Below are 226,790 nucleotides of genomic sequence, written 5' to 3' on the forward strand. Positions count from 1 at the left end.
ATGGTCGATCACGGTGGTCCCCCGGCCCAGGACCGTGTCTCCGGTCAGCACGGACCCGGCTGCGCCGTCGTCGGGCAGGGCGAAGGAGTAGGAGTCCGAGGTGTGCCCGGGGGTGTGCCAGGCGGTGAGCACGACGCCGGCCGCCGGGATGCGCTCGCCGGGCACCAGGGGTGCCCCGCCGCGGCACCAGTCCGGGGAGCCGGCGCGCACCTGTGCGCCGGTTCGCTCGGCGAAGAGGTCCACGGCGCCGGTGTGGTCGCCATGGTGGTGCGTCACCAGGATCAGCTCGACGCGGCGGTCCTCGGCGGCCGCGAGCACGTTCGCCAGGTGCTGCTCGGAGCCCTCGGCCGGGCCGGGGTCCACCAGCACCACGGACTCCGCGTCCGGATCCCCCACCAGGTAGGTGTTGGTGCCCTCCAACGTCATGCCGGAGGGGTTGTCCGCCAGGACGGAGGAGGTCAGGTGGGAGTCCGCGCTGGGGGCGGAGGGTTCGGACGGTGAGGACGCGGGGTCGGTGAAGGCCATAGGCTCAGTGTATGGAGCAGAGCGAGAACGAACAGGGCAGCTACGTGACGGCCGGGCAGGAGTTCTCCCGGGACACGAACTACATCAAGGACCGGATCGTGGCGGATCCGGCGGCCGCGCTCGCGGCACCGCGGGTGGCCGGGGACAAGATCGGACGGGCCCGGGGCGGGTTGACCGAGGACGCCGAGGCGTGGCCGGTGGAGCCCGGGCGGTACCGTCTGGTGGCGGCGCGGGCCTGCCCCTGGGCCAACCGCACCATCATCGTCCGCCGGCTGCTGGGCCTGGAGGACGTCATCTCCCTGGGCACCCCGGGACCCACGCATGACGAGCGGTCCTGGACCTTCGACCTGGACGCCGGGGGCAGGGACCCGGTGCTGGGCACCGAGCGGCTCCAGGAGAACTACTTCACGCGCTTCCCGGACTACCCCCGCGGGATCACGGTGCCGGCGATGGTGGACATCCCCAGCGGCGCCGTGGTGACCAACGACTACCCGCAGATCACCCTGGACTTCTCCACCCAGTGGCGCCGGCACCACCGCCCTGGCGCCCCGGACCTGCTGCCCTCGGCGAAGCTCCCGGAGATGCGGGAGGTGGTCACCCGGATCTTCACCGAGGTCAACAACGGCGTGTACCGCTGCGGCTTCGCCGGCTCCCAGGAGGCCTACGACACCGCGTACGAGCGGCTGTGGGCGGCCATGGACTGGCTCGAGGAGCGCCTGACCTCTCAGCGGTACCTGATGGGGGACACCATCACCGAGGCGGACGTGCGGCTGTTCACCACGCTGGTGCGCTTCGACCCCGTCTACCACGGGCACTTCAAGTGCAACCGCAACAAGCTGGACGAGATGCCGGCGTTGTGGGGCTACGCCCGGGACCTGTTCCAGACCCCCGGCTTCGGGGACACCGTGGACTTCGAGCAGATCAAGAGCCACTACTACGAGGTCCACCTGGACATCAACCCCACCGGGATCGTGCCGCGGGGCCCCGAGCTGTCCGGGTGGCTCACCGAGCACGGCCGCGAGGCGCTCGGCGGCTCCCCCTTCGGCGCGGGCACGGCCCCCGGCCCGGTGCGCGAGGGCGAGCAGGTGACCCCCGGGCACAACCCCCTCTACCCGGCCTGACCCCCATCCGATCACCCCATCTCTAGGAGTATTGCCATGCGTGCAGTCGTATTCGAGAACTACCAGACCTTCCCCGTGCTCAAGGACGTCGAGAAACCGGTTCCCGGCCCCGGTGAGGTCCTGCTCAAGGTGGCCGGCGCGGGGGCCTGCCACTCCGACGTCGCGATCTTCCAGGACTTCACGGAGGGCGCCCCGGGCGCCCAGAAGCCGGAGTTCACCCTGGGGCACGAGAACTCGGGCTGGATCGAGGAGCTCGGCCCCGGCGTGGAGGGCCTGACCCAGGGGGACGCCTACCTCGTCTACGGGCCCGTCGGGTGCCAGCACTGCCGCGCCTGCTCCCGCGGCCAGGACACCTACTGCGAGAACGCCGCCACCATGCCCTACATGGGGGTCGGGCTCGGGCGGGATGGCGGCATGGCCGAATACGTGCGCGTGCCGGCCCGCAACCTGGTGCCCTTGGGTGACGCCGACCCGGTGGCCGCCGCCTCCCTGGCCGACGCCGGACTGACCCCGTACCACGCCATCAAGCTGGCCCTGCCGCACCTGAACGGCGGCGGCAAGTACGCCCTGGTCATCGGCCTGGGCGGGCTGGGCCTGCTCGGCGTGCAGATCCTCAAGGCCCTCACCGGGGCCACCGTGATCGCCACGGACATGAAGCCGGAGGCGATGGCCGAGGCCGAGAGGCTCGGCGCCGTCACGGTGCCCGGCGGCGAGGGGCAGGTCGAGCGGATCCGCGAGATCACCGGCGGCCAGGGCGTGGACGCGGCCTTCGACTTCGTGGGGGTGGCGCCCACCGTGAAGACGGCCATGGACTCCACGGCCCGCCAGGGCCGCTGCACCATCGTGGGGATCGCCGGAGGCTCCTACGACTGGTCCTTCTTCACCGCCCCCTACGAGGTGGAGCTGACCAGCACCTACTGGGGCACCATCGAGGAGCTGCACGAGGTGGTCGACCTGTACCGGGCCGGCCAGCTGGAGCCGATGTACACCACCTACCCCATGGACCGGGCCCTCGAGGCCTACCAGGCACTGGTGGACGGGAAGATCTCCGGCCGGGCCGTCGTCGTGCCCCACGCCTGACGGCTTTGCGCTGCACCACGGGAGTGGATTGTTGAACAATCGGCTCCCGTGGTGCATGCTGGGGTGACCACGGATGAGACGGAGGCCACCTCGAGTGAATGCAGTACACGGCACGGCCCGGATCGACCTGAACAGTGACGTCGGCGAGTCCTTCGGCTCGTACACGATGGGCGATGACGCCGCGATCTTCCGCTCGGTCTCCTCGGCCAACGTCGCCTGCGGCTTCCACGGCGGGGACCCCTCGATCATCGCCCGGACCTGCCGGGACGCCGTGGCCGCCGGCATCACAGTGGGCGCCCACGTGTCCTACCGCGACCTGGCCGGCTTCGGCCGCCGGTTCCTGGACTGCTCTCCCACCGAGCTGGCGGACGACGTGCTGTACCAGATCGGCGCCCTCGAGGCGGTGGCCCGCGCCTCTGGGACCGCCGTCCGCTACGTCAAGCCGCACGGCGCCCTCTACAACGCGATCGTCCACCACACCGAGCATGCCCGGGCCGTGGTGGACGCCGTCAAGGCGTTCAACCCGGAGCTGCCCCTGCTCCTGCTGCCCGGGTCCGTGGCTGCGGAGATCGCCGCGGGCAAGGGGCTGCGCGTGGTGACCGAGGCCTTCGCCGACCGCGCCTACACCCCCGAGGGCACCCTGGTCTCCCGCCGCGAGGCCGGGGCCGTGTTGCAGGACGAGCACGAGGTGGCGCGGCGCATGGTCCGGTTGGCCACCGAGGGGGTCCTGACCGCCGTGGACGGCACGGATCTCCGGGTGGAGGCCGCCAGCATCTGCGTCCACAGCGACACCCCCGGCGCGGTGGCCATGGCGGCCGCCGTCCGCGCCGGGCTGGAGGAGGCCGGCGTGCGGATCGGTGCGTTCGTATGAGCGGCGGCCGCCGGATCCGCTGGTCCGGCCCGCGCGCGTTCCTGGTGGAATGCGCCTCGCTGGGCGAGGTGGTGGCCCTGCACGCCCGGCTCGTGGCCGAGCCGCTGCCCGGCCAGGTGCAGGCCCTGGCCGCCGCGGAGACGGTGGCGCTGTCCTTCACGCACCGGGCCGCCGCCGTGGCCGGGGCCCAGGCGGTCCGGCACTGGGAGGTGGCCGAGGGCGACCTCGCAGAGGGGCGCCTCGTGGAGATCGAGGTGGTCTACGACGGCGAGGACCTCTCGGACGTGGGCGCCATGACCGGGCTGAGTCCCGAAGCCCTCGTCCGCTGGCACACCGAGACCTCGTGGGTCGGCGCCTTCGGTGGCTTCGCCCCGGGCTTCATCTACGCGGCCCCCGCGGACCCCGGCGTGGCGCGGGACATCGGGCGCCGGGCCAGCCCGCGCACCGCGGTCCCGGCCGGATCCGTGGCGATCGCCGGACGGTTCTCCGCCGTCTACCCGCGCACCTCCCCGGGCGGCTGGCAGCTGATCGGCCGCACCGGCGCCACCCTGTGGGATCTGGACCGTGAATCGCCAGCGCTCGTGACCCCCGGAGACCGGGTCCGCTACCGCGCCGTCCGCGAGCTCGTCTCGGTGCGGGCCGGCGGGGAGCCGGGACGTCAGGACGAGGGCACGACGCCGGCCGGGGCCACCCAGCCCGGGCGGGCCGGCGTGCCGGCTGACCCCGAGGCCACCGCCGACGATCCGACCGCGGCCACCCCCGGGCCCGCGCTGGACGTGGAACACCCCGGACTGCAGTCGCTGGTGCAGGACCTCGGCCGGGCCGGGCGCGGCGACCTCGGAGTCCCCGCGGCGGGGGCCGCCGATGCGAACTCGGCGCGGCAGGCCAACCGGATCGTGGGCAACGCCCCGGACGCGGCGGTCATCGAGACCCTGCTCGGCGGGCTGACCCTGCGCGCCAGGGGGCACCACGTGATCGCGCTCGCCGGGGCGGAGGGCACCGCCCGCATCACCTCGACCGCCGGCACCACCGCTGCCCGCACCGCCGCTGCCCGCAGCGCCGCGGCGGAGCCCGGGGCGCCCGCCGACCGCCCCGCGCCGGCCCGCACCCCCTTCGCCCTCTACGACGGTGAGGTCCTGACGATCGGCGAACCGGACGCCGGGCTGCGCACCTACGTGGCCGTGCGGGGCGGGCTGGAGGCCCCCGTGGAGCTCGGCAGCCGCTCCACGGACACCCTGTCCGGGCTCGGGCCCGCGCCGCTGGCCGCGGGCAGCCGGGTTCCGGTGCGCCGCGGATCCGGCGTGGGATCCGGCGCGGGGTCCGGCGTGGGATCCGAGGTGGGGCTCGGCGGAGGCGCCGTCGGACCGGCCGTCGGGAACCCCGAACCGCCGCTGCGGCCGATGCCGCGCCCGGGAGCCACCACCACGCTCCGCGTGAGCCCCGGGCCGCGGGACGACTGGTTCGGGGCCGCCGGTCTGGAGCGGCTGACCGGCCAGGACTGGCGGGTCGGCCACCAGTCGAACCGGATCGGGGTGCGGCTGGAGGTGTCCGATGAGTCCGCCGGCGCCCCGCTGGAGCGGATCCGGGACGGCGAGCTGGCCAGCGAGGGGGCCGTGGCCGGGGCGCTGCAGGTCCCGCCCTCCGGGCTGCCGGTGGTGTTCCTAGCGGACCACCCGGTCACCGGCGGCTATCCCGTGATCGGGGTCGTGGTGCCGCCGGACCTGACCCTCGCGGCGCAGCTGCCGCCCGGGGCGGTGGTCCGCTTCGAACTGACAGACCCGGACGGCCCGGACGGTCCGGAGATCATTGACGCCCCTGACGAGCCCCGGACCCGAGAGGACTGACCCGATGACCGAGCACCCGAATGAGAACGCATCCCGTCCGGCCGAGAGCCTGACGGACAGCCGGTCGGGCGGCGCGGACGGCAAGCAGCCGGCCCGGCCGCTGCGCAAGGTCCTGATCGCCAACCGGGGGGAGATCGCGGTGCGCGTGGCCCGCGCCTGCATCGACGCCCGGCTGGCCTCCGTGGCGGTCTACTCGGATCCGGACGCGGACGCGCTGCACGTGCGCCGCGCGGACGAGGCCTACGCCCTGGGCGGCAGCTCGGCCGCCGAGACGTACCTGGACATCGGCAAGCTGCTGGACGTGGCCCGGCGCTCCGGCGCGGACGCGGTCCACCCCGGCTACGGCTTCCTGTCCGAGAATGCGGACTTCGCCCAGGCCGTGCTCGAGGCCGGGCTGACCTGGATCGGGCCCTCGCCCGAGGCGATCCGCGCGCTCGGGGACAAGGTCTCCGCCCGGCGGATCGCCGTGGCCGCCGGGGCACCGCTGGTCCCCGGCACGGACGGGCCGGCCGAGGACGCCACCGCGGTGCGGGAGTTCGCCGAGGAACACGGCCTGCCGGTGGCCATCAAGGCCGCCTTCGGCGGGGGCGGACGGGGCATGAAGATCGTGCACCGGATGGAGGACATCGAGTCCGCGTTCGAATCGGCCGTGCGGGAGGCCGTGGCGGCGTTCGGACGCGGGGAGTGCTTCGTGGAGCGGTTCCTGGAGAGGCCCCGGCACGTGGAGGCGCAGGTGCTGGCGGACACCCACGGCACGGTGGTGGTGGTCGGCACGCGCGACTGCTCCCTGCAGCGGCGCAACCAGAAGCTCGTCGAGGAGGCCCCCGCGCCCTTCCTGACCTCCGAGCAGCGCGATCGCATCCACGCCTCCGCCCGGGCGATCTGCCGGGAGGCCGGGTACACCGGTGCCGGCACGGTCGAGTACCTGGTGGCCCCGGACGGGCTGATCTCCTTCCTCGAGGTGAACACGCGCCTGCAGGTGGAGCACCCCGTCACCGAGGAGACCACCGGGGTGGACCTGGTCCGGGAGCAGTTCCGCATCGCCGCGGGGGAGCGGCTCACCCTGACCGAGGACCCCGCCCCGCGCGGGCACGCTGTCGAGTTCCGGCTCAACGCGGAGGACCCAGCCCTGGGCTTCCTGCCCACCCCGGGGACCGTGGAGTCCTTCGAGGCCCCCACGGGCGCCGGGGTGCGCGTGGACACCGGGGTGCGCTCCGGCTTCACGGTGCCCGCCGAGTACGACTCCCTGTTGGCCAAGCTGATCGTCTGGGGGGAGGACCGGCAACAGGCGATCCGGCGGGCCCGCGTGGCCCTGGACGAGCTGTCCATCCGCGGCCTGCCGACCGTGGTCCCGTTCCACCGGGCCGTGCTGGACCACGCGGACTTCACCTCCCCGGACGGGCTCGGCGTCCACACGACCTGGATCGAGTCCGCCTTCGCCCCCGACCTGGAGGCCTCGCCCCACCTCGCGGCGGCCGCCCCGGGGGCCGAGCGCACCGAGCTGACGGTCACGGTGGACGGCCGGGCCGTCAGCCTCGGGCTGCCCGCCGAGCTGGTGCGCGCGCTGCGCAGCGGTGGCGGCGCGTCCGGCGCGGGGGACGGGGAGGGAACCGGGCCCGACGGCGGCGGCGCACCCGCCGCGGAAGGTGCCGGGGCCGGCGTCGTGCCCGCTCCGATGAACGGCACCGTGGTGAAGTGGCTCGTGCCGGACGGCGTCGAGGTGACCGCGGGGCAGGACCTCGTGGTGCTGGAGGCGATGAAGATGGAGACCGCGGTGCCCTCGCCGGCGGCGGGGGTCTTCTCCCGCGCCGGGCTCGAGGCCGGCGACCAGGTCACCCGCGGGCAGGAGCTGGGCACCCTTGGCTGAGGGCACCGAGGCCCAGGGCCCACCCGGCACCACGGCCGCGGCCCGCGCCCGTCCCGCCGCACACGCCCACACCGGCCCCTGGCTGGCCCAGGTCCTGCGGGAACGGATCTCGGCCGGCGAACTACCGCCGGGCACCAAGCTGGCCGAACAGGCGCTGGCCGAGCAGCTGGACGTCTCCCGGAACACCCTGCGGGAGGCCTTCGGCACGCTGAGCGCGGAGTCGATCGTGGAGCGGGTGCCCAACCGGGGGGTCTTCGTGGCCAAGCCGGAGGCGGAGGACGTCCGCGAGATCTACCGGGTCCGCCGCATGATCGAGCCGGCCGCCCTGCTCTGGGGCGAGCTGACGGAGCCGGCGCTGGCCGGGCTGGAGGAGATCGTGGGGCGCGCCGTCGCCGCGCTGGAGGCCGGGGACGTGCCCGGGATGGCGGACGCCAACCAGCAGCTCCACGGTGCGGTGGTCTCCCTGGCCGGCTCCCCGACCCTGTCCACCGTCATGGACCAGACGCTCGCGCGGATGCGCCTAGTGTTCAACCGGATGTCCGATGCCCCCGATTTCCACACGGCCTACGCCGAGCGGAACCGGGACCTCGTGGAGCTGCTGCGGGCCGGCCGGCGCGAGAAGGCGGCCACGGCGCTGCGCGCCTACCTGGACACAGCCGAGGGCGAGCTGCTGGACCACCTGCGGCGCTGGGGTCGCTGACGGTCGCGGCCCGGTGTCCGCAGCCTCAGGGCGTCACGGCACCAGGTAATCGGCGTCCCGGGCGTCGGTGATGAGCATATGTCCCGGGGCGTGCCCGATCGCCAGCGGGGGCCGGGACTCCATGACGGCGGCCTGCGGGGTCACGCCGCAGGCCCAGAACACGGGGAGGTGGCCGTCCGGGATCCGCACGGGGTCGCCGAAGTCCGGGGCGGAGAGGTCCGTGATCCCGAGCTCGCCGGGAGCCCCCACGTGCACCGGGGCCCCGTGGACGGCCGGGTAGCGCGAGGTGATGCGCACGGCGTCCGCGACCTGCGAGGCGGGGACCGGGCGCATCGAGACCACGAGCGGGCCGGCGATCTCCCCGGCCGGGGCGCACCGGATGGAGGTGCGGTACATGGGCACGTTGACGCCCTGCTCCTGGTGGGCCACCGGGACGCCGCCGGCCACCAGGGCGGCCTCGAAGGTGAAGGAGCAGCCCACGATGAACGTGACCAGGTCCTGGCGCCAGTGGCCCGTGATGTCCGTGGGCTCGGCCACCGGCACCCCGTCCTCGTAGACCACGTACTTCGGCACGTCCGTGCGGATGTCCCCGCCGGCGAGCAGGCCCGAGGTGACCTGGCCGGCGTCGAGCACGCCCAGCAGGGGCATCGGCTTGGGGTTGCGCTGGGCGAACAGCAGCAGGTCGAAGGCGTGGGACTTCGGGACGATGATCAGGTTCGCCTGTGCGAATCCCGCCGAGACGCCCGACGTCGGCCGCACCAGTCCAGCGCGGAAGCGCGCCCGGGCGTCGGCGGGGGACAGGGCCGCGAGGTCCGGCGGGGTCGTGTGCTGGGTCTCGTGCGGGGTCGGCATGCTGATCAGCCCCCCGTGATCAGGTCGATGGCGGGCGCGAAGGAGATGACGGCCAGGAACACGGTGACCAGCCACACGGCCACTCCGATCACGATGAGCCAGACCGGATAGTGGTACCCGTGGAGCAGGTCCCTGCGGCGGATGGCGACCCACAGCAGCACGGCGAAGCCGATGGGCAGGATCAGGCCGTTGAAGGCGCCGGCGAAGACCAGCAGGGTCTGCGGTGCCTGCCCCAGGAACATGTAGACCACCGCGCACACGGCGATGAACCCGACCGTGAGCAGGTTCCGGCGGCGGGGGCTGCCGTCCGTTCTCGTGATGAAGGAGACCGAGGTGTAGGAGGCGCCGATCACCGAGGTGACGGCGGCGGCCCAGAGGATGACGCCGAACATGCGCAGCCCGATCTCGCCGGCGGCGTGCTGGAAGGCCTCGGCGGCCTGGTTGTCACTGGTCAGGGCCACGCCGCCGGCCACCACGCCGAGGATGGCGAGGAAGAGCAGCACGCGCATGATGCCGGTGACGATGATGCCCAGGATGGAGGTCCCGGTGATCTCGCGGACGGCGTCCGGGCCGCGGACGCCCTAATCGATCATGCGGTGCGCGCCGGCGTAGGTGATGTAGCCGCCGACCGTCCCGCCCACCAGGGTGGTGATGACCAGGAAGTCCACCGTCTCCGGCATGACGGTGTTCTTCAGGGCCTCCCCGACCGGTGGGGCGGCCACGATGGCCACGTAGAGCATGAGCAGGATCATGACGGCGCCGAGCATCACCACGATCCGGTCCAGGGCCATGCCGGCCCTCTTGGACAGGAAGATGAGGATGGCGATGACGGCGGAGACCGCGCCGCCGATCTTGGGGTCCACGCCGAGCATGGCGTTGGCGCCCAGGCCGGTGCCGGCGATGTTGCCGATGTTGAAGATGGCCCCGCCCACGAACACGAGGGCCGAGAGCAGCCAGCCGATGCCGGGCAGGACCTTGTTGCCCAGCTCCTGGGCGCGCAGGCCCGAGACCCCGATGACCCGCCAGACGTTCAGCTGCACGGCGATGTCCACGAGGATCGAGACCAGGATGGCGAAGGCGAAGGCCGCCCCGAGCTGGACCGTGAACGTGGTGGTCTGCGTGATGAAGCCCGGGCCGATGGCGCTCGTGGCCATCAGGAACATGGCCCCCAGCAGGGCCGTCCGGTGCGCGCTCCTCGGCCGTCTGGTCCGCCGCGTCCGTGGGGACGTAGCGTCCTGGGTCTGTGCTGGCTCCTGCATGGGTTCCTCGCGGGGAAGACGTGACGGGCATCACTGGACGGGTCTCGGGGAACACTACCGGTTGTTGAACAATCCGCGCAAGAGATTGTTCAACAATGATGGCGGCGCGGTGGGTGGGGTGGCAGGGGTGCCTTGAAGAGGTCCCGCGGTGGGGTCCACACTGGGCGCATGGCCACGAAGAAGCAATCCCAGGAATCCGACGCACCCCAGATCAAGGATGAGGAGATGTACGAGGCCCTCCGCGAGGACGGTGCCAGCAAGGAGAAGGCCGCGCGCATCTCCAACGCCGCCAACCGGGACGGCCGCTCCGAGGTGGGCGAGCGCGGCGGGGAGTCCGGGTCCTATGAGGACTGGACGGTCGAGGAACTCAAGGACCGTGCCAGGGAGTTGGACCTCGAGGGCTACTCGGACCTGAAGAAGGACGAGCTGATCAAGAAGCTGCGCAACCACTAGCCCGCGGCAGTCGCCGCGCGGCGGAGACAGAAGCAGAGATCGAGAAGGAGAATCGTCATGGCCACCTGTGATGTCTGTGGCAACGAGTATGACAAGCCGATCACCGTGTCCCAGGGTGAGCGCACCGGCGTCTTCGACAGCTTCGAGTGCGCCGCGCACGCCATGGCGCCGGAGTGCAGCCACTGCGGGTGCCGGATCCTGGGCCACGGGGTCGAGGTCGGCACCTCGATGTACTGTTGCGCGAACTGTGCCCGCATGGCCGGCGAACCCGAGGTGACCGACCGCGCCTAGGCCCTGCGCCGCAGGGCAGACCGCGCCGCACGTCAGGCGCTCTTGCGGCGGGTGCCAGTCTTCTTGGGCGCGTTCTTCGGAGAGGTGGACTTCTTCGAGGCGGTCTTCTGGGACGCGTTATTCGTTGGAGCAGATTTCTTCGAGGCGGTCTTCTTCTTCTGGGACCCGCCCGTTGTGGACGCGCCCTTGGCCGACCCGGTCTTCTTCGAGCCCGCGGTGGAACCGGAGGATGATCCCCGGCCCGTCGTCTTGCGGCCGCCCCGCTTCTTGTCCAGCGAGGCCTTGAGCGCCTGCATCAGGTCGATCACCTCGGCGTCCTCGCCCTCCCCGTCGGCGTCCTCCGGAGCCTTGCCGAAGGTCGCCTCGGTGTCCAGCGCCTCACCCTGCTCGAGCTTGGCGTCGATCAGCTGACGCAGCTCCACCTGATAGGAGTCCTCGAAGTCCTCCGGCGTGAAGTCGGAAGCGAACTGGTCCACCAGGGCCGCCGCCAGCTTCTTCTCCTTGGCGCCGATCTTCGCCCGGGACCGGGTGGCGGGGAAGTCCACCTCGCGGACCTCGTCCGCCCACCGGATGGCCTGCAGCACCAGGACGGCGTCCTGGACCCGCAGCACCCCCAGGCGGGTCTTCTGGCGCAGCGCGAAGGTCACCACGGCCGTGCGCTCGGTGTCCTGGAGCGCCTGCCGCAGCAGCAGGTAGGACTTCGGGGACTTGCCCTGCGGCTCCAGGAAGTAGCTCTTGCCGAGGGTGAGGGGATCGATCTGGTCCGAGGGGACGAACTGGACCACCTCGATCTCATCGTTCTGCGTCTCCGGCAGGGCCTCGAAGTCCTCGTCCGTGAGCACCACCGTCTGCTCGCCGTCCTCGTAGGCCTTGTCGATGTGCTCGTAGTCGACCTTCTTGCCGCACACCTCGCAGCGGCGCTGGTAGCGGATCCGCCCGCCGTCGGCGTCGTGAACCTGATGCAGGGACACGTCATGCCGCTTCGTCGCGGAATACGCCTTGACAGGGACGTTCACCAGGCCAAAGGTGATAGATCCAGACCATACGGCTCGCATGACGGTCAGCCTAGGCCGTCTGGGCCTGTTCCGGGAGGGTTAAGATGGCACGATCCGCACGGCAGACCTATACCGTCGGCCAACGCAGGCTCTCCGTCTCCAGCCTGGACAAGGTGCTCTACCCGGCCACGGGGACCACCAAGGCCGAGGTCATGGAGTACTACCTCGCAGTGGCCGGCGTCCTCATCCCCCAGGTGGCCCGGCGGCCGGTCACCCGGAAGCGGTGGGTGGACGGGGTGGGCACGGCGGACCACCCCGGGCAGGTGTTCTTCCGCAAGGACCTCGAGGACTCCGCCCCGTCCTGGATCCCGGTCGGACGGCTGGCACACGCCGACCACACCAACACCTACCCGCTGGCCGACGAGCCGGCGGTGCTCGCGTGGTTCGCCCAGGTGGCGGCGTTGGAGCTGCACACCCCGCAGTGGCGCTTCGGCCGCAACGGCCAACCCCGCAACCCGGACCGGCTGGTGCTGGACCTGGACCCCGGGGAAGGCACCGGACTGGCCGAGTGCGCCGAGGTGGCCCGCTGGTGCCGGGAGATCCTCGCGGACATGGGGCTTCAGGCCTACCCCGTGACCTCGGGTTCCAAGGGCATCCACCTCTACGCCGGACTGGACGGGACACACAACGCGGACGCCATCAGCCAGGTCGCCCACGAGCTGGCGAAGGCCCTGGAGGCCGACCACCCGGACGCGGTGGTCTCGAGCATGCGCAAGTCCAGCCGCACGGGGAAGGTGTTCGTGGACTGGAGCCAGAACAACGGCTCCAAGACCACCGTGGCACCCTACTCGCTGCGCGGCAGGGACCGGCCCACCGTGGCGGCCCCACGCACGTGGGAGGAGCTGGCGGACCCGGGGCTGCGCCACCTCGAGCTGGAGGAGGTGCTCCGCCGGGTCGCGGACGGGACTAACCCGCTGGCACCGCTGGGCTGGGCGCCGGCGGACGGCGAGCATGAGGGCGAGGGGGGCGACGCCGGCCCGTCACCGGACACTGCCGACGACGGTGGTGCTGCCGCCGGCTCCCCTGCCGCCGGCTCCGGCGATGCGGTCGACCGCCTCGCGAAGTACCGGTCCATGCGGGATGCGAACAAGACCGCGGAACCGGTGCCGGAAGACGCCCCGGTGCCGCGGGAGGCCGCCGAGGGGGAGGCGCCGACCTTCGTCATCCAGGAACACCACGCGCGCCGGTTGCACTGGGACTTCCGGCTGGAGCATTCCGGGGTGCTGGTCTCCTGGGCCGTGCCCAAGGGGCCGCCGCTGGACACGGACGCCAACCGGCTGGCCGTGATGACCGAGGACCACCCTCTGGAGTACGGCACCTTCGAGGGCACCATCGCGAAGGGAGAGTACGGGGCCGGCGAGGTCACCATCTGGGACGCCGGGACCATCGAGATCGAGAAGTGGCGGGAGGGCCAGGAGGTGATCGCCGTGCTGCACGGCCGTCCGGAGGGCGGCCTGGGCGGCGTGCCGCGGCGCTACGCCCTGATCAACGCGCCGGGGATGGGCGGGGAGAAGAACTGGCTGATCCACCTCATGAAGGACCAGCCGGAGGCCGGCGGGGCCAGGCCCGCATCGAAGGCGCCGGCCCGTGCAGCAGGCCGGCGGACCACCGCCACCACCGCCACGGACCCCGCTGATCAGCAGGCGTTCACCGTGGCCGACCTGCCCGCCCCCATGCTGGCGACCGCCGGCCGGCCGGCCGACCTCACGGCGGACGAGGACTGGTCCTACGAGATGAAGTGGGACGGTTACCGGCTGATCGCCGGGGCCTCGCCCGGCCGGCTGGTCCTGGCCAGCCGCAACGGCAAGGACCTCACGGCGGACTACCCCGCCCTGGAGGAACTCACCGGGCTGCTCACGGGCGAGGCCGCTGAGCGCGGCGGGGCGGTCCTCGACGGCGAACTGGTGGCCCTGGACGATGCGGGGCGGCCCGATTTCGGCCTGCTGCAGGAGGCCAGCGGCCGCACGAGCCGCGGGCGGCGCCGGTCCGGGCGGCCCGGACCGTCTGGGCCGTCGGGCCGCGCTGCCGACGAGATCGAGTTGCGGTACCTCGTGTTCGACATCCTCCAGCTGGGGCCGCCCGGCGTGCCGGCGCGGCGGGTCCGCTCCCTGCTGCGCACCGCCTATGGCGAGCGTCGGGAGATCCTGGATGCCGCCGTCGGGCAGGGGGAGGTGGTGGCGGTGCCGCCGGGCCACCGGGGCACCCTGGCCCAGGCCCGTCGGGCCAGCCGCGAGCTGCGGCTCGAGGGGGTGGTGGCCAAGCGGACGGACTCCACCTACCTCTCCGGCCGCCGCGGGGCCGCGTGGATCAAGCTGAAGCTGGAGCAGCACCAGGAGGTGGTGGTGATCGGGGCCCGGCGCGGCAGGGGCGGCCGGGCCGGCGGGATCGGTTCGCTGCTGGTGGCCGTGCCGGATGAGTCGGGGCAGCTGAGCTACGCCGGCCGGGTGGGGACCGGGTTCTCGGCGGAGCAGCTGCGCCAGGTGCAGGACCGGCTGCGGCGGATCGAGCGCAAGACCCCGCCGGTCCGGGACGTCCCCGCCGAGGACCGGGCGGACGCCTGGTGGGTGCGGCCCTCGCTCGTGGGCGAGGTCTCTCTGGCGGGCAGGACCCGCGCCGGCCGGCTCCGGCAGGCCGCCTGGCGCGGCTGGCGCGAGGACAAGTCGCCGGACCAGGTGCGGTGGGAGACGGAATGACGGGGAACGGGAACGGGCACGGGGACAACCGGGATCCCGAGACCGGGGCCCTGCGGCGCGAGACCGCCGGGGAGAAGCAGGACCGCAACTGGAACGACCTGCTCCAGGAGCTGCGGGTGATGCAGACCGGGACGCAGATCGTCACCGCGTTCTTGGTGACCCTGCCGTTCCAGGCCCGGTTCGACGACCTTGCCGGCGACCTGATCGGCTGGTACGTGGCGCTGCTGGTCGCCGCCGTCCTGCTGACCGTGCTGATGCTGCTGCCCGTGGCGATCCACCGGCGCTTCTTCGGCCAGCACCTCAAGCACCGCACCGTGCAGATGGGGCACCGGGTGGTGCGGGTCTGCCTGGTGGGCATGGGGCTGCTGCTGGCCGGCTGCGTGGCGTTCATCGCCCATGCCCTCGTGGACCCGGTGGGGGCGTGGTGGGTCACCGGGGCCACGGCCGTGGTGATCGCGGTCGTGCTGGTGGTGCTGCCCCCGGTGCTCCACCCGGACGCCCCCTGAGCGGGCGGCCCCGGGGGCTGTGGGGAGGGTGCGGGATCAGCCGGCGGCGTGCTCGTCGGCGACCGCCAGCGCCTGGTCCAGGATGTCCAGTCCCTCGTGCAGGACCTCGTCCGGGGTGTTCAGCGGCGGGGCGATGTGCAGGCGGTTCTCGCTCACGAACGGCAGCAGCCCGAACTTCTTGCACTCTGCCGCCAGCGCGCCCATCTCGCCACTGGCCCCGCCGTAGGGCGCCATCGGTTCCTTGGTGGTGCGGTCCTTGACCAGCTCGACCGCCCAGAAGGCCCCGAGGCCGCGGACGTCTCCCACGGACCGGTGGCTCCCCATCAGCTCACGCAGGCGCGGGGCGAGGATCTCGGTGCCGATCCGGGCGGCGTTGGCCACCATGGACTCGTCCTGCATGGCGTTGATGGTGGCCACGGCGGCGGCGCAGGCCAGCGGGTGGCCGGAGTAGGTCAGCCCGCCCGGGTAGGCGCGGTCGGTGAAGGTGGCGTAGACCTCCCCGGAGATCGCCACGCCGCCGAGGGGCACGTAGCCGGAGTTCACGCCCTTGGCGAAGGTCAGCAGGTCCGGCTCGACACCCCAGTGGTCCACCCCGAACCAGCGGCCGGTGCGTCCGAAGCCCACCATGACCTCGTCGGCGATGAACAGGATCCCGTATTTCCGGGTCAGCTCCCGCACCCCCTCCATGTATCCGGCCGGCGGGACGAAGATCCCGGCGGTGCCCGGCACGGATTCCAGGATCACGGCGGCGAGCGTGCCGGGGCCCTCCAGCTGGATGACCTGCTCGAGGTGATCCAGCGCGCGCTCGGTCTCCTGCTCCGGGGTCTCGGCATGGAAGGCGCTGCGGTAGGGGTAGGGCGGGAAGAAGTGGGCGACGCCGGCCGCGCCCCGATCCGAGGCGAAGCGCCTCGCGCTGCCGGTCACGTTGATGGCCAGGTCCGTGCCGCCGTGATAGGAGCGATAGGCCGAGAGGACCTTGGGCCGGCCGGTGTGCAGGCGGGCCATGCGGACGGCGTGCTCCACGGCCTCGGCGCCGGCATTGGTGAAGAACACGTGGTCCAGGTCCCCGGGGGTCAGCTCCGCCACGAGCCGGGCGGCCTCGGAGCGGGCGTCGTTGACGTGGGCGGGGGCGATGGTGGCGATCTTCGCCGCCTGCTCCTGGATGGCGGAGACCACCGCCGGGTGGGAGTGGCCGATGTTGGTGTTGATCATCTGGGAGGAGAAGTCGATCATCCTCCGGCCCTGACCGTCCCAGACATGGGAGCCCTCGGCCTTCACGATCGTCATCGGGTCCAGGGCCCCCTGGGCGCTCCACGAGTGGAACACGTGGGAACGGTCCAGGTCGTAGGCCTGGCGGCCGGCCGCCAGCAGGTCCTGGCTGATGGACGGGTCCGGGGACACGGGCTGGATGGTCATCGACTCTCCTGACGCTGGGGGCGGGCGGCGGCTGCGCCGGCGGCCTGCGGGCTGTGCGGATATCCGGTGTGGTGCAGGACACCACTGGGCTCCAGCATGCCCGATCGGGCCTGCGAACGGGGAACCCGGCCGGACGGTGACCGGGTCGCCCGTCGCCGTCCGGCCCGGTCACCGGGTGACATGGGCGCCGGGGGTCCGGAGATGATGGGATAATCACCCCCATGGACCCCGTGACAGAGACCGTTGACGTGGCCCGGGACGCTGACCAGACGGCGGGGACGGGCCTGCCGGGCGTCCGCTGGCTGTCCTCGCAGGAGCGCCGTGCCTGGCTGACCCTGGTGGCCACCCACATGCAGCTCATGCCCACCCTGGAGGCCGACCTGCAGCTCGAGGGCACCGTCAGCTTCTTCGAGTACCAGGTGCTGGCCATGCTCTCCGAGAGCGATGAGGCGCTGGCCATGAGTGAACTGGCCGCGCGGACCAACGCCTCCCTGTCCCGGCTCTCCCACGTGGCCCGCAAGCTCGAGAGCCGCGGCCTGATGGCGCGGAGCCCGTCCAGCGAGGACGCGCGCGTCACCATGGCGGAGATCACGGCGGAGGGGATGGCCGAGATCGAACGCCTCGCCCCGCACCACGTGGCCAGCGTGCGCGCACGGTTCCTGGACAGCCTCGACGAACAGGACCTGGCGGATCTCGGCCGGATCGGGTCCAAGATCCTGGCCCACCTGGATCCGGAGCACTGGGTCTTCCGGGATCCGGCCCTCGTGGAGGACCGGCCGCAGCCGGCCTGAGGCCGCCCGGATGCCGCCCGGATGTTCCAGAATCCCGGTTTGAAGGATTCAGGCCGGTGGCCTAAGATGGAACGGCGTTAAGCCACGTTGCGTTGTGGTGTGTCCGTGCCCGCACGGCCCGCCGCAACACCGGAAAACAACGTGCTTCCCGTAACCGGATCTCCTTCCCCGCCTTCACCGGCATGGGCAGGGGACTCACCGTCTTCCCCCGCGATCAAGGGCACTTCGGCTGGCTCTCACCCAGTCTGGTTACCCCTTCGGAAAGTCGCAGTAAGAGCGCGGTGTCACAACTGGTGGCGGGACTCGTGGAGCGCCCGGTTCGTCCGGAGGTTCCACAACGGGTTCCGCCCGTTCTTTTACTACTACTTGCAACGAGGAGTGATCATGGCAGCTAACTGCCAGGTAACCGGGGCTGGGCCGGGCTTCGGCCACAGCATTTCCCACTCACACCGTCGCACCAAGCGCCGGTTCGACCCGAACATCCAGAAGAAGACCTACTGGGTCCCGTCCTTGCGACGCAACGTCACCCTGACGCTGTCCACCAAGGGCATCAAGACCATCGACGTGCGCGGGATCGACGCCGTCGTCGCCGACCTGCTTGCCAAGGGAGTGAAGCTCTGACATGGCCAAGGACAAGGACGTACGTCCCATTATCAAGCTGAAGTCGACCGCCGGTACCGGGTACACCTACGTGACCCGCAAGAACCGCCGGAACACCCCGGACCGCATCGTGCTCAAGAAGTACGATCCGGTCGCCCGCCAGCACGTCGAATTTCGAGAGGAGCGCTGAGGCATGGCCAAGAAATCCATGATCGCCAAGAACGAGCAGCGTAAGGTCATCGTTGCCCGCTATGCCGAGAAGCGCCTGGAGCTGAAGAAGGCCCTGGTGGACCCGAAGTCCTCCGACGAGGAGCGCGAGGCCGCCCGCGTGGGCCTGCAGAAGCTGCCCCGCGACGCCTCCCCGGTGCGCGTCCGCAGCCGCGACTCCATCGACGGCCGCCCGCGCGGCACCTTCCAGAAGTTCGGCATCTCGCGTGTCCGCTTCCGGGACATGGCGCACCGCGGCGAGCTGCCCGGCATCACCAAGTCCTCCTGGTGATCGCCGGCTAGTCAGCCGGTGCGGGCGCCGTCGAGGCGCCGGACACACCATCCGAAGGGGTGGCAGACCATTGGGTCTGCCACCCCTTCGGCGTTGGACGGGGCCTCCGGACCGGCAGGGGATCACGGCTGTGGAGGGCCCGAAACCGGGGGTTTTCCCGGATTTCCCCGGATTTCCCCGGAAATCCGCGTGTTTCCGCCCTTCTGAGGCGTGTTTTCGCCGTTTCGGGTGGTAGTTTTCGAAGCACGCGCCCGGATCTGCCGGTTCGGGCCAAGCCAAACCACCATCGAAGTCCAGGAGGACACATGGCTATGAACCGCAGCGAACTGGTCGCCGCCGCCGCCGAGAAGACCGGCAACTCCCAGGCCGCCGTCAACGGCGTGCTGGATGCCGTTTTCGAGATCTTCTCCGCGCAGGTCTCCAAGGGTGAGAAGGTCACCATCCCCGGCTGGCTTGCCGTGGAGCGCACCGACCGCGCGGCCCGCACCGGCCGCAACCCGCAGACCGGCGAGTCCATCCAGATCCCGGCCGGCCACTCGGTCAAGATCTCCGCTGGCTCCAAGCTGAAGGCTGCTGCCACCGGTAAGTGAACCGGTCCGGCCCGCGCCCGGACCCCTCGGGGCCGGCCGCAGGTCGCCGTTCGAAGGCGCTCCACCTCGTGGGGCGCCTTCGGCGTTTAAGGGCGGTCCGGGCCGCCGGCCGTCCCACCCGAGTGTTTTCTACAGCCGGTAGAACACGCGTAGAATGAAACACTGGCCGAGGCACTGGTCGACGGCACAGCGGCAGGGAGGTGTTCGGTGTCCACTCGCATGGCACTGCACCGCGCGCCGTCCCGATCTGCCGCGGCCCGTTCCCCCGCAGCCCGCCCGGAGCCGGTCCGCGGCGCGTCCCGGCTGCTGCGCGGCTGGGCCGCCGCCCTCGTCGCCACCCTGCTCGCGGCCGGCTCCCACACCCTGGCGAACCTCGTGGACCCGGGTGCCTCCCCGTCCACCCACGCGCACCACGACGCCGGCCCCGCCCCGATCCTCTGGATCCTCACCCTCGCGCTGGCCGGCCCGGTGTGCACCGCCCTGGCCGGGCGGCGGCTGTCCTGGTGGCGCCTGGCCGCCGGGGTCACCGCCAGCCAGCTGCTGTTCCACTGGCTCTACTCCGCCACCGCCGGCCCCGCTGCGGCGCCCGCCCTGTCCGGCCTCGACGGACGCCACGGGGCACACTCCGGTCATCCCGGGAGCTTGGTCCCCGGCATCGGGAGCAGTGCCGCAACCGGGAGTAGCGCCGGCACCACCCTCGGCGAGGTTCCGGGGGCCGCGGGGGCCGTGCACGCGGACTCCCCGGCCATGGCCGCCGCGCACCTGCTGGCCGCCGTGATGACGGTGGTGGTGTTGCGCCGCGGGGAGGTCCTCGCCGGCCGGGTGGCGGATCTCGCGGTGGGACTGCTCCTGCGCTCTCCGGGCGCCCGGCTCGCCCGGTGGATCCCCGCCGTCCCGGTCCGCCGGGTCTCGGCGGCACAGCTGAGGGTGGCGTACCGCCCGGAGGACGTCCTGCTGCCCTCCCTGCGGCTGCGCGGACCGCCCGAGGGGCCTCAGCTCGCCCTCGCCGCCTGATCGTCCCCCGATCCGCCGGCCGGCTCGAGCCAGAACCCTCTCAGCTCTCAGCGGACCACGCCCGGCGCCTGCCCGCGCCGGGTCGAAAAGGACATCATGACACTTCACGCGACCAACCCTCAGCCCACCCGTCGGCCCGTCAGGGCCGGCGCCGCCGCCCTCTCGGCGGCGGCCCTGCTCGCCCTGGCCACGGCCGGCCCGGCGGCCGCCCACGACCAGCTGCTCTCCGCCTCACCGGCGGCGGGTACCGCGGTGATCGAGACGCCCAGCGAGCTCACCCTCACCTTCTCCGGCAACCTGATCACCGGTGAGGGCATCTCCAACGTCGCCACCGTGACGGATGAGAACGGCCACCAGTGGCAGGACGGGGACGCCGAGGTCTCCGGACCCGAGCTCAGCGCCGCCCTGTGCGAGGGCATGCCCAACGGTGAGTACGCGGTCAGCTACCGCGTGGTCTACTCGGACGGGCACTCGGAGGAGAAGAGCTACGACTTCACCCTCGAGGACCCGGGAGCCCCCGAGGAGGGTGCGCCCGAGGACTGCGGGGTGGTGAACCCCGACGCCCCGGTCTCCTCGGAGGCGACCGCCCAGGACGTCGGCCCCAGCACCGGCGCCGACGCCGACACCGGCACGGAGCCCGGCTCCTCCGGTGCGGCCACGGCCCCGGGTGCCGACCCGTCCGCCGGTGCCGGGGCCGCGAGCGACCCCGCCACGGATGATGCGGCCCAGGAGACCGGCGAGCCCACGGCGGAGGACAGCCAGGACCCCGCCGCCGCAGTACCCGGCTGGGTCTGGGCGGCGGCGATCGGCGGCGTGCTCGTCGTCGTGGTGGCCATGCTCGTGGTGTTCCGCAAGGCCAAGGCGATCGGCACCGGCTCCGGCGCATCGGGCCGCGGCGGTACCGGAGCCGACCAGGAGTAAGCCCCGCCGACCGACCCCGGGCGGAGCCGGTGACCCCGAGCCGCCCGGGGTGGCCGCCGGGCGGCGGCCAGACGAGTGCCGGCAGCGGCCGGACACTGCGAGAGAATGGACACCGTGACTTCTTCGAGTTCCTCGAGTACTTCGAGAACCGCCGGGCAGGACGCCGGCGTGCCGATCTGGCTGTGGCCCGTGGCCGGCGTGATCGGCGCCGTGGCGCTGGTGCTGGCGGCCGCCTGGACCGGCATCACGGCCGTGGACGAGCTCTCCGACCCCGGTGTGCTGACGCGCTGGGGCCTGCCCCTCGCGGAGATGGCGCACAACCTGGCCATGCCCACCGCGGTGGGCGCACTGATCTTCGCCTGCACCATCATGCCGCCGCAGCGAGGTGGCGCCCGTTCCGGCCGGTCCGGAACCAGGCCCGCCGGCCCCGCTGGCGGCACCCACTCCGAGGAGGCCGAGCACCCGGCCTTCTCCCGCCTGATGCGCGTGGCCACCGTGTCCTGCGTGGTCTGGACCCTCTCCGCGCTCGCGGTGCTCGTGCTCTCCTACTCCGACCTGGCCGGGATGCCTCTGGACCCGGGACCCAGCTTCACCTCCGGGCTGGTCGGCTTCCTCCAGGACATCTCGGTGGGCCAGGCCTGGACCGCCGTCACGGTGGTGGCCGCCGTCGTCACCTCGCTCACCCTGGCCGTCCGTTCCACCACCGGACTGGCCTGGACCGCGCTGCTCGGCCTGGTCGGCATCGTCCCGCTGGCCCTCATCGGCCACTCGGCCTCCGGGGACGACCACAACGGCGCCGTCAACTCGATCGGCCTGCACCTGCTCGGGGTGGTGGTGTGGGTCGGCGGCCTGATCGTGCTGGCCCTGGTCTCCCCGAGGCTGCACGGACCGGACGGCGCCACCGGCCGGGCCTCGGCCCACCGCGAAGGCCCCGAACCCCTCGTGTACACGGTGGTCTCTCGCTACTCCCTGCTGGCCGGGCTGGGCCTGGCCACCGTGGTGCTCTCCGGGATCGTCAACGCCGCCATCCGGATGAACACCCTCGAGCAGCTCCTCAGCCCCTACGGCCTGCTGGTGCTGGCCAAACTGGTCGGCTCCCTGGCCCTGGGCCTGATCGGCCTCATGCACCGGATGTGGATCATCCCGCGGCTGGCCACCGGGACCAGCGCGCCGCCCGCCGCCGGCCAGCGCCTACTCTGGCAGCTGATCGCGGTGGAGGCCGCCATCATGGCCGCCATCATGGGCCTGGCCACGGTGTTGGGCCGCACCTCGCCCCCGGTGCCGGAGGAACTGCCCCCGGACGCCACCCCCGCCCGCATCCTCACCGGCTACGACCTGCCGCCGGAACTGACCCTCCAGACCTGGTTCTCGCAGTGGCGCTTCGACTGGCTGTGGGTGGCCATCATCGCCTTCCTGGCCCTGTGGTACCTGCGCTCCGCCCTCCGGCTGCACCGGCGCGGGGACGGCTGGCCCGTGCTGCGGACCGCCTCGTTCCTGCTCGGCCTGGCCATCCTGTTCTGGGTGACCAGCGGGGCCCCGGCCGTCTACGGCCAGGTCCTGTTCAGCGCCCACATGGTGGCCCACATGACGCTGACCATGATCTCGCCCCTGTTCCTGGTCCTCGGGGCCCCCGTGACCCTGGCGCTGCGGTCCCTGCCGGCCCGGGTGGACGGCACCCGTGGGCCCCGCGAGTGGATCCTGTGGCTCGTGCACTCGCCGTTCGCGAAGTTCATCACCCACCCCGGGGTGGCGGCAGTGAACTTCGCCGGCTCGATCCTGATCTTCTACTACACGCCGATGTTCGGCTTCGCGCTCGACGAGCACCTCGGCCACGAGTTCATGAACGTGCACTTCCTGCTGACCGGCTACCTCTTCGCCTCGGTGATGATCGGGATCGACCCGCTGCCGCGCAAGGTGCTCTACCCGATGCGGCTGGTCATCCTGCTGGCCACCATGGCCTTCCACGCCTTCATCGGCGTGGCCATGACCTCCTCCGAATCCCTCCTGGAGGCCTCCTGGTTCGGCTCCACCGGCCGGGACTGGGGACCCTCGGCGATCGCCGACCAACAGATCGGCGGTGCCGTGATGTGGGGCATCGGCGAGGTGCCCACCGTCATCATGGCGGTGGTGGTCTCCGTGATGTGGTCCCGCAACGATGCGAAGGAGACCAAGCGCCTGGACCGCAAGGCCGACCTCAACGACGAGGCCGAGCTCAAGGCGTGGAACGCCATGTACGAAGATCTCGCCGACCACGAGGAGCCCCGCCGATGAGCGCCCCCACCCTCCGCCACCTCCGCCACCGCCGTCCCGCCAGACCCCGGCTGGCCGGTCCTCGGGGCGGCCCGCTGGGCGGTCTGCTGGCCTGCGGCCTGGCCGGCGTGCTGCTGCTCGCCGGCTGCTCGGCGGCACCGGGGGACACGGACGGCGGCGACGGCGGCGTCCCCGCCAACCCGCACGGCATCACCTCGGCGAACCCCTCGGGAACGGCGGTCCCGGGGGACGACGCCTCCGGTGCGTCGGGCACCTCCGGTGCGGGGCCGGCGTCGGGCGCTGCCTCGAGGGAACCCGCCTCCGGTGAGGCCACGGCGAGCGAGGCCCGGGCCGACCAGCGGGCGGTGGGCGCTGCGGCCGAGCGGGCCGCGAGCTTCGGGTTCACGAACCAGGTCTCCGCCACGGACACCGCGATCGCGGACACCCGCCAGGAGGCCAGGCTGCGCCAGACCAACACCTCTGGCACCACCGTGGACCCGGCCGGCTGCAAGGCCCCGCTGACCGCCGTGGACTGGTCGCCGATCCAGATGGCCGGGGCGGACGCCTCCCGGATCGACTTCGGCTCCGAGTCCTTCGCCGGCACCGGGACCGTGGAGGTCGCCTCCCTGGAGGACGGCGCCGCGGTGCGGGCGCACCGGGAGAACGTGGAACGGCTGGTGGCGGAGTGCCCCGAGCTGAGCATGACCGTCACGGACCAGGACGGGCAGGCCAGCACCTTCGACTTCACCGCGCGCGCCTCCGGGGCGGCAGACGAGGGATCCGGGCAGGGCGTCGACTCCGGCCTGGTCTGGACCCGCACCCCGGCAGGCGGGGGAGCGGAGACCACCGCGCAGGTGCTGATCGGCCAGACGGCCGAGCACGTGGTGATGGTCTCCTTCATCGGCGGCGCCGAGGTGGCCGGCGAGGAGTTCACCACCATGGCCGAGCAGATCCTGGCGGCCGCCGAGGGCTCGCTCTAGCCCTCATCGACAGCCAGGATCCGCCTGGAACCACCAGTCCACAGGGGTTCACGGGCCGGGGTCCCGGCTGACAAGATGACCGCAGGACAGACCACCACAGCACCGATCCGAAGGAGCACCCCGTGAGCGAGACCCAGCCACAACCCGACGACAGCTTCCGGGACACGGAGACGAGCGAACTCGACCGGCGCGGGACCCACCAGCCCCAGCAGGGCGTCAGCGGTGCCGCGAACCAGCCCGGAGAGGGCACCCGGGACCGCGAGGCGGACTCGGAGGACCAGGCGGAGTCCGCGAATCCGGATCCGGCCGACGGGGACGTCACCGGCCTGGAGCCCGGGGGCGGCGTGCCGCCGGGGGAGACCCCACCCGCCGAGGACCAGATGAGTGAGGACCAGGGGCACGAGGAGTAGGCGGGCGGGTGATTCCCGCCCCTGATCGTCAGGAGTCCAGATGGAGCGTCTCGAACACGGCCGGGAGATCCCGGACCCGCTGGTCCCCTACCTCGAGGTCGACCGGTCCACGCCCCGCCACGAGTGCTGGGTCACCGGGCACATGGTCGCCGGGCTGGACGGAACGGCCGCCATCGACGGCCGGGTCGGGGCCCTGTCGACCCGGCCCGATCAGGAGCTGTTCCGCAGGATGCGCCAGATCGCCGACGTCGTGCTGGTCGGTGCCGAGACGGTGCGCCGCGAAGGCTACTCGCCGATCCAGCTGTCCGCGCCGGCGCAGGCGCAACGACGCTCCCGAGGGCAGTCCCCGAACCCGCCGGTCGCCGTGGTCAGCAGGAGCCTGGAGTTCGACTGGTCGGCCCGGGTCTTCTCCGCTGCACCCGCCGACGCCAGGACCATCGTCGTCACCTGCGAGACGGCGGACCCGGAACGGCTGGCTGCGGCCGGGCGGGTTGCGGAAGTGGTCGTGGCCGGTCAGGAGCGGGTCGATCCGGCGGCGGCCATGACGGCGCTGGCAGGTCTCGAGTACGGCGTGGTGCTCTGCGAGGGAGGCCCCCGGTGGCTCGGCGAGCTCGTCGCGGCCGACCGCCTCGACGAGTTGTGCCTGAGCCTCTCACCGCTGATGGGCGGTGACCCCCTGCCCGTCAGCGTGACCCCTCCGGGCGCGGGAGTCGCCCGGTTCGGATTGAAGGGGGCCATGGTCGAGGACGACACCGTGTTCCTCCGCTACGAGGTGGCGCCACCGGGGCAGGCTCGTCATGGGTGAGGACGCCTTCAGCGGACTGATGTCGTCCACCGACCAGGCCCTCATCGTGGTCACCACGGCGGCCGAGGGCGAGCAGGCCGGTTGCCTGGTCGGGTTCCACACCCAGTCCGGCATCTCGGCCGAGCGGTACTGCTTCTGGCTGTCGAAGGCCAACCACACCTACCGGGTGGGTCTGCGGTCCGCACACTTCGCGGTCCACTTCCTGACCGCCGGCGACCTGGCCGTGGCGGAGCACTTCGGCACGCTCTCCGGTGAGGAGACGGACAAGTTCACGGGGGTCGACGTCGACACGGCGGACAGCGGTGTTCCGCTGCTCAGGGCGGTCCCGCACCGGATGGTGGTCGAGCGCCTCACCGTGCTCGACGACGGCGGCGACCATGTGGCGGTCACCGCGCGGATCGCCTCCGCCGAGACCACCGGGCCGTTCACCCCCCTGCGCCTGTCCGATGTCGGCCACCTCGACGCGGGCCGCGACAGCGGGGAGCGGGCCATCCACCCCTGATGAACCGGGCGGGGAGCGGGTGACGGAAGGCCCCTCGGTGTCCTCCCGTGTAGGCGACTTCGACTCCTGTCCGCCGACGCGAGAGAATGAGGCCATGACAGCCTCATCCCCGCGCACCCAGTCCCGCGTCCGCGCCTCCGAACTCGTGGGCCGCAACTGGCTGAACACCGGCGGCGCCTCCCTGGACCTCGAGGGGCTGCGCGGCAAAATCCTGGTTTTGGACTTCTGGTCCTTCTGCTGCATCAACTGCCTGCACGTGCTGGACGAGCTCCGTCCGCTCGAGGCCGAGTTCCAGGACGTGCTCGTCACGGTGGGCGTGCACTCGCCCAAGTTCGACCACGAGGCAGACCCGGACGCGCTCGCCGCCGCCGTGGAGCGCTACGACGTCCAGCACCCCGTCCTGGACGATCCGGCACTGACCACGTGGCAGGCCTACTCCGCCCGCGCCTGGCCCACCCTGGTGGTGGTGGACCCCGAGGGCTACATCGCCGCGCACCTCTCCGGTGAGGGCCATGTGGCCGGGCTGACCTCCCTCGTCAACGAACTCGTGGCCGAGCACGAGGCCAAGGGCACCCTGCACCGGGGGAGCGGCCCCTACGTGCCGCCGGAGCCGGTGGCCCGGGACCTGAAGTTCCCCGGCAAGGCCATCGCCCTCGGCGCCCGCGGCACCCGGCAGGGGTCCTTCCTGGTGGCGGACACCGGCCACCACCGGCTCGTGGAGGTGGCCGGGGACCTCACCACGGTGCTGCGCACCATCGGCGGCGGGGTGGCCGAGGGAGTCGGGGAGAAGGGAATCGTCGACGGCGGCCCGGAGACCGCCCGGTTCAACGAGCCCCAGGGTCTGGCGCTGCTGCCAGAGGCCGTGGCCGCGGCCGTGGGCTACGACGTGGTGGTGGCGGACACCGTCAACCACCGCCTGCGCGGGGTGAGCCTGGCCGACGGGACCGTGACGACCCTGGCCGGCAACGGCGTCCAGCGGCTGATCGACCCGGAGCGGGCCCGCGAGGCCGCGGACCCGGAGGCCGGCGACGGGGAGGCGGCGGTCTCCCTGGAGCCCTTCGGCACCGGCCCGCTGGAGACCTCCCTGTCCAGCCCGTGGGACGTGGTCTGGTCCACCGTGGAGGACACCCTCATCGTGGCGATGGCCGGAACCCACCAGATCTTCGGCTTCGACCCGCGCACCGGGGACCTGGCCGTCTATGCCGGCACCGGCCTGGAGGGCCTCGAGGACGGCGGGCCCACCGAGGCCTGGTTCGCCCAGACCTCCGGGCTGGCCGAGTCCGCCGACGGCACCCTCTGGCTCGCCGACTCCGAGTCCTCCGCGCTGCGGTCCATCACCCCGGCCGACCCGGCCGCCGCGGGCGGTGCGCGGGGCCGTGAGGTGCGCTCCGCCGTCGGAACCGGGTTGTTCGACTTCGGCTTCCGGGACGGCGCCGCCGGGCAGGCGCGCCTGCAGCACCCGCTGGGCGTGGCCGCCCTGCCGGACGGCTCCGTGCTCGTGGCGGACACCTACAACGGGGCGATCCGCCGGTACGCGCCGGCCGGGACGGCCGCCGACGGGCGGGCCACCGAGGCCGCGGTGTCCACAGTGGCGCGCGGGCTGAAGGAGCCCTCGGACGTCCTGGTCGAACGAGACCAGGACGGCGCACCGGTCTCGATCGTGGTGGTGGAGACCAACGCCCACCAGCTGGTGCGGCTGGCCGTGCCCCAGGAGTACCTGCAGGTGGACGAGGGGGCCCTCCAGACCCAGCGCCCCCGCACGGCCATCACCGCCGGAGACCTGGAGCTGGCCGTGTCCTTCGCCGCCCCCACCGGGCAGAAGCTCGACGACCGCTGGGGTGACCCGACCCAGCTGAAGATCTCCTCCTCACCCGAGGACCTGCTGCTGGGCGGGGACGGCACCTCCACCGGGCTGCACCGCACCCTGCGGATCAACCCCGAGGTGGCCGAGGGCGTGCTGCACATCACCGCGCGCGCGGCCTCCTGTGACGGGGAGGCCGGCCAGCCCATCCCGGACCACGCCGCCTGCCATCTGTACCAGCAGGACTGGGGGATCCCGGTGACGGTGCACGCCGGTGCGCCGGACGCGGCGGGCGAGGCGGCCGGCGTCGTGCCGGAGACGCGGCTGGACCTCGACCTGCGCGGGATACACTGACTCACGCCAGCACCGCACCCGATAGACCCGAAGGCGGCTGTATTCCCATGACCACCCTGGTTGTTGCCTCATCCCAGCACGGTTCCACCCGCGAGATCGCCGAACGGATCGCCGAGGTCCTGCGCGTGAACAAGGGTGTGACCACCGTGGTGGAGGACACCAAGGACGCCCCGAAGTGGCTCGCGACGGTGGACGCCGTGGTGGTGGCCCTGCCCGTGTACGGCGGCTCCCTGGACAAGGCCGGCAAGGCCTTCCTGGACAGCCACCGCGCCGAACTGGCGGACAAGTCGCTGTTCATCGCGGCCTCCGGCGGCAGCCCCGGGCTCGATCCGAAGCTGGAGGCCGTGCTGGGCACCTACGGCGCCCGGGACGTGACCTACCTGCGCGGTGCCGTGACCGAGGAGAAGCTGGGCTTCCTGGAGAAGCTGCTGATCAAGATGGCCAAGGGCCAGTTCGGCGACTTCCGCAACTGGGACGCCGTCGAGGCCTGGGGCAAGTCCCTGGCGGCCCGCGGAGCGCACTGACCCCTTGACGCGCGTGCCTCGCCGGGTTCACTGTTGCAGTACGTGAATCCAGTTGAGGGATGCGGAACATGGGCAGCACCACTCGATCGCCGCGGGTCGTCATCATCGGGGCCGGGATCGTCGGCGCCAACCTGGCCGACGAGCTCACCGAGCGCGGGTGCACGGACGTCACCGTCCTGGACCAGGGGCCGATCCCCGTCACTGGCGGATCCACCTCCCACGCCCCGGGGCTCGTCTTCCAGACCAACCCCTCCCGCACCATGGCCACCCTGGCCGCCTACACCGCCCGCAAGCTCTCCGGCCTGAGGTGGCGCGGCGAGTCCGCCTACAACGCGGTGGGCGGGCTCGAGCTGGCGACCACCGAGGAACGGCTGGCCGAGCTGCACCGCCGCTGCAACCTCGCCACCGCCTGGGGGCTCGAGGCCTCGGTGTTGGACCCCGAACAGGCGGCGGCGCTGCATCCGCTGCTGCACGCCGAGCGGATCCTCGGCGCCCTGCACCTGCCCGGGGACGGGCTGGCCTCCTCCGTGCTCGCCGTCGAGGCCCTGCGGGCGCGCGCCGAGTCCCGCGGGGCCCGCTTCCTCGAGCGGGTCACGGTCACCGGCCTGGAGCATGACGCCGGCCGGGTCACCGGGGTGCGGGCCGGCCGGGAGGTCTTCGGTGCGGACGTGGTGGTGAGCGCCGCCGGGTTCTGGGGGCCGCAGATCGGGGAGCTGGCCGGCACGCGGGTGCCCCTGGTGCCGTTGGCCCATCAGTACGTGACCACCTCCGAGGTGCCCGCGCTGCGCGGCTGGACGGACGGTGAGGGGGCCGCCGCCGGGACCGGGAACACCGCGCGGCTGCCGATCCTGCGGCACCAGGGCGAGGACCTGTACTTCCGGCAGATCGGGAGCACGCTGGGGATCGGCTCCTACGCCCACCGACCGATGCCCGCCCGGATCCAGGAGCTGCCGGAGTACGACGCCGCGGCCGGGGCCATGCCCTCGAAGCTGCCGTTCACCCCGGCGGACTTCGAGGGGCCGTGGGCCGCCAGCCTGGCGCTGTTGCCGGATCTGTCCGGGGCCCACGTGCGGGAGGGGTTCAACGGGATCTTCTCCTTCACCCCGGACGGCGGATCCCTGGTGGGCGAGTCGCCCGAGCTGCGCGGGTTCTTCCTGGCCGAGGCGGTCTGGGTGACGCACTCGGCCGGGGTGGGCCGGGCCGTGGCGGAGCTGATCGTGGACGGACAGTCCCACACGGACCTGCGGGAACTGGATGTGGCCCGCTTCGAGGAGGTGCAGCTGGCCGGAGACTACGTGCTGGAGACCTCCCAGCAGGCCTTCGTGGAGGTCTACGACATCAAGCACCCCCTGGAGCCCCGGCTCTCCCCCCGGGACCTGCGGCTCTCCCCGTTCCACGCCCGGCAGGTGGGGCTCGGCGCGTCCTTCCTCGAGTCCGGCGGCTGGGAGCGCCCGCACTGGTTCGAGGCCAACCGGGCCCTGCTCGAGCGGCTGCCGCCGGAGTGGGTGCCGCCGCGGCGGGAGGGCTGGACCGCGCGCTACGACTCCCCGGTCTCCGCCGCCGAGGCCCACGCCACCCGAACGAACGTGGCCCTGTTCGACCTCACCTCCCTGCGCCGCCTCGAGGTCTCCGGCCCCGGCGCCGTGGGCCTGCTGGAGCGGCTGACCACGGGGCGGGTGGACCGCGAGGTGGGAAGCGTGGGATACGCGCTGATGCTGACCGAGTCCGGCGGAATCCGCAGCGACGTCACGGTGGCGCGCCTGGGGCAGGACGTGTTCCAGGTAGGGGCCAACGGCGGGATCGACGCGGCGTACCTGCAGCAGGCCGCGGCCGACTGGAACGCCGGGGCACGGGGTGATGGTCGGGGCGATGGCGGGGGCGAGGTGCAGGTGGAGGACATCACCGACCGCACCTGCTGCATCGGCGTCTGGGGCCCGCGCGCCCGGGACCTGGTGCAGCCGCTGACGCAACTGGACCTGTCCGACGACGGCCTGCCCTACTTCCGTGCGGCCGTCGCCTCGGTCGCGGGGATCGGGGTGCGGATGCTGCGGGTCTCCTACGTGGGCGAGCTCGGCTGGGAGATCTACGCCGACAACGACGACGGTCTCGCCCTGTGGGACGCCCTGTGGGAGGCCGGCCGGGACCTCGGCGTGGTGGCGGCCGGGCGCGCGGCGTTCAACAGCCTGCGGATCGAGAAGGGGTACCGGGCCTGGGGCACGGACGTGGACACCGAGCACGACCCGTGGGCCGCGGGGTTGGGCTTCGCGGTGCGGAAGGACCGCAGCGGGTACGTGGGCGAGGAGGCGGTGGCCCGGATGCGGGCCGGCACCTCGGCCGTGGCCTCCTCCGGTGAGCCGACCGGATCCCGGGCCGGCCGTCGTCGTGCCCTGCGCTGTCTGACGGTGGACGACGCCGTGTCCGTGGTGATGGGCTCGGACCCCGTGTTCGTGGGGGATGATCCGGTCGGCTACACCACGAGCGCCGCCTACGGGTACACGGTGCACCGGCCGATCGCCTACGCGTGGCTGCCGGAGTCGGCGGGCGTGGGGGACGCCGTCCAGATCCGCTCCTTCGACCGGATGGTCCCGGCCACCGTGACCGCCGAGCCGCTGGTGGACCCGGAGGGGAAGCGTCTGCGGGGCTGACCCCACCCTCCGGGCACAAAGTGACTCCACCCCCACCAGAGTGACGTGGTCTCGTCACTCCGTGCCCAGGGGTCAGGTGGGGGAGTAGCCCATCCGCCGGCTGACGGCGAGGCCGGCGTCCATCAGCTGGGGCAGGACCTGGGCGTCCTCGGGGTCGAAGCGGAACTCCGGTCCGGAGACGCTGATGCCGGCGATCACCACCCCGCGGTGATCGCGGACCGGGACGGCGGCCGAGACCAGCCCGATCTCGTACTCCTCCCGTACCGTGGCGACGCCGGCGTGGGCCACCTGGAGCAGCTCCTCCTCCAGCCGGACCCTGCTGGTGAGGGTCCGGGAGGTGAACCGCGGCAACCGGGTGCCCTGCAGCAGGGCACCCCGCTCCTCGGCCGTCAGGGCGGCCAGCAGCACCTTGCCGGAGGCCGTGGCGTGCAGGGGCGTCAGGCTGCCGACCCAGTCCTGGGTGCCCAGGCTGGAGGGTCCCCGGGCCTGGTCCACGTTGACCGCGTAGCCGGACCGCAGCACGGCCAGGTTCACCGTCTCCTCCGCGCTCGCGGCCAGCTCCCGCAGGAACGGTCCGGCCTCCTGCACCAGGTTCAGCCGGCCCGGGATCGCGGCGGCCAACCGGAGGATCCCGAAGCCCAGCTGGTACCTTCCCCGGTCCCGGTCCTGTTGCACGAGTTCGCGGGACACGAGGGCCCCGAGCAGGCGGGAGGCCGTGGACTTGTGGATCCCCATCTCCGCGGCGATCTCGCTGACCCCGGCCTGGCCCTCGCGAGCCAGGATCTGCAGCACGGTGGCGGCCCGGTCCACGGACTGCACCCCGGCGGCGACGCCGTTCTCGGCCGGTTCCAGGTCAGACGGCGGCATCCAGCCCCCGTTGGCGCAGGATCTCCCGCTGGTTCGGGTTCACCGAGGGCCGGAACGGCACCTCCACCACCTCGGCGGCCACGGGCCGGCCGGGCTCCTCCGCGTACTGCTCCGGCAGGTGCACCCACAGCTCGGTGCCCACGGCCGTGAGCCCCACCGGGACGTAGCCCATCGCGATGTTGTGGCCGAGCTCCGGCGAGAACCAGGGGGAGGTGAGGTAGCCGACCGGCTCGCCCGGGCCGGCGTCGTCCCCGGTGTTCTCTGCTCCGGAGGCGCTGACCAGCCAGAAGTCCGGGGCGTAGTCGTCGATGGGCCTGCCGCCGAGCCGCATCCCGACCAGTTGGTGGGTGTACGGCGGGGTGCCGGCCTCGATCTGGTCCCGGGCGGCCTCCAGGGCGGCCTTGCCGATGTAGTCGGCCGCCTTTTGCCGAGGCACCTGGTAGCCGAGGTTGGCCTGGAACGGCAGGGTCTCCTGGTCCAGGTCCTGGCCCCAGGACAGGATGCCCGCGGCGATCCGACGGTGGTGGGCGGGGGCGACGACGGCCAGCTGGTGGGGCGTGCCGGCCCCCAGCACCGCGTTCCACATCCGCTCGGCGTGCAGGGTGGAGTCCTTGAGGTAGATCTCGTAGCCCTTCTCACCGGAGAACCCGGTCTGGGAGACGATCACGGGGCAGCCGGCCACCTCGCCCGCCAGCAGCCCGTAGGACGGCAGCTCGGCCACGGCGGGGCCGAAGAGGTCCGTCATGAGGTCCAGGGACTTCGGACCCTGAACCTGCACGGGGGAGACATCGATCTCGCGGATGTCCACGTCGAACCGGCGGCCCACGTTCACCCCCTGCAGCCAGAACAGCAGGTCCGAGTCGGAGAGGCTGAACCAGAACTCGTCCTCGGCCACGCGCAGCAGGACGGGGTCGTTGAGCACGCCGCCGGCCTCGTTGCAGAGGATCACGTAGCGGGCGTGCATCGCGGGGATCCTGGTGGCATCGCGTGTGATGACGAAGTCCACGAAGGCCTCCGCCTCGGGGCCGAGCACGCGGATCTGACGCTCCACGGCCACGTTCCACAGGGTCACGTGGTTCACCAGGGAGTCGTACTCGACCATCATGCCGCCGTCCTCCGGGGCCACGTAGCCGCGGGGGTGGTACATGCGGTTGTAGACGGAGGCCCGCCAGCAGCCGGCCTCCATGGACAGCTGCCAGTAGGGCGACTTGCGGACGCGGGTGTCGATCAGCATCTGGACCGGCGTGGGGCCGGACTGGCGCAGGTTGATGGGGACGGTGCGGTCGGACTGGTCCACGGTGGGGCTGTTCGGATGGGTGGTGTTCATGGGTGCTCTGCTCCTGAGCGCGATGGGGTGGCGGGGAGGCAGCAGGGCGGCAGCGGCGACGCCGGGACAGCCTCACCAGATGTTGCGCATCATGAACCAGGTTCCGTCATGCGCATCTGGTGGTGCCACGGTAGCGCTGCGCGCGGTCGCTGGGAAGAGGTGTCCTCCGATCCGTCACCCGGCAGGTCCGGGCGCTTCGAGGGGCACGGATCCAGGCCGGGACCGGGCGCGGACTCAGGGGATCCGGGGCGTGAGCCGCACCGATTCCCCGGTCACGGCCAGGTCCGCCTCCAGGGTGAAGGGGTCGCGGTGCACCACCGGCCGTTGCTCGCCGGAGACGAGGTCGATCTCCTGCAGCGACAACTCGGCCTCCGCCTGGAGCGGGGCCATCACGGTGGGGTCCTCGCCCTCCGCCGGCAGGGGGACCACGGTGGCCCGGGGATCGCCGGAGACGGACCACGCGATCGAGGCCGGGGGGATCCGGTTCACGGTGTCGTACCCCATGGGGCAGCCCGAGGGGTGGAGGACCTTCTGCTCGGTGCAGCCGGCCAGGTAGGCGTCCAGCTGGCGGTTGACCTCCTCGGACACGGCATCCGTGTACTGCAGCGCCAGCTCCAGCAGGAGCGGCTCGCCCGGGCCGGCCGGATCCGCGGGGGTGGCCGGATCCGCGGGGGTGGCCTGATCCACCACCAGTCGGGCCGGCTCGGCCGCCAGATACGTGCTCTCGAACTCCGCATCCACCACGAGCGGAGGCAGCGCTGCGAAGGCCTGCCCCGGGGTTCCGCTGCCCTCGCGATGCCCACTGTCCTCGCGATGCCCACTGTCCTCGTCGCCCTCGGGCACGAGGGACGCCTGCACACCGTTGACCACCGCGGTGACCGGGCCGGAGGCGGCCTCCGGCGGCAGGTTCACCGGAGCCACCCGCACGGTCTGGACGGGCACCGGGGCCATCCGCCACCGGTCGAAGAACAGCCAGTCCCGGCCCGTGTGCTCCACCGTGAAGGTGGTGCTGCGGTCCTCGCCGTCCACCGTGTAGCCGACCTCCACCTCGGTGGAGCCGCCGTCCGGTGCGTCCGCTCCCCGGTTCACCGTCAGCTCCCCGAGGGCGGCCATGCCCGCCTGCAGCGGTTCGCCGTGCATCAGGCTGGTGGCGGTTCCCGGGGCCAGGCCCGCGGCGCCCGGGCGCTCGCCGTCCTCGTCACCGGCACCGGCGGCGAGGGCCAGGGCGGTCCCACCGTCGCCCGCGGCGAGGGCGTCCAGATAGTCCTGCACCTGGGCCTCGGGGGAGTAGACGGTGGCGTTCGCGGTCCCGATGGCGATCCCGCCGACCACGAGCGCCAGCACGGCACCACCGCCCCACAGCCAGGGGGCCCTGTTGCGCCGCGGAGCCCGCCCGTGAGGTGCGGTCTCGGCCGGGGACGCGGCGGGCGCGTCGTCATTCCTCACCTCGGGCATGGGCACCATCCTAAGACGGGAGGGACACCCGGCCATGATCCGTGCCCTCAGGCGAAGAGCAGGGCCACCGCGATCATGGCCGGGATGGCCACGACGGTGGTGATGAGGATGGTGTCCTTCGCCGCGACCATGCCCGTCTCGTAGCGGGACGCGGACACGAAGACGTTCTGGGCCGTGGGCAGGGAGCCCAGGATGACCGCGATCAACAGGTCGTCGCCGGTCATCCCCAGGAGCGGGCCGGCGATCACCCAGGCCAGAGCCGGGTGGACCACGAGCTTCAGGACGGAGGCCAGGGCCACGTCCCCCCGCCGACCCGCCGCCTTGTCCAGCGGCCTGGAGCCGACGAGCGACATGCCGAAGGCCAGCAGCATGGCCGGGATGGAGGCCCCGGCGATCAGGCTGATGGATTCGGCGACGGGACCCGGCACGGTCCAGCCCGTCGCCGAGAACACCAGGCCCAGGACCGAGCCGATGATCATCGGGTTCAACGCGATGCTGCCGACCTGCCGCCAGAAGGCCGACCACCGGCTGGGCGAGCGTTTCGGACCGGGCGACCGGCCGGCGTCGTGCCCTGCGGTGTGGTCCGTCCCGGCACCGTCCTCCCGACGGCGGCGGGCTTCAGCCATGGTGGTGGAGTCCAGGGCCGCCACGAAGATGGGGGTGTAGACCGCGAGTTGGAAGATCAGGATCGGGGCGGCCAGGGCGGCGTCCCCGAGGACATAGGCCGCGATCGGGATGCCGAGGTTCGCGGAGTTGACCAGCGAGGCGTTGAGGGCGCCGATGACGCTCTCCGAGCCGGTGCGCCGCGGCAGCAGGAACCGCGCCAGCAGCAGGTAGAGCCCGCCCACGGCGAAGGCCGAGAGCCCGGCGACCAGCAGCTGCGGACCCAGCACGGCCTCGACGTCCGCGACCGAGAGCGTGTCGAAGAGCAGGGCGGGGCTCGCGACGAAGAACGCGAGGCGGGACAGGACCGGCTGGCCGTGCACCCCCAGGACGCCAGACCTTCCGGTGGCATATCCGACGAGGATGATGACCCAGACCACCGTGAATCCGGAGATGACCTCGAGCAACGGCGGCCCCCTCCCTGGCACGGCTGGCTCGGAAGCTGCGGCCGGCAGGGTCCGGGCAAGAAGAGAGCGGGCGACGGGAATCGAACCCGCGTATCTTGCTTGGGAAGCAAGCGCTCTACCATTGAGCTACGCCCGCAGGACACGAGCCTCTCGGCCGGTCACGCGCCATTCAGCTTACACGGAATCGCGAGTGGGTCGTTGCAGGACTGTGGGCTGCGCTACTTTGGGTAGGTGCTTCTCTCAGATCGTGACATCAGGGCCGAACTCGACTCCGGTCGCATCCAGCTGGATCCCCTCCTGCGGGAGATGGTGCAACCCTCCAGCGTTGACGTGCGTCTGGACCGCTACTTCCGGCTGTTCGACAACCACAAGTACGCGCACATCGACCCGGCCGAGCCCCAGGAGGACCTGACCCGCCTGGTGGAGGTGGACCCCGAGGAGCCCTTCATCCTGCATCCGGGCGAGTTCGTGCTGGGCGCCACCTACGAGCAGGTCACGCTGCCCGAGGACATCGCCGCGCGGCTGGAGGGCAAGAGCTCGCTGGGGCGGCTGGGGCTGCTGACCCACTCGACCGCCGGATTCATCGACCCCGGCTTCTCCGGGCACGTGACGCTGGAGCTGTCCAACATGGCCACCCTGCCGATCAAGCTGTGGCCGGGCTCCAAGATCGGCCAGCTGTGCTTCTTCCGGCTGACCTCGCCCGCCGAGCACTCCTACGGCTCCGGGCCGTACCTCAACCGCTACCAGGGCCAGCGCGGCCCCACGGCCTCCAAGTCCCACCTGAACTTCCACCGGACGATCATCGGGCGGTAGGCGGGCGGCATAACGCTGACATCAGTTGCTGGATCCGGTAGGGGTGTTCTGGTCAACACCCCTACGAGATTCATCAACTGATGGTCGACGACGTGGCGGCGAGCCGGCGCTGCACGATGCCGATCAATCGGGTGAACCCGTTGTGGAGGTCGTCAGAGGTCAGCCGGACGACCAACCAGCCCCGCTCCTGGAACCAGGCGTCCCGGCGGGCATCGGAGGTCTGCTGCCTCGTGGTGCGGTGGTGCTTGCCGTCGTACTGGATGGCGATCTTCAACTGCCGGTAGCCCAGGTCCGCCGCCGGGGAGTAGCGGTCTGTGGGATCACCCTTGAGCTGGACCACGGGCTCCGGCAGCCCGGCGTCCACCAGGGCCAGCCGGGTCAGCGTCTCCGGTGGCGAGTCCGCGCCGACCCGGCACCTGGCCAGGGCGAGTCGGGCGATGCGGACCCCCTTGACCGATCCGGCCCGCTCCAGGGTGGCGGACAGTCCAGCCAGCGTGTCCCATCCGTCCAGGCGCTGCCCTCCCCGATAGGGCCGGTTGACGATGGCATCGCCGAGGACCACGAGTTCCTTCTCGGTGAGGACGGGCGCGAGGTCCAACCACGTCCGAGCGGGTGTGGCCAGGGCGAGTTGCAGATAACCCATCCGGTCCTGGGCCGCCAGCGGGGAGCGGTGGGCCGTGATGCGCTTCCTCTGGACGGCGCGGGTCGCGGTGAACCAGGTCAGATGGACGGTCTCGTCCGCAGCAACGTTGTCCGGGACGGGGAGCTTGAACACGTGGGCGGCCGTGGCGTGGGACAGGACGGTTCCCGGGAACCGCTTCACCAGGGCGGCCAGGGCCAGCCGCCCGAGGCCATGGGACGGTGGCTCATGGGCGGACGGCCACCCCAGGTCGGTCCCCTCCGCCGCATACAGCCCCCAGCCCAGGCGCACGATGTCCGCGGCCAGGAACCGGTCCCGGCTGACGCCCAGGCCTCTCGCCTCGGCGAGCGTGAAGGGCAGGCGGAGCAGCGGCTCGGGTAGGGGCTTGCGGTGGGACACGGTTCCATGCTGGCTCGTCCCCCCGGCCCGTGGGGTCACTGACGGACCAACTGTGGATAACGTGCGTGGCTCTGCTCCCTCAGTTGCTGGATCTTGTGGGGGTGTCTGCGCGAACACCCCCACAAGATCCAGCAACTGATGCTCACGGATCGTGCGTTCACCGTCCCGCCTCGGGCGACGAGTACCATGCCCGCATGAGCACCCCTCCGGTTGCGGCGCCCGACGCCGGCCCTATCGACCGCCCGCTGAACCGCAAGCACGTCACGGCGTGGGCCCTGTGGGACTGGGGCTCGGCCTCCTTCAACGCGGTCATGGTGACGTTCGTCTTCGGCACCTACCTGGCCTCGGATGCCTTCGGGCCGGATGACCGGGGCACTCAGTGGCTGACCGCCGCCAACGCCATCGGCGGCCTGGTCATCGCCCTGACGGCGCCGATCATCGGACAGCGGGCGGATGCCGGCGGGCGGCGCAAGCTGTGGCTGGGGCTGAACACCGGGATGGTCATCGTGCTGACGGCACTGTGCTTCCTCGTGACCCCGGAGGAGTCCAGCCTGCTGCTGGGCGTCATGCTCATCGCCGCCGGCAACGTGGCCTTCGAGTTCGCCGAGGTCAACTACAACGCCATGCTGCTGCAGGTGGCCACCCCCAAGACCATCGGCAAGGTCTCCGGCCTGGGCTGGGGCGCCGGGTACACCGGCGGGATCTTCCTGCTGCTGCTGCTCTACGTCGGCTTCATCTCCGGGGACACCCACTGGCTCGGCATCCCGAACGACGATGCCCTCAACATCCGCGTGGTGGCCCTCTTCGCGGCCGCCTGGTTCCTGGTCTTCGCCCTGCCCGTGCTGTTCTCCGTCCCGGAGCACCGGGCCTCCGCGCCGGCCGAGGCGCGCAAGAGCATCCTCGCCTCCTACCGCCAGCTGTTCCGGACCATCGGCGGGCTGTGGCGGGACGAGCGGAACACCTTCTGGTTCCTGGTGTCCTCGGCGGTCTTCCGGGACGGGGTGGGGGCCATCTTCACCTACGGCGCCATCCTGGGCACCACCGTCTACGGGGTCGCCGCCGCGGACGTCCTGATCTTCGGCATCGCCGCCAACGTGGTGGCCGCGGCCGGCTCCGTCCTCGGCGGCTGGGTGGACGACAGGATCGGCCCCAAGCGCGTCATCATGGGCTCCCTGATCGGCCTCATCATCACGGCGGCCGTCATCTTCTTCATGGACGGCACCACCGCCTTCTGGGTCTTCGGCCTGACCCTCTGCTTCTTCGTGGGCCCGGTGCAGTCGGCCTCCCGGTCCTTCCTGGGTCGGTTGACCACCACGGATCGGGCGGGGGAGATCTACGGCCTCTACGCCACCACCGGCCGGGCGGTGTCCTTCCTGGCGCCGGCGCTGATCTCGGTGGCCGTCGCCGTCACGGGGGATTCGCGCTACATGGTCCCGGCGATCCTGCTGGTCCTGATCGCCGGCATGGTCCTGTTGCTCCGGGTGCGGGACCCGAAGGTGGACAGCGATTCCTGACCCAAGGACAACCCGGTGGATCGGGCCCGTATTCCCCGTTGTCGAGAATGTCACGCAGAGCACATTCGGTCAGGTGCGTCACGCTCCGGAAGGTAGGATGTAGAAGACCCCCCACCCTGAAGCTGGAGGCCGCCACGTGCTGACCGTGCTCATTGCGCTCTTTGCAGTGGCACTCGTGGCCCCCTTGATCTTCCGGTTCCTGGACCGCAACGCCTTCTACGTCCTGGCTGCCGTTCCGGCGGCCGGATTCTTCTGGCTCCTGGCCCAATTGCCCGCCGTCCTCGAGGCGCAGCAGGTCGTCAACACGGGGGCCTCGCCACCCGGCGCCGAACCGGCCGGGATCGTGCAGACTTATCCGTGGATCCCGGATCTGGGCATCGACCTCGCCTTCCGGATGGACGCCCTCGCCACGTTCATGGGGCTGATCGTCCTGGGCGTCGGTGCCCTCGTGCTCGCGTACTGCGCCCGGTACTTCCAGAACAACGAGCCTCGCAACGCGGCCTTCGGCGCACAGCTGCTCGCCTTCGCCGGTGCCATGTTCGGCCTCGTCACCACGGACGACCTGCTGGTGCTGTACACCTTCTGGGAACTGACCTCGGTACTGTCCTTCCTGCTCATCGGCTACTCGGCCCACCGCATCTTCGCGCGCCGCTCCGCGATCCAGGCCCTGATCGTGACCACGTTCGGCGGCCTGGCGATGCTGGTGGGCCTCGTCATGCTGGGCCAGGCCGCCGGGACGTACCGGCTCTCCGAGATCGTCGCCCAGGGCCCCGAGCTGATGGCCGGGCCGTTCGGCGGAGCCTTCATGGAGTGGGCGATCGTGCTCGTGCTGGTCGGAGCCCTGTCCAAATCCGCCCAGGTCCCGTTCCACTTCTGGCTCCCGGCCGCGATGGCCGCGCCGACCCCGGTCTCGGCCTACCTGCACGCGGCCGCCATGGTCAAGGCCGGCGTCTACCTGGTGGCCCGCCTCGCCCCGGCCTTCGCCGAGTCCGGCTGGTGGCAGGCCCTCGTCCTCGGGGTCGGCCTGTGGACCATGCTCGTGGGCGGCTGGCGGGCCCTGCGCCAGACGGACATCAAGCTGATCCTGGCCTACGGCACGGTCTCCCAGCTGGGCTTCCTGATGGTCGCCAACGGCCTGGGCAACCAGGACGCCGCCATGGCCGGGCTGGCCATGCTCGCGGCCCACGCACTGTTCAAGGCCCCGCTGTTCATGGTCGTCGGCATCATCGACCACGAGGCCGGCACCCGTGACCTCGCCAAGCTCTCCCGGATCGGGCGCAACCACCCCTGGCTCGCGGCCACCGCCGTGCTCAGCGCCGCCTCCATGGCCGGCATCCCGCCGCTCTTCGGCTTCGTGGCCAAGGAGTCCGTCCTGGAGTCGATGCTGCAGTGGGCCGAGCACGGCGCCGGCGCCGGACTGTGGTCCACCGTGTGGGCCTGGGCCCCGCTCGTGGGCGTGACCATCGGATCCATCCTGACCGTGGCCTACACCGCCCGCTTCGTCTGGGGCGCCTTCGCCACGAAGAAGGTCCGCACGGACGGCGAACTGAAGCCGGTGGCGGACACCCGCTTCCACGGCCCGGTCACGGTCGGCGCCCTGGGCCCCTCGGCCCTGCTCGCGGCGGCCGGCCTGGCGTTCGCCCTCGCACCGGGGGCCATCGACGCCCTGCCCATGGTCTTCGGGGCCTCCATGGACGCCCTGGAACCCGGTGCCGAGGCCGCCTACCTGGCGCTGTGGCACGGGTTCACGCCGGTGCTCGGGATCTCCGTGGCGATCGTGGTCCTCGGCATCCTGCTCTACCTCACCCGGGACCCGGTGGCGAGGTTCCAGGAGGCCGTGCCGTCCTGGGTGGATGCCCAGCGCCTCTACCGCAACACCCTGAGACTCCTGGACGACGTGGCCGTATGGGTCACCGGCCGCACCCAGCGCGGCTCGCTGAGCTTCTACCTGTTCATCATCCTCGCGGTCGCCTTCCTCGCCCCCCTGCTGGCCCTGGTCTTCCCCCAGGAGGACGACGGCGGCGCGGGGCTGGCCTCCACGATCCTGGGCACCGCGAACTGGACGTGGGCCGATTCCGTGGCCCAGGTCCTCATCGGCGCCGCCATGGTGACGGGCACGATCGCCGCGATCCGGGCCCGCAAGCGCTTCATGGCCGTGCTGCTCGTCTCGATCACGGGCTACGGGCTGGCCGCCGTCTTCGCCCTCCAGGGCGCCCCGGACCTGGCCCTGACACAGCTGCTCGTGGAGTCCATCGTCCTGGTGGCGATGGTGCTCGGGCTGCGCGTGCTGCCGGCCGGCTGGTACACCCGGGACCGCACCAACATCCGCTGGGCCCACGCGGTGCTCGGCATCCTCTTCGGACTGGTCATGATCGCCGTGGCCGTCACCGCCATGGCCTCCCGGGTGGCGGACCCCATTTCGTGGGAGATGCCGCGCCTGGCGTACGAGGAGGGCGGCGGATCCAACATCGTCAACGTGCTGTTGGTGGACATCCGCGCCTGGGACACCTTCGGCGAGATCACCGTGCTGGCCGCCGCGGCCACCGGCGTGGCCTCGCTGATCTTCATCCAGCACCGGGACCGGCGCACGGGCGACCTGGACGCGGTGGTCTCCGGGTCCGTGGGCCGGTACAACCCGAGGGGACCGCTGGAGACCCGCGAGCTGGCGGCCGTGCGCAAGTTCGCGATCGTGGACGAGGACCAGTGGCTCGTGGCGGGGCGCACCGTGGCCCCCGAGCGCCGCTCCATCATCTTCGAGGTGGTCACCCGCCTGGTCTTCCACGTGATCATCCTGCTGTCCATCTACCTGCTGCTGGCCGGGCACAACACCCCCGGCGGCGGCTTCGCCGGCGGGCTGATCGCCGGCTTGGCCCTGACCATCCGCTACCTGGCCGGCGGACGCTATGAGCTCGAGCAGGCGATGCCGATCCCCGCCGGCGTGCTGTTGGGCTCCGGCCTCGCGGTGGCCTCCCTCACCGGGATGGCCCCCCTGTTCTTCGGCGGGCAGGTGTTCCAGTCCGCCATCATCGAGTTCTCGCTGCCGGTGTTCGGTGACATCAAGTTCGTCTCCTCCACCATCTTCGACATCGGCGTCTACCTCGTGGTGGTGGGCCTGGTCATCGACGTCCTGCGCTCCCTCGGCTCCGAGGTGGACCGCCGCTCCGAGGCCGAGGCGACGGCCCAGGGCGAGGCCGAGCGCCGGCGTCGTGAAGCCCGCGCAGCGGCCCAGGGCCCTGCCGCCGAGACCGGGACGGTGAGCTCATGAGCGTGAACCTGCTGCTGCTGGTGGTCATGGGCGTGATGTATGCCGGGGGGATCTACCTGCTGCTGGAACGGACCCTGACCCGGGTGCTGTTCGGCGTGATGCTGATGACCAACGCCACGAACCTGCTGATCATCACGGTGGCCGGTGCCCCGGGGCAGGCGCCGCTGGTCGAGGACGGCCTGGACCCGGACGCGTACACGGACCCCCTCCCGCAGGCTTTGACGCTGACCTCGATCGTCATCTCCTTCGCCATCACGGCCTTCATGCTGGGCATGATCTACCGGTCCTGGAAACTCGGGCGCCGGGACGAGGTCCTGGTGGACACCGAGGACGTCAAGGTCGCCGAGCAGCCCTCCTTCGACGCGGAGGAGGATGCCGAGCTGTTCGAGGAGCCCTCGGAGTTCCTGGACGAGGACGAGGACCCGAACGCGGACTACGAGCACGCCACCGCCATCAACCCCTCCACGGGGCCCCTGGCAGTGCGGCGCCGCACGGACGGCACGGTCAAGGTCAAGAAGGACTCCAGTCGGCAACAGCCCGGCGGCCGGCAACGGCACCGGAACGAACCGGAGGAGGGCGAACACCCGGTGGGTTCGCAAGGTCATGACGACCACCTGCCGGATGAGGACGAACGCGCCGGCAGCCCCCGATCGCGGCCCCAGGGCGGCAAACCGGGCCGGCCGGGCGGGCCGGACAGACCACGCAGGACCGGCAGACCCGGCAGGCCAGGCAACCGGAAGGACGGTGAGTGATGGACTTCGAGATCGTCTCGCTCGCGCCGCTCGCGGTCCTGCTGCCGATCCTCGGCTCCGCCCTCGCCTTCGTGCTGGTCCGCCGTCCGAAGGCGCAGATCGCCGCGACGGTCACCACCATCACGCTGACGCTCACCCTGGAATGCCTGCTGCTGGCCACCACGTGGGACACGGGGGCGGTGGCCGTGTTCATCGGCGGCTGGGAGGCCCCCTGGGGCATCACCCTGGTGGTGGATCGCTTCTCCGCCCTGATGCTGGTGATCTCCTCGGCCATCGTGCTGGCCGTGCTGATCTACGCCTCCGCCCAGGGCATCACGGACCAGGACCAGGGCGGCCCCGTCTCGATCTTCCACCCCACGTTCCTCATCCTGGTGGCGGGCGTCTCCAACGCCTTCCTGGCCGGGGACCTGTTCAACCTGTACGTGGGCTTCGAGATCCTGCTGACGGCATCCTATGTCCTGTTGACCCTGGGAGGGACCGGGCCCCGGGTGCGGGCCGGGGTCACCTATGTGGTGGTCTCGGTGATCTCCTCCGTGATCTTCCTGATCGCCATCGCCATGATCTACGGGGCCACCGGCACCGTGAACATGGCCGACCTGGCCGTGAAGCTCGGCCAACTGGACCCGGACGTCCAGATGGTGCTGCACGTGATGCTGCTCGTGGGCTTCGGCATCAAGGCCGCCGTCTTCCCCCTGTCCTTCTGGCTGCCTGACTCCTACCCCACCGCCCCCGCGCCGGTGACCGCCGTGTTCGCCGGCCTGCTCACCAAGGTCGGCGTCTACGCGATCATCCGCACCGAGACACTGCTGTTCCCGGGAGACCGGGTGAACACGGTCCTACTCTGGGTGGCGCTGCTGACGATGATCGTCGGCATCCTCGGGGCACTGGCGCAGAACGACATCAAGCGCGTGCTGTCCTTCACGCTCGTCTCCCACATCGGCTACATGATCTTCGGCGTCGGGATGTCCAGCATCCTGGGGCTGGGGGCCACGGTGTTCTACGTGGTCCACCACATCACCGTGCAGACCGGACTGTTCCTCGTGACGGGGCTGATCGAGCAACGGGCCGGGTCCGCCAACATCGACCGGCTGGGCGGGCTCGCGCGCATCTCGCCGGTGATCGCCATCCTGTTCTTCATCCCCGCCATGAACCTCGGCGGCATCCCGCCGTTCTCCGGGTTCCTGGCCAAGATCGGCCTCCTGCAGGCCGGCGTCGCCATGGGCGAACCCCTGGCCTGGGCGCTGGTGGCCGGATCCGTGGTGACGTCCCTGCTGACCCTGCTCGTCATGGTCCGGGTGTGGACGCGGTCCTTCTGGCGCCGCGTGGAGGACGTGGAGCATCCGCCCGCCAAGCTGGTGCTGGCCCTCGAGGACGCCGAGGCCCGCCGGAAGGGCCATCCGAACCCGTCCGCCTTCCCCAAGGGCCCGGCCCGGGGCATGGTGTATCCGACCGTCGGGCTGGTGGCCCTGGGACTGGCGTTCACCGTGTTCGCCGGACCGCTGTACGCCTTCTCGGACCGGGCGGCCACGGACATGCTGACCCGCACCCCGTACATCGAGGCCGTGCTCGGCACGGAGGCGGCCGAGCAGGCCGAACAGGACGTGGGCGGTCTCGAGGAGCGGGGCATCATCTCCCCGGGGCAGGAGAACTCCGGCCCGGGCGAGCTGGACTCCATCCGCGGGGACTCCGAGGGGCACAACACCGGATCGAGGCCCCGTGAGGGGGCCGTGGCCCCGGGGGCCGCGTCCACGGGAGGGGGACAGTCATGAGCACGGAACCGACCGGCCAGGCCGTCCGGGACAGCTCGGACAGCCCGCGCTCCTTCTGGAGCCAATGGCCCATCCTGATCGGGCTGAGCCTCACCTGGGGCGCCCTGTGGCAGGACTTCTCGCCCGGTGTGCTGCTGGCCGGCGCCCTGTTCTCCACGGCGATCCTGTGGTTCTACCGCCTGCCGCGGGTGAACTTCGCAGACCGCTTCAACCCCTGGTACGCCCTCGTGTTCACGGGCCGGTTCCTGTGGCATGTGGTGACCGCCTCGGTCTCCGTGGCCCGGGACGCGATCGTGAAGGGCCCCCGGATCGTGAACTCCGTGGTGGCCGTGCCGCTGCGCAGCCATGACGACCTGGTCGTCACCCTGACGGGCCACGCGCTCGCGCTGGTGCCCGGCTCCCTCGTGATCGACGTGGACCGGCCCAGCTCCACCCTGTTCCTGCACTGCCTCAACGTGAAGGACGCCGAGGCGGTGGAGGCCTTCCGCGACGAGGCCCTGCGGACCGAGGCCGCCATCGTCCGGGCCATCGGCACCAAGGCGGACCTGGAGCTGGTCCGCCAGGACGAGACGACCCGGTCGCGCGGCGGGAGGGGGCGCTCATGAGCCTGTTGGAAGGGGCGGGAATCGTCTGCATCGTCCTGCTGGGGGTGGGGGCGCTGGCCGCGATCTACCGGATCGTGAGGGGGCCCTCGATCCTGGACCGGGCCATCGCCACGGACGTGCTGCTGATCGTCATCTCCTCCGCACTGTGCGTGGACATGGCCGTGCACCACCACACGGACAACATCGTGTTCGTGGTGGTGGCCTCCGTGATCGGCTTCGTGGGCTCAGTGACGCTGTCCCGGTTCGTGGCCGAGTCGAAGAAGGAGCCGAGCGAACATGCTTGAGACCGGTACATCCCCGGAGTCGATCCTGGACGGAGTCGCCGCCGTGCTGCTGGTGCTCGGCGCCCTGATGTCCACCGTGGCCGGGATCGGCCTGCTCCGCTTCCCGGACCAGCTCTCCCGGATGCACGCGGGCACGAAGCCGCAGGTGCTGGGACTGCTGCTGCTGCTGATGGCGATGGCGTTCGCCGGGCGGGCCTGGGTCTGGGTCCCGGTGCTGCTGCTGGCCTGGGTGATGCAGATGCTCACGGCTCCGGTCTCGGCGCACCTGGTGGGCCGGGCCGGCTACCGCACCAAGCACCTCAAGGCCGAATACCTCTATGTGGACGAGCTGGCCCACGTGGTCGCCAGCCATGACGACGCCGGCCGGCCGGCCGCCTCGGTGCCGGACCAGCGGACCGTGCCGCAGGAGGACCCGAGCGACGACCACGGGCGGGACTGATGCCCGCCGGGTGAGGTACCGGCCGGCGTCGGGCCCCTCCCCGGCCTCGGCTCAGGCCCCGACGCAGGTCTCGACTCAGACCTCGCCGGCACCTGCCTTGGAGGCGGAACGGGCCTGCAGGCGCTTGACGGCCGAGTTGGCGCCGCGCTTGGAGGTCACCCGGATGATGGCCGAGATGCCGGCCGAGATCACCGCGAAGGAGATGGCGCTGACGAGGTTCTCCTCGGTGTCGTCCAGGTCCTTCGGGGCGTCATGGCCGGTGACCGCCTTCCAGCCGAACTCCACGAGCTTGGCGCCGACGATTCCTCCGCCGATGGTGATGCCGGTAGCGATGAGCTTTTCCACGAGGTTGTTCACGTCGGTTCCTCCAGAACTCCAGGACGATGTCGGTGGTCGGTGTCAGCCTAACGGCTCGCCCCCCGCCGCTGTGGCCTATGATGGACGGACACTGTGAACGACAGGGGAGCACCGCACCGGTGCTGAGAGTGCGCGGACGCGCAGACCCTCGAACCTGCTCCGGCTAACACCGGCGAAGGAAGTCGAGTTCTCTGATGAAACGTCAGGACACCGTCCACCGAGACCCGGCCGCCGGGTCCTCGTGGAGTACCGTTTCATCCCCCTCCTTGGATCCTTGAGGAGGACAACCATGGTCTCTGTACAGACCGAATCAGCAGCATCGAACACCAAGAACCCCCAGCAGCCGCGCCGTTCCTGGCGGGTGGTGGACATCGTGGTGGCGGCCGTCATCGCGGTGGCCTCCGGGGTGATCTTCTGGGCCTGGAACCTGGCCTATGCCGGGCTGAGCCCCGCCTTCGCGGCCTTCCCGCCCTCCTCCGCCCTCGTGGCGGGGATGTGGCTGTTCCCGGCCGTCCTGGGCGGCCTCATCATCCGCCGCCCCGGCGCGGCGCTGTTCACCGAGCTCGTGGCCGCCACCGTCTCGGGGCTGCTGGGCTCCCAGTTCGGGCTCACCGTGCTGGCCTCCGGGCTGATCCAGGGCCTGGGCGCGGAGCTGATCCTGCTGGCCTTCCTGTACCGCCGCTTCACGCTGCCCGTGGCCCTGCTGGCCGGACTGGCGACCGGGATCTTCGGCGGCATCAACGACGCCTTCATCTTCAACTGGTTCCCCGAGTACACGCTGGAGTGGAAGTACATCTACGTGGCCCTCGTGGGGGTCTCCGGCATCGTGATCGCCGGGCTGCTCTCCTGGCTGGCCACCCGCGGGCTCGCCGCCACCGGGGCCCTGTCCGCCCTGCCGTCCCGCCGGGCCCACCAGGAGCCGGTGGTCTGATCCATGCCGGGAGCACTACTGGAGGCCGAGGGCTGGGGCTGGCGTCACGCCGGCCGGCCCGCGGCCGCCGTCGCCGGCCTGGACCTGACGGTCCCCGCCGGTCAGAAGGTGCTGCTGGCCGGTCCCTCCGGCGCCGGCAAGTCCACCCTGCTGTACGCCCTGGCCGGGGTGCTGGATCCCGCCGACGAGTCGGAGGAGACCGGCCGGCTGCTGGTGGACGGGGCCCCCGCGGGGCAGCTGCGCGGCCATGCCGGGCTGGTGCAGCAGGACCCCGAGACGCAGGTCATCCTGTCCCGGGTGGGGGACGACGCCGCCTTCGGCGCCGAGAACCTGCAGGTCCCGCGGGAGCAGATCTGGGACCGGGTCCGGGACGCGCTGGAGGCGGTGGGGCTGGGGGAGGCCCAGGGGATCGCGCTGTCGCGAGACACCTCGAAGTTGTCCGGCGGGCAGAAGCAGCGCCTGGCCCTGGCCGGGATCCTGGCCATGCGGCCGCCGCTGATCCTGCTCGATGAGCCCACGGCCAACCTGGACCCTGCCGGGGTGCTGGAGGTGCGCGACGCCGTGCTCGCCGTGGTGCGGCGCACCGGCGCCACCCTCGTGGTGGTGGAGCACCGGCTCGCGGTCTGGGCCGAGCACGTGGACCGCCTGCTCGTGCTGGAGCCCGGTGGCGGCATCAGCCACGACGGCACCCCGGGCCGGCTGCTGTCCCCGGGGCCCGGGTCGGTGCGCCAGGAACTGGCCGCCGCCGGCCTCTGGGTCCCCGGCCACGTCCCGGTTCCCGCCCCCACCCCGCACAACTGGAGGTCGAATCCGGCCCAATCTGAGGCTGTTTCGGCCGCGGACCGGGCCGCTTCTGACCTCCAGTTGCAAGATGGGCGGGGGCAGGAGGGCACGACGGCGGCCGGTCCGGATCCGCTGCCGGCGCGCCTGCTGCTGAGGGCGGGTGGACTGTCCGTCTCCAGGGAGCCGGTGAAGCCCGGGTGGCGCCGCCGCTTCGGTGCCGCACCGGAACCGGCCCAGCGGGACCTGGACCTGACCCTTGAGGCCGGCGAGGCCGTCGTCGTGACCGGGGCCAACGGCAGCGGGAAGTCCACGCTGCTGCTGACCCTGGCCGGCCTGATCCCGGCGCACGCCGGCACACTCACCGCCGGACCGGCGCTCAAGGGCGAGCAGGGGACGCGGCTGCCCGAGGACCCGTACCGGTGGAAGGCCGCCGACCTGGTGAGCCGGATCGGCACCGTGTTCCAGGAACCCGAGCACCAGTTCGTGGCGACCACCGTCCGGGACGAGCTGCTGTTCGGGCCGCGCCACGCGCGTGACCCGGGGACCGGGCGGCGGCTCTTCTCGGACGAGGAGGCCGCCGGGCGGGCCGAGGCCCTGCTGGTGGCCCTGCGGCTCACCGAGCTGGCCGAGGTCAACCCCTTCACGCTCTCGGGCGGGGAGAAGCGGCGGCTGTCCGTGGCCACGGTGCTGGCGGCCGGGCCGGAGGTGGTGTTCCTCGACGAGCCGACCTTCGGCCAGGACGCGACCACGTGGGCCGTGCTCGTGGGCCTGCTCCGCGGGATCGTGGCGGAGGGCCGCTCGGTGGTCGCCGTGACGCACGATGCGGACTTCGCCGCCGCGCTTCAGGCCCGCACGCTCACCTTGGAGGCCGCCGCATGAGCGAGCCCTCTAGCGCCTTCAGGGCAATCCACACCGGTGAGGATTGCCCTCAAAGCGAGGCGGGGGCGCCGTCCCGGCCGGTCGCGGTCTCCGCGTTCGAGAGGGCCAACCCGCTGGCCAAACTCGTGGCGCTGCTGCCCGTGACCGCGGTGCTCGTGGCCACCATGGACTGGGTCTCCTCCGGGATCGTGCTGGCCGCCGCCCTGGCGCTGCTGCCGGCGTCCGGGATCCGCGTGGGCGAGTTCCTCCGCCGCGCCTGGGTGCTGGTGGCCGCGGCTCTGGTCTCGGCGTGGGGCACCGCACTGGTGGGGGAGGACTCCGGCGCCGTGCTGCTGGCGGCCGGACCCGTCACCCTCTCGGAGGGCTCGGTCCTGGCCGGGATGGCCACGGGCCTGCGCATCCTCGCGGTGGCGCTTCCCGGGGTGATGGTCTTCATCACCACGGACCCCACCGACCTGGCCGACGCCCTGTCCCAGAAGATGCGACTGCCCGCCCGGTTCGTGCTCGGCTCCCTGGCCGCCTTCCGGCTGCTGGGTGTGCTGACGGAGGAATGGCGGACCCTGGGTCAGGCGCGCCGGGCGCGCGGCGTCGGGGCCGGCGGCAACCCGTTCCGGCGGCTGGGCTCCTGGCTGGGCCAGGTGTTCGGCCTCATGGTGCAGGCCATCCGACGAGCCACCAAGCTCGCCGTGACCATGGAGGCCCGCGGCTTCGGGGCGGGGGAGCGCACCTGGGCCCGGGAATCGACGTTCACCCGGATCGACGTCCGGGTGATGCTCGGCGGCTTCGCGCTCGCCGCGCTGGCGGTGGGGCTGTCCGTGGCGAGCGGGGCGTTCAACCTGGTCTGGGCGTGACTAGCCCGCCCCGTTCGGGCCGTGGTCGCCCGGGGCGAGGTCCTCGGCCAGGAAGGCGTTGAGCTGTTCGGTGAGGTCGGCGTCCTGGGGCAGCTCCTCGCCGTCCAGGTGCGTCACGGGGGCCACCAGGCGCACGGAGGACACCAGCCACACGGCGTCGGCGTCGAACAGGTCCGCCGGCTCCAGCGGGCCGTACCCCAGCGCCCACCCGGCCTGCGCGGCGGCGGCGAAGATCGTGCCCTGGGAGGTCCCGGCCAGGATGCCGGAGCTGCGCAGCGGCGTGACGAGCTCCACGCCGTGGGTGCCATCCGCCTGCGGGACGCGGCGGGCCATCAGCACGGTCGAGGTGGGCCCCTCGAGCACCTTGCCGTCCGAGGACGTGAAGATCACGTCGTCGGCTCCCTGGGAGGAGGCGAAGCGCAGGGCGGCCATGTTCACGGCGTAGCTCAGCGACTTGGTGCCCATCAGCAGCCACGGGGCCCGTTCGGACGCCCCGGAGTCGAAGCCCCGGTCCAGCAGCAGGACCTTCAGCCCGCGCTCCCGGGCGGCCGCCATGCCCTCCGAGACGGGGGAGACCAGCACCCAGTAGGTGCCGGTGAGTTGCGCCGGGACCTGCGGGCCCGGCGCCGTGGTCTCGGCCAATTCCCCGTCGGAGCCGACGTCGGCCGCGCCCCGCACATAGTGCCCGCCCCCGGGTGCCCCCTCGGGGCCGCGGGTGGCCACCAGCTTGACCACGGCATCCGCGCCCGGCATGCCCCGGGCGAAGGCCGCCAACCCCGCCGCCGCCGCACGGCGCCACGCATCGGTTGGGGGAAGGGGGATCTCCAGGGCCTCGGCGGACGAGGCCAGCCGCGCCAGGTGGGACGCCTCCTTGCGGACCCGGTGGCTGGTCAGCCCCTCGGCGGCGGCCCCGTGGACGACCCCGGCGGGGCCGCCAGCGGACGCCACAGCGGACATCGTCTCGAACACCCCGTCGCCCCGGGTCGCCCCCTGATCGGTCACGAGCAGCGCCGGCAGTCGCGGGTCGGCGACCCGCAGGCGCACCCCTGAACCGGAGCCCGCAGCGGTACCGGCCGGGCCGGCGTCGGGCTCCAGGAAGACGACGACGGACCCTCCTGGACCCGGGACGAACGCCCCGGAGGAGTCGGGGGAGTCGGAGGAGGCGGGGGAAGCGGGCGTGGCTGACATGGTCCCAGACTACGCAGAAGGGCGGGGCGCATCATCGATGCGCCCCGCCCTGCGTCCTCATCCGGTCAGACCCGGACGGTGTCCTCCCGCTCCGGCTCGGCCCCCGCCAGCTCGGGATCCGAGTAACCGTGGCTGCGCTCCAGGGAGGAGCCCTCCACGTCCACGTTCGGCAGGATCCGGTCCAGCCACTTCGGCAGCCACCAGGCGGCGTCGCCGAACAGGTGCATCAGGGACGGCACCAGCAGCACGCGGACGATGAACGCGTCCACGAGCACGCCGAACGCCAGGCCGAAGCCGATCGGCTGGATCATCGCGGAATCGGAGAAGACGAAGCCGCCGAACACGCTGATCATGATGATGGCCGCGGCGATCACCACGGACCGGCCGGCGCGCAGGCCCTGCTGGACGGCCACCTTGGCCGGGGAGCCGTGGGCGTAGGCCTCGCGCATGCCCGAGGAGATGAACAGCTGGTAGTCCATCGCCAGGCCGAACAGCACACCCACCATGATGGTCGGCAGGAACGCGAGGATCGGTGCCGGGTTGTGGACCTGGAAGATCGGCGCCAGCCAGCCCCACTGGTAGATGGCCACCACTCCGCCCATCGCGGCGAAGGCGGACAGGATGAACCCACCCGTGGCGATCAGCGGCACCAGCAGCGAGCGGAACACCACGATCATGATGATCAGGGACAGCCCGACGACGACACCCAGGTACAGCGGCAGGGCGTCGGCGAGCTTCTCCGCCACATCCACGAAGCCGCTGGTGCTGCCGGCCACAGCGAGGTTGGTGGCCTCCGACGTCGGCTCGGTGTCGCGCAGCGTGTGCACCAGCTCCTCGGTGGAGACCGCGTTCGGCCCCTCCTCCGGGACGACCTGGAACATGGCGATGCTGTTGTCCTCGGACACGGCGGCCGGGACCACGGAGGTGACGTGGTCGAGGCCCTTGATCTGCTGGGCCACGTCCAACTGGACGCCCGTGATCTCGGAGTCGCTGAGGCCCTCGGGGAGGTCCACGGTGGCCACGAGGGGGCCGTTGCGGCCCTCGCCGAACCTCTCACCGATGGTCTGGTACGCCTGGTGACTGGCGGAGTCCACCGGTTCGGAGGCGCCGTCCGGCAGGCCGAGGCGCATGGAGAAGAACGGGATGGCAATCACGGCCAGTACGGCGACGGAGACCACGGAGGTGAGCACCGCCCGGAGGTTGGACATCGGCTTCGGCGCGTGGTGGCCGGCGGCGCCGGTGGCGGCCTGGACGTCCGCCACGGCCGCGGCATGCTTGCCGGAGCTGGTGGCGGCAGCAGCCGCGGCGTCGACGGCGGCACGCTCCTTCTTCGAGAGCACCCGGTGCTTCGCCAGGCCCAGCATGGCCGGCATCATGGTGATGGCGATCATCACGGCCAGCGCCACGCAGACGGCGCCCACGGTGCCCATCAGGCCCAGGAACGGGATGCCCGTGACGTTCAGGGCGGCCAGGGCGATGACCACCGTCAGGCCTGCGAACACCACGGCGTTGCCGGAGGTGCCCGTGGCCAGCCCGATGGACTCGTGCAGTGCCACGCCGTCCTTCAGCTGGCGGCGGTGCCGGTTGATGATGAACAGGGCGTAGTCGATGCCCACGGCGAGGCCGAGCATCAGGCCCAGCACCGGGGTGACGGAGAGCATGTCGATGACGCCGGAGAACGCCAGCGTGCCGGCGGCGCCGATGCCCACGCCGATGAGGGCGGTGAGGATCGGCAGCCCGGCGGCCACGAAGGTGCCGAGCATGATGAGCAGCACGATCCCGGCGATGACCAGGCCGACGATCTCGGCCGGGCCGATGATCGAGGGGATGGCCTGGGACAGGTCGTTGGCGGGAAGCGCCTCGACGCCGTCGAGGTCCGCCTCGGTCAGGGCGGCCACGACCTCGTCCTTGACGGCCTGGTCGACCTCCAGCATGGGAGCGGCGAACGTGATGGTCCCGATCGCGGTGGTGCGGTCCTCGGAGACCGTGGAGTAGTCCTCGGTCAGGGCCAGCAACTCCTCGCCCTGGGCCAACTCGGTCTCGCCGTCCTGCAGCTCGGCGGCGGAGGAGTCCAGGGTGGCCTGGTTCGCCTCGATCTCCGCCGTGCCCGCGTCGAGCTGGGCCTGACCGGCCTCCAGCTGCTGCCGCTGGGCGTCCAGAGCGGCCTGCTGCTGCTCGAGCTGGGCCATCATCGCGGCCGGGGCGCCGGCCGCCTCGGCCTGGGCACGGGCCTCGTCCAGCTGGGCCTGGCCGGCGTCGAGCTGCTCGGCGCCGGAGTCCAGCTGGGCCTGGGCGTCCTCGGCCTGGGCCACGGCGTCATCCAGCTGGGCCTGGCCGTCCGCCAGCTGCTGCCGGCCGTCCTCAAGCTCGGCCCGGCCGTCGGCGAGGTCCTGCCGGCCGGTGGCCTTCTGCTCCTCGGTGGCGAAGGGGTCGAGGATGGAGTCCACCCCGTCGATGTCCTCGACCTCGGTCAGGAGCGCGGAGATCTGCTGTTCCTGCTCGCCGGTCAGCTCGGTGCCGTCGTCCGTGCGGAACACCACGGTCCCGGCGCCGTTGGCGGCCTCGGGGAACTCCTCCTGGAGCCGGTCGGTGACCTGGCTCGTGGGGGTGCCCGGGATGGTGATGGAGGTGGTCAGCGTCCCGCCGAAGGCGAGGAACCCACCCACAGCGAGGGCCAGCACCACGAGCCAGCTCCCGATCACCGTCCAGGGTCGTTTCGAGGACCCGAATCCGAGTCGGTAGAGCAGTTCGGCCATGCGGCGTTTCTCCTTGCGGGACGGTGGGGAAGAGTGAGGTCCGCCGAACACTATAGTAGACGTAACGTCTCGTATTGAAATTCATGGTGTGGAATGGATCATGCCCAGATCCGGGGAAGAGGGGGAACGCCTGTGAGCGTCGAACAACGCGGTCGGCCGCGCAGCGAGAAGTCGCGGGTGGCCGTGCTGGAGGCCGCCGCCGGTCTGATGGTGGACCGCGGCTACGAGGACCTCACGATCGAGGGCATCGCCGCCTCAGCCGGGGTGGGCAAGCAGACCATCTACCGCTGGTGGGGCTCGAAGGCCGGCGTGGTGGTGGAGGCACTGGCCGAGGGGTACCTGCAGATGCCGCTGACGGCGCCGGCGGACACCGGGGACCTCCGGGGCGACCTGCGCGGCTGGCTGCTGGAGCTCAAGGGGGAGATCGAGGCCCCGGAGGTGTCCCGCCTGGTCCAGGCCATCATGTCCGCCCTGACCTCTGCCGGGGAGACCTCCTCGGCCATCCACGAGACCCTGATCCAGCCGATCATGGACGGCCTGGACGCACGGTTCGTCGCGCATGAGGCCGCCCACCCGGCCGGGCTGTCCGCGCCGCCGCACTTCCTCGCGGAGACGGTGGGGGCCTCCCTGCTGCTGCATGTGATGTTCGCCCGGCCGCTGACGGTCGAGTGGATCGATCAGCTGCTGGACCTGGTGGTTCCGGGCTCACCGTAAGCTGGGGTGATGCTCTGGCCTGTTGCCGAGTTCGGCTCCTACCCCTTCTGGCTGACCGTGGCCTTCTGGATCATCGACGTCGGCATCCGCGTGCTGCTGCTGGGCATCGTCCCCGGCGGGCGCCGGCCGGCCGTGGCCATGGCCTGGCTGCTCGTGATCTTCTTCCTGCCCCTGCCCGGCCTCGTGCTGTTCCTGCTGCTGGGCACCTTCCGGCTCGGCGGGCAGCGCCGTTCCCGGCAGAAGGCGGTCAACGAGGCCCTCGGGCAGGCCACCGCCCACCTGCGCCTGCCCAACGACGCGGGCATGGCGCCGCGCTACGTGGTGTCCGCGGCGCGGCTGACCCGGAACCTGACGAGCTTCCCGATGCTGGACGGCAACGGCTTCGAGTTCATCACCGACTACCGCGCGTCCATGGCGCAGATGGCCGAGGAGATCGACCGGGCCACCGACTACGTGCACATGATCTTCTACATCCTCGCGGACGACCCGAAGGACCGCCAGGGGTACTCCTCCGTGGTCCTGGACGCGCTGGAGCGGGCCCACGCCCGGGGGGTGACGGTGCGGGTGCTCTACGACCACTTCGCGTCCTGGCGGGTGCCGGGATACGGGGCGATGCGACGTCGGCTGGACCGCGCCGGCATCGAGCACCACCCGGCCATGCCGGTGCTGCCGCTGCGCGGCAAGTACCAGCGGCCGGACCTGCGCAACCACCGCAAGATCCTCGTGGTGGACGGCCTGGTCGGCTTCACCGGATCGCAGAACCTCATCGAGCCCGGGTACAAGCGGGCCTCCGCGCACCGGATGGGCCGCGAATGGGTGGACCTGATGGCCCGGGTCACCGGTCCCGTGGTGTCCTCGCTGGACCTGGTGTTCGTCACCGACTGGTACGCGGAGACCGGCGACGAGCTGGAGGGCAGGTTCCGGGAGCCGGATCCTTCCGAGTTCGAGATCGACGAGGGTAGCATCGCCCAGGTGGTCCCCTCCGGCCCCGGGTTCTCGCACGAGAACAACCTGCGCCTGTTCAACCACCTGTTCTACTCCGCCCGGGAGCGGCTCGTGGTGGTCTCGCCCTACCTCGTCCCGGACGACTCCATGCTCTACGCCCTGACGACCGCCGCCCAGCGGGGGGTGCAGGTGGAGCTGTTCGTGTGCCGCAAGGCGGACCAGTTCATGGTCCACCACGCCCAGCAGTCCTACTACGACGCCCTGCTGGACGCCGGCATCCGCATCTTCCGCTACCCGGACCCGAACGTGCTGCATTCCAAGCTGTTCACCATCGACCAGGACGTGGCGGTCTTCGGATCCTCCAACATGGACATGCGCTCCTTCTCCCTCAACATGGAGGTCTCCGTGCTCACGGTGGGCTCCGAGATGGTGGAGGCGCTCCAGCCGGTGATCGAGCAGTACCGCGAGGTCTCCGAGGAGCTGACGAAGGAGCAGTGGCGGGACCGGCCACGGGCCCATCGCTGGGTGGACAACGTCTTCCGGCTGACCTCGGCCCTGCAGTAGGTCTCAGGCCTCCGGGAACTCCGAGCCGAGCACGCGCAGCACCCCGTGGGCCTTGGTGCGCACCTCGTCCCATTCCTCTTCCGGTACCGAGTCGGCGGTGATCGCCCCACCCACGCCGAGCGAGAGGTGGGTGGCCTGCGGGGCGGGCCCGGCCGGCGTCGTGCCCGGTCGGTGTGCTGCTGCCGCCGCCGCCGGGACCGGCACGGCCACGAGCGTGCGGATCAGCACGTTCAGGTCCGCGGCGCCGTCGGCGGAGAGGTAACCGGCCACGCCCGAGTAGACGCCGCGCGGGCCCGCCTCGAGCCGTTCCAGCAGGTCCATGGTGGAGATCTTCGGCGCGCCCGTCATGGAGCCCGGCGGGAAGGCGGCGGCCAGCGCGTCCGCCCGCGGCACCCCGGGCTCCAGCTGCGCCGTGACGGTGGAGACCATCTGGTGCACGGTCGGGTAGGACTCGATGGCGCACACCCGGGTGGTGGCCAGGGAGCCCGGCCGGGCGAAGCGGGAGAGGTCGTTGCGGGCCAGGTCTGTGATCATGATGTTCTCCGCCCGGTCCTTGACGGAGGCCGCCAGCTCCGCCGCCAGGGCCCGGTCCCGGTCCGGGGTGGCCCCGCGCGGCCGGGTCCCCTTGATCGGCTCGGTCACCAGCCAGCTGCCGCCGGCCACCGAGGAGACCGCGAGGAATCGCTCGGGGCTCGTGGAGAGGATCTCCAGCGGCCTCGCGGTGCTTCCGGCTGCGGTCCCGGTGCCGGTCCCGTTGTTCCCCTGCCCGACGCCGGCCCCCGCCACCGCGCGCAGGTACAGGGTGAAGGGGGCCCGGTTGGCGGCCGCGAGGCGGCGATAGGTGGACCAGCCGTCGAAGGCGCCGACGGTGGACTCGAGCTGCGTGGTCAGGCACACCTCGTAGGTGTTGCCCTCGGTGATCTCCCCCTGCGCCGCCCGGATGGAGGCCAGGTACTGCTCGCGGGAGTCCCGCAGGGTGAAGACCGGGGCCGGGCCCGGAGCCGGGTCAGGGACCGGCCCCGGCTCCAGGCCGCGCACGGTCCGGTCCGCCCAGGCCGGGCCCTCGGGGTCGTCGGCCCGCCAGTACAACACGGTGGTGCCGTCCACATGGTCCACCGTGGCCCCGCGACCGGGCCGGAACAGCAGCGCCTCGGGCGGGGTGGGCGCCGCGGCCGGTCCGGCCGGTGCCGCCAGCGTGGCCGCCCCGTCCGGTGAGCCGGTCTCGCGTTTGATGCCGTAGCCGATCCAGCCCATCCACCCGGGCCGGAACGGGCCGTCTCCTGCCTCCGGCGCCCCCGCGGTGCCGGGCCAGGCGGATGCCAGCCACGGGAAGAACCCGCCGGGGCGGTGCACCGTGAGGTGGCCGGATCGGACCGTGGTGGTGCCCGCGCGGTGCTCGGCGAGCGGGGAGGCATCGGTGGCCAGGCCGATGAGGGAGTAGCGGCTGCGTTCCGGCGCCGGGGTGACGTCCCGGTCCGAGCTCTCCAGCAGCAGTGCGGTGTCCGCCTGCGGCCCGCCGGCGGCGGCGAAGAGCGCCCGCGGATCCACAGCCGTGGGCAGGGTGCGGCGCGTCCAGCGCTCCGGGCCGGGCGTGGGGACCAGCGTCAGGGCGGAGTCCCATCCGGGCAGCGAGCGCAGCCCCTCCACCAGTTCTGCGGCGGCGCCCGGCGTGGAGGTGTGCCCGTCCACGCGCAGCCAGGCCGCGTCGGCCACGTCGTCACCGGCGAGGTAGTGCTCCTCCTGCGCCGCCCAGCGGTCCCAGTGCGCCGCGAACGTCTCACCGTCACGGGCCAGGGCGCGGTGCTTGCGCTCGGCCTCGTCCATGGACACCCACGCCACCGCGTCCACGAGCGCCCGGGCCTGCCGGTGCCCGGCGCCGACGCCCTCCAGGATCACGACGTCGGCCGGTTCCGTGGTGTCCGCAGGGCCCGGGGCGTGGGTGGTCCAGTCCCACCACCTCCAGTGGGCGGTCCGGCCGGCGGACAGCGGGGTGACGACGTCCCGGACATAGGCGGGGAAGGAGGCGGCGAGCCCGTCCCACCCCGGGTAGACGGAGTCCAGGTGGAACACGGCCACACTCAGGTGGGGGCGCAGCAGGGCGGCGGTCTCCGCGGCCAGCGAGGTCTTGCCGGCGCCGGAGCGGCCGTCGACCGCCAGGATCAGGGGGATCAGGGGGCGGGACGTGGTGCTCATGCCGGGCCTGCCGTGTCCGGGGGGCCAGCGGCCTCGGTGGCGGCGGCGGGTGGTTCGGCGAGGGGATCGAAGGTGTTCAGGGCGTCCGTGGCGGCCGTCAGCACCTGGATGGCTGACCGCACCTGGTCCGGGGTGAAGCCGGCGAGGTGACCGGCCAGATGCCGGGCCATCGGGACGAAGACCCGGCGGCCGTCCTCGGCGGCAGACTGCGTGTGGTCGACCCGGACCCGGCGGCGGTCCGTGGTGGAGGGGGTGCGCTGCGCGTGTCCGTTGGCCACCAGGCGGTCCACGAGGGCCGTGGTGGAGGCGGAGGTCAGGCTCAGCATCCGCCCGAGATCCGTGGGGCTGGTGTCCACCCCTGCGGCCTGCCGCTGCATGAGGATGGTCAGGGCGCGCAGGTCCGTGCGGTGCAGCCCGCTGTGGTGGCCGGCGGCGTCCACCGCGCGGTCGGAGGCCTCGGCGTAGCGGCGCAGGGACTGGATGAGCTGGCCCAGCTCGGCCGGCTGGTCGGCGGAGGGCTCGTCCGGGTATGCCATGGGCCTCCTTCCGCCGGATCGTGACCTGTTGAAGTCTAACGAGCCACCGCAGGCGGTGCCCCGCGCCGCCGTCGGCAGGTGGACGGTGGCTCCGGACACCGCCGGGTGTCGCCGAACACACTTACCTCGATGATCAAGGTAATTAATGTATCGTGGCGCGCATGCCCCATGAGCCTCGCCACCGCGCGCAACCATCAGCCGAGCCCTCCGCCCCGACCTCCTCGGCGCGGAAGGGCGGACCCGTCTGGCTGCGGGTGGTGGCCGCTGCGGTGCTGGTCCTGGCCTGGCTGGCCGGGACTGGGCTCGGCGGGCCCACCTTCGGCAAGCTCGGCGAGGTCTCCTCCAACGACCAGTCCACGTTCCTGCCCGCCTCCGCCGAGTCCACTCAGGCCGGTGAATGGGTCGGGGAGTTCAGCGGGACGGACCAGATCCCGGCCCTCGTGGTCGGCGGGCTGCCGGACGGTCAGGCACTCCCGGAGGACGCGGCGGGGGAACAGGACGCCCTGGCCGGTCTGGGCGAGGACCTCGGGGCGGTCGAGGGGGTCGACCGGGTGATCGGGCCGAACCTGTCCGAGGACGGGGAGGCGGTCCAGTACATCGCGCTCATCGACACCACGACGGCCGAGGCGGACACCGTGGTCGAGGAGCTGCGGACCCTTGTCCAAGACTCCACCGGTGATCTGGAGGCTGCCGGTGACGGCGGGCTGTCCGGCCTCGAGCTGCACGTGGCCGGCCCCGCCGGCCTCGCGGCCGACCTCGCCGGCGCCTTCGCGGGCATCGACGGGCTGCTGCTGGCCGTGGCCCTCGGCGTGGTGTTCGTGATCCTCGTGCTGGTCTACCGCTCGGTCCTGCTCCCCCTGCTGGTCCTGCTGAACTCGGTGGCCGCGCTCAGCGTGGCCATCCTCGCGATCTACTGGATGGCCCGGGCCGACTGGATCAGCCTCAACGGCCAGTCCCAGGGCATCCTGTCCATCCTCGTGATCGGCGCCGCCACGGACTACTCCCTGCTGATGGTGGCCCGCTACCGGGAGGAGCTGCGCCGGCAGCCGCGGGCCTTCGACGCGCTGAAGGCGGCGTGGCGGGGATCCTTCGGGGCCATCACCGCCTCGGCGGCCACCGTGGCCATCGCGTTGCTGTGCCTGCTCGTCTCCGACCTGAACTCCAACAGCTCGCTCGGGCCGATCGCCGCCACCGGCATCGTGCTGGCCTGGGCCGCCACCCTGACGTTCCTCCCGGCCGTCCTCTCCCTGGCAGGGCGCGTCGCCTTCTGGCCCTCGATCCCGCACGCGGGCGTCCCGCTCCGCAGGAAGAAGGCCTTCACGCAGCCGCAGGACGACTCCGGCCGGCCCATCCCCGGGCTCGAGGAGGACCACGGCGTGTGGACCCGGGTGGCCTCCCTCGTGGCCCGTCGGCCGCGTGCCGTGTGGATGATCACCGCCGCCGTGCTGGCGGTCGGGGCCATCGGTGCCACGCAGCTGCAGGCCAGCGGCGTGGCCCAGACCGATGTGATCCTCGGCGAGTCGGATGCGAAGTCCGGTCAGATCGTCCTCGAGGAGCACTTCGACGCCGGCACCGGCTCCCCGGCCACCGTCATCGCCCCGGCCGACCGGGCCGAGGAGGTCCTCGAGGCCGTCGAGGGCACCGAGGGGGTCGGTTCCGCCTACCTGACCGCCGAGGGGGGCGCGCCGGCCGGCACCCCGGACCCGGAGGCGCTCGCCGAGCTGCAGGAGCAGGGCTCCGCCGGACCGCCGCCCGGGGCGACCGAAGGCTCCGGTGAGGCACCCGGGGGTGCCGCCGGGCCGCCGTCGGACCTTCCCGAGGACGTCCCCACGCTGGAGCCGCAGGAGGTGGACGGCCGGGTGTACCTGCAGGCGACCCTGGAGGACCCGGCCGACTCCCTGGCGGCCGAGCAGACCGTGGTCGAGCTGCGGGAGACGCTGCGCGGCATCGACGAGGGCATCCTGGTCGGCGGCACCTCGGCCACCGCGCTGGACTCCAACACCACGGCCCAGCAGGACCTGCGCACCATCATCCCGCTGGTGCTGCTCGTGGTGCTCGGCATCCTGATGGTCCTGCTGCGCTCGATCATCGCGCCCGTGCTGCTGGTGCTGGCCACCGTGCTGAGCTTCGGCACCGCCATCGGCGTCTCCGCGCTGGTGTTCAACGGGGTCCTGGACTTCCCGGGCGCCGACCCCTCGGTGCCGCTGTACGGTTTCGTGTTCCTCGTGGCCCTCGGCGTGGACTACACGATCTTCCTCATGACCAGGGCGCGGGAGGAGGCCGCGCTCCAGGGCACCCGCCCGGGCGTGCTCAAGGCGCTGACCGTCACCGGGGGAGTCATCACCTCGGCGGGCATCGTGCTGGCGGCCACCTTCGCGGCGCTCGTGGTCATCCCGTTGATGTTCATGGTGCAGCTGGCGTTCATCGTGGCCTTCGGCGTGCTGCTGGACACCTTCCTGGTGCGATCGCTCCTGGTGCCGGCGCTGACGTATGACATCGGCCCGAAGGTCTGGTGGCCGTCGAAGCTGTCCAGGGAGCCGCACGTCCGGTGACACAGCAAACGTGCCGGGCCACAGTGATAATCACTGTGGCCCGGCACGATCGGTGTGGAGGCTGAAGACTCAGTTCTTGTGCTTCAGCTCTCCGGTGGCGTTCGAGAGGAACGAGCGCAGGAACCACTGGAACAGCTCCAGTTCGCGGGTCTGGCCCACCAGCAGGTCCTCGGCCATCGGGTCGAGCTTGCCGGCCTCCTCGATGGCGTTGCGGTGGTCGGCGATGACGCCGTCGTAGACCTTGTCGAGGGCGGAGATGTGGGTCAGGGTGTCGGCCCGGCCCACGGCGTAGTCCTCCCAGGTGCGCTCGGAGGTGATGGCCCCCGGGGTGCCCTTCGGGGACAGGCCCATGGTGGCCACGCGCTCGGCGGTCTCGTCCACGAAGCCGCGGACCACGTCGACCTGCGGGTCGAGCATCTCGTGGACGGCGATGAAGTTGGGGCCGACCACGTTCCAGTGGGCGTGCTTGAGGGTCAGGGCCAGGTCGTTGAGGGCGTGCAGTCGCATCTGCAGGATCTCGGCGACGCGGTGGCCGTCCTCCACCTCCAGGCCGGGAACGGTGTACTTCGCGGGGGTGTCCTTCGCTGCCATGGTGACTCCTTCGTGTGGTGTCCCGGCGGCGCGGAATGCGGGTAGTGCGTGCGCCGCGGTGTTGATGGTCCCACCCAACCACCACAATAGTTTCCTCGCAAGCAAACTTAGCCTTGCCTTAGTTATTCTGAGTAGTTCAAAACAATGGAGCGACGTCGGCCGGTCGGGAATGATTTCCGGGTCGCCTCGGTTGTGTGGAGTGAGGCAAACATGAGTCGGGTCGGCTCAAGGCAGATTGACAGGAAATGCCCCGCCATGAAACCTTGAGTCTTGAACGCTCAGGTGACCGGATCGCAGGGACCCCCTGCAGCCGATCCGGCCACCGTGCGGCGTCAGGCTCCTGTAGCCCGAAGAACCATCCGTCCGTGAAGGAAAGGAACAGCCCATGTCCCGTGCAGTGGGAATTGACCTCGGTACCACCAACTCCGTCGTGTCCGTCCTGGAGGGTGGCGACCCGGTCGTCATCGCCAACGCCGAAGGATCCCGGACCACGCCGTCCGTGGTGGCCTTCTCCAAGTCCGGCGAGGTGCTCGTCGGCGAGATCGCCAAGCGCCAGGCCGTGAACAACCCGGAGCGCACCCTCGCCTCCGTCAAGCGCCACATGGGCACCGACTGGTCCACCGAGATGGACGGCAAGAAGTACACCGCGCAGGAGATCTCCGCGCGCACCCTGATGAAGCTCAAGCACGACGCCGAGGACTACCTGGGCGAGAAGGTCACGGACGCGGTCATCACCGTGCCGGCCTACTTCAACGACGCCGAGCGCCAGGCCACCAAGGAGGCCGGCGAGATCGCGGGCCTGAAGGTCTCCCGCATCATCAACGAGCCCACCGCCGCGGCGCTGGCCTACGGCCTGGAGAAGGGCAAGGAGGACGAGCTCATCCTGGTCTTCGACCTCGGTGGCGGCACCTTCGACGTCTCCCTGCTCGAGGTGGGCAAGGACGAGGACGACTTCTCCACCATCCAGGTCCGCTCCACCGCCGGTGACAACCGCCTCGGCGGTGACGACTGGGACCAGCGGGTCGTCGACTGGCTGCTGGCCCAGGCCAAGTCCAAGGGCGCCGACCTGTCCAAGGACAAGATCGCCCTGCAGCGCCTGAAGGAGGCCGCGGAGCAGGCCAAGAAGGAACTCTCCTCGGCCTCCTCCACCAACATCTCCCTGCAGTACCTGTCCGTGACCGCGGACGGCCCGGTGCACCTGGACGAGCACCTCTCCCGCGCCAAGTTCCAGGACCTGACCTCGGACCTGCTGGAGCGCACTCGCAAGCCGTTCGAGGACGTCATCAAGGAAGCCGGCGTGTCCGTCAAGGAGATCGACCACGTGGTCCTCGTGGGTGGCTCCACCCGCATGCCCGCCGTGGCCGAGCTGGTCACCGAGATGACCGGCGGCCAGGAGCCGAACAAGGGCGTGAACCCGGATGAGGTCGTGGCCGTGGGCGCCGCCCTGCAGGCCGGCGTGCTGGCCGGTGAGCGCAAGGACGTGCTGCTGATCGACGTCACGCCGCTGTCCCTGGGCATCGAGACCAAGGGCGGGGTGATGACCAAGCTCATCGAGCGCAACACGGCCATCCCCACCAAGCGCTCCGAGACCTTCACCACCGCCGAGGACAACCAGCCCTCCGTGTCCATCCAGGTGTTCCAGGGCGAGCGCGAGTTCACCCGGGACAACAAGCCGCTGGGCACCTTCGAGCTGACCGGGATCGCCCCGGCCCCGCGCGGCATGCCGCAGGTCGAGGTCACCTTCGACATCGACGCCAACGGGATCGTGCACGTCTCCGCGAAGGACAAGGGCACCGGCACCGAGCAGTCCATGACCATCACGGGCGGCACCTCGCTGTCCAACGAGGACATCGACCGCATGGTGAAGGACGCCGAGGCGCACGCTGACGAGGACAAGAAGCGCCGCGAGGCCGCCGAGCAGCGCAACCAGGCCGAGCAGACCGCGTACTCCGTGGACAAGCTCCTCAAGGAGAACGGGGACAAGCTGCCGGAGGACATCAAGACCGAGGTCCAGGCCGACGTCGACGCCCTCAAGGAGTCCCTGGAGAAGCCGGCCGGCGAAGAGAGCGACAACGAGGTCAAGGCCGCCTACGAGAAGCTGCAGGCGTCCCAGACCAAGATCGGCGAGGCCCTCTACGCCTCCCAGGCCGATGAGGCCGGCGCCGCCGGTGCCGAGGGCACCGAGGGTGCCGCCGGCTCGGCCGAGGACGAGGACATCGTGGACGCCGAGGTGGTGGACGAGGAGGAGCCGAAGGACGGCGAGTCCAAGTAGGGCCCACCCCCGACCACCCACCCCAGCTGAATCACCGGCCCGCCGCCTTCACGGCTGGCCACCGGACCCGGGCCGGCCGGTCCTGCAGCTCCGCTCCACGCGGGGGCAGGGCCGGCCGGCCCCGGGGCACCGGAGGAAAGGACGATGGAGTATGCCGCACCACGGTAACGACGAAGAGCAGGAGCGCGAGGAGCCGGTGAGCTTCCAGGACAAGCGCCGGATCGACCCGGAGACCGGCAAGGTCCGCGAGCAGCCGGGCCAGGCTGCAGCCGGCGGGGCCGCCGAGGCCGGCGGGGCCGCCGAGGGGGATGCGCTCTCCCAGGCGGAGCAGATCCTCAACGAGGCCGGCGGGGACTCCGCCGACGCCTCCGATGAAGGCGTCACCGGCGCACAGGACCCGGACTACGCGGACGTCAGCGCCCGCGAGGAGGAACTGCGCAACGACCTGCTGCGCATCCAGGCCGAGTTCGTGAACTACAAGCGCCGCGTGGAGCGGGACCGGGACGTGGCCAAGGAGAACGCCGTCCAGTCCGTGCTGACCGCGATGCTTCCGGTCCTGGACGACGTCGACGCGGCCCGGGCGGCCGGGGACCTCACGGACGGGCCGTTCGCGGCGATCGCCGCGAAGCTGGACACGGTGCTCACCGGCTTCGGCCTGCAGCGCCATGACCAGGAGGCGCTGGCGGGGCAGCCGTTCGACCCCGCGCACCACGAGGCCGTGATCCGCCAGCCCCACGAGGAGGTCCCGGAGGAGCACATCGTCCAGGTCTTCCGCAACGGCTACGTGCGCGGCGAGCGGGTGCTGCGCGCCGCCCAGGTGATGGTCTCCGCCGGGGAGGGCTGATCACCCCGGCTGTCATCTGAGTACCCCGAACGCCACAGGAAAGGAGGCACCATGGCCTCGCAGGATTGGGTGGACAAGGACTTCTACGCCACCCTCGGTGTCTCCAAGGACGCCTCGGAAGCGGACATCAAGAAGGCCTACCGCAAGCTGGCCCGGAAGTACCACCCTGATCAGAACCCCGGGGACGAGGCGTCCGAGCTGAAGTTCAAGGAGGTCACCGAGGCCAACTCCGTGCTCTCCGACCCGGAGGAACGCCAGCAGTACGACGCCATCCGGGCCATGGGCTCCGGCGCCCGGTTCTCCGCGCCCGGATCCGGCTCCGGGGCCGGTGCGGGCGGTTCCGGGGGCTTCGAGGACATGTTCGGCGGCCTGTTCAACACCGGTGGCAGGCCGCGCGGGGGCGGCGCCGGTGCCGGGGACCTGCCGCCCGAGTTCGCGGACCTGTTCGGCGGCTTCGGCGGCCAGGGCGGAGGCCGTGGGGGCTTCGGCGGCTATGGAGCCCCCAGCAAGGGCGCGGACCGGACCGCCACCACGTCGATCTCCTTCGCCGGTGCCATCCGCGGCACCACGATCTCCCTGCGGGCGGCGGACGGCGAGGTCATCGACGTCCGTATCCCCGCCGGGATCAAGGACGGGCAGAAGGTCCGCTCCCGGGGCAAGGGATCCCCGGGATCCGCCGGCCCCGGCGACCTCATGGTGACGGTCCACGTCAAGGACCACCCGTTCTTCCACCGGGACGGGATGAACCTGCGGGTCGAGGTGCCCATCACCTTCGACGAGGCCGCTCTGGGCGCCACGATCGAGGTGCCCACGGTGGAGGGCTCCGTCAAGCTCAAGGTCCCGGCCGGCTCGTCCTCCGGGCGCGTGCTGCGCGTCAAGGGACGGGGCGTGAAGACGTCCAAGGCCACGGGCGACCTGCTGGTCGAGCTGCAGGTGGACGTGCCCACCGACCTGTCAGAGGAGGCCCGCGCTGCCGTGGAGGCCTTTGCCGCGGCCTCGGCCGGGCACCATCCGAGGGCGGGGCTGGCGGACAAGGCCCGGCTGTGACCACCTTCTGGGATGAGCCCGTCTACGTGATCTCGGTGGCCGCCGAGCTGGCGGACATGCACCCCCAGACGCTGCGGCAGTACGACCGGATCGGCCTGGTGGTGCCGCAGCGTCAGGGCGGGCGTCAGCGGCGCTACTCACGCCAGGACGTGGACCGGCTCCGCACCATCCAGCAGCTCAGCCGCGAGGGCGTGTCCTTGGAGGGCATCCGCCGGATCGTGGACCTGCAGTCCGAGGTGGAGCAGCTCCAGAACACCGTGGCCGAGCTCGCCGGCCAGATCCAGGCCTTCCAGGCCTTCGCCCGGTATCCGCGGGTGTTCACCGCGGGCGCGGCCGGGGACGTGACCACCACCTTCGACGACGGCTCGGAGACCTCCGCCGGGCGGTCCCGTTCCCAGCAGGAGACGGCGGCCACCATCGAGCGGGCCCGCCGGGCCGCGCGCTGGCGCCGTCCGGCCGGGGTCCTCGGGGCTGGCCCGGATGTCTTCGAGATCACCGTCGGCCCGGCGGGCACCCGGCCCCCCTCGCTCCCGTCGGCGTCACGGACCCGGAAACGCCGAGGGTGAGCCCGTCCGCCGCAGGCCGGCGCGACGTCTGGGACCCGGCCGACCGCGGCGCCGTCCGGGCCAGGCTGCGCGCCGACATGCGCCGCCGCTCCGTGCTGGGGCCCCGCCAGCGGTCCGCGCTGGACGGACTCGTCCACGCGCTGAAACCGGACTCGATGGGCCGGCCCCACCCCGAGCGGCACCTGCTGGCGTATGACCTGGGCAGCACGCTGCGCCCGCCCGCCGCCGCCGTGGCGGTGGGGGAGCCCGAGGCCGCGACCCACCTGACCTGGCAGGTCTCCGGGATGGGGATCCACGTGCACACCGCCATGTGGGGCTCCGTCCGGGAGGCCGCCCAACTGTGGGCCGCGCAACGAGACGCTGGGGCGGAACGGCCCTGCGTGGTGGCCTGGCTCGGCTACCAGCCGCCCGGGCCCTGGGGAGCGCTGTCCGGGCGGTCAGCGCTCCGCGGCGGTGCCCGGCTCGCCCGCCACCTGGAGGGGTGGTCCGACTCCCAACACCGGCTCGGCGGGCCACGGCCGCATACCGCCCTGGAGGCCCATTCCTACGGGACCGTGGTGGCCGCCCGGGCGCTGCAGATCCTCCGGCGCCGGGAACCGCCCGTGGAGCTGGATGCCCTCGTGGTGTCCGGCCCCGTGGGGCTGCCCCGCGAGTTGGCCGGGGACCCCAGCCTGCTGGGGCTGGGGGCGGGGCAGGTGTTCCTGGCGCAGGCGGGGTCCGACTACGTGTCCCGGGCCGGGCTGTGGCTGTCGCGGCGGCGCCCCTGGTACGGGTTCACCCGGCTGGATGTGGGACCGGACGACTCCCGGGGCCTGGCGGGGAGCCGTGGCCACAACACGTCCCGCCACCGGCCGGACTCAGGGCTGTTCGGCCGGGGCTTCGGCTATCGGGACATCGGCACGGCCTCCCTGCACCGGATCGCCCGGGCCACCACAGGCCTGCCCCTCACCTGACCCGCCCCCGAAGCACTTTGAGGGCGATCCCAACCCGTGGGATCGCCCTCAAAGTGGTGGGGTCAGGCGGTTGGGGTCTGCTTCCCCTCGCCCGCGGTGCCGGCGTCCTCGGCTGCGCCACCCACGCCGGCCGCACCGCCCGCACCACCCGCACCCTCCGCGGGGTCCGGATCCCCGGTGCCGTCCGCACCGTTCTCGGGGGTCCAACCGTCGGCGTAGGTACCGGTGCCGTAGTCGTAGTCCACGGGCTGGCCCTTCTCGTCCGTGCGCTGATACCACTCGGTGACCTGCTCCGCTGTGGAGTCGAAGTCGGCGCCGGCGCCGCGACCCTCGGGGGCCTCGCGGACGGAGAGCTCGAAGTCGTCGCCGTGCTCCTCGATGCCCCGCCGCACGGCGTTGGAGATGGCCGTGCGGGCGTAGTCGCGGCGGATCGCCTCCGGGTCCGTGGACAGGTCCTTCAGGAACGCCACCACCATCAGCAGCAGGATGACGGAGAACGGCAGGGCGATGAGGATGGTCAGGTTCTGCAGCGCGGTCAGGACGGTCTCGCCGCCGGCCAGCAGCATGACCACGGCGATGCCCATCATGCACAGGCCCCAGAAGATGACCACGAGCTTGTTGGGCTCCGGGTTGCCGCGGGATGACATGGTGCCCATCACCACGGAGGCGGAGTCGGCGGAGGTGATGAAGAAGATGGCCAGCACCGCGATCACGATGAACGGGGTGATCTGGGCCAGCGGCAGCTGGTCGAAGAGGGAGAACAGCAGGGACTCCGCGGAGGCCTCACCGTCCATCCCCGCCACCCCGTTCCGGTTCATCCAGATGGCGGCCCCGCCGAAGATGGTGAAGGCGAAGATCAGGATGGAGGTGGGCACGCCCATCACCACCAGCACGAACTCGCGCAGGGTGCGGCCGCGGGAGATGCGGGCGATGAACACGCCCACAAAAGGGGTCCAGGCGATCCACCAGGCCCAGTAGAAGGCGGTCCAGAAGGACTGGAACTCGACGGTGTCCGCGCCCCAGGACAGCGACTTGCCCATCATGGAGAACATCTCGTCCGCGTACTCCATGACCCCGGAGGGCAGCAGGTTCAGCAGGAACAGGGTGGGCCCGGCGATGAACACGAACAGGATCAGGCCCAGGGTCATCAGGATGTTGATGTTGGACAGGTAACGGATGCCGCGGGCCACGCCGGACACGGCGCTGACGATGAACGCCAGCGTCAGGATCCCGATGATGATGATCAGCCCGTTGTTGCCCAGGGTCCCGGCACCGGCGACGATCTGGACGCCCTCGCCGATCTGGATGGCGGCCAGGCCCAGGGTGGCCGCGGTGCCGAACAGGGTGGCGATGATGGCGAAGATGTCCACCACCTTGCCCGCGAAGCCGTCCGTCTGGCGGGCGCCGAACAGGGTACGGAACACCGAACTGATCAGCGGCACCCGGCCGCGGCGGTAGGAGGCGTACGCGATGGCGCCGCCCACCAGGGCGTACATGGCCCAGGCGTGCAGGCCCCAGTGGAAGTGCGACTGCGCCATGGCCTGGTGCAGGGACGAGTCGGTGGCGGCGCCCACCGTGTCCGGCGGCGGGGAGAGGTAGTGGGACAGCGGTTCCGAGGGGCCGAAGAAGAAGATCCCGACGCCGATGCCGGCGCCGAACATCATGGCCACCCAGGAGAACCGCGAGAACTCGGGCTCCTCGTCATCGCGGCCCAGCCGGATCTTGCCGAAGCGGCTGAAGCCGATGTAGAGCATGGCGCCGAGGGCCACGATCGCCGTGATGTTCAGCAGCCAGCCGGCGTTGGTCATGGACCAGCCGAACGCCGCCGTGGACGTCTCGGACACCGACTCCGGAGCCAGCACGCCCCAGGCCACGAAGCCGACGATCAGCACCGCCGTGACACCGAAGACGATCTTGTCCAGGCCGAAGCGGTTGCGCTGCTCGTCCACGCCGATGCCCGGCACCAGGCCGGGGTGGATATCGTGGGGGTACAGTCCCACCACACCGGCGCTGCCGGGCCGGGAGTCGCGTCCGGACGCGGGGTCGGGACTGGTCGGGGAAGGCGTGGTGTCGGGCACCGAGGTCCAATCGTTGTGACCTGCCCAGGGCGCCGCGCCGCAACCGGGCGCAACGGTGGCGCCCTGGGTGGAGGCCGGTGAATGATTCGGCCTACCAGTATTCACCCCGGACAGTCCAGGCGCAAAGGCACCGGCGCGGCGGCGTCAGCCCCGGCGGTAGGTGAGGTCGAAGACCAGGCGCCCCGCGTTCAGCGCCTTGGACTCGAAACTCGTCAACGGCCGCCCCTCGAACCGGGGCGCCCAGCCGCCGCGGTGATCCACCGGGTCCTGGACCGAGGCGCCCGCGGTGGCCTCGCTGACGCCGGCCCGCAGGGTCCCGACGCGCGGGGCCACCGGTTGCGCTCCGACCGTCAGTTCCCGGCCCTCCACCCGCACGCGGGTCAGCGGGGACCCGGCTCCGGCGGCGCGGCCCGGGTGCTCGTTGGCGAACTGCGGGTGGGCGTCCATGACCTCGCGCATGTGGACGGCATAGCTGGACCAGTCGGTGGCCAGCCGCAGCACGCCGCCGGGGGCCAGCACCCGGGCCACGCGGTCGGCGAAGGCGGGGGAGACCAGGCGGCGCTTGTGGTGCTTCGTCTTGTGCCAGGGGTCCGGGAAGAACACCCAGACCTCCTGGACGCCGCCGGCGGGCAGCAACCGGTCCAGGACCTCGGGGGCGTTGGCCTGGAGGCCGCGCACGTTGTCCAGGCCCCGGTCCTCGATCTGCACCAGCAGAGCGGCCAGGCCGGGGGTGTAGACCTCCACGGAGATGAGGTCCCAGTCCGGATGGTCCACGGCACCCTGTACCGTGGACTCGCCGAGGCCGGAACCGATGTCCACCACGAGCGGGGCGCTGCGGCCGAAGACCCCGGCCCAGTCGATGCGGGCGCCCTCGGCCACGGACGTGGCGGCGCGGTCCCGGGGCACCTCCACGATGTAGGTGCCGGCGGCCCGGTCCCACGTCCGCTGCCGGCGGGTGGTCAGGCGGTCTCCGCGGCGCACGAAGGAGACCGGCTCGGTGCGGTACAGCTCTGGATCGGGGCTGTTGTTGTGGCCGTGGGCGTGCTGCGCGGGGGCGCCGCCGGGGGAGGGGGGTTCGCTGCTCATCAGGAGACCAAGGCTACCGGGAGCCACGCGCCGCCGACGGTTCAGCCGCCGGAGGGCAGGAACTCCTCCACGGCGGTCAGGAAGTCCCGGACCACCGGCCCGTTGTCATAGCCGCCGCCCAGACCCTCGTTGAAGAACAGGGCGACGGCCAGGTCCCCGTGGATCGCGATCAGCCACGTGTGCGCCAGGTCCTCGCCATCGGCTACGAACTGGGCGGTGCCCGTCTTGGCCAGCACCGGGGCCCCCGGGACGTCCTGGAGCATCTCCGCGGTGCCCGTCTCCACCACGCCGGCCATCAGTTCCTGCAGCTGTCCGGCCTCTGCGGCCGTGATGCCGGTCTCCGGGGCGGCAGGGACCTCCACCGCCGGATCGGTCACGAAGACAGGGCGGACGGTGTGCCCGGCGGCCACCGAGGCGGCCACGGTGGCCATGCCCAGCGGGGAGGTCTCCACCACGCCCTGGCCGAAGAGGTTGGCGGCGTGCTCGGTGCCCGTGGAGTCATCCGGGACGGAAGCGAGGAAGGCGGAGTCGAGGCCGGTCACCGGGTCGGCGGCCAGCCCCAGAGCCTCGGCGGCCTCGGTCTCATCTGCGGCCGAGAGGTCCTGGTACGAACCCACGAACACCGTGTTGCAGGATTCGGCGAAGGCCTCGGAGAACGGGATCTGACCCACGGAGGCCGCCGGATAACCGTCATAGTTGCCTATCACCATCCCGCCCACGTTGATGGAGGCCGGGCACTGCACGGTGTCCTCCGGGGCGAGCCCGGACCGCAGCAGGGCCAGTGCCGTGACGACTTTGAACGTGGAGCCCGGCGCATAGGACCCGGAGACCGCCACCGGCCAGCCCTCGGGGCCGGAGGCCGCAGCCAGCACCTGCCCGTCCGAGGGGCGCAGCGCGACCAGCCCGGCCGGCACCTCCGAGGCGGCGACGACGGCCTCTGCCTCGGCCTGCACCTGCCGGTTGAGCGTGGAGGTCAGATCCCGCCCGGGGGTCGGCTCGCTCCTGAAGACGGGATCGGCCGCCGCCGCGGTGCCGTCCGGGGCGTCAGAGGCGTCCGGGTTGTCGATGGTGATCTCCACGCCGGGGGAGCCGGCCAGGTGCTCCTGCCAGTCGGCCTGCAATCCGGACAGCCCGACCTCGACGCCGGCCCGGAGCTCGCCGTCCGAGGCCTCGATCTGCTCCGCGTCCGGCTCGCCGTAGGTCCCCAGGACGTCACGGGCGAAGGCCCGGCTGGGTGCCAGGACGGCCGTGTCCTCGAGGACACGCCCGCCCGGGATCTCCGCCATCTGCGCGGTGGGGATCTCCGTGACCCCGTTGTCGCGCAGGGTGATGGCCGGGACGAAGGCCTGCTCCGCGGCGGCCTCGGCCCGGGCCACGAAGGCCTCCACGTTCACGCCGGCGGCTTCCGCCACCGCGGCCGCCGACTCGGCGACGGCCGCGGCCAGGGAGTCGGCCCCGGCTGCCGCGAGACGGGACTTGTCCAGCCCCAGGACGGCCACGTCCCGCTCCATCATCAGTTCCTCGCCCGCTCCGTCCAGGATGCTGCCCCGCTCGGCCGGGACCTCGGTGACCTGTACCGTGCCACCGGTTTCCAGGCCTGGCACCACCGTGTCCGGCGCGAGGTCGACGAGCCACTCCTGGCCCTCCTCGTCCCAGACCAGCTCCGCGGTGGTGTCATAGGACCAGTTGCGCTCCGAGATGGCGCCGACCTCTCCGGTGGTGTCCCCCTCGTCCAGCTGCCACTCGACGGTCAGGGCGGCCGTGGCCCGGCCGCTGTCCTCCGCGTCCACCTCTGCCGATGTCACGACCACGCCGGCTCCCGAGTCCTGGAGGTCGGTCAGCGCCTCCTCGAGGAGGCCGGGCACGTCCCGTGCCTCCGGGGTCAGGGGGACACCGGCATAGTCGCCCGTGCTGATGGCCCTGGACAGGGTTCCGGCGGCCTCGTGCGGGGCCGGCCGCGACGGCCCGAAGCAGCCGGTGGCGGTCAGCAGCAGCGCCGAGACCAGTCCGAAGGCCGCGAGCGATCGGGTGGCCCGAGTGGCTCGAGTGGCCCGGGGCGGGTGGATCGACCGGTTCGGACGGATGCGGCGGAAACGGCCCGCTGACCTGTGGTTCTGCATGAACTCCCCTTTTGCGACTTCCGTCAGGCTAGCCCCTGAGACGGACCTGCTGGGAGCATGGGGGCATGAACAGCACCCTGAACCTGATCCTCAACGTCATCTGGCTGGTCTTCGGCGGACTCTGGCTGGCCCTGGGCTATTTCCTGGCCGGACTGGTCTGCTGCCTGTTGATCATCACGATCCCGTTCGGCATCGCCTCGTTCCGGATCGCCGGTTATGCCCTGTGGCCGTTCGGCCGGACGGTGGTGGACACCCAGCCCGGCCTGGGCGTCTTCACGGGCCTGGGCAACGTCATCTGGTTCATCGTGGCCGGACTCTGGATCGCCATCGGCCACGTGCTGACCGCCATCCCCATGTTCATCTCGATCATCGGGATCCCGCTGGGGATCGCTAACCTGCGCATGATCCCCGTCTCCCTGATGCCGCTGGGCAAGAAGATCGTGGACTCCGGGCAGGCCCGCTCCCTGCCGCAGTACCTGCCGGCCGCGCAGGCCGGCTACCGCTGAGGTTCCGGGACCCCGGGCACGACGACGGCCGGTCACCTTCTCCGCGGAAGGCGACCGGCCGTCGTCGTACCCCGTCCTTCAATCCCCGTCCTTCACCGCGCGTCCATCGACTGTCAGGGCGATCCACACGGTGAGGATTGCCCTCAAAAGTCTCAGGGGCGGGGCGACTCCGGGTCGTCGGAGAGCAGGGCGTCCATGCGGGCCGCGGCCTCCTCGGGGGTGGTCTGCTGGAACTCCGGGTCCCGTGCGCGCCGGCGGTTGCGCAGCACGCGCGCGGTGATCCACCAGGCCAGGAAGACGAGGACGGCCACGAGCACGAGGTTGGAGAAGACGTCCGCGTAGTCGGACACCACGTGCCAGTTCTCCCCGAGCATGAACCCGCCCCAGACGAAGATCGTGTTCCAGAGCCCGGAGCCGATCAGCGTGAACAGGGTGAACAGCCACAGGTTCATGCGCTCGATCCCGGCCGGGATGGAGATCAGGGAGCGGAAGATCGGGATCATGCGGCCCAGCAGCACGGTCCAGTAGCCGTACCGGTTGAACCAGCGTTCGGTCTTCTCCACGTCATCGATGTCCACCAGCGGCAGCCAGTTGGCGATCCGGTACATGCGCACGCGGCCCAGCCACGCGCCGACGCCGTAGAGCATCAGCGCGCCGACCACCGAACCCACGGTGGCCCAGATCGTGGCCTCCCAGGGGCCGAACTGCCCGCCCGCCGCGGTGAAGCCCGCCAGCGGCAGGATCAGCTCGGAGGGGATCGGCGGGAAGAGGTTCTCCGCGAACACGGCCACGGCCACGCCGACCGGGCCGATGGCCTCCATGATGGACACGACGATGTCCCCCAGCCACCCGTAGGAGACCTCGCCCGCGGGGGCCGCGGCGCCGGCGGATGTGGTGGTGCTCAGAAGCGTCATGTCACGTATTCTCGCGGACGTCGCTGTGAACCGCCGAAACGGCAGCGTGAAGGCGGCAGGCATAATGGGGGTCATGCCGTTGAAACCCGACACATCCGGGCTGGTCGGAGCCCACATCATGAGTTGGGTCTCACTGTCCCCGAGCTTCATCCCGCGCACCTGGTGGATGACCTCGGCGGCCACCGGACTGTCCCAGACCTTCGGTTACGTGGCCGGCGCCGCCGGGGTGGCCGCCGCCCGGGGCCTGGGCCGGACCCTCGGGGTGGAGGTGCGGATCGACGAGGAGAGGTTCCGTCCCGTCTCCCGGGCCCTGCCCTGGGTCATGTTCGGCATCAGCGGGCTGACCTGGCTCAGGAACCAGCGGGCCCAGGCGGAGATCGCCGGCCTGATGGAGACCCGCCCCGTCCGCACCCGGGAGCACGTGCTGGGGGTGGCCGGCGGCCTGGCGCTGACCGCCGGACTCGTCACGGCCGGCCGCGGCGTCAACGCCGTGGCGGCCCGCATCTCGCAGGCCCTCAAGCCGGTGATGCCGGATCCGGTGGCGGCCGTGATCGGCGCCGGCGCCACCGCCACCGGCACCGCCTTCATCCTGGACAAGGTGGTCTACCGGCGGCTGCTGGAGCGGCTGTCCAAGGCAGCCCAGGAGACCAACGCCAAGCTGCTGCCGGGCCGGGTCCCGCCCGTGGAGATCGAACGATCGGGCTCGGAGGCGTCCCATGAGCCCTGGAGCACCCTGGGCGCCAAGGGCCAGGCCGTCGTCTCCGACGGGCCCCGCGCCGTGGACATCGAGGAGGCCACCGGCCGGCCGGCCCTGACGCCCATCCGGGCCTATGCCGGGTGGCAGGAGGGCCGCGACCTGGAGGCCACGGCCGCGGCCGTCGTCGCGGAGCTGCATCGCACCGGCGGCTTCGAGCGCGAGGTGCTGCTGGTGCAGACCACCACGGGGACCGGCTGGCTGCAGGAATGGTCCGCCGCCTCGGTGGAGTTCCTCACGGGCGGCGACTGCGCGCTCGCCTCCATGCAGTACACCTACCTGCCCTCCGGCATCGCCTTCGTCGCCGACCGCACCACGCCCGTGCTGGCCGCCCGCGCCCTGCTGACCGCCGTCGAGGCCGAGCTGGACACCCTGCCACCCGGCCGGCGGCCGAAGCTGCTCGTGGGCGGGGAGTCCCTCGGCGCGCTGGGCGGCACCCAGGCCTTCGAGTCACTGGAGGACATGGTCCGCCGCGTGGACGGTGCGGTCTGGGCGGGACTGCCCCGGTTCGCGGACTTCTGGACCTCGCTGGCACCGTTCCGGCGCCGCGGCACCCCGGAGATCGCGCCCGTGGTGGACGAGGGCCGGCACGTCCGCTTCGCGACCAAGCCCGAGGACCTGGTCACCGACTTCACCGGTGTCCCGTTCGGCCCGTGGGACGGCCCTCGGATCGTGGTGGCCCAGCACGCCTCGGACCCGGTGGTCTGGTGGAGCCCGGAGCTGATGTGGCGCAAGCCCGACTGGGCCAAGGAGAACGCCGGGCTCGACGTCTCCCGCACCCTGCGCTGGCTGCCCTGGGTCACGTTCTGGCAGGTGGCCTCGGACATGCCGCAGTCCGTGTCCGTCCCGGGCGGGCACGGGCACCGCTACGTGGAGGAGATGCTGCAGTACTGGGCCGCCGTGCTCGGCCAGGATCCGCTGCAGGACTTCTCCACCATCGCCCAGGCGATCCGCCGGACGATCGTGCCGAACTTCGCCTGAGGGACCGCCCGAGGTCGCAACGAGCGGGAGTGGAAATGTCACCAAACGGTGCCATAATGAGCTGATGACCATGAATGCGGAGACGATCGGCCGCACGTTGCGCGAGCGGCGGAAGGCTCAGGGATACACACAGCAGGCTCTTGCCGACGCCATCGGCACCTCCCGCAAGTTCATCGTGGACCTGGAAGCCGGAAAGGACGGCGCGTCCTTCGGTTTGGCGCTGAAAGCAATGCGGGTCCTCGGCCTGAGCATCACCGCAGACGACACGGCGACCCGCGAGTTTGCTGGTGACTTCGCCCGAACGATCCGCGACGGCGACTTTCATTTCGCTATCCGTCTGCTGGGGGAGTACGCCAGCGAGTCGATTTCAGCGGGTCGGGTGCTGATGCCACTCGCCCCGACCCTGGACGACGAGGCCTACCGGGCGGCTCTCGGGGCAGTCACCCGCTGGGTAGCAGCCAAGACTCAGACCCCCGTCCCTGGATGGGCCAAGCGGGCTAAGAAGTCGTCCGAGCCGGTCTTCCTGGCCGAGAAACTGCATCCGGTCAGCGACCGGATGAAAGACCTCATCCGGAGTGAGACCCCCCGTGAGATCGCTGCGATGAATGTTTGGATCCGTGAGCGGGATCTGGCAACGGTTTGACCATCAGACGGGAGTTTCGTCGGGATGACGTCGTCGAGCTGCTCCGTGAGTTGGAGGCTCGGCTCGCAGCTCGGGACGTCGCAGTGGACATCCAGGTCGTCGGCGGGGCAGCCCTTCTGCTCCATGGTGTGCTGGACCGCGCGACCGGGGACATCGACGCACGATACTCCCCGGGCGACACTGTCGACGAGGTGATCACCGATATGGCGCGGGACTATGGCCTGCCCCCGAAGTGGATGAACCGCAATGCGGAGGCATTCCTGCCCGACGAAGCCCAGTGGATTGCGGGACCTGAGGGGACATCCTCAGCGGTCCGGCTTGCCGACCTGCCCACTCTGGCTGCCATGAAGATGGCAGCCGAGCGCACCAAAGACATCGAGGATCTCGGTCACATAGTGCTCGCGCTGGGGATAGAGCGGGCCGAAGAACTTGTGCGGCTGGCGTTCGACAAGTATGGCGAACATTCCGTAGCTCTCCGTGCGCCGGTCGACAACTACGAGATCGTCGCCGAAGAAGCAATGGCCGCCGCCAGGGCCCTAGGACTGCCCAGGTCAGGGACGGGACCGACTGGCTCCCTGTTGGAATGATCCCACGACCGACGTATTTGGGGCGTCAACCGTGGCCTCCGCGTACGTTCCGGAGAACACTGGTGGCATGGACACGAAACCCGCCACCCCGCAACGCCCCCAGCTCGTGACCAGCCTGTGGTTCAACGGCCAGGCGGAGGAGGCCGCCCGGTTCTACGTGGACGCGTTCGCCGGCTACCGCCCGGACTCCCGGGTGGAGGCCGTGCATCGCACGGACATCGACATCGCCCCGGACGGGAACGAGGTCGTCCTGCACCGCGGCGAGGTCCTGACGGTGGACTTCACCCTCGACGGCCAGCGGTTCACCGCCCTCAACGGCGGCGGGGACGTGCCCTACACGGACGCGGTCTCCGTGGAGGTCCGCTGTGCGAACCAGCAGGAGGTGGACCACTTCGCCGACGCGCTGAGCGCCGGCGGCGGGCAGGAGGTCGCCTGCGGTTGGGTCACCGACCGGTACGGCATGCGTTGGCAGGTCGTCCCCGAGGTGGTCTACGAGGTCATGGCCGGCGATGACCGAGAGGCCTCCGCGTGCCTGCAGTCCGCCCTCATGGGCATGAACCGCCTGAGCATCGAGGTCCTCATGGACGCCGCCAAGGACGCGCACGGCGCCGAGGAGGAGTAGCCCCGGGGGTCAGCGGGCGAGGACGGCCACCAGGAAGTCCGCCTCGGAGGCATCGGCGGGGAACGGGTCCAGCTGCCACGTGGCGAACCGGCCCTGGACGCGGAACCCGGCCCGGCCGGCGTCGTCGGTGAAATCGCCGAAGTCATAGCCGCGGCCGGCGCCGAAGCCGATCACGGCCCGGCCCCCGTCCCGCAGCAGCGCATACAGGTGGTCCAGCACCTCGCCGCGGGAGGTGGGGGAGAGGAAGCCGAAGACGTTGCCGGCGGAGAACACCAGGTCGAAGGGCTCGGACTCGCCCAGGGCCTGCAGGGCGGCGGCGTCCAGGGACTCGAGGTCGGCCACGTACCAGTCGCCCTCGGGGTGGTCCTCGGTGGCCACCTCGATCAGGTGCGGATCCAGGTCCACTCCCGTCACCCGGTGGCCGCGCCGGGCCAGGTAGCCGCCCACCCGGCCCGTGCCGCAACCGGCGTCGAGGATCCGGGCGCCGCGGGAGGCCATGGCGTCGACCAGCCGGGCCTCCCCGTCCAGGTCCATACCCTCGGCGGCCAGCTGCCGCCACCGGTCGGCGTACCGGCGGGAGTGTTCGGGATCGTCGGCCACCATCTTGGCCCACAGATTCTGGTTGGCGGTGTTGCGCGCGTGGTCTTCCATGCTCCCAGTATCCCGTGGGCCCCGGGTGGTTATAGGCTGAGATCGGAATCTTTAGAAGACCATCGGAAGGACTTTCCATGAGCATCGCCCAGATCCCGCTTCGGCTGACCGCCGGCGCCTTCATCCTCAACTCCGGCATCAACAAGACCAAGCTCACGGATGAGCAGGCCGAACAGATGCGGGACCTGGGGGCCAACGGTCTTCCGTTCCTCAAGGACCTGACCCCGAAGCAGTTCAAGCAGTTCATCGCCGCCTCGGAGATCGGCGTCGGCGCCGCCTGCCTGCTGCCGTTCGTGCCCGGCTGGATGGCCGGCGCGGCCGTCACCGCGTTCTCGGGTGGCCTGCTGGCCATGTACAAGAACACGGACTTCATGACCGAGTCGGACGGCATCCGCCCCTCCGAGCAGGGCACCGCCGTGGCCAAGGACGTCTTCCTGTTCGGCATCGGCACCGCCCTGATGATCGACGGCGCCGTGAACCGGACCGGCCGCAAGAACGCCGCCGCCTCCAAGCGGTCCAAGAAGCTGGAGGCCGCCAAGGAGGCCAAGGTGGCCGCCATCGAGGCCGCCAAGTCCGAGCAGGCCGAGGCCATCCGGGCCGCCGCTGCGGAGAAGGCGGAGGCCATCAACAAGGCCCGCGAGGAGCAGACCGGTGCCCTGCGCGCCGCCCGCAAGGACCTGCAGAAGATGCGCAAGAGCATCTGAACACCCGTGCCCGACGACGGCCCGGCCCCTTCCCCGCGGAAGGCGCCGGGTCGTCGTGGTTCAGGGAGGGTTCAGCGGCTCGGTGCTGCGCTGGGTGCTCCAGGGCCGGCGCGCCTTCGACTCCGGGGCCGCACCGTTGCGGGACTACCAGGCCGGTTCGTCTGGGCCGGCCCAGTACTGATGCGTCCCGTCAGCTGAGGAGTGGCACCTCCAGGTCATAGGCGAGGATCACCGCTCGGGCGAGGTCCCGTTCCTGGTCGGGCTGGAGGAACCCCACGGTGCGGCCCAGCGACGCGGCGGGGATCGTCACGACATTGTCGAGGGCGACGGCGCCGGCCTGGGCCAGTCCGTTCGAGGTTCCGACGGGGACCTCACTGGAGAGCCCCTTCACGGTGGTGGTGATGGGGGCCACGGTCACCTTGGTCATCGATGACCGGGCGGCTTCCCTGGTCAGGACGAGGACTGGGCGGGTCGTGTCCAGGCGGGCGAGGCAGATCTCACGCACCGTCAGTCGACCAGCGTGTTCTGGCCGTGCTGATCCGTTGACCACACCACGAGGTCGTCCAGCTCGTCGGCAGCTCCCTGGTCGCGGAGGGTCTGGGCGTCCTGTTCGGCGAGGTGCCGGCGCAACTCGCGCTCGAGGGCGGAGGTGACGAGGGCGGCCCGGCTGGGTGCAAGCCCCTCGGCCACGGCCCGGTCGAGAAACGCGACCAGCTGGTCCGGCAGGCGTACGGCGATCTGGGTGCTCATGGTCAGAGTATACCGAATCGAATCCCAGTATGGGATGCACGATTGCCGGCGGCCGACGTGGTCGACGGGACGGGGCGCAGTCGGCGGGGCGCGTGGCGGTCAGTCCTCCGCCGCGCCGCGGTCCCAGCCGGCGGCCGGGTCCGCGGGCAGGCCCTTGACCGGCCGGGCGGGCACGCCCACCGCCACCACGTCCGCCGGCAGGTCTCGGGTGACCACGGATCCCGCGCCGACCACGGTGTTCTGGCCGATGCTCACGCCCGGGCCCACGATCACCCCACCGCCGAGCCACACGTTGTCCCCGATCGTGATGGGCGCGGCACCCTCCCACTTGTCCCGGCGCGGGCCCGGCTGAAGCGGGTGGGTGGCCGTGAGCAGCTGCACGTGGGTGGCGATCTGCACGTCCGCTCCGATCCGGATCTCGGCGCAGTCCAGGGCGACCAGCCCGAAGTTGGCGAAGGTGCGGTCACCCAGGTGCAGGTGCCGGCCGTAGTCCAGGTGGAACGGGGGACGGACCTCGATCCCCTCGCCGCACGTCCCCAGCAGCTCCTCCAGCAGCGTCCGGCGGAGGCCACCCTCGGTGATCGAGGTGGCGTTGTACCGCTCGGTGAGCAGCTGGGCCCGGGTGGACAGCGCGGCGGTCTCCGGGTCGTCCGCCCGGTAGGGGTCTCCGGCGAGCATGCGCTGATACATGGTCCGGTCATCGGGGAAGAACGGGGAGGCGGCGGATCCTGCGGCGGGAGTCATGGACCCAGCCTGCCAGAGGGGGCGAGAATGAACGCATGTCTGAGAACGGTCCGCGCGAACCCACCGGCGCCCTCGTGGACGGGCCGGAGGGCCTGACCATCCAGATCCAGCGGAGGCTGGACCACCCCCCGGAGGACGTGTGGGCGTACCTCACGGATCCGGAGCTGCTGGGCTGGTACGGCACGTATACGGGGGACCCGGCCTCCGGCAGCGTGCAACTGGCCATGGTGGAGGCCCCGGAGACGCCGGGGGAGTGCGTGATCGAGGCCTGCGAGCGGCCCTCACGCCTCGAGGTGACGCTGACAGACCCCGAGGGCGCGGACTGGAGGCTGCGGGTCTCCCTGGACCACGCGGCGTCGGGGGCCGGGACGGACCTGGTCTTCCGGCAGCCGGTGGCCGGCTTCGAGACCATGGCCGGGGACGTCGGCCCCGGCTGGGAGTACTACCTCGACCGGCTCACGCTGGCCCTGGGCGGCGGGGACGTGGAGGCCGTGGACTTCGCCGACTATCACCCCGCCCAGCGGGGGCACTACACCCCGGAGGCCGGCGACGGCTCCTGAGCCTACAGATCCACCTCGGTCGGGTTCAGCACCCGGCGCAGGAAGTCCTGGGTGCGTGGCTGGGACGGCGAGCCGATGACCTGCTCCGCCGGGCCCTCCTCCACCACCACGCCGCCGTCCATGAACACCACGCGGTCTGCCACGTCCCGGGCGAAACCCATCTCGTGGGTGACCACGAGCATGGTCATGCCGGCCGCGGCCAGGCGCCGCATCACGGAGAGCACCTCGCCCACGGTCTCGGGGTCCAGCGCGGAGGTGGGCTCGTCGAAGAGCATCAGCTGCGGGTCCATGGACAGCGCCCGGGCGATCGCCACGCGCTGCTGCTGGCCCCCGGAGAGCTGGTCCGGGTAGCGCTCCTCGAAGCCTTCCAGCCCCACGCGTGCCAGGTTCTTCCGGGCGACGCCGGCCGCCTCGGCCTTGGTGCGCTTCAGCACCTTGGTCTGGGCCACCGTGCAGTTCTCCAGCACGGACAGGTGCGGGAACAGGTTGAACTGCTGGAACACCATGCCCACGTGGCGGCGCATGGCGTTGAGGTCCACCTCCGGGTCCGTGGCGTCGAAGCCGCTGACGGTCACGGCGCCCTGGTCGGGGGTCTCGAGCAGGTTGACGCAGCGCAGCAGGGTGGACTTGCCGGACCCCGAGGGCCCGATCAGGCAGACCACCTCGCCGGGGGCGACGGTCAGGTCGATGCCCTTGAGGACCTCGTTGGAGCCGTAGGACTTGTGCAGGCCGGAGATGCTGAATCCTCCGGCGTGGATGGTCTCGGTCATCTTCTTCCCTCTCAGACGCGGGTGCGGTTGGTGCGCGATTCGAACCGGCGGGCCAACAGGGACAGCGGGACGGTGATGATCAGGTACATGACGCCGGCCATGAGCACGGGGGTCAGACCCGCGTCCAGGGCCGTGATGCCGTCCCGGCCGAACTTGGTCAGCTCGTACTCGTGGGCGGCCAGGCCGAGGACGTAGACCAGGGAGGAGTCCTTGGTCAGCAGGATGACCTCGTTGGTCAGCGGCGGCAGCACCAGGCGGAACGCCTGGGGCAGGACGATGGTGACCATGGCGCGCCAGGCGGGCATCCCGAGGGAGCGGGCGGCCTCGACCTGGCCCTTCGGGACGGCCTGCAGGCCGGCACGCAGGGTCTCGGCGATGTAGGCCGAGGACACCAGGCCCAAGGACGCCATCACCACCAGGGGGATGGGCCACTGCACACCGAAGGCGAAGGGGACGCCGTAGCCGAAGGCGATGAAGACCAACAGCGCGGGCAGCCCGCGGAACAGCTCGATGTAGGCGGTGGCCAGCCACCGGTACGGCGGGAAGGAGGAGAGGCGCATCAGGGCCAGCAGCATGCCGCCGAGCAGGCCCACCACGAACGAGGAGACCGTGTAGAGCAGGGTGTTTCCGAGACCGACCAGGATGATGTCCGGGAACAGCGGGCCGATCTCCGCGAAGTTGAAGACGGACTGGCCCAAGGTCTCCCAGTCCATGACCAGGACCAGGACCAGGATCACCAGGACGAAGAGCCCGGCCTGCAGGCCCAGGGACAGCTGGCGGCGGCGCCGGTTGGTCATTCTCCGCGGGGCGGTGGTGGTGTCAGGGGTGCTCATTCGGTGCCCTCCGTCGCGCTCTCGCCGAACCAGCGGGCCCGGGACTCGTCCAGGCTGCCGTCCTCTTCCATGCCCAGCAGGGAGGCGTTGACCGCCGAGAGCAGCTGGGCCTTGTCCGGGGCCACGGCCACCCCGAGCTGCTCACCGGTGGGAAGGGCCGCGACCACCTCGTAGGCAGGGTCGTCCTTCACGTTGTAGAGCACCACGGACTGATTGCCGAGCACGGCGTCCACGGTGCCGGCCCGCAGGCCCTCCATCTGCATGCCGCCGTCCTCGAACTGGATCGGGGTGAGGCCGTTCTCCTCGGCGAAGCGCTCGCCGGTGGTGGCGGCCTGGACCCCGACGCGCCGGCCCTGGGCGGATTCGAGGTCCGTGATGCCGGAACCCTTCTCCGCCACGAGCACCAGATCGTCGTCCAGGTAGGGGACGGAGAACGCCATGACCTGTTGGCGGGGCTCGGTGATGGAGATCGAGGAGGCGTTGACGTCACAGCCGGTCAGCGAGGAGCCGGACTCGATGGCCTCGAAGGAGGAGTCGACCACGGTCAGCGGCACCCCGAGGTCGTCGGCGATCCGCTGCACGATGTCGATGTCATAGCCGACCAGCTCGCTGCCCTGCTGGAACTCGAAGGGCGGATAGGGGACGTCGGCGCAGACGGTGAGCTGGCCGGGGTTGACCAGGTCGAGGCTCTCGACGAGGGGGTCGGCCTCGGCGGCGGCGGTGTCACCGAGCTGGGGGCCGATGAGGGCACAGCCGCTCAGGGTCAGTGCTCCGGCTCCCACGATGGCTGCTGCCACCGTGGCCACGCGGGGGCGGCGGGTGCGGGACGGGGTCATGGGGGTTCTTCCGGTGCGGGGGCCTCCCGGCGGACTGCAGGGTGGCGTGGAGAGGGTCAGTTTACCGGCCGGCGGCCGGCTGTCACCGGAAGGTGGATCAGCCGTGGCTCTCGTCGAGGACCCCGGTCACGGTGGTCAGCAGGAACACGCTGTCCTGCAGGGCCGTCACGCCGTGGCGTTCCTTGGTCAGCTGGACCAGCTGGCCCGTCTGCAGGCTCACGTCCTCCCCGGGGCCGGCGGTGACCACCACCTCGCCCTGCATCACCTGCAGGGTCGCGGCGGGCGGGGCGTTGTGGTCCGCCAGGACGGAGCCGGAGGTCAGGGCGATGATCGATTGGCGCAGATGGCCGTCCCGCAGCAGCAGGTCACCGTGGCGGCCGTGCGGACTGTCCTGGGCGGCCTCCAGGGTCGCTCGGATCAGGGCGGGCAGGTCGTGGGGTCCGGGCGAGTAGGTCATGCAGTCACCGTAGCCCGCACGCGCGCCGGTGGGGAGGGATCTCAGGCGATCGTGGTGACCAGGCCGTAGAACAGCGCGCCGAACACCACCGCGTAGAGGGTGATGGCCACCGCCTGCCAGGTGATGACCCGGCCCTTGGCCACCCCGAAGGACGTCAGCGCGGCGGCGGTGAAGTGGGTGGGCAGCAGGAAGGGGCCGAGCAGGGAGACGCCGGGGACCCCGTACTTCTCAAGGGCCCGGCGCACCTTCTGCTGCTTCTCCGAGGAGGGTTTAGGGGTCTTGCCGGCGGCGATCCGTCGATTCACGATCCCCGCGCGCAGCCTCTCGAAAGAGAGCACGATCAACGCCACGATGCCCACATTGGCGGCGATGGCCACCGGGATGGCGATCCAGGGGCTGATCCCGGCGACGGCCCCGATGATGGCGGCGCCCTCGCCCTCCACGTAGGGCACCAGGGCGGCGACGGCGATGCCGAGGAACTGCAGGGCCGTCGGCAGGGATTCGGTGAAGGATTGGAGCTGGGCCACGAAGTCCATGGGGGAGCCTTTCTGAGGCGTCGGGTGTTGCTGGTGGATGGTGCTTCCAGCCTCGCGTGCGCGTCCCTTCTGTAGTAGTGCCCCGCTGTCACCCCGAGAGCCGAAACCGTCACCGCCACCCCGTGACAGTTGTCATCGGCCTACTGTGGGAACCGTGAACCAGCCCGCACCGCACCTGAGCCGCTCCTCCGGGCAATTGCCCTCGACGGTTCCGGGCCGGTCCGCCCGTGGCGTGCGCGTCACCTGGTGGTACACCTACCTCTCGATGGTGTTGTTCGCCCTGTTCATGGCCTTCATCACGGCGGCGCAGCTGGCCCTCTTCCATCTGGAGGCCGGCGGCCGGTTCTCGTGGGTGGTGGTCACCACCGTCGTGTTCATCGCTCTCAGCGGCCTGACCCAGTCCCTGTGCACGTGGCTGGTGCGGCACGGCATGGGCAGGGGCTGGCCGCATCCCTGGGCCACCGTGCTCCTGCTGGCGCCGCCCGTGGTCGTGTGGGTGCTGACCCTGTGGCTGCCGGGTGGGGCCGTCCCCGGGGGCGTCCCCCTGTGGCTCGCCTCGAACGTCCTGGCCATCCTGGTCCGCGGCATGACCCGGCGGCTGGTCCTCACCGCGGGGCTGGGCCTGCTGGCGGTGCACTGGTGGGCCGGGGCGCAGCTGACCGGCGTGGTCGTCCCCACCGAGGCGGCCGCCGAGCAGCTGCCCCCGCTGGTCTTCTTCATCCTCTTCGTGCCGGTGGTCTTCCTGTTCTCCGCCTGGTGGTGGAACATCGTGGTCCAGATGGACGCCGCCCGCCGGGACGCCGCCCAGCTGGCGGTGGCCCGCGAGCGCCTGCGCTTCGCCTCGGACCTGCATGACATCCAGGGCCACCACCTGCAGGTCATCGCCCTGAAGGCAGAGCTGGCCGACCGCCTCCTGGGGGCCGGGAAGCCGGAGGCCGCCCAGGAGAACATCCGCGAGGTGCGCACCCTGGCCCGCACCGCCCTGGAGGAGACCCGCTCGCTCGTGCGCGACCTGCGGGAGATCTCCCTCGAGGAGGAGATCGCCAACGCCAGGGACGTGCTGGAGGCCTCCGGGGCCACCGTGCGGCTGCGGGGCATCCACGTGCAGGACCCGGCGGCCCGGACCCTGCTGGGGCTCGCCGTCCGGGAGGGCGCCACGAACATCCTGCGCCACGCCCCGGAGGCCACGGAGGTCTCCATCGAGCTGGCGGCCACCGGAACCGAGGCCCGTCCTGGCGCCGGTGCTGTGGGGGGCCAGCGGCTCGTCATCACCAACGACGGCGTCGAGGGACCGGGGCCGGACGAGGCGGGAGCCGGGGCACCCGGGGTGACCGGGCCGTCGTCGGGCACGGGGTTGTCCGGACTGAACCGGCGCTTCGCCGCCTCCGGGGGAACGGTCTCCGGCCGGCGCGAGGGGCACACCTTCGTCCTGGAGGCCCGCGTGCCGGTCCTGCCGGGGGCAGGCGGCGTGATGGACGAACACGATGAGGGGGAGCAGGGCAGATGATCCGGTTGCTGATCGCGGACGACGAGGTGCTGATCCGGGGGGCGTTGGAGTCCCTGCTCGGGTTGGAGGAGGACTTCGAGGTGGTGGCCGGCGTGGACAACGGGGCCCAGGCCGTGGACGCCGCGGTCCGGTTGGCCCCGGACGTGTGCCTGCTGGACCTGGAGATGCCCGAGCTGGACGGGGTGGAGGCCGCCGCGCAGATCCTGCGGCGGGTGGCCACCAAGATCATCATCGTGACCCGTCATGCCCGGCCCGGGGTGCTGCGCCGGGCGCTGAACGAGAAGGTCTCGGGATTCGTGCCGAAGTCCACCCCGGCCGAGGAGCTCGCCAAGGTCATCCGGGACGTGGCCGCGGGCAAGCGGTACGTGGACCCGGACATCGCCGCCACAGCCCTGGGTGGCGAGCGCAGTCCGCTGACCGACCGCGAGCTGGACGTCCTGCGCGCCGGGCGGGACGCGGCCACCGTGCAGCAGATCGCCGAACGGCTGCACCTGGCCCCCGGGACGGTGCGGAACTACCTGTCCTCCGCCATGGGCAAGCTCGGGGTGGGGACCCGGCGGGAGGCCTCTCAGGTGGCGTGGGAGCAGGGCTGGATCTAGACGAGCGAGCGTCCCCCGTCGACCAGGATCACCTGGCCGCGCAGATGGCGGGCCCGTTCGGAGAGGAGGAAGGCCATCCAATCGCCGATCTCCTCGGGGCGTGCTCGTCGACCTGCTGGCGCTCGCATGGGACTGGTCACCATGGTTCCGGAGCCCACGGCGGCCGCCCCGAAGCCCGTCTCCACCGATCCGGGACAGATGCAGTTCGCGCGCACGCCGGCCTCGGAGAACCGTGCCGTCAGGTGCCGGACCAGCTGGGTGACGGCTGCCTTGGAGGCGCCGTAGGCAGGGGTGGAGGTGGGATGCCCCGACCGGAACGCGCCGAAGGAGCCAGTCGTGGCGATGGCACCTCCACCGGCGGTGATCATCGGGTCGAGGAAGCGCTGGGCCGCCAGGAACTGTGATTCGAGGTTGACGGTGAAGGCACGTCGCCAGTTCTCCAGGCTCAACGAGCGGATGTCGCCCTCTCCGCCGATGCCCGCATTGAGGCACAGCCGTGTGACCGGTCCTCGCCACTCCTCGGCGGCTGAGGCGATCCGGTCGACACCCTCCGGCGTTGCTGCGTCTCCCGGGGCCGCAAGCGCGCTGCCGCCCGCCGCGGCGATCTCCGCAGCGACCGCCTTGGCGCGTTCTTCCGAGAGATCGGCGACGACCACGTCGGCGCCTTCGTGAGCGAGCCGAAGCGCCGTTGCGCGTCCGATGCCGCTGCCGCCGCCGGTGACCACGGCGACCTTGCCGTTCAATTCGAGATCCATGGTTGCCTCCTCCTCAGGTTCTGATATGTACTATAACCACATATGACCGGAGAATAGTTGTTTCATTTTACGCGTGTGATGCGGTGTGCGGAGAATTCGCTGGATCCGACAGGGCCGGCGGGACGCGGTGACGCGGTGACGTGGAGAGGCAAGGGGAATCTGATGGATCTCGAACTCAAGGGCAAGACGGCGTTGGTGACGGGGGCCGGATCGGCCATCGGTGAGGCCGTCGCTCGGCGGCTGGTGCACGAGGGGGCCGCCGTGCTGCTCGTGGATGAGTCCGACCGGGTGGCTGACGAACTGGCGGCCGCACTCCGGGAGGCCGGCGGGGAGGTCATGTCGGGCACCACGGGTCAGGGTGTGGACGTGCTCCTGGCCGCTGCGGCGGGCTGGCGTGGGGGTGTCCAACTCGCCTGGCTCGGGGATATGGCCGGGGCATCGAGTCTGGCCGAGGCGATCGGGTCACTGGATGCGGTGGCTGACCACCTCGCCGCTCTGGGTGGAGGCAGCATCGTGATGCAGTCCACCACGGCAGCATCCTGGGACGTTCCGGGTGCCAGTGCCGAGTATGCGGCCATGGGGGCGGCGGTCCTTCAACTCGCCCGCCAGGCCGGTGCTCGTCGTGCGGGTGACGGGGTGCGGGTGAATGCGGTGTGTCCGGGAGGGATTGACGATCCCCGCGACGGCCGGGTGATCGACCAGGCTGCCGTGCCGCTGGCGGGGCCGGGTTCGGCAGCGGATGTGGCCGACGTGGCCGCGTTCCTGCTCTCCCCACGCGCCGACTACACGACCGGTCAGGCCATCGTGATCGACGGCGGCGCCTCGGTCATCTGAGCGGGAAACGGGTGGTTGGGATCTTGAGCCGGATGCTGGTTCCGGGGGGCTTCGTCGGGTGCTACTCGGGGAGTAGGTGGAGTTCATGAGTATCAGTGATCAGTTGTGCGCACTCGACCCGCGGATCGGGCTCGGCACGAACGTCTTCGGGTGGACCGCAGATCGAGTCGAGTCGCATCGCATCCTCGATGCCTTGGTCGATGCGGGCAGCGGACCGGTTCTCATTGACACAGCGGATGTGTACACGGCCCCGGACTGGGAGGGCCCCGGCGACGATGACCGATCCGCGGAGGGTGTGCTGGGCTCGTGGCTGGCGACGCGCAGTCCTGAGCAACGGGACAACCTGGTCATCGCCACCAAGGTAGGAGGTGGCACCCGCACTCCGGGACTGAGTGCTGCCAACATCCGCCGGGGCGCGGAGGAGTCCCTCCGGATTCTGCACACCGACCACATCGATCTCTTCTACGCGCATCGAGATGACCCCACCGTCCCGTTGGAGGAGAGCGTGCGTGCTTTCGACGCACTCATCGACGACGGACTGGCCCGAGGGATCGGGGTGTCCACCTTCAGTCCGGAACGGATGCGGGAGTGGATCCGGGTCGCGGACGAGATCGGGGCCCGGCGTCCCGTGGCCGTCATGGCTCGGTATAACCTGCTCGATCGTACGGGCTTCGAGACGGGGTATCGCCCGGTCATCGAAGAGTTCGGGCTGCACGGATTCCCGTACTTCGTGCTGGCCTCGGGCTTGTTGAGTGGGCGCTTCGCTTCTGCAGAGGACGTGTCCGGCAGCGCGCGCGCAGCCATGACGGCATCGTTCGTCGACGACCGTGCCTTCGAGATCGTCGGCCGGCTGCGCCACCTGGCAGACGGGGCCGGTGTGGCTCCGGCCGCATTGGCCGCCGCCTGGGCCGCTCGTCAACCAGGGGTGACAGCGCCGATCGTCGGCGCCCGCACGGCAGAACAGCTTCAGACGAGCCTGAACGGGTGGGACTCCGTGGCCGCCGAAGTCTTCGACGAGCTGACTGCAGGCTCATGACCTGACGTCAGTGGTCGAGGACGGTGACCACTCGGGTGCTGGCGAGTGCCGTGCGGGCGATGCTCCACGGGCGGTCGAGCAGGCAGACCGCTGAGTCACCGACCGCAACAGTGGGGGCCGCGGCCTCGTCACGCAAGCCGTGGGTGGAGAACATCGCCAAGGCCTCCTCGGGTGTCAGCGACTCGTGGGCACCGAGTGCGTGGCCCCCGGGCGTGCGCCGGACGACGGCGACCTGCATCGCAGCCCAGACGTCGGAGGTCCCATATGGCGCGTCCGTTCCTCCGTAGAGCGCGACGCCCGCATCGACCAGCGAGCGGAGCGGCTGATAACACTGCCGCTCCGGAGCGGTCAGCGCTGTGACGAGCCGATCGCCCTGGGTCAGGATGAATCCGGGATGGGCGCCGACGGAGGCGCCGGAGGCCGCTATGGCGGTCACCGCGTCGGGTGGGCAGATGAAGGCATGCTCGAAACGAATCGTCCTGGCGGGCACGTCGTCTGGTCCGTCGTGACAGGCGGCCAGACCAAGAGCGAGTGCTGCATCCGTCACCGCGTGCAGTGCGAAGGGTACCGCCGGGACGGAAGAGATGGACTCTGCGAGCTGGTCCGGGGACGTGCCGAGGTGATCGTGCACCAGCAGCTTGACGCCGTCCACGCCTCCCCTCCGGGCGGCATCAGGGGTGCCGAAGACGGAGACGTCGATGATCCCAGCAGCCGTCGAGCGCAGGACGTCGGCATCCTCCGCGGCATTGGTGACGGTGAGGTCTGCCGCTCCGATGACCCCTCGTGCACGCATGCGGCGGAACTCCTCGGTGACAGCAGCAGTCGTGACGACGGAAGGAAAGGCGGAGAGCGCTGTGTCCTCGTCCCAGAGGACCCCATCGGGCGGGACCGCGAAGCCGCGGGAGGTGACCAGGGCGCGTGCGGCGGTGTTCAGGACCCAATGGTGTCCGCTTCGGTGCTGCATGCGTATCGGAGGTGCGCCGGGTAGGAGGGTTTCGAGATCGGTGAGCGTGAGTTGGCCGAGGCGGTCGCTGTCATAGCCGACGGCTCTCAGCGCGCGACCGGGTTGCAGGTGCGATCGGATCCGTGCTGCGAGCTCGTCCCTGCCGCTGAGATCGCCGACCTCGATGGACGTGCGGCGCGCGGCCGCCGAGCGGACATGGACATGATGATCGCGGAGCCCCGGGATCAGGGCCCCGCCGCGGGCATCGATCACCGAGGCCTCGCGCGGGGCAACCCCGTCCGCAGAGATGTCCTCCACCACGCCGTCCCGGAGCACCACGCGTTGGCCGGCGAGACCGCCGACGTCGGCGTTGAGGACGCAAGTGATCACTGTTCGCTCCCGCCCGAGACCAACCAACTCGCGGTCCTGTGCAGATTCAGGTCAACGACGCCGGTGGCGCCGGCATGTAGGAGGGCCATCACTGCGGTGGCGGCGAGCAGACCGGTCGCGGGGTCGGCGAGCGCATCGGCTGCGAACACCGGGCGCCCCTCGACCCAACCGACCGCCCCTGCTGCCACGGCGCAGTCATCGCCGAAGCCGATGCGCTCGGCGTCCGCCCCCGTCTCACCGTGTGCCGTGATCCGGACGAAGATCTGGCCCAGCCGAGGTACCAGGCCCAGCTTTCGAAGGGCACGGGGCCGCGCAGAGACGATGACCACATCGGCGTGGGTGAGTTCAGCGGCGATGGCGTCGCGGTCCCGGGTGTCGAACAAGACCCGTTCCTTGGCGCCGTTCAGTCGTTGCACGAAAGGGGCGTCGGCGGGCAGCGGGGCCTCTTGGCGGTTGTGGGCTTCGAAGCGGCGCACTTGTGCACCCCCCTGGGCGAGCAGGGCGGCAGCGAGCGGCCCGGCCCACAAAGAGGAGAAATCGGCGACCCGCACATCCTCCAGCCTGGGGCGCGCTGCAGGGGTCGGGTGGCTGAATTCGAACGGTGGGGTGGCCCTGACCTGTCCGGGACGGCCGACCGGTGCGGACGCGATATCCAGCAGCGCCGCGGTCCGCAGGGCCTCTGCGCGTGATGTCTTGGTGGCCCAGTCCTGGAGCGCCATGGCCTCTGGACAGGTGACCCGACCGCCCGTGAGCGCACTCAGCGCCTCTTCGTCCGATGGGCGCGCCACGTTGTACGCCGCCCAGCCTTCCGGGTGCCGGAGCATGAACCCAGCGCCCCGGAGCGTTCTCCCCTCGGGCGGTGCTGAATCGATCCCGGTGAGGCGGGCCCGTTCGGAGAGGAGACAGCCGCCGTCTACCTCGAGGGTTGTCCCCATCTCGCCGGCGAGGCTCCGCAGCATGTGCGCAGCGGAGTCCATGCGGCCGATCACGTCCCCGGGGGGCGTGGCACCTGCCGCGGTGAGTGCGGCCGCACCCGTGCTCTCCCACTTCTGAGCGGCGGATCGGACGTCGTCACCGCAGCATGGGTCCGCCAGCGAGGGGATGATCTGCGGGAGGTCGGGTAGCACCTCGGTGTGTCGGTTCACCCGCCCACGGCTTTGCTGTCCGGACATCAGAGTCCTTCCTTCTGTGACGCAGACCATCCGAATGAATAGAGTAACTTATGTGCACACGTTCGGAGAAGGTTTAGTGCATAGAAGGCGATCGGGAGGAAAGCTGATGCGTGGCGAAGAACAGCTGGATGCGGAGTTGGATGCCATCGCTTCCCATGCGGGCAAACTCGGAGTCCCGGTGCCGACTGTGCGGAGGCGACGCCTGACCTCAGGTGCTGGCGAATTGAGTGCGCTCCAGTGGGGTGAGGGGGAACCGCGGCTGGCACTGTTGCACGGAGCGGGACTCCAGGCGCGCACCTGGAATGGGGTCCTGCTGCGGCTGGGCGTCCCCGCGCTGGCGATCGACCTGCCGGGTCATGGAGAGTCTGATCGTCTGCCGGTCGAGGGCTACCGGGTGGGTGCAATGGGTGACATGGTCTGCGAGGCGCTCGACGGGGCCGGCCTGACGGTTTCCACTTTGGTCGGTCACTCACTGGGCAGCTTCGTCGCTGCCCGCGCAGCAGTTGTCCTGGGTGGGGTCGGCACGCTCGCGGTCATCGATGCGACCCCGCACCGCGTCGGGGTCAGCGACCCCACCCGTATGCACGCCGGCACTCTCGATGAACTGGTGCAGGCCATGCTGGAGCGCATGCCGCACCGCGATCCACGCGCACTCGAGCGCGCGCTGGTCCGGGATACCCGGCTACGGGCAGACGGACTTCGCGAGTGGTTGTGGGACGAGGCATTCGTGGACGCCGTGCCGCTCCGGGCGGCTGAACGCGACTCGATCTGGCGTTCCTTCGAGCAGGCTGCGACGCGGACCTTCCTCCTGCGCGCCGGGCGGGGTGGTTTGGCGGATGACGAGGCCAGGGAGTTCCTCGAGCGGGTGCCGCAGGCGTCCGTCCAGGTGGTTGAAGACGCGGGCCACAACGTGCACACGGACCGGCCGGAGTGGCTTGCCGGGTGGCTTCGAGGGGTGCTCGCGGCGTAGCTCGCAACTCGCTCAGTTTCGTTGACACTCCCTGAAAGATGTGTAACATCGTTCACATCGACCGGGTGATTTTGATTACATGGGTTGATGATCTTCAATACACTGGCTGGTCCGTCTCATAGGGAGTGACATGCACAAGAACACGCAGCGACGCCGTCCCCTGGCCGGAGGTGTCGGATTGACCCTCACCGCGATGCTTCTCGCTGGATGCGCCGGAGGCACCTCGAGTGAATCGTCCGCATCCGCAGAGACCGATCCGGAGGGGACGATCTCCGTAGGTGTCCGATTCCTGCAGAACTCCTGGGACCCATCCCAGATGCCGGGCGCCACCATCGTTCCCATCTACCAGCTCGTCTATGACAACCTCATCGGTCTGGACGCGGACCTGAACCTGGTCCCCGGCCTCGCAGAGGAATGGGACTCTGCCGACGGCGGTACGACATGGGACCTCACACTGCGTCAGGATACCCAGTTCAACGATGGCACGGCCTTCGGCGCAGAGGATGTCAAAGCCACTCTCGAGTACTACGCAGGAGAGGGCTCGAACACCCGGGCCGATCTGGCGGAGATGAGCGACGTGGAGGTCGTAGACGACCACCATCTGCGCATCACGCTCACCGGCGCCAATGTGGGTTTTCCAGAGGTCCTCGCTGGTCGAGCGGGCCTCATCCTCAGCTCGGAGACTGTTGAATCCGGGGATTTCGCCTCTCCAGTGGGTACCGGGGAGTACCTGGTGGAGAATGACGTCGAAGGTGTGCAGGTCGACTTCGTGCCGAACCCCGATCACTGGAACCCTGAGACGGTCAACGTTGCCGGGTTGACACTGCGGTGGATCGAGGACCCCGTGGCCATGGCCAACGCCATCCGGTCTCAGGAGATCGACATGGCCGTCCTGGAACCGTCACAGGCGGACGCCGTGGAGGCAGCTGGCCTGTCGACGTATGAGGTCCGCGGTGCGCAGCTGGTGGGGATCAGCCTGAATCCCGATCTCGCTCCCGAACTGGCCGACCCGCAGGTGCGCATGGCGCTCGCCATGGCCATTGACCGGGATGGCATCGTGAACGGCCTCGCCTTCGGTCGGGGCGCCGAGGCAAACCAGTTCATCGCTCCCGAGCGCTTCGGCTTCAACTCCGCGCTGGACGAGATCCCCTACGACATCGAGGGCGCCCGGAAGCTGCTCGCCGAGGCAGGCTACCCTGAGGGCTTCTCGTACACGATGGCCGCCCAGGCGAACAACAGATCCTACGCTGAGGCGATTCAGGCGAGCTGGGCGGAGATCGGTGTAGACGTCGAGCTCACCTTCCCGCCGGGGGCCGGCGTCGCGGAGGCCACCTGGACCAATCCCACGATTCCCATCGCTACGCAGAACCTGGTGCCGGATATCGATGCGACCCCGTTCCTCTGGCGCCATCTCAGCACCGACACGGTCCGCAATCCGGGCAGTGTTGAGGTTCCGGGACTGATGGACCTCATCCAGGAGGCGCAAGTCACGGCAGACGAGGGCGAACGCGAACAGATCCTCCAGGAGACGGGTGAGGTGACCCGCGAGACGATCCCGGCCTATATCCCGGTCATGTGGCGTAACTACACCGTCGCATACAGCGAGGACCTGGTCGGCGTCGAGGAATGGCAGGCCGGTTACCCGATCCTCGACGGCGTCGGCGTCAAGAAGTAGACGACCCCTCAGGAAACCCATCAGTGGGGAGGGGCTCCCTCCCCACTGGATCCCCCCCCCGCGCAGACGACGATCAGAGCAAAGGAATCTCCAGATGACGGCGACACCTACTGCGACCGGGCCTCAGGCAGCCGGGAAGCGCAGAACACATCCGAAGTTGACCCTCGGCGCCTTGCGCTTCATCGGTCTGCGGTTCGGCCGTATGGTGCTCGTCTTCGTGATGGCCACCCTACTGGTCTTCAGCCTGGCCTCGCTGGTCCCGGGCGATCCCGCGATCGCCTTGGCGGGTGAGGACGCAGATCCCGCCACGGTCGCACTCATCCGGAGTGAACTCGGCCTCGACCGCCCTTGGGCCGTGCAGTACCTCAGCTGGCTCGGCGGGCTGCTGACAGGTGATCTCGGTGACTCGTTGATCTACCGCGCCCCGGTCACGGAGCTGATCGCCGATCGGTTCCCGGCTTCCTTGTCCATCGCGGTGTCCGCCATGATCCTCGCCGTCGTCGGCGGCGTCCTGGTCGGAATGCTCGCGGCGGCCTTCCGCGGTCGGATCGCTGACCGGGTGACGACGGTCCTCTCCACGCTGGGGATCGTGACCCCGAACTTCTGGGTCGGCATGATCCTGATCCTGCTGTTCTCCTTCGCCATCCCGCTGTTCCCCGCAGTCGGATACACGGACTTTACGGACGATCCGGTCGATTGGCTCGCGCACATCATCCTGCCGGCCATCGCCTTGGCCCTGGCGGTCGGCGCGGAACTGCAACGTCAGACCCGGAGTTCGGTCTCGGACATCCTGACCCAGGATTACATCCGGACAGCCCGCGCCCAAGGGCTGAGCCGAGGCCGCGTGCTGTGGACGCGAGCCCTGAAGAACGGCTCGATGCCGGTCGTCACCGTCATCGGCTACCAGATGGCGGGACTACTGGGCGGCTCTGTCGTGGTGGAGAAGGTGTTCAACATCCCCGGGCTGGGGACCCTGGCCATCGACTCGGTCGTTGCCAAGGACCTCCCGGTCTTGCAGGGCATCGTGCTCGTCACCACGGTCATCGTGATCATCGTCAACTTCCTGACGGATGTCCTCTACACCGTTCTCAACCCGAAAGTACGGGTGTCATGACTCAGACAGTTCCAGCGCCTGCCGGCGCCACCACCCTGCCCGTCGCCCCTCCGAAGCGAGTCGGCTTCCTCAGGCGGCTCGCCCAGCAGAAACTGGCGATCGCCGGACTGATCACGTTGGCCGTCGTCGTGCTCGTGGCCCTCTTCGGAAGCCTGATCAGCCCGTACAACCCGGATGTGACGAGCCTCGGTGCGGTGCTCCTGCCACCCGGCAGCCCGGGGTACCTCCTGGGCACCGACGAACTCGGCCGCGATCTGCTCAGCCGGTTGATCTCCGGTACGCAGGTCTCCCTCGTGGCCGCACTACAGGGAACGTCCCTGACCGTTGCCATCGGCGTGACCCTCGGACTGGCCGCCGGTTTCTTCCGCGGATGGGTGGAGAAGGTCATCATGTTCGTCACCGACGTGTTGATGAGCTTCCCCGGGATCCTCCTGGCGATCGCCATCGCCGGAATCCTCGGCCCCAGCCTGAACAACGCCATGATCGCGCTGGGCATCGTACTGGCCCCCGGCGCCATCCGGCTCGTGCGAGGCTCTGTCCTCGGAGTCCGGGAGGAGACCTACGTCGAGGCGGCACGCAGCATCGGGACACCCTCGGGGCAGATCCTGGTCCGCCACATCCTCCCGAACGTCGTACCGCCCCTGATCGTCTACATCGCCATCCTCGCCGGCCAGGTCATGCTCATCGAAGCAGGTCTGAGCTTCATCGGCGTCGGCGTCCAGCCGCCGCAGGCCTCGTGGGGAGCCATGCTCTCGTCATCCTTCGCCTATATCGACCGCGCGCCGTGGCTCGCCGTCTTCCCCGGCCTGATGATCGCGATCAGCGTCTTCGCACTCAACCTGCTCGGCGATGGCATCAGGGACTCGATTGGAAAGAAGGTCACACGGTGACAGGAAACATGACAGACCCGATCCTCGAGGTGGAGGATCTTCGCACCGAGATCCAGATCGACGGCCGCTGGTTGCCGGTGGTGGACGGCGTGACGTATTCCGTCAGGCCGGGGGAGACCCTCGGCCTGGTCGGCGAGTCAGGCTCGGGCAAGAGCGTCTCGGCCATGACCCTCATGGGATTCGTCGGCCGTCGTCGCGGACAGCGCCTGTCCGGGCATGCCTCCTTCCGAGGCCAGGACCTGTTGGGCATGTCCGAACGCGATCTGGGGAAGATGCGCGGCAACGACATCGCGATGGTGTTCCAAGAGCCGATGACAAGCCTGGATCCCTCCTTCAAGGTCGGGAACCAGATCGCTGAGGGCATCCGTCTGCACCAGGGGGTCTCCCGGGATGAAGCCATGCGATTGGCCATCGAGGCCATGGACAAGGTGCGCATCCCGAATGCGAAGGTCCGTGCGGACAGCTACCCGCACGAATTCTCCGGGGGCATGCGGCAGCGGGTGCTGATCGCCATGGCGATCGCCAACAACCCCGCTCTGCTCATCGCCGACGAGCCGACGACGGCCCTGGACGTGAGCGTCCAGGCGCAGATCCTCACGTTGCTGGCCGAGATGCGCGATGAACTGGGACTCGCCATGATCTTCATCACCCACAACATGGGAGTCGTCGCGGACATCTGTGACCGTGTGGCCGTGATGTATGCCGGACAGATCATCGAGACCGGCGAGGTCCGGGAGACCTTCGCCGATCCGCAGCACCCGTACACCGAGCGATTGCTGGCCTCCATGCCGCGACTGCGTGGAGAGCGCCGTCAGCTCGAATGGATCCCCGGGACTCCGCCCGGACCCGCCGGGTTCGCAGAGGGCTGCCGATTCGCGCCGCGGTGCACCCATGCCCGTGACGTGTGTCTGGAGCCCACGACGCTGCTGGAGATCGGCGGAGGGCGTGCCAACCGCTGCACGCGAGATGTGGAATGGAAGGAAGAGGTCGCCGGATGAGTACTGTCACGTCCCCCACTGTTCTGGAGGCCACCGGCCTCGAGGTGTCCTTCCCCGTGGTGCGTGGTGGGCACCGCACCACCGTTCGGGCCGTCCGCGGCGTCGACCTCTCGATCGCGGCCGGCGAGACGCTCGGCATCGTCGGTGAATCCGGGTCAGGGAAGTCCACGCTCGCCCGGGCCGTGATGCGGCTCATCCCCGCGGAGGGGGCCGTCGAATTGCTGGGGACGGACGTCTCCGGTCTCAGCGAACGGGAGTTCCGCGCGCATCGGCGCAAGGTCCAGATGGTGTTCCAGGATCCATATTCCTCGTTGAACCCGTCTCTCACCGTGGGCCAGAGCGTCGCCGAGCCGCTCAAGGTGCATACGAAGATGTCCGGCCCGGAGCGACGGAGCCGTGTCGAGGAAGTACTCGACCTGGTGGGACTGCGTGCGGAGTTCGCCGACCGGTATCCGGATGAGTTCTCTGGTGGCCAGCGCCAGCGCATCGCGATCGCGCGGGCCATCATCCTGGAGCCCGAGATCCTGATCTGTGACGAGGCCGTCAGTGCGCTGGACGTGTCCACACAGAACCAGGTGCTCAGTCTCCTGGAGAGCCTCCGGGAGCGTCTCGGACTGTCCTACCTGTTCATCTCGCACGACCTCGCCGTCGTTCGCCACATCTCCGACCACGTGGCCGTGATGTACCTCGGTGAGGTGCTGGAACAAGGCCCAGTGGACCGGATCTTCGAGCGGCCTGCGCACCCGTACACGCAAGTGCTGCTCGAAGCCGTTCCGGAGCCGGAGCCCGAACTCCAGCGTTCGACCACCAAGAGGGTGCTGGAAGGGGAGATCCCCGATCCGACGAACCCGCCGCCCGGGTGCCCCTTCCAGAGCCGCTGCCCGTTCGCCATGGACGTCTGCAGCGAGCCGATGCCGGTGGTGGAGATCGAAGGCGGGGGGATATCACGGTGCCACCTGCACACGAGTGGGCCCCGCCTGGGCGGTGCCCCCTTGGCCTCGCTGGACGATGCGGTGGCGACCCAGGAACAGCAGGAGACGCGATGACCCGGAAATGGCAGGGCGCACGCAGTGTGAAGCGGCTCGAGTCCGTCCGGGAGGCGACGGCCCTCAACCGTGCCAACAACGAACGGATGTGGGCAGACATCGCGGCGGGGAAGCAATTCGTCTTCGGTTACGGGCCGATGGAACTGTTCAACGCCATGGGGTTGTATCTGATCCTGCCGGTGCAGTACGGCTCGGTGCTGGCCGCCAAACAGCTCTACGGTCACTACCAGTCGGCCATCGAGCGCCGCGGATACTTCTCATCGCTGGCGAACTACGAGAGCCTTCCCCTCGGATACTGCTTCGAACCCGATGACGGGGCACCCTACGGTGGGCTGCCCAAACCGGCCGCGATCTTCGGCGGCTACATGCAGGAGCCGGGGATCTACGAGCTCTACGCACGTGAGTTCGACGTCCCGGCGATCATGACCGACGATCCCTACCGCCAGCAGCGCATCCCGGACGGCTGGTGGGACGGCCCGGAATGGCGCGACCGCCGCATCGTGGACTTCTCCGTCGAAGAGCTGCGCACCGCGGTGCGGATGCTCGAACAGCTGACCGGAGTGCCCTACCGCGAGACGGACCTGCGGGACCTGATGATGCGGGCCAACGAGATGTCCGAGTACTACGAGCGCATCGTGCAGCTCGGCTGGGGTGGGCCGGGTCCTGCCCTCTTCACCGCGACCGATGCCTACTCTGAGGTTGCCGTCTTCGAGACGCACTTCGGGCAGGAATGGGCCCTGGACCACGTCAAGCGGGTACATGCCGAGGTCGCCGAACGGGCAGCCGACGGCGCTGTGGCCGTGCCGAACGAGCGCACCCGGCTGCTCTGGGCCGGTACGCCACTGTGGTTCAACCTCGGTTTCCTGAATGCATGGGAGGAGAGCCATGGTGCGGTCTTCATCGAGACGATGTACCTCCCGCGGGCGAAGCGCCTCATCCAGGATCCCTCCGAGGACGCGCTGCGCGCCGCGTTCCTGCGCCGGCACATGAAGTACACGGGCAGCAGCCCGAAGGCCGCCGCGGAGCTGATCATCTCCCAATGCCGCGAGTTCGGTGTGGATGGAGTGGTGCTGCCGGCACGTGCCGCCACCCGGGACACCGTGGCATCATCCCGCTACATGGCGCTGGCTCTGAAGCGCGCGGGGATCGATGTCCTGCAGCTGGACTATGCGCCGTTCGACAGTGAGGCGTGGGACCAAGAGGCGATGCACGCTCAAGTCACCGACTTCATCGAGGGCATCCAGGTCCACGGTCAACGGGTGTGACATGACCCTGGGCACCCGACAACAGTTCTGAGCACCTCCTTCACGGACCATACGGCTGTCACCGCCTGCCGGCGTCCGGTCGACGAGGGACAGCCATGCAATCAATATGTAACTTTTAAACTTCGAGCGAGTGATACTATGTTTACTATTAGGGGCAGGAGGCAGCCATGAGTCACGACGAACCTCTCGAGGTCTTCCACCGGGTGGTCGAGAACCGGTGGGACGCATCCGCAGTGGCGGAGCTGTCCGGCGGGTCGGCGGCGCCGACCCTGGGATTCCTGGACACGGGATTCCCCGAGGAGATCGCCATCGCTGCGGGATACCAGCCGATGCTGCTGACGGGGGACCTGTCGCGTACCCCCGATCTCGTCGACGACCACCTCGATATCTCCGCCCCCTCACGCATCCGGTACCTCTACGAGGCCCTGGCGACTGGACGGCACGATGCCTGCTCCGTCCTGTGCGTCACCGGTGGTGACCGCTGGATCGGGGAGACGGCCGGATTTTTCGAGGTCTACTCGGACGTCTTCGGCGCGCCGAACATCCCCCACGTCCTGTACCTGGAGCGCGCACGAGGCACGTTCGCGGCGCACCGCGAGTACAACAGGGCGGGCATGGAACTGATCGCTGAGCAGCTCTCCGGCATCGGGCCGCGCACGGTCACCTCCGAACGCTTGTGGGAGGCGATCCGCCAGGTGAACCACACCCGTGCATTGCTGCGCGAGGTCGAGGCCTTGCGCGCCGGCGACGCTCCGCAGATCTCGGGGGTGGATGCGCACGCCGTCGGCCTGGCCGCCTTGGTGATGCCGAAGGCCGCCTTCAATGCGTCGCTGGAAGGCGCCCTGTCGAACCTGGGCGACGCGCCGTCGCCGTCCGCCTCCCGCCCTCGGGTGTTCCTCACCGGCAGCGCCGTGGACCACAGCGGCTTCGTCCGCCTGGTTGAGGAGTTGGGTGCCGTCGTGGTGGGGGAGGACACCGAGTTCGGACAGCGGTATGCGCACACACCGGTGGCCGAAGACGGAACTGATCCGTTCGAGGCGCTCGCGGACCGTTGGACGTACAAGTTCCCGGAGAGCTGGGCCTTCGGCCGTGAGCGCCGCATCGGGGCCCGCGTCGACATGGCCGTCGGCGCTGCACCCGATGGCGTGATCGCGATCCACCTCCGGGGGGACAGCGCCTACGGATGGGACTACCCGGACCAGGCAGCAGCACTGCAGGAGCGCGGGATCCCGACGCTCGCACTGCCGGACACCGACTATGCGATGCGGGACGAGACACGCCTGCGCGCATCGATCGCAGTGTTCCTCGGGCAACTGAGGAACACCACCACTGACAGTACGGAGGAGAAGGAATGAAACCGATGCTCGACGGCATGCGTGTCCTGGACCTGAGCGACGAGATGGGTTTCGTCTGCGGCAAGATCCTCGCCGAACTCGGTGCCGAGGTGATCAAGGTCGAACGCCCGGGCGGTGACGCATCCCGGCTCCTGCCGCCCTTCCGGGGGGACGAACCCGGAATCGAGAACAGCCTGTACTGGCGTGCCTTCAATGCGGGCAAGCGCAGCGTGGTGCTCGATCTCGAGCGGGAGACGGACGTCCAGACCTTCCGCTCCCTCGCCCGGACGGCCGACGTCGTCCTGGAGAGTTCCGACCCGCGATTCCTCGCGCGTCGAGGACTCGCCCCGTCCGAGCTGCGGGCCGAGAACCCCGGGCTGATCTGTGCCGCGGTCACTCCCTTCGGTCGGACGGGCCCCTACTCGGACTACATCGCCTCGGAGCTGACGGCCGTCGCGATGAGCGGTGTCCTCAACAACACCGGCGACCCCGATCTGCCACCGGTCAAGGAGTCCCTGGACTCCGGATACTTCCATGCGGGCGTGGCCGCCGCCGTCGGCGTCCTGCTGGCCTACTACCACGTCGAGAGCACCGGAGACGGGCAGGATGTGGACGTCTCGGTCCAGGAGGTCGCCGCGAGCCGGATGACCTCAGCCATCGTGGCCTGGAGCGAGGGCCTGGCGCTGTCTCGCGAAGGACACAAGTCCCAGCTCGGGCCCACGGCCACCGACTGGTTCTGGCCGTGCCGGGACGGTCACCTCTTCTGGCACATGCTGGGTGGCGCCTTCGGTGCCACAGCGAACAAGGCCCTGTCGGACTGGATCAGCGAGTACGAGCCGGTGCACGCTCTGCAGGAGGTCGAGGACTGGTTCGCCTTCGACAAGGCCGGGATCACCCAGGAGCAGTGGGATCGCTTCGCCGCGGTGATCGGGCCCTTCTTCGCCCGGTTCACGCGGGAGGAGATCCGCCGTGAGTCGCTCGCCCGCGGCATCAACGCCACGGTGGCGAACGAGCCGGGCGACATCCACGCCTGTGAACACCTGCGGTCACGGGACTACTGGACCAGGGTGGAGGATCCGGCCCTCGGACCGATCGACCTGCCCGCGTACTTCTTCAAGGCGAGCGCCGCCACCAGCGGCATCACGACGCCGGCCCCCTTGCTTGGTGCCGACACGGACGCGGTGCTCGCCGAGCTGGCCAAGGCGCCTGAGCCCGCGCGCGTCTCCGCCGGTGGGCAGGAAGCGGCGAACACGGCCGGTCCTCTCGCCGGAGTCCGCGTCCTCGATTTCGGCTGGGCACTGGTGGGCTCCCTCACGGGCAAGTTCCTCGGGGACCACGGGGCCGAGGTGATCCGGGTGGAGTCGTCGACCCGGCCGGACATGACCCGGGTCGATCGTCGCTTCTCCAAGTCTTCCCGCACAAGCCTGGACGACAAGCCGTGGTTCGCCCACTTCAACACCTCGAAGGAGAGCCTCTCGGTCGACCTGAAGAACCCCGCCTCGCGGCCGATCATCGAAGGGCTCATCCGTCAGGCGGACGTCATCAACGAGAACTTCACGCCGGGCACCCTCGCCGGTCTCGGCTACGGCTACCAGGAGGCCCTCAAGATCAACCCCGATATCGTCTACATCAGCGGCAGCCTCTTCGGCCAGACCGGCCCCCTGGCCAAGGAATGGGGCATCGACGGCACGGGTGCGGCCATCTCCGGACGCCTGCACCTCACCGGCTGGCCCGACCGCACCCCGATCACCCCGAGCGCGGGCATCTACGGCGACTACATCGTGCCGCTGATCAACACGATCGGAGTCGTGGCCGCCCTGATCCACCGTCGGCGGACCGGGGAGGGGCAGTATCTCGAGGCGAGCATGTACGAGGTGACCGCTCAGCAGATCATGCCGGCCATCCTGGACTACCAGGTGAACGGCCGGGAGCAGGACCGCGTGGGCAACCGGGTGGAGAACGCCGCCCCGCACGGGGTGTACCCCTGTGCGGGGGAGGACCGCTGGAGCGCCATCGCCGTCTTCGGGGACGAGGAGTGGGAGCGGTTCGTCACCGCGATCGGTGCGCCCGACTGGACGTCGGACCCGGATTTCGCCACCCATGCCGGGCGCAAGCGCCACGAGGATCGGCTCGACGAGCTCGTCTCCCAATGGACCAGCACGCGCCAGCCTCATGAGGTGATGCGCATCCTGCAGGACGCCAGAGTGCGGGGTGCGGCGGTCCAGACCCCGCACGACTTCATCGACGCGGACCCCCAGCTGAACCACCGGCAGTTCCTGCGGGAGGTGCCGAACGAGGTGCTGGGCGCGTTCCCGCACCAGGTGCCACCGCTCCGTCTCAGCCTGACGCCGGCCAGGGTGACGGCCGCGCCGAAGATCGGCGAGCACAACGAGAAGATCATCACCGAACGTCTCGGCAAGGACGAGGCGGAGTACATCGAACTGCTCCTGGAAGGAGTCCTGCAATGAGCACTGAGACCCCCACAAGGCCCGGGCGCTTGAGCGGCAAGACCGCCATCGTCACCGGGGCCGGCACCGGTATCGGCCGGGCGATCGCCGAGATGTTCGCCCGTGAGGGCGCCAACGTCGTCGTCGCGTGTCGCACACCGGAGACCGGCGAGGAGACCGTCGCCCTGATCGGGGCCGCGGGCGGTGACGCGTTGTTCGTGCAGACCGACGTGGCGGCCGAGGTAGAGGTCCGCCGCCTCATCGAGGAGACGGTGCGGGCCTTCGGCGGGGTGGACATCCTCTGCAACAATCACGCCGTGTACGGGATCGAGCCGCCCGAACTGTTCGACCTGACCGAGGACGTCTGGGACCAGACGATGGACGTCAACGCGAAGGGCGTCTTCCTCACGATGAAGCACGCGCTGCCCGTGATGCGGGATGCCGGCGCGGGATCGATCGTGAACATCTCCTCGATCGCCGCCCTCGTGAAGTCTGCTCTGCCCGCCTACGCCGCATCCAAGGCCGCCGTGAACGCCCTGACGAAGGCGGTCTCGGCGCAGGCGGCGGAGTACGGCGTGCGGGCCAATGTGATCACTCCGAGCACGATCGAGACCGACCGCCGCTCCGAACTGGCGCACACCTCCGAGTACAAGAACGACTTCATCGCGAACACCGCGGCCGAGCAGGCCGCGAAACCGATCGTCAGCAAGGTGCTGCCCGGTTTCGGCGAGCCGGACGACATCGCCTATGCGGCGACGTTCCTGGCCTCGGACGAGGCGGCCTACATCACCGGTGTGGTCATGCCCGTCGACGGCGGCACCACACGGACTCGCACGGACTGAAACGCTGTGCTCGAACAGGGAGAGGCAACAATGACCAAGGGCAGAGTGGCCGGCAAGACCGCCATCGTCACCGGGGCCGGCAGCGGCATCGGGCGCGGCATCGCGAAGCGCTTCGCGGAGGAAGGGGCCACCGTGGTGGTGGCGGACATGGCGCAGGACGCCGCTGACGAGACGGTGGACCTCATCTCACAGGGCGGCGGTCAGGCGCTGGCCGTCCGTGCCGACGTCACGCAGGCCGACGATGTCGCTGCCCTCGTGGCCACCGCCACGGATGCCTTCGGGGGAGTCGACATCCTCGTGAACAACGCGGGCATCTCCTTCGGAGACACCCTGAAGCTCCACGAGCTGGAGCAGTACGCCTGGCAGAAGATCATGGACGTGAACCTGACGGGGGTCTTCCTCTGCTGCAAGCACGTTCTGCCCAGTCTGATGGAGCGCGGCGGCGGAGCAATCGTCAACATCGCCTCAGCCGCGGCGATCGGCATGGCGCCGCGTGCGGCCTACGCCGCATCCAAGGGCGGAGTGGTGGCACTCACGCGCAGTCTGGCCTTCCAGTACGGCGAGCAGGGCATCCGGGTGAATGCGATCTGTCCCGGACCGGTGGAGACGCCGATGAGCAACGCCGTGCGTGCCTCCGGCATGTATGACGATGACGGCATCGTCGACCTCTCGATCAAGCGGCGGGGGACACCCGAGGACATCGCGAACGCCGTGCTGTTCCTCGCCTCCGATGAGGCACGATACGTGACCTCGGACGTGATCCCCGTCGACGGCGGCGCGCTCCGCCTGCGCGCCGAACGTTTTCGCAACCGATGAACGCCCCCAGAAAGGACATTGAACATGAACAAGTGGACCGCAGGTACGCGGCTATTCAGCACGGTCTCTGCCATCGAGGCGATCATCGTCACGGGCGCAGAGGTGGAACTCGCCTGCGCGGGGGAGCCGATGCTCACCGCGCGCACAGAGGCCGCCGGCTCGGCGGCGGAAGGCCCCGAACTGGCCGTCGGCAAGAGGTATGAGGACGCCGAGAGCGGCCTCGTGGTGATGGTGACCCGATCCGGAGTCGGACCGCTGACCGCGGACGGCCGAGAACTGACGCAGCGCGCGGTCACGGCGCTTCCGTCCTCGGACTGACCATGAGTATCTCAGTCCTGCTCAGCACCGTTGCCGAGATCGTCCCCGACCGGGTGGCCACCGTCGATGCCTCAGGCCCGCTGACCTATGCCGACGTCCAGCGAGACGCGCGGAGCCTCGCCGCGCGGGCAACGTCCGAGGGCGTCGACTGCATCGCCTACATCGGCACCAACTCCGCGGTCGTCCCGCTGCTGCTGTTCGCGGCGGCAGAGGCAGGGGTGCCCTTCGCGCCCCTGAACTACCGTCTCGCCGATGACCAGCTGCGCCGCCAGACGCAGCGGTTGGGCCGTGCGCTGATCGTCACCGACGAGCCCGGCGCGGCACGCATCGGCGTGCCCGAGGGGTGCTCGATGATGGACGCCTCCGAGGCGCGCTTCCCAGCTCCGGTGGACGCCGGGGCGGCCGAACCCGGGGACACCGCCGTCTGGCTGTTCACCAGCGGGACGACGGGTGAGCCCAAGATCGTGGAACTCAGCCATGAGAACCTCACCGCCTATATCCTCAGCACCGTCGAGATGCTGTCGGCGCCCGAAGGCGACGCCACGCTCGTGAGCGTCCCGCCCTACCACATCGCGGGGATCGCAGCGGTCCTGTCCTCGGTGTTCGCCACCCGGAAGCTGGTCTACCTCGAGTCCTTCGATGCGGAGGGGTGGATCGCCGCCGCCCGTGAGCACGCGGTGACATCTGCCATGGTGGTGCCGACGATGCTGCAGCGCATCCTGGCCCTGCTGGAAGAGTCCGGCGAAACGCTGCCGGCCCTGCGCGCGCTGTCCTACGGCGGCGGACGCATGCCGGTCGAGCTGATCCGGGCCACGCTGCAGCAACTGCCGCACGTCGGGTTCACGAATGCCTATGGGCTCACCGAGACGAGCTCGACGATCGCCCTGCTCGGCCCGGAGGACCACCGTGAGGCCCTCGCCTCGCCGGACCCCCTGGTGCAGGCCCGACTCGGCTCCGTGGGCCGACCGATCCCGTCTATCGAACTCGAGGTCCGCGGCACGGACGGTGAGGTCCTGCCGTCCGGCGAAGAAGGAGACATCTGGGTCCGTGGGCCACAGATCTCCGGCGCCTATCGGGGCATGGACTCGCACCTGGTCGACGGCTGGTTCGCCACGAAGGACCGCGGGCTGATCGACGAGGGGGGCTACTTGTTCCTCAGCGGTCGAGCGGACGACGTGATCGTCCGTGGCGGTGAGAACATCTCGCCGGGAGAGATCGAGGACGTGCTGCGTGAGCACTCCGCGGTCGCAGACGTGGCCGTCGTCGCGATGCCTGACGACCAGTGGGGCGAGGTGCCCGTCGCCGTCGTGGTGCCCACCGGCGGTGCCCAGGTCGACGTCGGCGAGTTGCAGATGCTGGTCCGGTCGCGGTTGCGCTCCTCGCGCGTCCCGGCAGAGATCGTCACCTGGGCGGAACTGCCGCACAACGAGATGGGCAAGCTGTTGCGCAAGGACATCCGCACGATCCTGGCGCAGAGATCCGCAGAGAACGACGTGGTCCGGTGACGTCTACGGCGTCCAGCCCGGGGACCTGGGCGAATTGGACCGGGTCCCGGGCGGTGGAGGTCGCCCGTGCGGAGGTGCCAGCGGATGAGTCCTCGGTCGCGGACGCCGTAGTGCGTGCGCAGGCTGAGGGACGTCAGCTGCGGGCGGTCGGGACCGGCTATTCCTGGTCCGAGGCGGTGGGCGCCGGGGCCGTGCTGGTGCGGACCGACCGATTGCGCGGCGTCAACACGGCCGATCTCGCCGCGGGCACGGCGTGGATCGCAGCGGGGACGAAGCTGCACGAGGTCTGCTCCGCACTGTGGGCAGAGGGCATGGAGTTGCCCACGCTGGGAGGCTTCTCCGGGCAGACGATCGCCGGCGCGATATCGACGGCCACCCATGGCAGCGGACGCCGTGCGGCCTGTCTGTCTGCGTATGTCCAGGCGGTGCGGCTCGTCGACGCGGCTGGGAGTGCCGTCGTGGTGGACGGGAAGCGGCCCGAGGCGTTGCAAGCCGCGCGGGTGGGGCTCGGTCTCTTGGGAGTGATGACCGAGGTCGAGGTGCAGGTCCGTCCCGCCACCTGGTTGCGCATCGATGATTCGTGGCATGCCCACTTCGATCCGCGGTGGCTGAGCGCAGATGACGGAATCCGCCGGGCCGTGCGCTGGCATCCGCTGGGACAGGACGGGTCTCCCGGCATGAGGTTCCAGCTGCGCGAGTGGGTTCCGGTCGCCGAAGACTCCGTCGGAGCGTTGCCCAGCCCGGCAGCACTGGCCACGGGCGGTTGGGAGGAGCCACAGCCGTTCGCCGTCGTGGAGCACGCACTGCCGCTTTCTGGGGCGGCAGAGGCGGTGGAGGCCTTGACCTCGGCACTGGCGCGAGAATCGGACGCACTGTCCGGCATGCCCCTGGCCTTACGGGTCGTCGCACCCGACAACGCGTTCCTGTCGCCAACACAGGGTGAGGCGACGATGACGATCTCCGCGGCGGCACGCTCCACCTCTGCGGGCCGCGGCTTGTTCGGACTGGTCCACGCGGCCTTAGTATCGTATGGAGCCAGACCGCATTGGGCCAAGGAACATCAGTACTCATCGGAGACGTTGAGGGACAGGTATTCGAAGCTCTCCCGATTCGAGACGGTAAGGCAGACCTTTGATCCTCACGGGATGTTCCTCACGCCGGCCATGAGTGACGTGCTGGCGGGCGCAACCGAAGATCTGGCGTGACGGGGGAAATGGTGAGTGATCAGGAGACGATGACGATCGACGAGGAGTTGGAGAGTCTCGCACAGCCGGGGGGCGTAGCCGCGCGCACGACCGAAGGCCGCATGGCTCGAAGGATCACCGCACGCGACCTCATGGCGACCTTCTTTGCCTACTATTGGCGCAATCGTCTGGACATCGAGGTTCCCGGCACCTTCCTCGTCGCCCTGATGGGCGATTTCGAGGTGGCCGCCGCGAACACGCGGGCCACCCTGCGTCGGCTGGAGCGCGACGACTTGCTCGTGACCCGCCGTTCCGGCCGGAACCGCTTCTTCCGCACCGGCCCGCTGGCCCGCACCCGGGCTGAGCCGGGTGTCCACCGCATCCTGAACTTCGGGCTGTCTGACCACTGGGCTGGATGCTGGACGGTCGTCGCCTTCTCAATCCCCGAAGACCAGAGCCGTATCAGAATGGCCCTGCGAGACTCCCTGCGACTGGAGGGATTCGCCCCCTACTATGACGGCGTGTGGATTGCTCCCGGCGACCTCCGGGAAACGGCGATCCTCAAGGCTGACGTACGAGGGGTGGCACAACTCAGTGCGCACCTCGTTGAGGACGCGTCCTTCATGGTCCGCGGCCGGCATCCGATCGAATCCTGGGATCTGGAGGGCATCAATGCGGCCTACTCGGTGCTCCGTGACGAAGCGGTTGGGCTGGCCCAGGAGTTCGAGGGCGGTTTGTTGTCACCCGCGGCCGCCTTGTCGCGTCGCACGCTGTTGCTCACCAAGTACCGGAGGCTCGTGCCGTTGGACCCGGGCCTTCCGCTGGCACTCATGCCAGCGGGGTGGTTGCGCCGGGAGGCGCGCGATGCCGTCGCTGGCGTGTTCGACGCCCTCGGTCCGTTGGCGGTCTTCCGGATCGAACAGCTGTTGGAGGGGATCCAGGACGGCTGGGCGGATCGGGTCAGGTCTGCGGCACGTCTCTCCCTGGATGAGCTCGCCGCGTTCGTGCCGGATGCAGATCCGGTCTGACTGAACCGTCATCCGGCACGGCGTTCAGTCCTCGAGGGTGTCGATGAGGCCCCACCGCAGGGCCCGGTCTGCGCGGACCGTCATGCCGCTGAGGACCATGTACAGCGTCCGGAAGCGTCCGATGCGGCGTGGAATGCTGACGCAGCCGCCCGCGCCTGGAATCAGCCCCATCTGCAACTCCGGCAACCGGAAGAAGGTGCCCGGGGCTGCGGTGATGCGTGAAGCGAAAGCGGGAATCTCAATGCCCGCCCCGATGCAGGCACCATGTGCACGGACGTGCACCCTCTCACCCAGGGCAGCCAAGGCGCGGCCCACATGCTGCTGTGTGCGCACTAGATGCGCAGCGGCCAAGTCACTGGCCGAGCCGAATTCGCCCAGGTCTGCCCCCGAACACAGCGAGCGTCCGGCGCCGGTGATCTCCACGGCGGAGATGCTGTCATCCGCCAGGGGGACGGCCAGCGCCTCAACCAGCGCGTCTCTCATGCGGGCGCTGTAGGCGTTGTGTCGCTCCGGATCGTTCAACGTGATCACGAGCCGGTCGTCCGAGCGCTCCAGGAACAGGGGATCCGTCGGCACCGTTCGGGACGGTGATGGCCGCTTCCGATACCGCAGCCAGTCCTTGAAATCAATGCCTCCCAGGAGGGTTCCATAGGCGAGCGATTCCATCTCCAAGGCAGTTTCCAACGGCACGCCGGCCGTGGCGCGGAGGAGCCGGACGAGGATCCCGGCCGCGGCCGGACGTCGCTGCAGTTCGGTGTCGATGCGCTGCAACTCCTCCAAGGGATCAGGCACCACGATGAGGGGCTGGTTCTCGGTGGACTCATCCTCCGATCGGCCGGCAGCGATGACCAGGTCGATGTTGCGGACCGGAAGCCAGTCCGGCGGAGGGAAACTGCTGTTCGGCGGTTCCCAGAGGGCCACCGTCACCGGTCCACGCGGATGAGGTTCTCGATCGAGGAGGTTGTCCAAACGGGCGATCTCCAAGGGGTCCCTCACGGCCACGATGCGGAGCCCCGATCCAACCGGGCTCCTGCCGTTGCCCCCGAGGGGCATGTCCGCAATGGACCAGACGTCAAGATGGCTCACACCGATCAACAGTAGAGGATCACCCACCTGCCTCGCCTTCGCGCCGGCGCCTGTGGTCCGGGACGCTACTCAGCCGGCGTTGTCCTCTGTGCTCATGTAGGGCGCTCCCGTGGAGATCGGCAGGTCCACGGCGTCGATCGCCCAGAACGTGTGCGCTTCCGCGATCCAGGGGGTCCGGGCCAGGGTGACGGGTTCGCCCGTGCGCACGGACTCGGTCACGGCCCGGGCGGTGGTGCGGGCCTTGGCGGCGTCCTCGTCCAGGAACTCCAGCACGCGCTGGTGCCGGGTGCGCAGCTGGAGGGCGTCGGCGGCCGGCAACCCGGCCGCCAGCTGCCGGCCGCGCAGCAGCTCCGCGTCGAAGGCGGCGCCGGCCACCAGGACGATGAAGGCCAGCCACAGCACGATCAGGATCACCGCCACGCTGTTCAGGGTGCCGATGATCGCGGTGAAGGCACCGGACAGGCCGGCGAGCCACCCCAGCAGCACGGTCATGGCGAACAGGATCAGCACCGCCGCCAGTCCGCCCCAGGAGAGCCACCGGTACCGCGGCTGCACCACGTTGGGGCCGCGGTGGTAGGCGAGGGTGACGGCCAGGACCAGCACGGCGAGGATGGCCGGCCATTTGAAGATGTTCCAGGCGATGACGGTGGCCGTGGTCAGCTCCATGGCCTCGCCCAGACGCTCGGAGAGGCCGCCGCCGATCACGATCAGCAGCAGCACGGCGATGAAGGCCACCATGAGCACCACGGTCTCGAAGAAGATCACCGTGCGGAACCAGAGGAACCGCCGGCCCTCCCGGGTGTCATGGATCCGGTGCATGGCCCGGTGGAAGGACGCCAGTGCGTTGGAGGCCGCGATGATGGAGCCGACCAGCCCCAGGACCACGCCGACCACGCCGCCGGAGGTGTTGGCCAGCGCGAGCAGGGCTCCGGTGGCGACGTCCGGGTTCACGCCCGGAAGCAGCTCATGGGCCAGCTCGGCGGCCGTCGCCACGGTCTCGTCCGCCAGGCCCAGCAGGGACACGATCGAGACCATGGAGATGGCCGCCGGGACCATGGACAGCAGGGTGTAGAAGGTCATGGATCCGGCCACGTCCCACACCTGGATGTCCACCAGTTTCATGACGGTCCGGCGGATCACGTGGAACAGGGTCACCCGGGGCTTGAGGTAGGTGTGTGCCGGTGCCGGACGCTGGACGAGTCGGCGCAGTCGGCGGGGCATGGTTCCGAGGGTACCGCCCCGGGACAGCGGGCCACGGCCTGCGTACCGTGGTGCCCATGAGTGAACGAGAGACCCTCATCGAGACGCTGGCCCGCCACCGGGGCTTCCTGCTGACGACGGCGGAGGGCCTGACGGAGGACCAGGCCCGGACCGCCAGCACGGTGAGCGAGCTGACGATCGCCGGACTGCTCAAGCACGTGGCGGACACCGAGGAGCAGTGGATGGACTTCGCCGTGCACGGGTCCGGGGCCTTCGGGGACTCCGAGGTCTACGGTGCGGACGTGGACTGGGAGGCCATGGACGAGGAGGCGGCGCGGCTGCAGGAGACCGGTGGCGACTGGTCGGACAGCGAGTGGCAGGACGACCGCTTCACCGTGGCCGAGGAGGAGACGCTGGAAGTGCTGCGCGGCCGGATCGCCCAAGTGGCGGACGCCACCGCCGAGATCATCCGCACCGTGGACCTGGACGCCGAGCATGCCCTGCCGGCGGCCCCCTGGTTCGAGGCCGGGGCCAGCTGGACCGCCCGGCGGGTGGTCCCGCACGTGCTGGCGGAGATCAGCCAGCACGCCGGCCACGCGGACATCCTCCGCGAGGCGATCGACGGCCAGAAGACGATGGGATGACGGCGGAGTCAGCGCCCCGTGGCCGGATCCTCGCCGTCAGGCCTCGCCGGTGGCTAGGCTCACCACCGTGACGGATGCGAAGGAAACAGCCTCGGCGGAACTCCGGGCCATGCAGGAGATGGTGGCGGGGATGGGCCGCCGGCCCCTGGTGGAAGCCGCCCGGGAATCGGGTCGAACCCGCCAGATGCTGGGAGCGGGGCCGCAGCTGGCCGCGGACAACCTGGTCCAGAAGGCGGTCACGGCCCTGGAGGACGGTGACCGCGAGAGGGCTCTGCGCTATGCGGCCCGTGCCGCGCGACTGCCCTTCGACGACTTCGAGGAGAGGGCGCCCGTGGCCATATCCGCGGGGATGATGCTGTACTCCACGGTCAGTGATGCCGAGGAGACCTCCGCTGTGGACGACACCCGCTGGCTGGACGCCGCGCTGGCCGTCCTCGGCACCGCGGACCATCGAGGACGCGTGGAGATGCGCACCGTCCTCGACGCGATTCCCGAGAGCGTGCAGTTGGCGCCAGACACCCAGCGACGATTGGACGCCGCCGTTGCCGCCCTACCCGCCGAGCCGGGGATCATCGACGTCGAGATGGACCCCGCGACGATCGACGAGGCGGACCTGGCCGAGCAAGTGATGTCCATCCTCGAGGTGGTGGTCGCCTTCGAGTCCGGGCTGGTGGAGCGGGACTTCTGAGCTTCCGGGGAGTGGCTGTGGACAGGAATAGGATCGACACCCTCAGAGTTGAGTGAGATAGACTCAACTTTAGATCCACCATCACCGGAAGGGACCAGCATGGACGCGAAGTTCACCACGAAGAGTCAAGAGGTGCTGTCCGGGGCGGCCATGAACGCCTCGACCCTCGGCAACCCCCAGATCGAACCGGCCCACCTACTCAAGGCGCTGATGGACCAACGCGGTTCCGTGGCGGTGGCCGTCCTCAAGGCCGCGGGCGCGGACCCGGACGTGGTCTCCACGGCGGCCAGCTCCGCGATCCAGTCCATGCCGGCCACCTCTGGGTCCTCGGTGGCCCAGGCCCAGCTCTCCCGGCAGGGGCTGCTCGTGGTGCAGGCGGCCCAGCAGCAGGCCGAGGCACTCGGGGACGACTACGTCTCCACCGAACACCTGTTGCTCGGACTCGCCGCGGACGCGGGACGGGCCGGCGCCGCCCTGCGGGACGCCGGCGCCACCGTCGAATCGCTCTCGGCCGCCGTCAAGGAGGTCCGCGGCGACTCCCGGGTGACCACCCCGGACCCGGAGAACACCTTCCAGGCCCTGGAGAAGTACGGCACGGACCTCACCGAGATCGCCCGCTCCGGCTCTCTCGACCCGGTGATCGGCCGTGATGCCGAGATCCGCCGCGTGGTGCAGGTGCTCTCCCGCCGCACCAAGAACAACCCCGTGCTCATCGGCGAGCCCGGGGTCGGCAAGACCGCCGTGGTGGAGGGGCTGGCCCAGCGCATGGTCGCCGGGGACGTCCCCGAGTCCCTGCGCGGCAAGGCCCTGATCTCCCTGGACCTGGGCTCCATGATCGCCGGCGCCAAGTACCGCGGCGAGTTCGAGGAGCGCCTGAAGTCCGTGCTGGAGGAGATCAAGGCCTCGGACGGGCAGATCGTCACGTTCATCGACGAGATCCACACCGTGGTCGGCGCCGGGGCCTCCGAGGGCGCCATGGACGCCGGCAACATGCTCAAGCCCATGCTGGCCCGCGGCGAGTTGCGCCTGATCGGCGCGACCACCCTGGACGAGTACCGGGAGAACATCGAGAAGGACCCCGCCCTGGAGCGACGCTTCCAGCAGGTCTACGTGGGGGAGCCCTCCGTGGATGACACCATCGCGATCCTGCGCGGGCTCAAGGAGCGGTACGAGGCTCACCACAAGGTGGCCATCTCCGACTCCGCCCTCGTGGCCGCCGCCAACCTCTCGGACCGGTACATCTCCGGCCGTCAGCTGCCGGACAAGGCCATCGACCTGGTGGACGAGTCCGCCTCCCGGCTGCGCATGGAGATCGACTCCGCGCCCGAGGAGATCGACCAGCTGCGCCGCTCAGTGGACCGGCTCACCATGGAGGAGCTCGCGCTCGCGGACGAGACCGACCCGGCCTCCGTGGAGCGCCTCGCCGCCCTGCGGGAGGAGATGGCCAACCAGAAGGAGGAGCTCGCGGGGCTCAACGCGCGGTGGGAGTCCGAGAAGGCCTCCCTCAACCAGGCCGGTGACCTGCGCGTGCGGCTGGACGAGCTGCGCTCCGCCGCGGACAAGGCCCAGCGGGACGGGGACCTCGCCGAGGCCTCCCGCATCCTCTACGGGGAGATCCCGGCCCTGGAGAAGCAGCTCCAAGCCGCCGTCGAGGCAGAATCTGGTGGCACCGGAGCCGGTTCCTCAGACGGGCACCAGCACCAGCACACCATGGTCTCCGAGGAGGTCACCGCGGACGACATCGCGGAGGTCATCTCGGCCTGGACGGGCATCCCCGCCGGCCGCATGCTGCAGTCCGAGCAGGACAAGCTGCTGTCCATGGAGGAGCACATCGGTGAGCGGCTGATCGGCCAGCGTGCCGCCGTCGCCTCCGTGTCCGATGCCGTCCGGCGCTCCCGCGCCGGGATCTCGGACCCGGACCGGCCCACCGGCTCGTTCCTGTTCCTCGGGCCCACCGGCGTGGGCAAGACCGAGCTGGCCAAGTCCCTGGCGGACTTCCTGTTCGACGACGACCACGCCATGGTGCGGATCGACATGTCCGAGTACTCGGAGAAGCACTCCGTCTCCCGGCTCGTCGGGGCACCCCCCGGCTACGTGGGCCACGAGGAGGGCGGCCAGCTGACCGAGCTCGTGCGGCGCCGCCCCTACTCCGTGATCCTGCTGGACGAGGTGGAGAAGGCCCACCCCGAGGTCTTCGACATCCTGCTGCAGGTGCTCGACGACGGCCGCCTCACCGACGGCCAGGGCCGCACGGTGGACTTCCGCAACGTCATCCTCATCCTGACCTCCAACCTGGGCTCGCAGTTCCTGGTGGACCAGACGCTGGACGAGGCGGCCAAGAAGGACGCGGTGATGAGGGTGGTCAACTCCTCCTTCAAGCCGGAGTTCCTGAACCGGCTGGATGACATCATCCTGTTCGACCCGCTGTCCATCGAGGACCTGACGAGGATCGTGGACCTGCAGGTGGACTCGCTGGCCGGGCGACTGGCCTCGCGTCGGCTGGCCCTGGACGTCACCGAGGCCGCCCGCGAGTGGCTGGCCCTGACCGGCTTCGACCCGGCCTACGGTGCCCGGCCGCTACGGCGGCTGGTCCAGCGCGAGATCGGCGACCAGCTGGCCCGTGCGCTGCTCTCGGGCACGATCGCTGACGGGGACACGGTCCTGGTGGACCGCGCGGAGGACCGCCTGTCCGTCACCCGCAGAGCCGACTGACCGGACCGCGCTTCCAGTCGACTCGGGGTGGGTGCCTCGAGGAGACACCCACCCCGAGTCGACTCAAGACGACGGGCCCAGCCGGTCAGCCGTCCTCGTGGTCGGTCCAGTCCTCGAAGACCGGTTCGGTCACGAGGGAGGCGTCGAGGGTGCCCTCGTGGGCCACGGCGAGGCAGTCCACCCGGCGGTCGCCCTCGGCCCAGGTGCCCTCGGCGGGGTGGGAGATCTCGACGATGACCTGTGCGTCCCCGGCACTGGCCAGCTCGATGGTGGCGCAGAACCGCTCGGCGTCCGCCTGCATGTCCGCCGGGAAGGCCCGCCCGGTGGGCCACAGCTTGCGCCCCACCAGCTGGGCCTCGTGGTCTCGGTTGCACTCCACCACGGTGGACGGCTCGCCCACGGAGTCGAAGTCGGTGAGGCAGTCCCCGGGGTGCACCTGCACGGGTGGCACCTCGCGGGCCACGATCCCGTCCACGCCGGGTTCCGCGTTGCGCGAAACAGGGGGGCCGGATTCAAGCGCCTCGCCGGGCCCCGCGTCCTGCGGCGCGGTCAGCAGGGGCACTAGGAGGAAGACCACGAGCGCGAGGACCACCACGCCTGCCGCTGCCAGCCACCACCCCCGTTTGATCGGGGGTTTCGGCGGAACGGCGTCTGCCGAGGGCCGGGGCGGCAGGTAGGGGACGTGCCGGTCACCGGAGGCCCCGTCGTCGGGGGTGTCCGGTGTCTTGGGGGAATCCGGTCTTGACTCGTCCGCGGGACGGTCTGGGGGTGTGTCCATGGTTGAGATCCTTTCGGTGCCGCCACGGCGCCCTGCGGCTCCAAGGGGTGCTGAAACATGTTAACCTAGTGTCCACGAACCATCATGATCAGTGCATACCCCGGATCAGCCCTGCCTAGGGGCTGAAGAGCACGGGGACAGACAACAAAGGGGGTCACGCTCATGGGGCGCGGCCGTCAAAAGGCAAAAGCAACCAAGCAGGCACGGGACATGAAGTACTTCTCCCCGGCCACAGATTTGTCGGCACTGGAGCGTGAGCTTGCCGGCAACAGCGGTTCCAGCCATGACGATGACCAGTACATCGACCACGCGGACCAGTACGCGGACTACGTGGAGAGCGCTGATGAGGAGGACGACGACCCCCGACGCCGGGGTTGATCGTCCCCATGATCCCTGACCCCGCCCCGCCGGAGGTCCCCGGGGACCCCGCGGTGCGGGGGACGGGCACCGCCGGTCACACCGGAGGCACCCTGCACCCGGGGCATCCGGCGGCGGACGGCCATCGGGCGGCCCTGCGTTCGATCGCCCGCATCGTCGAGGACGCGGCGCCGCCGCAGGATCCGGACGTGGCCCGTGAGGGCATCCTGGACCTGTTGCGGACCCGCCGTCCGCTCGTGATCACCGGCGCGGGCGTCTCCACCGATTCCGGCATCCCCGACTACCGCGGCCCCGAGGGCTCGCTGCGACGGCACCGGCCGATGACCTATCAGGAGTTCCGGCACGACGACGGCGCCCGGCACCGCTATTGGGCGCGGTCCTTCGTGGGCTGGCGGCAGCTGGACTCCGCCGCCCCGAACCCGGCCCACCACACCCTGGCGCGCTGGACGCGCGAGGGGATCCTGGCCGGTGTGGTGACCCAGAACGTGGACGGCCTGCACGCGGCGGCGGGCACCGAGGGGCTGATCCCCCTGCACGGGGACCTGGACCGGGTGATCTGCCTGCACTGCGGTGCGGTGGAGGGCCGACGGTCCTTCGACGCGCGGCTCGTGGCGGCGAACCCCGGCTACCTCGAGGCCGTGCAGGTGGACCCGCTGCTGGTCAACCCGGACGGGGACGTCACCCTGGACCAGCGGTGGGTGGACCGCTTCCACCTGGCGGGCTGCCTGGTGTGCGGCTCCGTGGAGCTCAAGCCGGACGTGGTGTACTTCGGCGAGTCCGTGCCCGCCGAACGCAAGGCCGCGGCGCGCCAGGCGTTCGAGGACGCCGGGTCCGTGCTGGCCGTGGGGACCTCGCTGGCGGTGATGAGCGGCTACCGGTTCGTGCTCGACGCGGAGCGGGCCGGCAAGCCGGTGGCCACGCTCAACGGCGGTCCCACCCGCGCCGATGCCAAGGCGCAGTACCGCTGGCGCACCCGGGTGGCCCCGGCGCTGGCCTGGCTCGACGAGCGCTTGGATCAGGACTTGGCGTAGCCGCCCGTCAACAGCACGGCGCCGCCGTCCACGCCCTTGGCGCCCTGCATGAAGTCCATACCGGCGCCGGCGGCCTCGTCCGTCACCCGGCCCACGGTGCCGGCCACCCAGGAGGGCAGGCCCCGGGCGTTCAGCCGGGCCAGCGCGGCGTCGGCCGCGGAGGGGTCCACCACGGCCACCATGCCCACGCCGAGGTTCAGGGTCCGCTCCAGGTCTGCCAGCGGCACCCGGCCGAGCTGGCCGATCAACTCGAACACGGCCGGCAGGGACCAGGTCCCGCGGTCCACGGTGGCCATCAGCCCCTGGGGCAGCACCCGGGCCAGGTTGGCGGCCAGCCCGCCGCCGGTCACGTGGGAGAACCCGCGCAGGGCGGCCTCGCCGGAGGCGGTGGCCACGGCTGCCGTGGTCCCGGCCACCGGAACGCCGTTGAGGTGGCGCATCACGTCGAGGCAGTCCGCGGTGTAGATGCGCGTCGGCTCGAGCAGCTCCTCGCCCAGGGTGCGCCCCAGGTCGGTGACCTCACGGTCCAGGGACCAGCCGGCGTCGTTGATCACGCGCCGCACCAGCGAGTAGCCGTTGGAGTGGATGCCGGAGGAGGCCATGGCGATGACCACGTCCCCCTCGCGGACCCGATCGGGGCCGAGCAGGGCGGAGGCCTCCACCACGCCGGTGGCCGCCCCGGCCACGTCATACTCGTCCACGCCCAGCAGGCCCGGGTGCTCGGCGGTCTCCCCGCCCACCAGCGCGGTGCCGGCCGCGGCGCAGCCGGCCGCGATGCCGCGCACTATGTCCGCGATCCGCTCGGGGACCACCTTGCCGCAGGCGATGTAGTCGGTCATGAACAGCGGCTCGGCGCCGACCACCACGATGTCGTCCACCACCATGCCGACCAGGTCGAAGCCGATCGTGTCGTGCTTGTCCAGGGCCTGCGCGATCGCCACCTTGGTGCCCACGCCGTCCGTGGACGTGGCCAGCAGGGGCTGGGAGTACTTCAGCAGCGCCGAGACATCGTAGAGCCCGGCGAAGCCGCCGAAGCCGCCGACCACCGAGTCGTTGTGGGTGGCCTTGACGGCGTCCTTCATCAGCTCCACGGCCAGGTCTCCGGCCTCCACGTCCACGCCGGCGGAGGCATACGTGGTGCCAGGGGCGCCGGCGGTGCCGGTGCCGCTGCCGGCCTGGGTGGAGGGCACGACGCCGGCCGGGTCGTTCGGGTGCTCGGATGCGGTCACAGCGGGGTCCTGTCAGTCTCGGTCAGCAGGGCTTCAAGGGAGGATCCGGGGCCCGGGTCCCCGCCGACGGCGCCGGGGCGCTCGTCCGGGTCCAGGGTGGAGTCCGGGTCCAGGGCGGATCTCGGGGACTGGGCGACGGAGACCGGCTTCTCCAGCAGGTCCTTGCCGCGCTCGTCCTCGCTGGGCAGCGGGATCGGGTACTCACCGGTGAAGCAGGCGGTGCACAGGGACGTGCGGGGCTGCCGGGTGGCCTCGACCATGCCCTCGGCGGAGATGTACTCCAGTGAGTCGGCCCCGATCGAGGCCGCGATCTCCGCCACCCCCGCGCCGTTGGCGATGAGCTCGGCCCGGGAGGCGAAGTCGATCCCGTAGAAGCACGGCCACTTGATGGGCGGGGAGGAGATCCGCACGTGCACCTCGGCGGCGCCGGCCTCCTTGAGCATCCGGACCACGGCGCGCTGGGTGTTGCCGCGGACGATCGAGTCGTCCACCACCACCACGCGCTTGCCGGCCACCACGGCGGGCTGGACGTTGAGCTTGAGCCGGATGCCCAGCTGGCGCAGGGTCTGCGAGGGCTGGATGAAGGTCCGCCCCACGTAGGAGTTCTTGACGAAGCCCTGGCCGAACGGGATGCCGGACTCCTCGGCGTAGCCCACCGCGGCGGGGGTGCCGGACTCCGGGACGGGGATCACCACGTCGGCCGCGACCGGGTTCTCCCGGGCCAGGGCGCGCCCCATGGCCCCCCGCGACTCGTACACGGAGCGGCCGCTGATGGCGGCGTCCGGACGGGCGAGGTAGACGTACTCGAAGACGCAGTGCGCCGGTTTGGCCGCGGCGAAGCGGGTCGAGCGGATGCCCTCCTCGTCGATCGCGATGAGCTCGCCGGGGGAGACCTCGCGGATGAAGGAGGCGCCCACGGTGGCCAGGGCGGACTGCTCCGAGGCCACCACCCAGCCGCGCTCGAGCCGGCCGAGCACCAGCGGCCGCACGCCCTGGGGGTCCCGGGCGGCGTACAGGGTGTGCTCGTTCATGAAGACGAAGGAGAAGGCGCCGCGGATCAGGGGCAGCAGCTCGATGGCCGTCTGCTCCAGGGTGGAGCCCTCCTCGCCCTGCAGCAGGGCGGTGACGAGGGCGGTGTCCGTGGTGTTGCCCTGGGCCATCTCGCCGCGGGTCTGCTTGCCGTAGCGGGACTGCACCAGCCGATACAGCTCGGCGGAGTTCACCAGGTTGCCGTTGTGACCCAGCGCCACGGTGCCGCCGGCGGTGGCCCCGAGGGTCGGCTGGGCGTTCTCCCAGTTGTTCCCGCCGGTGGTGGAATACCGGCAGTGGCCCACGGCGATGTGCCCGGTCAGGGTGTTGAGCGTGGCCTCGTCGAAGACCTGGGAGACGAGCCCGAGGTCCTTGTACACGGAGATCCGCTTGCCGTCCGAGGTGGCGATGCCCGCGGACTCCTGGCCGCGGTGCTGCAGGGCGAACAGGCCGTAGAAGGCGAGCTTGGAGACCTCCTCGCCCGGGGCCCAGACACCGAAGACGCCGCACTCGTCCTGGGGGCCCTTCTCCTGGGGGTCGAGGTCGTGGTTGAGCAGTCCATCACCGCGCATTGTTCTCACGACCGTCATTCTCCCACTTGTCGCTCCACTGCTGCAGATCGTGGTCCTGGACCGCGTAATCGGCGTCCTCGTAGTCCTCGACCACCTCGGCGGTCACGGTGTAGGTGCGCTTCTTGGACCGCCGGTCCGCCACGAGCCAGACCACGGCGCCGAGTGCGACACCGAGGATCCCGAAGAGCACCACGAAGTAGCCGAACAGCGCGCCGAAGGTGAAGTCCTCGTTCTCCCCGCCCAGTGCGGTCGAGATCAATGCGGCGAGCACGCCCAGCAGCGCGCCACCCACCAGGAACACCTGCACCTTCGGGGCCCGCCGGACCACGAGGGTGCGGTGCTCCAGAGCGGTGTGAGACGGGGGCGACGGTTCGGCGGCGGCACCGTCCCGGGGATCACCGGGGTCACGCGGGGCGCCGTCGGGGGGAAAAGTCATGCCTTCCATGGTACGTGGCACGCACCCCGGTGCCCGCCATGGGTCGGCGGGCTCCGGAACCCCTACCGGTAGGGGTTCTGCGGGGACAACTGCCGGGACAACCGCAGGGTCGGCCCGGCAGAGACCACGGTCACGACGCCGGCCCCCACGGCCACCAGCAGCAGCGCACCGGCCGCGAGGACGCTGAACAGGCCCGCACCGGAGTCCTGGAGCGGGAGGAACGCGGCGGCTGCGACGACCACGAGCGCGGTGGCCAGCGACGAGACCCGGGCGGCCAGGGAGGCATAGCGGCCGGAGAACACCGAGTAGAGGACGCCGATCAGGCCCACCAGCCCGCAGAGACCGGCCACCCCGGCGCCCAGGACCAGGGCCCCGAGCAACGCCCAGCCCCCGCCCATGAGGCCGCCGAGGGCCAGCGCCGCCGGCACCACCAGGACCGAGGCCGGCACCGCCACATCCCCGGGCAGGTGCCCCGCCCGGGGCTCGCCGGTGCCGGCCAGGGACCGGAAGTCGAGGACCGCCCCGACGATCGCCACGCCGGCCAGCGCGGCGGCCGCCACGAGGAGCAGGACGGCCAGCCCCCAGGACTCCAGGGCGTCCATCATCGGCAGGATGAGCACGAGGCAGGCCATCCCCAACGGCGTGGCCACATGGCGGATGAACCGCCGGCCCCGCAGCTCGGGCTCCGCGGCCGCCGCGGGCCTCACGGACTCCGCAGACCAGCCGGCACCCGCGGCGCCGGGGCCGTCCCCGGAACCGGCCGGGCCGACGTCGGACGCCTGGCCGGTGGGGGTGTGGGCGTGCTGCCGCAGGGCCACGACGGCGGCGGACAGCCCGAGCAGGGCCAGGGCCACGCCGGCGTAGAACGCCACGGTGTACGTGGCGGTGCCGGGGAAGACCCTCCCGAGCATCGGGGTGAGCAGGGCGGCCGGGGTGGCGGCCGCGGCCAGGGTCAGCGCCCCCACGCCAGGACGGCTACGGTCCCCGGCCGCCGCGATGACCCCGGCCACGAGTGCGGCCGCGGCCAGCAGCATGCCGAGCGCGGAGACCAGCAGGTTCGTGTTCGTGGCCATGAACAGCTCGGCGCCGAGCCCCGAATACCAGACCAGGGCGTAGAGCGAGCTCAGCAGCAGGGACGCGGTCAGGGCGGCCCCGGCGAGGGTCCACCCCGGGTGCCGGGGGCGCCCGGCCCGGCGATCCCGGACGAAGAGCGTCACGGCGGCAGCGCAGAGGGCCAGCACCAGGACCGAGACGAGGACATCGGTGACCGTCACCAGCCCGCTCAGCGCGGTGGGGTTCCCCCCGGCAAGGGTGGAGGTGATCACCAGCTGGACCACGAGCTGGCCGAGCGCCTCGAGGGCCACCGCGGCGGGCAGCGCCAGGTGCCCCACGGCGTCGGCGCGGGTGGTGCGGCGCGCCCGGGTGGTCCGGCCCGTGGCGCTGCTGGTCTCGGTCACGGCTTCCCCCTTGTCACGGCCGTGTCCTCGGCCTGTCCTCACCGTACGACACGTCGATGACCACGAGGGCTGTCAGAAGAGCGGCAGCAGGTCCGAGAGGTCGGCGCGGGACCCGGAGGCCGACACCTTCCCGGACCCGACGGCGGCCCCCCACGTCACCAGTCCCGTGGCCAGCTCCAGCCAGGTCGCCGGGTCCATCTCGATGACGTTCGGCGGCGTGCCGCGCGTGTGGCGGGGCCCCGCCACGCACTGGCAGACGCCGAAGGGCGGAACGCGGACCTCCACGGAGTTGCCGGGGGCGCGGGTGGCCAGCTCCTCGAGGGTGTAGCGCACGGCGGTCGCCCGGGTGGTGCGGGGCAGGGCGGCGGCCTGAGCCGGGCCGTTGCGGCCATCTGGGCCGTCCGGGCCGTCCGAGCGGGCCCGGGACCAGGCCGCCAGGGCCGCGCGGCCGTCGTCGGGGGCTATCCGGCGTTTGACGGACACGGGTTCCTCCTAGCTTCTCAGTCCAGCTGCCGGCTGCTCAGTCCAGCAGCGCCATGACCGGCCGGGCCAGCTGCACCCGGCCGACGGGCGTGCCGCGGCCGAGGATCTTCGGGGCCACCGAGTCCAGGACGCCCGGCAGCGCCTCCAGGTCCACCTGCTCGGGGGCGAACTGGGCCAGCAGCACCAGGGCCACGAGGTTGCCGGCGCGCGTGCCGCCGTCGAGGGCCTTGACGGCCACGGCGGTGCCGTCGGCGGTGGCCATGACCATCACCCCGTCCGCGCCGAGCTTGGCGATCACGCCCAGCTCGCGGATGACCACGGTGTTCGTGTTGGTCTCCCCGTGCACGGCCCAGGGGTACTCCAGCATGGCGGTGGCCACGGAGGCGGCGTGGAGCTCGGCGTCCCGGCGGTGCGGGGCGGCGGCGACCTTCCCGATCCCACGGGCGAGGCCGGTCAGGGACAGCACGGGGGCGGGCGCACCGCAGCCGTCCACGCCCCAGTGGGCCACCGGCTCGCCGCAGTACTCCTCCAGGACGGCGGCCACCTCGCGCTGGACCGGGTGCTCGGGGTCCAGGTAGGTGCGCACGTCATGGCCGCCGTGCTTGGCGGCGGAGAGGAAACCGGCGTGCTTGCCGGAGCAGTTGTACGCCAGCGGGGTCTGGGACGGCCCGCCGGGGCCCGCGTCCTGGGCCATCTCGATCAGGCCGGCCGGATCGGCGGGCCAGGCGGGCGGGCACTGCAGGAAGGTCTCGTCCATGCCGGCGTAGGAGAGCACCGTGGCGGCGGTCTGCCGGTGGCGGGCGGTGCCCCGGTGCGAGCCGCAGGCCAGGGCGATCTGCTCGTCCACCAGCCGGGCCCCGTGCCGCAGGGAGGCGATGGCCTGCAACGGCTTCAGCGTGGAGCGGGGGTAGACGGGGGCCTCGGGGCGGCCGAGGGAGGCCAGGACGGAGCCGTCCGGGGCCGTGACCACGGCGGAGCCGATGGTGCGGGACTCGATGAAGCCGTTGCGGACCACGTGGACCAGTTCGACGGCCTCGTCCACCGTGAAGGTGGCGGTGGGCCCGTGGCTCTGGTGCTGGGTCTGGTGCTGGGGATGCTGCGGCGGGGTGGCGGGCATGACACCACTCTAGGTGGCCAGGGCCGCCAGGACCGGCTCCGCGAGCTCGGCCCGGCCCACCGGCCGGCCGCCACCGAGGACCGTGGGCGTGACCACGTCCAGCACCGCGTTCAGGGCACGCAGGTCCACCTGGTCCGGGGCGAAGCGGGCCATCAGGTTCAGGGCCACGAGGTTGTTGGCCCGGGACGCGCCGTCCAGGGTCTTCACGGCCACCGCGGTCCCATCCGGTGCGGCCACCACCAGCACCCCGTCCGCCCCGGACTTCGCCAGCAGCCCCAGCTCCCGCAGGATCCGGGTGTTCGAGCTGTTCCGGCCCTGCACCGCCCAGGGGTGGCGCAGCATGGCCTGGGCCACCTGGGCGGCGTGCTCCTCCACCGCCTCGCCGCGGGCTGCGCGCCCGGGGGCCGCGGCGATCCGGCCGAGGCCACGGGCCAGACCTGCCAGGGCCAGCCGCGGGGCGGGGCCGCCGCAGCCGTCCACGCCCACGTGGACCACCTCGGTGCCGCAGTACGCCTCGATCACCGCGAGCACCTCCCGCTGGAGCGGGTGGTCCGGTTCCAGGTAGGTCTCGGTGTCCTCTCCGGCGGCCACACAGGCGGCCAGCCATCCCGCGTGCTTGCCGGAGCAGTTGAAAGCCAGCCGGTTGCGCCGGGGCCCGTCCTCCCGGTGTGTCCGCTCGGCCATCTTCAGCAGTTCGCGCCGGTCCTTCGGCCAGGCCCGGGGGCACTGCAGCGCGGACTTGTCCAGTCCGGCGCCGGCCAGGATCTCCCGGACGAGCCGGCGGTGGCGGGAGGTGCCGCGGTGGGAGCCCGTGGTGATCGCCAGGTGGCGGCCGTCCAGCTCGGCGCCGAGGCGCAGGGAGGCGATGGCCTGCAGGGGCTTGAGGGCGGAGCGGCCGAACACCTCGGCGTCCGGCGGCCCCACGGTGGCCAGCACCTCGCCCGCGGGGCCGGTCACCACGGCGGCGCCGCTGTGACGGGACTCCGCCTGGCCGTTGCGGCTCAGGCAGACGAGTTCGGCGGCGTCCTGCTGGGCGAAGATCCCGGGCCGGGAGGGCCGGGAGGGCGGGGCGGGCGGGTCCGGCTGGAGGGGCTGGGACGAGGCTGTGGCGCTGTTCATGCTGCCCATCGTGCGGGATCAGGATGAGCGGACGATGAGGAGCAGATGAGCCACGGCTGAGAGGGTGCCGGGAGGTCAGGTCCCGCGCCGGCGCAGCCAGGCGGTGAGCCCGATGGCCGCGGCCAGGGACACCACGAGGGAGACCACCGCCACGGCCGGGTTCCCGCGCTCGACGTCGAGCATCCGGGACCCGAACCACAGGATCAGCGCCATGGTCAGCCACACCAGGATGAACCGGTAGACGGCGCTCAGGGTCTTGCCGGCGCCCTGCGGGGCGCGGCCATAGGGGTGGCCGTAGTGCTGCTGCCCGGAGGAGCGGCCGTCCCCGGGGAGGTCCCGGCCGTCGTCGGGCCCGGGGGTGTTGGACGTCATGCGCCCCATCGTACTGACCGGCGGGGGCGCGGACGGTCTAGGCTTGGGCACCGTGAAGATCCTCGTCCTCGGCTCCGGCGGCCGCGAACACGCCATCATCCGTGCCCTGCAGCGGGACCCCGACGTCCGGGAGATCCATGCGGCCCCGGGCAACGCGGGCATCGCCCTCGACGTCCCGGTGCACCAGGTGGACGCCACCGACGCCACGGGGGTCACCGTGCTGGCCGGGGAGCTCGACGCCGACCTCGTGGTGATCGGCCCCGAGGCCCCGCTGGCGGCGGGCGTCTCGGACGCCCTGCACCAGGCCGGGTTCACCGTCTTCGGACCCTCGAAGGCCGCCGCCGAGCTGGAGGCCTCCAAGTCCTTCGCCAAGGACGTCATGGCCCAGGCCGGCGTCCCCACGGCCGCGGCCCGCACCTGCGCCACGGCGGCGGAGGCCGGGGCCGCCCTGGACGAGTTCGGCGCACCCTATGTGGTCAAGGACGACGGCCTGGCCGCCGGCAAGGGCGTGGTGGTCACCTCCGACCGCGCCGAGGCGCTGGCCCACGCCCAGACCTGCTTCGAGGTGGGCGGCACGGTGGTCATCGAGGAGTTCCTGGACGGCCCCGAGGTCTCCCTCTTCGTGGTCTCGGACGGCACCAACGCCGTCCCGCTCGTCCCCGTGCAGGACTTCAAGCGGATCGGGGACGGCGACGCCGGCCCGAACACCGGCGGCATGGGCGCCTACACGCCGCTCGACTGGCTGCCGTCCGGCTTCACCGAGGAGGTCATGGAGCGCGTGGCCCGGCCCGTGATCGCCACCATGGCGGACCGCGGCACCCCGTTCGCCGGCGTCCTGTACTGCGGCCTGGCCCTCACCTCGCGCGGCATCAAGGTCATCGAGTTCAACGTGCGCTTCGGCGACCCGGAGACCCAGGCCGTCTTGGCCCGGCTGCGCACCCCCTTCGGCCGCTTCCTCATGGACGCGGCCACCGGGCGCCTGGCCGGGGTCACCGGGTTGGACTGGTCGGGCGAGTACGCCGTGGACGTGGTGGTGGCCGCCGCCGGCTACCCGGAGTCCCCCGTGAAGGGTGGGACGCTGACCGGCGTGGAGGCGGCCGAGGCGTTGGAGGAGGTGTCCGTGCTGCACGCCGGCACCGGCACCGGGCCCGACGGCGGACTGGTCGCCACCGGCGGGCGGGTCCTGGCCGTCGTCGGGCTGGGGGAGGACCTGGCCCAGGCACGGGCCCGCGCCTACGCGGGCGTGGACCAGATCTCCCTGGAGGGCTCCCAGCACCGCACCGACATCGGGCTGCGGGCCGAGCGCGGGGAGATCGTGGTGGCTGGAACTGACAGAACTGACGGAACTGATGGGGAGGCACGCTGATGGCCGGACTGGAGACCGAGGTACTGGAACTGGACGGGTGGCGGCACGTCTACTCGGGCAAGGTCCGGGACCTGTACGAGCCCGCCGTCTCCGCCCCGGGGCGGTCCGAGACCCTGCTGGTGGTGGCCTCGGACCGGATCAGCGCCTACGACTTCGTGCTGGACACCGAGATCCCGGACAAGGGCAAGGTCCTCACCCAGCTGTCCCTCTGGTGGTTCGAGCAGCTCTCCAACCCCACCGAGGCGCAAAGTGACCTCACCCCCGCCGTTGTGACGTCTCCCGGTCACTCTGTGCCCATTCACCACCACGTGGTCTCCCTGGACGTGCCGGCCGCCGTGGCGGGGCGGGCCATGGTGGTGCAGCGCCTCGAGATGTACGAGGTCGAGTGCATCGCGCGCGGCTACCTGACCGGCTCCGGACTGGCCGAGTACCGCGAATCCGGCACCGTGACCGGGCTGGAGCTGCCGGAGGGCCTGGTGGACGGCTCGAAGCTGGAGCCGGCGATCTTCACCCCCTCCGCGAAAGCGGATGTGGGCGAGCACGACGAGAACATCACCTTCGCCCAGATGTCCCGGCTGATCGGGGACACCCCGGCGTCCCGGTTACGCGAGCTGACACTGGAGGTCTACACGCGGGCCGAGGCCATCGCCCGCGAGCGCGGGATCATCCTGGCGGACACCAAGGTGGAGTACGGGCTCGACTCCACGGGGCGGATCGTGCTCGGCGATGAAGTGCTGACCCCGGACTCCTCGCGGTTCTGGGACGTGGACGACTACGCACCGGGGCGCTCGCAACCCTCCTTCGACAAGCAGTTCGTCCGAGACTGGCTGACCAGCCCGGAATCCGGCTGGGACCGGGCGTCCGGCGAGGCGCCGCCCGAGCTGCCGGCCGACGTCGTGGCCAAGACGCGGGCGCGGTACATCGAGGCCTACGAGCGGTTGACGGGACTGACCTTCACCGCCTAGTGCGTGATCGTGGTCTGTTGGTAGAGCGTCATCCGGAGCCTGCCCTCGAGCCGGCGGTAGTGGCTGGACATCGAGGCGATGAAGGGCTCCGCCCCGCCGTCCCGCATCGCGGTGGCCCGGTAGACCAGGGCCGCTGAGTCGGCGCCGGTGGGCACCACCCGGGCGTCATCGAGCCGGTACCAGGACCATGCCGGGGACTCGTCCAGGGACGCCGCGACCGTGGTCCGGTCCAAGACCATGCCGTTGACCAGGACCATGAGGGCGTGCTCGGTCATCAGGTCGCCGTAGAACCTCCCGCCCCGGTTCGCGCAGAGGGCGTCCCATCCGGAGCGTTCCAGAGGCAGCAGTTCGGTGAGCTCGATCCGGGCCATGCGGCGAGGATACCCCCGGCTTCCGCTGTCACCCCGCCAGCTGTCACCCGACCAGGGAGTCCTTCCACGCCGCGTGCAGCTCGGCGAAGCGGCCGCCGGCGGCGATGAGCTCGGCGGGGGAGCCGTCCTCCACCACGCGGCCGTCATGCACCACGAGGACGCGGTCGGCGATCTCCACGGTGGACAGCCGGTGCGCGATGATCAGCGCCGTGCGATCACCCAGCAGGCGCTCCAGCCCCTGCTGCACGAGCCGTTCGCTGGGCAGGTCCAGCGAGGAGGTGGCCTCGTCCAGGATCAGCACGGCCGGGTCGGCGAGGAAGGCCCGGGCGAAGGACACCAGCTGGCGCTGGCCGGCCGAGAGCCGCCCGCCGCGCTTGGTGACGTCCGTGTCATAGCCCTCGGGCAGGGACAGGATGAACTCATGGGCCCCCACCGCCCGCGCCGCGGCCTGGATCTCCGCATCCGAGGCATCGGGGCGGCCCAGCGCGATGTTCTCGGCCACCGAGCCGGAGAACAGGAACGCCTCCTGCGTCACCATCACCACGTTGCGCCGCAGGTCGGCGGCGGAGAGCTGGTCCAGCGGGATCCCGTCCAGGGTCAGGGACCCCGAGCTCAGGTCGTAGAACCGGGCGATCAGCTTCACGAGCGTGGACTTGCCGGCGCCGGTCTGGCCCACCACGGCCACGGTCTGCCCGGCCGGGATGGTCAGGTCGAACGTGGGGAGGATGACCGCCCCGTCCCCGTAGCCGAACTCGGCGTCCGTGAACTCGATCCGGCCGGCACCCTCCGCCAGCGGCACCGGGCGGTCCGATTCCTTCACGGTGGGCGCCTCCTCCAGCAGTCCGGAGACCTTCTCCAGCGCGGCGGTGGCGGACTGGAAGGAGGAGTAGAACATGGCCACCTGCTCCATCGGCTGGAAGACGCGCTTGCCGGCCAGCAGCAGGGCCACGAGCACGCCGACCGCCAGGGTCCCGTCCAGCACGCGGAGACCACCGAACAGCAGCATCGCCACCACGGTCAGGTTCCCGGTGATCACCAGGGTCGGCTGCAGCACCCCGAACAGGTTCAGGGACCTCACCATGTCATCGCGGTACTTCGAGGCCAGCTGCCGGTAGGTGGCGTTGTTGCGGCGTTCCTGGCGGAAGGCCTGCACGGCGCGGATGCCGGTCATGGTCTCCACGAAGTGCACGATCATCCGCGCCGAGGACACCCTGGACTCGCGGAACACCGCCTCCGAACGCACCTGGTACCAGCGCACGGCGATCGCCACGGGCACGAACGCCACCGCCAGGATCAGCGCCGAGCGCCAGTCCAGGATCACGATCGAGATGCCGGTGAACAGCATGAACATCAGCCCGGAGACGAGCGAGGACACCCCCTGGTCCAGCAGCTCCCGCAGCGAGTCCAGGTCCGAGGTCTGCCGCGAGATCACCCGGCCCGAGGTGTACCTCTCGTGGAACTCGAGGCTGAGGCGCTGCGTGTGCCGGAACACCCACACCCGCAGGTCCAGCAGCATCGCCTGGCTCACCCGCGCGGTCAGCCACGTGTAGACCCCCAGCAGCAGTCCCGCGGTCAGTGCGGCGGCCACATAGACGCCCCCGACGCCGGCCAGCACCGGTACCGCGGATCCCCCGCCTTCCAGCGCGGAGACCATCCGGGGCAGCCCCCAGTCGATACCCCACGCGATGATCAGCGGGAACGACGCCCGGGCGGCATTGGAGACCACCACGAGCACCGCCGTCACGATGAGCTTCCACTTCACCGGCCGCGCGAGGTCCTTCAACAGCGTCCACGAGCGGGACCGGACATAGGAGCGCTCCTCGTCGCTGAGGTCCAGCCGCTCCTCCCCGCGGGTGCCGAGCAGGGTGGGCGGCTGGCGGTCCTGGCCGCGGCTCATGGCGTCGGCCCCTTCTCGCTGGACTGAGTGGGCTGCGTGGGCTGCGTGGACTGGACGGAGCCTTCGGCGGCCTGGACCGGCAGCATCCCGGTGATCACCCCGGAGTCCATGACCGATTCGATGGACTTGTCCTCCTCGAAGCTGGAGATGATGAAGCGGTAGGCGGGGGAGCGGGCCAGCAGCTCGGCGTGCGTGCCGACGTCGTGGATCCGCCCGTCCTGCAGGACCGCCACCCGGTCCGCCAGCGCGACGGTGGAGGGGCGGTGCGCCACGATGAGTGTGGTGGTCCCGGCGAGGACCCGGCGCAGGCGCCGGGTGACCAGTTCCTCGGTGCGCACATCCAGGGCGGAGAGCGGGTCGTCCAGCACCAGGATCTCGGGCCGGGCGGCGATGGCGCGGGCCAGGGCGATGCGCTGACGCTGCCCGCCGGACAGGCTCAGGCCCTCCTCACCGATCTGGGTGTCCACGCCGTCCGGCATGTCATGGGCGAACCGGGCCTGGGCGGTGTCCAGGGCCGTCTCCAGCAGCTCCTGCGCGGCCACGGGGTCCGAGGCCACTTCCTGAGGGGCGCCCAGCAGCACGTTGTTGCGGATCGAGTCGGAGAACAGGGTGGCGTCCTCGAAGGCGATCGAGACCTTCTGGCGCAGCTCGAGCAGGCCGTAGTCACGCACGTCGACCCCGTCCACCAGGACCCGCCCCGCGGTTGCGTCGTAGAGCCGGGGGACCAGCTGGACCAGCGTGGACTTGCCGGTCCCGGTGAGACCCACCAGGGCCATGGTCTCCCCGGGCTCCAGGCGCAGGGTCACCTCCCGCAGGATGGGTGGCGCGTCCGCAGCGGCATCCGGGAAGCGGAACCCCACCGACTCGAACGCCAGCCCGCCCCCGCCGGCCGCCGGGGCACCCGGGCGCCGGCCGCCGTCGGGCAGGGGGTTGATGTCTGCCGGCGCCGCCGGATCGGCGATGTCCACGGGTGTGTCCATCACGTCCAGGTGGCGGTCGATGGCGGTCTTGGCGGACAGGGACATGCCCATCAGCTGGCCCACGGACTCCACCGGACCGGCGAGCACCGCAGTGGTGGCGAAGAAGGCGGCGATGGCGCCCACGGTGAGGTCCCCGGTGGCCACGAGGTAGATCCCGACCGCCAGGGAGATGCCGATGACGGTCTCCGGCAGGGCCACGATCAGGGCGATGAACTGGGAGAGCACCGTGGCCTTGTGGACCTCGGTGCCCCGCAGCGTGTCCGCCTGGCCGCGGAAGCCCTCCAGGGCCTCGCCGCCGCGGCCGAAGGCCTTGAGCACGCGGATGCCGTGGACGGACTCCTCCACCGTGGTGGCGAGGTCCCCGGACTGGTCCTGGGACAACCGGGAGGCGGCGCGGAAGTCGTTGCGGAAGTAGAAGGACCGCCACATGATCGGCACGGCGCCGGCGAGGTAGATCAGCCCGAGCACCCAGGAGGTGTTGAACAGCAATACGATCCCGACGGTGATCGTGACGATCGAGACCACGAACATCACCGTGCCGAACGCGATCCACCGGCGCAGCAGGGACAGGTCGCCCACGGAGCGGGAGAGCAGCTGGCCAGAGGGCCAGGCATCGTGGAAGGCCACGGGCAGCCGTTGTAGGCGGGTGAACAGGGCGATCCGGGCGCGGTTCTCCACGCCGGCCGCGGGCGGCAGGATGAAGAAGCGGCGGCCGAAGATCAGCAGGCCCTCGGCCAGGCCGAGCCCGGTCATGATCCAGACGGCGGTCCAGATGTCCGCCGTGGAGCCCCCCGGATGCAGCACCGAGTTCACGAGCTGCTGGATCACCTGGGGGATGGCCAGGGCCACCAGGCCGGCGAGCATGGCGGAGACCAGGCCGGCGGCCCAGCGCCAGCGCACCCCGTCCAGGTACGGGGAGAGGCGGCGGATGGCCTCGGCGAGGCTGCGTTCCCGGTCTGGCGCGGACACGGCAACCCCCTGTTGTCCTCAAGTGCTCATCGTGCGGCCGGCGCGGGTGCCGGCGGCCAATCCACCATCCTACGACCGCGGGGTTCGTTCTGAAAGATCCCTTTGAAAGTATCGGCGCCCGGGAGACCGGAAGGGACCCGTGGTGTCTGGCCGGGACGTCAGGCCGGGGCGACGACGTCCAGCACGACCGCCTCGGGCCGGCAGGCGAAGCGCACCGGGGCCTTGGGGGAGGTGCCGATCCCGGCGGAGACCTCCAGCGGCACGGTGCGCCCACCCGCGGTCCAGGAGGTCAGCCCGGAGGCCTGCCACGTGGGCAGGTCGCAGTTGGTCACCAGGGCCCCGTAGAACGGAACGCAGATCTGGCCGCCGTGGGTGTGGCCGGCGAACACGACATCGGCGCCGTCCTGGACCATGGTGTCCAGCACCCGGCGGTAGGGGGCATGTGTCACACCGATCCGCAGGGACCGGCCGGGCGTGGAGCTGACGCCGGGGAAACCGGGCCACTCGTCGCGCTCGAGATGCGGGTCATCCGTGCCGGCCAGGTCGAGCCGGACACCGTCCAGGACACGGGAGAAGCCCTGATTCGCCAGGTTGAGCCAGCCGCGTGACTCGAAGGTGCCGAACAGCTCCGCCCAGGGCAGTTCGCTGCGGCTCGGATCCTGGTGTGAGGGCCCGGCGAGGTAGCGCAGGGGGTTGGCCGGCTGGGGCGCGTAGTAGTCGTTGGAGCCGGGCACGAAGACCCCGGGGACGTCCAGCAGCGGGTCCAGGGCCTCGAGCAACAGCGGGATCGAGGCGGCCGCGGCGATGTTGTCGCCCGTGTTCACCACCAGGTCCGGCTTCACCGTGGCGAGGGAGGACAGCCACGCGAGCTTGTCCCGCTGGGAGGGCACCAGGTGGATGTCGGAGAGGTGCAGGATCCGGAACGGCCGCCCGCCCGGCGGGAGGATCGGCAGCCGCTCGGTGCGCACCGCGAAGTTCCGGGCCTCCACGAGGGCGCCCCAGGCCACCAGGCCCGCCCCGGTGGCGGCCAGGGCCCCGGTGGCCGCGGCCGCCTTGGTGGCGGCGGAGACCCAGGCTGCACGACGCCGGCCGCTCGCCCGCCGCGTTCGGCTCACCCGTGCGTGGCCCATGGGGATCCTCCTCAGTCCTCGGTCGAGACGACGGTGTCCGGGTCGTAGTACGGCTTCGGACCGCCGTACGACTCGTAGTCCAGGGATTCGCCGCCCTCGCGCGAACCCATGGTCCGCGGATCCGAGGCCGGGCCGTCATAGGCCGTGAAGTCGTCCGTCGGATAGTTCTCGGCCATCGTGCCCATGAAGTCCGACCACATCGGGCCGGCGATGATGGAGCCCCAGACGTCGTCGTAGTTGACGCCGCCGATCTCCAGTCCCTCGAGGGTCTGGAGGGTGGAGTAGTTGCCCACCCACGAGGCGGTGGTCAGGCCGGTGGTGGAGCCGACGAACCAGGTGGATGAGGAGGAGTTGTTCGTGCCGGTCTTGCCGGCGACCTCGAACGGCATGTCCTGCGCGATGCGCTCGGAGGCGATGGCCTTGAGCGTGTTGTTCAGCTCGGCCACCTGCTGGGTGTCCGCGACCTTCTCGCAGTCCACCGGGGGCACCTGGTAGGAGTTGCCCCGGGTGTCCGTGACCTCGGTGATGACGCGCGGCTCACAGTAGTTGCCGTCGTCGGCCAGCGTGGCATAGGCGGACGCCATGGTCAGGGGGGAGACGTTCTCCGAGCCCAGGAGGAAGGCCTGATTGACGGGGTTGATGGGATCCCCGGTGCCGGCGTTGTGGATGCCGAAGCGGGAGGTCAGGTCCGTGATGGCACACAGGTCCTGGGTGTGCGCCGCCGCCACGGTGGCGGTGTTGATGGACCAGTACAGCCCGTAGTCGGCACGCATCTTCTTGTTCATGTTGGCGATGGCGTTGCGGACGGTCCAGGAGCCGTCTGCCATCCGGATGGGTACCGTGCCGCCCTCGACGCAGGAGGCCTTGAACGTCGAGAAGTTGGGGAACTCGTTGACCCGGGCATCGAGGGTGTCCACCATGGAGTGCCCTGACTCGATGAAGGACAGGAACACGAACGGCTTGATGGTCGACCCCATCTGGAACCCCGCGCTGCTGCCCATGGGGGCGTCCACATTGAGGTTGACCGTGGTGTTCGACGGGTCCCCCTCGCTGTCCGGGTTGAAGGCGGTGTTCTGGGCCATGGTGCGGACGTTCCCGGTGCCGGGTTCGACCGTCACCAGCGAGGCGCCCAGGGAGACCTTGCTCGAGCCTTCACCGGTCGTGAAGTGCGGGGCGCGGGCGCGGACCGTGGCCTCGGCCTCCTTCTGGAGGTTCGAGTCCAGGGTGGTCGTGATCTGCAGGCCACCGCGGTCCAGCAGGCGCTGGCGCGACTCGGCGTCGGGCCCGAAGGCCTCCGAGGTCTGGACGACGCGCTGCACGTAGTCGCAGAAGTAGTTGCCGTACGCGGCGGAGACGCAGCCGGAGTTCAGCGGGTTGGCCTCCGTCGGGACGGGGGTCTGGACCGCCTCGTCGTATTCGGCCTGGGTGATGACCTCGTTGTCCAGCATGGCCCCCAGCACCACGTTGCGGCGCTTGGTGGCGCCCTCCGGGTTGTTGATCGGGTTGTACCCGTTGGGGGACTGCACCATGCCGGCCAGCAGGGCGGCCTGGGCGATCGTCAACTCGGCGGCGGTGGTGTTGAAGAAGTACCGGGAGGCCGCCTCGACGCCGTAGACGCGGCCGGAGAAGAGCACGATGTTCAGGTAGCCCTCGAGGATCTCCTCCTTGGACATCTCCTTCTCCACCGCCACGGAGAGCTTCATCTCCCGCAGCTTGTCCGCCACGGTCTTGGTGCCGGAGATCGTGGTGCGCTCGTTGTTCAGGTACTGCGCGTTGATGAGCACGTTGTTCACATACTGCTGCGTGATGGTGGAGGCGCCCTGGGTCGAGTCCGAGGTGGCGTTGTTCACGAGGGCACGGGTCAGGCCGCGGGCGTCCACCCCGCTGTGCTCGTAGAACCGCTCGTCCTCGATCGAGATGATGGCGTCCTGCATGTTCTGGGAGATCTCGTCCAGGGTCACCGGCACACGGTTCTCGGCGTAGAACGTGGCCAGGATGTTGCCGTCCTTGTCGAAGACGCGGGAGGGGACCGAGAGCGGTTCCTCCTTCAGCTCGGCCGGCAGCTGGTCCAGCATGTCCCCGCCGGCCGTGGCCGTGGCCCCGCCCACGGCGGCCATCGGCAGCAGCAGCCCCGCCGAGAGCACGCCGCACAGCGCACTGACACCGAGGAAGGCGACGATTTTGCCCAGGGTGGTGGCAGTGTCGAAGAAGGGGGACTTGCGATTGGCCATGGGGAGTATTCTACCGGCCCCGGGTCCGCCCGTAGGGGACCTCTGCAGCGGACCTCGATCCGGCTAGGCTGGCCCCATGACAACCTGGGAATACCTCATCACCCCGCTGCCCCTGCACACGCCCAAGCAGGTGCTGGACATGCACGGCGCCGAAGGCTGGGAGCTGGTCAACATCGTGACCGGTCCCGAGGGCGGCTCCGTGGGCTACATGAAGCGCCCGAAGCAGTGAGCGCCGTCGAGGCCCGGCTGGCCGAGCTGGGGCTCACGCTGCCCCCGGTGGCGGCCCCCGTGGCGGCCTACGTCCCCGCCCTGGTGGACGGGAACCACGTCTACACCTCCGGGCAACTGCCCTTCCAGGGCGGGCAGCTGCCCGCCACGGGCAAGGTCGGCGCCGAGGTCGATCCGGCCGAGGCCGCCGAGATGGCGGGGATCTGCGCCGTCAACGCGCTGGCCGCCATCAAGTCCGTCATCGGGGACCTGGACCGGATCGAACAGGTCGTCAAGGTCGTGGGCTTCGTGGCCTCGGACCCCTCCTTCACCGGACAGCCCCAGGTGGTCAACGGCGCCTCGGAGCTGCTGAGTCAGGTCCTCGGCGAGGCCGGCGCCCACGCCCGGTCCGCCGTCGGGGTGGCCGTGCTGCCGATGGACACGCCCGTCGAGGTCGAGGTCCTCGTCCGGTTCAGCTGAGCCCGTGGGCCTGAGCGCGCCGGAGCCGGAGCCCGCGCCGCGTGCCGGACTGGCCGTGGGGCACGGGCCGATCCACCGCTCGGCCCGCCCCCTCCAGCCGCGGACGTTCGAGTTGCCCGAGGACGAGGTCTCGGCGGCCCGCAGCTGGTGGGCTCACGGCGAGCGCCGGCCCCGGGCCGCCCGCCGGGCCTCTTCCGTGGCCGTGGTCCGGGACGGGCCGAACGGGGTCGAGACCCTGCTGCGCCACCACCCGGGCCCCACCCCGCTGGGTGTGGTGGCGTTCCCCGGGGGCTCGCTGGACGCCGCCGACGAGGACGACTGCACCTGGTTCGGCCCCACGCCGGCCCAGTGGTCCCGCGTGCTCGGCGCGGACGACCACCGCCTGGCCCGCCGGCATCTGGCCGGGGCCATCCGTGAACTCTTCGAGGAGACCGGGATCCTGCTCGCCGGCCCGGACCGGTACTCGGTGGTGTCCAACCCCGGCGGCGGGGAATGGCCCCAGGCCCGCATCGCCCTGGACCGCCGGGAGCTGACCCTGGCGGAGCTCGTGAACCGCCGTGGCTTCGGGCTGCGGACGGACCTGTTGCGGGCCGTGGGCCAGTGGCACAGCCCCCACTTCTCGCACCGCCGCTTCGAGACCCACTACTTCGCCGCGGCCGTGCCCTACGGCCAGGACGTGTCCCTGCTGGAGGGCCGGGGGGCCTGGGCCGGGTGGGTGCCGGCACGGACGGTGCTGTCCGGCCGGGACACCAGCGAGGTCGGGGACCGGATCGGCCGCCCGGACACCGTGGGCCGGACGTTCGGCGCCCTGACGGTGCCGGCGGTGGAGCTGCTGCTGGAGCGCATGGCGGACGCCGGCTCCACCGTGGAGTTCCTGATGGGCCTCACCGTCCGCGGCAGCGTGCCGGACTACACCCCCGAGCTGCACGGCACCCCGGAGGGGCCCGACGGCGGCGGGTTCCGTCTCAGCGTCGACCTGCCCGGCGGGCGGTGGGCCGGCTCCTGACCCCGCAACCACTTCCCGTTAACCACTTTGAGGGCAATCCCACCGTGGGATTGCCCTCAAAGCGAGGGGCTGGCGGGGCCGCTCAGCGCGAGCGCTGGCGGAGCCGCTGCAGGTCCAGCACCACCACGGCGCGGTTCTCCAGGCGGATCCAGCCGCGCTGCACGAACTCGGCCAAGGCCTTGTTCACGGTCTCGCGGGAGGCGCCGACCAGTTGGGCCAGTTCCTCCTGGGTGAGGTCGTGGGCCACCAGCAGGCCGTCGTTGGCGGGGCGGCCGAAGCGGTCGGCCAGGTCCAGCAGGGCCTTGGCCACGCGGCCGGGGACGTCGGAGAAGACCAGGTCCGCCAAGGACTCGTTGGTCTTGGACAGCCGCTGGGCCAGGGCCCGCAACAGCTGCATGGAGACCTCGGGGGTGGACTGGATGACCTTGCGCAGGTTGTCGTGGCGCAGGCCGGCCAGCCGGGCGGCGGACACGGCGGTGGCGGTGGCCGTGCGCGGGGCGGGGTTGAATAGGGCCATCTCGCCGAAGACCTCACCCGGGCCGAGGATGGCCAGCAGGTTCTCCCGACCGTCCGGGGCGGTGCGGCCGAGCTTGATCTTGCCGGACATGATGACGTAGAGCTGGTCGCCCTGGTCACCCTCATGGAAGGCCGAGGCGCCCCGGGAGAGCTCCACCTCGGTCAGCTCCGAGGTCAGTGCAGAAAAGACCTCGTCATCCAGGTTGGTGAACAGCGGGGCCTTGCGCAGTACCTCGAGATCCATGTGTCCTTCGTCCTCACTGTCGACTGGCATGCCGGTCATCTTTCGACATGCGGGGCGTTACTGTGATCCATTCTGCCCCATCTGCGGCAATGGTAACGGTAAACTGGCGACTCACGCGTGTACGGGGGCGGACGCAGGAAGAGGGATTCCTTGTTTATCGGACTGACCGTACTGGACTGGGTCCTGGTGGTGGTCCTGTTCGTGTTCCTGCTCGCGGGTTACCGGCGTGGTTTCTGGGTCACGCTCGGGACCATCGTGGGACTGGTGGCCGGCGCCGCCGCCGCCTTCTTCTCCATCCCCCTGGTCTCCGAGTGGGTCCCCGACCCGGCCTGGCGGCTGCTGGCGATCATCGCCGCCGCCCTCGTGCTGGTCCTGCTGGGGCAGGCGATCGGGGCCGCGATCGGGCGCGCCATCCGCCTCCGGATGGCCCTGCCCGCCCTGCGCACGATGGACCGCCTGGCCGGGGCCGTGGTCAACACGGCCGTGGCGGCCGCGCTGATCTCCCTGGTGGCGTTCTCCGCCTCCTCCATGGGCCTGGCGCCGGTGACCACCGCGATCTCCGAATCCCGGGTCATCACCTCCATCAACACCCTGGCTCCGGAGTCCGCCAAGGCGCTGGTCGCCCGGGTGCGGTCCGCCGTCGCGGGCTCGGACGTGGTGCCGGAGCTGCCCGAGCCGGTGACCACCGCCACCCCGTCGGCGCCCGCCGCGACGCTCGAGCCGGGGGAGGCCCTGCAGGCGGCCCGCGCCTCGGTGGTGAGGATCTCCGGGACGGCCCAGGTCTGCGGACAGAACCAGACCGGGTCCGGCTTCGCCGTCGCCTCGGACCGGGTGGTCACCAACGCCCACGTGGTCTCCGGGCTGACGGAGCCCTCCGTGGAGGCCGCCGACGGTTCCGTCCACGCCGGGCGCGTGGTCCACTTCGACGCCGCGCGGGATGTGGCGGTGGTGGCGGTGGACGGGGCCGAGCTGCCCGAGCTGGAGACGGGCGCCGTCCTGGAGGACCAGGAATCGGGCGTCATCATGGGCTACCCGGCCGGTGGCCCCTTCCGGATGGACCCCGCCCTGGTGCAGGCCCGCGGTGAGGTCACCGTCAACAACATCTACGGCGCCGAGCCCGGGTTGCTGGACATCTACCAGCTGCATGCGGACGTCCAGCAGGGCAGCTCCGGCGGACCGCTGCTGACCGAAGAGGGCGAGGTCGCGGGCATCGTCTTCGCCCGGGCCACCGGAGACATCGAGGTGGGGTACGCCATCACCGGCGAGGAGGCCGAGCAGGCCCTGGACGGGGCGGAGCGGATGGAGGACACCGTCTCGACCGGCCAGTGCATCCAGGGCCACTGAGCCGGCCGTTCGCAGGCCGCTGAGCCGGACACGGAACCCCTCGACTGCGGGAACCTCCGGTTGACTAGTGGGAACCGTGGCGTGGATCGTGCGAAAACCGCCCGCCCTGCACTACTGTGGTCGTCATCACATTCACGCACCGCACCGCTGGCCACGCCGCCCCACCCCTCGAGGCGGTGGCCGGTCAGTCGGATGGGTCACTGACGGGGAGGAACTCCGTGTCAACGCAGACCGCACTACCCCAGGGGGGTCAGGCACGCCGCGAGCAATTCGCGACCCGCTGGGCCTTCATCCTCGCCGCCATCGGCTCCGCCGTGGGCCTCGGCAACATCTGGCGCTTTCCCTACATCGCCTATGAGAACGGCGGCGGCGCCTTCATCGTCCCGTATCTGGTCGCCCTGCTGACCGCGGGCATCCCGCTGCTGTTCTTCGACTACGCGATCGGCCACCGCTTCAAGGGCTCTCCGCCCATGGCCTTCAGGCGGTTGAGCAAGTGGACCGAGTCCGTCGGCTGGTGGCAGGTGCTGATCTGCTTCGTGATCGGCGTCTACTATGCGGCCATCATCGCCTACGCCATCATGTACACCTGGTTCTCCCTCGGAGAGCGCTGGGGTGACGACCCGGAGACCTTCTTCTTCGGGGAGTACCTGCAGATGTCCGATTCGGTGGCGCCGAACCTGGAGTTCGTCCCGGGGGTCTTCTGGCCGATGCTGATCGTGTGGGTCATCCTGCTGGTCGTCCTCGGGGCCGGTGTCAAGAAGGGCATCGCCATGGCCTCGCTGGTCGGCATCCCGCTGCTAGCCGTCATGTTCATCATCCTGGTGGTCGTGGCCCTGTTCCTGCCCGGTGCACCCGAGGGCCTGAACGCCCTGTTCACCCCGAACTGGTCGGTGCTGACTGATCCGCAGGTGTGGATCGCCGCCTATGGACAGATCTTCTTCTCGCTGTCCGTGGGCTTCGGCATCATGATCACCTATTCGTCCTACCTCAAGCGCCGCACCAACCTCACCGGTTCGGGCCTGATGGTCGGCTTCTCCAACTCGAGTTTCGAGATCCTGGCCGGCATCGGCGTGTTCTCGGCCCTCGGGTTCATGGCCCAGGCCAACGGGGTCGAGGTCGCGGACGTGGTCAGCAACGGCATCGGCCTGGCGTTCATCGCCTTCCCGACGATCATCTCCCAGGCCCCGGCCGGCGTGCTGATCGGGGTGCTGTTCTTCGGATCGCTGGTCTTCGCGGGCTTCACGTCGCTGATCTCCATCCTGGAGGTGGTGGTCTCCGCTGTGAAGGACAAGCTCGGCTGGAGCCGCTGGCTGACCGTCGGCGTCGTGGTCGGCGGCTCGGGCGTCGTCTCCCTGCTGTTGTTCTCCACCACGTCCGGGCTCAACGTCCTGGACGTGACGGATGCCTTCGCCAACAACTTCGGCATCGTGGGGGCTGCCCTGGTCGCCGTGGTGATGGTGTCCTGGGTGCTGCGTCGCCTGGACCGCATGGTCAGCCATCTCAACGCGGTGTCCTCCTTCCGCGTCGGCCGTGTCTACAAGGTCCTGGTCGCTGTGATCCTGCCGATCGTGCTGGCCTACATGTGGGTCTCCGATGTGGTCCTCAAGGCCCAGAACGGTTACGGCGACCTGCCGTCGTGGTTCGTCGGCACCTTCGGCTGGGGCATGTCGATCGCCCTGATCATCGTCGCGGTGTTGCTGTCCCTGCTGCCCTGGTCTGAGAGATCCGGTCTGCACAGCGAGCTCAACGACAACCTGGGCCCAGAGTCGGTGGTGGACGATGAGTCCTCAGATGTGGCAGCAGCCGGCCACGGCCGCCACGCGGGCACTCCCTCCAACCCCCAGAACGGAGCCTGACATGGACCCGATCGCCATCGTCTTCATGCTCATCGCCATCGTGGTGGTGTGGGGCGGCATGGCCGCCGCCCTGATCCACCTGCTGAAGAACCCGGATCACCTCTCCGGTGACGAGGGGCCCACCGACCTGACCACCTGAGCCACCGCCCGCACGCAGGGGCACAGAGTGACGCCACCGCCTCCGAACGGAGGGGGTGGCGTCACTCTGTGCCCCTGCGGGATGCGGGCCTGGGATGCGGCCCGGGAGGAGGCTACTTCCGCAGGGTCTCCGCGATCTGCTGCATGATGGACGGGTCGGACAGGGTGGAGGCGTCGCCGGGGTCGCGGCCCTCGGCCACGTCCTTGAGCAGGCGGCGCATGATCTTGCCGGAGCGGGTCTTGGGTAGCTCGGGGACCACCATGATGTGCTTGGGCTTGGCGATGGCCCCGATCTCGGCCGCCACGTGGGCCCGCAGGTCGGCCTCGGCCTGGGCCGGGTCCACCGCCCCGTTCGACTGGGATTCCTCGGTGAGGATCACGAAGGCCACCACCGCCTGGCCCGTGGTGGCGTCGGTGGCGCCGACCACGGCGGACTCGGCCACCATCGGGTGGGAGACCAGGGCCGACTCGATCTCCGAGGTGGAGAGCCGGTGGCCGGAGATGTTCATGACGTCGTCCACGCGTCCGGTGACCCACACGTCCCCGTCCTCGTCGCGGCGGGCGCCGTCGCCGGCGAAGTACATGCCCTCGAACCGGGACCAGTAGGTCTCCTTGTAGCGCTCCGGGTTGCCCCAGATGCCGCGCAGCATGGCCGGCCACGGGTCGCGGATCACGAGGAACCCGGCCCCGGCGCCGTCGATGGAGACGCCCGCGTCGTCCACCACGTCCACCGTGATGCCCGGGACGGGGGTCTGGGCCGAGCCGGGCTTGGTGGCCGTGACGCCCGGCAGCGGGGAGATCATGTGCGCGCCGGTCTCGGTCTGCCACCAGGTGTCGACGATCGGGGCGGGGGTGTCCTTGCGGGCACCCGGGGTGACGGAGCCGTCGTCGTTCTTGGTCCCAGCGCCGGCGTTGCCGCCGATCACCTCGCGGTACCACATCCAGGCCTCGGGGTTGATGGCCTCGCCCACGGTGCCGAGCACGCGGATGGAGGACAGGTCGAAGGAGTCCGGCACGGACCGGCCCCACTTCATGCAGGTCCGGATCGCGGTGGGGGCGGTGTACATGATGGTGACCCCGTACTTGGCCACGATCTCCCACCAGCGGCCGTTGTGCGGGAAGTCCGGGGTGCCCTCGTAGATCACCTGGGTGGCGCCGTTGATGAGCGGGGCATAGGTGACATAGGAGTGCCCGGTGACCCAGCCGACGTCGGCGGTGCACCAGTACACGTCCGTCTCGGGGTGGAGGTCGAAGGTGTCCCGGTGGGTGACGGCGCCCTGGACGAGGTAGCCGCCCGTGGTGTGCAGGATGCCCTTCGGCGTGCCCGTGGTGCCGGAGGTGTAGAGGATGTACAGGGGGTGCTCGGAGTCGTGCCAGACCAGCTCGTGCTCATCGGACTGCTCAGCGAGCACCTCGTGCCACCACAGGTCACGCCCCTCGGTCCACTCCACGTCCTGCTCGTTGCGCCTGACCACCAGGACGTTGGTCACGGTGTGGCCCGGCGCGGAGAGGGCCTGGTCCACGGCGGGCTTGAGCATGGAGGGCTTGCCGCGGCGCCAGGAGCCGTCCGCGGTGACCACGAGCTTGGCCTCGGCATCGTCGATGCGCGAGCGCAGCGCGTCCGCGGAGAAGCCGCCGAAGACCACGGAGTGCACGGCACCGATCCGGGCACAGGCCAGCATGGTGATCACGGTCTCGGTGATCATCGGCAGGTACACGGCCACCCGGTCGCCCTTGGTGACCCCCAGGGACTCGAAGGCGTTCGCGGCCCGGCGGACCTCGGCGGCCAACTCGGCATAGGTCCAGGACCTCGCATCGCCCGGCTCGCCCTCGAAGTGGATGGCCACCCTCTCGCCCAGCCCGGCCTCCACATGGCGGTCCAGCGCGTTGTAGGCGGCGTTGGTGGTGCCACCCACGAACCACTTCGCGAACGGGGCGTCGGACCAGTCCAGGACCTCGGAGAAGTCCTGCTCCCAGTGCAACACCTCCCTGGCCTGGTCCGCCCAGTAGCCCAGCCGGTCCGCGGCGGCCTGCTCATAGCGATCCGCACCCGCCACGGCCTGCGCGGCGAACTGGGCCGAGGGCGGGAAGCTGCGGTGCTCATGCGAGAGCGTGTCCATGGTTCCGCCGCCGGCGGCTGCGGACGGGGTTGCCGGGTCGTTGGACGCTGCTGTGCTCATGCGTACTCCTTGATGGCGCGGTCACGTGGGGGCCGCCGGGCGATCCGCGAGGCGTGTAACGGGCGTCACAGGCGGCCTGCCGTCATAGCCTAACCGTCCTGGCGGGCCCTGTGACACAGAGCGTGACCATCAGCGGACATCCCCCGGTGCTGCTGGTTCAATAGTGCTGAGACCATCCACAGGGGAACCGGCGATCACCGCTCGGTCTGGATGCATCGCCTGGCCCTGCCGCTGCGGCGGGTGCCCGGGGGATATCAGGAGGAACCGCATGAGCACAGCACCGGATTCATCCACCTTCACGCCTGCCGGGGGCAGCGGCGCTCGCCTGAGGGTGACCAGCTGGGACGTCGGCTACCTCGTCTCGGCGATCGTGGTCCTGGCCGGATCGCTGGTCCCGCTGCTCACGGTGCGGTGGGGCGTGAACCTGTGGGGGGTCTACAACCTATTCTTCATCGGCATCGGCGTCCTGCTGCCGCTGGCCGCCGCCGGCTTCCTCCTGGCCCGCGCCGCCTCCGGGACCGGCACCCGTGAGGCCGGCCCCCGCCTCGGCTCGCTCAGCACCGAGCAGTTCGCCCACGTGGCCGCCTGGCTCGCGCTGGCCTTCTACTTCATCACCTTCGCCACCACCCTGGACCCCGTGCTGCTCATCGGCCTGGCCGGCGGCCTCGGGCTCGTGGTGACGTCCCCGCTGCGCGCGCTGGTGGCACCGCTGGTCACCGGAACCGCAGGGCGGGCCGGGTCCACCGGGTCGGCAGGGCCCACCGGGTCGCCGGCTGCGGGCACCGGCGGCGCCCCGGCCCACACCTCGGGCCCAACCCCGACGCCGGCCCCGGCGCCTGACGCCGGAGAGGTCCAGGATCCGTCCGGCTCGGACTCGGTCGCCGGGGATGACGCCGCGGCCGAAACCGAGGCTGAAGCCGAGGCGGGGCGCTTCCCGAGCCCCGCCTATGGACAGTCCACGGGGGCCGAGATCGATGAGGAACTCGGGATGACGCGGGTGCGTCCGCGGTCCACGGACGAGGCCGCAGCCTCGGCCACCGCCGCCTTCGGCGCCCCGGCCACCGACAGCCCGGCAACCGACACCTCCGCAGAGGCCCGCCCTGAGGACGCCGGCACCTCGGTGGGTCCAGACAGCCCCGAGGGCCCCGACAGCCCTGAAGGCCCAGACGCCTCGGCCGACCCCGATTCCACCGGCGCCACAGCTTCCGGCCAGTCCGCACCCCGGGGCACAGAGCCAGCCGAGTACGAAGCTTTCTGGTTCGCGGTGGGCACCCGTCGCTCGGCCGTGGGCCCGGAGGACGGCCACCCCGTCTTCGAGCTGGAGCCCGGCGGCTGGATCCTCGCCCTGGAGGACCGCGGCCAGGAGTTCCTGGTGCAGAACACGGATGGCCGCACCGGCGTGCTGAGGGACCTGACGGACATCGAGCGCGCGTGAGGGGAGGAAGCCCCGCCACGGAGAGCACCCTGGCGCGCACCCGCCGGGCCCGCAGGATCAACCGCGTGCTGGCGCAGACCTACCCGTACGCCGTGGCCGAGCTCGATTTCACCAACCCCTTCGAACTGCTGGTGGCCACGGTCCTGTCCGCCCAGACCACGGACGTGCGGGTCAACGCCACCACGCCCGGGCTCTTCGCCCGGTTCCCGGACGCCGAGGCGATGGCTCACGCGGACGAGCGGGAACTCCAGGACATCGTGCGGCCGCTGGGCTTCTACCGGAACAAGGCCACGGCCATCCAGGGACTGTCCCGCGCCCTGGTGGAGCACCACGGCGGTGAGGTCCCGGGCACCGTGGACGCGCTGGTGAAGCTGCCCGGCGTCGGCCGCAAGACCGCGTTCGTGGTGCTGGGCAACGCATTCGGGGTCCCCGGGCTCACGGTGGACACCCACTTCGGCAGGCTGGCCCGGCGGCTCGGGTTCACCGGGCAGCAGGACCCGGTCAAGGTCGAGCACGAGGTCGCCGCGCTGTTCGAACCCCGCGACTGGACCATGCTCTCCCACCGCCTCGTCTTCCACGGCCGGCGCATCTGCCATGCCAAGCGTCCCGCCTGCGGGGCCTGTCCGGTCGCCCGCTGGTGCCCCTCCTACGGTGCCGGTGAGACTGATCCGGAGGAGGCGGCGCGGTTGTTGAAATACGAGCTGGCCCCCGGCCGCGAGGAGTTGCTGGCCAGGATGCTCGCGGGGGCGAGCCGCGCCGAGCTGCGGGCCGAGGGATACAGTCTGGGAGCATGATGCAGATCGATGGAGCGCTCGCGGACCTGCGCAGCCTGGTGGACCGGTACGGCACCCTGGACCCGGACCTGGCGGCCGGGCCCACCCGCCTGCCGGAGGGACACCGGATTCCCGACGACGGCGGCCGCGGCTGGGATTTCGGCATCACCCTGGTGCCCCCACCCGGCGAGGAGCCGCCGGTCGAATCGGCGGTGCTCGTGCTGTTCGGGGCGCTCGACGATCAGCCCTCGCACTTCCACGCCTCCGCTGTTCCCGAGGATCTGGACCTGCTGCTGACCCAGCGGTCCCTGAGCCTGCGCCATCATCCGGGCCAGGTCGCCTTCCCGGGCGGACGCAAGGACGCCGAGGACGCGGACCACGCCCACTGCGCCGTGCGGGAGGCCGAGGAGGAGACCGGGCTGGACCGGGACGGCGTGCGGGTCATCGGCACCCTCCCGCCGGCCCCGCTGACCGTCTCGAACTTCCAGGTGACCCCCGTGGTGGGCTGGTGGGACCGGCCCTCGGACGTCTTCGTGGTGGACGAGGGCGAGGCCGCCCGCGTGTTCAGGGTCCCCGTGGCGGATCTGGTGGACCCCGCCAACCGCGTCACCACGGCCCTGAGGAGGGGCGCCGCCGGGAATGTGCAGGTCTTCCGGAGCCCGGCGTTCCTGGTCTCGGACACCCTGGTCTGGGGGTTCACCGCGATCCTCATCGACCGGATCCTGGACCTGCTCGGCTGGAGCCAGGACTGGGACCGCAAGCGGATCGTCGACATCACCGACTGGGACTCCACCATGCCGGTTCCGACGCTCGAGGCTCCGGCCACGGTGCCGGCCGAGCAGCGGGACTGAGAACCGGGTCACCGGGCCCGGGAGGACCGGGGCGCTCCTCCACAGGTGACCGGGTCCCCGCCCGTCCTCCACAGGTGGGCTCCGGCGGCCCTCACCGCCGGCGGCGGACGGCCAGTCTGGATCCATGGCCGTCCCAGCATCCTCCCCGCTCATCATTGTGTTCGTCGCCCCGCCTGAAACGGACGCTCCGGAACCCCACGGGCTGATCGGTGGTGGCAGGTTCCTGACCGATCTCCTGCGCGCCGAGGTGGCGGCCTGCGTGGCGGCGGTGGGTCACCGCCTGCACGTGGTCCCGCGCTCCGAGGGGTGGGCCGAGGAAGCCGACACCGTGGCGGCAGTGCCGCCCGCGCTCATCCTGTGGGGGCTCGCCCCGGCGGAGGGTGCTGCGCCGGACACTCCACCGACGGGTTCGGACCGGCCGGTGGTTCCGGTGACCCTGGGTGGGGTGGCCGCCCCCTGCGGCGCACTGACCCTGCCGGTAGAGTCCCGGACGCTGTGCCGGACCCTGGCCCGGGTGGCGCCGCCAGGAGCCGGGGCTGAAGCCCCGCGCCGGGCGGCCGTCCTGGTCCACCAGGGGGACGGTCCGGACGGGGACGACCGGTGGCCCGGATTGAGCTGGGCGCTGACCCTGCTGGGAGGAGGTCCCGGTCGCGGCGTGCTCGTGGATGCGCAAGGACCCCGGGGCAGCCTCAGCGCCCGGCTACGCGCGCTCGTACCGCCGACCTCGGGCCGGCTCGGATGGCAGACCACCGGCCCCGTCCCCGTTCCGGGCCCTGCCCTGGTGGCCCGGCTGCCCGGTGCCGACGGGGTGCGTTGGTGGGGGTGGACGGCCCCGGGGGACTGGCCGGGGCCGTCCGAGTCCTCGGAGGAGCACCGGCCCCTGTGGGCCGAGCTGGAGGCGTGCGTCCAGGCGGCGCACGAGGCCTCCACCTGGACGGTGGTGGACGCGGGGCGGGACCTGGACCGGGCCCGCGAGGCTGCAGCCGGAGGGGTGCCGCTGGTGCTGTGCACGGATCGGCCCCTGCCGGACGGACTCGCGGTCAGACCGGACATGGTGCTGCAAGCCGCCGGCGCTGGCGGTGCGGTGCCGTTCCGTCCGGCCGACTGGGCGGGGACGTCGCTGGCCGCCTGGGGCAGGTCGGCCCGCCGTGGACCTGGCCGGCGGCTGGCCGCAGAGGTCGGGCTCAGGCTCGAGCAGTGGGCCGGCGCCGGCACCGGCGGTGCCCTGACCGGCAGGATCCACGCATGAGCAGGGGATGGGCGCCGGAACCGCCCCCTTCGGTCGGGCGAGGCAAGGGCCCGGGCCGGTCCTCGCGCCGCTCCGCAGGCAAGACCGCAGGCAGGGTCGCGGGCCGTTCCGTGGCGCGGCCGCGGCCATCACCGGAAGGGTCCGCGGGGCGTCCCGAAGCCCAGCCCGAAGCCCAGCCCGAAGACCAGCCGGCGGGTCGGCAGCGGGCCCAACGCTGGTTGGCCGGCCGACTCGCCGACCCGGCGCGGCCGCGGAACGGTGGAGGATCCCTGCGGCCGGAGACGGTCCCACCGGAACTGGCCGCAGAGGCCGTGCGCCGGCACCTGCCCGTGGTCACCCCGCAGGAGGCGGCCGAGCAGATGCGGGCCCTGGCGGATGACCTCACCGGCTTGGGGCCGCTGGCGGGCCCGGCCCGGGCCCCCGGCGTCACGGACGTCCTCGTGGACGGGGCGGGGACCGTCTGGACGGACGGGCTGGACGGACTCCAGGACACGGGCGCGCGCGTGGGCGCCGAGGACGCCCGCCGGCTGGCCGTCCGGCTCCTGTCCCAGGGCGGGCGACGGCTCGACGAGGGCCAGCCGTTCGGCGACGCCGAGGTCACCGGAGCCCGGGTCCACGCCATCCTGCCGCCACTGGCCGCCGGGGGGACGCAGATCAGCGTCCGGCTGGCGGCGCCGGAACCACCGGGACTCGAGGACCTGGCCCGGGGGTGGCCTCACGGCGAGGTCTGGCTGGCCGCCCTGCGGCACCTGCTGCGGCTCCGCGCCAACCTCCTGATCAGCGGGGCCACGGGGTCCGGGAAGACCACCCTGCTCTCCGCGGTGCTCTCGGAGGTGCCCGCCGACGAACGGATCATCACGGTGGAGGACACCCGTGAACTGCGCCCCCGCCATGGCCACGTGGTCTCCCTGCAGGCCCGGTCCGGGAACGCCGAGGGGGCCGGCGGGGTGCCCCTGGCCGAGCTCGTCCGGCAGGCCCTGCGCATGCGGCCGGACCGTCTGATCGTCGGGGAGTGCCGTGGCGCGGAGGTCGCGGACTTCCTGGCCGCCATGAACACCGGCCACCGGGGTGCTGCGGGAACACTCCACGCCAACTCCGCCGCAGACGTCCCGGCCCGGCTGCTGGCCATGGGGTCGCTGGCCGGACTGGGGGTGGAGGCCTTGGGCCTGCAGGCCTCCAGCGCGGTGGATGCCATCCTGCATCTGGAGCGCACGGACGCCGGCCGTCACCCGGTGGAACTGTCCGTGGTGGACCGCGGCGGGGCCCGCGGAACCTCACTCCGGGTGGTCCCGGCCTGGTCCCTGTCCGGCACGGCCCTGGCCCCCGGGCCGGGCCGCGACCTCCTGGACGGACTGCCCGGTGCGAGCCGGCCCCGGGCCGGCGAGACCGGACGGGGGCGCCATGTCCTGGGTGACTGAGCGGCAGGACGGCCAGCCCGGTGTGCGTGGTCTACCCGGTGTGCTGCGGTGGTGGCCCGGACAGGCCAGCCGACGCCGGGAACGGGATGCCGAGGCGTTCATCACCCTGCTGCGCCGGGCGGCGGCCCTGCTGCAGGCGGGACGGCGGCCGGAACTGCTCTGGGCGGAGCTGGCCGGGCTGTACACGGGCTGCCGTTCTGTCACCGGGACGCCGGCCGCCTGCTGCCTGCACCACGCCCTGGTGGAGGCGGACACCGAGGTCCTGCTCGGAGAGCCACCCTTCGCGGGGGCCCGCGGCCCGGGGGAGGGCCGTCACTGGCGGCAGCTGGCCGGGTGCCTCGAGGTCTCCCGGCAGGCGGGGATCCCGCTCTCCGGGCTGCTGGACCGGCTGGCGGACGCCCTCGAGGAGGGGCAGGACGCCCATCAGGCCCGGGAGGCCGCGTCCGCCGGCCCACGTTCCACGGCGAGGCTGCTCGGGATCCTTCCCCTCGCTGGGATCGGGATGTCCGCCGCCCTCGGCGCCTCGCCGGTGGAGCTGCTGTCCGGGCCCCTCGGGTGGTTGGTGGTGGTCACGGGCGGTGGTCTGGCCGTCGTCGGGCACCTCTGGACCCGCGCGCTCATCCGACGGTCGGAGTCCTCCCCATGAGCGGGATCCGCCCAGAACCGGTCCGCCCAGAACCGGTCCGCGAGGACCCGGCCGATACCACCCTGGATGCCGCCGTGGCCCTGGACCTGCTGGCGGGTCTGCTCGACTCCGGGCAGTCGCTGGTCTCCGGCCTCGACCTCTTGGGCACCCACCTGCCCGGCGCCGGCCCCGTCCGAAGGGTGGCGTTGCTGCTGCGGGTCGGCGTCGAGTGGGACGACGCGTGGTCGGCCCATGAACCGGAGGCCAGCGATCAGGATCTGCAGGAACTGGCGGGGGAGCTCCACTTCGCGCACAACACGGGGGCACCGACGGCGGCCCTGTTGCGGTCCACCGCGGCCTCCCTGCGGCGGAACCGCAAGCGGCGGGCCGAACAACGCGCGGCGGAACTGGGAACACGCCTGGTCCTGCCGCTCGGGCTGTGCCAGCTGCCCTCCTTCATCTGTCTCGGCGTGATCCCGCTGGTCCTGGCCCTGATGCCCTGATGCCCTGAGCGTCCCTGTCGCCCTGCCTCGGGCCCCGCCATTCCTCCACACCCTGCACACGGTGCGGATCCATCCAGATCCGGCCCCACGCGGCCCCCACGGGCCTCCGGACCACCGCAGGCTGGAACCAGGCGTCCACCACAGGCCGCCGTCGCAACCGATCACCCTGAATCAAGGAGACACCATGAAGACCACCCTGCACCCCGAGATCCGGCCGCAGCACCGCGAGCACCACCAGCATCACCTGGGCCCGCACCTCAGCGAGGGCCCGCACCTCAGCGAGGACCTGCACCGGAGCCCGGACTGGCGCGATGAGACCGGAGCCCAGACGGCGGAGTACGGGATCGTCACGCTCGCCGCCGTCGGCTTCGCCGGGGTGCTCGCCGTGATCCTGGCGGGCGCGGATGTCCAGGGACTGCTCCTGGACATCGTCACGAACGCCCTGAGCTTCGGCTGAGGGGCACCCCAGGCCCCGGGGTCCGCCACCGTCCCCAGGTGGTGGGCCCCGGAGCACCTGCCGACGACTGGAGGACACCATGGACCACAACGACCCACCCGATCGCGGATCGGTCACCGCAGAGTACGCCGTGATGCTGCCGGCGGCCGCGCTGGTGCTGGTCGCCGGGCTGCTCGCCGGGGCCGCCACGATGCAACAGGTGCGCCTGGAGGAGGCGGCGGTGGCCTCGGTCCGGCAACTGGCCCGCGGGGAGACCGATGCCGACGCCCAGGCGACGGCTCGCCGGATGGCAGGTGAGGCCACGGCGCTGAGCAGCGAGCGGTCCGCCGGATGGGTCTCCGTGACGGTGGACCACGCCCCGCCGGGGCCTCTGGCCTGGTGGGACGGCTGGCGACTGGACGCCACGGCCCACGCCCCGGATCAGTGGGCTGTACCCCCTGCGTCTCCCGCCTCGGCGGAGTCGCCGTGAGCCGCGGCCCGCACCTCCTGCACGGCAGGCGGCACCGCCGCGACCAGCACGTCCCGCCCGCCGAGTCCGGTGCCGGCAGCATCACGGTCCTGCTCACGGTGTTCCTGACCCTGGTGCTGCTGGGCGCCACGGCCGCCCTGGGCACCTCCGTCACGGCGGCCGCCCGGGCTGCCGGGGCTGCTGATCTGGCCGCCCTCGCCGCCGCGGACGCCGCCCGCGGGCTCGTGGCGGCGGACCCCTGCACCCTCGCGGCCCAGACCGCCCGGCGCCACGGGGCCGAGCTGACCGCCTGCACGGCCGAGGGTGACGGCACGGCGCGGGTGCAGGCCCGCTACACCTCCGCGCTGCCGTGGCCCGCCCACGGTCAGGCCCGGGCCGGCCCTCCCGCCCCGAGGATCCCCGGCTGACGACGCGTCCGGGCGGCGGCGGCCCGCACCCCGTTCAGCACGAAGGCCAGCAGGGTGGCCGCCCCGTCCTTGTCCAGGGGGTTGTTGCGGTTGCCGCACTTGGGGGACTGCACGCAGGAGGGGCAGCCGGAGGGGCAGGCGCAGGATCGCACGGTGTCCAGGGTGGCCTGCAACCAGGTCTCGGCCTCGTGGAAGCCCCGCTCGGCGAAGCCGGCGCCGCCAGGGTGGCCGTCGTACACGAACACGGAAGGGTGGCCCGTGTCCGGGTGCAGGGCCATGGACACCCCACCGATGTCCCAGCGGTCGTTCGAGGCGACGATCGGCAACAGGCCGATCATGGCGTGCTCGGCCGCGTGCAGGGAGCCGGGGAGCCGGTCCATGGTCAACCCGGCGGCCACGAGCACCTCGGAGGGACAGTGGAACCAGACGGCGGTCGTGAACAGGTCGCGGGCCGGCAACTGAAGCGGCTCCTCGCCGAGGACCTCACCGGAGACCTGGGCCTTGCGCTGATAGGACACCACCTGGGTGGTCACCTGCACCGGGCCGGTGCACCACTGCAGGTCCCCCGCATCCACCCGGTCCACCGTGTCCAGGACCTCGATCTCCGTGATGTCCCGGGCCTGCGTGAAGTAGTCCGGCCAGGCCCGGGTCACCAGCACCGCGTGCGCGTCCTCGTCCAGGTCCTCCACCAGGTAGGTGCGGTCCTGGTGCACGTACACGGCGCCGGGGTGGGCCTGGTAGTGGGTCTGGGGGGAGCCCATCGTGCCGAGCAGTGCCCCGGTCTCGGTGTCGATGATGTCGGTCGGCCCGCCGCCGTCGTCCCGCAGGGACACCAAGCCGGCCGCGTGCTCGGGGTGGGTCCAGAACCAGCCGGCGGGCCGTCGTCGCAGGTATCCCTCCTGCACCAGCTGCTCCACCAGCGCCCGGACCTGCTCCGGGTCCCCGAACGCCCCGAGCCCGTCCGGGACCAGCGGGAGCTCGGCGGCCGCCGCGCACAGGTGCGGCGCCAGGATGTGCGGATTGGCGGGATCGGTGACGGAATCCTCCACCGCCAGCTCGAACACGGCCTCGGGGTGGTGCACCACGTAGGTGTCCAGCGGGTCGTCGCCGGCCACGTAGAGGGCCACGGACTCCTGCCCGGCCCGCCCGGCGCGGCCCACCTGCTGGAAGAATGAGGCGCGGGTGCCCGGCCAGCCGGCCACCAGCACCGCGTCCAGCCCGGCGATGTCGATGCCGAGCTCCAACGCCGGGGTGGACGCCACGCCCAGCAACCGTCCGGTGCGCAGCGCCGTCTCCACCTCGCGGCGCTCCTCGGGCAGGTAGCCGGCGCGGTAGGCCGCCACCCGTGGCGGCAGGGACGGGTCCACCTCGGCCAGCTCACGCTTGGCGGCCGAGGCCATGGCCTCCGCCCCGCGGCGGGAGCGGATGAAGGCGATGGTCCGCGTCCCGGTCACCGCCAGGTCCACCATCATCCCCGCGCTCTCCGCGGTGGCCGAGCGGCGCACCGGCGCACCGTTCTCGCCCCGCTTGTCCGTCAGCTCGGGTTCCCAGAAACCCACGGTCACCGCACCGTGCGGGGAGGCGTCCGCCGTCACGGCCACCGCGTCCGCGCCGATCAGGCGGGAGAACGACCCCGCCGGGTCCGCGCTGGTGGCCGACGCCCCGATGAACACCGGCCCGGCCGCGTCCGAACCGTCCTCGCCCCGGCCCGAGCGGTAATGCGCGCAGATCCGGGCCAGCCGGCGCAACAACACCGCCACGTGGGAGCCGAACACCCCGCGGTACACGTGCGCCTCGTCCACCACCACGAAGCGCAGCCGGCGGAAGAACCGGGACCACCGCTCGTGGTGCGGCAGGATCCCCACGTGCAGCATGTCCGGGTTGGTCAGCAGCACGTTGGCGTGCTCTCGGGCCCACTTCCGGTCGGCCGGGTCCGTGTCCCCGTCATAGGGGGCCGGGCGCAGCCAGTGGGCCCCGTCCCGGGCCAGGGCCCGCCAGGCCTGCAGCTGGTCCGCGGCCAGCGCCTTGGTGGGGGAGAGGTACAGCACCGTGCCCGTGGGATCGTCATGCAGGGCGGTGCCGGCGGCCAGCTGGTAGCCCAGGGATTTTCCCGATGCCGTCCCGGTCGCCAACACGACGTGGGTGCCGCCCGCGGCGAGGGAGGCGGCCTGAACCTGATGCCGCCAGGGCTCCAGGACACCGGATCCGCCCAGGGCGTCGGCGAGGCCCTGCGGGGTCCCCTGGGGCCACGGCACGGTGACGGCCCGGCGCTCGGGCAGGTGCCGGACGTGCAGCAACTGGGGCGGGACGATCCGGCGGCCGAGGGCACGGGTCAGCGCCTCGGCGTCCCGGGGATCGTCCGTGCGCACCTGACCGTCAGGCTCGTCAGGCCCGGCAGAGTCCACTCAGTCGGCGTCCGAGTGGGACGGGTTCAGGGTCTCGTCCTGAGGGGCGCCGAACACCGTGACCTCGGCGAGCTCGGTCCAGCCCAGGTGGCCGTACAGGGCCTGGCCGTCCGCGCTGGCCACGAGCAGCCCCTGGTCCACGTCATGCTCCAGCACCAGGGAGGCCAGGTAGCGCATGACCAGGGATCCCAGGCCCTGCCGGCGGAAGTCGGGGGCGGTCCAGATGCGGTCGAACACGGCGTACCCGTCCACGGCGGCCACCCGGCCGCGGGCCGCCACGGCGCCCTCGCCCTGGGAGTGCTGGTCCGTGCTGGTGATGGTCACCAGGAACCAGTCCGGGTCGTTGCGCCGCACCTCGGCCTCGAACTCCTCGGGCACGATCGGGGCCTCGACGTCCTGCCCGCCCATGTCCACCACCATCAGCACCTCGCCGGAGGAGACGGTCTTGAGGGGGACGTCTGCCGGGACCGGGGGTGGGGTCCCGACCACCGTGAGCAACCGTCCGGGGTGCTTCTGGACCTCGGCGGACACGGCCTTGAGGGCGGCCTCGTCCGGGTCGGCCAGGATGTACTCCCACTCGTGGCCATCCTCCGGGCCCTCCAGGCCCGCCTCCTGGCCCTCGTCGGACTGGAGGCCGCGCAGGGCGGCATGGACCACACCGTCGTGGTGCACTTCATAGTTTCGGCAGCGGGACCAGCCGGTCACCCAGGTGCTGACCAGCGCATCGTTCAGGGCAGAAGTCATAGGAGGAGACTAGCCCGCCGCGGACCGAACCCGCACGGGTCCGCGCCTGACTGCCGTCGAAACCGGCCAAATCGTCACCGGTCCGTAGCCTGCCGCGCCCGCCCCGGACACCACCCGGCCACCACCCCGCATCGACCCGGTAGGCGCCCCGGACCGGACTACCCTTGATCCGGTGAGCCAGTCCAAGATCGCCCTGTTCTACCGCTTCGCCCCGCTGCCGGACCCGGAGGCCGTGCGCCTGTGGCAGCACGCCCTGGCCGAACGATGGGGCCTCACCGGCCGCATCATCGTGGCCCCCCACGGGATCAACGGCACGGTCGGCGGGCCCATCGCCGCCGTGAAGCAATATGTCAAGACCACCCGCGCCTACGGGCCCTTCGCCGGCCTGGAGGTCAAGTGGTCGGACGGCACGGCGGCGGACTTCCCGCGGCTCTCCGTGAAGGTCCGGCCCGAGCTGGTGGCCTTCGGGGTACCCGAGGAGGTGAGCGTGACGGACGCGGGCGTGCGGGACACCGGCACCCACCTCGATCCGGCCGCCCTGCACCGGCTCGTCCGCCAGAAGGAGGACGCCGGGACCCCGGTGGTGTTCTTCGACGGGCGCAACGCCGTGGAGGCCGCCATCGGACGCTTCAAAGGCGCCGTGGTCCCGGACACCACCACCACACGCGACTTCGTGGCCGAGCTCGACTCCGGCAGGTACGACCACCTCCGGGACCAGCCCGTGGTCACCTACTGCACCGGCGGGGTCCGCTGCGAGGTCCTCACGGCCCTGATGCAGCACCGCGGATTCAACGAGGTCTACCAACTGGACGGCGGGATCGTGAAGTACGGGGAGGCCTACGGGGACGACGGCCTGTGGGAGGGCTCCCTCGCCGTCTTCGATGCGCGCATGCGCCTGGAGTTCTCCGACCACGCCGCCGTGATCGGCCGCTGCACCCTGTGCGGGGATCCCACCTCCGAGCTGCGCAACTGCGCCGACGCGGGGTGCCAGACCCTGGAGGCCGTCTGCGATGGCTGCGCCGCCTCCGCACCGGGCCGCCGCTGTGCCGTCTGCGCGGCCGGCGCACCGGCGAGGCGAGAGTCATGAGCCGGCCGGCATCGCCCCCGTTCAACCAGGCCCCGTTCAATCAGACCCCGATCGACCCGCCGACCGGTGGCGCGGGCGGGGACCCGGCCCGCCGGCTCGCCGCGGACCTGCGCGCCCTGCCGTACACCACGGACGCGGTCGGGGAGCTGCTCGGTGCGCAGGCCACCGCCGCACTGGACCGTGAGCAGGCAGAGCCGGCCCGCCGGGTGGTCGCCCGGGTGATGGACGACGACGGCGCCGGCCCCTCCCAGCGCGCGCTCGCCGCCGTCGTGTCCTGCTGGATGCTGGGCGACCCGGTGCCGGTGGTGGCCCTCGACCAGGCCCTGCCGACCCTGCGGGCCGAGGGCGCCGCGTCCCTGAACCTGGGCTGGATCCGGGCCGGGTACCTGCACCCGGTGGTGGATCTGTCCCCGTATGCCACCGACGACCACGGGGACCTCTGGGTGGCCAGCGACCAGACCGCCCTGCAGACCCGTTCCACCCTGCCGTCCTGGCACGTGGTGGGGATCGGCCGGGCCTCGCTCACCCTGGCCGGCAACGTGACCCGCGGCCCGGTGGCCCGCGCCCTGGACCTGGGCACCGGCTGCGGCATCCAGACCCTGCACCTGCTGGCCCATGCGTCCCACGTCACCGCCACGGACCTGTCCGAGCGGGCGTTGGCCTTCACCGCGTTCAACCTGCTGCTCAACGCGGAGGCGCTGGGCCTGGCCGGTGACCCGGGGGACCGGGTCACCCTGCTCCAGGGGGACCTGCTGGACCCGGTGGCCGGGCAGCGCTTCGACCTGGTGGTCTCCAACCCGCCGTTCGTCATCACCCCGCGCAGTGAGGCTGCTCCGGACCAGCCGGACCAGCCGGGCCAGCCGGGCCCGCTGGCCGGGATCAACACCTACCGCGACGGCGGCCGGCCCGGGGACAGCCTCCTGGCCGACCTGGTCGCCAGACTGCCGGAGCACCTGGAGCCCGGTGGCGTGGCACAGATGCTCGGCAATTGGGAGATCCGCCACGAGGATTCCGCTGGCGCTGGCGCTGGCGCTGGCAGCCGGGTGGCCGGGGCCGCCAGCCCCCAGCTGCCCGCATGGGACGCCCGCCCGCGCTCCTGGGTCCCGACCGGCGTCGACGCCTGGTTCATCCAGCGGGACCTGCTGGACCCGCCCGGCTACGCCGAGACCTGGCTGCAGGACTCCTCGGAGCAGCTGGACCCCTCGGGCTACGCGGAGTCCTACCGCCGCTACCTGGCGGACTTCGAGGCCCGGGGCGTGGCGGCGGTGGGCTTCGGCTACCTCTGGTTGCGCCGCCCGGCCACCCCGCGCGACGGCCGGATCCGCACCGAGGTCCTCGAGGCGGAGCTGCAGCAGCCGCTGGGCCCGGCCTGGGCGGACGCCGTGGCGCGGTGGGACCTGGTGGCCGGCGCCGGCCACCTGGAAGACCTCACACACCTGCGCGGCCTGCATGTCAGGGTCCCCGCGGACGTCACGGAGGAACGGCACCAGCGGTTCGGCGCCCAGGACCCGGAGGTCATCCTGGCCCGCCAGGGTGGCGGATTCCGGCGCACCGCCCACCTGGACACCGCCACGGCCGGATTCCTCTCCGCCGCGGACGGGGAGTTCACGGTGGGTCAGCTCACCGGCGCCGTGGCGGGCCTGCTGGAGCTGGACGGGCCGGGCGAGGCCGGGTTGCTGGCGGCGGTCGCCGAACTCCTCGCCGACGGCTTCCTGGTGCCCGCCCCGGCACCTGCTCCGGACGGCGGACCGGCCGTTACCTGACTGGTATCTTCCGCAGTGTGAATCAGGACACCCGAAATGTGAAAGAAGTGCCTAGAATCTCTATCCATGACTGAACAAGACACCGCTCCGACCCCCGGGAGCGGAGCGGTGCCGGCCGCCCGAACGCCGGTCGTCATCTCGGATCCCCAGGCGATCAGGGCGCTGGCCCACGAGGCACGGCTGGAGGCGCTTGAGGAGCTGTTCGCCTCCCAGTCCACCCGCACGGCCACCGAGCTGGCCTCCCGGTGCGGTCTGACGCCCTCGGCCATGAGCTACCACCTGCGGGCCCTGGAGAAGTACGGCTTCGTGGAGCGCTCGCCCTCCGAGGGGGACGGCCGCGAGCGGCGCTGGAAGGCCGCCGGCTACTCATTGCTGGTCAACTCGCTGAACCACTCGCCGGCGTCCAAGCAGGCGTTCATCGACGTGCAACTGAACACCTTCCGGGACCGGATCATGAAGGAGGTGGCCCGACGCGAGGCGGAGGACCAGCTGGCGCGGGAGGCCGCCGAGCGTGCGGTGGCCGCCGCCCGGGAGGAGAACGCCGCCCTGGACGGCGAGGTGGGCCACTCGGGCCAGGACGGACCGGCCGGGGTGCCCGGCCGCCGTCGTCCCCCGGTGCTGTCCACCGGGATGGTGTTCGTCAACGCGGAGCAGCGCGAGGAGTTCCAGCGGCGGCTCACCGAGCTGATCGACGAGTTCGAGGAGCTGAATCCGGCCTCCGAACGCTCCGTGGACGCAGAACGCGTGTACTACCTCGTCTCGGTCCTGGCCGACGCTGCCTCGGAGACGCGGGAAACGGCCTCATCGGCGCGGTAAGTCGACCCGCGTCAGGGGCAGGGGCCCGGGTGCCGTTACATTGGTAGGGCACCGGGCGGTCCGCCCGGAACCTCGAGGCGGTCCTCCACAGGGCCCGCCGGGCCCGGCGGACGACCCCCCGCCCGGCGACGAAAAGGAGCCTGAGTGTCCGAGAAGACGTCCAAGAAGACCACCTCCTCCGGTGACGGAACGAAACTGGTCATCGTGGAGTCCCCTGCCAAGTCCAAGTCCATCGCCAAGTACCTGGGCGAGGGATGGGTGGTGGACGCCTCGGCGGGCCACATCCGGGACCTGCCACAGCCCTCGGACCTGCCGGCGGACATGAAGAAGGGCCCCTACGGCCGCTTCGCGGTGGACACCACCAACGGCTTCGATCCGTACTACGTGGTCTACCCGGACAAACGCAAGCGCGTCGCCGACCTCAAGCGCCTGCTGAAGGACTCCTCCGCCCTCTACCTCGCCACGGACGCCGACCGCGAGGGCGAGGCCATCGCGTGGCACCTGCTCCAGGAGCTCAAGCCCAAGGTCCCCGTCTACCGGATGGCCTTCACCGAGATCACCAAGGAGGGGATCGCCCGCGGCCTCGAGAACGTCCGCGAGATCGATGCGGACCTCGTGGACGCCCAGGAGACCCGGCGCATCCTCGACCGCCTCTTCGGCTACGAGATCTCCCCCGTGCTGTGGCGCAAGGTCCGCCAAGGGCTCTCCGCCGGCCGCGTGCAGTCCGTGGCCACCCGCCTGGTGGTCGAGCGCGAGCGCGAGCGCATGGCGTTCATCCCGGCCTCCTACTGGGACCTGGACGGCACCTTCACCGCCGACGAGGGCAAGGGCGCCGGCGAGTCCTTCACCGCGCGGCTGAACACCGTGGACGGCCAGCGCATCGCCACCGGCCGCGACTTCGACGACCGCGGACAGCTGAAGCCCTCCGCCGCCGGCAAGGTCGCCACCCTGAGCGAGGCCACGGCCACGGCCCTGGCCGCCGGACTGCAGGGGGCCACCTTCACGGTCGACTCGGTGGAGGACAAGCCCTACACGCGCCGCCCGGCCGCCCCGTTCACCACCTCCACGCTGCAGCAGGAGGCCTCGCGCAAGCTGCGGTTCTCCTCGAAGGTGACCATGCAGGTGGCCCAGCGCCTGTATGAGAACGGCTACATCACCTACATGCGTACCGACTCGGTGAACCTCTCGGACGAGGCCATCACGGCGGCCCGCCGCCAGGCCACCGAGCTCTACGGGCCGGAGTCCATCCCGCAGGCCAAGCGCGTGTACAAGTCCAAGAACGATTCGGCACAGGAGGCCCACGAGGCCATCCGCCCCGCCGGAGACTCGTTCCGGACCCCCGGGCAGGTCTCCGGGTCTCTCGGCGCGGACGAGTTCCGGCTCTACGAGCTGATCTGGAAGCGCACGATCGCCTCCCAGATGGCCGACGCCAAGGGCTACACCGCCACCGTCAAGCTCTCCGGCACCGCGCTGGACACCGGCGGGGACATGGCGGGCCGGACGGCCGGCTTCAGCGCCTCCGGCACCGTCATCACCTTCCCCGGCTTCCTGGCCGCGTATGAGGAGGGGCGAGACGCCGAGTCCGACAAGCAGGAGGGCAAGGACAAGCGCCTGCCCGAGGTCTCCACCGGCGAGGCGCTGACCGGCGAGGACGTCATCGCCTCCGGCCACGAGACGTCCCCGCCCCCGCGCTACACCGAGGCCTCGATCGTGGCCGAGTTGGAGAAGCGCGAGATCGGCCGCCCGTCCACCTTCGCCCCCACGATCTCCACGATCATGGACCGTGGTTACGTCTCCAAGCGTGGCAACGCGCTGGTGCCGTCCTGGACCGCGTTCAGCGTGATCCGGCTGCTGGAGGAGCACTTCGGCAAGTACGTGGACTACGACTTCACGGCGCGCATGGAGGACGACCTGGACCGGATCGCCGCCGGCGACCTGGAACGCGATGCGTGGCTGCAGCAGTTCTACTTCGGGGCCGGCTCCGACGACGACGACGACAAGCTCGCCGGCCTGAAGGCCGTGGTGGAGAACCTCGGGGACATCGACGCCCGCGCGGTGAACTCCATCCCGGTGGCGGACGGCATCACCCTGCGGGTGGGCAAGTTCGGTCCCTACCTGGAGAAGGACATCCCCGCCGGTTCCCCGGAGGGCACCGACCCCGAGCGGGCCAATGTGCCGGAGGACCTGGCCCCGGACGAGCTGACCGCCGAGAAGGCGGTGGAGATCTTCGCCACCGCGGGCCCCTCCGAGGTCGAGCTGGGCACGGACCCGGAGACGGGCCGGGCCATCGTGGCCAAGGACGGCCGTTACGGGCCGTACGTCACCGAGGTCATCCACGAGATGAGCGAGGAGGAGCTGGCCGCCTGGATGGAGGCCCAGCCCACCGAGTACTACAAGAACGGCAAGCCCAAGCCGAAGAAGAAGCCGGCCAAGCAGAAGCCGCGCACGGGATCGCTGCTGAAGTCCATGACCCTGGAGACGGTCACCCTCGAGGACGCCCTGAAGCTCATGAGCCTGCCCCGGGTGGTCGGCCAGGACGCCGAGGGCACCGAGATCACCGCCCAGAACGGACGCTTCGGCCCGTACCTGAAGAAGGGCACGGACTCCCGCTCGCTGGAGACCGAGGAGCAGATCTTCGCCATCACCCTGGACGAGGCCCTAGCCATCTACGCCCAGCCCAAGCAGCGCGGGCGAGGGGCTGCGAAACCGCCGCTGGCGGAATTCGGCGAGGACCCGACGTCGGGCAAGAAGGTGGTGGTCAAGGACGGCCGCTTCGGACCGTACGTGACGGACGGGGAGACCAACATCACCGTGCCGCGCGCCATGGACCCGGCGTCCCTGACGGCCGAGCAGGCCTACGAGCTGCTGGCGGACAAGCGCGCCAAGGGACCGGCCAAGAAGCCGGCCAAGAAGCCGGCGGCGCGGAAGACTCCGGCCAAGTCGGCCAAGAAGTAGCGGAAGAAGAAGGCAGACCATGCGCCTGGGCGTACTGGACATCGGCTCGAACACCGTCCACCTGCTGTTGGTGGACGCGCACCCGGGCGCACGCCCCTCCGCCTACGCGGACCACAAGCGGTCCCTGTCCCTGCTGAGCCACCAGGACGAGCAGGGGCGCATCAAGGCCTCCGGCCAGAACGCCCTCGTGACGTTCATCAAGGAGGCCGTCACGTTCGCGGTGGCCAACGGGGCCGAGGACATGATCGCGTTCTGCACCTCCGCCATCCGGGAGTCCGGCAACGGCGCCGAGGTGCTGCAGCGGGTGACCCGGGAGACCTCGGTGCACCTCACCGAGCTCGCCGGCGACCAGGAGGCCGCGATGACGTACTTCGCGGTGCGCCGGTGGCAGGGTTGGGACGTGGGCTCCATCCTGAACTTCGACATCGGCGGCGGCTCCTTCGAGATCGCCTACGGCACGGACGAGCTGCCCAGCTACGCGGTGTCCATCCCGCTGGGCGCCGGCCGGCTGACGCGTGACTGGCTGCCGACGGACCCGCCCACGCCGAAGTCCACCAAGAAGCTGCGCAAGCACATCCGGTCCACCCTCGCCGAGGCGGCCGCGGGGTTCCCGCCGATGACCGCGCCGGTGCTGGTGACCGGCACCTCGAAGACCTTCCGCTCCCTGGCCCGCATCACGGGGGCCGCGCCCTCGGCGGCGGGCCTCTTCACCAAGCGCCACCTCCGGCGCGAGGACCTGAGCCTCTGGGTCAACCGGATGGCCGCCATGACCGCCAAGGAACGCGCCGGCCTGCCCGGGGTCTCCGAGGTGCGGGCCGCCCAGATGCTGGCCGGCGGCATGGTGGCGGAGGCCGCCATGGAACAGTTCGGGGTCGCCCAGCTGGAGATCTGCCCCTGGGCCCTCCGCGAGGGGCTGATCATGCGTAGGCTGGACGCACTGATCCAGGAAGGCCTCCTGGGACGGGACACCATCCCGGGTGTGGGCAACGTGTCCCTCAACCCGGACCCGATGCTTCCGGGATTCTCCGTGGGGGTGACGAGTGACTGAGCGCAGCGGACAGGAACCCGGCGAACAGGAGCCCAGCGGGCCCTGGGGCGGGGCGGCCGCGGACCGCGACCGGCGCCCGGCACGGGTGCGCGAGGGCGCCGCAGCCACCCTCGGGGGCACCGCCCACCCCGCCCTAGGCCCCGGCCGTCTGGCGGCCGCGCTGGAACCCGGCCGGGCCGGCGTCGGGACCGGTCCGGAGGCCGGCGCCGGAGAGGGGACCACCCGGCCCTCGATGGACCTGGAACCACGGCAGATCCCGGTGACCCTGTCCTCCTCCTCGGTGTTCCCGCTGGGCACCCAGGACGTGTTCGCCATGGCCGCAGACCTCGGCTATGACGGCGTGGAGGTCATGGTCACCCACAACTCCTGGTCCCAGGACCCGGTGAAGCTGAACCGGCTCGCGGACCAGCACCGGATGCCGATCCACTCGATCCACGCCCCCACCCTGCTGTTCACCCAGCAGGTCTGGGGTTCGGCCTGGAACAAGCTCGCCAAGAGTGCCGACCTGGCCCGCGAGGTGGGCGCCGAGGTGGTGGTGGCCCACCCGCCGTTCCGCTGGCAGGGCAACTACGCCCTGGGCTTCGCCGAGGGCATCCAGGAGATCATGGACGCCACGGGTGTGACGATCTGCGTGGAGAACATGTACCCGTGGCGTGCCGGCGGCCGGGAGGCCAAGATGTACCTGCCCCACTGGGACCCCATCTCCCAGGGATACGAGCATGTGATCTGGGACTTCTCCCACGCCGCGATCGCCCAGATGGACTCGCTCCACGCCTTCCGCACCCTGGGGGACCGGCTGAAGCACGTCCACCTCACGGACGGCACCGCCAACGGCAAGGACGAGCACATGCTGCCCGGGGACGGGGACCAGCCCGTGGCCGACTGCATCGAATACCTCGGTGAGACCGGCTGGGAGGGCGCCGTCTGCGTGGAGGTCGGCACCCGCAAGGCCAAGTACGCGGGGGAGCGCGAGGAGATGTTGATCTACTCGCTCGAGTTCGCCCGGACCCACCTCGCCGCCGGGGCCGCACGTGCGGCCGGGGCGGCCGGGGCCACTGAAAGGAGCAGCACCGCATGAAGAGGACACCGGCCGTCGCCATGCTCGGACTCGGGAACATGTCCGGCGCCATCCTCGCGGGGATGCTCGCCGCCGGGACGGACCCCGGATCGGTGTGCGCCACCGGCCACTCCGCCGCCAACGCCCGTGCCCGGGAGGACCGCTACGGGGTCACCGTGACCGCCACGGAGACCAACCCGGAGGCCAACCGCAACGCGGCGGCCGGAGCCGACGTGGTGGTGCTGGGCGTCAAGCCGAAGAACATCCTGACCCTGTGCCGGGAGATCGCCGGCGCCCTGCGCCCCGGCACCGTGGTGGTGTCCGTGGCGGCCGGGATCCCGCTGGCCGCCATGGAGGCCCACCTGCCGGCCGAGCAGCCGGTGGTGCGGACCATGCCGAACACGCCGCTGACCGTGGGGATGGGCGCCGTCGGGGTGGCCGGCGGGGCCGCCGCCACCGAGGAGCACCTGGCCCAGGCCGCCGCGCTCTTCGCCGGTTCCGGCACGGTGCACCGCGTGCCGGAGGAACAGATCGACGCCGTGGCCGCCGTCTCCGGCTCCGGGCCCGCCTATGCCTTCCTGCTGGCCGAGCTGATGGCCGCCGGGGGCGTGGAGCTGGGCCTGGACGAGGACCTGGCGAAGGACCTGGCCCGGGCCACGGTGGCCGGCGCCGGAAAGATGCTGGCCGAGCCGGACGTGGACCCGGCGCAGCTGCGCCGGGCCGTCACCAGCCCGAACGGCACCACGGAGGCGGCCGTGGACTCGTTCCTCGACGCCGACCTGGCCGGGATCATCGCCCGCGGCATGCAGGCCTCCGCCGACCGCGGCCGGGCGATCAGCGAGGAGTTCGGCGGCTCCTGAGCTCAGGGGCGGGCGGCGAAGCGCTCCAGCAGGTCCGTGTGGCCGGAGACGATCAGCGTGTCCCTCGGGCCCACCATGGTGTCCGGCTGGGCGTAGGTGAAGTCCTCGCCCGGGGTCTTCACGCCCACGATCGTCACCCCGTACTTGGCGCGGATATCCGACTCGGTGAGGGTGAAGCCCACCGCCTCCGTGGGCGGGTACATCTTGACGATCGCGAAGTCGTCGTCGAACTCGATGAAGTCCAGCATGCGCCCACCCACCAGGTGGGCGGCGCGGACCCCGGCATCGTGCTCGGGGAAGATCACGTGGTGCGCACCGATGCGGCGCAGGATCTTGCCGTGGGCCGGGGTGATGGCCTTGACCCAGATGTGCTCCACGCCCAGGTCCACCAGGTTCACGGTGATCAGCACGGAGGACTCGATCGAGGTGCCGACGCCCACCACGGCGGTGGCGAACTCCTGGGCGCCGAGCTGGCGCAGTGCCTCGAGGTCGGTGGCGTCGGCCTCGACCACGTGGGTCAGCGTCCCCGAGAACTTCTGCACCAGGCCCCGGTCGCGTTCGATCGCCATCACCTCACGGCCCTGGGACATCAGCTGCTCGCCCACCGCGGCGCCGAAGCGTCCCAGGCCGATCAGCAGCACCGGGGCATGGGGATCCGGACGTTTCTCAGCCAATGATCGGCCTCTCCTCGGGGTACCGGAACAGATTGCGCCGCTGGCGCAGGGCCAGCGCGGATGCGAAGGTGATCGTACCAACCCGGCCCGCGAACATCAGGACGGTCAGCACGTACTTGCCCGCCGGGGGCAACTCGGCCGTGAGCCCCGTGGTCAGCCCGCAGGTGCCGAAGGCGCTGAGCACCTCGAACAGCGGGCGCTGCAGGGACTCGTCGGAGATGGCCACCAGCGCCATGGTGCCGACCAGCACGAGCGTGGCACCGAGCGCGAGCACGGAGATGGCCACCCGCAGGGACTCGGGGGCGATGGTGCGCCCGTGGGCCGTGACCTCGCGGTCGCCGCGCGCCTCGGCCACGATCGCCAGGAACATCACCGCCAGGGTGGTGACCTTGATGCCGCCGGCCGTGGAGGCCGAGCCGCCGCCCACGAACATCAGGGCATCGGTCAGCAGCAGCGTCTCCGCGGACTGGGCGTTGATGTCATAGAGGGCGAACCCCCCGGAACGGGACATCACCGAGCCGAACAGCGAGTACTGGATCCGCTCGGCCACCCCGAACTGGCCGAGGGTGGCCTGGTTGGACCACTCGAACACGCCGATCATCAGGGCGCCGCCGAGCACGAGGGCCACGGTGGTGGTGACGGTGAGTTTGGTGTGCAGGTTCCACCGGGACCACCGCCACCGTTGTTTCAGCAGCACCATGACCACGGGGAAGCCCAGGGCCCCGGCGAAGACGCCGGCCATCAGCGTCCAGATGATCCAGGGGTCGTGCATGAGGGGCACCAGCCCCTCCGGGTGGATGGTGAACCCGGCGTTGTTGAAGGCGGACACCGAGTAGAAGATCCCGTTCCACAGGCCCTCGGCGAGCGAGCCGGCATGGGCCATGAACCGGGGCACCAGCACCACGGCCAGGACCCCCTCGAACAGGAAGGTGGTGCCCACCACCACGCGCAGCAGGGCGCCGACCTCACCGATCCGCCCGGTGGTCATGCCCTCCTGCGTGATCAGCTTGGAGCGCACGCCCAGCCGCTTGGACACGGCCAGCGTCAGGAGGGCGGCCATGGACAGGATCCCCAGCCCGCCGATCTGCATCGCCACGAGGATGACCAGCTGTCCGGCGAAGCTCCAGTGCTCGGCGGTGTTCACCGGGGTCAGCCCGGTCACGGACACGGCGGAGGTGGCCACGAACAGGGCGTCGTGGAAGGCGGTGATCCGCCCGGTCCGGGAGGCGAACGGCAGGGACAGCAACGCGGTGAAGACCAGGATCACCAGGGCGAAGGCCAGCAGGGCCGCCCGGGCCGGCGAGGCACCGGCCACGGAGGCGACGAAGCGCCGCAGGCGGTCCAGGAGCGTCCAGAGCCCGGTTCCCTCCGTGCCGGGGGAGCGGGGCCCGACGCGCGGGACGAACCGCCCGCGGACCGAGGCAGCCGGGCGGGGCGAGGGAGCGGAGGACGGCGTCGGGATCCGTCCCCGGGCCCGCCGCCGGGACCATGGGCCGGGCGTGCGCTGGTGCCGGGTCATGCCGTTGCCCCACCTCCCTTCCCTCGACTCGACGGCCGTGACCTGCGTGGAGGCCGTCCGCCCTGACCGATCCCCATCATCCACCATCGGATCGGGAGTCATGGCGTCATGCACCGCCCTCGGGGGCCGAAGGAAGCATAGTCTGGGAGGTGATGACCACCACACCCCACGGAGCCCTCGGTGCCGCGCCCAGCGCCGAGGCGGGCCCACAGGGCGCCTCTGCCGTTGTCTGGGACGAGTCCCTGCTGCAGTACCGGTTCAGTGCCGCCCATCCCATGGCACCCGTCCGGCTGGACCTGACGTATCGGTTGTCCGAGGCCTTCGGCCTGTTCGACCGTCCGGGGGTGCGGCTCCTCCAGCCGGAGGTGGCCTCGGACGAGCTGCTGTCCACCGTGCACGACCCCGAGTACATCCGGGCGGTCCGGGCCGTCAGCTCCGGGGACCTGCCCGAGGATCCGGAACGGGGTCTGGGGACCGAGGACAACCCGGTCTTCCCGCATATACACGAGGCCTCCGCCCGGATCCTCGGGGGTTCCGTGGCCGCCGCCCAGGCCTTGTGGGCCGGGGAGGTCCGGCACGCCGTGAACTTCGCCGGCGGCCTGCACCATGCCGGCCGGGGCAGGGCCAGCGGGTTCTGCATCTACAACGACTGCGCCGCCGCCATCCAGCGGCTGCTGGACCTGGGCGCCGAGCGGGTGGCGTACGTGGACCTGGACGCCCACCACGGGGACGGTGTCGAGTCCATCTTCTGGGACGATCCCCGGGTGCTGACGATCTCCGTGCACGAGACCGGGGTCTCGCTCTTCCCCGGCAGCGGCTTCGCCAACGACGCCGGCGGCCCACAGGCGCTGGGCTCGGCCGTCAACGTGGCGCTCCCACCGGGCACGGGCGATGCCGGCTACCTCCGGGCCGTGCACGCCGTGGTGCCGCAGCTGCTGGCGGCCTTCGGACCGGAGGTGCTCGTGACCCAGCACGGATGTGACGGGCACGCCGACGATCCGCTGACCAATCTGCGGATGTCCGTGGAGGGCCAGCGCCAGCTCGCCCTGGACGCCGCAGACTGGGCCCGGGACCACGCAGGGGACCGGTGGCTGGCCACCGGCGGTGGGGGATACAGCCCCTTCTCCGTGGTGCCCCGGACGTGGACCCACCTGGTGGCCGCGGTGACGGGTCCGCCGGTGAGGGGCGGCGCGGAGATCCCGGCGGCCTGGCGCGAGTACGCCGCCCGGGCGGCCGGGCTGGGGCCGGACGACGGCCTGGCCGGGATCCCCGCCACCATGTCCGATGGGGTCGATGTCTGGTGGCGTTCCTGGGAGGTCGGCTACGACCCCTCGGACGCGGTGGACCAGACGATCATGGCGACGCGCAAGGAGATTTTTCCCTATCATGGGCTCGATCCCTGGTTCGACTGACACGCCGTTGTATGCTCAGTGGGTGTGCCTCCCCTGACGGGAGTGTGCCGAGTGTTCGATAGGATGTCCGAGGATGCCACGCCTGGCGCGGCAGACGTAGAGTGCCGCCAGAAGATGCCAGGGCAGTGGAAAAGGGGAACGCAAGTGGTAGATGCCGGTAATTTCGCCGACACGCGCTTCATGACGGTCACGGAAGTGGCCGAGATGATGCGGGTGTCCCGCATGACCGTGTATCGGATGATCCATGCAGGCGAACTCCCCGCCGTACGCTTCGGCCGGTCCTACCGGGTCCCCGAATCCGCCGTCGAGCAGATCCTGCAGACCGGGTCCACGGACGTCCGGGCCACCGGCACGGACGGCGGCAGCGCCTGACACAGCCGGCCCCACAGGCCGGCCGACGGTCCCGGTTCGTCGCCACACCAGCAGTCAGGGTAAGGTGTTAGGGATCGTTTTGACCACAGATCCACGGGCCAGCAACGCGATGTCGTTGCCGGTTCACCAACCACATAAGAGGTTTCCCTATGGGTTCAGTCATCAAGAAGCGCCGTAAGCGTATGTCCAAGAAGAAGCACCGCAAGCAACTTCGCAAGACGCGTCACCAGCGCCGCAACAAGAAGTAGACACCCACCACGTACGAGGTGTCGAACGCTCCGGGGCCCTCCCGCCGCAAGGCAGGAGGGCCCCGGAGGCGTTTGAGCGGGCCTACTATGGAGCCGATGACTGACTCCCAGCCCCGCACCGTGCCCCGCGTCGAACTCCTCGTCAAGGACGGCTGCCACCTGTGTGCTGACGCCCTGGCCGTGGTGGAGGAGGTGTGCACCCGGCACGGCGTCAGGTGGCATGCAGTGGACGTGGGCCACCACCCGGAGCTGGCCGAACGCCATGCCGAGGAGATCCCCGTGCTGATGGTGGACGGTGTCCAACGGGACTTCTGGCGGATCGACCCCGTCCGGCTCGAGCGGCTGCTCACGGCGGGCAGCGCATGACCGACTCCCGCCGGGGCCCCGGTTCCGGGCTCTCCCGCCCCACCGTCGCCAGGCTGCCCGGTTACCTGCGGGCGCTGTCCTCTCTGGCGGGCGCGGGCACCGTCCGGGTGTCCTCCGCCGAACTCGCCCAGCTCACCGGGGCCAGCCCCGCCGTGCTGCGCCGGGATCTGGCGGGTCTCGGACAACTGGGCCGCCGTGGGGTGGGATACCCCGTGGCGACACTCCAGCAGGCCATCAGTCGCGCCCTGGGGCTCGTGGAGGACCAGCCGGTGGTCCTGGTCGGGGCCGGTCACCTGGGCTCGGCGCTGGCCGGATACGCCGGCTTCGAGGAACGCGGCCTGCGCCTCTGCGCGGTGCTCGACGCCGATTCCCACCTCATCGGGCAGCGGCGCGGCGCGGTGGTGGTGCAGCCCATCGACGAGCTGGAGGACGCGGTCTCCACCTCGCGGGCGCGGCTGGCCATCATGGCCGTGCCGACTACCGCTGCGCAGCCGGTGGCCGACCGGCTGGTGGCCGCCGGGATCCGCGGGCTGCTGAACTTCGCCCCCGTGGACCTGACGGTGCCGCCGGGAGTCAGCGTGCGGGCCGTGGACCTGTCCACCGAGCTGCAGATCCTGGCCTTCCACCAGGCCGAGTTGCGGCCCTAGCCGCTTCGAAACTGATGATGGAGGGGAGTGGCGGGGGTGGCCGGGGGCTCAGTGTCTGTGCGTTGCGCTATCGCAGCGGTCATCAGTAGTTGGATGATGCTCCGTTCGAGCACGCTGTTGACCGGTCGGTAGGTCACGTGGCCGAGCACGGGGTCCGGTTGGTCCTCCTCCGGGGGTCGGGGTGGCAGGTGGCGTGCACGGTGGGGTGGCGCAGGTGAGGGTCCTCGGGGTGATGGTCCGGGCGGTGGTGTCGTTCGGGGTGGCGTGCTTGTGTGGGGTGGTGCTCCGGCCACGAGTGGGCCGGTCCGGGCCGCGTAGCGGTGGCCCGTGGGGGTGGTGACCGCCAGCCGGTCGCCGTCCGAGGCATGGGACCAGGCCGGGTTCTCTTTGGAGTAGTTGCACCGGGCGCACAGCCCGGAGGCGTTCGAGGCACTGGTGGGTCCGCCGTCCCGGTACGGGGTGACGTGGTCGACGTGTTTCACCGGGGCGTCGCAGTAAGGGGTGCGGCAGGTGTCGTCCCGCACCAGGATCAGCTGACGAAGGGCTCCGCTGAAGGTACGGCGCTGCGAATCCATGGCCACGAGCTGCCCGGAGATCGGCTCCGTGTACAGCCGGCGGATGAAGACCTCCGCCGCCGAATCCGTGATGACCCTCCGGGCCACCTCCGCCGGCAGCGGGCCATGCCCGACCAACCACGCCGGAGTCTCCGACCCCTCCGACTCGCCCTCAGTGGCTGGGTCCTGGCCGGGGGCGTCGGGCCGGGTGCCGCCCCAGAGGGAGCGGTCCGTCATGACGAGGTGGACCTCCACCGGCACGTCCTCGGCCGTCGCCTGTCCGGTGAGGCGTTCCACGAGGAGGTCGGCCATGACCTGGTCCTGGGTCCGCTCGGCCCGGGCGCCGGCCCCGACGGTGGTGGCCGCTGATTTCTTCAGGCGTGCCAGGCAGCCGACGGCCTGGGCCATCGGCAACAGGGCCGTCAGGTAGGCCATGCCCCCGGGGGCCGGACGCACCGAGACCCGGCGCTCCCGCACGGACCGGTTCATCTGCTCCACGGCCGAGGCCTGGTCCAACCGCTGGGCATGGGCCCGGGCCACCCCGGCCAGCTTCTTCACCCCCAGCTCCTCGAGCTGGGCCGCCATCACCTCGTCCACCTGGCGGCGGTCCTCCACCGAGAGCCAGGCCGTCTCCCGACACAGGATGGTGGCCTTCCACTCCGAGATGACCCCCCGCGTCAACGCGGCCAGGGTATGCGGCATCTCCTCACACAGGGCCCGGGCCAGCCCCAGGTCCCGAGACCCGGTGTTCGGCGACTCCCGACGGGCCAGGGCGACCTCCGCGGCCAGCCCCCGGCCACGCTCCCGGGCGGGGACCCCCTGCTCCGCCTCGGCCTTCGTCCTCAGCCCGTGCAGGGCCGCCGTGGTCCGGGCCTGCGCCGCCGCGCAGGCCGCCTTGAGTTCCTCCAGCACCCGGATCCGGTCCACCGCCTCGGCCTCCGAGACCGGCACCGGCAGACCCGCCAGCACGGCGGCGCAGGCCAGCAGATCCGCTGCACCCTGGCCCTCCCGCACCCCGCCTTCGAACATGTGTACTACACTACGGGGTGGCCCGGACACCGTAAAGACCTCACCCGCAGCCTGTGGACACCCGACACCTGAGAACACCCGACACATGGGGACGCCCGAGGAAGCGGCCGTCCGCCACGACTACGGCAGGTCGACCGGGTCGATCCAACCCGCGCCGTAGGGGAGGAACGGCGGCGCCCGATGCCGCGACTGGTCCACGCCAGCGCCAGCAGGATCCTCCACCGGCACCGGCCCGATCCACGGCAGGCGCATGTCAACCACCCTCATGAGGTGCTCCCCGATCAGCAGGGCCCCAGGTCAGCGGCGCATGGCCTTCTCCCACGCCTTGGCGCGGAGGTACTCGCTGGAGGGTGTCAGGTAGGCGTAGACGATTCCGGCCACGCCCAGGATCACATAGATGAACCCCGGGCCGAAGACACCCAGGAGGGACATCGCAGCGAGGATCGTGCCGAAGATCCGGGCGAGGTTGGAGCCGCGGCGGATACCGGTGGCGATCAGCCAGTACAGCCCCACCAGGATGGCCGTGAAGACGGCCGCGACCACGCGGACCGTGGGCATCAGGGACTCCAGGTCCACGGTGACACCCGAGGCCTCCATCTGCTCGCGGTAGAGGTCCATCATCTCCGGCGTGAGCCCCATGCTGGGGGACAGCAGGTTGATCATCTCGACGATGAGGAAGGCGATACCGGCGGCGATGATCAGCCAGTACGAGCGGATGATGCTCTGCGGCCTCTCGATCGGACCGAACGGCTGCTGGCCGGGGTGCTGCTGGTCCGGATACTGCTGCCCTTGATACTGCTGGCTGGGCGGCTGGCCGTAGGGCGACTGGCCGGACGGGGACTGCCCCTGGGGGGCCTGCGGTGCCTGCCCGTATGGAGAGGGGTGGCCATACGGAGAGGGCTGGCCATACGGGGATGAGCCCTGCTGACCCTGCTGGGCTTCGCGTTCCTGCCGCACCTGTTCAAGGCGGGCCTGGTGCTCGGCCTGCTGCTCCGGTGTCAGGCGGATGCCGTACTGGGGACGGTCATCGGGCCCCTGGCCGGGCTGGTCGGGATGCTGGTCGCTCATGACGGGTCTTTCCTCCGGGGGCTCGGGCGTGCACGGTGGCTCGGGTCCAACGCTAGCGTCCGATTCTGACAGTATGGACCCATGCCTCTTGCCACCGTCCACCTTGTCCGCCACGGAGAGGTCCACAACCCGGACCGGGTGCTGTACGGCCGCATCCCCGGCTTCGGGCTCTCCGAACTCGGACACCGCATGGCCGCGGACCTGGGCGACTGGTTCGCCGGTGAGGCCCGCGCCGCGGGACGAGCTCCGGTGCTGCTCGTGTCCTCCTCGCTGCAGCGAGCCCGGGAGACGGCGGCGCCGGTGGGACGTGCGCTGTCTCTCGAGCCCGGGGTGGATGACCACTTCCTCGAGGCCACCAACCACTTCGAGGGTGCCTCGCGGGTGTCCCGCCAGCTCTGGAAGCCGCGGCACTGGCCCTTCCTGCTCAACCCCCTGCGCCCGTCCTGGGGCGAGCCCTACCACTCCCAGGTGGCGCGGATGGTCGAGGGGATCCACCAGGTGCGGCGCCGGGCGGTGGAGATCGGCGGCGAGGGGGCGGAGGCGATCATCGTCTCGCACCAGCTCCCCATCTGGGTGACGCGTCTCTCTGCCGAGGGCCGGCCGCTGTGGCATGACCCGCGCCAGCGCGAGTGCACCCTCACCTCGGTGACCTCCCTGCACTTCGAGCGGGAGGGCGCCGCTCCGCGGGTGCAGTACCGCGAGCCCAATGAGGCCCTGCTGGCCCAGGCCTCCAACCTGCCCGGAGCCTGAACTAGAGCCGGGGCTGGGCCCCAGAGCCCGGTCCCGGAGCCGGACCCCGGAGCCGGGCGGGGACGATTCCTCCCGTTTCTACTACAAGCGGTAGAATCCAACGGACGCCCAACCCCCAGTGGAGTATCACGACCCCTATGACCCTTCCGCAGCAGCCCCGCACCCCGCGCAGCACCGGCTCAGCCGCCGGTGACACCCCGGGCGCCGGGCCGAGCCGACGCCGGGTCCTCGCCGGTCTCGCCGGGCTGGCCGCACTGCCGCTGCTGGCGGCATGTTCCCCGGAGGATCCGCTGGCCGCGCAGGCCGGCAACGCGGACGGCAAGAACTACATCGCCGGGGACGGCTCCGTGCTGGAGATCGCCCCCGAGGACCGCGGGGACCCCGTGCGGTTCACCTCCACCGCCTTCTCCGGCGAGGAGGTCGACTCCGCCGACTGGGCCGGCAGCCCCGTGGTGCTGAACTTCTGGTACGCCGCCTGCGCGCCGTGCCGCGTGGAGGCCCCGGACCTGCAGTCTCTGCATGAGGAGTGGGAACCCGAGAGCGTCCGCTTCGTGGGGGTCAACGTGAGGGACACCGCGGGCACCGCCGAGGCCTTCGAGCGCAACTTCGGCATCACCTACCCCTCGCTCGAGGACCGCGGGGGACAGGTACTGCTGGCCATGACGGACTTCGTCCCGCCGCAGGCCGTGCCCACCACCATCGTGCTGGACCGCCAGGGACGGGTCTCCGCCCGCATCCTCGGCGTGGCCGAGCGCTCCACACTCAGTTCCCTGATCTCCACGGCAGAGCAGGAGCCGGCCGACGCGTCGGCCGGCGGACAGGCCTGAGCCGCCCCATGCTGCAGGCCACCGCCGGCACCGCCGCCGCCGCCGCCGTCACCACGGCCAACAACCCCTTCGCCGAGATCGTCATGGACGGCTCACTGCTGCTGGCCACGCCCATCGCCCTGCTGGCCGGGCTGGTCTCCTTCCTCTCACCGTGCGTGCTGCCACTGGTGCCCGGGTACCTGGGCTACGTGACGGGACTGACGGGGGCGGACCTGGCGGACCAGAGGCGCGGCCGGATGTTCCTCGGCATCGCGCTGTTCGTGCTGGGCTTCTCCGCCGTGTTCGTGCTCGTGGGGATCGTCTTCTCCCAGATCACCATCTGGCTGCAGGGAGACGGCGAGTGGCTGACCCGGATGCTCGGGGTGGTGGTGATGGTCCTGGGCGTGGTGTTCATGGGCGGGTTCAACCTGATGCAGCAGGACCGCCGCCTGCACGTGCAGCCGAAGGCGGGGCTGTGGGGTGCCCCCGTGCTCGGGGTGACCTTCGGCCTCGGCTGGGCGCCCTGCATCGGCCCCACCATGGCCGCCGTCCTGGCCATGTCCACCGCGGGCTCCACGAACCCGGGCAAGGGCGCGTTCCTGGCCTTCGTCTACTGCCTGGGCCTCGGGCTGCCCTTCCTGCTGATCGCCCTGGGCCTGCGCCGCGGCATGGGCGCCCTGAAGTTCTTCCGCACGCACCGGGTCGCCGTGATGCGCGCCGGCGGCGGGCTGCTGATCGTCCTCGGCGCGCTGATGGTCTCCGGGCTGTGGAACACCTGGGTGGTCCAGCTGCAGACCTGGTTCGCGAATGAAGTGAGGCTGCCGATTTGAGCCAGGAAGACAACGTGCGGGCTACCCGCGTGGAGGAGGCCCAGTCGGACACGGCGCCCCCCGGACCCACCGGGTCCACCGGGCCGTCCGGCCCCTCCAACTCCGCCGGTCCCGGGAAGAACCGCGGCCGGGACGACGTGGCCCTACCGGCCCTGGGATTCGCCGGCTCCCTGCGTTTCGCCTGGACGCAGCTGACGAGTATGCGCACGGCGCTGATGCTGTTGCTGCTGCTGGCCGTGGCCGCCGTGCCGGGCTCCCTGTTCCCACAGCGTCCCGCCGGCCCGGAGATCGTCGACCAGTACCTCGAGGAAAACCCGGTCCAGGGTGAGTGGCTGGACCGGTTCCAGATGTTCGACGTCTACTCCTCCGTCTGGTTCTCCGCGATCTACATCCTGTTGTTCGTCTCCCTGATCGGCTGCGTGTTCCCGCGCGCCGTGAAGCACGCCAAGGACCTTCGGTCCGCCCCGCCGCGCACCCCGCGCCGGCTGTCCCGGCTGCCCGAGTACGGCAAGGTCGTCCTGGAACCCCGCGGGCCGTCCCCGGCGGAGGCCGTCGCGGAGGCGGCACGGATCCTGAAGAAGCGCGGCTACCGCACTCAGATCCGTCAGGAGCCCGACGGCGGCGCCTCCGTGGGTGCCGAGCGCGGCTATATCCGCGAGATCGGCAACCTCCTGTTCCACTTCTCCCTGATCGGCGTCCTGGCCTTCATGGCCGTCGGCGGCCTGCTCAGCTACTCCGGGCAGAAGATCATCGTGGAGGGGGAGGGCTTCGCCAACACCCTCGTGGCCTACGACTCCTTCACCCCCGGCAGCGCCTTCTCCGAGGACCGACTGGCACCGTTCTCCATGACCCTGGACGGCTTCGAGGCGGAGTTCGACCGCGAGTCCGAGACCCACTACGGCCAGCCGCTGGACTTCACCGCCCACATGACGGTCCAGGACGGCACCGACGGAGAGCCCCGGCAACAGGAGCTGAAGGTCAACCACCCCTTCGACATCGGCGGCACCCGCGTCTACCTGGTGGGCAACGGCTACGCCCCGGAGGTCACGGTGCGGGACGGCAACGGGGACATCGCCTTCGAGGGCCCCGTGGTGGCGCAGGTCCAGGACCAGCTCTACACGTCCCTGATGGTCATCAAGGCGCCGGACGCGCAGCCGGACCAGCTCGGCTTCGTGGGCTTCTTCCTGCCTTCCGCCTACACGGGGGAGGACGGGGTGGCCGTCTCGGTGGACCCGGAGCTGTACAACCCCGAGCTGAACCTGAACTCCTACTACGGGGACCTCGGCCTGGACAGCGGCGAACCGCAGAACGTGTACGTGCTGGACACCGACGAGCTGAGCGAGCTGAACAACCGCAACCTCGAGGCCGGCGGCATCACGCTGCAGCCGGGGGAGTCCTATGACCTGCCCGAGGGCAAGGGGTCCATCAGCTTCGACGGCGTGCAACGCTACGTGGGCCTGGACATCCACTACGACCCGGGCAAGTGGGGCGTGGGCTTCTTCTCCGTGCTGGCGCTCGTCTCCCTGGTGGTCAGCCTGTTCGTGCGCCGCCGCCGCGCGTGGGTCCGTGGCGCCGCCGGGCCGGACGGGTCCACCATGGTCGAGTACGGACTGCTCGCCCGGGGTGAGGACTTCGGCCTGCGCGAGGAGAACGTGAGCCTGCGGCGCCAGTTCGAGAAGTCCTGGCCCGTGGTGGCCCCCGAGGCCGAGAATAGTCCCACCCCTGCGTCAACCCCTGCTTCATCCACTGCATCAACCACGCCGAACCGACCGGAGTAAGCCATGCCCTCCATCAACCTGCAGCTGGCCAGCTACAGCGACCTCTTCATGCTGATCGCGGCCCTCGTCTACGCCGTCGCCTTCATCGTGTTCGCCATCGACCTGTCGACCTCCTCCAGGACCATCCGCACCCTCGAGGCGGAATTGGCGGCGGAGGAAGCGGCCGGGGCTGAGACCGGCGCTGAGACCCGCTCCGAGGCCGAGGCGCGCCGGGAGCAGCTGGTGGGGGCCGGCGTCGTGGGCTCGGAGAAGAAGGCAGGACAGGGCACGACGGCGGCGCCCGGCTCCCGCAGGAAGGGCGCCGGGGGCGCGGACGGGGACCAGGCGGCGGGACACGGCGTGGACCTGGTGGACGACGACATGGCCTATCTGGGCACCACCCGGCGGCCGGCGGCCAACGTGGCGGTGGCGCTGACGGTGATCGGCATGCTGCTGCACGCCTTCGCCGTGATCGCCCGCGGCGTGGCGGCCCACCGGGTGCCGTGGGGCAACATGTACGAGTTCTGCACCACCGGCGCGCTGCTCGTGGCCGCGGTCTACCTGCTGTTCCTGATCCGCAAGGACATCCGCTTCCTGGGCACGTTCGTCACGGGGCTCGTGGTGGTCATGATGGCCGCGGCCACCATGGGCTTCCCGACCCCGATCGCGCACCTGCAGCCGGCGCTGCAGTCCCCGTGGATCGTCATCCACGTCTCGATCGCCGTGCTGGCCTCCGCCCTGTTCACCCTGACCTTCGCCATGGGCGTGCTGCAGCTGATCCAGCACCGCCGCGAGGCGCGGATGCGGGCCGGGGGCGACAGCCGGCCCGCGTTCATGCGCCTGGTGCCCTCCGCGCTGAGCCTGGAGAACTGGTCCTACCGCATCAACGCCGTGGGCTTCGTGATGTGGACCTTCACCCTGATCGCCGGCGCCATCTGGGCCGAGGCCGCGTGGGGGCGCTACTGGGGCTGGGACACCAAGGAGGTGTGGACCTTCGTCATCTGGGTGGTCTACGCCGGTTACCTGCACGCCCGCGCGACCCGCGGCTGGACCGGGGACCGGGCGGCCTGGCTGTCCATCATCGGCTTCGCCTGCCTGGTCTTCAACTTCACGATCGTCAACACCTACTTCCCGGGCCTGCACTCCTACGCCGGCATCCCGGAGTAGGTCCCGGCCCGCACCGTCAGATCACGGCCGGCCGCCACCGTCAGATCACGGCCGCGCTACGGGTAGGGACACGCCGGGCCGGACCGCAACTAGCGCTCTCGTGATGGGGAGGGGAGGGGCTTGGGCTCGCCGTTGGTGAACTTCGAGCGGTCGTCGTTCGGATACAGCGGGTCTGAGGAGCCGTACATGGGGTCCAGCTCGGAGCGGGACATGGTGTGTCCCGCTGGCATGTCCAGGCACGGGGTCGAGAGGCGCAGCGACAGCCCGGGCCGGCCGGTGCCGGAGGAGTAGGTGACGTTCAGCGTCAGGTCACCCTTCTCCGCCGCGTAGAGGTTCTCCGTGTTCGGTGCTGCTCCTCTCTGTACCCTCTCCCAACCCCGCTGCTCTGCCGTTGCGCGGATGAGCTCGGCTGTGTGTTCGGCCTCGTCCCGGGGGATGCCGGAGCGCCCGGAGGCCCCCGTCCAATGGGTCTTGCGAGGGGCCTTTTCCGGGTCGGGCGTGCCCAGACAGCTGTTCTCATTCAGCTGACCGATGGTCTCCCACCCAGCCGCGCGGACCAGTGCGGGCATCTCCTCCTCCAGCGCCCTGCCCTGTTCCGCGGAACGGGCCTCGGGGTCCGAGGTGTTACCGGTATCAGGATTCATACATCCCCCTAGTGCCAGTGCCGTGCTTGCGAGCACCAGCATGGCGGTGCTGCGGCGGGTTCGTGATCTGCTCATGTGAATGATGCGGCCCCGTTTCATCGCGGTGTGAATCCAGTCTTACACGGTCTCCTTCGCGGTCGCCGGAAGGGGCGGTCAACGCAGGTCTCGGACCGGCACCGTGGGGATGCCATGCTCGCGGTAGTGGTCCACGTCTGCCTCCAACGGGTACTCGATGTAGGGGTATGGCGAGCCGAAGGTGGTGTGGACCTCCGGTTCCAGGTAGGGGGCGACATCTCCTCCGTAGACCACACCGGCGATGTTCCCGGCGGAAGTGGATTCGTGCTCGAAGTAGTCCGTGTGGCCCCCCATCACCGTGGTGTTGTCCCCCATGAACCCTGACTCCAGTCGAACGGCACCCATCTGGTGCACCGGGTTGGAGCCCTCCAGGAAGGAGCCGCTCTGCGCCCCGCCGCCGAGCAGTTGGGCCCAGGAGATCGGGTCGTCATTGGTCTGGATCAGGTACCGGTAGGCATACTCGTTCTCGGTGTCCTCGGGTGAGGAGACCTCGTGGCCGTTGCCAGCCGGTGCAACATAGACGATGTTCGTGGAGTCCAGGCCCTCTCGCTCCGCCGTGCCCAGCAGGGACCCCCCGGCGCTGTGGCCCACGTAGGTGGTGGGGACGTCCCGATGGCGGTCTGTGGACATCTCCAGGTCTGCGGCGTGGTCGAAGGCGGCCAACAGCGGAGCGCCCTGCTCGTTGAAGTGCGCGGTGGCATTGTCCCGGACCAGGTCCTGGGGCAGGTGGGTGCCCTGCCAGTAGATCGATACGGTGCCCTCGGGATCGTCGCCGTCCATGGCGTCCAGGGAGCCGTTGTAACCGTCCACACTGGCGATGGTGGTGTTGGTGCCGGGCACGAACGTCACGGCACGCTCGGTGTCAGGGGACGGTTCGCCCCTCATGGTCGCGATCTGTCCGAGCCCCTCAGTGGAGACATAGAGGGTGGAATAGCCCGGCAGGACGTACTTGTCTGGATCGGTGGCGTATCCGGCCTGCTGCTCGGGGAACTGGTCGCGGCCGTAGGCGTCCCACGCCTGGGTGAGCCCCTTCAGCACGGTCTCCAGCCGCTGCTCCTCGTCATCCCACTGGCCGCGCTCGTAGGCATTGCCCGGGGCGTACTGCGGTTTGTTGTCCCGGTGCTCGGCGAGCTTCTCCGCCGTCTGCTCCCGCAGTCCGGCGACGGTGACCTGGTTGGTCTGGCCGCGGGTGGCCAGGGGGATGCCGTTGAGGTTGCCGATGATCGCGGGGTAGAGCAGCATCAGGCGCTCGCGTTCGTGGTCCTCCAGGCCCAGCCATGCCGCTCGGATGCCGGCGATGCCCTCTTCGGTGAGATGGGCGTCATCCGCCGCCGCCTCCGCGATGGCCTCCTCAGCGGATCCGGGGACCGGATGGCCCGGCAGCTCGTTCTCGGCCAGGGCGCGGGCGGCCTCCGGATTGGCCAGCAGCCAGTCTCGGAGCTCCTCATCACCCAGGCCCCGCAGGTCCCGCCAGATGGTCTTCGGATCGATCTCGCCGAACTTCTCGTCCAGCTCGCTCGTCATCCCCGCCCAGTCCAGGATCTGCGTGTCTGCATCCCGGGCGGCGCTGACGATCGGCAGTCCGGCCGTGGTGCCGAGGGAGATGGCCCCGATCGCCGTCTCGAAGGTCTCCTGGGCGTTGTCCCAGTCGGTCTTCAGGTCGGTGGCCCGCTCGTTGAAGGCGACGATGTCCTGCCTGACCTCCTCCACCAACGCCTCGTCATCGGAGGACAGGGCCGAACTGCGGCGAGAGGTCAGCCCCGGCTCGGCACGGTCCAAGGACTCACGTTCGGTCTGGAGGGGCTTGCCGGTGGTCACGAAATCGTCGACGGCGTCCTTCGCGGCGGACAGGGCGGAGGCCCAGTCCTCGGCGTGGGGCTCCAGGGCATCCAGCCCGGTCCACACGGCGTCCTCGGTGCCGTCGTGCCGGTACCAGGTCCGGAATCCCCTCCAGGAGGAGGAGGCATCGGTCATGGACTCGCGGGCGTCCTTCGACGCGGTCTTCAGGTCCGAGGCCGCGTCGCTGAGGACGTCCCAGTCGGCTTCGACCGCCGGATAGGTCGTGAGTGCGGGAAGGGTCATGGTCTGCGGGTCACCCCTCGTCCTCGGGGAGGGGGATATCCGCCATCGAACCCATGGCCGATCGGGCATCGGAACTCATGGTGCCGTCAGACTCGATGAAGGCGTCGGCGGCATCGGCCACGCAGGAGGCCTGGTGCAGCAGGAGGTTGGAGATCCGTTCGCCGGTGTCCGAGCGGGGCTCCCAGAAGCCGGAGAACGCGGCGCTCGCCGTGGAGGCGGTGCCGAAGGCGCCCGTGAGGTCGTCCCCGGCCGTTCGGGCGGCGAGGGCTGCAGTGTCCAGGCTCTGGCCGTCGCCGGCCACCCGGACCAGGGTGGAGTGGATGCCCTCGGGCTGGATGTCGTGTGCCACTCCTCCAGCATCACAGCGGAGGACGGATGCCGCGATGGGGAGAACTCCCCATCGTCAACCGGGCTGGGAGGGGACCGTTCAGGACTGGTCGGCGCCGCCGTCGGGCTTGGGGGTGTTGGTCTCGCCGGACTCGCCGGTGCCGTTGTCCCCGGGTTTCCGGGCCTCGCGGGCCTCCTTGGCCTTCAACTCGGCCTCGCGGCGGTCCAGCTCTGCCTGCCGGGACTGCTGCTTGCGCTGGACGTCGAGCTGGCGCAGGAAGGCCGCGTCATCGTCGGGGGACTGCGGGCGCACCGGCCGGGCCGGGCCCGCCGTCGGACCGCCGGAACCGGTAGAGCCACGACGCCGGCCCAGGAACAGCCAGAGCAGCGCGCCGACCAGCGGGACCAGGATGATCAGCACGATCCAGACGGCCTTGGGCATGGCGCGCACCTGGTGACGGGGCGTCATCAGCGCCTCGATGAGGGCGTAGATGATGAGGCCGAGGGCGACGATGCCGAGGGGGATCAGGAATCGGGGCATGCACCCATTCTACGGACGGGCCCCTCGCTGGCTAAACGGACGGCTTCTGAGCGATGGACGGCAGCGGACGGCGGTAGACTGCCGGGGTGCGAGTCTTCAAGTATGCCCTGATCCGCCTGGCCGTCTTCTTCGTGGTCTGGGGCGCCTGCATGCTGCTGAACCTCGGGTGGATCTTCTCCACGATCGCCGCGGCCGTGATCGCCCTGGCCGTCGGCTACCTCTTCTTCAACGACCTGCGCACGGGGGCCGGACAGGACGTGGCCAGCGCCTGGGAGGGCCGGGGCAAGACCGAGCGCTTCGCCTCGGAGCAGGCGGATGCGGACGCCGAGGACTCCTACACCGAGGGCCGCTACTTCGAGCCCGGATCTGAATCGGGCCCCTGGGAGCCGAAGGACAAGTAGCCCGAGCCGCTACAGCACGAGTCCGGCCGAGAACAACACCGCGTAGACCAGGCCCAGGATACCGGTCAGCTTCAGCACCGGGATGAGGTCCTTCCGGTCGGTGGAGCGCACCATGGTGACCGAGGGGCGCACGGCCACGGCGGCGGTCAGCAGCACGAGCCACAGCCAGGGGTGCTGCCCGGTGAAGAACAGCGGCAGCACCACGGCCACCGCCACCATCACCACATAGGACCAGCGGGCGGGAGCGTCCCCGAGGCGGGCCGCCAGCGTCATCTTGCCGGACTCGCGGTCGGTGGGGATGTCCCGGACGTTGTTGGCCATCAACAGGGCCGTGGAGACCAGCCCGCAGCCCACCGCGCCGGCCCAGGCGGGCCCGGACAGCGCCAGGGCCTGGGTGTAGGTGGTGCCGAGCACGGCCACGAGCCCGAAGAAGATGAACACGAAGACCTCGCCCAGGCCCATGTAGCCGTACGGCTTCTTGCCGCCCGTGTAGTACCAGGCGGCCGCGATGGCCAGCACGCCGACGGCGATCAGCCACCACGTGCCCGCCCACACCACCAGGACCAGGCCGGCGAGGCCGCCGAGGCCGAAGCACGCGAACGCGGCCATCTTCACGGTGCGTGCCGGCGCGGCGCCGGAGCCGGTCAGCCGCAGGGGGCCCACCCGGTGCTCGTCCGTGCCGCGGATCCCGTCCGAGTAGTCGTTGGAGTAGTTCACGCCGACCTGCAGGGCCAGTGCCACCACGAGCGCCAGCAGCGCCCGGCCCAGGTGGAAGCCGCCGAGGGCGTAGGCGGCGGCGGAGCCGATGAGCACGGGGGCGATCGCCATCGGCAGGGTGCGCAGTCGCGCGCCCTCGATCCACTGGGCGGCTGTGGCCATGGGGGTGGTTCCTTCCATCGGGCACTGTGAGGGCGATCCCCACCGGTGGGGATCGCCCTCAAAGTCAGGGGGTGGTGGAGATGAAGTGTTTCAGCAGTGCCTGCCGGTCGGTCTTGCCGTTGGGCAGCAGCGGCAGTTCCTCGAGGACGAGCCACCGCTTGGGGACGGCGGCCGGACCCAGCTCGGCCCGGATCGCGTCCCGGGCGGCGGCCTCGCTGAAGGCCTGAGGCACGACGCCGGCCGGCGGCCGGGTGCGAGCCGCACCGAGCGCGACGGCGGCGCAGACGCGCTGGCCCCACTCGTCGTCGGGCACTCCGCCGATGAAGGCGGCGCCGACGTCGGGGAAGGACTCCAGGACCTGCTGGATGCGGGTGGCGGAGACCTTGACCCCGCCGGTGTTGATGACATCGTCCACGCGGCCGGTGACGGTGAGGTGCTGCTGTCCGGGGCGGTGCGGGTGGGGCTGAACCGTGCCGGTGTCCTCGGTGAGGAAGCTCCCGCCGCCGAAGTGCTCGGCCGTGCGCCGCGAGTCGTCGAGGTAGCCGGCAGCCACCATCGGTCCGGCCAGGCGGAGCCGCGGCAGATCCTCGCCGACGAGGTCGGCGGTGACCCCGTCCAGGGGCACGCCGTCATAGACGCAGCCGCCGCAGGTCTCACTCATCCCGTAGGTCAGGTGCAGGTTGATGCCCGCCTCCGCCGCCGCGGCGCGGACCGTGTCCGGCACCCGGGCGCCGCCGACCAGCACCGCGTCGAAGGTGCGCAGCGCGAGCAGTCCGGGGCCGGCGTCGGGCTCGGTGGGACCGAGGAGGCGGGCGAGCTGGGTGGGGACCAAGGAGACGGCGCGGAACCCCGTGCCGCGTTCCATCCGGTCCACCGCCTCCGCGAAGCCGCGTGCGGTGAAGGGCCCCGGGGCCAACGGGACCGGCGTGGTGCCGGCCGCCAGGGAGCGGGAGAGCACGGCCAGCCCGGCCACGAACTGCAGGCCGACCGCCAGCAGCCACTGCCCCTCGCCGCCGATCCGGGCGGCCGTGGCGGCGGCGGAGGCGGCCAGGGCGTCGCGGGTCAGCAGGGTCTGCTTGGGGGTGCCGGTGGAGCCGGAGGTGCGGACCACGGCCGCCACGTCCGCGGAGCCGCCGCGCGCCGGATCCGTGGCCTCGGGGCGGGTCAGCACCCGGCCGTCCGCGGTGAACTCCACCGGCGGCCCGGAGCCGTCCAGCGCGGCGGAGAGCGCGCGCAGGGCGTGGTCGAGCTGGGCGTCCGTGAGGCTCATGAGAGTGGACCATCCGTGAAGGGCGTTTCGACCATGCGTGCTGAGAGCCAGTGGGTGATGTCCGCAGGGGACCAGCGGTCGACGACCGCTTCACAGACTGCATCGGCGGCCTCCAGCTGTCCCACGCCGACAATCCGGGCACCGTTCAGTTCAAGGAAGACCTGCACAGAGATCCAGGCCGTGCGCTTGTTGCCGTCGGCGAAGGGGTGGTTGCGCAGGATTCCGTGCATCAGAACCCCGGCCTTCTCCGCGACGGTGAGATGCCGTGTCACCGGTCGGCCAGGATCTCCAGGGTCTCCGACCACCGCTCGACAGAGTCCTCGAGGGCATGCTCGAACTCGGGATCATGCTGTTCGGTGGGTTCTTCGTGGGGAACCGACATGCTCACTCCTTGCCCGGTGGTGCTGATCAGTCTACCGCCGGGCATCAGAAGTAGTACGGGAACCCCGACCAGTCCGGGTCCCGCTTCTGCAGGAACGCGTCCCGGCCCTCGACGGCCTCGTCCGTCATGTAGCCCATGCGGGTGGCCTCGCCGGCGAACACCTGCTGGCCGGACATGCCGTCGTCGGCCATGTTGAAGGCGAACTTGAGCATCCGGATGGCCTGCGGGGACTGGCGGTTGATGTCCGCGGCGTACTCCAGGGCGACCTCCTCCAGTCGCTCGTGGTCCACGGCCTCGTTGACGGCGCCCATCTCCACCATCTGCTCGGCGGAGTACTCGCGGGCCAGGAAGAAGATGCCGCGGGCGTTCTTCTGGCCGATGTGGCGGGCCAGCAGGGCGGATCCGTAGCCGGCGTCGAAGGAGCCCACCGTGGCGTCGGTCTGCTTGAACTTCCCGTGCTGCCTCGAGGCGATGGTCAGGTCCGCCACCACGTGCAGGGAGTGCCCGCCGCCTGCGGCCCAGCCGTTGACGACGGCGATGATCGGCTTGGGCGTGGTCCGCATCAGCCGCTGGACCTCCAGGATGTGCAGGCGGCCGGCGCGGGCCGGGTCGATGGTCTCGGCCGAGGATGACTCGGAGCCCTCCACCTCGTACCGGTAGCCGTCCCGGCCGCGGATGCGCTGGTCGCCGCCGGAGCAGAAGGAGTGGCCGCCGTCCTTGGGGGAGGGGCCGTTGCCGGTGAGCAGGATGCAGCCGACGTCCGGGGTCATCCGGGCGTGATCCAGGGCGCGGAACAGCTCGTCCACCGTGCCGGGGCGGAAGGCGTTGCGGACCTCCGGCCGGTCGAAGGCGATGCGGACCGTGGGCAGGTCCTTGACGACCGCGCCGTCCGCGTCCCGCTCCACCTGCCGGTGGTAGGTGATGTCCTCGAAGCCGAAGCCCTCCACCGCACGCCAGCGCTGCGGGTCGAAGAGGTCGGAGACCTTCTCGGGAAGGGCGTTCTGGTCTGCGGATGCGGGGGTGGTCTGATCAGTGCTCACCCGGCCGAGTCTAGCCCCGGCGGTGAGCCGGCGATCAGGCGACGGGCGCACCCACCCGGGCGCCGCCGTCGGGATCCCCGGCACCGTCAAGGTCACCGGCACCGTCCACGGCCACACCGCCCGCTCCGGTGGCCGCGGCCAGCTTGGCCTCCTCTGCCAGCGCCAACATCTCGGCCTCGTCCATGGAGCGCTGTTCCGGCTGACGGCCCTCCTCGAGGGCGGACTCGGCGGGGGAGCCGGGGACCACGGCCGAGCCGATGGAGCCCGGGACCTCGGTGCCCCGCAGGGAGGCCCCGGCCGTCTCCCGCATGAACCAGGCGCAGACCAGGCCCACGGCGCAGGCGCCCATCATGTAGTACGCCGGGAACCTCACATCCCCGGTGGCCCCGATGCCCCACTCGTTCACGAGCGCCGCGGTGCCGCCGAAGATCGAGGTGGCGATGTTGTAGGTGATGGCGAAGCCGGAGAACCGCGCCTGGGTGGGGAGCATCGCCGGGAAGGTGGCGGTGATGGTGGACAGCTGCGGGATGTACAGCAGGCCCAGCACGGCGAAGCCGAGGATGGCCAGGCCGAAGTTCAGGCCCATCAGCATGAACATGGGGATGGCCAGCAGGATCAGCCCGGCGAGGGAGAAGTACCAGGACGGCTTGCGCCCGAACCGGTCCGAGAGGCCACCGGCCCAGGGCATGAGCGCCATCATGGCGATCTCGCCGATGAGGATGATCATCAGCCCGGCCGCGGCCGGCAGCCCGATCTGCTGTTCCAGGTAGGTCGGCATGTAGGACAGCAGCGTGTAGTTCACCACGTTCACGGAGATCACCAGGCCGGTCATCACGAGCATCGGCTTCCAGTGGTCCCGGAACACCTGGGCCAACGACGGCGGCGCCACGGTCTCGGAGGTCGGCTCGCCCGCCGCGGTGGCCGGCCCGGTGCCTCTGGAGTCCTCGTCGGAGGCGTTCATCTCCTCGAACACGGGGGTGTCGTCCAGCTTGGAGCGCAGGTAGAAGCCGATCAGGCCCATGGGGGCGGCCAGCAGGAACGGCAGCCGCCAGCCCCAGGAGGACATCTGCTCGGGTGAGAGCACCAGCTCGAGCACCAGCATGACGGCGGTGCCGAGGGCGAAGCCGCCGAGGGTGCCGAACTCGAGGAAGGAGCCGAAGAAGCCGCGCTTGCGGTCCGGGGCGTACTCGGACATGTAGGTGGCCGCGCCGCCGTACTCGCCGCCCGTGGAGAAGCCCTGGACCATGCGCAGCACGATCAGCAGCACCGGGGCCCACACGCCCACCTGCTCGAAGGAGGGCAGCACCCCGATCAGGAACGTGGCGCCGGACATCATCAGGATCGTCATGGCCAGGATGGTCTTGCGGCCGAGCCGGTCGCCGAGCGGGCCCCAGACCAGGCCGCCGAGGGGGCGGACCAGGAAGGAGATGGCGAAGGTGGCCAGGGTCAGCAGCATCCCCTGCTCGCCCGGGAAGAAGTGCTGGGTGATGTAGGCGGTGGCCACGGCGTAGACGCCGTAGTCGTACCACTCGGTCGCGTTGCCCAGTGCCGAGGCCGCGGTGGCCTTGCGGATCGCTGCGGGCGGCGTCTTCTTCCGCGGGGTGCGGACGGGCCGGGAGAACCGGCCGGGCGACGCCCGGTGGGAGACAACCGGGGGATGGGACTCTGTTTCAGACACAGGTGATCTTCCTGGTGCGGTTCACCCCGTCAGGGGTGTTCCAGGCCCGATCGAGCGGTAGGCCCGGTCTGCCCGACGAGGGCGGTCCGGGGGCGCGGGACACGATCCGGTGTGGATGGCCCCGGGATCCAGCATCGGAGGCCTGCCTGGGATGGCAGACCATCGACCGTAGCGAAACGGGGGTGACCCGCGTCAAATCCGGTGACATGCATCACGGCCCTGACCTGCGTCCATCCGCGCCCTGCGGCGTGGCAGGCTGAAGGCATGAGTGAGGCACCGCAGACCCCTGAAGCTGGAGCTCCGATGGGCTGGGAGGGGGCTGTCAACGCGCGGCACGTCCTGGGATCGGTCTACCGCATGGGGCGGCAGGAATGGCTGACCGAGTCAGGCTGGCGGCAGTTGCGCGCCGACGGCGTCAGCACCGTCATCGACCTGCGCAATGACCCCGAGCGGAGGCGCCGGCCCAGCGATCCGGAGGTGACGGAGGCGGCCACCTCGGGGGTCGAGGTCCTGCACCGCCCGGTGGAGGACCACGCTCACGAGGAGTACCTCGCGCCCGCGCTCGCCGACGGCGCGCCGTACCCGAACCACCCGCGCTACTACCCCTCGGCCCTGGAGTACTTCCCGGACCGGCTGGCCGCCGTCTTCCGGGCGATCGCCGCGGCTCCCGGGGGCGTGGTCCTGCACTGCTCGGCCGGCCGGGACCGGACCGGGCTCGTGGTCACCCTGCTGCTGCTGCTCGCGGACCGCCGTGACCTGGTGATCCCGCAGTACGACGCCGGCGCGCGCGGCATCAACGACTGGCACTGCATCAGTCCCGTGCCGCACCCCCATGAGCGGCACCTCGTCGGGGAGGAGCTGGAGGGCTTCCTGGGCGGCCGGATCGAGTCGCTGCAGGACTTCGCCGACTCCCTGCCGGACGCCGACGCTGTGGCCACGTTGCTGGCGGCGGCCGGCGTGACCGGGCCCGAGGTGGAGGCGGTGCGGCGGAAACTGGAGCTGGATTGACGAGAGCCGGATTGACGAGAACCCTACCGGGTATGCATACTCAGTGTGCATACCCGGTAGGTCCGCCGGGTCCCACCGGTCCGGGAGGCCACCGATGTCCGTCAAACACAGCCTGCTCGCCCTGCTCACCCAGGGCCCGCGCTACGGCTACCAGCTGCGCGCCGAGTTCGAGGAGCGCACGGGCGGCACCTGGCCGCTGAACATCGGACAGGTCTACACCACGCTCGACCGCCTCGAGCGGGACGGGCTCGTGGCGGACCAGGGCGACGACGGCGCCGGTCACCGGAACTACGCCCTCACCGAGGCCGGACGGGCCGAGGCCGGGGACTGGTTCGCCCAGCCCTCGCAGCCGCAGAACCCGCCCCGCAACGAGCTCGCCATCAAACTGGCCCTGGCCGTTACCACCCCCGGCGTGGACGTGGAGCGCGTCATCCAGGCCCAGCGCACCGCCACCCTGCGTGCCCTGCAGGACGTCAACCGGGCCAAGCGGTCCACCGCCGGGGACTCGGGGCCGGCGGAACTGGCCGGGCTCCTCGTGCTCGAATCACTCATCTTCACGGCCGAGGCGGAGATCCGCTGGCTCGACCACTGCGAGGCCGCCGTGCTGCGCGCCGCCCGCGCCGGCCAGCTGCCCGGAGCGTTCCCGGAGATCCACGCCCTCGAAGACCAGGGTCCGACGCCGGCCGCCTCCTTCCAGCGAAAGTCCCGGTGAGGGACGTGAACGCACGGCATGCATCCCCTGAACCCGCGATCCGCCCCGCCACCCACGGCATGCCGGCCCGACAGATCCTCGAGCTGAGCGCCGTCTCCAAGACCTACGGGGACGGCTCCACCACGGTGGCCGCCCTGCGCGAAATCGATCTGACCGTCCATGCGGGCGAGTTCGTGGCCGTCATGGGTCCCTCCGGGTCCGGGAAGTCGTCGTTGCTGGCCCTGGCCGGGGGACTGGACGCGGCCACCGGTGGGGAGGTCTACGTCCGCGGCACCCCGCTGAGCCGGATCACCCTGGCGGAGAAGGCTCGGCTGCGCCGCCGCGCGGTGGGCTACGTCTTCCAGGACTACAACCTCATCCCCACCCTGAACGCAGCCGAGAACGTGGCCCTGCCCCTGGAGCTGGACGGGACGAAGCCGGCCAAGGCCCAGCGCCAGGCCAAGGACGCGCTGCGCCAGGTCGGCATCGAGGACCTCGCCGGCCGGTTCCTGGACGAGCTCTCCGGCGGGCAGCAGCAGCGGGTGGCGATCGCCCGGGCGATCGTGGGGGAGAAGGCCCTGATCCTCGCCGACGAGCCCACCGGTGCCCTGGACTCGGTCACGGGCGAGGAGATCATGGCCGTGCTGCGCCGCCGGGCGGATGCCGGGGCCGCGGTGGTGCTGGTCACGCACGAGGCCCGCCATGCCGGCTGGGCGGACCGCGTGGTCTTCCTGCGGGACGGCCGCGTGGTGGACCAGGCCCGGGCCGAGTACGATCCCCACTCCCTGCTTGCCGAGTCACCGGGAACGGCCCGGTGAGCGCCGACGAACGCGAACAGGCACAGGCCGACGTCGCGCCCCGCCCGGGCGCCGCCGCCGGCTCGCGACGCTCCGCCGCGCGGATGGCCGCGCGAGACCTGCGCCGCCACCGGTGGCGGACGGTGCTGATCCTGCTGCTGATCGGCCTGCCGGTCTTCGCGGTGTCCTTCGGATCCGTCATCGTGGCCTCCACGGAGCTGCCGACGGACGCGGAGGAACGGGAGCAGGTGCTCTGGGGCTACGACGGCTACCTCACCCAGGGACTCTTTGATCCGGATGACCTGCAGTCGCCGACCGACCTCTACGGGGCTGTCGATGCGCAGTCCGCCGCCGAGGGGCTCCACGCGCCCGCCGTGGATGTGGCCGCCCTGAACGCGGCGGCGAGCCACTGGCCGGTGTGCCCGCAGGGGGCGGGCTGCTCCGTGCTGGACGCCGTACCCGCCGGCACCGAGGCCACCCTCCTGACCTCCGGTTCGGGGACGCTGACCGTGCCCGGGTCCACGCTGGATGTGCGCCTCGTGCTTGCCGACTTCACCGACGAGAAGCTCCAGGGCCCCGACCGCCGCTTCCAACTGGTGGACGGTGCCCTGCCCGGCGAGGGGGAGGTCCTTGCCAGCAGCGGGTTGCGCGACGAACTTGAATCCGCCCGGGAACGTGCCGCCACCCGTGGCCTGGAGGCGGGGCCCACGGACCGCGTGGAGCTGGAGCTTCCGGGGGCGGACTCCGCCGCGGAGCTGGCCGTCAGCGGCACCCTGCTGGACCGGATCGACGTGTTCCCGAGCCCCCTGGGGCTGTTCCAGCCGATGGAGCTGTGGGAGTCCGTCCTCTACGTGCAGGCCGGCAGCGAGACCGCCCAGGCCCTGACCGCCTCCGGCTTCACCGAGGAGGGGGACGTCTCGGCGTACCTGAGCGGCGACGTCCCGGAGGACTACGCCGCCTACCGGGCCTACAACCAGGCCGGGTTCAGCGTGCTGTTCGAACCGGTGATGTCCCAGCCCGGTCCGGTGCAGGCGGCCTTCGAGGACCAGTACGACCCATCGGGTGCCTGGATGAGCCTGCTGCCCCTGATGTTCGTGGGGGTCCTGGCCCTGGCCGAGGCCGGTCTGCTGGCCGGCGCCGCCTTCGCGGTGGGCGCGCGTCAGCAGCGGCGGTCCACGGCCCTGTTGTCCGTGACGGGCGCCGAACCCGCCACCCTGCGTCAGACCATGGTCTTCTCCGGCCTCTGGTGCGGGCTGGCCGGCGCGATCGGCGGGGCCCTGCTGGGCGTGGCCGGTGGCGTGGGAGTCGTCTGGGCCGCCCAGGCCCGGCATGTCCCGGTCTACGGCCCGCACGTGCCCTGGTGGCCCGTGGTGGCCGCCGTGGTGCTGGGACTGGTCTGCGCCGTCGTCGCCGCCTGGATCCCGGCCCGGGCCGTGGCCGGGCAGAACGCCTGGGCCGCCATCAAGGGGGCCACCGGGGAACGCAGGCCGGTGAGCCGGGCGGTGCTCGTGACCGGGCTGGTCCTGACGGCGGTCGGACTGCTGCTGGCCCTCGTGGCGAGCGTGGTGGGGATGGCCCTGCCCACGCTGGGCGCGCTGCTGGAGGCCCTGCCGTGGCTGGCCGTGGCGCTGGTGGCCTCCGCCCTGGTCCTGCTGGTCGGCGTGCTGATGTTGCTGCCGGGCACCGTGACCGGGGTGGCGCACCTGGCCGGCCGGCTGCCGGTCTCCCTGCGGATGGCCGCGCGGGATGCGCACCGGAACCGGTCCCGCACCGTCCCGGTGGCCGCCGCCGTGGTGGCCGCCACGGCCGTGGGCGCCGCGGTCCTGACCTCCTTCGCCCTGACGGACGCCGATAACGGCGAGCAGAACGGGGCCTACCGCCACGGCTCTCCGGGCCCGGACACCGGGTACCTCTGGGTGCAGGACGCGGAGGGGATCGAGCGGATGCTGCGTCAGGAGGCGCTCTACGCGGTGGACGGCCAGGAGCCCACGGCCGCGCAGCTGGGGCTGTACGCCGGAGGGGTGGGTGGCGCCGTGCGACAGCTGCAGGCGGCGGCGGCCACCCCGGGTGCGCCACACCTGGTGGCGCACTGGGAGGTGCACGGAGTGCAACCGACCTGCGAGGTGCTCGGCACGGACGACTGCTCCGAGCTGCTGCCCCTCTATCCCCAGGACTCGGCCTGCCGGGTCCCCGTCCCCACGCAGGACACCGTGGACGACCGGCGAGCGGCGGTGGACGAGGCGGTCTACGCCATGACCCGCGCCGAGGCCGCCGCCTGCGGCGTCAGCGGCGGAGGCGCCGGCAACCTGGCCAACGCGGACCCGATGTCCACCCTCATGGTGGTGGATCCGCTGCGGCCGGAGACGGTGCCACTGCCGCTGCTCGGCGGGGACGAGGACCTGCTGGCGGCCGTGCAGTCCGGCCAGGCCGTGGTCTTCGACCCGGAGTTCGTGGACGAGGAGGGCCGGATCACCCTGGGCGAGTTCACCACGGACCTCGAGGAGGTCCCCGGGGTGACCCTGGGCGAGGCGGACCGGGCATGGTTCGAGCAGATGGAGGCAGACGGCGACCCGATGGCCGGCCAGCTGGGGATCAGCGCCGCGGAAGGCCGGAACATGCTCTGGGAGCCGGAACGGACCCGCACCCTGGACGCCGTGCAGGCCCCGGGACCGGACGGGGACCATCCGATCGCCATCATCCCGGTGACGGCCCTGACGGGCCTGGCCCAGGACATGGCCCTCGACGGCGTGCTGGCCCGGTTCGCGGAGCCCGTCACCGCGGACCAGTCGATGCTGGTCAACGACCTCCTGGCCGGGGACGACCTTTGGATGTCCTCGATGGCCCAGACCGGCGGCGACCGGTTCCCCGTCCAGTGGCTGGTCACCGGGCTGGTGGCCCTGCTGGTGATCTCCGTGGCCGGGCTGACCACGGGGTTGGCCCTGGCCGACGCCCGGCGGGACCAGGCCGTGCTCTCCTCCGTGGGCGCCCCACCGGGGACCCGGAGGTCCATGGCGGCGGCCCAGACCTTCACCGGTGCCCTGCTGGGGACCGCGCTGGGCGTGCCCGTCGGGGCGATCGCGGTGGTCGGGATCGGGCTGATCCAGTTCTACTCCGCCGGGTGGATCCCCTGGCCGCAGCTGGTGGTCCTGGTGGCCGGAGTGCCGGTGCTGGCGGCGGCCCTGACCTGGCTCGTGGTCCCCGGCCGGCTCCCCGCCCGTGAGGCCGACCGCGGCTAAGCCGCCCAAGGATCACGAGCGCAGTTGAGGTAGGGAAACGCCGATGAGACCTACCTGAACTGCGCTCGTGATGGGTGTGGAGGTGGGGTGCGGGTCAGTCCAGCGTCCACTCCGGTGCGGCGGCGCTCATCTGCCCCACGGCCTCCGCGAAGGCCGCCCGGCAGGCCACGACGGCGGGGTGCCGGGTCCGCCCCGACCTCACCTGGGTGGAGAGCAGCCGGAACGGTGCGCCGGGCAGGCCGACCGAACGGACGCCGGCCAGGTGCCGGGGCCCGAGCAGGGCGGGGATGAAGGCCACCGCGTGTCCGGACCGGACCAGGTCCACCTGCAGCAGCGGGTTGAGGGTCTCCACGCGTACCCGCGGCTCGAACCCCGCCTGACGGCAGACGGCCCGGCTCCAGGCCCCGGTGGAGGTGTCGGCGGGATCCATGGCCCAGGGGGCCTCGGCCAGCTCCGCCAGGCTGCGGAGCGGCCCCGCCCACGGGCCGGTCCGGGGCAGGGCGAGGTGGAGCGGGTCCCGCAGGAGTTCGACCGGGTCCACTCCCGCCCGCCGCGGGTCGGGGCGGACCGGATACTCCTCGCTGATGATCAGGTCGAAGTCCTGGGCGAGCAGCCCCTCGAAGGCCCCCTCCACCTCCCGCTGGGTGATGGCCACCTCCAAATCCGGATGGTCCCGCGCCAGCGCATCCAGGGCCGCGGGCGCCACGGCGAGCACGGCGGACTGGAAGGCCGCCACGTGCAACACCCCGCGCACGGTGTCCTGTGCCGTGGCCAGCTCCGCCTCGGCCGCCTCCAGCTGGGCCAGGATCTGCTCGGTGTGGGCCACCAGCCCGAGCGCCGCCGGCGTGAGCCGCACCCCGCGGCCGACCGGCTCCAGCAGGGAGGTCCCGGTCTCCCGCTCCAGCACCTTGAGCTGCTGGGACACCGCGGAGGGTGTGTAGTCCAGGGATCGGGCCGCCGCCGCCAGGGAGCCGCCACGGTGGACCTCGCGGAGCAACCGGAGGCGGGGGAGGGAGAGCATGGACACGATCGTACGGTGAAGCTGGGCTCATCAGTACAGGTGAGAAACAGTCGCTAGACTGCACGGTCACCCTGGATGAGCATGGATGGGTGACCCCCTCGACCAACCCCCTGCCCCAGATCGCACCGGCATCCCGGCCCGGCACTCAGCCAGCCCGGCAGCAGAACCTGCCGGCCGGCGTCGGGCTGGTGATCGGGGCCTGTATCTCCCTGCAGTTCGGGGCGGCCGTGGCGGTCCAACTGTTCCCGCACCTGGGCCCCTGGGGGGTGACCACGCTGCGCCTGGGCCTGGCCGCCGTGATCCTGCTGGTCATCGTGCGGCCCAGGGTGCGGTCCTGGATGCGCCAGCAGTGGACAGCGGTGGTGCTCTTCGGGGCCGCGATGGGGTGCATGAACGGCAGCTTCTACGCGGCGATCGAACGGATCCCGCTCGGGGCGGCGGTCTCCATCGAGTTCCTCGGACCGCTCGTGCTGGCCGCCGTGCTGGCCCGGCGCCTGCTGGACGGCGTGTGGGTGGCGGTGGCGCTCGCGGGCATGGTGCTGCTGGGCCTGGACAGTGCGCTGGGGGAGTCCCTGGACCCCGTGGGCGTGGCCCTGGCCCTGGTGGCCGGGGTCTTCTGGGCCGGCTACGTGCTGACCAGCGCCCGGGTGGGCCGGTTGGTGCCCGGCGCGGGTGGGCTGGCCGTGGCCCTGGTGGTGGCCACGGCCGTGGTGGCCCCACTCGGCGCACCCGGCGCGGTCCGGGCCTTCGGCGACCCGATGCTGCTCGGGATGGCCTTGGTGACCGCACTGCTGGCCTCGCTCGTGCCGTACACGCTGGAGCTGTCCGCCCTGCGCCGGGTGCCGGCCCCCGTGTTCAGCATCCTGCTCAGCCTCGAGCCGGCCTTCGCCGCCCTGTTCGGCTGGATCCTGTTGGGCCAGGAGTCCGGGCTGCTGCGGAACCTCGCCATCGTGCTGGTCATCGCCGCCAGCGCCGGGGTGACCCTGACCGGGAGGCGTCCGCGGCCCGCCCGCGGAAAACTGGAGGTCAAAGGATGACGCGACACGCCGACGACACGCCGGACTCTGGGTCACCCATCGACCGCCAGATGCACAGGGTCAGCGCAGCTGAGTGGCCCCCAGGGCGGTCAACAGGAAGGCGTAGTCCCAGGCCCGGTCCTCCCAGGCCCGGTAGCGCCCGGAGGCCCCGCCGTGGCCGCCGTCCATCTCGGTCTTCAGCACGATCGGCGCCCCGCCCGCGGCCAGCGGCGTCGACTGGTCCGAGGTGACGGTGCGGCGCAGCTCCTGCACCCACTTGGCCGGCTCCACATACAGCACCCGGGTGTCGTTCAGGGAGGTCACCGCGGCCACCGCCGGGTAGTCCACCGCCCGGACGTTCTCATACGGGGTGTACTCCTGCATGTACCGGTACACCTCCGGGTCCTCGATCGGGTTGCCCCACTCCTCCCACTCCAGGGCGGACAGCGGCAGGTCCGGGTCCAGGATGGAGGTCAGCGCGTCCACGAAGGGCACCTGCGCCACGCACGCCCGGTACAGCTCCGGGGCCAGGTTCAGCACGCCGCCCATCAGCAGCCCGCCGGCCGAGCCGCCCATCGCCGCGATCCGGTCCGGGTCCACCCAGCCGGACTGCGCCACGAAGCGGGTGGCGTCCACGAAGTCGGTGAACGAGTTCTTCTTGGCCAGCTTCTTGCCGTCGTCATACCAGCCGCGGCCCAGCTCACCGCCGCCGCGCACGTGTGCCACCACGTAGACCACGCCCCGGTCCAGCAGGGACAGCCGCGCCACGGATAGTCCCGGGTCCATGGACATCTCGTAGCTGCCGTAGCCGTAGACCACGCAGGGGTTGGAGCCGTCCCACTCCGTGTCCTTCCGGCGGATCACGGTCAGCGGGATGGCCACCCGGCGATCGCTCGACTCCGCCGGCGCCCACCAGCGCTCCACCAGGTACTGCTCCGGGTCATAGCCCGGCACCTCGACCTGCCGGCGCAGGTGCAGCGCGCCGGTGCCCGCGCCGCCGTCCACCTCGTAGTCGAGCACCTGGGACGGCGTGACCCAGGAGGAGTAGGCCAGCCGCAGGAACGGCGACTCGAAGGGCGCCCCGGCCAGCTCGCAGGAGTACAGCTCCTCGCCGAAGTCCGGTTCGACCGGGGCGGCCTGGTGCTCGGTCGCGAGCCCGGCCAGCGGCAGGATCAGGGTCCGGGGGGTGGTCTCGCGGCGCACGCCCAGGGCCAGGTGGGTCGCGGTGACGGCGGCGCCGTCCACCTTCACGGTCTCCGAGTGCCCGACGACGGTGCGCCAGAACCGCGGGTCCGTCACCGTCTCGCGGGCGGCGAGCGAGACCATGTTGTTCGGGGCCGGCACGGGGCCGTGCTCCTCGTCCTCCGTGGTGAAGTCCTTGTTGTGCACGATCACGTAGTACCGGGCGGGGCCCCCGCCCTCACCGCCGGCGTCCAGGGTGACGGGGTCCACGCCGTGCAACAGCCCCAGGTCCCGCGAGACCAGCATCCGCAGCTCGCCCAGCGGCTCGTCCACGGTCACCGGCAGGTCCAGGGCGAGGGTCTCGGCGACCTCGGAGTTGCCCACGGAGACCAGCAGCTCGGTGCGGTCTGCGGAGAGGCCGAAACCGGACCACATGCCGGGGTCGTCCTCCTGGAACAGCAGCTGGTCCTGCTCCACGGGCGTGCCCAGGGTGTGCGCGAGGATGCGGTACGGCCGCCACGAGTCGTCCGGGACGGTGTAGAAGACACGGGTGCCGGTGGCGTCGAACACGATCCCGTAGGAGACGTTGGGGATCTGATCCGCCAGTTCCTCGCCGCTCCTCAGGTCCCGGATGCGCAGGGTGAATCGCTCGTCCCCGGCGTGGTCCACGGCGTAGGCCATCAGGTTCGAATCCCGGGAGACGGCCAGCCCGCCGAGGGAGAAGAAGGGCTGGCCCTCCGCCTCGGCGTTGCCGTCCAGGATGACCTGCTCGCCGGCCACGGGCACGCCCGGTGTGATCACCGGCGGAGTCCAGTCCGCGAGCCGGTCCACGGTGTCCTCGGCCTGCACCCGGCAGTGGCTGGCGTACTGCTGGCCCTCCTCGGTGCGGGAGAAATACCACCAGCCGTCCCGGCGGGACGGCACGGAGAGGTCCGTCTCCACCGTGTGGGCCTTGATCTCCCCGAAGACGGCCTTCCGCAGCGGGTCTTGGTCCGCCGTGACGGCGTCCGTGTAGGCGTTCTCCGCGGTCAGGTGCGCGAGCACCTCCTCGGACTCCTTGTCCCGCAGCCAGTCGAAGTCGTCCGTGAAGGTGTGCCCGTGGTGTTCACGGGCCACCGGCCGCGCCTCGGCGACCGGGGGCTGGGAGGAGGCGGCCGGCGTCGTGGTGTCCGTGCTGGTCTGCGGGGAAGTCGCGGAAGTCATGGGGACCATTCAACCGCATCACAGCGGCCTACCGCGGGGCCATGCGGATGGCGCCGTCCAGACGGATGGTCTCGCCGTTGAGCATCCGGTTCTCCACGATATGGGTGACCAGCGCGGCGTACTCCTCCGGCTGGCCCAGGCGGGAGGGGAACGGGACCTGCTCGCCGAGGGACTCCTGCGCCGCCTTCGGCAGGCCCTCCATCATCGGCGTCCAGAAGGTGCCCGGGGCGATCGTCATGACGCGAATGCCGTAGCGGGCCAGCTCGCGCGCGATCGGCAGGGTCATCGCGGCCACGCCGCCCTTTGATGCGGAGTACGCGGCCTGGCCGATCTGCCCCTCGAAGGCCGCCACGGAGGCCGTGTTGACGATGACCCCGCGCTCGCCGTCCTCACCGGGCTCGTTCTGGGCCATGGCCTCGGAGGCCAGCCGGATCACGTTGAACGTGCCGATGAGGTTGATCTGGATGGTCCGGGCGAAGGAGTCCAGCTCGTGCGGACCGGTCTTGCCCAGCACCTTCTCGGCGGTGGCGATACCGGCGCAATTCACGACGCCGGCCAGCGGCCCGCCCTGCTGGCCCGCCACCTCCACGGCGTGGGCCACCTGCGCCGGGTCGGTCACATCCGTCTCGACCAGGACGGCCCCTGAAGGGGGCGAGCCCCTCAGGTCGGCGGCGACCACGTGGGCGCCGCGGGCGAGCAGGGCGGTGGCGGTCGCCGCGCCGAGGCCGGAGGCCCCGCCGGTGACGAGGAAGGTGCGGTCGGTGAAATCCATGGATGCTCCCGGAGGTCAGCGGTCAGATCGTCGGTCAGGTCGTCGGGCAGATCGGTGATCGCCCGCCCACCACCAGACGGTAGCCCAGGGCGGAGGTGGGGTGGGTCACAGGCCCAGCAGCCCCCGGAAGACGCCCATCCCGAAGTACAGGACGAAGGCCGCGGCCACCACCCACAGCAGCGGGTGCACGTCCTTGGCCCGGCCCTGGGCGGTGCGGATGACGGCGTAGGCGATCATGCCGGCGCCGATCCCGTTGGCGATCGAGTAGGTGAACGGCATCAGGATGAAGGTGAGGAAGGCAGGGAAGGCCACGCCCCAGTCGGACCAGTCGATCTGGACCACCTGGGTGGCCATCATGAAGCCGACGACCACCAGGGCCGGGGCCACGGCCTCGAACGGCACCAGGTAGATCAGCGGGGTCAGGAACATGGCCACCAGGAACAGGGCGCCGGTCACCACGGAGGCGAACCCGGTCCGGGCCCCCTCGCCGATCCCAGTGCCGGACTCCACGAAGATCTGGTTCGCCGAGCCCGAGGCCCCGCCGCCGGCCGAGACCGCGAGGGCGTCCACCATCAGCACGCGGTTCAGGTGCGGGATGGTCCCGTCGGGCGTGACATTGCCGGCCTCGCGGGCCAGCCCCACGGAGGTGCCCATGGCGTCGAAGAACACGGAGAGCAGCACCACGAACACCAGCAGAGCGGCCATCAGGGGACCCACCTGCGCGAAGGCGCCGAAGAGGTCAGCCTGTCCGATCAGGGACAGGTCCGGCGCGGTCCAGTCGGGGAAGGAGGGGGCCACCAGGGACCAGCCCATCGGGTTCGCGTCACCGGACTCGTCCACCGAGGGGCCGATGTGGAAGACCGCCTCGAGGATGTTGGCCAGCACGGTGGCCACCACGATCCCTATCAGGATGGCGCCGCGGGTCTTGCGGATGACCAGCACGGAGGTGACCAGCAGCCCCACGATGAACACGAGCACCGGCCAGCCCTCCAGGTCCCCGCCGGTGCCCAGACCCACGGGGACGGTGGTGCCCGCGGCGTCGGGGACGCGGCGGATGAAGCCGGAGTTGACCAGGCCGATGAGGGCGATGAACAGTCCGATGCCCACCACGATCGCGGTCTTGAGGCCTTCCGGCACCGCGTTGAACACCGCCTGCCGGAAGCCCGTGGCCACCAGCAGGGCCATCACCAGGCCGGCGATCACCACCAGGCCCATCATGGCCGGCCAGGTCAGGCCCTCGGTGGTGGCCACCGTGATGGCCACCAGGGCGTTGACCCCGAGCCCGGCGGCCAGGGCGAACGGGTGCCGGGCCCAGACGCCCATGGCGATGGTCGAGATGCCGGCCACCAGGGCGGTCACCGCCGCCACGCGGGCGATGCCGAGGGTGTCCCCCTGGGCGTCCGGCCCGGACAGCACGAGCGGGTTCAGCACGATGATGTAGCTCATGGCCAGAAAGGTGGCGAGCCCGCCCCGGATCTCCTGCCCGAGGGAGGAGCCGCGCCTGGAGATCATGAAGAAGCGGTCGAGGCCGTTGCGCGCTGCGGGGGTGCCGGTGGTGTTCAGGGTGTCCTGGGCGGTCAGTGACGTGCGGGGCTCGGGCGAAGGCATGGGGACATGCTAATGGCGGGTGGGGGTGCACCGGAGGCGGGGTGCACGGCCTGGACAACGAATCGGGCACGGTCGCGAAGATTGCCACCAAAATTGTTGCCAATCTCACAGGGACCGCTTAGCATCCACACCAGACGTGTTGCCGTGATCCAGATCATCCCCTCTGCCACGGCCCACGTCGGCATCGCTACACCCGCACCACTCGCACCAACAGAACAGAAGGCTCATGGCTGCTCGTTTGACGCTGGAAGGTGTCAACCTCCACTTCGGCGGGGTCACCGTGCTGAAGGACGTCGGCTTCGTCGTGGAACCGGAGACGGTCCTCGGCCTGGTCGGCCCCAACGGCGCCGGGAAGACCTCGCTGTTCAATTGCATCTCCGGCCACTACCGGCCCAGCTCCGGGTCCATCCGGATCGACGAGGCCGAGATCAGCCAGACCCGGCCGGCGGGGATGTCCCGCCACGGCCTGGCCCGGACCTTCCAGCACCCGGCGCTGCAGCTGGAGGCCACCGTCCTGGACAACGTTCTGCTCGGCGGGCACACGCGGCTGCCCGGCGGGCCTGCGCAGTGGGCCCTGCGCCTCCCGCCGATGGTGCGCAGCGAACGCGAACTGCGCACCGAGGCGCTGGGTCGGCTGGAGGACATGGGACTGGGTTGGGCGGCCCACCGGCGCGCCGACGAGCTGTCCCACGGCCTGCACAAGGGCGTCGAGCTGTGCCGAGCCCTGATGGCCCGCCCCCAGGTCCTGCTGCTGGACGAGCCGGCGGCCGGGCTGTCCAGCGGCGAGGTCGACGCCTTCATCCAGACCGTCCGCACCCTCCGGGAGACCGGTGAGGTCACCATCGTGATCGTGGAGCACCACATGGGCGTGATCTCGGCGTTGGCAGATCGCGTGGTGGTGTTGGACCACGGCAGCAAGCTCATGGAGGGCACTGCCGCCGAGGCGCAGTCCGACCCCCGAGTCGTGGAGGCCTACCTCGGCAAGGACAGCGGGGAGGGAGTCGGCGATGACGCTGCTTGAGATCGCGGACCTGACCGCCCACTACGGCTCCGTCCAGGTCCTGGAGGGCGTCTCCCTGACCGTCCCGGAACAGGGGGCCGTGGGCATCCTCGGGGCGAACGGCGCCGGGAAGACCACCACGCTGCGGGCCATCAGCGGCGTGGTGAAGGCCGGCGGGACCATACGCTTCGAGGGGCGCGACATCCGGGGCAAGCGCCCGGACGAGGTGGCCGCCCTGGGGATCGCACATGTCCCGGAGGGCCGAGGCACTCTGGGCAACCTCACGGTGAAGGAGAACCTGCAGGTCGGCGCCTATCTCCGGAAGGATCGGAAGGCCGTGCAGGCCGACATCGACCACCTGCTGGAGCTGTTCCCCAACCTGAAGGAGCGCTATACCTCGAACGCCTCGGCACTGTCCGGCGGCGAGCAGCAGATGCTGGCCGTGGGCCGCGCCTACATGGCCCGTCCCAAGCTCCTGTTGCTGGACGAGGCCTCCCTCGGGCTGGCCCCCAGCACCGCCCGGACCGTCTATGAGGCGATCCGGTTGCTGCGTGAGGAGACCGGCGTGGCCATGCTGCTGGTCGAGCAGAACGCCAACCTCGCCTTCACGATCGTCGACACCGCCACCGTGTTGGAGACCGGTCGCAGCGTCCTGAGCGGAACCTCGGCGGAGCTCAAGGGCCGCGACGAGATCCGCAAGGCCTACCTGGGAGGCTGACCATGGGCACCTTCATCCAACTCGTCGTCGACGGGCTCGCCATGGGCTCCGTGTACGGGGCCATCGCCCTGGCGATCGTCCTGGTCAACCAGTCGACCGGCATGATCAACTTCGCACAGGGCGGCATGGCCGTCATCTCGGCCTACTTCGCCTTCACCTTCCTCGGACTGGGGCTGCCCCTGATCCTGGCCATCATCGCGGCCGTGGCCACGTCGTTCGTCCTGGGGGCCGTGGTCGAGAGGTTCATCATGCGGCGCTTCATGGGCGGGGAGGAAGACACCCAGGTGGTGGTCACCGTCGGCCTGCTCACGCTGCTCACGGGCATCGGCGGATGGCTGTGGTCCTACAACAACCTCCAGTTCCCCTCCCTCTTCCCCTCTTCCGCGTTCAGTTTCCTCGGGGCGGCCATCAGCTGGCGGTCACTGGGCACCTTCCTGGTGATCGCGGGCATCATGGTGCTGCTGCAACTGCTGTTCCAGCAGACCAAGCTGGGATTGGCACTGCGCGCCGTGGCGGACAACCGGCAGTCGGCATCCTTCTCGGGGCTGCCGGTCAGCCGGCTGCTGATGATCGGCTGGGGGCTGGCGGCGGCCCTGGGTGCCGTGGCCGGCGCCCTGGTGGCGCCCCGGCTCTCGCTGACCCCGGGCATGCTGGACACCACCCTGGTCTACGCCCTGGCCGCCGTCATCCTCGGTGGCATCTCGAGCCCCGTGGGCGTGGTGGTGGCGGCCTGGCTGATCGGCGTGCTGGAGAACCTCGCGGCCGTCTACGTGCCCTTCATCGGATACGACCTGAGGATCGCGGTGCCGTTCATCCTGCTCTTCGTGGTCCTCCTGCTCCGGCCCCAAGGGCTGTTCGGGCGCAAGACCGTGGTGCGAGTCTGATGGGCGCGCAGCAGACCGGACTGTTCCGGAAGCCCTGGTTCCAGCTCGCCCTGGCCCTGGTGGTCGTGGTGGCACTCGTGGTGGCCCCGCTGGTACTGCCCATCCCGGTGAACCAGACCCTGGCCCGCATCGGCGTCTTCGCCGTCGCGGTGCTCGGCCTGAACGTCATCATGGGCTACACCGGGGTGGTCTCCCTGGGGCAGATCTTCTTCCTGGGCCTGGGCGCGTATGTCACCGCCTACGGGGTGAACGCCGACTGGAACATCGTGGTGGTGTTCATCGCCGCGGTGCTCAGCTGCGGCGCGGCCGGGGTGGTGGTCGCCCTGGCGGCGGCCCGGCTCGGTGGGTTGGCGATCGCCATGGTCACCATCGCGCTGCCGATCATCGGCGTGCCCCTGGCCAAGCGCCTCAGCGAGTTCACCGGCGGCTCGCAGGGCACCTCGGCCCGGTTCTCCTCCGCGCCGGACTGGACGGGCCTGGCCAATGACCAGTGGCAGTACTACCTGGTGCTCGCCATCGGCGGGGCCACGTTCCTGCTGGTGCACAACCTGGTCCGCGGCAAGTACGGCCGGGCCTTCCGGATCGTCAAGGAGAACGAGGCCGTGGCCGGTGCCATGGGCATCTCCCCGTACCACTACAAGGTGCTCTCCTTCACCATTGCCTCGATGGTGGGCGGTGTCAGCGGATTCCTCTACATGGTGGTGATCCAGTACACCTCACCGGAGACACTGGCCTTCCACCACTCCATCAGCCTGCTCGCGTCCATGGTGGTCGGCGGCGCCGGCAGCATCATCGGCTCGCTGATCGGCGGCATCTACTACGTGCTCGTGCCGAACTTCACCAACGAGGTCGCACCGACGCTCACCTCCCTGATCCAGGGGGCGATCCTGCTGATCGTCCTGTTCGTCCTGCCCGGTGGGATCGCCAGCCTGCCCAGGATGCTGCGGCGCCTGACCAGCCGCCGGACCAACCGTTCCACCCGTCGTTCCACCCCAGGCAGTCCCCCGGGCACCCCCGCCCAGGAGACCACTCCACCAGTAAAGGAAGACACGCCATGACCATCAAGAACAAGGTCCTCAGTGCCGTCGCCATGGGCGCTGTCGCAGCCCTGGCCCTGTCCGGTTGCGGACGCTCCGACGGCGGCGGGGGAGGCGGTGGGGAAGACGGTGGCACGGCCTCCAGCCCCGGGATCACCGACGAGAGCATCACGCTCGGCGTCACCACGCCACTGTCCGGCGGCACGGCTGGACCCGGCACCTGCACGGTGGCCGGCCTGGCGGCATACTTCGGCGCCGCCAACGCAGAGGGCGGCGTCGAGTTCGGTGACGGCAAGACCCGCGAGGTCGTCATCGAGGCCTTCGACGACACCTACGACCCGCAGAAGGCGCTGTCCAACTTCCAACAGAACCAGGGTGACGTCTTCGCCTTCACCTCCGGGCTCGGCACCCCCACCAACCGTGCCTACCGCGAGGCGGCCATCGATTCCGAGGTGCCCCAGGTGCTCGTGCAGACCGGCGACCCGATCTTCTCGGACCAGGCCGAGAGCCCGTGGCAGCTGGGCTTCGTGCCGATCTACCAGAACGAGGGTGAGGCCTTCGGCGAGCTGTTGGCGGGCTCCGACGAAGACCTCACGGTCGCGATCCTGTCCCAGAACGACGACTACGGCGAGGGCTACGTCGAGGGCTTCAAGGAGGCCATCGCCGGAAGCGACAACATCGAGGTCGTCTCCGAGCTGACCTATGAGGCCACCGACACCACCGTGGACGCCCAGCTGACCGAGCTGGCCGGCACCGACGCCGACGTGTTCTTCAACGCCATGTCCATCACCCCGCTGGTCATCTCCGCGATCGAGAAGACCCGCGAACTGGGCTGGTCACCGAGCTGGTTCCTGCCCTCGAACACCTCCAGCCCGGTCGCGATCCTCGACCCCGCCGGGGCGGATGCCGAGGACGGCTTCTACTCGGTGTCCTTCGCGAAGGCCCCGCAGAGCCCGGCCTTCGCCGAGGACGAGGATGTGGTGGCCTTCCTCGAGAACCTCGAGGAGTACGCCGCGGACTACACCACCACCCCGGACTTCCCGCACTGCATGTGGAGCTACATGGTCGGCGCCACCCTGGAGGAGTCCTTCGCCACCATGACCGAGCCCACCCGGGAGAGCTTCATGGAGGCATTGCGCGGCATCGAGGACCTGCAGGCCCCGCTGATGCTCGAGGGAACCTCGGTCAACACCACCGAGGACGGCCAGCCGGCCGTGTCCTCCGTGGTGGTGCAGAAGTACAACGGCACGGGCTACGCGACCGCGGAGTCCTTCGACTGATCTGACGCCCTGCCCGAAGTCCACGCACGACGGCGGCCCGGCCGGTCCCAGCGACCGGCCGGGCCGCGGCGCGGTCGGGTAGCGTGGCTGTCCTCCTGAGGCGAAAGGTGCGCGATGTCCGAAGCCGAGGGCCGGCGTCGCCGCTTCCACCTCCGCGGCGGACCGCTGGAGCAGGCCTTCCAGATCTACGCGCCCTCGGCGGTGTACTCGGTGGGGTTGGGCGCCCTCACCCCGGCCATGGCCCCGGCTGCCACGGCGTTCGGCGCCTCGGTGGCACTCGCGGCCGCCTCAGTGGTGCTGGTGGGGCTCGGCTCCCTGGCGGCCAACGCCCCGGCCGCCTGGCTGGCCTCCCGCGCCGGGGAACGGACCACCATCATTGTCTCTGCCTGGGCCGGGACCCTGGGCGCCCTGCTGACGCTGGCCGCCGTCGCCGGCTGGTTGCCGGTCTCCGCGGAGACCGGGCTCGGGATCCTGATGGCAGGCCTCGTGGTGGTCGGCATGGCCGGCGCCGGGTTCAACCTCGCCCGCCAGTCGTACCTGGCCGTCGCCGTGCCGGGCACCCACCGCGCCCGCGCCATGTCCACGCTCGGCGGCACCATCCGCCTGGGCCTGTTCGCCGGCCCCTTCCTCGGGGCCGGCCTGCAGACCCTGCTCGGACTGCAGGGGGCGTTCGTGGCGGCGGTGGCGGCCATGGCGCTCGCCGCCGGCCTGAGCTTCACCATCCGTGACCTCGCGCTCCCCGGTGCACCCCAACGTCAGGGCCCGACGCCGGCCGCGGACTCCCGGCCCGACCTCACCGCCCAGCCCCTCGCCCAGCCCCTCGCCCAGCCCCCGCGGCCCACGATGCGGTGGCTGGCCCGCGAACACCGCCGGGTGCTGCTCACCTCCGGGATCGGGGTGGTGTGCCTGGCGGCGGCCCGGGCCAGCCGCTCCGCCGTGATCCCGCTGTGGGCCACGGAGCTCGGGCTGTCCCCGGCGGCCGCCTCGGCCGTGTACGGGCTGTCCGGCCTGGCCGACCTGCTGATGTTCTACCCCTCGGGGCTGATGATGGACCGCCGGGGGCGGCGCGTGGTGGCCGTGTGCTGCCTGGCCGGGCTGGCCCTGGGGACCGCGCTGGTCCCGCTGACCGGCTCCCCGTGGTGGTTCGCCGCCGTCGCCCTGCTGGTCGGCCTGGGCAACGGCTTCGGCTCGGGGATCGTGATGACCCTCGGCGCGGACTACTCCCCGCCGGACGGGCGGCCCCAGTTCCTGGCCCTGTGGCGGCTGCAGTCCGATGCGGGGATGCTGGGCGGCCCGGCCGTCCTCTCCGCCGTCACGGGGCTGGCGGGCCTGGCCGCGGGCATCTGGGCCGTGGCCGCGATCGCCGCGGTGGGTGCCGTCATCTTCGCCCGCTCCCTGCCGCCCGGGCCCGGCCCGGTCGCCCAGCCCGCGAAGGTCGGCGGCTAGCGCAGTTCAGCGCCGCCCCGTCTGCCAGCGGAAGAACACGGAGAGCCCCGCGAAGACCAGCAGCCCCGGCCCGGTGGCCATCAGCAGCCCGGTGAGGAAGTGCCAGCCGGACGTCCAGTCCGGGCGCGCGGTCAGCGCCGCGGAGCCGCCGGCCGCCTCGAACGCGGCCCACGCCCCCACGGTCAGGGCCAGGCCGGCCAGCCCCAGCAGCCCGTCCCACAGCGGGTGCCCGCCGGGGTGGGGATACCGGCGGGAACGGGTGCCGCGGACGTTCCAGTCGGGACCGGTGCGCAGGATGACGAAGCCCGCGGCGAGCCCCCAGAACGCCGCCACGAGGTAGGCGGCCACCATGTCCGCCGGCCGGTGCCACGTCTCGATGAAGGTCCCGGCGCCCACGGCCACGGCGAAGAGCGCGCCCACGGCGGCGGTCAGCGGCCGCCACCGTGGAGCCACCATCAGGAACACCGCCACCACGGCCGCCGCCGCGAAGGTGGTGTGCCCGGAGGGCAGGGAGTTGCCCGTGTAGTACGGCACCCCGTTGTCCAGGTCCGGGCGCACCAGCACCCAGTTCTTCAGCACCTGCGTGGTCAGGTTGGCGGCCCCGAAGGCCAACGCGGCCACGAGCGAGGCGAGCCAGCGCCGCCGGTAGACGGTCAGCACCAGGAACACCACGACGCCGGCCACCCCCACGATCTGCGGCAGCCGGTTGAGCACGGTGAGGGTGGGGCCCTGGACCCCCTCGAGTCGGTGCGTGGCCGCCTCGAGGGCCAGGTACTCGGCCAGCTGGCCCCTCTGCGTGGTGACGAAGAGGCCGAACACCACCGCCACGAGGGCCACGGTGATCACCATCGCCAGCACCCAGGCCCACGTGCTGCGGGCCGGGCGGAGCCGGATCGGGGTGGCGGAGGGTGCAGCGGGCATGCTGGCCATTCTGGTGCAAGCGGCTGGGAGGATTCCGAACGGCGGGCCGTGGTGCCGCTCACGCCGCCGCCCTACTGTAGGGGCCATGGCAGATAGCGCGCGGAACGCGCCCGAGCACCAGCACCAGCCCCCAGCCGGCCACGCGGCAGCCGTCCAGCGGGCCCTGTCCGTCTTCGGGCCCACGAGCCGCCAGGAACCCCTCGAGTGGACCGGCGAGTCGCCGCTGGCGCCGGAGCTCGCCCGGTTCTACCGGGAGGTCGGCCCGGAGTGGATCGAGATCGACACGGCCGGGCTGCCCTTCCTGTTCTTCCCCCTGGAACGATTGTGGGACGAGCAGGCCGGCTACCGGTGGAACCGCCGCACGGGCGCCCAACTGGTGGACTGGAACGAGGAGTGGACGGTGGTGGCCAAGCAGGGCTCCGACCCGTTCATCCTGGACGGGCTGACCGGCAGGATCCTCACGGCCCCGGGCGACGACGGCTGGGAGGACCGGCTCGCCGACCCCGAGCCGACCTTCGAGTCGATCGGGGAGATGGCGCTGGCGCTCGCCGCCACGGGGATCGCCTGGGCCCGGTGGGACGACCCCTTCGACGAGCGCTGGTCCCTGCGCCGCCAGACCACCGACTCCGTGGTGGAGGCCTTGGAATCAGTCCTCGGCAGCCACGCCCGGGCCGCCGCCGTGGCCCGCAAGTTCGGCTACTACGCGGCCGTCTGAGTCGGTTCTGTCGACCGTCTCCGTAGACTGGGCCGGTGACTGAGACCGGCATCCCACCCCTGCTGGACGGCCTGCGGGTCCCGACGCCGGACGAGCTGCTGGACGGGGCCGTCGTCGTGTCCCAGCCGATGCACACCCGCTTCCGGGGGACCACCGTGCGCGAGGCCCTGCTGCTGCACGGGCCGGCCGGATGGGCCGAGTTCTCGCCCTTCCCCGAGTACGGTCCGGCCGAGTCCTCCCGGTGGTTGGCCGCCGCGATCGAGGCGGGCTGGCACGGCTGGCCGGCGCCCGTGCGGGACTCCGTCCCCGTCAACGCGACCGTGCCCGCGGTGGCGGTGACCGACGTCGGGCGGGTCCTGGACTCCTTCGGCGAGGTGCCCGCGGTCAAGGTCAAGGTGGCCGAGGCCGGCCGCACCGATCCGGCGGGCGTGGACGAGGACGTGGCCCGCGTGGCCGAGGTGCGCCGGCTGCGCCCGCGGGCCGCCCTGCGGATCGACGCCAACCAGTCCTGGGACCATGCCACCGCGCTGTCGGCCCTGCGCCGGCTCGCCGAGTACGGGCTCGAGTACGCCGAACAGCCCGTCGCCGGGATCGAGGGCCTGGCCCGCCTGCGTCAATCCCTGGCCGCCGCGGGGGCCGAGGTGCGGATCGCAGCCGACGAGTCCGTGCGCAAGGAGACCGATCCGCTGGCCGTGGCCCGCGCCGGCGCCGCCGACCTCGTGGTGGTCAAGGTCCAGCCCCTCGGCGGGGTGCGCCGGGCCCTGGGGATCGTCGAGGCCGCCGGGCTGGACGCCGTGGTTTCCTCCGCCCTGGACACCTCCGTGGGGATCGCCGCCGGGGTGGCGCTGGCCGCGTCCCTGCCGCGGCTGCCGCACGCCTGCGGGCTGGGCACCGTGGCGCTGTTCACGCAGGACGTGGCGCAGAGCCCGTGGATTCCCGACGCCGGCCGGCTGGTGGTGCGGGACCGTCCTGTCCCCGACGCGGAGACCCTGACCCGGCTGCGCGCCGGCGAGGACCGCCAGCGCTGGTGGCACCAGCGGCTGCGGGCCGCCTGGTCCGAGTTGACGTAGGTTCCGCTCACCGACTGTTCACCGTCCGGTCACCGCGGGTCATCCGGGAGGCGTCCTGGGCGGAGCAGGGTGGGGCTGAAACCGCACACTCGCGTCTGGATAAGGACATCCCATGCTCAAGCGTCACCTGCCCATGGCCGGCCACACCCGCGGCAACCGCCTGCCCATCACCTGCGAGCTCAAGTGCGGCAGCGCCTGCTCGCATCCGATGCCGAACACCTCGGACAACAGGCACTTCCGGGACATCGCCAATGCCGCGATCTCCCGCCGCGCGGCCCTGGGCCTGGGCGGCGGCCTCGCGGCGGCCGTGGTCATCGGCGCGAACGCCCTGGACCACGCCCCGGCGGCCGTGGCGACCGGAACCAGCCGCGGGTCTGTCCCGCAGGGCGGCGGCAAGCTGCCGTTCACGGCCATCGCACCGGTGGAGCGCACCGTGGATGACATGACCGTGCCGGCCGGGTACGACTGGGCCGCCATCATCCGCTGGGGCGATCCGCTGTTCGACGACTCCCCGGAGTTCGACCTCGAGCGGCAGACCGGAGCCTCCCAGGCCAAGCAGTTCGGCTACAACTCGGACTACCTCGACGTCATCTCGGACGGCGGCAACGACCGGACGGGCTACCTGGTCAACAGCCACGAGTACACCAACGAGAACATCATGTTCTCCCCGGAGTACCTCACGTCCAACCCGAAGGACGTCATCGAGGCCGCCATCGAGGCCCATGGCCTGTCCATCGTGGACCTGAAGCGCTCCGGCAAGGGCCAGCCCTGGGAGTACGTGCGCGGCGGGCGCCGCAACCGCCGCATCACCGGCTCCACGCCGTTCACCGTGGACGGGCCGGCCGCCGGCTCCGAGTTGCTGAAGACCGCCGACGATCCCACCGGCACCAAGGTGCTCGGCACCCTGAACAACTGCGCCGGCGGCACCACCCCGTGGGGCACCATCCTGTCCGGCGAGGAGAACTTCAACCAGTACTTCATCGGCACCGGTGCCGAGGCCGAGCGCCGCATCGGGATCGCCCCCGGGCCCACGTCCCGCCGCTGGGACACCGTGGACCCGCGCTTCAACCTGAACAACGCCGGCTACGCCAACGAGGCCAACCGCTTCGGCTGGATCGTCGAGATCGACCCGGAGGACCCCACCTCCACCCCGGTCAAGCACACCGCCCTGGGCCGCTTCAAGCACGAGGCCGGCACCGCGGTCATCTCCCGGGACGGCCACGCCGTGGTCTACTCCGGTGACGACGAGCGCAACGACTACGCCTACAAGTTCGTCTCGCGGAGGAAGTACCGCAAGGGCGACAAGAAGCACAACATGACCCTGCTGTCCGAGGGCACCCTGTACGTGGCCCAGTTCCACGGCAACTCCCCGGACTCCGAGATCGACGGCTCCGGCGCCGTGCCCTCCGACGGCGACTTCGACGGCTGGGGCCGCTGGATCCCGCTGGTGAAGAACGACACCTCCCTGGTGAAGGGCTTCACCGTGGAGGAGGTGCTGGTCAACACCCGCCTGGCCGCGGACACCGTGGACGCCACCAAGATGGACCGCCCGGAGGACTTCGAGGCCAACCCGGTCACGGGCAAGGTCTACATGGCCCTGACCAACAACTCCGAGCGCAGCGTCGAGACCGTCGACGAGGCCAACCCGGTCCCGGGCAACCGCGACGGCCACGTCATCGAGATGGTCGAGCGCCGCGGGGACCACACCTCGGAGCGCTTCAATTGGAACATCCTGTTCCTGGCCGGCGACCCGGGCCAGGAGGGCAACCACGCCTACTTCGACGGGGTGCCGCTGGAGATGGTCTCCCCGATCTCCTGCCCGGACAACCTGGCCTTCGACTCCCAGGGCAACCTCTGGGTCTCCACCGACGGCCAGCCCGGCAAGATCGGCTACGCCGACGCCCTCCACAAGGTCACCCTCGAGGGCCGCGACCGCGGTCTCGTGGAGCAGTTCCTGGCCGTGCCGGCTGACGCGGAGACCTGCGGCCCGGTGATCCATGACCGGGACAACTCCGTGTTCGTGGCCGTGCAGCACCCGGGCGAGGGCGGCGAGTGGGGGGCCCACACCTCCTACTTCCCGGACTTCGTCCCGGACGGCCGGCTGGCCGGTGACAAGGTCGCCGTCCCGCGGCCCGCCGTGGTCCAGGTGTTCTCGACCGCCGGGAACAACGGACGCTGAGGACCCCGGAGACCCTTCCGGCTGATCACCGGCGCCCACCCGGTGATCAGCCGGAATCCGTAGGATGAGGGCCATGGAGCATTCACGGCGTGAGCCCACCGAGACCCGTCCCGTCCTGGCCCTGGATTCGATGCAGGTGGCCCGGACGGTGACGGAGGCGCTGGTCGAGGGCGGCCTGCGCGAGGCCGTGGTGGCCCCCGGCTCCCGCTCGGCACCGCTCGTCTACGCCCTCGCGGAGGCCGAGCGCGCCGGCCGGATCCGGCTCCACGTGCGGATCGACGAACGCTCGGCCGCCTTCACCGCGCTGGGACTGTCCCTGGCCTCGGGCCGGCCGGTCGGCGTGGTGACCACCTCCGGGACGGCCGTGGGCAACCTGCTGCCCGCGCTCATGGAGGCCGACCACGCCGCCGTCCAGCTCGTGGCGCTGACGGCGGACCGGCCGGAGGAGCTGCAGGGCACCGGCACCAACCAGACCACCCGGCAGGACGGGATCTTCCCCGAGCACCTGCGGTTCGCCACCACCCTCAGCGGGGACGTGCCCCTGGACGTGGACGCGGACCAGATGCCGGACTGGCTGGCGGCGGAGGCCGCCGAGGTCTCGGACACCGATCCCCGGGCCGCCGCCCTGGAGGCGCACACCGGACACCTGCGATCCGTGGTGTCCCGGGCCCTGCTGGCCGCCGGCGGCTTCGACACCGAGGACGTGGAGGGCTTCGGCGGGACGCCCGGCGTCGCCGTGCGCGAATCCGCGCCGGGGCCGGTCCACCTGAACCTCCGGTTCCGCGCGCCCCTGGTCCCCACCGGCCAGGGCCCCACCGGCTGGATCCCGTCCGGCGGGGAGGAGCTCATCACCGGTCCCGCCGGCCCGCTCACGGTGAACCCCATGGACCTCACCGAGCAGCTCGACCTGGACGTGGCCGAGCTGCCCGAATCCCGCACCGTGGTGGTGGCCGGCCACGGCTCCGGCCCACTGCCGGCCGCGTTCGCCGCCGCCCTCGGGCTGCCCCTGCTGGCCGAGCCGAGCTCGAACTCCCGCTTCGGCTTCAACGCGATCGGCGCCTACCCGTGGCTGCTCGGCTCCCGGGGAGGGCTCGGGGAGGACTCCCATCCGCTGGCCGGCCGGATCGAACAGGTCATCCTCTTCGGCCGCCCCACCCTCACCCGCCAGGTCTCCGCCCTGCTGGGGCGCGAGGACGTGGGCACCGCGTTCCACCAACCGGAGCCGGTGGCCTGGTTCGAGCCCGGCGCCCGCCGGGAGCGGCCCGTGGAGGACCTCGAGGAGCTGGCCGTGGTGGCCGGTCGCGGACCCACCGGCTGGCTGACGGACTGGCAGCGGGCCGGCGTCCGGGCCCAGGCGGCGGTGGACGACGCCCTGGCCACCCGCCACGACGCGGTCGGCCGTCCCGGGGCCCTGCGCACCAGCCAGCTCGTGGCCACCACCGTGCGCGGCCCGCTCGTGCTCGGTTCCTCCTCCGTCATCCGGGACGTGGACCTCTCCTGGCGTCCGCCGACGCACCCGGAGTCCGTGGTCTTCGCCAACCGCGGCCTGGCCGGGATCGACGGCACCGTCTCCACGGCCACCGGCATCGCCCTGGGTACGGGGCACCGCACGGTGTTGCTGTGTGGGGACCTGACCCTGCTGCATGACGCCGGCGGACTGCTGATCGGCCCGGGGGAGCAGGAGCCGGACCTGGACATCGTGGTGGTCAACGACTCCGGCGGGGCCATCTTCGCCGGGCTGGAGCACGGCCTCGTGGCACAGCGGGAGGGCATGGCCCCCGTGGTGGAGCGCTTCTTCGGCACCCCGCAGGACGTGGACGTGCGCTCGCTCTGTGCGGCCTACGGTGTGGACTGGCTCCCGGTGGAGTCCGAGGACGGGCTGCTGGCCGCCCTCGGCAGCCCGGTCCGGGGCCGCCGCGTGCTGGAGCTGCGCTCGGACCGCTCGGCCCGCCCCTCGGTTCGCGGCCACGTGGAGGCCGCGGTCCGCGCGACCTTCTGACCTCCCATCACGAGAGCGGCAACTGTCGATCCGCCCGGCGTGTCCCGACGACTGGCGCGGCCGTGATGGTCAGCGCAGGGGGTCGAACGGGGCGATCGCCGGGTCGATCCGGCCCGTGACGATCTGCTCGGCCAGCAGCTTGCCGGTGGCCGGCCCCAGCACGATGCCCCACATGCCGTGTCCGCCGGCCACGTAGACCCCGGGGGCCTCGGTCGCCCCCACGAGGGGGAGCCCGTCCGGGGTCACGGGCCGGGATCCCACCCACTCGTCCTGCCGGTCATCGAGGTCCATGCCGGTCATCAGCGAGCGGGCCTGGTTGACGATGGCCTCGATCCGGCGGGGCTGCAGCGGCTCGTCGGGTCCGCGGAACTCCATGGTCCCGGCGATCCGGAACCGACCCTGGTACGGCGTGCAGGCGATCCGCTGGGCCGGCAGGTAGACGGGGTGCCGGGCCGGCTCCTCGGTGGCCACGGAGAACGAGTAACCGCGCCCGGCCTGGACCCTGGTCTTCACACCCAGCCTGCGGACCAGCCCCGGCAGCCAGGCCCCGGTGGCCACCACCACCGAGTCCGCGCTGAGGCGCTCCCCGTCCGCCAGGGTGACCTCGGGACGGGCCCCGCCGGTCAGGCCAGTGACCGCGGTCCCGGTCCGCAGGGTCCCGCCGCGGTCCACGAAGGCGTCCGCGAGGGCCTGGACGAAGGGCCCGGGCTCGATGAAACGCTGCCCGCCCATCCGGTACACCACCTTCACCTGGTCCGAGAGCTGGGGGGCCACCGCGCGCGGGTCGTCCACCCGCTCGAGGGGGACGTCCTGGCCGTGCCGGACCACGCCCTGGACCTCCCGGAGGAACCCGGCGGACTGCCGCTCCTCGGTGAAGCCCACGATGAACGGTCCCTGGCGCGTCCAGGAGTCGATCCCCGCACCGGTCATTTCGTCGAAGCACTCCAACGCCATCCGGTCGATCGGCGTCAGCGCGGCCATCGTGCGCTCCCAGGCCCGGCGGGTCCCGTGCGCGGCGAACCGTGCCAGGAAGGACCACAGGCCCGGGTCCGCACGGAACGGCACGTGCAGCGCGGCATCGCGGTCCAGCAGGGCCGTCGGACCGTAGGTCCACAGGCTCGGGTCGGCCAGCGGGATGGTCTTGCCGGGCGAGAGCCAGCCGGCGTTGCCCCACGAGGACCCGGCGGCCACACCGGCACGGTCCACAACCGTGACCTGGACGCCGTGCTCCTGCAGGTGCCAGGCGGTGGCGAGCCCCACCATTCCCGCACCGATGACGATCGAACTGGACATGCTGGCCTCCTGGGGACGGTCCCGGACACGGGATGGTGTTCTTCCCCACAGGCTGACAGATTCCGCCTACCCTGAGGGGAGCATCTGAGGATTCCGCACGATCCGGCTGAGATTCGACGGATTCCGCCCCACGAAGCGCTGTTTGAGGGAAACGACCGAGAGGAGCGGCTCGCCCATGGCACCACGCGATGGCATCGACCGCCCGAGACTCGACGAGGTCGACGTGGCCATCCTCCGGCTCCTGGAGCGCAGCGGCCGGATGCCGTTCAGCGAGCTGGCCGCCCGGGTGGGCATCGCCGAGTCCACGTGCCACAAGCGGGTGCGGGCACTCGTGGCCTCGGGCGCGATCTCCGGTTTCCACGCAGCGGTGGATCCGGCCGTCCGGGGGCTCGGCCTGGAGGCGCTCATCGCCGTCCGGCTGCACGCGCACGCCCGGTCCGGCCTGCGCCGCTTCCAGCGGTACCTCGAGTCGCTGCCGGCCACGCAGCGGGTGTACTTCCTCGCCGGAGACCGCGACTTCCTGCTGCACGTCGCCGTGCGGGACGCAGCCGAGCTGCGCGCCCTGGTCTCGGACACCCTCAGCGTGCGCGAGGAGGTGGCCGCCACGAACACGAGCCTGATCTTCGAGCACGCCCCCGGCCGGCTGGCCGACTGACCCGAACCAGAGCCGGATCACGGCACCGCTACCTGTCGACTCCACCGGCGATTCTCGACCTGTACTGCGGCCGTGATCCGAGGGGAGGGGGGGCGGGCGCCGCCGTGCTAGGCCTGCAGCCCCAGGGCCTGCAGCATGGGGCGCATCTTGGCGTGGGTCTCGGCCAGCTCGGCCTCCGGGTCCGAGGCCGCCACGATCCCGCAGCCCGCGTACAGGCGCACCGTGTGCGGATCCTCCACCACGGCCCCGCGCAGCGCGATGCCGAACTCGCCGTTCCCGTTGCCGTCCAGCCACCCCACCGGGCCCGCGAAGAGCCCGCGGTCCAGCCCGTGCTCGGCCCTCTCCAGCTCAGCGATGAGCGCCGCCGCGGCCTCGCGCGGGGTCCCGCACACCGCGGCGGTGGGATGCAGCACCTCCGTGAGGGCCAGCGCCCCGGGGCCCGTGCGCCGAACCCCCTCCGCCCCCACGAGCCGCGCCGTGACGTCGGTGGCGAGGTGCCACACATTGGGCAGCTCCAGGACGAAGGGTGCGTCCGGGGCCTGCAGCGAGGTGGTGAACGGCTCCAGCCGCTCGGTCAGCGAGTCCACGGCCAGCCGGTGCTCGTGCCGCTGTTTGGGGTCCTCGGAGAGCAGCTGCCGGGCGTAGCCTGCCCCGGCGGTGCCGAGCGGGGCCCCGTCCCGGTCCAGGGTGCCGGCCAGCACCCGGGCCCGGGCGGTGTCCCCGTCCACCTTGACCAGCATCTCCGGCGTGGAGCCGATCAGGCCGTCCACGGCGTAGGTCCAGCAGTCCCGGTACCGCTCCGTCAGCGTGTGCAGCACCCGAGGGACGTCCACGGGATCCTCGGAACGGACCACGGCGTCGCGCGCGAGCACGAGCTTCGTCAGGTTCCCGGCCTCGATCTGGCGGACCCCACGCACGACGGCGGCCCGGTACCCCTCCTGGGAGAGCACCCCGTCGCTGAGCTCGAGACCTTCCCCCGCCGGTTCTCCGGGCACGGCAGGTTCCGCAGACCCCGCGGGCCCGGCCTCGGCGAGGAGCTCGGCCAGCCGCCGCTCGGCGTCCTGCCGGCTGGGGCGCCAACCGGTGGCGGCCCGCTCGGAGTAGCGCGGGGAGTCGAGGTCCACCTGCCAGGTCAGCCAGGACCGGCCGTGGGCCGAACCGAGGACGAACTCGGGGACCACCAGGACGGAGTCGACGGGGCTGTCGTCGGCGAAGGCGAACGCGGCGAAGGCGAGCGGGGAGCGCCGGGGCAGGCCGTCGTCGGGCACGGTGCTCCGGTGCGCGCCCTCCGACTCGGCGGCCTCGGCCGCCGTGGCCGCCATCCACCAGCGGCGGGCCGCCTCGAAGCGGCCGGACCCGGTGGTGGTGAAGCGGGCGGCGGTCCCCAGGCCGACCATGCCCTCGCCGCCGCGGATCCAGGTGCACTCCGAGCCCGTGGTCAACAGCTCGGTCAGTCCGGCGCCGCCGGGCAGGGGGGCGGCATACGTGCAGGACGCCAGCCGGGGGGCCGGCGCCGAGGATCCAGGGTTGTTCATGTCCCGTCCAGCGTACCGCCAGCGCCGGCGGGACACCGGCCACGCCCCGCTCTGGGACAAGCTCTGGGACAAGCTCTGGGACAATGGGCGGGTGGCCACTGAAACGACATCCCAAGTCCTCATCGCCGGGGGCGGCCCCGCCGGCGCCACCGCTGCCTGGCACCTCGCGAACGCCGGCGTGGCGGTCACCGTGCTGGAGAAGACGGCCTACCCGCGCGAGAAGGTCTGCGGCGACGGCCTGACCCCGCAGGCGGTGCGCGAGATGGACCTGATGGGGATCCCGCATGCCCCCGGGGACGGCTGGCAGCACATCAAGGGCTTGCGCCTGGTGGCCGAGGGCCGCGCGGTGGAGGTCCCCTGGCCGCAGACCGAGACCTGGCCGGACTACGCCCTCGTGCGCACCCGCGAGGACTTCGACGAGGTGCTGGCGGACCACGCCCGTGCCGCCGGGGCCACCATCCTGGAACGCCATGCCGTGACCACCGTGCTGCGGGCCGAGGACGGCACCGTGAACGGCCTGCGCGCCGAACTGATGGACGGGCGCGGCCGCAAGACCGGCGAGTTCCGGGACTTCCACGCCCCGATCGTCATCGCCGCGGACGGCAACTCCACCCGCACCGCGGTCTCCGCCGGACTCGCCAAGCGGGACGACCGGCCCATGGGCGTGGCCGTCCGCGCCTACTACGAGGTCCCGGACACCTCCCCGCGCCACGACCACGACTGGATGGAGTCCTGGCTCCAGCTGCCCGATGCCCGGGGCAACCTGCTGCCCGGCTACGGCTGGCTGTTCCCGCTGGGCGGCGGCACCGTCAACGTGGGGCTCGGCATCCTGGACACCTCCCCGCAGTTCGGCAAGCTCAACTACCGCTCCATCCTCAAGGACTGGTCCGGGGCGCTGACCGAGGGATGGGGCCTGTCCGAGGACACCCGCACCTCGAAGATCCTCAGCGCCGCCCTGCCGATGGGCTTCAACCGCACCCCACAGCACGTGCCGGGCATGCTGCTCGTCGGCGATTCCGCGGGCATGGTCTCGCCCTTCAACGGCGAGGGGATCTCCTTCGCCATGGAGTCGGCCCGGATGGCCGCGGACCTGGCGGTCACGGCACTGCGGCGCCCGACGGCGGCCGGCCGGGAGGCGGAGCTGTCCCGGTACCCGGTGCTCACCCAGGAGGCCTGGGGGTCCCACTTCGCGCTCGGCACCCGCTTCGCCGAGCTGATCGGCCACCCGGCCGTGCTGAAGGCCGCCCTGGCCACCGGCATGCGGGTCAGGCCCCTGTTCCGGTCCGTGGTCCAGGTGATGGCCAACCTCGTGGATGAGCGCGGCACGGCCCCGGTGGACCGGATCGTCCGGCTCCTGGAATCTGTGGTCCCCGCGGCGACCACCCAGGGACCGGCGGCAGTGCCCCGTCCCGATGCGCCGTCCCCGGCCAACGTTGGATAGTCTTGCTCAGGTGACTTCACCCGAGCCCGCATCCCGTGCCGACGCCGCTGACGGCGTGACGATCGGTGACCTCGCCCTGCCCCGCGGTTTCGAGAACCTGGCCGAGCACGGCGACCTGCTGGACGTGGTCACCACGGCCCTCGACGCGGTGGAGGACGAGCTGTCCGCCGCCGTGTCCAACGCGGACCAGCTGGCGGACCACACCTCCCGGCACCTGCTGGAAGCCGGCGGAAAGCGGATCCGCCCCCTGCTGACCATCCTCTCCTCCCTCGTGGGGGACCCGGGGGTCGGGACCGGGCAGGTCGGCGAGGTCCCGGCGGCGGTGCGCTCGGCCGCCGTCGTGATGGAGTTGACCCACCTGGCCACCCTGTACCACGACGACGTCATGGACGAGGCCCCCGTGCGGCGCGGCGCCCCGGCGGCCCACCAGGTGTGGGGCAACTCGATAGCGATCCTCGCCGGAGACCTGATCTTCGCGCGGGCCTCGCTGCTGATGGCCTCCCTGGGGCCCGAGGCCGTGGCCATCCAGGCCCGGACCTTCGAGCGGCTCGTGATGGGCCAGCTGTGGGAGACGGTGGGCCCCACCGAGCAGGACGACCCGCTGGAGCACTACCTGCGGGTGATCGGCGGCAAGACGGGCTCGCTCATCGCCGCGGCCGGACAGCTGGGAGCCCACTTCGGCGGCTGCGACGCGGCCACCGTGACACTGCTCGAGGACTACGGGGAGAAGGTCGGGACGGCCTTCCAGCTGGCCGACGACGTGATCGACCTGACGAGCTCATCCCACGCCTCCGGCAAGACGCCCGGCACGGACCTGAAGGAACGGGTTCCGACCCTGCCGGTGCTGCTGCTGCGGCAGGCGGCTGCCGGTGGGGATGACCCCTCCGCCCGCGCCGCGCTCGAGCTGGTGGACGGGCCCTTGGACACGGACGAGCAGCTGGCCGCGGCCGTGGCGGCCGTGTCCGCGCACCCGGTGATCGAGCAGGCCTGGGACATCACGCGCGGCTGGGCGGCGGATGCCGTCCGGGCGTTGCAGCCGCTGCCGGACTCCCCGGTCAAGGGCGCGCTCATGGCCTTCGCCGACTACGTGGTCGACCGCGAGTCCTGACGCTCGCCCCCTGACCCGCTGCAACCCTGACCCGCTGATGAGCACCGCGCACCCGCTGGCCGTCATCCCGGCGTCGATGGTGAGCGCCTCGGCCGTGCTGCTCTTCGCCGTCCAGTCCGAGGCGGTGGGCTATGTCCTGCTGGTGGCGGGCGTGCTCGCCGGGCTCTGGACGGACCGGCGCGGCCTCTCCCACCGGCTGGGCACCGACCTGTTCCTCATCGGCCTCGCCCTGGGCATCATCAGCCTGATCTCCCTGCACGCGGACATCTCACCGGCCGGGATGGCACGCTTCACGGTGGTCCTCGGGGCCGCGGTGGTGGTCCCGTATGCCCTCTCGCGCTGGGTCTACCGGGAGCACGCGGTGCGCTTCCCCTGGGCCGGTGGGCGGTGGAGCCGGCGGATGTGGGTGTACCTCGTCGTCGTGGTGGTGGCCGCCTACCTGATCCTGCCGTTCTACTTCCTCACCTCGGGCGTCTACCGCAACTGGCCCGCGGTCGCCGAGTGGCATGAGATCGCCCGCCTGTTCGTGGGCGTCAACGCGGTCGGCCTCTGGGACGAGCTGTTCTTCATGTGCACCGTCTACACGCTGCTGCTGCGGCACTTCCGGCCGGCGATCGCCAACGTGCTGCAGGCGGGGATCTTCGTCTCGTTCCTGTGGGAGCTCGGCTACCAGTCGTGGGGCCCGGCCCTGACGATCCCCTTCGCGCTGGTGCAGGGGGCGATCTTCTCCTGGACGAAGAACCTCTGGTACGTGGTGACGGTGCACCTGCTCTTCGACGCGGTGGTGTTCCTGGTGATCGTGCACGCCCACCACCCGGCGGCGCTGCCGATCTTCCCGTTGGTCCCGGTCCACTGACCGGAGCCCGGGGCCCGGGGCCTCAGGGCAGGCGCGTCGGGCCGGGATCGAGCACCGCGGCCAGCTCGCGGGCCTTGACCGCCCGGACCGCCGGGGCCACGGGGTGGCGCAGGTGCCGGTAGAGCTGGTCCTCGTGCCACCGCGGGAACACGTGCAGGTGGTAGTGCCAGACGTGCTGGTTGCCCGCGGGCTCATTGTGCTGGCGGGTGGAGATTCCGTCCGGGGACCAGGCCTGCTTCATGGCCAGCGCCACCTGGCGGGCCATCAGGCCGATCCGCTGCAGGACCCGGTCCGGGAGGTCGTACAGGGTCTCATAGTGCTCCGTGGGGGAGATCATGGCGTGGCCCTCGTGGTCGCCGAAGCCGTCCACGGCGATGAAGACCATCACGTCCTCATCCTGGTAGACGAGGTCCTCGAGCTCACAGCGGTTGTCCGGGGCGGAGACGTCACCGGCCACCAGGCCGCAGAAGGGGCACACGTACCCCTCCGGGGCGTGGGAGCCGTTCACTCCCCGGTGCCTCCGGTCTCCTCGGACGCATCGGGCTCCTCGAACGTCCAGTCCAGCAGGTCCGTGGTGAACTCGCTGAAGGTCCCGCCCTCGCACCGCCACACCCCGTGCTCCGCGTCCGCGCCCGTGGAGCGGCGCCAGACCAGGGGATCGGCCAGGTCGGCATCCTCGACGCGCAGCCCCCAGACGGTGGACTCCGCGGCGTCCTCGAGGAAGAGCAGGAAGCCGTCCAGGATCTCCAGCTCGTCGGCGTCCCAGAAGAAGTGGTCCGTCTCCAGCAGGTCCGGGCAATTGCCCAGGGCGAGGTGGAACTCGTAGAGGGCCAACGGCAGCGGCACCCGGCCGGTGCCGTTGAGGGAGGCCTCGGCGGCGGGGGAGGCGGCCAGCAGGGCATCCAGCTCGCCGGGCTCCATCCCGTCCTCCGCGACCCAGGGCGTCTCCAGGTGGGCGGGGACGAGCTTCTGGAAGATCGGCAGGAAGACGGAACCGGACGGTGCGGTGGGATCTGCAGGCATGGGCCCAGTCTAAGGTCTCGGGCTGCGCCGGGCGGCGCGCAGGGAGTCGGCCATCAGCACCACCAGGGCGCACCAGATGAGGATGAACCCGGCCCAGCGCCCGGTGCTCATGGCCTCGCCGAAGACCAGCAGGCCGAGCAGGAACTGGATGACCGGGTTGATGTACTGCAACAGCCCCAGCAGGGTCAGGGGCAGGCGGCTGGCCCCCGCCCCGAACAGGATCAGCGGTATCGCCGTCACCAGGCCGGACAGGGCCAGGATCCAGAAGTGACCGGGGCCTTCGGAGAACAGCGTCATCTGGTCCGTGGCCGCCAGCCAGCCCATCCCGGCCAGGCACACCGGGATCAGCAGGATGGTCTCGGCGCCCAGGGAGGCCACCGGGCTGACGGAGGTGGCCAGCCGGCTCTTGACGATGCCGTAGCCGCCGAAGCTCACGGCCAGCAGCACGGCCAGCCAGGGGAACGCCCCGTGGCCCACCACCATGACCACCACGGCCGCCACGGAGAGGACCACGGCCACCCACTGGGCCGGCCGCAGCCGCTCCCCGAACAGGAGGACCCCGGCCAGCACGGACACCAGCGGGTTGATGAAGTACCCCAGCGCGGCCTCGAGGGTCTGCCCCGAGAGCACGGCGTAGGTGTAGATGGCCCAGTTGCCGGTGATCAGGGTGGCGGCCAGGGCCGTGGCACCCAACCGCCGCGCGCCGCCCAGCTGCCGGCCGACGTCGTGCCAGCGCCGCAGGGCGAACAGCAACACCACGCAGGTGAGAAGCGTGAAGCCGATCCGGGCGAAGACCACCTCGAGGGCGGTGGCCGGGAGCGTGGCCGCCATGTAGAGCGGCAACCCGCCCCAGAAGAGGTAGGCGCCCGCCCCGAAGGCCAGGCCCGCGCCGGTGACGGGGCGCTGCGTCACTCCGCGGGGCCGGCGGTGTGGTCCGGCTCGCCGAAGAAGGACTGCACGGTCATGACGGGCTTGCCCGTCTGCAGCAGCTGGCCGCGGCCTGCGGGCATCTTCCGGGCCTTGACCCCGTTGATGAGGATGCCCTCGCGCTTGTCACCCGACATGATCATCGCCGAGGTGCCGTTGTCCCGCAGGGTGGAGAAGAACGTCTCGTACATGCCGCGGGAGGCGCCGCGCACCCGCCGGGTCAGCACGAAGTTGATGCGCAGCTCGGCGGCCATCGGGATGAACGGCACGAAGGCCCCCAGCGGTGACTGGCCGCCGCCCACCGTCAGCACGTCGTAGTCGTCGATCAGGGCCACGATCCGGGTCTGACGCTGGACCGTGTCCTGGTCCTCCTTCGGGTCCTGGCGCTTGCGGAGCTCGTTGACGACCGCGCCGGTCAGGGTCTTGGCCACCTCCGCGTTGGTGGCATAGCCGCCCAGGTAGTCGTCGGGGACGAAGTCGCCCAGGCCTCGGCGGGGATCGAAGACCACGAACATCAGCTCGTTGTCCTCGTGGTTCGCGGTGAAGCGGTGGACCACCTGGCGCAGGATGGTGGTCTTGCCGGACTCCTCGTCCCCCATGACGATGAGGTTCCGGTCGCCCCGCTCCAGGTCCAGGTGCTGCACGCCGAGGTCCAGTTCGCGCAGGCCCAGCGGGAACAGCCCCTTCTTCTCGGGAGAGGCCGCCGTGGAGGCCTCCACGATCGAGGGCAGCACGCGGACCTTCATGGCGGAACCGGTGGAGAACCGGCCCACCTGCTCCACGAGGTCCTTCAGCCCCTCGGTGGCCGACTCCTTCTCGGCCTGCCCGTCGATCCGCGGCAGGGCCAGGTGACCCTGCAGCTTCAGCGGCATCAGGCCGCGCCCGGGAGCCTCGGGATTGACGTTGGCCGCCAGCTTGCGGTCGATGCCCGAGTCGCCGGCCTCAGCCAACGCCAGCTCGATGCGGTGCGTGAAGTAGGTCTGGTGGGTGGCCCGGATCTCGGTGTTCCGGTTGACCGAGGAGATGATGTGGATGCCGTAGCCGGCGCCGCGGGTCATGATCGTGACGATCTTGGGCAGCAGGTCGTCGAACTCCTCCTGGAACTGGCCGTGGCCGTCCACCACGAGGAAGATGTCCGCGCTGGGCAGCTCGGGGATCTGGCCGGCGGCGTGCATCCGGCGCATGGTGGCCAGCGAGTCGATGGCATGCCTCTCGAAGACCCGTTCCCGGTGGGCCAGCATCCCCAGGATCTCGTCCACGGTGCGCGAGATGACCTCCGTGTTGGTGCGGATCGCCACGCCGCCCACGTGGGGCAGGTCGGCCAGCGGCAGCATGCCCGAGCCGAGCAGGTCGATGCAGTAGATGCCGACCTGCGCCGGCGAGTGCGTCAGCGCCAGGGAGGCCACCAGGGTCCGCAACGCGGTCGACTTCCCTGACTGGGGGCCGCCATGGATGATCATGTTGCCCGAACCCGTGGTGAAGTCGACCTCCCACAGCCCCTGCCACTGCCGGGCCGGATCGTCCAGCAGGCCGATCGGCACGGTGAGGTTGCCCCCTTCGGGCAGCCGGAGGCCCCCCTCGGTGTTCTTCGGCTCGCCGACCACCTGGTCCAGGGTGGTCTCCAGGGGCAGCGGGGGCAGCCAGATCGGCTTCACCGCAGGGGGATAGGTGCGCAGGGTGTCCATCATGGTGGACATCACCGTGGGGCCGGTGGTCCGGCGGGCGGGGCCGTCCTTCTTCGGGGCCGACGGTCCGGCCTCGATCGACGGCGGGGCGGCCGCCTCCTCCTCCAGGACCAGGGAGTAGTCCGTGGACCGCAGGACGGGTGGGATCTCGTCGTCCTGCGGCTCCTCCTCCTCCTCGAACAGCTCGTCCTCGAGGGGGCCGGAGACATAGCCGGACTTGAACCGGGAGTAGACCGTGGTGTCCACCTTCAGGTAGCCGTAGCCGGGCAGCGGCGGCAGGTGGAAGGCGTCCGGGGTGTCCAGCACGGTGCGGGACTCGGACTCGGAGAGGGTGCGGAGGCCGATCCGGTAGGACAGGTAGGTCTCCAGGCCGCGCAGCTTGCCGGATTCCACGCGCTGGGAGCTCAGCAGCAGGTGCACCCCGATGGACCGGCCGATGCGGCCGATGGACAGGAACAGGTCGATGAAGTCCGGGCGCGCGGTCAGCAGCTCGCCGAACTCGTCGATGATGACCACGAGATGGGGGAGGGGCTCGACGTCCCGGCCCTTGGACCGCTCCTCGTCGCGGTGGATCTGGTAGTCGGTGATGTTGGCGATGTTCCCGGCCGCCTTGAGGACCTCCTGCCGGCGCAGGATCTCACCGTTCAGCGAGGCGTAGACGCGTTCGATCAACGTCAGGTCGTCGGAGAGGTTGGTGATGATGCCGGTGACGTGGGGTGCGCCCTCGAAGGGGGCGAAGGTCGCGCCGCCCTTGAAGTCGACCAGCACCATGGCCAGGGAGTCCGGGGAATGGGTGGTCAGCAGGCCGAACACGAGGGAACGCAGCATCTCGGACTTGCCGGAGCCCGTGGCCCCCACGCAGAGCCCGTGGGGTCCCATGCCGAGCTGGGCGGCCTCCTTGAGGTCCAGCTGCACCGGCTTGCCCTTGTCATCCGGCCCGAGCGGGACCCGGAGGAAGTCGGCCTGGGAGCGGGGCCGCCAATTGCGCTCGACGTCGGCCCGGTCCAGTTCCGGGGACAGGTTCAGCATCTGCAGGAAGGAGGTGGAGGAGGCGGCCTCCGCACCCGTGTGCTCCAGGGAGTCCAGGGAGAGGCGCAACGGCGCGAGCTCGGACACCAGTCCCGCGGCCGTGCTGGTGTCGATCGGGTCCAGCACGCCCTCGGTGCGGACCGGGTTGCCCTGGTCCCGGGTGCGGTCCTCCAGCAGGAAGCGCGGACGCCGGTCGGAGTGCTCAGCACGCTCGGCACGCTCGGCACGCCCACGAACCCCGCCGTGGCCCGGGGCCTCGGTGAGGGTGAGGCGGTAGTTCACCTCGGAGGGCTCGTGGAGCCGGTCCGCGCAGAGGTGGATGGCGGTGATGGCACGGGCCTGGAGGCCGAAATGCGAGTCGCCGAAGGACAGATCCGTGGCGGACTGCCCGTACCGGTCCACGATCACGATGAGCCGGGACAACAGGGCCGGGCCCTTCGTCATCTCATCGCCGTACTTGTTGTGCTCGCCGGCGACCTTGGACCGGTACCTCAGGTCCGTCTCCAGCAGCTCCAGCAGCGCCTCGTGGTCCGGGGCGATCAACTTGACCGGGCCGGAGAAGTGCTTGTGCGAATTGTCATCCAGGTGGGGCAGGAGCTCGAGCCAGTCCCAGTCCTCCCGGGTGGCGCGCGGGCTGATGAGGGCCACGCGCAGGTCCTCGGGGGACTGCAGGGCGGCGGCTCCGGTCACGAGGGACCGTACCGTCTGCAGCCCCAGGTCCCGGGGGCCGACCAGGGAGATGTTCCCGGCCGAGTCCAGGGGGACGTTCACGGGCATGTCCGGGGCCTTCTCGAAGCGGTTCTTGAGGGACTCGGCCTCGCGGAGCATGAACTCGTCCTGGAGGGCGGTGGCGGTCTCCGTCAGCGAGATGTCGATGTCCCGGGTGGGGCGTTGGCCGGAGCCCACGCGGGTCCGCAGGAAGTCGTCGTGGTACCGCCGGCGTTCCCAGAGGCGGGCCGGGTCCCGGATGATGTCGAACAGCGCCGTGGCCGGCGGGGAGGAGGCCCGGGCCGCCAGCTGGGCCTGCTGCTCGTCGTCCCGCAGCTTCACCCGGGTCCGTTCGAGGTAGCGGGCATAGGTGTCCCGCAGGGTCTTGCGCAGGCGCCCCGCCTTGCCCCGTTGGGAGAACATCATGATGACGCCCACGATCAGCGAGAGCACCATGGCGATGGCCCCGACGGCCGCGAAGGGGCTCTGGCGGAAGGTCATCATGACCATCATGGAGCCGCCGGCGGCGACCATCGGCAACAGCCGCAGGAAGCCGCCGGCGCCCTGGCCCTCCGCCATGGCGGGGTCCAGGGGCTGCGGTCCCTCGATCCGGAAGGGTGTGTACGGCCGGGCCGGAGCCGAGGTGCGGGCCGGCCGGTGGATGATCTTCTGGGTCACCGTGTCACCGAGTCCCTGGGGCGTTGGCCGCGGCCAGGGCCTGGGCGGACAGCTCGGCGGCGGCCAGCCGGTTCTCGGGCAGGATCAACGGCAGCGTGATCCCCACCCCGCCGGCGATGTGCCGGTCGTGGCGGATCGCCACCGCGCCGACACCCACGCGGGTCAGCGCCCCCGCCTGCGCCAGGGGATCCAGCACGGCGTCCCGTCCGGTGCCGACGACGGCCGCCACCACGGGGATGGCCGAGAGGAAGGGGTCGGTGAGCCAGTGGCGCAGGTAGCCGGCGGCCTCGTCCACCCCGGCGGCCGTGGCCGGGAGCACGAAGACGGCGGCATGGGCGCGGGTCAGCACCGCCGCCGTGTCCGGGTGCTCGGGCCCGGTCGGGCAGTCGATCACGGTGACGGGGAAGTACCGGGAGAGCCCGGACAGCAGGGTGGTGGCGGCGGCCTCGCCCAGCGGCCGGCCGGTGACCCGGGGCCCCGTGTAGTAGAGGTCGTTGCGTCCGGCGGCCATCCGCGAGGTGACGGCGTCGAACGTGGTGGTCTCCAGGGCGGCCAGGTCAGCGGCCATCTGGTCCGCGCCGGACGAGGGGCGGTGGCCGAGCCGCAGGCCCAGGGAGCCCAGCGCCGGGTCCAGGTCCAGGGCGGCCACCGGCTCGGGCCGCAGGGCGGCGAAGGTGG

Annotated in this window: 206 protein-coding genes, 1 tRNA gene, 3 pseudogenes and 1 riboswitch (2 of these 211 running past the window's edge); of the genes and pseudogenes, 131 read left to right on the forward strand and 79 right to left on the reverse strand. The window is 71.2% G+C overall.

Annotated features, from left to right (window positions below):
* Positions 1–525, reverse strand: the 5' portion of a protein-coding gene (locus AB0K08_RS02565; RefSeq protein WP_363351341.1) for an MBL fold metallo-hydrolase. 324 nt of this gene lie to the left of the window's left edge; 525 of the gene's 849 nt are visible here — the first part of the coding sequence; the start codon lies at positions 523–525; its stop codon lies off the left edge, out of view.
* An 11-nt stretch (positions 526–536) separates the two neighbouring features.
* Between AB0K08_RS02565 and AB0K08_RS02570 the strand changes: the two genes are divergently transcribed.
* The 6 genes from AB0K08_RS02570 (at position 537) to AB0K08_RS02595 (ending at position 8,008) form a co-directional block, all read left to right on the forward strand.
* Complete coding sequence (locus tag AB0K08_RS02570; protein WP_363351343.1) at positions 537–1,646, forward strand: glutathione S-transferase C-terminal domain-containing protein; 1,110 nt, start codon at positions 537–539, stop codon at positions 1,644–1,646.
* Positions 1,647–1,682: 36 nt separating this feature from the next.
* Entirely contained in the window at positions 1,683–2,726 is a 1,044-nt protein-coding gene (locus AB0K08_RS02575; RefSeq protein ID WP_363351345.1) for an NAD(P)-dependent alcohol dehydrogenase, read from the forward strand.
* A gap of 94 nt (positions 2,727–2,820) precedes the next feature.
* Positions 2,821–3,597 (forward strand): 5-oxoprolinase subunit PxpA, encoded by a 777-nt coding sequence (locus AB0K08_RS02580; RefSeq protein WP_363351347.1) that lies wholly within the window; start codon positions 2,821–2,823, stop codon positions 3,595–3,597.
* On the forward strand, positions 3,594–5,441 hold the full coding sequence (locus AB0K08_RS02585) for a carboxyltransferase domain-containing protein (protein WP_363351349.1): 1,848 nt from the start codon (positions 3,594–3,596) through the stop codon (positions 5,439–5,441). Before AB0K08_RS02580 ends, AB0K08_RS02585 begins: the two co-directional genes overlap by 4 nt.
* A 100-nt stretch (positions 5,442–5,541) precedes the next feature.
* Positions 5,542–7,308 carry a biotin carboxylase N-terminal domain-containing protein gene (locus AB0K08_RS02590; protein ID WP_363351850.1) on the forward strand — a complete coding sequence of 589 codons (1,767 nt, stop codon included), beginning with the start codon at positions 5,542–5,544 and terminating at the stop codon, positions 7,306–7,308.
* On the forward strand, positions 7,301–8,008 hold the full coding sequence (locus tag AB0K08_RS02595; RefSeq protein ID WP_363351351.1) for a GntR family transcriptional regulator: 708 nt from the start codon (positions 7,301–7,303) through the stop codon (positions 8,006–8,008). Before AB0K08_RS02590 ends, AB0K08_RS02595 begins: the two co-directional genes overlap by 8 nt.
* A gap of 33 nt (positions 8,009–8,041) precedes the next feature.
* On the opposite strand, the gene AB0K08_RS02600 is transcribed toward AB0K08_RS02595, so the two are convergent.
* Positions 8,042–8,860 carry a putative hydro-lyase gene (locus tag AB0K08_RS02600; protein WP_363351353.1) on the reverse strand — a complete coding sequence of 273 codons (819 nt, stop codon included), beginning with the start codon at positions 8,858–8,860 and terminating at the stop codon, positions 8,042–8,044.
* Positions 8,861–8,865: 5 nt separating this feature from the next.
* A pseudogene (locus AB0K08_RS02605) lies at positions 8,866–10,035 on the reverse strand (NRAMP family divalent metal transporter).
* Positions 10,036–10,287: 252 nt separating this feature from the next.
* Between AB0K08_RS02605 and AB0K08_RS02610 the strand changes: the two are divergent.
* A complete protein-coding gene (locus AB0K08_RS02610; RefSeq protein WP_363351355.1) occupies positions 10,288–10,572 on the forward strand; it encodes a Rho termination factor N-terminal domain-containing protein in 285 nt (94 codons plus the stop codon).
* A gap of 57 nt (positions 10,573–10,629) precedes the next feature.
* Positions 10,630–10,863 (forward strand): hypothetical protein, encoded by a 234-nt coding sequence (locus AB0K08_RS02615; protein WP_363351357.1) that lies wholly within the window; start codon positions 10,630–10,632, stop codon positions 10,861–10,863.
* A 32-nt stretch (positions 10,864–10,895) separates the two neighbouring features.
* Here the strand turns inward: AB0K08_RS02615 and AB0K08_RS02620 are convergent, their stop codons facing one another.
* On the reverse strand, positions 10,896–11,918 hold the full coding sequence (locus tag AB0K08_RS02620) for a Ku protein (RefSeq protein WP_363351359.1): 1,023 nt from the start codon (positions 11,916–11,918) through the stop codon (positions 10,896–10,898).
* 44 nt (positions 11,919–11,962) lie between these two features.
* Here AB0K08_RS02620 and AB0K08_RS02625 point away from each other — a divergent pair, with 44 nt between their 5' ends.
* Positions 11,963–14,611, forward strand: coding sequence for an ATP-dependent DNA ligase (locus AB0K08_RS02625; RefSeq protein ID WP_363351361.1), 2,649 nt, complete (start codon positions 11,963–11,965; stop codon positions 14,609–14,611).
* A complete protein-coding gene (locus AB0K08_RS02630; protein WP_363351363.1) occupies positions 14,608–15,117 on the forward strand; it encodes a DUF6328 family protein in 510 nt (169 codons plus the stop codon). Before AB0K08_RS02625 ends, AB0K08_RS02630 begins: the two co-directional genes overlap by 4 nt.
* A 36-nt stretch (positions 15,118–15,153) precedes the next feature.
* On the opposite strand, the gene AB0K08_RS02635 is transcribed toward AB0K08_RS02630, so the two are convergent.
* Positions 15,154–16,533, reverse strand: a complete 1,380-nt coding sequence (locus AB0K08_RS02635; RefSeq protein WP_363351365.1) for an aspartate aminotransferase family protein — start codon at positions 16,531–16,533, stop codon at positions 15,154–15,156.
* Between the two features lie 221 nt (positions 16,534–16,754).
* Between AB0K08_RS02635 and AB0K08_RS02640 the strand changes: the two genes are divergently transcribed.
* The 15 genes from AB0K08_RS02640 to AB0K08_RS02710 all read left to right on the forward strand — a co-directional run bounded on the left by AB0K08_RS02640 (position 16,755) and on the right by AB0K08_RS02710 (position 31,219).
* Complete coding sequence (locus AB0K08_RS02640) at positions 16,755–17,324, forward strand: MarR family transcriptional regulator (protein WP_363351367.1); 570 nt, start codon at positions 16,755–16,757, stop codon at positions 17,322–17,324.
* 384 nt (positions 17,325–17,708) lie between these two features.
* Positions 17,709–17,945 (forward strand): 50S ribosomal protein L28, encoded by a 237-nt coding sequence (gene rpmB / locus AB0K08_RS02645; protein ID WP_309812673.1) that lies wholly within the window; start codon positions 17,709–17,711, stop codon positions 17,943–17,945.
* A 1-nt stretch (position 17,946) separates the two neighbouring features.
* Positions 17,947–18,114: a 50S ribosomal protein L33 gene (gene rpmG / locus AB0K08_RS02650; RefSeq protein WP_159552753.1), complete on the forward strand. Its 168-nt coding sequence runs from the start codon at positions 17,947–17,949 to the stop codon at positions 18,112–18,114.
* A 3-nt stretch (positions 18,115–18,117) separates the two neighbouring features.
* Entirely contained in the window at positions 18,118–18,423 is a 306-nt protein-coding gene (gene rpsN / locus AB0K08_RS02655) for a 30S ribosomal protein S14 (protein WP_363351370.1), read from the forward strand.
* Positions 18,424–18,728: 305 nt separating this feature from the next.
* On the forward strand, positions 18,729–19,013 hold the full coding sequence (locus AB0K08_RS02660; RefSeq protein WP_363351372.1) for an HU family DNA-binding protein: 285 nt from the start codon (positions 18,729–18,731) through the stop codon (positions 19,011–19,013).
* A 207-nt stretch (positions 19,014–19,220) separates the two neighbouring features.
* Positions 19,221–20,027 carry a hypothetical protein gene (locus tag AB0K08_RS02665; protein ID WP_363351374.1) on the forward strand — a complete coding sequence of 269 codons (807 nt, stop codon included), beginning with the start codon at positions 19,221–19,223 and terminating at the stop codon, positions 20,025–20,027.
* Positions 20,028–20,123: 96 nt separating this feature from the next.
* A complete protein-coding gene (locus AB0K08_RS02670) occupies positions 20,124–20,948 on the forward strand; it encodes a copper resistance CopC family protein (protein WP_363351376.1) in 825 nt (274 codons plus the stop codon).
* A gap of 114 nt (positions 20,949–21,062) precedes the next feature.
* Positions 21,063–23,219 (forward strand): cytochrome c oxidase assembly protein, encoded by a 2,157-nt coding sequence (locus AB0K08_RS02675; RefSeq protein WP_363351378.1) that lies wholly within the window; start codon positions 21,063–21,065, stop codon positions 23,217–23,219.
* Positions 23,216–24,178, forward strand: a complete 963-nt coding sequence (locus tag AB0K08_RS02680; protein WP_363351380.1) for a hypothetical protein — start codon at positions 23,216–23,218, stop codon at positions 24,176–24,178. The genes AB0K08_RS02675 and AB0K08_RS02680 overlap by 4 nt, the downstream gene beginning before the upstream one ends.
* Before the next feature lie 122 nt (positions 24,179–24,300).
* Positions 24,301–24,588 (forward strand): DUF6480 family protein, encoded by a 288-nt coding sequence (locus AB0K08_RS02685; RefSeq protein WP_363351382.1) that lies wholly within the window; start codon positions 24,301–24,303, stop codon positions 24,586–24,588.
* Positions 24,589–24,628: 40 nt separating this feature from the next.
* Positions 24,629–25,393, forward strand: a complete 765-nt coding sequence (locus AB0K08_RS02690; RefSeq protein WP_363351384.1) for a pyrimidine reductase family protein — start codon at positions 24,629–24,631, stop codon at positions 25,391–25,393.
* Entirely contained in the window at positions 25,386–25,895 is a 510-nt protein-coding gene (locus tag AB0K08_RS02695; protein ID WP_363351386.1) for a flavin reductase, read from the forward strand. The genes AB0K08_RS02690 and AB0K08_RS02695 overlap by 8 nt, the downstream gene beginning before the upstream one ends.
* Positions 25,896–25,989: 94 nt before the next feature.
* Positions 25,990–28,050 carry an NHL domain-containing thioredoxin family protein gene (locus AB0K08_RS02700; protein WP_363351388.1) on the forward strand — a complete coding sequence of 687 codons (2,061 nt, stop codon included), beginning with the start codon at positions 25,990–25,992 and terminating at the stop codon, positions 28,048–28,050.
* Between the two features lie 47 nt (positions 28,051–28,097).
* On the forward strand, positions 28,098–28,574 hold the full coding sequence (locus AB0K08_RS02705) for a flavodoxin domain-containing protein (protein ID WP_363351390.1): 477 nt from the start codon (positions 28,098–28,100) through the stop codon (positions 28,572–28,574).
* A gap of 68 nt (positions 28,575–28,642) precedes the next feature.
* Complete coding sequence (locus tag AB0K08_RS02710; protein WP_363351392.1) at positions 28,643–31,219, forward strand: FAD-dependent oxidoreductase; 2,577 nt, start codon at positions 28,643–28,645, stop codon at positions 31,217–31,219.
* A 72-nt stretch (positions 31,220–31,291) separates the two neighbouring features.
* On the opposite strand, the gene AB0K08_RS02715 is transcribed toward AB0K08_RS02710, so the two are convergent.
* The 5 genes from AB0K08_RS02715 to AB0K08_RS02735 form a co-directional block, all read right to left on the reverse strand.
* Positions 31,292–32,086, reverse strand: coding sequence for an IclR family transcriptional regulator (locus AB0K08_RS02715; RefSeq protein ID WP_363351395.1), 795 nt, complete (start codon positions 32,084–32,086; stop codon positions 31,292–31,294).
* Complete coding sequence (locus AB0K08_RS02720) at positions 32,073–33,413, reverse strand: glycine cleavage T C-terminal barrel domain-containing protein (RefSeq protein ID WP_363351397.1); 1,341 nt, start codon at positions 33,411–33,413, stop codon at positions 32,073–32,075. Before AB0K08_RS02720 ends, AB0K08_RS02715 begins: the two co-directional genes overlap by 14 nt.
* Before the next feature lie 234 nt (positions 33,414–33,647).
* A complete protein-coding gene (locus tag AB0K08_RS02725) occupies positions 33,648–34,868 on the reverse strand; it encodes a hypothetical protein (RefSeq protein ID WP_363351399.1) in 1,221 nt (406 codons plus the stop codon).
* Between the two features lie 47 nt (positions 34,869–34,915).
* Entirely contained in the window at positions 34,916–35,938 is a 1,023-nt protein-coding gene (locus tag AB0K08_RS02730) for an AEC family transporter (RefSeq protein ID WP_363351401.1), read from the reverse strand.
* Positions 35,939–36,003: 65 nt separating this feature from the next.
* Positions 36,004–36,074 (reverse strand) — tRNA-Gly (locus AB0K08_RS02735).
* A 95-nt stretch (positions 36,075–36,169) separates the two neighbouring features.
* On the opposite strand from AB0K08_RS02735, the gene dcd reads away from it, so the two are divergent.
* Positions 36,170–36,751, forward strand: a complete 582-nt coding sequence (gene dcd, locus AB0K08_RS02740; RefSeq protein WP_363351403.1) for a dCTP deaminase — start codon at positions 36,170–36,172, stop codon at positions 36,749–36,751.
* A gap of 73 nt (positions 36,752–36,824) precedes the next feature.
* On the opposite strand, the gene AB0K08_RS02745 is transcribed toward dcd, so the two are convergent.
* Positions 36,825–37,790: a DUF559 domain-containing protein gene (locus AB0K08_RS02745; RefSeq protein ID WP_363351405.1), complete on the reverse strand. Its 966-nt coding sequence runs from the start codon at positions 37,788–37,790 to the stop codon at positions 36,825–36,827.
* A 194-nt stretch (positions 37,791–37,984) separates the two neighbouring features.
* Between AB0K08_RS02745 and AB0K08_RS02750 the strand changes: the two genes are divergently transcribed.
* The 7 genes and pseudogenes from AB0K08_RS02750 (at position 37,985) to mnhG (ending at position 46,418) form a co-directional block, all read left to right on the forward strand.
* Entirely contained in the window at positions 37,985–39,304 is a 1,320-nt protein-coding gene (locus AB0K08_RS02750) for an MFS transporter (RefSeq protein ID WP_363351407.1), read from the forward strand.
* A gap of 136 nt (positions 39,305–39,440) precedes the next feature.
* Positions 39,441–42,569, forward strand: a complete 3,129-nt coding sequence (locus tag AB0K08_RS02755) for a Na+/H+ antiporter subunit A (RefSeq protein WP_363351408.1) — start codon at positions 39,441–39,443, stop codon at positions 42,567–42,569.
* A pseudogene (locus AB0K08_RS02760) lies at positions 42,566–42,973 on the forward strand (Na(+)/H(+) antiporter subunit C); the annotation flags it as partial. The gene AB0K08_RS02755 and the pseudogene AB0K08_RS02760, both read left to right, overlap by 4 nt.
* Positions 42,974–43,320: 347 nt before the next feature.
* Positions 43,321–45,090, forward strand: a complete 1,770-nt coding sequence (locus AB0K08_RS02765; RefSeq protein ID WP_363351409.1) for a Na+/H+ antiporter subunit D — start codon at positions 43,321–43,323, stop codon at positions 45,088–45,090.
* Positions 45,087–45,695 carry a Na+/H+ antiporter subunit E gene (locus AB0K08_RS02770; RefSeq protein WP_363351410.1) on the forward strand — a complete coding sequence of 203 codons (609 nt, stop codon included), beginning with the start codon at positions 45,087–45,089 and terminating at the stop codon, positions 45,693–45,695. Before AB0K08_RS02765 ends, AB0K08_RS02770 begins: the two co-directional genes overlap by 4 nt.
* Entirely contained in the window at positions 45,692–45,979 is a 288-nt protein-coding gene (locus AB0K08_RS02775) for a monovalent cation/H+ antiporter complex subunit F (RefSeq protein WP_363351411.1), read from the forward strand. The genes AB0K08_RS02770 and AB0K08_RS02775 overlap by 4 nt, the downstream gene beginning before the upstream one ends.
* Positions 45,972–46,418, forward strand: coding sequence for a monovalent cation/H(+) antiporter subunit G (gene mnhG, locus AB0K08_RS02780; RefSeq protein WP_363351412.1), 447 nt, complete (start codon positions 45,972–45,974; stop codon positions 46,416–46,418). Before AB0K08_RS02775 ends, mnhG begins: the two co-directional genes overlap by 8 nt.
* A 75-nt stretch (positions 46,419–46,493) precedes the next feature.
* Here mnhG and AB0K08_RS02785 read toward each other — a convergent pair whose 3' ends face one another.
* Entirely contained in the window at positions 46,494–46,775 is a 282-nt protein-coding gene (locus tag AB0K08_RS02785; protein ID WP_363351413.1) for a DUF4235 domain-containing protein, read from the reverse strand.
* 92 nt (positions 46,776–46,867) lie between these two features.
* Positions 46,868–46,973: riboswitch (TPP riboswitch) on the forward strand.
* A 91-nt stretch (positions 46,974–47,064) separates the two neighbouring features.
* Between AB0K08_RS02785 and AB0K08_RS02790 the strand changes: the two genes are divergently transcribed.
* Genes AB0K08_RS02790 through AB0K08_RS02800 form a run of 3 tightly spaced genes read left to right on the forward strand, consistent with a single transcriptional unit; the run spans position 47,065 to position 50,219 of the window.
* Entirely contained in the window at positions 47,065–47,706 is a 642-nt protein-coding gene (locus tag AB0K08_RS02790; protein WP_363351414.1) for an ECF transporter S component, read from the forward strand.
* A gap of 3 nt (positions 47,707–47,709) precedes the next feature.
* The gene (locus AB0K08_RS02795) at positions 47,710–49,368 is read left to right on the forward strand and encodes an ABC transporter ATP-binding protein (protein WP_363351415.1); all 1,659 of its coding nucleotides are present in this window, start codon (positions 47,710–47,712) and stop codon (positions 49,366–49,368) included.
* A complete protein-coding gene (locus AB0K08_RS02800) occupies positions 49,365–50,219 on the forward strand; it encodes an energy-coupling factor transporter transmembrane component T (protein ID WP_363351416.1) in 855 nt (284 codons plus the stop codon). Before AB0K08_RS02795 ends, AB0K08_RS02800 begins: the two co-directional genes overlap by 4 nt.
* On the opposite strand, the gene AB0K08_RS02805 is transcribed toward AB0K08_RS02800, so the two are convergent.
* Both AB0K08_RS02805 and AB0K08_RS02810 read right to left on the reverse strand, forming a co-directional pair.
* Positions 50,220–51,407 carry an aminotransferase class IV gene (locus tag AB0K08_RS02805; RefSeq protein WP_363351417.1) on the reverse strand — a complete coding sequence of 396 codons (1,188 nt, stop codon included), beginning with the start codon at positions 51,405–51,407 and terminating at the stop codon, positions 50,220–50,222.
* A 65-nt stretch (positions 51,408–51,472) separates the two neighbouring features.
* On the reverse strand, positions 51,473–54,163 hold the full coding sequence (locus AB0K08_RS02810; protein WP_363351418.1) for an MMPL family transporter: 2,691 nt from the start codon (positions 54,161–54,163) through the stop codon (positions 51,473–51,475).
* 132 nt (positions 54,164–54,295) lie between these two features.
* Here AB0K08_RS02810 and AB0K08_RS02815 point away from each other — a divergent pair, with 132 nt between their 5' ends.
* Both AB0K08_RS02815 and cls read left to right on the forward strand, forming a co-directional pair.
* Positions 54,296–54,877: a TetR/AcrR family transcriptional regulator gene (locus tag AB0K08_RS02815; protein ID WP_363351419.1), complete on the forward strand. Its 582-nt coding sequence runs from the start codon at positions 54,296–54,298 to the stop codon at positions 54,875–54,877.
* Between the two features lie 9 nt (positions 54,878–54,886).
* A complete protein-coding gene (cls, locus tag AB0K08_RS02820) occupies positions 54,887–56,386 on the forward strand; it encodes a cardiolipin synthase (RefSeq protein ID WP_363351420.1) in 1,500 nt (499 codons plus the stop codon).
* A 3-nt stretch (positions 56,387–56,389) separates the two neighbouring features.
* On the opposite strand, the gene AB0K08_RS02825 is transcribed toward cls, so the two are convergent.
* Together AB0K08_RS02825 and AB0K08_RS02830 are read right to left on the reverse strand one after the other, a co-directional pair.
* Positions 56,390–58,579, reverse strand: a complete 2,190-nt coding sequence (locus AB0K08_RS02825) for a chorismate-binding protein (RefSeq protein ID WP_363351422.1) — start codon at positions 58,577–58,579, stop codon at positions 56,390–56,392.
* Entirely contained in the window at positions 58,576–59,115 is a 540-nt protein-coding gene (locus AB0K08_RS02830) for a MarR family transcriptional regulator (RefSeq protein WP_363351424.1), read from the reverse strand. The genes AB0K08_RS02825 and AB0K08_RS02830 overlap by 4 nt, the downstream gene beginning before the upstream one ends.
* A gap of 161 nt (positions 59,116–59,276) precedes the next feature.
* Between AB0K08_RS02830 and AB0K08_RS02835 the strand changes: the two genes are divergently transcribed.
* Positions 59,277–61,667, forward strand: a complete 2,391-nt coding sequence (locus AB0K08_RS02835; RefSeq protein ID WP_363351426.1) for an MMPL family transporter — start codon at positions 59,277–59,279, stop codon at positions 61,665–61,667.
* A gap of 69 nt (positions 61,668–61,736) precedes the next feature.
* On the opposite strand, the gene AB0K08_RS02840 is transcribed toward AB0K08_RS02835, so the two are convergent.
* Positions 61,737–62,258 (reverse strand): DNA starvation/stationary phase protection protein, encoded by a 522-nt coding sequence (locus AB0K08_RS02840; protein WP_363351428.1) that lies wholly within the window; start codon positions 62,256–62,258, stop codon positions 61,737–61,739.
* A gap of 385 nt (positions 62,259–62,643) precedes the next feature.
* On the opposite strand from AB0K08_RS02840, the gene dnaK reads away from it, so the two are divergent.
* The 5 genes and pseudogenes from dnaK to AB0K08_RS02865 all read left to right on the forward strand — a co-directional run bounded on the left by dnaK (position 62,644) and on the right by AB0K08_RS02865 (position 67,940).
* The gene (dnaK, locus tag AB0K08_RS02845; protein ID WP_363351430.1) at positions 62,644–64,530 is read left to right on the forward strand and encodes a molecular chaperone DnaK; all 1,887 of its coding nucleotides are present in this window, start codon (positions 62,644–62,646) and stop codon (positions 64,528–64,530) included.
* Positions 64,531–64,681: 151 nt separating this feature from the next.
* Complete coding sequence (locus AB0K08_RS02850) at positions 64,682–65,374, forward strand: nucleotide exchange factor GrpE (protein ID WP_363351432.1); 693 nt, start codon at positions 64,682–64,684, stop codon at positions 65,372–65,374.
* Between the two features lie 51 nt (positions 65,375–65,425).
* The gene (locus tag AB0K08_RS02855; RefSeq protein ID WP_363351434.1) at positions 65,426–66,421 is read left to right on the forward strand and encodes a DnaJ C-terminal domain-containing protein; all 996 of its coding nucleotides are present in this window, start codon (positions 65,426–65,428) and stop codon (positions 66,419–66,421) included.
* Positions 66,418–66,771, forward strand: a pseudogene (locus tag AB0K08_RS02860) (helix-turn-helix transcriptional regulator); the annotation flags it as partial. The gene AB0K08_RS02855 and the pseudogene AB0K08_RS02860, both read left to right, overlap by 4 nt.
* Positions 66,772–66,983: 212 nt before the next feature.
* A complete protein-coding gene (locus tag AB0K08_RS02865) occupies positions 66,984–67,940 on the forward strand; it encodes an alpha/beta hydrolase (RefSeq protein ID WP_363351436.1) in 957 nt (318 codons plus the stop codon).
* A 62-nt stretch (positions 67,941–68,002) separates the two neighbouring features.
* Here the strand turns inward: AB0K08_RS02865 and AB0K08_RS02870 are convergent, their stop codons facing one another.
* The 3 genes from AB0K08_RS02870 to AB0K08_RS02880 all read right to left on the reverse strand — a co-directional run bounded on the left by AB0K08_RS02870 (position 68,003) and on the right by AB0K08_RS02880 (position 73,224).
* Complete coding sequence (locus AB0K08_RS02870) at positions 68,003–70,018, reverse strand: BCCT family transporter (RefSeq protein WP_363351438.1); 2,016 nt, start codon at positions 70,016–70,018, stop codon at positions 68,003–68,005.
* Between the two features lie 144 nt (positions 70,019–70,162).
* The gene (trmB, locus tag AB0K08_RS02875) at positions 70,163–71,104 is read right to left on the reverse strand and encodes a tRNA (guanosine(46)-N7)-methyltransferase TrmB (RefSeq protein WP_363351440.1); all 942 of its coding nucleotides are present in this window, start codon (positions 71,102–71,104) and stop codon (positions 70,163–70,165) included.
* Positions 71,105–71,145: 41 nt separating this feature from the next.
* Positions 71,146–73,224 carry a penicillin-binding transpeptidase domain-containing protein gene (locus AB0K08_RS02880; protein WP_363351442.1) on the reverse strand — a complete coding sequence of 693 codons (2,079 nt, stop codon included), beginning with the start codon at positions 73,222–73,224 and terminating at the stop codon, positions 71,146–71,148.
* A gap of 77 nt (positions 73,225–73,301) precedes the next feature.
* Between AB0K08_RS02880 and AB0K08_RS02885 the strand changes: the two genes are divergently transcribed.
* Positions 73,302–73,730, forward strand: coding sequence for a YccF domain-containing protein (locus AB0K08_RS02885; protein WP_363351852.1), 429 nt, complete (start codon positions 73,302–73,304; stop codon positions 73,728–73,730).
* A 152-nt stretch (positions 73,731–73,882) separates the two neighbouring features.
* On the opposite strand, the gene AB0K08_RS02890 is transcribed toward AB0K08_RS02885, so the two are convergent.
* The gene (locus AB0K08_RS02890; protein ID WP_363351444.1) at positions 73,883–74,644 is read right to left on the reverse strand and encodes a DedA family protein; all 762 of its coding nucleotides are present in this window, start codon (positions 74,642–74,644) and stop codon (positions 73,883–73,885) included.
* A 73-nt stretch (positions 74,645–74,717) separates the two neighbouring features.
* Between AB0K08_RS02890 and AB0K08_RS02895 the strand changes: the two genes are divergently transcribed.
* The 4 genes from AB0K08_RS02895 to AB0K08_RS02910 all read left to right on the forward strand — a co-directional run bounded on the left by AB0K08_RS02895 (position 74,718) and on the right by AB0K08_RS02910 (position 78,231).
* The gene (locus tag AB0K08_RS02895) at positions 74,718–76,379 is read left to right on the forward strand and encodes an alpha/beta-hydrolase family protein (RefSeq protein ID WP_363351446.1); all 1,662 of its coding nucleotides are present in this window, start codon (positions 74,718–74,720) and stop codon (positions 76,377–76,379) included.
* Positions 76,380–76,443: 64 nt separating this feature from the next.
* A complete protein-coding gene (locus tag AB0K08_RS02900) occupies positions 76,444–77,022 on the forward strand; it encodes a helix-turn-helix domain-containing protein (RefSeq protein ID WP_363351448.1) in 579 nt (192 codons plus the stop codon).
* A complete protein-coding gene (locus AB0K08_RS02905) occupies positions 77,019–77,609 on the forward strand; it encodes a DUF6036 family nucleotidyltransferase (protein WP_363351450.1) in 591 nt (196 codons plus the stop codon). Before AB0K08_RS02900 ends, AB0K08_RS02905 begins: the two co-directional genes overlap by 4 nt.
* Positions 77,610–77,676: 67 nt before the next feature.
* Positions 77,677–78,231 carry a VOC family protein gene (locus AB0K08_RS02910; protein ID WP_363351452.1) on the forward strand — a complete coding sequence of 185 codons (555 nt, stop codon included), beginning with the start codon at positions 77,677–77,679 and terminating at the stop codon, positions 78,229–78,231.
* Between the two features lie 9 nt (positions 78,232–78,240).
* Here AB0K08_RS02910 and AB0K08_RS02915 read toward each other — a convergent pair whose 3' ends face one another.
* The gene (locus AB0K08_RS02915; protein WP_363351454.1) at positions 78,241–78,882 is read right to left on the reverse strand and encodes a methyltransferase domain-containing protein; all 642 of its coding nucleotides are present in this window, start codon (positions 78,880–78,882) and stop codon (positions 78,241–78,243) included.
* A gap of 77 nt (positions 78,883–78,959) precedes the next feature.
* Between AB0K08_RS02915 and AB0K08_RS02920 the strand changes: the two genes are divergently transcribed.
* Both AB0K08_RS02920 and AB0K08_RS02925 read left to right on the forward strand, forming a co-directional pair.
* The gene (locus AB0K08_RS02920; RefSeq protein WP_363351456.1) at positions 78,960–79,586 is read left to right on the forward strand and encodes a hypothetical protein; all 627 of its coding nucleotides are present in this window, start codon (positions 78,960–78,962) and stop codon (positions 79,584–79,586) included.
* A gap of 55 nt (positions 79,587–79,641) precedes the next feature.
* On the forward strand, positions 79,642–79,767 hold the full coding sequence (locus tag AB0K08_RS02925) for a hypothetical protein (protein ID WP_363351458.1): 126 nt from the start codon (positions 79,642–79,644) through the stop codon (positions 79,765–79,767).
* Positions 79,768–79,776: 9 nt separating this feature from the next.
* On the opposite strand, the gene AB0K08_RS02930 is transcribed toward AB0K08_RS02925, so the two are convergent.
* From AB0K08_RS02930 to AB0K08_RS02940, 3 genes are all read right to left on the reverse strand, one after another.
* Positions 79,777–80,136, reverse strand: coding sequence for a type II toxin-antitoxin system PemK/MazF family toxin (locus tag AB0K08_RS02930; RefSeq protein WP_363351460.1), 360 nt, complete (start codon positions 80,134–80,136; stop codon positions 79,777–79,779).
* On the reverse strand, positions 80,094–80,336 hold the full coding sequence (locus AB0K08_RS02935) for a ribbon-helix-helix domain-containing protein (protein ID WP_363351462.1): 243 nt from the start codon (positions 80,334–80,336) through the stop codon (positions 80,094–80,096). The genes AB0K08_RS02930 and AB0K08_RS02935 overlap by 43 nt, the downstream gene beginning before the upstream one ends.
* A gap of 99 nt (positions 80,337–80,435) precedes the next feature.
* Positions 80,436–81,080, reverse strand: coding sequence for a sugar O-acetyltransferase (locus AB0K08_RS02940; protein ID WP_363351464.1), 645 nt, complete (start codon positions 81,078–81,080; stop codon positions 80,436–80,438).
* Between the two features lie 35 nt (positions 81,081–81,115).
* Between AB0K08_RS02940 and AB0K08_RS02945 the strand changes: the two genes are divergently transcribed.
* Complete coding sequence (locus tag AB0K08_RS02945) at positions 81,116–81,640, forward strand: SRPBCC domain-containing protein (RefSeq protein ID WP_363351466.1); 525 nt, start codon at positions 81,116–81,118, stop codon at positions 81,638–81,640.
* A gap of 2 nt (positions 81,641–81,642) precedes the next feature.
* On the opposite strand, the gene AB0K08_RS02950 is transcribed toward AB0K08_RS02945, so the two are convergent.
* The 5 genes from AB0K08_RS02950 to AB0K08_RS02970 all read right to left on the reverse strand — a co-directional run bounded on the left by AB0K08_RS02950 (position 81,643) and on the right by AB0K08_RS02970 (position 85,072).
* The gene (locus AB0K08_RS02950; protein WP_363351468.1) at positions 81,643–82,410 is read right to left on the reverse strand and encodes an amino acid ABC transporter ATP-binding protein; all 768 of its coding nucleotides are present in this window, start codon (positions 82,408–82,410) and stop codon (positions 81,643–81,645) included.
* A gap of 11 nt (positions 82,411–82,421) precedes the next feature.
* Entirely contained in the window at positions 82,422–83,243 is an 822-nt protein-coding gene (locus tag AB0K08_RS02955) for an amino acid ABC transporter permease (RefSeq protein ID WP_363351470.1), read from the reverse strand.
* Positions 83,240–84,079: an ABC transporter substrate-binding protein gene (locus AB0K08_RS02960; RefSeq protein ID WP_363351472.1), complete on the reverse strand. Its 840-nt coding sequence runs from the start codon at positions 84,077–84,079 to the stop codon at positions 83,240–83,242. Before AB0K08_RS02960 ends, AB0K08_RS02955 begins: the two co-directional genes overlap by 4 nt.
* A 97-nt stretch (positions 84,080–84,176) precedes the next feature.
* Complete coding sequence (locus tag AB0K08_RS02965; protein WP_363351474.1) at positions 84,177–84,536, reverse strand: cupin; 360 nt, start codon at positions 84,534–84,536, stop codon at positions 84,177–84,179.
* A 41-nt stretch (positions 84,537–84,577) separates the two neighbouring features.
* A complete protein-coding gene (locus AB0K08_RS02970) occupies positions 84,578–85,072 on the reverse strand; it encodes a small multi-drug export protein (protein ID WP_363351476.1) in 495 nt (164 codons plus the stop codon).
* 154 nt (positions 85,073–85,226) lie between these two features.
* Here AB0K08_RS02970 and AB0K08_RS02975 point away from each other — a divergent pair, with 154 nt between their 5' ends.
* Complete coding sequence (locus AB0K08_RS02975) at positions 85,227–86,579, forward strand: histidine kinase (RefSeq protein ID WP_363351478.1); 1,353 nt, start codon at positions 85,227–85,229, stop codon at positions 86,577–86,579.
* Entirely contained in the window at positions 86,576–87,178 is a 603-nt protein-coding gene (locus AB0K08_RS02980) for a response regulator transcription factor (RefSeq protein ID WP_363351480.1), read from the forward strand. The genes AB0K08_RS02975 and AB0K08_RS02980 overlap by 4 nt, the downstream gene beginning before the upstream one ends.
* Here AB0K08_RS02980 and AB0K08_RS02985 read toward each other — a convergent pair.
* Positions 87,175–87,933, reverse strand: a complete 759-nt coding sequence (locus tag AB0K08_RS02985) for an SDR family oxidoreductase (protein ID WP_363351482.1) — start codon at positions 87,931–87,933, stop codon at positions 87,175–87,177. The two genes, AB0K08_RS02980 and AB0K08_RS02985, sit on opposite strands and share 4 nt — an antisense overlap.
* Positions 87,934–88,095: 162 nt before the next feature.
* Here AB0K08_RS02985 and AB0K08_RS02990 point away from each other — a divergent pair, with 162 nt between their 5' ends.
* Together AB0K08_RS02990 and AB0K08_RS02995 are read left to right on the forward strand one after the other, a co-directional pair.
* Positions 88,096–88,767: an SDR family oxidoreductase gene (locus AB0K08_RS02990; RefSeq protein WP_363351484.1), complete on the forward strand. Its 672-nt coding sequence runs from the start codon at positions 88,096–88,098 to the stop codon at positions 88,765–88,767.
* 85 nt (positions 88,768–88,852) lie between these two features.
* Positions 88,853–89,803 (forward strand): aldo/keto reductase, encoded by a 951-nt coding sequence (locus tag AB0K08_RS02995; RefSeq protein WP_363351486.1) that lies wholly within the window; start codon positions 88,853–88,855, stop codon positions 89,801–89,803.
* A 7-nt stretch (positions 89,804–89,810) separates the two neighbouring features.
* On the opposite strand, the gene AB0K08_RS03000 is transcribed toward AB0K08_RS02995, so the two are convergent.
* The gene (locus AB0K08_RS03000) at positions 89,811–91,136 is read right to left on the reverse strand and encodes an amidohydrolase family protein (RefSeq protein WP_363351488.1); all 1,326 of its coding nucleotides are present in this window, start codon (positions 91,134–91,136) and stop codon (positions 89,811–89,813) included.
* Complete coding sequence (locus AB0K08_RS03005) at positions 91,133–92,308, reverse strand: CoA transferase (protein ID WP_363351490.1); 1,176 nt, start codon at positions 92,306–92,308, stop codon at positions 91,133–91,135. Before AB0K08_RS03005 ends, AB0K08_RS03000 begins: the two co-directional genes overlap by 4 nt.
* A gap of 106 nt (positions 92,309–92,414) precedes the next feature.
* Between AB0K08_RS03005 and AB0K08_RS03010 the strand changes: the two genes are divergently transcribed.
* The 15 genes from AB0K08_RS03010 (at position 92,415) to AB0K08_RS03080 (ending at position 109,740) form a co-directional block, all read left to right on the forward strand.
* Complete coding sequence (locus AB0K08_RS03010) at positions 92,415–93,278, forward strand: alpha/beta hydrolase (RefSeq protein ID WP_363351492.1); 864 nt, start codon at positions 92,415–92,417, stop codon at positions 93,276–93,278.
* Between the two features lie 130 nt (positions 93,279–93,408).
* Positions 93,409–94,953 (forward strand): ABC transporter substrate-binding protein, encoded by a 1,545-nt coding sequence (locus AB0K08_RS03015; protein WP_363351494.1) that lies wholly within the window; start codon positions 93,409–93,411, stop codon positions 94,951–94,953.
* Between the two features lie 157 nt (positions 94,954–95,110).
* Positions 95,111–96,067: an ABC transporter permease gene (locus AB0K08_RS03020; protein WP_363351496.1), complete on the forward strand. Its 957-nt coding sequence runs from the start codon at positions 95,111–95,113 to the stop codon at positions 96,065–96,067.
* Positions 96,064–96,957: an ABC transporter permease gene (locus AB0K08_RS03025; protein WP_363351498.1), complete on the forward strand. Its 894-nt coding sequence runs from the start codon at positions 96,064–96,066 to the stop codon at positions 96,955–96,957. Before AB0K08_RS03020 ends, AB0K08_RS03025 begins: the two co-directional genes overlap by 4 nt.
* An 8-nt stretch (positions 96,958–96,965) precedes the next feature.
* Positions 96,966–97,955, forward strand: a complete 990-nt coding sequence (locus AB0K08_RS03030; RefSeq protein ID WP_363351500.1) for an ABC transporter ATP-binding protein — start codon at positions 96,966–96,968, stop codon at positions 97,953–97,955.
* Complete coding sequence (locus tag AB0K08_RS03035; protein ID WP_363351502.1) at positions 97,952–99,001, forward strand: oligopeptide/dipeptide ABC transporter ATP-binding protein; 1,050 nt, start codon at positions 97,952–97,954, stop codon at positions 98,999–99,001. The genes AB0K08_RS03030 and AB0K08_RS03035 overlap by 4 nt, the downstream gene beginning before the upstream one ends.
* Positions 98,998–100,266, forward strand: a complete 1,269-nt coding sequence (locus AB0K08_RS03040; protein ID WP_363351504.1) for a 2-hydroxyacyl-CoA dehydratase family protein — start codon at positions 98,998–99,000, stop codon at positions 100,264–100,266. The genes AB0K08_RS03035 and AB0K08_RS03040 overlap by 4 nt, the downstream gene beginning before the upstream one ends.
* A gap of 167 nt (positions 100,267–100,433) precedes the next feature.
* Positions 100,434–101,621, forward strand: coding sequence for a 2-hydroxyacyl-CoA dehydratase family protein (locus tag AB0K08_RS03045; RefSeq protein WP_363351506.1), 1,188 nt, complete (start codon positions 100,434–100,436; stop codon positions 101,619–101,621).
* Entirely contained in the window at positions 101,618–104,068 is a 2,451-nt protein-coding gene (locus AB0K08_RS03050; protein ID WP_363351508.1) for a CoA transferase, read from the forward strand. Before AB0K08_RS03045 ends, AB0K08_RS03050 begins: the two co-directional genes overlap by 4 nt.
* A complete protein-coding gene (locus AB0K08_RS03055) occupies positions 104,065–104,889 on the forward strand; it encodes a glucose 1-dehydrogenase (RefSeq protein WP_363351510.1) in 825 nt (274 codons plus the stop codon). Before AB0K08_RS03050 ends, AB0K08_RS03055 begins: the two co-directional genes overlap by 4 nt.
* A 30-nt stretch (positions 104,890–104,919) precedes the next feature.
* Complete coding sequence (locus AB0K08_RS03060) at positions 104,920–105,705, forward strand: SDR family NAD(P)-dependent oxidoreductase (RefSeq protein ID WP_363351512.1); 786 nt, start codon at positions 104,920–104,922, stop codon at positions 105,703–105,705.
* 24 nt (positions 105,706–105,729) lie between these two features.
* Positions 105,730–106,023: a hypothetical protein gene (locus tag AB0K08_RS03065; protein WP_363351514.1), complete on the forward strand. Its 294-nt coding sequence runs from the start codon at positions 105,730–105,732 to the stop codon at positions 106,021–106,023.
* 2 nt (positions 106,024–106,025) lie between these two features.
* Positions 106,026–107,528 (forward strand): AMP-binding protein, encoded by a 1,503-nt coding sequence (locus tag AB0K08_RS03070; RefSeq protein WP_363351516.1) that lies wholly within the window; start codon positions 106,026–106,028, stop codon positions 107,526–107,528.
* Between the two features lie 53 nt (positions 107,529–107,581).
* Positions 107,582–108,733 (forward strand): D-arabinono-1,4-lactone oxidase, encoded by a 1,152-nt coding sequence (locus AB0K08_RS03075; protein WP_363351518.1) that lies wholly within the window; start codon positions 107,582–107,584, stop codon positions 108,731–108,733.
* 29 nt (positions 108,734–108,762) lie between these two features.
* Positions 108,763–109,740 carry a PaaX family transcriptional regulator C-terminal domain-containing protein gene (locus AB0K08_RS03080; RefSeq protein ID WP_363351520.1) on the forward strand — a complete coding sequence of 326 codons (978 nt, stop codon included), beginning with the start codon at positions 108,763–108,765 and terminating at the stop codon, positions 109,738–109,740.
* Positions 109,741–109,764: 24 nt separating this feature from the next.
* Here the strand turns inward: AB0K08_RS03080 and AB0K08_RS03085 are convergent, their stop codons facing one another.
* Together AB0K08_RS03085 and AB0K08_RS03090 are read right to left on the reverse strand one after the other, a co-directional pair.
* A complete protein-coding gene (locus tag AB0K08_RS03085; protein WP_363351522.1) occupies positions 109,765–110,724 on the reverse strand; it encodes an enoyl-CoA hydratase/isomerase family protein in 960 nt (319 codons plus the stop codon).
* 171 nt (positions 110,725–110,895) lie between these two features.
* Positions 110,896–112,047, reverse strand: a complete 1,152-nt coding sequence (locus AB0K08_RS03090) for a YihY/virulence factor BrkB family protein (RefSeq protein ID WP_363351524.1) — start codon at positions 112,045–112,047, stop codon at positions 110,896–110,898.
* A gap of 56 nt (positions 112,048–112,103) precedes the next feature.
* Between AB0K08_RS03090 and AB0K08_RS03095 the strand changes: the two genes are divergently transcribed.
* From AB0K08_RS03095 to clpB, 3 genes are all read left to right on the forward strand, one after another.
* Positions 112,104–112,670 (forward strand): DinB family protein, encoded by a 567-nt coding sequence (locus AB0K08_RS03095; protein ID WP_363351526.1) that lies wholly within the window; start codon positions 112,104–112,106, stop codon positions 112,668–112,670.
* Positions 112,671–112,737: 67 nt separating this feature from the next.
* Positions 112,738–113,358 (forward strand): hypothetical protein, encoded by a 621-nt coding sequence (locus tag AB0K08_RS03100; RefSeq protein ID WP_363351528.1) that lies wholly within the window; start codon positions 112,738–112,740, stop codon positions 113,356–113,358.
* A gap of 99 nt (positions 113,359–113,457) precedes the next feature.
* Positions 113,458–116,070 carry an ATP-dependent chaperone ClpB gene (gene clpB, locus AB0K08_RS03105; RefSeq protein ID WP_363351530.1) on the forward strand — a complete coding sequence of 871 codons (2,613 nt, stop codon included), beginning with the start codon at positions 113,458–113,460 and terminating at the stop codon, positions 116,068–116,070.
* 85 nt (positions 116,071–116,155) lie between these two features.
* On the opposite strand, the gene AB0K08_RS03110 is transcribed toward clpB, so the two are convergent.
* Positions 116,156–116,848, reverse strand: coding sequence for a hypothetical protein (locus tag AB0K08_RS03110; RefSeq protein ID WP_363351532.1), 693 nt, complete (start codon positions 116,846–116,848; stop codon positions 116,156–116,158).
* 162 nt (positions 116,849–117,010) lie between these two features.
* Between AB0K08_RS03110 and AB0K08_RS03115 the strand changes: the two genes are divergently transcribed.
* Positions 117,011–117,226 carry a DUF3073 domain-containing protein gene (locus AB0K08_RS03115; RefSeq protein WP_363351534.1) on the forward strand — a complete coding sequence of 72 codons (216 nt, stop codon included), beginning with the start codon at positions 117,011–117,013 and terminating at the stop codon, positions 117,224–117,226.
* A gap of 8 nt (positions 117,227–117,234) precedes the next feature.
* Positions 117,235–118,257 carry an NAD-dependent protein deacetylase gene (locus AB0K08_RS03120; protein ID WP_363351536.1) on the forward strand — a complete coding sequence of 341 codons (1,023 nt, stop codon included), beginning with the start codon at positions 117,235–117,237 and terminating at the stop codon, positions 118,255–118,257.
* On the opposite strand, the gene purM is transcribed toward AB0K08_RS03120, so the two are convergent.
* The 8 genes from purM to AB0K08_RS03160 form a co-directional block, all read right to left on the reverse strand.
* Positions 118,242–119,447 (reverse strand): phosphoribosylformylglycinamidine cyclo-ligase, encoded by a 1,206-nt coding sequence (gene purM, locus AB0K08_RS03125; protein ID WP_363351855.1) that lies wholly within the window; start codon positions 119,445–119,447, stop codon positions 118,242–118,244. The genes AB0K08_RS03120 and purM overlap by 16 nt on opposite strands.
* A 35-nt stretch (positions 119,448–119,482) precedes the next feature.
* Entirely contained in the window at positions 119,483–121,105 is a 1,623-nt protein-coding gene (gene purF / locus AB0K08_RS03130; protein ID WP_363351538.1) for an amidophosphoribosyltransferase, read from the reverse strand.
* Positions 121,077–121,523 (reverse strand): hypothetical protein, encoded by a 447-nt coding sequence (locus AB0K08_RS03135; protein WP_363351540.1) that lies wholly within the window; start codon positions 121,521–121,523, stop codon positions 121,077–121,079. Before AB0K08_RS03135 ends, purF begins: the two co-directional genes overlap by 29 nt.
* Positions 121,524–121,585: 62 nt before the next feature.
* Complete coding sequence (locus AB0K08_RS03140) at positions 121,586–122,980, reverse strand: hypothetical protein (protein ID WP_363351542.1); 1,395 nt, start codon at positions 122,978–122,980, stop codon at positions 121,586–121,588.
* 72 nt (positions 122,981–123,052) lie between these two features.
* Positions 123,053–123,463 carry a sterol carrier family protein gene (locus AB0K08_RS03145; RefSeq protein ID WP_363351544.1) on the reverse strand — a complete coding sequence of 137 codons (411 nt, stop codon included), beginning with the start codon at positions 123,461–123,463 and terminating at the stop codon, positions 123,053–123,055.
* A gap of 37 nt (positions 123,464–123,500) precedes the next feature.
* Positions 123,501–124,580, reverse strand: a complete 1,080-nt coding sequence (locus tag AB0K08_RS03150; RefSeq protein ID WP_363351546.1) for an asparaginase — start codon at positions 124,578–124,580, stop codon at positions 123,501–123,503.
* Between the two features lie 9 nt (positions 124,581–124,589).
* Positions 124,590–125,699 carry an asparaginase gene (locus tag AB0K08_RS03155; RefSeq protein WP_363351548.1) on the reverse strand — a complete coding sequence of 370 codons (1,110 nt, stop codon included), beginning with the start codon at positions 125,697–125,699 and terminating at the stop codon, positions 124,590–124,592.
* A gap of 75 nt (positions 125,700–125,774) precedes the next feature.
* Positions 125,775–126,071, reverse strand: coding sequence for a hypothetical protein (locus AB0K08_RS03160; protein ID WP_363351550.1), 297 nt, complete (start codon positions 126,069–126,071; stop codon positions 125,775–125,777).
* A gap of 52 nt (positions 126,072–126,123) precedes the next feature.
* On the opposite strand from AB0K08_RS03160, the gene purD reads away from it, so the two are divergent.
* Together purD and AB0K08_RS03170 are read left to right on the forward strand one after the other, a co-directional pair.
* The gene (gene purD / locus AB0K08_RS03165; RefSeq protein ID WP_363351552.1) at positions 126,124–127,437 is read left to right on the forward strand and encodes a phosphoribosylamine--glycine ligase; all 1,314 of its coding nucleotides are present in this window, start codon (positions 126,124–126,126) and stop codon (positions 127,435–127,437) included.
* A complete protein-coding gene (locus tag AB0K08_RS03170; protein ID WP_363351554.1) occupies positions 127,437–128,402 on the forward strand; it encodes a phosphoribosylaminoimidazolesuccinocarboxamide synthase in 966 nt (321 codons plus the stop codon). The genes purD and AB0K08_RS03170 overlap by 1 nt, the downstream gene beginning before the upstream one ends.
* Here the strand turns inward: AB0K08_RS03170 and AB0K08_RS03175 are convergent.
* From AB0K08_RS03175 to AB0K08_RS03195, 5 genes are all read right to left on the reverse strand, one after another.
* Positions 128,399–128,773, reverse strand: a complete 375-nt coding sequence (locus tag AB0K08_RS03175) for a nuclear transport factor 2 family protein (protein ID WP_363351556.1) — start codon at positions 128,771–128,773, stop codon at positions 128,399–128,401. The genes AB0K08_RS03170 and AB0K08_RS03175 overlap by 4 nt on opposite strands.
* Positions 128,774–128,816: 43 nt before the next feature.
* A complete protein-coding gene (locus tag AB0K08_RS03180; protein WP_363351558.1) occupies positions 128,817–130,670 on the reverse strand; it encodes an ABC transporter ATP-binding protein in 1,854 nt (617 codons plus the stop codon).
* Complete coding sequence (locus AB0K08_RS03185) at positions 130,667–132,619, reverse strand: ABC transporter ATP-binding protein (protein WP_363351560.1); 1,953 nt, start codon at positions 132,617–132,619, stop codon at positions 130,667–130,669. The genes AB0K08_RS03180 and AB0K08_RS03185 overlap by 4 nt, the downstream gene beginning before the upstream one ends.
* Before the next feature lie 158 nt (positions 132,620–132,777).
* Positions 132,778–133,749 (reverse strand): metallophosphoesterase, encoded by a 972-nt coding sequence (locus AB0K08_RS03190; protein WP_363351562.1) that lies wholly within the window; start codon positions 133,747–133,749, stop codon positions 132,778–132,780.
* An 11-nt stretch (positions 133,750–133,760) separates the two neighbouring features.
* A complete protein-coding gene (locus AB0K08_RS03195) occupies positions 133,761–135,980 on the reverse strand; it encodes a transglycosylase domain-containing protein (protein WP_363351564.1) in 2,220 nt (739 codons plus the stop codon).
* A 76-nt stretch (positions 135,981–136,056) separates the two neighbouring features.
* On the opposite strand from AB0K08_RS03195, the gene AB0K08_RS03200 reads away from it, so the two are divergent.
* The 3 genes from AB0K08_RS03200 to AB0K08_RS03210 are packed head-to-tail and all read left to right on the forward strand — an operon-like array spanning position 136,057 to position 137,673.
* Positions 136,057–136,209, forward strand: a complete 153-nt coding sequence (locus AB0K08_RS03200) for a hypothetical protein (RefSeq protein ID WP_363351566.1) — start codon at positions 136,057–136,059, stop codon at positions 136,207–136,209.
* Complete coding sequence (locus AB0K08_RS03205) at positions 136,206–136,667, forward strand: RidA family protein (RefSeq protein ID WP_363351568.1); 462 nt, start codon at positions 136,206–136,208, stop codon at positions 136,665–136,667. The genes AB0K08_RS03200 and AB0K08_RS03205 overlap by 4 nt, the downstream gene beginning before the upstream one ends.
* A gap of 4 nt (positions 136,668–136,671) precedes the next feature.
* Positions 136,672–137,673 (forward strand): NUDIX hydrolase, encoded by a 1,002-nt coding sequence (locus AB0K08_RS03210; RefSeq protein WP_363351570.1) that lies wholly within the window; start codon positions 136,672–136,674, stop codon positions 137,671–137,673.
* Between the two features lie 82 nt (positions 137,674–137,755).
* Here AB0K08_RS03210 and AB0K08_RS03215 read toward each other — a convergent pair whose 3' ends face one another.
* Positions 137,756–138,433, reverse strand: a complete 678-nt coding sequence (locus tag AB0K08_RS03215; RefSeq protein WP_115933361.1) for a Crp/Fnr family transcriptional regulator — start codon at positions 138,431–138,433, stop codon at positions 137,756–137,758.
* Positions 138,434–138,583: 150 nt separating this feature from the next.
* Here AB0K08_RS03215 and AB0K08_RS03220 point away from each other — a divergent pair, with 150 nt between their 5' ends.
* The 3 genes from AB0K08_RS03220 to AB0K08_RS03230 all read left to right on the forward strand — a co-directional run bounded on the left by AB0K08_RS03220 (position 138,584) and on the right by AB0K08_RS03230 (position 141,772).
* Positions 138,584–139,777 (forward strand): MarP family serine protease, encoded by a 1,194-nt coding sequence (locus AB0K08_RS03220; RefSeq protein WP_363351573.1) that lies wholly within the window; start codon positions 138,584–138,586, stop codon positions 139,775–139,777.
* Positions 139,778–139,995: 218 nt separating this feature from the next.
* On the forward strand, positions 139,996–141,633 hold the full coding sequence (locus AB0K08_RS03225) for a sodium-dependent transporter (protein ID WP_363351575.1): 1,638 nt from the start codon (positions 139,996–139,998) through the stop codon (positions 141,631–141,633).
* Position 141,634: 1 nt separating this feature from the next.
* The gene (locus AB0K08_RS03230; protein ID WP_363351577.1) at positions 141,635–141,772 is read left to right on the forward strand and encodes a methionine/alanine import family NSS transporter small subunit; all 138 of its coding nucleotides are present in this window, start codon (positions 141,635–141,637) and stop codon (positions 141,770–141,772) included.
* Positions 141,773–141,884: 112 nt separating this feature from the next.
* On the opposite strand, the gene acs is transcribed toward AB0K08_RS03230, so the two are convergent.
* Positions 141,885–143,891 carry an acetate--CoA ligase gene (gene acs, locus AB0K08_RS03235; protein ID WP_363351857.1) on the reverse strand — a complete coding sequence of 669 codons (2,007 nt, stop codon included), beginning with the start codon at positions 143,889–143,891 and terminating at the stop codon, positions 141,885–141,887.
* Positions 143,892–144,219: 328 nt separating this feature from the next.
* Between acs and AB0K08_RS03240 the strand changes: the two genes are divergently transcribed.
* The 10 genes from AB0K08_RS03240 to AB0K08_RS03285 all read left to right on the forward strand — a co-directional run bounded on the left by AB0K08_RS03240 (position 144,220) and on the right by AB0K08_RS03285 (position 152,138).
* Positions 144,220–145,386: a hypothetical protein gene (locus tag AB0K08_RS03240; protein ID WP_363351579.1), complete on the forward strand. Its 1,167-nt coding sequence runs from the start codon at positions 144,220–144,222 to the stop codon at positions 145,384–145,386.
* Entirely contained in the window at positions 145,383–146,180 is a 798-nt protein-coding gene (nth, locus tag AB0K08_RS03245; protein ID WP_363351581.1) for an endonuclease III, read from the forward strand. The genes AB0K08_RS03240 and nth overlap by 4 nt, the downstream gene beginning before the upstream one ends.
* A complete protein-coding gene (locus AB0K08_RS03250; RefSeq protein WP_363351583.1) occupies positions 146,177–147,010 on the forward strand; it encodes a CoA pyrophosphatase in 834 nt (277 codons plus the stop codon). The genes nth and AB0K08_RS03250 overlap by 4 nt, the downstream gene beginning before the upstream one ends.
* Before the next feature lie 124 nt (positions 147,011–147,134).
* Complete coding sequence (locus tag AB0K08_RS03255; protein ID WP_363351585.1) at positions 147,135–148,259, forward strand: hypothetical protein; 1,125 nt, start codon at positions 147,135–147,137, stop codon at positions 148,257–148,259.
* A complete protein-coding gene (locus AB0K08_RS03260; RefSeq protein ID WP_363351587.1) occupies positions 148,256–149,677 on the forward strand; it encodes an ATPase, T2SS/T4P/T4SS family in 1,422 nt (473 codons plus the stop codon). Before AB0K08_RS03255 ends, AB0K08_RS03260 begins: the two co-directional genes overlap by 4 nt.
* Positions 149,661–150,323, forward strand: a complete 663-nt coding sequence (locus tag AB0K08_RS03265) for a hypothetical protein (protein WP_363351589.1) — start codon at positions 149,661–149,663, stop codon at positions 150,321–150,323. The genes AB0K08_RS03260 and AB0K08_RS03265 overlap by 17 nt, the downstream gene beginning before the upstream one ends.
* Positions 150,320–150,805 (forward strand): type II secretion system F family protein, encoded by a 486-nt coding sequence (locus AB0K08_RS03270; RefSeq protein WP_363351591.1) that lies wholly within the window; start codon positions 150,320–150,322, stop codon positions 150,803–150,805. Before AB0K08_RS03265 ends, AB0K08_RS03270 begins: the two co-directional genes overlap by 4 nt.
* Before the next feature lie 184 nt (positions 150,806–150,989).
* Positions 150,990–151,262, forward strand: coding sequence for a DUF4244 domain-containing protein (locus tag AB0K08_RS03275; protein WP_363351593.1), 273 nt, complete (start codon positions 150,990–150,992; stop codon positions 151,260–151,262).
* A 79-nt stretch (positions 151,263–151,341) separates the two neighbouring features.
* A complete protein-coding gene (locus tag AB0K08_RS03280; protein ID WP_363351595.1) occupies positions 151,342–151,731 on the forward strand; it encodes a TadE family type IV pilus minor pilin in 390 nt (129 codons plus the stop codon).
* Entirely contained in the window at positions 151,728–152,138 is a 411-nt protein-coding gene (locus AB0K08_RS03285) for an Rv3654c family TadE-like protein (RefSeq protein WP_363351597.1), read from the forward strand. Before AB0K08_RS03280 ends, AB0K08_RS03285 begins: the two co-directional genes overlap by 4 nt.
* On the opposite strand, the gene AB0K08_RS03290 is transcribed toward AB0K08_RS03285, so the two are convergent.
* Complete coding sequence (locus AB0K08_RS03290) at positions 152,096–154,507, reverse strand: DEAD/DEAH box helicase (protein ID WP_363351599.1); 2,412 nt, start codon at positions 154,505–154,507, stop codon at positions 152,096–152,098. The two genes, AB0K08_RS03285 and AB0K08_RS03290, sit on opposite strands and share 43 nt — an antisense overlap.
* 36 nt (positions 154,508–154,543) lie before the next feature.
* Complete coding sequence (locus AB0K08_RS03295) at positions 154,544–155,287, reverse strand: GNAT family N-acetyltransferase (RefSeq protein WP_363351601.1); 744 nt, start codon at positions 155,285–155,287, stop codon at positions 154,544–154,546.
* Between the two features lie 172 nt (positions 155,288–155,459).
* On the opposite strand from AB0K08_RS03295, the gene AB0K08_RS03300 reads away from it, so the two are divergent.
* The 7 genes from AB0K08_RS03300 to proC all read left to right on the forward strand — a co-directional run bounded on the left by AB0K08_RS03300 (position 155,460) and on the right by proC (position 164,873).
* Positions 155,460–156,374 carry a rhodanese-related sulfurtransferase gene (locus tag AB0K08_RS03300; protein ID WP_363351603.1) on the forward strand — a complete coding sequence of 305 codons (915 nt, stop codon included), beginning with the start codon at positions 155,460–155,462 and terminating at the stop codon, positions 156,372–156,374.
* Positions 156,371–158,137: a methyltransferase gene (locus AB0K08_RS03305; RefSeq protein WP_363351605.1), complete on the forward strand. Its 1,767-nt coding sequence runs from the start codon at positions 156,371–156,373 to the stop codon at positions 158,135–158,137. The genes AB0K08_RS03300 and AB0K08_RS03305 overlap by 4 nt, the downstream gene beginning before the upstream one ends.
* Positions 158,138–158,203: 66 nt before the next feature.
* On the forward strand, positions 158,204–158,953 hold the full coding sequence (locus AB0K08_RS03310) for a winged helix-turn-helix domain-containing protein (RefSeq protein ID WP_363351607.1): 750 nt from the start codon (positions 158,204–158,206) through the stop codon (positions 158,951–158,953).
* 144 nt (positions 158,954–159,097) lie between these two features.
* Positions 159,098–161,908 (forward strand): type I DNA topoisomerase, encoded by a 2,811-nt coding sequence (topA, locus tag AB0K08_RS03315; RefSeq protein WP_363351609.1) that lies wholly within the window; start codon positions 159,098–159,100, stop codon positions 161,906–161,908.
* A 19-nt stretch (positions 161,909–161,927) separates the two neighbouring features.
* Positions 161,928–162,956 carry a Ppx/GppA family phosphatase gene (locus tag AB0K08_RS03320; protein WP_363351611.1) on the forward strand — a complete coding sequence of 343 codons (1,029 nt, stop codon included), beginning with the start codon at positions 161,928–161,930 and terminating at the stop codon, positions 162,954–162,956.
* A gap of 232 nt (positions 162,957–163,188) precedes the next feature.
* Positions 163,189–164,034, forward strand: coding sequence for a sugar phosphate isomerase/epimerase family protein (locus AB0K08_RS03325; RefSeq protein ID WP_363351859.1), 846 nt, complete (start codon positions 163,189–163,191; stop codon positions 164,032–164,034).
* Positions 164,031–164,873 carry a pyrroline-5-carboxylate reductase gene (gene proC, locus AB0K08_RS03330; protein ID WP_363351613.1) on the forward strand — a complete coding sequence of 281 codons (843 nt, stop codon included), beginning with the start codon at positions 164,031–164,033 and terminating at the stop codon, positions 164,871–164,873. Before AB0K08_RS03325 ends, proC begins: the two co-directional genes overlap by 4 nt.
* 2 nt (positions 164,874–164,875) lie before the next feature.
* Here proC and AB0K08_RS03335 read toward each other — a convergent pair whose 3' ends face one another.
* Positions 164,876–165,547, reverse strand: coding sequence for a TrkA family potassium uptake protein (locus AB0K08_RS03335; RefSeq protein WP_363351615.1), 672 nt, complete (start codon positions 165,545–165,547; stop codon positions 164,876–164,878).
* On the reverse strand, positions 165,540–167,066 hold the full coding sequence (locus AB0K08_RS03340) for a potassium transporter TrkG (RefSeq protein WP_363351617.1): 1,527 nt from the start codon (positions 167,064–167,066) through the stop codon (positions 165,540–165,542). Before AB0K08_RS03340 ends, AB0K08_RS03335 begins: the two co-directional genes overlap by 8 nt.
* Positions 167,067–167,341: 275 nt before the next feature.
* On the opposite strand from AB0K08_RS03340, the gene AB0K08_RS03345 reads away from it, so the two are divergent.
* The 5 genes from AB0K08_RS03345 to AB0K08_RS03365 all read left to right on the forward strand — a co-directional run bounded on the left by AB0K08_RS03345 (position 167,342) and on the right by AB0K08_RS03365 (position 170,111).
* Positions 167,342–168,478, forward strand: a complete 1,137-nt coding sequence (locus tag AB0K08_RS03345; protein WP_363351861.1) for an acetoin utilization protein AcuC — start codon at positions 167,342–167,344, stop codon at positions 168,476–168,478.
* Positions 168,479–168,658: 180 nt separating this feature from the next.
* A complete protein-coding gene (locus AB0K08_RS03350) occupies positions 168,659–168,850 on the forward strand; it encodes a helix-turn-helix domain-containing protein (RefSeq protein WP_363351619.1) in 192 nt (63 codons plus the stop codon).
* A gap of 149 nt (positions 168,851–168,999) precedes the next feature.
* Positions 169,000–169,098, forward strand: a complete 99-nt coding sequence (locus tag AB0K08_RS03355) for an AURKAIP1/COX24 domain-containing protein (RefSeq protein ID WP_009882927.1) — start codon at positions 169,000–169,002, stop codon at positions 169,096–169,098.
* Positions 169,099–169,194: 96 nt separating this feature from the next.
* On the forward strand, positions 169,195–169,464 hold the full coding sequence (locus tag AB0K08_RS03360; protein ID WP_363351622.1) for a glutaredoxin family protein: 270 nt from the start codon (positions 169,195–169,197) through the stop codon (positions 169,462–169,464).
* A complete protein-coding gene (locus AB0K08_RS03365; RefSeq protein ID WP_363351624.1) occupies positions 169,461–170,111 on the forward strand; it encodes a redox-sensing transcriptional repressor Rex in 651 nt (216 codons plus the stop codon). Before AB0K08_RS03360 ends, AB0K08_RS03365 begins: the two co-directional genes overlap by 4 nt.
* Here the strand turns inward: AB0K08_RS03365 and AB0K08_RS03370 are convergent.
* From AB0K08_RS03370 to AB0K08_RS03380, 3 genes are all read right to left on the reverse strand, one after another.
* On the reverse strand, positions 170,108–171,694 hold the full coding sequence (locus AB0K08_RS03370; protein WP_363351626.1) for a DUF222 domain-containing protein: 1,587 nt from the start codon (positions 171,692–171,694) through the stop codon (positions 170,108–170,110). The two genes, AB0K08_RS03365 and AB0K08_RS03370, sit on opposite strands and share 4 nt — an antisense overlap.
* 120 nt (positions 171,695–171,814) lie before the next feature.
* Positions 171,815–171,961 (reverse strand): hypothetical protein, encoded by a 147-nt coding sequence (locus AB0K08_RS03375; RefSeq protein WP_363351628.1) that lies wholly within the window; start codon positions 171,959–171,961, stop codon positions 171,815–171,817.
* A gap of 30 nt (positions 171,962–171,991) precedes the next feature.
* Positions 171,992–172,762, reverse strand: coding sequence for a hypothetical protein (locus AB0K08_RS03380; RefSeq protein WP_363351630.1), 771 nt, complete (start codon positions 172,760–172,762; stop codon positions 171,992–171,994).
* Positions 172,763–172,843: 81 nt separating this feature from the next.
* Here AB0K08_RS03380 and AB0K08_RS03385 point away from each other — a divergent pair, with 81 nt between their 5' ends.
* From AB0K08_RS03385 to ccsB, 5 genes are all read left to right on the forward strand, one after another.
* A complete protein-coding gene (locus tag AB0K08_RS03385) occupies positions 172,844–173,512 on the forward strand; it encodes a histidine phosphatase family protein (RefSeq protein WP_363351632.1) in 669 nt (222 codons plus the stop codon).
* A gap of 137 nt (positions 173,513–173,649) precedes the next feature.
* The gene (locus AB0K08_RS03390) at positions 173,650–174,339 is read left to right on the forward strand and encodes a TlpA disulfide reductase family protein (RefSeq protein ID WP_363351634.1); all 690 of its coding nucleotides are present in this window, start codon (positions 173,650–173,652) and stop codon (positions 174,337–174,339) included.
* Positions 174,340–174,347: 8 nt separating this feature from the next.
* Positions 174,348–175,148, forward strand: coding sequence for a cytochrome c biogenesis protein CcdA (locus AB0K08_RS03395; protein WP_363351636.1), 801 nt, complete (start codon positions 174,348–174,350; stop codon positions 175,146–175,148).
* A gap of 137 nt (positions 175,149–175,285) precedes the next feature.
* Positions 175,286–176,926: a cytochrome c biogenesis protein ResB gene (locus AB0K08_RS03400; protein ID WP_363351863.1), complete on the forward strand. Its 1,641-nt coding sequence runs from the start codon at positions 175,286–175,288 to the stop codon at positions 176,924–176,926.
* 3 nt (positions 176,927–176,929) lie between these two features.
* Positions 176,930–178,072, forward strand: coding sequence for a c-type cytochrome biogenesis protein CcsB (gene ccsB, locus AB0K08_RS03405; protein ID WP_363351638.1), 1,143 nt, complete (start codon positions 176,930–176,932; stop codon positions 178,070–178,072).
* Positions 178,073–178,161: 89 nt separating this feature from the next.
* Here ccsB and AB0K08_RS03410 read toward each other — a convergent pair whose 3' ends face one another.
* The 4 genes from AB0K08_RS03410 to AB0K08_RS03425 all read right to left on the reverse strand — a co-directional run bounded on the left by AB0K08_RS03410 (position 178,162) and on the right by AB0K08_RS03425 (position 181,741).
* The gene (locus AB0K08_RS03410) at positions 178,162–178,716 is read right to left on the reverse strand and encodes a hypothetical protein (RefSeq protein WP_363351640.1); all 555 of its coding nucleotides are present in this window, start codon (positions 178,714–178,716) and stop codon (positions 178,162–178,164) included.
* A 153-nt stretch (positions 178,717–178,869) separates the two neighbouring features.
* Positions 178,870–180,873 (reverse strand): alpha/beta hydrolase, encoded by a 2,004-nt coding sequence (locus AB0K08_RS03415; protein ID WP_363351642.1) that lies wholly within the window; start codon positions 180,871–180,873, stop codon positions 178,870–178,872.
* A 10-nt stretch (positions 180,874–180,883) separates the two neighbouring features.
* Positions 180,884–181,222: a hypothetical protein gene (locus AB0K08_RS03420; RefSeq protein WP_363351644.1), complete on the reverse strand. Its 339-nt coding sequence runs from the start codon at positions 181,220–181,222 to the stop codon at positions 180,884–180,886.
* A 78-nt stretch (positions 181,223–181,300) separates the two neighbouring features.
* Positions 181,301–181,741 carry a PLD nuclease N-terminal domain-containing protein gene (locus AB0K08_RS03425; protein WP_363351646.1) on the reverse strand — a complete coding sequence of 147 codons (441 nt, stop codon included), beginning with the start codon at positions 181,739–181,741 and terminating at the stop codon, positions 181,301–181,303.
* Positions 181,742–181,827: 86 nt separating this feature from the next.
* On the opposite strand from AB0K08_RS03425, the gene AB0K08_RS03430 reads away from it, so the two are divergent.
* The gene (locus AB0K08_RS03430) at positions 181,828–182,142 is read left to right on the forward strand and encodes a DUF4229 domain-containing protein (protein ID WP_363351648.1); all 315 of its coding nucleotides are present in this window, start codon (positions 181,828–181,830) and stop codon (positions 182,140–182,142) included.
* A gap of 9 nt (positions 182,143–182,151) precedes the next feature.
* Here AB0K08_RS03430 and AB0K08_RS03435 read toward each other — a convergent pair whose 3' ends face one another.
* From AB0K08_RS03435 to AB0K08_RS03455, 5 genes are all read right to left on the reverse strand, one after another.
* Positions 182,152–183,021 carry a 1,4-dihydroxy-2-naphthoate polyprenyltransferase gene (locus AB0K08_RS03435; protein ID WP_363351650.1) on the reverse strand — a complete coding sequence of 290 codons (870 nt, stop codon included), beginning with the start codon at positions 183,019–183,021 and terminating at the stop codon, positions 182,152–182,154.
* Positions 183,022–183,085: 64 nt separating this feature from the next.
* On the reverse strand, positions 183,086–184,291 hold the full coding sequence (locus AB0K08_RS03440; RefSeq protein ID WP_363351652.1) for an AMP-binding protein: 1,206 nt from the start codon (positions 184,289–184,291) through the stop codon (positions 183,086–183,088).
* Entirely contained in the window at positions 184,288–184,563 is a 276-nt protein-coding gene (locus AB0K08_RS03445) for a type II toxin-antitoxin system death-on-curing family toxin (RefSeq protein WP_363351654.1), read from the reverse strand. Before AB0K08_RS03445 ends, AB0K08_RS03440 begins: the two co-directional genes overlap by 4 nt.
* Positions 184,564–184,717: 154 nt before the next feature.
* On the reverse strand, positions 184,718–185,713 hold the full coding sequence (locus AB0K08_RS03450) for a 1,4-dihydroxy-2-naphthoyl-CoA synthase (protein ID WP_363351656.1): 996 nt from the start codon (positions 185,711–185,713) through the stop codon (positions 184,718–184,720).
* 34 nt (positions 185,714–185,747) lie between these two features.
* On the reverse strand, positions 185,748–187,391 hold the full coding sequence (locus AB0K08_RS03455) for an MFS transporter (RefSeq protein ID WP_363351658.1): 1,644 nt from the start codon (positions 187,389–187,391) through the stop codon (positions 185,748–185,750).
* A gap of 264 nt (positions 187,392–187,655) precedes the next feature.
* On the opposite strand from AB0K08_RS03455, the gene AB0K08_RS03460 reads away from it, so the two are divergent.
* The 4 genes from AB0K08_RS03460 to AB0K08_RS03475 all read left to right on the forward strand — a co-directional run bounded on the left by AB0K08_RS03460 (position 187,656) and on the right by AB0K08_RS03475 (position 193,123).
* On the forward strand, positions 187,656–188,399 hold the full coding sequence (locus AB0K08_RS03460; protein WP_363351660.1) for a tyrosine-protein phosphatase: 744 nt from the start codon (positions 187,656–187,658) through the stop codon (positions 188,397–188,399).
* A gap of 94 nt (positions 188,400–188,493) precedes the next feature.
* A complete protein-coding gene (locus AB0K08_RS03465) occupies positions 188,494–189,111 on the forward strand; it encodes a PadR family transcriptional regulator (protein WP_363351662.1) in 618 nt (205 codons plus the stop codon).
* 59 nt (positions 189,112–189,170) lie between these two features.
* Positions 189,171–189,908, forward strand: a complete 738-nt coding sequence (locus tag AB0K08_RS03470) for an ABC transporter ATP-binding protein (RefSeq protein ID WP_363351865.1) — start codon at positions 189,171–189,173, stop codon at positions 189,906–189,908.
* Positions 189,905–193,123, forward strand: a complete 3,219-nt coding sequence (locus AB0K08_RS03475) for an FtsX-like permease family protein (protein WP_363351665.1) — start codon at positions 189,905–189,907, stop codon at positions 193,121–193,123. The genes AB0K08_RS03470 and AB0K08_RS03475 overlap by 4 nt, the downstream gene beginning before the upstream one ends.
* Positions 193,124–193,217: 94 nt before the next feature.
* Here AB0K08_RS03475 and AB0K08_RS03480 read toward each other — a convergent pair whose 3' ends face one another.
* Entirely contained in the window at positions 193,218–194,144 is a 927-nt protein-coding gene (locus AB0K08_RS03480; protein ID WP_363351667.1) for a LysR family transcriptional regulator, read from the reverse strand.
* An 89-nt stretch (positions 194,145–194,233) separates the two neighbouring features.
* Here AB0K08_RS03480 and AB0K08_RS03485 point away from each other — a divergent pair, with 89 nt between their 5' ends.
* Positions 194,234–195,181 (forward strand): DMT family transporter, encoded by a 948-nt coding sequence (locus AB0K08_RS03485; RefSeq protein ID WP_363351669.1) that lies wholly within the window; start codon positions 194,234–194,236, stop codon positions 195,179–195,181.
* Between the two features lie 60 nt (positions 195,182–195,241).
* Here the strand turns inward: AB0K08_RS03485 and AB0K08_RS03490 are convergent, their stop codons facing one another.
* The 3 genes from AB0K08_RS03490 to AB0K08_RS03500 all read right to left on the reverse strand — a co-directional run bounded on the left by AB0K08_RS03490 (position 195,242) and on the right by AB0K08_RS03500 (position 199,829).
* Positions 195,242–197,545 (reverse strand): S9 family peptidase, encoded by a 2,304-nt coding sequence (locus tag AB0K08_RS03490; RefSeq protein WP_363351671.1) that lies wholly within the window; start codon positions 197,543–197,545, stop codon positions 195,242–195,244.
* Positions 197,546–197,573: 28 nt separating this feature from the next.
* Positions 197,574–198,317: an SDR family NAD(P)-dependent oxidoreductase gene (locus AB0K08_RS03495; protein WP_363351673.1), complete on the reverse strand. Its 744-nt coding sequence runs from the start codon at positions 198,315–198,317 to the stop codon at positions 197,574–197,576.
* Between the two features lie 105 nt (positions 198,318–198,422).
* The gene (locus AB0K08_RS03500) at positions 198,423–199,829 is read right to left on the reverse strand and encodes an NCS2 family permease (protein WP_363351867.1); all 1,407 of its coding nucleotides are present in this window, start codon (positions 199,827–199,829) and stop codon (positions 198,423–198,425) included.
* Positions 199,830–200,151: 322 nt separating this feature from the next.
* Here AB0K08_RS03500 and AB0K08_RS03505 point away from each other — a divergent pair, with 322 nt between their 5' ends.
* The 6 genes from AB0K08_RS03505 (at position 200,152) to AB0K08_RS03530 (ending at position 206,290) form a co-directional block, all read left to right on the forward strand.
* Positions 200,152–200,946 (forward strand): ABC transporter ATP-binding protein, encoded by a 795-nt coding sequence (locus AB0K08_RS03505; RefSeq protein WP_363351675.1) that lies wholly within the window; start codon positions 200,152–200,154, stop codon positions 200,944–200,946.
* Positions 200,939–201,643: an ABC transporter ATP-binding protein gene (locus tag AB0K08_RS03510; protein WP_363351869.1), complete on the forward strand. Its 705-nt coding sequence runs from the start codon at positions 200,939–200,941 to the stop codon at positions 201,641–201,643. Before AB0K08_RS03505 ends, AB0K08_RS03510 begins: the two co-directional genes overlap by 8 nt.
* Positions 201,644–201,645: 2 nt before the next feature.
* A complete protein-coding gene (locus tag AB0K08_RS03515; RefSeq protein ID WP_363351677.1) occupies positions 201,646–202,527 on the forward strand; it encodes a branched-chain amino acid ABC transporter permease in 882 nt (293 codons plus the stop codon).
* Entirely contained in the window at positions 202,527–203,585 is a 1,059-nt protein-coding gene (locus tag AB0K08_RS03520; protein ID WP_363351679.1) for a branched-chain amino acid ABC transporter permease, read from the forward strand. The genes AB0K08_RS03515 and AB0K08_RS03520 overlap by 1 nt, the downstream gene beginning before the upstream one ends.
* The gene (locus tag AB0K08_RS03525) at positions 203,582–204,844 is read left to right on the forward strand and encodes an ABC transporter substrate-binding protein (RefSeq protein WP_363351681.1); all 1,263 of its coding nucleotides are present in this window, start codon (positions 203,582–203,584) and stop codon (positions 204,842–204,844) included. The genes AB0K08_RS03520 and AB0K08_RS03525 overlap by 4 nt, the downstream gene beginning before the upstream one ends.
* A gap of 114 nt (positions 204,845–204,958) precedes the next feature.
* Entirely contained in the window at positions 204,959–206,290 is a 1,332-nt protein-coding gene (locus AB0K08_RS03530) for an MFS transporter (RefSeq protein WP_363351683.1), read from the forward strand.
* 6 nt (positions 206,291–206,296) lie between these two features.
* Here the strand turns inward: AB0K08_RS03530 and AB0K08_RS03535 are convergent, their stop codons facing one another.
* Positions 206,297–207,211 (reverse strand): phosphatase PAP2 family protein, encoded by a 915-nt coding sequence (locus AB0K08_RS03535; protein ID WP_363351685.1) that lies wholly within the window; start codon positions 207,209–207,211, stop codon positions 206,297–206,299.
* An 85-nt stretch (positions 207,212–207,296) separates the two neighbouring features.
* Between AB0K08_RS03535 and AB0K08_RS03540 the strand changes: the two genes are divergently transcribed.
* From AB0K08_RS03540 to AB0K08_RS03555, 4 genes are all read left to right on the forward strand, one after another.
* Positions 207,297–207,926: a hypothetical protein gene (locus AB0K08_RS03540; RefSeq protein WP_363351687.1), complete on the forward strand. Its 630-nt coding sequence runs from the start codon at positions 207,297–207,299 to the stop codon at positions 207,924–207,926.
* A gap of 35 nt (positions 207,927–207,961) precedes the next feature.
* Positions 207,962–208,996: an o-succinylbenzoate synthase gene (locus AB0K08_RS03545; protein ID WP_363351689.1), complete on the forward strand. Its 1,035-nt coding sequence runs from the start codon at positions 207,962–207,964 to the stop codon at positions 208,994–208,996.
* Between the two features lie 112 nt (positions 208,997–209,108).
* Positions 209,109–211,175, forward strand: coding sequence for a PhoX family phosphatase (locus AB0K08_RS03550; RefSeq protein WP_363351691.1), 2,067 nt, complete (start codon positions 209,109–209,111; stop codon positions 211,173–211,175).
* 130 nt (positions 211,176–211,305) lie between these two features.
* On the forward strand, positions 211,306–213,174 hold the full coding sequence (locus tag AB0K08_RS03555; protein ID WP_363351871.1) for a thiamine pyrophosphate-binding protein: 1,869 nt from the start codon (positions 211,306–211,308) through the stop codon (positions 213,172–213,174).
* A 69-nt stretch (positions 213,175–213,243) separates the two neighbouring features.
* Here AB0K08_RS03555 and AB0K08_RS03560 read toward each other — a convergent pair whose 3' ends face one another.
* Positions 213,244–214,467: an FAD-dependent oxidoreductase gene (locus AB0K08_RS03560; RefSeq protein ID WP_363351693.1), complete on the reverse strand. Its 1,224-nt coding sequence runs from the start codon at positions 214,465–214,467 to the stop codon at positions 213,244–213,246.
* Positions 214,468–214,642: 175 nt separating this feature from the next.
* On the opposite strand from AB0K08_RS03560, the gene AB0K08_RS03565 reads away from it, so the two are divergent.
* Positions 214,643–215,122 (forward strand): Lrp/AsnC family transcriptional regulator, encoded by a 480-nt coding sequence (locus tag AB0K08_RS03565; protein ID WP_363351695.1) that lies wholly within the window; start codon positions 214,643–214,645, stop codon positions 215,120–215,122.
* A gap of 107 nt (positions 215,123–215,229) precedes the next feature.
* Here AB0K08_RS03565 and AB0K08_RS03570 read toward each other — a convergent pair whose 3' ends face one another.
* The gene (locus tag AB0K08_RS03570; RefSeq protein ID WP_363351697.1) at positions 215,230–216,657 is read right to left on the reverse strand and encodes an isochorismate synthase; all 1,428 of its coding nucleotides are present in this window, start codon (positions 216,655–216,657) and stop codon (positions 215,230–215,232) included.
* Between AB0K08_RS03570 and AB0K08_RS03575 the strand changes: the two genes are divergently transcribed.
* The 3 genes from AB0K08_RS03575 (at position 216,656) to AB0K08_RS03585 (ending at position 220,062) form a co-directional block, all read left to right on the forward strand.
* Positions 216,656–218,098: a geranylgeranyl reductase family protein gene (locus AB0K08_RS03575; protein WP_363351699.1), complete on the forward strand. Its 1,443-nt coding sequence runs from the start codon at positions 216,656–216,658 to the stop codon at positions 218,096–218,098. The two genes, AB0K08_RS03570 and AB0K08_RS03575, sit on opposite strands and share 2 nt — an antisense overlap.
* Positions 218,099–218,195: 97 nt before the next feature.
* Complete coding sequence (locus AB0K08_RS03580) at positions 218,196–219,206, forward strand: polyprenyl synthetase family protein (RefSeq protein WP_363351873.1); 1,011 nt, start codon at positions 218,196–218,198, stop codon at positions 219,204–219,206.
* A gap of 37 nt (positions 219,207–219,243) precedes the next feature.
* On the forward strand, positions 219,244–220,062 hold the full coding sequence (locus AB0K08_RS03585) for a CPBP family intramembrane glutamic endopeptidase (protein WP_363351701.1): 819 nt from the start codon (positions 219,244–219,246) through the stop codon (positions 220,060–220,062).
* A gap of 22 nt (positions 220,063–220,084) precedes the next feature.
* Here AB0K08_RS03585 and AB0K08_RS03590 read toward each other — a convergent pair whose 3' ends face one another.
* The 5 genes in view from AB0K08_RS03590 to AB0K08_RS03610 are tightly spaced (at most 9 nt apart) and all read right to left on the reverse strand, a layout consistent with a single transcriptional unit that may run on beyond the window.
* On the reverse strand, positions 220,085–220,570 hold the full coding sequence (locus AB0K08_RS03590; protein ID WP_363351703.1) for an HIT domain-containing protein: 486 nt from the start codon (positions 220,568–220,570) through the stop codon (positions 220,085–220,087).
* Positions 220,567–221,085: a hypothetical protein gene (locus AB0K08_RS03595; protein WP_363351705.1), complete on the reverse strand. Its 519-nt coding sequence runs from the start codon at positions 221,083–221,085 to the stop codon at positions 220,567–220,569. Before AB0K08_RS03595 ends, AB0K08_RS03590 begins: the two co-directional genes overlap by 4 nt.
* A gap of 9 nt (positions 221,086–221,094) precedes the next feature.
* Entirely contained in the window at positions 221,095–221,997 is a 903-nt protein-coding gene (gene rarD / locus AB0K08_RS03600; protein ID WP_363351708.1) for an EamA family transporter RarD, read from the reverse strand.
* Positions 221,994–226,112 (reverse strand): type VII secretion protein EccCa, encoded by a 4,119-nt coding sequence (gene eccCa / locus AB0K08_RS03605; RefSeq protein ID WP_363351710.1) that lies wholly within the window; start codon positions 226,110–226,112, stop codon positions 221,994–221,996. The genes rarD and eccCa overlap by 4 nt, the downstream gene beginning before the upstream one ends.
* 4 nt (positions 226,113–226,116) lie before the next feature.
* Positions 226,117–226,790, reverse strand: the 3' portion of a protein-coding gene (locus tag AB0K08_RS03610) for a hypothetical protein (protein ID WP_363351712.1). The gene runs 391 nt beyond the window's last position; only the last 674 of its 1,065 coding nucleotides appear in the window; its start codon lies off the right edge, out of view; its stop codon occupies positions 226,117–226,119.

The organism is Citricoccus sp. NPDC055426, assembly GCF_040677445.1.
Lineage (GTDB): Bacteria > Actinomycetota > Actinomycetes > Actinomycetales > Micrococcaceae > Citricoccus.

Coding starts and splice junctions, on each gene's coding strand:
- AB0K08_RS02825 (WP_363351422.1), bottom strand. CDS start 58,579: ATGAGCACCACGTCCCGCCCCCTGATCCCCCTGATCCTGGCGGTCGAC.
- AB0K08_RS03010 (WP_363351492.1), top strand. CDS start 92,415: ATGCGTGGCGAAGAACAGCTGGATGCGGAGTTGGATGCCATCGCTTCC.
- AB0K08_RS03310 (WP_363351607.1), top strand. CDS start 158,204: ATGACTGAACAAGACACCGCTCCGACCCCCGGGAGCGGAGCGGTGCCG.
- AB0K08_RS03345 (WP_363351861.1), top strand. CDS start 167,342: ATGGCACCCGTCCGGCTGGACCTGACGTATCGGTTGTCCGAGGCCTTC.
- AB0K08_RS02790 (WP_363351414.1), top strand. CDS start 47,065: ATGGTCTCTGTACAGACCGAATCAGCAGCATCGAACACCAAGAACCCC.
- AB0K08_RS03555 (WP_363351871.1), top strand. CDS start 211,306: ATGCAGGTGGCCCGGACGGTGACGGAGGCGCTGGTCGAGGGCGGCCTG.
- AB0K08_RS02725 (WP_363351399.1), bottom strand. CDS start 34,868: ATGCCCGAGGTGAGGAATGACGACGCGCCCGCCGCGTCCCCGGCCGAG.
- AB0K08_RS03270 (WP_363351591.1), top strand. CDS start 150,320: ATGAGCGGGATCCGCCCAGAACCGGTCCGCCCAGAACCGGTCCGCGAG.
- AB0K08_RS03065 (WP_363351514.1), top strand. CDS start 105,730: ATGAACAAGTGGACCGCAGGTACGCGGCTATTCAGCACGGTCTCTGCC.
- AB0K08_RS03365 (WP_363351624.1), top strand. CDS start 169,461: ATGACCGACTCCCGCCGGGGCCCCGGTTCCGGGCTCTCCCGCCCCACC.
- clpB (WP_363351530.1), top strand. CDS start 113,458: ATGGACGCGAAGTTCACCACGAAGAGTCAAGAGGTGCTGTCCGGGGCG.
- AB0K08_RS02835 (WP_363351426.1), top strand. CDS start 59,277: ATGCCCCATGAGCCTCGCCACCGCGCGCAACCATCAGCCGAGCCCTCC.
- AB0K08_RS02625 (WP_363351361.1), top strand. CDS start 11,963: ATGGCACGATCCGCACGGCAGACCTATACCGTCGGCCAACGCAGGCTC.
- AB0K08_RS03360 (WP_363351622.1), top strand. CDS start 169,195: ATGACTGACTCCCAGCCCCGCACCGTGCCCCGCGTCGAACTCCTCGTC.
- AB0K08_RS03460 (WP_363351660.1), top strand. CDS start 187,656: ATGAGTGAGGCACCGCAGACCCCTGAAGCTGGAGCTCCGATGGGCTGG.
- AB0K08_RS02900 (WP_363351448.1), top strand. CDS start 76,444: ATGACCATGAATGCGGAGACGATCGGCCGCACGTTGCGCGAGCGGCGG.
- AB0K08_RS02690 (WP_363351384.1), top strand. CDS start 24,629: ATGGAGCGTCTCGAACACGGCCGGGAGATCCCGGACCCGCTGGTCCCC.
- AB0K08_RS03340 (WP_363351617.1), bottom strand. CDS start 167,066: ATGACCCGGCACCAGCGCACGCCCGGCCCATGGTCCCGGCGGCGGGCC.
- AB0K08_RS02720 (WP_363351397.1), bottom strand. CDS start 33,413: ATGAACACCACCCATCCGAACAGCCCCACCGTGGACCAGTCCGACCGC.
- AB0K08_RS02840 (WP_363351428.1), bottom strand. CDS start 62,258: ATGGCAGCGAAGGACACCCCCGCGAAGTACACCGTTCCCGGCCTGGAG.
- AB0K08_RS03575 (WP_363351699.1), top strand. CDS start 216,656: ATGTCCCGTCCAGCGTACCGCCAGCGCCGGCGGGACACCGGCCACGCC.
- AB0K08_RS03380 (WP_363351630.1), bottom strand. CDS start 172,762: ATGAGCGACCAGCATCCCGACCAGCCCGGCCAGGGGCCCGATGACCGT.
- AB0K08_RS02630 (WP_363351363.1), top strand. CDS start 14,608: ATGACGGGGAACGGGAACGGGCACGGGGACAACCGGGATCCCGAGACC.
- AB0K08_RS03260 (WP_363351587.1), top strand. CDS start 148,256: ATGAGCAGGGGATGGGCGCCGGAACCGCCCCCTTCGGTCGGGCGAGGC.
- AB0K08_RS03045 (WP_363351506.1), top strand. CDS start 100,434: ATGAGTCACGACGAACCTCTCGAGGTCTTCCACCGGGTGGTCGAGAAC.
- AB0K08_RS03175 (WP_363351556.1), bottom strand. CDS start 128,773: ATGGCCCGGATCGAGCTCACCGAACTGCTGCCTCTGGAACGCTCCGGA.
- AB0K08_RS03520 (WP_363351679.1), top strand. CDS start 202,527: ATGGGCGCGCAGCAGACCGGACTGTTCCGGAAGCCCTGGTTCCAGCTC.
- AB0K08_RS03155 (WP_363351548.1), bottom strand. CDS start 125,699: ATGAACAGCGCCACAGCCTCGTCCCAGCCCCTCCAGCCGGACCCGCCC.
- AB0K08_RS02575 (WP_363351345.1), top strand. CDS start 1,683: ATGCGTGCAGTCGTATTCGAGAACTACCAGACCTTCCCCGTGCTCAAG.
- AB0K08_RS03325 (WP_363351859.1), top strand. CDS start 163,189: ATGGACCTGGAACCACGGCAGATCCCGGTGACCCTGTCCTCCTCCTCG.
- AB0K08_RS03080 (WP_363351520.1), top strand. CDS start 108,763: ATGACGATCGACGAGGAGTTGGAGAGTCTCGCACAGCCGGGGGGCGTA.
- rpmB (WP_309812673.1), top strand. CDS start 17,709: ATGGCAGCTAACTGCCAGGTAACCGGGGCTGGGCCGGGCTTCGGCCAC.
- AB0K08_RS02855 (WP_363351434.1), top strand. CDS start 65,426: ATGGCCTCGCAGGATTGGGTGGACAAGGACTTCTACGCCACCCTCGGT.
- AB0K08_RS02710 (WP_363351392.1), top strand. CDS start 28,643: ATGGGCAGCACCACTCGATCGCCGCGGGTCGTCATCATCGGGGCCGGG.
- AB0K08_RS02880 (WP_363351442.1), bottom strand. CDS start 73,224: ATGCAGAACCACAGGTCAGCGGGCCGTTTCCGCCGCATCCGTCCGAAC.
- AB0K08_RS03180 (WP_363351558.1), bottom strand. CDS start 130,670: ATGAGCCGCGGCCAGGACCGCCAGCCGCCCACCCTGCTCGGCACCCGC.
- AB0K08_RS02705 (WP_363351390.1), top strand. CDS start 28,098: ATGACCACCCTGGTTGTTGCCTCATCCCAGCACGGTTCCACCCGCGAG.
- AB0K08_RS03500 (WP_363351867.1), bottom strand. CDS start 199,829: ATGATCTCCAGGCGCGGCTCCTCCCTCGGGCAGGAGATCCGGGGCGGG.
- AB0K08_RS02895 (WP_363351446.1), top strand. CDS start 74,718: ATGCCGTTGAAACCCGACACATCCGGGCTGGTCGGAGCCCACATCATG.
- AB0K08_RS03595 (WP_363351705.1), bottom strand. CDS start 221,085: ATGCCTGCAGATCCCACCGCACCGTCCGGTTCCGTCTTCCTGCCGATC.
- ccsB (WP_363351638.1), top strand. CDS start 176,930: ATGCCCTCCATCAACCTGCAGCTGGCCAGCTACAGCGACCTCTTCATG.
- purF (WP_363351538.1), bottom strand. CDS start 121,105: ATGACGGTCGTGAGAACAATGCGCGGTGATGGACTGCTCAACCACGAC.
- AB0K08_RS02915 (WP_363351454.1), bottom strand. CDS start 78,882: ATGGAAGACCACGCGCGCAACACCGCCAACCAGAATCTGTGGGCCAAG.
- AB0K08_RS03295 (WP_363351601.1), bottom strand. CDS start 155,287: ATGACTTCTGCCCTGAACGATGCGCTGGTCAGCACCTGGGTGACCGGC.
- mnhG (WP_363351412.1), top strand. CDS start 45,972: ATGCTTGAGACCGGTACATCCCCGGAGTCGATCCTGGACGGAGTCGCC.
- AB0K08_RS03350 (WP_363351619.1), top strand. CDS start 168,659: ATGACGGTCACGGAAGTGGCCGAGATGATGCGGGTGTCCCGCATGACC.
- AB0K08_RS03265 (WP_363351589.1), top strand. CDS start 149,661: ATGTCCTGGGTGACTGAGCGGCAGGACGGCCAGCCCGGTGTGCGTGGT.
- AB0K08_RS02670 (WP_363351376.1), top strand. CDS start 20,124: ATGACACTTCACGCGACCAACCCTCAGCCCACCCGTCGGCCCGTCAGG.
- AB0K08_RS02920 (WP_363351456.1), top strand. CDS start 78,960: ATGAGCATCGCCCAGATCCCGCTTCGGCTGACCGCCGGCGCCTTCATC.
- AB0K08_RS03470 (WP_363351865.1), top strand. CDS start 189,171: ATGCCGGCCCGACAGATCCTCGAGCTGAGCGCCGTCTCCAAGACCTAC.
- AB0K08_RS03050 (WP_363351508.1), top strand. CDS start 101,618: ATGAAACCGATGCTCGACGGCATGCGTGTCCTGGACCTGAGCGACGAG.
- AB0K08_RS02610 (WP_363351355.1), top strand. CDS start 10,288: ATGGCCACGAAGAAGCAATCCCAGGAATCCGACGCACCCCAGATCAAG.
- AB0K08_RS03305 (WP_363351605.1), top strand. CDS start 156,371: ATGAGCCGGCCGGCATCGCCCCCGTTCAACCAGGCCCCGTTCAATCAG.
- AB0K08_RS03240 (WP_363351579.1), top strand. CDS start 144,220: ATGAGCACAGCACCGGATTCATCCACCTTCACGCCTGCCGGGGGCAGC.
- AB0K08_RS03005 (WP_363351490.1), bottom strand. CDS start 92,308: ATGTCCGGACAGCAAAGCCGTGGGCGGGTGAACCGACACACCGAGGTG.
- AB0K08_RS03025 (WP_363351498.1), top strand. CDS start 96,064: ATGACTCAGACAGTTCCAGCGCCTGCCGGCGCCACCACCCTGCCCGTC.
- AB0K08_RS02950 (WP_363351468.1), bottom strand. CDS start 82,410: ATGACCGAGACCATCCACGCCGGAGGATTCAGCATCTCCGGCCTGCAC.
- AB0K08_RS02585 (WP_363351349.1), top strand. CDS start 3,594: ATGAGCGGCGGCCGCCGGATCCGCTGGTCCGGCCCGCGCGCGTTCCTG.
- AB0K08_RS03135 (WP_363351540.1), bottom strand. CDS start 121,523: ATGACTTTTCCCCCCGACGGCGCCCCGCGTGACCCCGGTGATCCCCGG.
- AB0K08_RS02750 (WP_363351407.1), top strand. CDS start 37,985: ATGAGCACCCCTCCGGTTGCGGCGCCCGACGCCGGCCCTATCGACCGC.
- AB0K08_RS03465 (WP_363351662.1), top strand. CDS start 188,494: ATGTCCGTCAAACACAGCCTGCTCGCCCTGCTCACCCAGGGCCCGCGC.
- AB0K08_RS03015 (WP_363351494.1), top strand. CDS start 93,409: ATGCACAAGAACACGCAGCGACGCCGTCCCCTGGCCGGAGGTGTCGGA.
- acs (WP_363351857.1), bottom strand. CDS start 143,891: ATGGACACGCTCTCGCATGAGCACCGCAGCTTCCCGCCCTCGGCCCAG.
- AB0K08_RS02995 (WP_363351486.1), top strand. CDS start 88,853: ATGAGTATCAGTGATCAGTTGTGCGCACTCGACCCGCGGATCGGGCTC.
- AB0K08_RS03275 (WP_363351593.1), top strand. CDS start 150,990: ATGAAGACCACCCTGCACCCCGAGATCCGGCCGCAGCACCGCGAGCAC.
- AB0K08_RS03255 (WP_363351585.1), top strand. CDS start 147,135: ATGGCCGTCCCAGCATCCTCCCCGCTCATCATTGTGTTCGTCGCCCCG.
- AB0K08_RS03515 (WP_363351677.1), top strand. CDS start 201,646: ATGGGCACCTTCATCCAACTCGTCGTCGACGGGCTCGCCATGGGCTCC.
- AB0K08_RS02715 (WP_363351395.1), bottom strand. CDS start 32,086: ATGCCGCCGTCTGACCTGGAACCGGCCGAGAACGGCGTCGCCGCCGGG.
- AB0K08_RS02810 (WP_363351418.1), bottom strand. CDS start 54,163: ATGGCCGAACTGCTCTACCGACTCGGATTCGGGTCCTCGAAACGACCC.
- AB0K08_RS03540 (WP_363351687.1), top strand. CDS start 207,297: ATGGCAGATAGCGCGCGGAACGCGCCCGAGCACCAGCACCAGCCCCCA.
- AB0K08_RS02770 (WP_363351410.1), top strand. CDS start 45,087: ATGAGCACGGAACCGACCGGCCAGGCCGTCCGGGACAGCTCGGACAGC.
- trmB (WP_363351440.1), bottom strand. CDS start 71,104: ATGAGCAGCGAACCCCCCTCCCCCGGCGGCGCCCCCGCGCAGCACGCC.
- AB0K08_RS02970 (WP_363351476.1), bottom strand. CDS start 85,072: ATGGACTTCGTGGCCCAGCTCCAATCCTTCACCGAATCCCTGCCGACG.
- AB0K08_RS02620 (WP_363351359.1), bottom strand. CDS start 11,918: ATGCGAGCCGTATGGTCTGGATCTATCACCTTTGGCCTGGTGAACGTC.
- rpmG (WP_159552753.1), top strand. CDS start 17,947: ATGGCCAAGGACAAGGACGTACGTCCCATTATCAAGCTGAAGTCGACC.
- AB0K08_RS03505 (WP_363351675.1), top strand. CDS start 200,152: ATGGCTGCTCGTTTGACGCTGGAAGGTGTCAACCTCCACTTCGGCGGG.
- AB0K08_RS02830 (WP_363351424.1), bottom strand. CDS start 59,115: ATGGCATACCCGGACGAGCCCTCCGCCGACCAGCCGGCCGAGCTGGGC.
- AB0K08_RS02935 (WP_363351462.1), bottom strand. CDS start 80,336: ATGAGCACCCAGATCGCCGTACGCCTGCCGGACCAGCTGGTCGCGTTT.
- AB0K08_RS03535 (WP_363351685.1), bottom strand. CDS start 207,211: ATGCCCGCTGCACCCTCCGCCACCCCGATCCGGCTCCGCCCGGCCCGC.
- AB0K08_RS02570 (WP_363351343.1), top strand. CDS start 537: ATGGAGCAGAGCGAGAACGAACAGGGCAGCTACGTGACGGCCGGGCAG.
- AB0K08_RS02700 (WP_363351388.1), top strand. CDS start 25,990: ATGACAGCCTCATCCCCGCGCACCCAGTCCCGCGTCCGCGCCTCCGAA.
- AB0K08_RS03115 (WP_363351534.1), top strand. CDS start 117,011: ATGGGGCGCGGCCGTCAAAAGGCAAAAGCAACCAAGCAGGCACGGGAC.
- AB0K08_RS02980 (WP_363351480.1), top strand. CDS start 86,576: ATGATCCGGTTGCTGATCGCGGACGACGAGGTGCTGATCCGGGGGGCG.
- AB0K08_RS02910 (WP_363351452.1), top strand. CDS start 77,677: ATGGACACGAAACCCGCCACCCCGCAACGCCCCCAGCTCGTGACCAGC.
- AB0K08_RS03550 (WP_363351691.1), top strand. CDS start 209,109: ATGCTCAAGCGTCACCTGCCCATGGCCGGCCACACCCGCGGCAACCGC.
- AB0K08_RS03565 (WP_363351695.1), top strand. CDS start 214,643: ATGGCACCACGCGATGGCATCGACCGCCCGAGACTCGACGAGGTCGAC.
- AB0K08_RS03150 (WP_363351546.1), bottom strand. CDS start 124,580: ATGCCCGCCACCCCGCCGCAGCATCCCCAGCACCAGACCCAGCACCAG.
- AB0K08_RS02775 (WP_363351411.1), top strand. CDS start 45,692: ATGAGCCTGTTGGAAGGGGCGGGAATCGTCTGCATCGTCCTGCTGGGG.
- AB0K08_RS02635 (WP_363351365.1), bottom strand. CDS start 16,533: ATGACCATCCAGCCCGTGTCCCCGGACCCGTCCATCAGCCAGGACCTG.
- AB0K08_RS03060 (WP_363351512.1), top strand. CDS start 104,920: ATGACCAAGGGCAGAGTGGCCGGCAAGACCGCCATCGTCACCGGGGCC.
- cls (WP_363351420.1), top strand. CDS start 54,887: ATGCTCTGGCCTGTTGCCGAGTTCGGCTCCTACCCCTTCTGGCTGACC.
- AB0K08_RS03280 (WP_363351595.1), top strand. CDS start 151,342: ATGGACCACAACGACCCACCCGATCGCGGATCGGTCACCGCAGAGTAC.
- AB0K08_RS03435 (WP_363351650.1), bottom strand. CDS start 183,021: ATGGCCACAGCCGCCCAGTGGATCGAGGGCGCGCGACTGCGCACCCTG.
- AB0K08_RS03120 (WP_363351536.1), top strand. CDS start 117,235: ATGATCCCTGACCCCGCCCCGCCGGAGGTCCCCGGGGACCCCGCGGTG.
- AB0K08_RS02985 (WP_363351482.1), bottom strand. CDS start 87,933: ATGGATCTCGAATTGAACGGCAAGGTCGCCGTGGTCACCGGCGGCGGC.
- AB0K08_RS03070 (WP_363351516.1), top strand. CDS start 106,026: ATGAGTATCTCAGTCCTGCTCAGCACCGTTGCCGAGATCGTCCCCGAC.
- AB0K08_RS03055 (WP_363351510.1), top strand. CDS start 104,065: ATGAGCACTGAGACCCCCACAAGGCCCGGGCGCTTGAGCGGCAAGACC.
- AB0K08_RS03440 (WP_363351652.1), bottom strand. CDS start 184,291: ATGAGCCTCACGGACGCCCAGCTCGACCACGCCCTGCGCGCGCTCTCC.
- AB0K08_RS02600 (WP_363351353.1), bottom strand. CDS start 8,860: ATGCCGACCCCGCACGAGACCCAGCACACGACCCCGCCGGACCTCGCG.
- AB0K08_RS02990 (WP_363351484.1), top strand. CDS start 88,096: ATGGATCTCGAACTCAAGGGCAAGACGGCGTTGGTGACGGGGGCCGGA.
- AB0K08_RS03035 (WP_363351502.1), top strand. CDS start 97,952: ATGAGTACTGTCACGTCCCCCACTGTTCTGGAGGCCACCGGCCTCGAG.
- AB0K08_RS03370 (WP_363351626.1), bottom strand. CDS start 171,694: ATGTTCGAAGGCGGGGTGCGGGAGGGCCAGGGTGCAGCGGATCTGCTG.
- AB0K08_RS02960 (WP_363351472.1), bottom strand. CDS start 84,079: ATGACCCCGTCCCGCACCCGCCGCCCCCGCGTGGCCACGGTGGCAGCA.
- AB0K08_RS02680 (WP_363351380.1), top strand. CDS start 23,216: ATGAGCGCCCCCACCCTCCGCCACCTCCGCCACCGCCGTCCCGCCAGA.
- AB0K08_RS03030 (WP_363351500.1), top strand. CDS start 96,966: ATGACAGACCCGATCCTCGAGGTGGAGGATCTTCGCACCGAGATCCAG.
- dnaK (WP_363351430.1), top strand. CDS start 62,644: ATGTCCCGTGCAGTGGGAATTGACCTCGGTACCACCAACTCCGTCGTG.
- AB0K08_RS03095 (WP_363351526.1), top strand. CDS start 112,104: ATGAGTGAACGAGAGACCCTCATCGAGACGCTGGCCCGCCACCGGGGC.
- AB0K08_RS03525 (WP_363351681.1), top strand. CDS start 203,582: ATGACCATCAAGAACAAGGTCCTCAGTGCCGTCGCCATGGGCGCTGTC.
- AB0K08_RS03090 (WP_363351524.1), bottom strand. CDS start 112,047: ATGCCCCGCCGACTGCGCCGACTCGTCCAGCGTCCGGCACCGGCACAC.
- proC (WP_363351613.1), top strand. CDS start 164,031: ATGAAGAGGACACCGGCCGTCGCCATGCTCGGACTCGGGAACATGTCC.
- AB0K08_RS03410 (WP_363351640.1), bottom strand. CDS start 178,716: ATGAATCCTGATACCGGTAACACCTCGGACCCCGAGGCCCGTTCCGCG.
- AB0K08_RS03355 (WP_009882927.1), top strand. CDS start 169,000: ATGGGTTCAGTCATCAAGAAGCGCCGTAAGCGTATGTCCAAGAAGAAG.
- AB0K08_RS02640 (WP_363351367.1), top strand. CDS start 16,755: ATGGACCCCGTGACAGAGACCGTTGACGTGGCCCGGGACGCTGACCAG.
- AB0K08_RS03230 (WP_363351577.1), top strand. CDS start 141,635: ATGGACCCGATCGCCATCGTCTTCATGCTCATCGCCATCGTGGTGGTG.
- AB0K08_RS02955 (WP_363351470.1), bottom strand. CDS start 83,243: ATGAGCACCCCTGACACCACCACCGCCCCGCGGAGAATGACCAACCGG.
- AB0K08_RS02945 (WP_363351466.1), top strand. CDS start 81,116: ATGTCTGAGAACGGTCCGCGCGAACCCACCGGCGCCCTCGTGGACGGG.
- AB0K08_RS03320 (WP_363351611.1), top strand. CDS start 161,928: ATGCGCCTGGGCGTACTGGACATCGGCTCGAACACCGTCCACCTGCTG.
- AB0K08_RS02890 (WP_363351444.1), bottom strand. CDS start 74,644: ATGACGCTTCTGAGCACCACCACATCCGCCGGCGCCGCGGCCCCCGCG.
- AB0K08_RS03170 (WP_363351554.1), top strand. CDS start 127,437: ATGGCCGGACTGGAGACCGAGGTACTGGAACTGGACGGGTGGCGGCAC.
- AB0K08_RS02615 (WP_363351357.1), top strand. CDS start 10,630: ATGGCCACCTGTGATGTCTGTGGCAACGAGTATGACAAGCCGATCACC.
- AB0K08_RS03480 (WP_363351667.1), bottom strand. CDS start 194,144: ATGCTCTCCCTCCCCCGCCTCCGGTTGCTCCGCGAGGTCCACCGTGGC.
- AB0K08_RS03110 (WP_363351532.1), bottom strand. CDS start 116,848: ATGGACACACCCCCAGACCGTCCCGCGGACGAGTCAAGACCGGATTCC.
- AB0K08_RS03530 (WP_363351683.1), top strand. CDS start 204,959: ATGTCCGAAGCCGAGGGCCGGCGTCGCCGCTTCCACCTCCGCGGCGGA.
- rpsN (WP_363351370.1), top strand. CDS start 18,118: ATGGCCAAGAAATCCATGATCGCCAAGAACGAGCAGCGTAAGGTCATC.
- AB0K08_RS03385 (WP_363351632.1), top strand. CDS start 172,844: ATGCCTCTTGCCACCGTCCACCTTGTCCGCCACGGAGAGGTCCACAAC.
- AB0K08_RS02660 (WP_363351372.1), top strand. CDS start 18,729: ATGGCTATGAACCGCAGCGAACTGGTCGCCGCCGCCGCCGAGAAGACC.
- AB0K08_RS03425 (WP_363351646.1), bottom strand. CDS start 181,741: ATGCCCCGATTCCTGATCCCCCTCGGCATCGTCGCCCTCGGCCTCATC.
- AB0K08_RS03570 (WP_363351697.1), bottom strand. CDS start 216,657: ATGAACAACCCTGGATCCTCGGCGCCGGCCCCCCGGCTGGCGTCCTGC.
- AB0K08_RS03190 (WP_363351562.1), bottom strand. CDS start 133,749: ATGGGCCACGCACGGGTGAGCCGAACGCGGCGGGCGAGCGGCCGGCGT.
- AB0K08_RS03560 (WP_363351693.1), bottom strand. CDS start 214,467: ATGTCCAGTTCGATCGTCATCGGTGCGGGAATGGTGGGGCTCGCCACC.
- AB0K08_RS02805 (WP_363351417.1), bottom strand. CDS start 51,407: ATGTCAGCCACGCCCGCTTCCCCCGCCTCCTCCGACTCCCCCGACTCC.
- AB0K08_RS02850 (WP_363351432.1), top strand. CDS start 64,682: ATGCCGCACCACGGTAACGACGAAGAGCAGGAGCGCGAGGAGCCGGTG.
- AB0K08_RS03375 (WP_363351628.1), bottom strand. CDS start 171,961: ATGAGGGTGGTTGACATGCGCCTGCCGTGGATCGGGCCGGTGCCGGTG.
- AB0K08_RS03160 (WP_363351550.1), bottom strand. CDS start 126,071: ATGACGTCCAACACCCCCGGGCCCGACGACGGCCGGGACCTCCCCGGG.
- AB0K08_RS02940 (WP_363351464.1), bottom strand. CDS start 81,080: ATGACTCCCGCCGCAGGATCCGCCGCCTCCCCGTTCTTCCCCGATGAC.
- AB0K08_RS03495 (WP_363351673.1), bottom strand. CDS start 198,317: ATGGATTTCACCGACCGCACCTTCCTCGTCACCGGCGGGGCCTCCGGC.
- AB0K08_RS03040 (WP_363351504.1), top strand. CDS start 98,998: ATGACCCGGAAATGGCAGGGCGCACGCAGTGTGAAGCGGCTCGAGTCC.
- AB0K08_RS03200 (WP_363351566.1), top strand. CDS start 136,057: ATGACAACCTGGGAATACCTCATCACCCCGCTGCCCCTGCACACGCCC.
- AB0K08_RS03415 (WP_363351642.1), bottom strand. CDS start 180,873: ATGACCCTTCCCGCACTCACGACCTATCCGGCGGTCGAAGCCGACTGG.
- AB0K08_RS02795 (WP_363351415.1), top strand. CDS start 47,710: ATGCCGGGAGCACTACTGGAGGCCGAGGGCTGGGGCTGGCGTCACGCC.
- AB0K08_RS03395 (WP_363351636.1), top strand. CDS start 174,348: ATGCTGCAGGCCACCGCCGGCACCGCCGCCGCCGCCGCCGTCACCACG.
- AB0K08_RS02695 (WP_363351386.1), top strand. CDS start 25,386: ATGGGTGAGGACGCCTTCAGCGGACTGATGTCGTCCACCGACCAGGCC.
- AB0K08_RS03490 (WP_363351671.1), bottom strand. CDS start 197,545: ATGACTTCCGCGACTTCCCCGCAGACCAGCACGGACACCACGACGCCG.
- AB0K08_RS03195 (WP_363351564.1), bottom strand. CDS start 135,980: ATGGCCAATCGCAAGTCCCCCTTCTTCGACACTGCCACCACCCTGGGC.
- AB0K08_RS02765 (WP_363351409.1), top strand. CDS start 43,321: ATGGACTTCGAGATCGTCTCGCTCGCGCCGCTCGCGGTCCTGCTGCCG.
- AB0K08_RS03390 (WP_363351634.1), top strand. CDS start 173,650: ATGACCCTTCCGCAGCAGCCCCGCACCCCGCGCAGCACCGGCTCAGCC.
- AB0K08_RS02965 (WP_363351474.1), bottom strand. CDS start 84,536: ATGACCTACTCGCCCGGACCCCACGACCTGCCCGCCCTGATCCGAGCG.
- AB0K08_RS03585 (WP_363351701.1), top strand. CDS start 219,244: ATGAGCACCGCGCACCCGCTGGCCGTCATCCCGGCGTCGATGGTGAGC.
- AB0K08_RS02800 (WP_363351416.1), top strand. CDS start 49,365: ATGAGCGAGCCCTCTAGCGCCTTCAGGGCAATCCACACCGGTGAGGAT.
- AB0K08_RS03215 (WP_115933361.1), bottom strand. CDS start 138,433: ATGGATCTCGAGGTACTGCGCAAGGCCCCGCTGTTCACCAACCTGGAT.
- AB0K08_RS03250 (WP_363351583.1), top strand. CDS start 146,177: ATGATGCAGATCGATGGAGCGCTCGCGGACCTGCGCAGCCTGGTGGAC.